The organism is Streptomyces capitiformicae (assembly GCF_002214185.1).
GTDB lineage: Bacteria > Actinomycetota > Actinomycetes > Streptomycetales > Streptomycetaceae > Streptomyces > Streptomyces capitiformicae.
Genome location: NZ_CP022161.1, coordinates 10,248,505 through 10,479,190, shown reverse-complemented (window position 1 = coordinate 10,479,190; position 230,686 = coordinate 10,248,505). Strand labels below are relative to the sequence as shown.

Genomic DNA, 230,686 nt, shown 5'->3' with positions numbered 1-230,686 from the left:
CAATACCGGCGTCTACTTCTCGATCAACGCCACCGGCGACATCATGGCCGGCAAGCATGCCCTGCAGGCCGCGATCGACGCGGCCAACGCCCTCGGTGTGGAACAGGGCAGCGGCGAGGGCGTCGCACGCTGGACGGCGTTGCTGAAGAAGATCCCGGCCTACCGCGTCAACGGGGACAACGCGCTGGCCGAATGGTCCTGGCCGAGCCTGACCGACCGCTACAACCACCGGCACGTCCAGCACCTGTACGGTGCCTGGCCGCTGCACGAGATCAACCCCGAGGACGAGCCCTCCCTGGTCCGCCCGGCGCAGCGGGCCCTCGAAGTACGCGGCGACCAGAACGTCTCCGCCCACGGCAGCCTGCACCGCGCACTGGCCGGGGCACGGCTGAAGGACGGCGGGCAGGTCTACGGCAACCTGCGGAAGATCCTCGGCAACAACATGGTCTTCAAGTCGCTGATGACCTCCCACAACCCGAACCTCGACATCTACAACGCCGACGCCGCGAACGCCATCCCCGGCGTGCTGGCCGAGGCCCTGATCTACAGCCGCCCCGGAGTGCTGGAAATTCTCCCCGCGCTGCCGGACCAACTGCCGAAGGGCACGATCACCGGGGTACGGGCCCGCGGCCGGATACGGGTCCACAGCTTCGACTGGGACCTGAACGCGCGGACCGCCACGCTGTCCGTCACCTCCGCCGTCAACCAGGACGTCACCCTGATCAGCCGCCGCGGCATGACCTCCGTGACCACCACGGCTACCGTCACCCCCTCCTCCCTCGGCGCCCACGCCAGAAAGATCTCCCTGACCGCCGGTCAACGCACGGACATCACCGTCGCCCTGCTCAGCGGCTTCTTCCGGCTGGTCAACCGACGCAGCGGCAAAGTGCTCGACGTCGCCAGCGGCAGTACCTCCGACGGCGCCAAACTCATCCAGTGGGGCTGGTCCGGCAGAGAGAACCAGCAGTGGCGGCTCCTGCCCTGCGCCGACGGCTCCTTCCGCCTCGCCGCCCGCCACAGCGGCAAAATCGTGGACAGCCCCGCAGGCGCCGGCCAGGGTGCCCAGCTCGTCCAGTGGCCGGACAACAACAGCGACAACCAGTACTGGCGGCTCGTCGACGCGGGCGGTGGATACGTCCGGCTCGTCAACGTCCGCAACGGCTGGTGCGCGGACGTGGAGGGCGGATCCGCGGCCGACGGCGCCCGCGTCATCCAGTGGCCCGTCGGAAACGGAACGAACCAGCAGTGGCAACTGGTCGCCCTCTGACCGTCACCGCGCTGCTTCAGCAGTGTGCCGGCCGAGGCGACGCCCACACCCCATCGGCATGTGGCGGTGAGTACTAGCCGGTGACGCGGTGGAAGGTCCATCGCTGGTTGGAGCTGCCGACGTCGCGGTACTGGATCAGCGCGGCACCGTCGGCGGTGGGACGCGCTGCTGCAGGCGGTCGCGAAGCAGGCCACGGCAGCGAGCCAGGGCAGAGTCTTGCGGTATCTCACTTCAGTCTCCTGTGTGCGTTTTCATGTGTTCGATGCTGATGCGCGTCACTGTGGATCGATACGCGAAGGGATGGGGCCTTGGCGGTCCGTCCTACTTGGCGGAGGTCCACCAGGCGGTGCCCGGCGGCGCGATCGTGTTGCTGCCGCTGTGCACCTCGCCGGCGGAGACCTGGTGGGTACGCCAGTCGTCCAGGTAGCGCACCCGCATGCCGACCTTGGCGTAGGTGGTGGGGGTCAGCACGACACCGTTGACGGCACCGGGGTGGTAGGCGATGACCGGACGGTCCTGCGGTCCGGGGCAGCCGGGAGCCGTGCCGGCTCGGGCGCCCGTACGACGTTGCCCTGGGCGTAGTTGCAGGCGGCCTTCACCGTGCCGGACACGGCCGCCAGGGAGATCGCCAACGCCGTCACAGCCTGAACCTGGTTCTGCTCATTCACATACTCCTCGTGGTCTTGGCCCGCCCCTCCATCCCATCGCGGCCCACTTGGGCGTTCACTCCGCCGACCGGCGGGAGCGCCCCCGCCGACAGGCCGGGCTCCGACCCTCCGAAAGTGGCACCCGCGCCACGGACGGTTCAGCGGCGACCGTGCGGGCCGGCTGTGCCTCACTGTTCCTGGAGGGATCGTCGGCGAGCTTTCGCTTCGCGCGGGGACCAGCGGGCCACGAGCGACTGCTGTCTGCGGGGACTGACGATGGACGGGCAGGGCAAGTCCATCCAGGCCATGGCCTAGCGGCTGCCGGACGGCAACGAGCAGAACCTGCAGCAGTTCGTGAACCGGTCCATCTGGGATCCGATGCCGGTGCGCCGGCAGGTCGCCGAGCGGTCGGTGCCGCGGCTCGGCCCGGACGCCTGGGCGGTCGATGACACGTCGTTCCCAGGGACGACAGGATGTCGGTCGGCGTCGCCCGCCGGCGCTGCGGTGCGCTGGGCAAGCAGGCCGACTGCCGGGTCGCGGTCACTGTGCACACGCTCCGACGAGGCATCGGGGCGGGTGTCCGAGGTACCGGACACCCGCCCCTACCGCGTCATACGGCTTACCGCGTGACCTTCTCGATGGTCACGTCGCCCACACCCACGGTCGTGCCGCGCGTGTTCACCAGCCGTACCTCACCGACGATTTCGCGGCCCTCGGCCACGTCCCCCGTGACGGTGACGCTCGCCGATGCCTTCGCGGAGTCGCCCGTGCCGAGCTTGACCGGCGTCGACTCGTCCACGGCGACCTTGCCGAGCGCGGAGGAGAAGAACACGTCCCGGTAGTCGTACTCGGTCGAGCCCGACGGCACCTCGAAGCCGACCACCTCGACGGTGTACGTACCGGCCGCCGGGTTCGCGATGGAGACGGACTCCTCGGAGTGGCTGTTCCCGGACTGGCCGACGACATTGCCCTGGGCGTCGTAGACCGTCAGGTCGAGGTCGGCGCGCGCGTCGGAGACCTTGCCGATGGCGACGTCCAGCGACGTGGTGCCCTCGGGCACCTCGACCGTGCTCCTCTGCGTGACGCCGTCGGCGATGGTCGGCCGCGCGGTCTTCGACGAGCCGAGCGTGCCGCCCTTCAGGGCACCGTCCACGACCTCCATCTTGTTGGTCACCGTCCAGGAGGCGTCGACCGGGGTGCCGGACTCGGCCTCCGGCACGGTCACCGGTGCCGGGTCGAAGGACGCGGCGAACGCGGAGACGTTCAGCTTGTACGGGTTGTCGAGCAGCGTCGACGTACGGTGCGAGTCGACCGCGATCTCCCAGACGCCCGGCATCGGGTCCGCGTACGAGGCGATGTCCGTCGTCTTCGGGTCGTCGTCCACGGCGGGGATGCCCTGGGGGTTGATGGCGCTCAACCGCGCCCGGCTGCCCTCCTTCAGCCCTCCGAGCGTGACCTCGAGCGCTTTCCCGCCCTCCGGGACGGTCACGAAGTACGACTTGTAGTTGTTGCGCTGCACCGAACCCGAGGCGGTGAAGGTGTACTTGGCCGGCGTGGAGACCACTACAGTCGTCAGGATCTGCTTGTCGACGCCCGGCGTCCGAGGGTCGTCGGCCTGAAGGATCGCGCTCTTGATGCCCGCGTGCTCCGGCGCGGCCTGGATCTTCACGGTGACCGGCTTGTTCAGCGGCAGGGTCACCAGCCGCGGGCCGACGATCGAGAAGGTGCGGGCCTTGTTGGCGGCCAGGCGAAGAATGTGCGGGAGCGAGCCGGACGGCCCGGACGTACGGGTGATCGTGATGTCGTACGTCTTCTTCTGGCCGGCCTTCAGGCCGCCCTCGCGGTCATAGAGGCCGGTGCCGAAGCCCGGCGTCTTCAGCGCCTGGTCCAGCACGGTGTCGACGGGGGCCTTCACCGTGTACTCGTGGGCGGTCGCGCCGGCCTTGATCGCCTTCCAGGCGCCGAAAATGTCGATGAGGCCGGCACCCTCCTCGTACGCCTGAACTCCCTTGATGTGCTTGGCGGTCGAGGTGAGCGCCGTGCGCAGCTTCGCGGGCGTCAGTTCGATGCCCTTCCGCTTGGCGGCGCTCAGCAGCAGCGCGCTCGCGCCCGTGGCCTGCGGGGCCGCCATCGAGGTGCCGTTGTACATGGCGTAGCCGGCCGGCAGCTTCCAGCCCGCCTCGGCGACGGGCGCGCCGGGCATCCAGGCCGGGATCGGGCTGACCGCGGAGCCGGGGGCGACGACGGTCGGGGTGAAGCCGCCGTCCTCCCGCGGGCCGCGCGAGGAGAAGGTGAACAGTTGGTAGTCGTTCTCCACGCCGGTGCCGTAGTTGGCGGCGTAGGTCTCCTTGGAGACGCTCGCGCCGACCGAGACGACCTTGTCGACGAGGCCGGGGTCGGCGATGGTGTTGGCGCCGGGGCCGGAGTTGCCGGCGGATATGACGAGCTGGACGCCGTAGGTGTCGATCAGGCGCGTGTACAGCGCCGCGCGGGCGTTGTTGCCGTCGTTGAGCGGCGGCAGGCCACCGATGGACATGTTGACGACATCGACGCCGCGGTTGACGACGAGGTCGATCATGCCCTCGGTCGTCGCGATGTTGGTGCAGCCGGGGCCGAAAAGGCAGGCGCGCGACGACACGATCTTCGCGCCGGGGGCGGCGCCGTTCATCCTGCCGCCGAACATGCCGTTGGCGGCGGTGATGCCGGCGACGTGGGTGCCGTGCGAACCGGCGACGAGGCCGATGTTGACGAAGTCGACCTTCTTGCCGACCCAGTCGCCGCCCAGCGGATCCATCGGCACGTCCTTGCGGACCTCCACGACGAAGTCCTGGCTCTCGGCGATGTCCGTGGCCGGGTCGTCGGTGCCGAAGCGGCCGATCTGGTAGCCGTCCTTGTACGGCTTCATCGGGGTGTCGTCGGTGAAGTCGCCGTTGTCGTTGACATCGACGGTGACCGTGCCGGCGGCCGGGTCGTACAGGACGCCCCAGTCGTCGGTCGTGTCGCCGTCGCGGTTGACGTCACCGTCGGCGTCGCCTTCCTCGACCTTGCCCTGGGCGGTGACGTCCTCGCGGAAGACACTGATCCGGTACGAGCCCTCGGGGGCCTTCCAGCTCTTGTCGCCGAAGGTGAAGGACGGCCCGGAGACCGAGGTGGTCATCGGGCGCCAGGTGCCGTCGCCGTCGACGACCGGGTCCGTGACGGTCACCCAGTCGACGATCTTGCGCTCACCGGTCGTCGTCTTCTGCAACGCGGGACTGGCGAGGTCGACGCCGGTGTCGAGGACACCGATGGTGATGCCCCGGCCGTCCGCCTTCGGGTTCTTCTTCACGAAGTCGACGGCACCCATCTCGAAGGACGGGTTGTACGGGTTCTTCCCGGGGGTGTTCTTGTCCGGGCCGGGGTAAGTGGCGGCGGAGGCACTCGACTTGCCGCCGCTGTCGAGGCCCGGCTCCTCCAGGGGTATCTCGTCCCGCAGGTCGATGGCCCGCACGGAGGACAGCTTCGCGGCGGCGGCGATGGCCGACTCCGCCCTGCCGGTCGGCACGGTGGCCCGTACGTAGCCGAGCTTGTCGTACGTACGGCCCACGGAGCCGCCCTTGACGGCGTCCAGCTGCTGGGCGACCTTCTCGGTCTGTCCGGGAGCGGTGGCGATCATCATCGTGACGTTCTTCTCGCGGTGAGCCTTGGCCTGCGCGAGGAGTTCGGCGTCGTCCGAACCGAGCTTGTCGTGCGCGGACTTGACGCCGGGGTCGGCCGCGGTGGCGGTGGGGCCGTCCGTGGCGAAGGCTGCGGGTATGGGGCCGGTCGCGGCGAGCGCGGCGGCGAGACCGGCGGCCACGGCGATACGGGCGGCGCGTCTCGCGCCCGGTATCGGGGCCGGGTGGGGGGTGGGGGGCATGCGTGATCCTTGGTGCGGAAGGAACGGAGGCATGGGCGGCCGGATCGAATCCGTCGACCGCCCGCGGTCCGGGACGTGGCCCCGGATGATCGCCAGCCTTGCACAAGAGACCTACTTTTGTTGAGAGTTCACGCACCGAGATCACGACCTGGCACAAACTCTCCACACGTCATCGGGGATGCCCTTCAGGTCAGCTCCGGCCGCGTGGGCGAGGGTCGCGGCCCCGGTGGCGGAGGTCGTGGAGCCGGACCGGCGGGAGGCCGATCTCCTCGTGCCGTTCGACGAACCGCCGGGTGACGTGGGCGGTGTGGAGCGCATCCCGATCGGTGTCGGTCCGCTTCTGCCCGTATGCCTCCGGCGGAACTGTTACGGACACGCGGGACCGGGCGGCTGTCGACCTCCGCGATCCGGGTGGCGGTCGTGGAGGCCGACGCTGGAGCGGGTGCGGCGCGAGCCGCGTCCGCCTACTGGAAGCTGCAGCCCGGGTTCGCCGCGTCCTGCGCCAGCGGGCTGCCCGCCGGGTTGACGTAGAGCACGTCGAGTACGACCGGACTGGTGCCGAGGTTGCGCCCGATGTGGACGTGGTCGGCCCCGCTGGGCTCCACGATCGTGTTACCGGGCTTGTGGGTGTGGTTGGTGGTGCAGTCGGACTCGGTCCGTGTCAGCGTGCCCTCCTTGACCACGGCGTACAGCGTTCCGTCGTGGTAGTGCCAGCCCGTGCTCCCGCCGGGCTGGATCGTTATCTCCCGGAGGATGTAGTCCTTACCACCCACAGTCGTCTGAGCGAGGATCGTGGCGGACACTCCCGAGGAAGGAGTCGCGTTCGCCGTCCCTGGCAGCAGGGCCAAGCTGAACGCGGCAACTCCCGCGAGCGTGAATCGATGAATGGCGCGCATGCAGAGGTTTTCCTTTCCGAACACACAAAGCAGCAAGGGCGCGCAACATCCTGCCCCAGCCTCATCACCGCGCGGCCGGGGGGTAGCCGACCGTGGCCGCCTCGGCACCAACCCACGGCGGGCTGAGACCGATTGAGCGTCGAATCCCGTCTGCACGCAAAGACCCGACATTCTGGTGTGTCATCAACAAGCTTGGTTTTCCATAGCCTTTGACGACAGCCCGGTTCCTCCCTCGGAGGAGGTCGCCGTGCTCGGTGAGTCGCAGGGACTGCCATCTGACCGATCTCCGGCCCGTGCCGTTGTCCGGACCTGTTCGATCACCGCCTGGACGGCCGTGACGAAGTTCTGGGGGTCGTCCAGCGCGCAGAACTGAGGGGAGACACGGGCGATGTTGGGGTACTTGTCGGGCGGCAGTGTGAGGTAGTCCGTCGTCCACGCACGCAGGTCCGCGTCCCGGACTTCCGGTGGCAGCGCGGCGAGGCTGGCGTCCATGGCGCTGTAGGCGAGCACGAGGTCGGCGAAGACCCGGTAGTAGCGGGCGGCGTCCGTGTCGTCGAGACCGGCCCGGCGCATGCAGTCGAGCTTCCGCTCGACGGATCGGAACTCGTTCTTCCGGCGTGCGGTACGCGCGGCGGCCAGGGCCCCGACGTTCGGGTGCCGGAGGAAGGCGTCGTGCGTGTGGATCGCGATCTGCATCAGGTCGTGCGCCCAGTCGTCCGTGGGCGGTGGCGTGTGCGCTAGCGCCTCTTCGTGCAACGCGTCGATGAGGGCGAGCAACAGTTCGTCCTTGTTGCGGAAGTGCCGGTAGATCGCCGTCGGGTGGGCCGACAGTTCACGCCCGAGTGCCTGGAAGGTCAGCTTGTCCATGCCCGCCGAGTCGGCGACCCGGAACGCGGCCTTGATGATCAGCTCCTGGCTCAGGGTGCCCCGTGGCAGCCTGCTTCGGCTCACGCTCTTGGCGGCCCTGCTCGTTGTCATGTTTCCTTCCCCGACGTCGATCTCTCCCTTGCGGCGCACCGGTATCCGGTGCGGTGTCAGCCCGCCAGAGCGGAGCCGTCCGCACGCGGATCCGTGGCCGCCGCCAGCCACGGCCGCCCGGCGACCGTGGCTCGGCGCACCAGTTGACCGTGGCCCACCCCATCGTCGTACGACTCGATCCGCTCAACGGCGAACCCGGCCCGCTCGATGGCCTGGACACCGGCGACGGCCACGTCCCGCTCCGCCTTGACGACGCCCGCGCCCTCCGTCACCCCCGCCTCCATGGCTCCGAGTACCCAACGCGGCGCGGATGTGGCGTGCCGGGGCGGGGCACCGGTGGCGAGGTGCAGTGCCAGGTGAGTGTGCACCTGCGGTTGGGCACGTCCGCCCATGGCACCGTGTGCGGCGCTGAGTTGGCCGTCCTGGCGCGTCAGGACCGGCATCAGGGTGTGCAGGGGGAGCTTGCCGCCGGCGAGGCGGTTCGGCGAGGTGGGGTCGAGGGAGAAGGACGCGCCCCGGTTGTGCAGGACGACGCCGGTCGTGGGGTCGAGGAGGGCGGCTCCGAAGGCGTGGAAGACGCTCTGGATCAGGGAGACCCAGGTGCCGTTCGCGTCCGCGACGACGACGGCGACGGTATCGCCCGACACTTTGCGCTGCCCCGCCAGTCGGACGGGCGAGTCCGACATCGCGTCCTCGGCGATGGCTCGGACATAGGCATCGGACAGGAGCTCATCGGCGGGGACGGTGGACCAGTCGGGGTCGGCGCAGTGGCGGTCGCGGTCGGTGGCGGCCCGGGCGAGCACGCGCGCGACCACGCCGGCGTCGCGGCCCGCCGGTTCGAGAGGGCCGCGGGCCGTGCGTACGAGATCGAGTGCCTTGAGGGCCTGGAGGAAGTACTGGCCTTGGGAGTTGTCGCCACTCGACAGGTACTCCACGCCGTCGTACGACGCGCTGTGCGGTCGCGACAGCCGTACGGTGTGCTCGGCGAGGTCCTCCTCCGTCATGGACGAACCCCGCTCGGCCAGCAGCTTCACCAGGCTCGCGCCCACTTCACCGCCGTAGACGGCGGAGGGGCCCTGGTCCGCGATCATCGCGAGCGTGCGGGCGAGGTGGGGCTGGCGGAGCGTCTGCCCGGCGGCCAGAACATCGCCGTCCGCGAAGAACACTCCGCGCATACCGGGATCAAGGGCCAGGCCGGCGCACTCCCGCCGCAGATCCTGGGCGAGTCCGGGGGCGACGGCCACGCCGTCCCGGGCGGCGGTCTCAGCGGGGGCGAGCGCCGCCGCGAGCGGGCGGCTTCCCCAACGCCCGGCGAGTTCGGCCCAGCCGGCGACCACGCCGGGAACCGTCACGGGCAGGGCGCCGAGTACGGGCATCATGTCGTACGCCGCCATCAGCGACTCGACGTCGACGGCCCGCGGCGACCGGCCGCTGGAGTTGACACAGCGGATCTCACCGTCGGCGGTGCCGACCAGGGCGAGCAGGTCGCCACCGACCGAGCACTGGTTGGGATACACGACCGTCAGCAGGGCGGCGGCCGCGAGTGCCGCGTCGACCGCATTGCCGCCGCCACGCAGCACGTCGGCCGCCGCATCGCTCGCAGCCGCGTGCGGGGTGGCGACGGCCCAGTCCGGGCCCTGCGCGGCCAGCTGGCGTTCGATGAATGCGGACATCGTTCCCTTTCCCTGTGAACCTCAGAACCACTGAACCTCTGAACCGAACCTCTATTAACTGCCTTGTAACAGCTAGTCCTTGACAGTCCTGGACCGCCGCGCCTAGCTTCCCGTTTCACGGAACTCCATAGTCAATGGCGATGACTATGGCATTGACTTACTCGCCGCGCAACAGTGCGAATCCGCAAAGGAGTTCGGTATGGCCAGGTCGCTCCCCTGTTCTCCCCGGTCGGCGTTCGCGCTCGTCGGAGCCGCTGTCGCGGCTGCGGCGACGCTCACCGGCTGTGGAGGTTCCACCGATGCCGCCGACACCTCCGGCCCCACCGTCCCGGCAACCGTCAAGGTGTCCGCCGGCACCCTGGTGAAGGACGGGCAGATCACCTACTGCTCCGACATCAGCGCGCCCCCTCTGACCTTCTACGACGCGTCGCAGAAGCCGGTGGGCGCCGAGATCGAGCTCGGAGACGCGCTCGCCGCCCAACTCGGCGTCCGCGCGGAGTGGGCCAACACCAGCTTCAACGGCATCATCCCGGCGTTGCAGGCCAAGCAGTGCGACGCGATCATCAGCCAGCTCTACATCAAGCCGGAGCGGGAGAAGGTCGTGAACTTCGTGCCGTACATGTACGCCTCCAACACCCTGCTCGTGGCGGCGAAGAGCGCCGAGGACATCAAGAGCGCGGACGACCTCTGCGGCAGGAAGGCAGCCGGCCAGACCGGCACGACCATCGTCCAGTACCTCAACGACCGGTCGAAGCAGTGCGTGGCGGCCGGCAAGGCGAAGATCGACATCCGACAGTTCACCAAGGACAGCGACGCCCTCCAGCAACTGCGCCTCGGTCTCGTCGACTCCTACGGCACGACCCTCGAAAGTGCCGCCTATGTCATGAAGCAGCAGCCGGACACCTTCGCGTTCGTCGGCGAACCGTTCAACCGCATCAAGGTCGGCGCCGCCACCCGCAAGGACAACGCGGCCCTGCACGATGCGCTGACCAAAGCGCTGGCAGCAGTGCAGAAGAGCGGGACGTACACCTCGATCCTCAAGAAGTGGAACCTGACCGGCGACGACATCGAGGGGAAGTAGACGTGGCCGACGTCTCGCTGCTCGCCGAGTCGGCGTCTGGAGCCGGCTTCGACTGGTCCTTCTTCTGGCACCAACTGATCTCGCCCTCCGGTACGTTCCTCGAGGGACTCTGGCGCACCGTCTACATCTCGGTCGTCGCCCAACTCCTCGGCGTGGTGCTGGGACTTGTCATCGCCCTCGCTCAGCGCAGCCGCTTCGGCGCCCTGCGCCGGGTGGGCCGGACCTACGTCTGGCTGGTGCGCGGCACACCGCTGCTCGTCCAGCTCGTCCTCGTCTACAACGGCCTCGCCGCGACGGGCATTTACCGGTTCACGGACCTCGACCTCGGCGGCTTCGTCCTGCTCGGCGTCGTCCAGGCGGCCATCATCACGCTCGCCGCGAACGAGGCGGCGTACATGGCGGAGATCTTCCGCGCGGCGCTGGACGCCATCGACCCCGGGCAGACGGAAGCGGCCCAGGCGCTGGGGATGACTCCGGCGCTGACCATGCGGGTTGTACTGCTGCCCCAGGCGCTGCGGATCGTCGTGCCGCCGCTGGGCAACGAGTTCAACCTGATGATGAAGTCGACGTCCCTTCTGTCGGTCATCGGCCTGCAGGAGATGTTCCTGACGGCACAGTCGATCAACTCGGCGACGTTCAAGACCTTCGAGATCTTCCTCGTCGTCGCCTGCTACTACCTCGCCCTGACCACCGTCTGGTCCTTCGTCCAACGCTTCATCGAGCGCAAGTTCGCGGACCCCGGCCTCACGGTCGCCAGACCGTCCCTGCGCGAGCGGTTCGTCGGCGGGGGCCGCTTCACCAGTCGCGAGGAGGACTCGCTCGTCAAGAAGGACTCGCTCGTCAGCAAGGGAGCGAACTGACATGGAAACGACAACGACGGCGGTGATGTCGGCCCGGGGAGTGGTGAAGCACTTCGGCGGCGTACGCGTCCTGGACGGCGTGTCCATGGACGTCATGGCCCGTGAAGTCGTGGTCGTCGTGGGCCCGTCGGGCTCCGGCAAGACCACGTTCCTGCGGTGCCTCAACCATCTCGAGACCATGGACGAGGGTGAGATCCTCGTACACGGCCGCCCGGTGGGATACCGGCCCGGCTCCGAGCGGCTGGTCGAGGAACGGCCGAAGGTCGTCGCCGAGCGCCGCCGCGACATCGGCTTCGTCTTCCAGCGCTTCAACCTCTTCCCGCACCTCACGGCCCTGGAGAACGTGGCCGTGGCCCCGGCGAAGGTCCTCGGCCTGTCGAAGTCCGAGGCGTGTGAACGGGCGCACGCCCTGCTGGCGAGGGTCGGCCTCGCCCACAAGGCGTCGGCGCGGCCGTCCGCCCTGTCCGGAGGTCAGCAGCAACGCGTCGCCATTGCTCGCGCCCTCGCCATGAAGCCGGCCCTGATGCTCTTCGACGAGCCGACCAGCGCCCTTGACCCGGAGATGGTCGGGGAGGTCGTCGAGGTGATGAAGGAGTTGGCCGAGGAAGGCACGACGATGATCGTCGTCACTCACGAGATGGGCTTCGCCCGCTCCGCGGCCGACCGCCTCGTCATGTTCGACCAGGGCGTCATCCTGGAGGAAGGGCCTCCGGAGAAACTCATGACCGACCCCGACCACGCGCGCACACGGGCCTTTCTGCACCGGATCAACGAGCACGGCTGAAAGCCGTTGTGCGTGCGGGGGACCAGAGAGGTGCCAGAGCGACGGCAGGCATCGTGTGCCCTCGGACCTTGGCGCAGGTCGACCGACCCGGTCTCCTCTCCGGAGTGGGGAAGGTCGGGCTCGATCGGCAGACGGCGTGCCTCCACAGGTCCGCCTCTGCCTTGGTCTGCGGATACACCAAGGCAGAGCCGGAAAGCCGTCGGCTTCGACGGCACCGAAGCTGCTGGTGCGGGGCGAGGAGGACCACTTCCAGCCGATCACGTGCGCCGAGCGGTTCGTCACGGAGGTTCCGCACAGCACCCTGGTCCGGATCACCCGGCCGCCGGCTGGTGACGCAGGCCCTATCCCGATGGAGAACGACGGCACCGCGGTGGCCCGTGCCTGAGTTCGGTCTTCATCGCCTGAGCACCCTCACCGCGCCCGCGTTCCGCGATGAACGGCTCACGTCATTCCGCTGACATCAAGGACACCGACGCCCCGGCACGATGAACTCATGAACGGACACACCAGAGACGAACTACTGGCCGAAGCCATCCGCCTGCGCCGACAGGGGAATCCCGAAGAGGCCCGGAGGAGGTTACTGGATCTGGCCGCCGAGCACCCCGGGGACGCCGAGGTGGCCTATCAGACTGCCTGGGTCCATGACGTGCTGGGCCTGGAGGCGGAGGCTGTCCCCTTCTACGAATGCAGCCTGACGGGATCAGGGCTGTCGGAAGAGGACCGCCGCGGAGCTCTCCTCGGCCTCGGCAGTACCTATCGGATACTCGGCCGGTACACCCAGGCGGTCGACACCCTCCGCCAAGGCGCGGCCGAGTTCCCCGATGACGGTGCCCTGCAGACCTTCCTCGCCATGGCCCTGTTCAACACCGACCAGCACCACGAAGCCATGCAGATCCTGCTCAAGCTGGTCGCCACCACCAGCGAGGACCCTTACGTGCGCCAGTACCGGCGGGCCATCGAGACATACGCCCAGGACCTCAACGACACCGTCTGATCCGACTGATTCGCTCCTCTCACCGAAGCACTCGGTAATGAGAACACTCAGGTAGAGGGGAGCGACCGCCGGTTGACGCCCGGTCACCCCGGCTCATTACCCCACTCGTTGGCTGGAGCGCCGCTGGTCAACGGCACCGTATGCGGGAGCGATGCCTGAGCGATGCGTAAGCGGACGGGCCGCTGGGCTGGCCGGGCGCTGCGGGCTGCGGGCTGCGGGCTGCGGGCTGCGGGCTGCCTGAGGTCAGTTGTAGACGTTGAATTCTGCGACTGACCACCAGCTACGCGCGACATCGCCGGTATTGACGACCTTGATGTAGCGAGCTGTTTGCGTCGGGAAGGAAATGAGGTGGGCTCGTTGGCCGTCCGCTGCGGAAGAAACCCTGGTCCAGTCGGTTCCATCCGTGGATACGTATACGTCTGAGCTCCGCGCACAGTCGCTGACACTGCCGCCGGCATCCAACCCAATCTTGTTGAAGGTCTGCGTTTGCCCCATGTCCACTTGGATCCAGAGGCCGTCGCACTGTCCTGTTCCGGAGCTGACCGAGTGTCGGAATGACCACCGGCTCGTACCGGAGCAATCGCGCCCAGACCGTTGACGTACTGGTCGGGTTGGGCTTCATAATCGGGCACCTTGATGTCATCGTTGACACAAGTCAACGATGACATCCCGGTCGGCGGCATGGACGACGCCGGCAGGAGACGTCACTTTTCGGTCCGTCCGCGCAGGAGCCGCATTCACCGCTGCCCGGACGACCGCGGGACTAGGAGACACATGAGCTCTGTACGCGTATCCCGGCACGCCCGTATACGGATGATGGCGGCGGTGGCGACCGTCTGCGCCCTGTCCGCAGCCCCCCTCGGCCCTCAGACGGCGGTCGCGGCCGACACCCCGCCGTACACCGAGACCTACCGACCCCAGTTCCACTTCACTCCGCAGAAGAACTGGATGAACGACCCCAACGGCCTCGTCTACTACAAGGGCGAGTACCACCTCTTCTACCAGTACAACCCGAACGGCAACTCCTGGGGCGACATGTCCTGGGGGCACGCGGTGAGCAAGGACCTCGTGCGCTGGGAGGAGTTGCCGCTCGCCCTGTCGCACGACGACGAGGAGATGGTGTTCTCCGGCAGCGCGGTCGTCGACTGGGACAACACCACCCTACAGCACGAGCCGACGGTCAGCCGCGGGTGGGGAGGCGGTAGAAGGCGGTCGCGGTGCCGGCGAGGAGCGCGTGGATCTCGTTCTCGGCACAGTCGGTGAGCAGTTCGTCCACGGTGGCGGCCCAGCGGTTCCAGCCGCCGGCGAGGTTGGCGACCGGCCAGTCGGAGCCGAACATCAGCCGGTCGGGGCCGAAGGCGGTGAGCAGGATGTCCCAGACGGGGCGGATGTCGGCGGTGGTCCACCTGTCGTGGTCGGCCTCGGTGATCAGTCCCGACAGCTTGCAGACCACCTGCTGGTGTGCGGCCAGCCGTTGCACCTGGCGTTCCCAGTCCGCCAGGTCACCGTCGGCGATCGGCGGCTTGCCGGCGTGGTCGAGCACCTGGGGCAGGTCCGGGAACCGCTCGGCCAGGCGGACCGCCTGACCGAGCTGGTGGCTGTGCACGAGCACGTCGTAGCAGAGCCCGCGCTCCCCGACCGCCGCCAGCCCGCGTTCGACAGCGGGACGTTGGAGCCACTGCGGATCCGCTTCGCCCTGCACGAGATGACGCAGCGATCGCAGGTACGTGCCGCCCGGCCCGGAGAGCAGTCGGTCGAGTACGTCCCCGATCGCCGGGGAGGTCAGGTCCGCCCAGCCGACCACGGCCCCGATCAGCGGCTCCCGCTCCGCGAGCGCGAGCAGGTCTTCCGTCTCGGGCACGTCCGGCATGCACTGCACGGCCACCGTGCTGTGCAGTCGGCGGCCCGCGATGGGTCGGGTGGCGGCGGAGCGCAGGGCGTCGGGGGTGAAGGCGCGGCGGATCGATGCCAGGGCGGGGTCGTCGAGCCAGGGTTGCGGACGCTGGTCGAGGTCCCACAGATGGTGGTGAGCATCGATGAGGACGGGGGAGGGGGTCATGGCAGGTTCCAAGTCGGGTCGGTCTGGTGCGGGCCGCGTCAGACGGTGGCGTCTTCGCCGGGCGGGCCGAGGTGCCAGATCTCGGTCAGTTCCGTCCACTGGCGGGAGTCGCCCCGGTCGGGCCAGGGTTCCTGGCAGGGGTCGGTGAGCTTCCACCACTGCTGGGTCTCGGGGTCGGCTTCGAGGGCGGCCATGTCGGCCTCGAAGTCCTCGCCGTGGTACTCGAAGTAGGCGAACAGCGCGTCACCGTGGAGGAAGATGCTGTAGTTGCGGATGTGCGCCCGGTGCAGGGCGGCTTCGACTCCGGGCCAGACTGCGGAGTGGAGTTCGAGGTACTCCTCGCGGCGCTCGGGCCGGAGCCGGATGGTCTGGGCCATGCGCTTCATGAGGTTTCCCCTTCGGTGCCCGGGGCGGACGTGTCGCCCGCCGTGTCGAACGGTGTGCGGTAGCTGGGGGTGTTGGCGCGCAGCCGAAGCCGGAGAACGAGCCGGATGCGGGTGGATGCGGGCAGCCGGACGGTCAGGAAGGCGCTGTCACAGGACTGCTCCGTCTCGCTGACCACCGGCTCCGTGTGGCCGTAGTCGTACATGTCGCCGATCCAGCCGTCGTCCGTGCAGGTCGTGTACCGGACAGCGGTGATGGTGTGCTCGGCGAAGGCGCCCGCCTGGACGATCACCGTACGGTCTGTCTCGGGGGAGAGGTTCACCAGTTCGACAGTGGTCGCCTCGGGGTCGATGGAGGTGACGAGGGCGGCCACGTCCGGCGGCAGGCCGGCGCGGCGGGCCTCGGCGTCGTGGTAGCGCAGCCGGGCCTGCTGCAGGCCGCCCTGGTACAGCACCTGGGGGCCGCCCCAGGTCAGCTGGACGAGGGCTTCGGTGGCCACGGGGTTGCACAGCTGCCACACATGGATGTCGGCCTCGGGCACGTCCAGGTCGCGGTAGCGGTCGATGCGCCTCAGGCGGTGGCGGACCTGCGCCTGGGCGGCCGTGAGGATGCGCTCGGGATAGCCGGGGTCGTCGCCGGCGAGGAAGGCGAACCACGCCTTTTCGTGCCCGGACTCCTCCTTGGCCCGGAACGGCCGGACGGTGCGCCAGTCGATGCCGTCGGCCGCACGCAGCCGCTCCAGCCGGGCCCGGTCGGCGTCGGAGGCCGTGTGGTGCCACAGCGCCACCGGTACGGGCGGTGTGGCCGGGTTGTAGTCGAACCAGCCCGAGTCGTTGTGCCGGAAAGGGACGTGGAGCGTGGGCGTGTGGACGTCCGGGCCGAGCTCGACCACCCATTTGGAGGGCAGACTGGAGTCCGCCTCGGTGTGGGGCATCACCTTGCCGCGGTCGATGAGGGTGTCGAGTGAGGTCGCGACCATGGAGAGGTAGTCGTCGTCGCCGGTGACCGTGGCTGCCGCCAGTGCCGCCACACAGGCCGCGTGGCCAACGCTGTGCCAGCCGTGCGGCCAGGACCAGCCGTAGTGGCCGCCGTACCAGCGGCCCTCCAGCAGACCGCCGACGACGCCGTCCGGGGCGACGTTGTCCGGGACGAGACCGCTGTTCGCCTCGGTGCGCTCGCGCCACGCGCCCACGTACTCGACGATCCAGTCGCGGTAGCGGTCCTCGCCGGAGAGGATCCAGGCGTTGAGGACGAGTCCGGCCGCGGCGAGGTTGACCGCGGTGTCGCCGACGCCCATCCGGTCCCGCATCTGCGCGCCGAGACGCGGATCCTCCGAGAGGGGGTACGGGCCGCCGCCGGCCTCGGGGATCCAGTCGAGCGGGAAGCCGTACGTCTGGGCTTCCTTCTCCAGCCAGGGGTAGACGTCGCCGTCGAACAGGCCCCGGCGGTCGGGGTCGCTGCCGTTGTGCGGGCGGGTGATGACGCGGTGTTCGGGCTCGTAGTTGCCCTTGGCCGGGTCGACGTACAGCTCGGCGAAGCGCAGGGCGCGTTCGGACCAGCGGTCGGGGGCGGCCATGCACAGGAAGTAGAGCAGGAGCAGGCTTTCGCCCTGGTGGAACCAGTCGTAGCCGCGCTCGTACTCGTCGCGCAGCATGCCCAGTTCCGTCAGTTGCCGGGTGACGCCTTCCCAGTGCCTCTCACTGGCGGTCAGCAGATCGTCGGCGCCACCGAGGAGATACAGCTGGGGCCAGTTGAAGAACACCTCGTAGAAGTCGTCCACACCGTCGCGGGTGGTCAGCTCCCCGGTGTAGTTCAGCCGTCCGTCCGGGCCGGTGAAGTCGCGGGCGAAGCGCCGCCAGGCGTGGTCGAGGAGGTCGAACAGGGATCGCTGGGCCACGGCCCAGCCGGGTGGTTCCAGCAGCGGCACCCCCGCCTCGATCTCGGGTGGCGGGACCAGGTGGTCGCGGGGGGCGTCCTCGGCGGGGGCGTGGTCGGCAGAGCTGTGGGGCATGGGGAATCTCCGTTCGGGTGGACGGCGGGACGGCGCACGCCGGGGACGACGGCCGGGCGGGTGGGGCCCGCTCAGGGCGTCATTCCTTGGTGGCTCCGGCGAGCATCCCGCTGACCAGGAAGCGCTGGGCGAAGAGGAAGACGACCAGGACCGGTGTGATGGCCACCAGCGTCGCCAGAGCCAGCTGCGGGCGCTCGATCGCGAGCTCGCCGACGGTCGGATTGAACGACGGCACGTTGCTGAGCAGGTTGCCGACCCCCACCTGGACGGGCATCTGGTCACTCTCGGGGAGCATGACGTACGGCAGGAAGTAGTTGGTCCAGTTGGCGACGAAGCTGAAGAAGCCCACGAGCGCGATGACCGGTGTCGCCAGCGGCAGTGCCACCAGACGGAAGACACCGAACTCCGAGCAGCCGTCCATCCGCGCCGCCGCCAGCAGGTCCTTGGGCACGGCGGTGGTGAAGTAGATGTAGGTCAGGTACACCCCGAACGGATAGAACGCGTACGGCAGGATGATCGACCACATCGTGCCGATCAGGCCCACCGCGTTGATCTCCAGGAACAGCGGCACCACCAGCGTGGCGTTCGGCATGAGCATCACGACCAGGGTCGAGACCAGCAGGGTGCGCCGGCCGCGGAACTCGGTCATCGCCAGGGCGTATCCCGCGGGTACGGCCACGCAGAGCGTGATGACCAGCGAGATCGCCGCGTAGAGCGCGGAGTTGCCCAGCCACAGCAGGATGGCGTTGTCCTGGAAGGCCGTAAGCGCGTCCCAGTTGGCCTTGAGCGTGTGCCAGGAGCCGAAGGAGAGTGGATGGTCGTGGACCAGTTGCTGGTCGGTCTTGGTCGCCGCGAGGACGAGCCACAGCACCGGCAGCACGAAGAACACCACGAACACGGCCAGTACGGAGCCGGCCAGCAGCCTGGACGGCAGGTGCCGCGCGGATCGACGGCGCTGCCGCGATGCGCGGTGCCGGGCCGGGCTCATACCGCCTGGTTCGCGTCCCTCGCGCGAAGTGGCGGCGATCGGAGTGGCGGAGGTCTCAATCGGCATCGAAGAATCCCGACCGTGCGACGAAGAGGGCGGCGGCCGACACACTGACGACCAGGAGTTCCACCGAGACCGCGGCGGCGCCGTTGATGTTGTTCATCTGGAAGGCGAAGTCGTAGGTCAGCTGGTTGAGCGAGTAGTCGCGTCCGGCCACGCCCACGCTGGCGAGGGAGAGCAACTGCGGCTCCACGAAGAGCTGGGCGCCACCCGCGAAGGCCAGGATCACCATGTACACGATCCACTTGCGGAGCATCGGGATCTGTATGTGCCAGGCGGTCTGCCAGGCGCTCGCGCCGTCGATGTGCGCGGCTTCCATGACGTCCTTGGGGATGTTGTTGAGCGCGCCGTACATGACGACGATCCAGCCGCCCGCCCCGGTCCAGAACGCGATGACGGTGAACAGCAGCGCCAGGTTCCCGGGAGCGATCACCTCGCCGAAGGTGTCGAATCCCAGCAGGCCCAGCAGTGAACTGACCGGGCTCACCGTCGGGTCGAGCATGAACAGCCACACCAGCACGCTCGCGGCGCCGGCGAGCGCTCCGGGGATGTAGTAGAGGAACCGGAGCGCCTGGCCGGCCGTGCGGGAGGCCAGGCGGTGCAGCAGCAGCGCCAGGCCCACCACGAACAACACCAGCGAGACGAGCCAGAACACCAGGTACAGGGTCACGTGGCCCACGGCGTCGACGAAGCGGAAGTCCTGCGCCGTGGTGATGAAGTTGGTGAATCCGGTGAACGTGCCCCCGGCGTCGGTGAACGCGAAGTAGACGGCGTAACCGGTCGGAAGGATGCCGAAGGCGATCAGCAGCAGCACATAGGCGGCGACGAATGCCATGCCGGCCCGGCTCTGCGGGGAGGCGCCGCGACGGCGCCCCCGCCCGGAGCCGGCCATGGTGCGGGTGGGGGTCACTCGGAGACCTTGTATCCGTTGGACTTGGCGTGCTTGACGATGGCGTCCTGCCAGGCCGGCAGCATCGACACGATGGTCCTGCCCTCGGTGAGACCGGGCTTGACCGTGGCGGCCCAGATCGCCTCCTGGCTGAACTGGCCAGAGCCCCAGCCCGGCCAGACCTGGGAGGAGGCGGACGCGAGGGCGCTGAGGTCACTGGCGAAGTACCCGGAGGCGGCCTGCCCCTTCAGCCAGGCCTCGGCCGCGGGCGCGTAGGCCGGGAAGCCGGGCGCCTTCTCGCCCTGGTAGGCGTTGTCGGTGGTGACCCACTTCAGGAAGTCGGTGGCGGCCTTGAGGTGAGCGGAGTGCTGGGACACCAGCCAGGTGCCGCCGCCGACGTTGCCCGTGGACGGCGAAGAGTCACCCTTCCACTGGGGCATGGGCGCCGCCGCGATCTGCCCGGCCGGTGTCTTGAGGCCGTCCTTGAACACCGCGCCGCCGAACCAGGCGGGGCCGGGCATGAGCAGGACCTTGTCGGCCTTGTTCTTGGCGAAGTCGGTGCTGAAGACCCCGCTGATGGACATGGACTTGTTCTTGATCAGCACGTCCATGAGCTCGGCCATCTTGGTGCAGTTCTCGCTGGTGGTGTTCACCGACACGGACTTGGCGCCCGTGATGTCGTTCGCGCCGCACTTGCTCGCCCACAGGTAGATCTCGGGCGTGAAGGAGTCCCCGGCGTCGCCCACCAGGTAACCGGGGTGCTCCTTGGCCACCTTCTTGCCGAGTTGCCCGTACTCCTCCCAGGTCGTCGGGACGGAGTAGCCGAACTTCTTCAGCAGCGGCGCGTTGTACCAGAGCACCGCCTGGGAGAGGTCGTTGCGCAGGCAGTACAGGGTGCCGTTCACCGTGCAGACGTCGTTGGCCCCCTTGGCGAACTGCCCCAGGGTCGCCTCCGGGATGAGGCCCTTGTTGAGCGGCGCGGCGAAGCCCGCGTCGACCGCCCAGGTCACCTCGTTGTTCTGGGAGCTGAAGACGACGTCCGGCCAGCCCTTGCCGGTGCGGTTGAACAACTGGACCTTGGTCTGAAGGTAGTTGGACCCGTTGGCGTTACCGTCGTAGGTGACGATGTCGAGCTTCACGTCCGGGTGGAGCTCCTGGTACTGCTTCGCGGCAGCCAGTCGGGTCGAGTCGACCCAGACGGTCAACGCCCCCTCCTTCTGCGGCACCTGGGCGAAACCGTCCTTGGTGGTCTTGGCGCCGCCGGTGCCGGCACCGCCACAGGCGACCGCGGACAGCATCACGGTGACAACACAGCCGGCCAGCAATGCCGAACGTCGCTTGCCGAGCACTCTTGTCTGCCGGACCGAAGGGTTTGTGACGGTCATGAGTGACTCCACTGGGTGTGCAGGCGCGCCGGACAGGTGGGAAGGGTGGCGCGTGGATGAGGCGACGCCAGGCCGTCCCTGGCCGGTCGTCGGACGCTGCGGGCGGCTGTTCCGTTGCCGCCGCGGAAGCAATTAGCCGCCCCATAGAGGGTTTCGTCAAGGGTTCGCGCAGCTCTTCTCTCCCATGATTCCTGGATAGTGCCGCAGCATGGAGGGCGGAAACAACCAGTAAAAAGCTATTTGTGCCTGCTTATGCCTCTGCCTTGCGATGTGGATCAACCTTCTTGATGAGTACGACTTATCGAGGCTTGAGATAGGGTAAGGATGGCTCCACAGCGATCAGTCGCCCAACTTGCGTCAGCCAGGAGGCAGGACAGATGAACGACACGCCCGCGGCCCAGGCGGCAGTGCCGACGCAGGCACCTTCTGCTGAGGCGGCGGCAGTGAACGACGGGGACGCGCTGCCTGAGTACCGGCCCGGATACGAGGTCGTGGCGGAGCGGATCCTTGAGTTCATCGCCGAGTCCCGTCTGGTGGCGGGTGACCGGCTGCCCACGGAGAACGATCTGGCGCAGAGGCTGAATACCAGCAGGGCGGTGGTACGCGAGGCGGTGAAGATCCTTTCGGCGCTCGGCCGGGTACGGGCCCACAAGGGGCGCGGACTGTTCGTCGCCGACGACGAGGGCATGCTCATCACCAGCCGGTGGGGCGGCTTCTTCCGCCCCGTCGACCTCGATCATGTGCTCATGCTGTTCGAGTTCCGCAGGGTGCAGGAGATGGCCGCCAGCAGTCTGGCCGCCACCCGGGCCACCCCCGCCGAACTGCGGACCATCGAAGTCGCCATGCAGCAGTGCCGACACGGGTTCGTCCACGGGCAGGTCGACGTGTTCAACCAGGCGGACGAGGACTTCCACGCGGCCGTCGCCGCCGCCTCGCACAACACCTTCCTCGGCAACGCCGTGCGTGACGCCCGACGTCTGCAGCGGCAGTCCAGTGCCATCGGGATCCACCAAACGTTCGGCGAGAACACCGCGGCCGCCGTCGAGGAGCACGAGGCCATCTACCGGGCCATCCGCGACGGGCGGCCCGACAAGGCGGCCGAGGCCACGGCGGCGCATCTCGACAGAACGCTCGAGGACTACCGGCGGGAGATCCAGCGTCGCCTGTTCGGATAGCGTCAGCCGTCGCACCCGACGTGCTGTGGTGCGGGGACGCCACGCAGATCGACACCGACGAGGGGCCGCTTGACCTGGCCACCGTCGAGGACCTGTTCTCCCGCCGGATGTTCGGCCACGCGATGTCCGCCCACCACGACGCGGCCTGGCCGTGGCATCGCTGCAGATGGCCGCCGCCACCCGCGGCGGGGACGTCGACGGGGCCATCTTCCACACTGACCGCGGCAGCGAGCCCGGACTCAACCGGTCGACGCAACACCGGCTTCCTGGACCGATAGTAGATGTTCGTTGTGGGCTTCGGCAGGTGTCTTCCAACCGAGGGTCTTGCGGGGCCTGTTGTTGAGTGCGAGTGCGAGTGCGAGTGCGAGTGCGAGTGCGACGGCTTCGGGCGAGGTGACACCGTCGGCGTCGCCCCCAGGGACCTGTGGCGCGCGCCCAGTGCAAAGCACCCATAACGACAAAAGCGTGGCCCTGGGTCAGGGCAGACGCGGATCGACGTGGATCTTCGGGCCGGGTCCGGCGTCCGGCGGACGCCGGCCGGCGAGGACGGCACCGACCTGGCTGAGGCCGACGGTGGCGGCGATCAGTGGACTCGGGTCGACGGTTCTGTCGGCGTAGGCCCGGATGGTGGCGTCCAGGCCGGGGGAGGCGGACAGGACGCCGACGGCGGTCACGTCCTTCAACGCCAGGGTGCGGGTGTCGATCCGGCTGGGCTCGCCCGCCAGTCCGATGCAGACGACCCGGCCGCCGGGCTCGACAAGGTCGAGGGCGGCAGCGGGCAGGTGGACGGCGTTCGAGGCGTCCACGACCGCGTCGAAAGGCAGGTCGGGAACGTCGTTCTCCCGCCAGACGTGCTCGAAGCCGAGGGCACGGGCGAATGCGAGCGACTCGTCGGTCTGTCCCATCAGGTGCACCTCGGCACCCGTGGTGCGGGCGAACATCGCGACCAGCAGGCCGATCGTGCCCGGCCCGAGTACCAGAGCGCGGTCCCCGGGCCCGAGTTCGGCGGCCTGCGCGGCGCGCAGGGCGTTGCCGCCGGGTTCCACCAGGGCACCGAGGGCGGCGTCGACGCTGTCGGGCAGGGCGTGCAGTGAGGAGACCGGAACGGCGAGACGCTCGGCCAGCGCACCGGGCCGATCCCCTCGGATGCCCACCTCCTGGCGCTTCTCGCAGACGTGCTGGTGCCCCTTGCGGCAGCGACGGCAGGTGCCGTCGCCCAGCATGGTGTCGCCCATGACCCGCCGTCCGGTCCAGGAGGGGTCCACGCCGTGACCCACAGCGGTCACCCGTCCGGACCACTCGTGGCCCGGACGCAAGGGGTAGGAGGCGTGGCCCGTGTGGAGGTAGGCCATCTCACCGGTGAAGAACTCGACGTCGGTTCCGCAGACGCCGACCCGTTCGACGTCGACCACGACCTCGCCGGGAGCCGCCACCGGTGAGGGCACCTCCTGAACCTCGTACGCGCCGGGTGCCGTCAGGACGAACGCGCGCATGGGTGCGTCGTTCACCGCGGTCCGAGCACGTGCTGCCGCTGGCTGCCCAGCTGCTGAATGCCCAGTTCCATGATGTCGCCCGGCTGCAGCCACACCGGCGGGTTGAAGCCCATGCCGACGCCGGGCGGGGTGCCGGTGTTGATCAGGTCGCCCGGTTCGAGGACGAGGAACTGGCTGAGGTAATGCACGATGAAGTACGGGTCGAAGATCATCGTCTTGGTGGTGCCGGTCTGCCGGCGAACGCCGTTGACGTCCAGCCACATGTCCAGGGCGAGGACGTCGTCGATCTCATCGGTGGTGGCGAGCCACGGACCCGCGGGGTTGAAGGTCTCGGCGGACTTGCCCTTGGCCCACTGCCCGCCGCGTTCCAACTGGAAGGCGCGCTCGCTGACGTCGTTGACGACGACGTACCCGGCGATGGCGTCGCGGGCCTCGTCGACGGAGTCCAGGTAGCTGGTGCGGCTGCCGATGACGATGCCCAGCTCTACTTCCCAGTCCGGCTTGGTGGAGCCGCGCGGGATGCGCACGTCGTCGTTCGGGCCGATCAACGTGTTGGGCGACTTGGTGAACAGGATCGGCTCGTCGGGGACGGCCATGCCGCTCTCGGCCGCGTGGTCACGGTAGTTCAGGCCGATGCACAGGATCTGGTGCGGCCGGGCGATCGGTGCGCCGATCCGCTCCCCGGCGAAGCGGGACACCTGACCGGCGGCGGCGCGCTCGGCGACGACGGGACGGACGCGGTCGATGCCGCCGGAGGCGAAGAAGGCTTCGTCGAAGTCGGTGACGACATCCGACAGGTCGATGTAGCTGTCGGCGTCGATACGGGCAACGGGCTTCTCGGAGCCAGGGGCGCCGATGCGCATGAGGTACACGGATGGTTCTCCAGGGTGAGCCGGTGTGACGGGTCAGATCAGATGGAGGGTGAGGACGGCCGGACCGGACCGGCCGGGGGAGTGACGCGGAGGCCGGGACGGCACGTATCTGCTGTGGCCGGATGCGCGGCGGTCACGGGCAAGCCGTTCCCAGGACGCCGAGCAGACCCCTGATCTCCTCGACGGCGTCCGTCAGGGTGCTCAGCGGGGTGCGGTAGGCCACGGCGCTCACGCTGATCGCGCCCGCGGGAACGGCCGGCGTGGCCGCGTAGATGGGCAGCGCGAGGCAGTTGACCCCGATTTCGTTCTCCTGGTCGTCGACGGAGTAGCCGCGTTCCCGGGTGAGTTCGAGTTCCTGGTGCAGGTCTTCGGCCGTGCACTGGGTCTGTGCCGTACGGCGGGGGAGGGGGTCGGCGCCGACCCAGTCCCGGACCGCGTCCAGGGTGGACAGCCGGTGTGCGAGCAGTAGTTTTCCGACGGCGGTGGAGTGTGCCGGGTTGCGTCCTCCCACCGTGGAGGTGAGCCGCACCGCGCCGCTGGGCGGGTCCACCTTGGCCCGGTAGACCACCTCGCGGCCGTCGAGTACGGCGTAGTGCGCGGTCTCGCCGAACCGGGTGGCCAGCGTGTTCAGCAGCGGACTGATCCGTACGTGTTCCGGGCGGGCCTCGTGGTGGGCGAACGCCATGCGGAGGAACTCGTCGCCCAGCACATAGCGGCCGCGGCCGTCCTGGTCGGCGAGGCCGGCCCGGCGCAGGGAGCCCAGCGCCCGGTGCACCGTCGGCTTCGGAGCCCCGATCGCCCGTGTCATCTCCTCGAGTCCCACGCCGTCGGGGTAACGGGCGAGTTCCTTGAGTACGGCCAGCACCCGGTCGGAGCCCACCAAGCGATTGGTGTCGCCGCTGTCGGCGTTCTTCTCGTCCGCGAGGTCTGTCGATCCGTCGAACGTCTGCGTATGCTCCATCGTGTTCCAGACTGTAGACCGTCGTACCAATTAATGAAAAGAGTCGTCTGTGAAGCTCCGCAGCGCACAGTGGTACGCGGGTCAGGACCGCAACGCCTACATCCACCGGGCCTGGATGCGCCGAGGTGTGCCGGGCGACGCGTTCACGGGCCGTCCGCAGATCGCCATCGCCAACACCGCCTCCGACCTGACGCCGTGCAACGCACATCTGACCGAGGTGGCCGCCTCAGTCCGCAACGGCGTGTACGAGGCGGGCGGCATCCCGCTGGAACTTCCCGTGATCTCCCTGGGCGAGACCCAGATGCGCCCCACCGCCATGCTCTGGCGCAACATGGCGGCCATGGCCACGGAGGAGATGCTGCGGGCCAACCCCATCGACGGCGTCGTCCTGCTCGGCGGCTGCGACAAGACCATCCCCTCGCTGCTCATGGCCGCCGCCTCCGTCGACCTGCCCGCCGTCGTCGTCCCCGGCGGCCCGATGCTGACCGGCACCTTCCGGGGTACGCCGCTGGGCTGCGGCACCGACGTGTGGCGGCTGTCGGAGGAGGTCAGGGCCGGCACGCTGTCGAACGAGGAGTTCACCCGCTCCGAGTCCGCGATGATCCGCAGCCGCGGGCACTGCAACACCATGGGGACCGCGTCCACGATGGCCATCGTCGCCGAGGCGCTCGGCACAACCGTGCCCGGAACCGCCGGCACCCCCGCCCCCGACAGCCGCCTCCTGGAGGCCGCACACGGCACCGGCCGCCTCGCGGTGGACATGGTCTCCGCCGACCGCAGGCCCGGCACCTTCCTGACCAAGGCGTCCTTCCACAACGCCATCGTGGCGCTCGCCGCCGTCGGCGGCTCCACCAACGCCGTCGTCCACCTCCTGGCGATCGCCGGCCGCCTCGGCATCGACCTGACCCTGGACGACTTCGACCGCATCGGCTCCCGTGTGCCGGTCCTCGTGGACCTGCTGCCGGCCGGACGGTTCCTCATGGACGACTTCCACCGGGCCGGCGGACTGCTCGCCGTCCTGCGCGAGGTCCGCGACCTGCTCGACCCCGAGGCACTGACCGTCACCGGCACCCCTCTGGTGGACCACCTCGACGACGCCCCGATCTGGGACCCAGAAGTGATCCGCACCCGGCAGAAGCCGCTGGTGGCCGAGGGCGGCATCGCCGTCCTGCGCGGCAGCCTCGCCCCACGGGGCGCCTTGATCAAGCCGGCGGCGGCCTCACCGCACCTGCTGCGCCACCGCGGCAGGGCGGTCGTCTTCGACAGCATCGAGGACTTCCACGCCCGCGTCGACGACCCGGAACTCGACATCGACGCCGACTCCGTCATGGTCCTGCGCGGCTGCGGCCCCAAGGGCTACCCGGGCATGCCGGAAGTCTCCAACATGCCCCTGCCCAGGAAACTGCTCGAACAGGGCGTGCGCGACATGGTCCGCGTCTGCGACGGCCGGATGAGCGGCACCGCCTACGGCACGGTCGTGCTGCACGTCACCCCCGAGGCGGCCGCCGGCGGCCCCCTCGCCCTGGTGCGCACCGGGGACATCATCAGCCTGGACGTCGAAGCCCGCCGCATCGACCTCGAAGTGCCCGCCGACGAACTCGCCCGACGCACCCCCAACGAGGCGACCGTCACCGGCTTCGCCGCCCCTCGTCGCGGATGGGAACGGCTCTACGTCGACCACGTCCAGCAGGCCGACACCGGCGCCGACCTGGACTTCCTCACCGGTTCCAGCGGATCGGACGTCAGCCGTGAGTCGCACTGACCGGTCCCGCGCAGAAGGCTGAGGTCGACGCGGAGTACGGGTGGGTCGGGGAGCACAGGCAGCAAGAGCAGCCTCTCCGTCCTCGACACCGAGGCCGTCTCGCCGATGCCCTGCGCTGCCCCTGCCCGCGCCGTGGACTCCCCGTACCTGGCGCCGTGTATCCCTACTCCCGTGTCCACGGCGTGTACCAGACCCTGCGACGTTATCTGCGGCGGCCGTGGTGATGAAGAAGGTCGCCGTGGCGGTGAAGGCGTTCCGGCGGGAGAGATGGCCGAGGTCGTCCTTCCACAGCGCCAGCCGCCTCCTCGCTGACGGCGCCTTGGGCGAGAGCTGCCGTCAGGGCCGGCTCCAGTACCAGGCCGAAGGCGGACGCGTGGTCGTTCAGGGACGCCAGGACGGAACGACCTCGATGTCGGTGAATCCCGCGTCGGCGAGGTGGTAAGCGCTGCGGATGCCGGCGTGGGGGTTCGGGGTGGCTGAGCAGAATGCGTCCTTGACCGCGTCGGTCGTCTCCGGGATCCGCGAACTCACCACCATCGAGACACCTCAACACCGGGAACAGGCTCGGGAGTCGGCTCAGGAACCGGCACCTCCTCAAGGATCACGTGCGCGTTCGTACCGCTTGCGCCGAAGGCGGAGACGCCCGCGCGGCGGGGGTGGCCGTTCCGGGGCCAGGAACGGGCCTCGGTGAGCAGTTCCACGGCACCGCTGGACCAGTCGACCTGATCCGTCGGCTCTTCCGCGTGGAGAGTGGCGGGCAGTACGCCGTGGCGCATGGCCTGCACCATCTTGATGATGCCCCCGACGCCCGCCGCCGCCTGGGTGTGCCCGATGTTGGACTTCAGCGAGCCGAGCCACAGCGGCTGGTCCGTGGACCGTTCCTGGCCGTATGTGCCGAGGATGGCCTGGGCCTCGATCGGGTCGCCGAGCCTGGTGCCCGTGCCGTGTGCCTCGACCGCGTCCACATCTGCCGCCGTCAGCCCCGCCGAGGCGAGCGCCTGACGGATCACCCGCTGCTGCGAGGGACCGTTCGGCGCGGTGAGCCCGTTGCTCGCGCCGTCCTGGTTGATCGCACTGCCCCGCACCACCGCCAGGACCTGGTGGCCCTGTCGCTGGGCGTCGGACAGCCGTTCCACCAGCAGTACGCCCACGCCCTCGCCCCAGCCCGTACCGTCCGCGTCGACGGAGAACGCCTTGCAGCGGCCGTCCACCGCCAGCCCCCGCTGCCGCGAGAACTCGATGAACGCGCCCGGGGTGGACATGACCGTCACGCCGCCGGCCAGGGCCATGTCGCACTCACCGGTCCGCAGCGCCTGGATCGCCATGTGCAGGGCGACCATGGAGGACGAGCACGCCGTGTCCACGGTCACCGCCGGCCCCTCCAGGCCGAAGGTGTAGGCGATCCGGCCCGACAGGACGCTGGGCGAGATGCCCGTGCCGATCAGACCCTCGACGTTCTCGTCGGAGTACGCGAGCGCCGTCTGGTAGTCGTGGTAGGTCACACCCGCGAAGACACCGGTCTGGCTGCCCCGCGCCGTCTTCGGGTCGATACCGGCCTGTTCGAACGCCTCCCAGCAGGTTTCGAGGAGCAGCCGCTGCTGCGAGTCCATGGCCATGGCCTCACGCGGCGAGATGCCGAAGAAGCCCGCGTCGAACTGACCCGCCTCGTACAGGAAGCTGCCGAGCCGGGTGTAGATCTTGCCCTGCGCATTGGGGTCCGGGTCGTACAGCGCGTCGCTGTCCCAGCCCCGGTCGGCGGGGAAGTCGGACACCGCGGCGCGGCGCTCCATGACCATCTGCCAGAGGTCCTCGGGGTTCGCGACACCGCCGGGGTAGTGGCAGCTCATCCCGACGATGGCGATCGGCTCGCCGCTGTCGACGTTCGCCGTGAGGGCCGGCCTGAGCGGTGCGGCCTGTTCCTCGGGGAGCAGTTGAGCGCGCAGCGAGCGGACGAGGACTGCCGGGGTCGGGTGGTCGAAGACCAGGGTGGCGGGGAGGCGGAGTCCGGTCGCCTCGTTGAGCCGGTCGCGGAGTTCCACCGCGCTCAGGGACGTGAAGCCGAGTTCGTGGAACTCCTGGTACACGTCGATCTCGTCGGCCGACTCGTGACCGAGGACCGCGGCCACGTGGGTGCGTACGACGTTCGTCAGGAAGCGTTCCTGTTCGGGCGCGGACAGGCGGGCCAGTCGTCCGCCCGGGGTGTCCGCGGCGGCTTCCATGGCCTCGCTCGCCTCGCTCGTACCGGTCGTAGCGGTCGTAGCGGTCGTAGCGGTCGTAGCGGTCGTAGCGGTCACGGGTGCGGGGCGGCGGGGGGATCCCGTGCGCCACAGCGGCGAATGGGGCGCGCTGTCCGCGCCGAGTGCCAGGACCAGGGGCGCTTCGACCGCCAGGGCGGCCTCTACGTCGCTGTCCTGTGGCGGGCGCGCCCAGGCCAGGGTGCGGGCGGGGAGGCCACGGTCCCTGCGCCGGTGTACGAGGGCGTCGGCGAAGGCGTGGGCCGCCGCGTACTCGGCGCTGCCGGGCGCCCCGAGGGTGGCCGAGGCCGAGGCGAACAACACCAACTCGACTGTGGCGGAGCGGTGGTTGAGCGCTTCCTCCAGTTCGACCAGCGTGGCCAGGGTGCGGGCCAGCGCGTCCGGGTCGTCGGTACCGCGGGCGTCCACCGTGTGCATGACGGCGGTCAGGGGACGGTCGGCGGGCAGTGCGTCGCGGGTTGCCGCCAGGGCCGTGACCTCGCAGGCCTCGACCGTGACGGCCGGGCCGAAGGCCGGTCGTACGGCTGCCGGGTCCGCGTGGCCGCCGGTGACCAGGACCGTGCCCTCGGTGGGGCGGCCGGTGGCCGGGCGGGTGTCTGCCGTGCCCGGCGCGATCCTGGCCAGCCGGGGGGCGAGCATCTCGTCACCGTGCAGGGCCAGTTGGGGTTCGCCCGTGCCCAGGCACCGGGCGAGCCGCTCGACCGTCGGGATATCGGCGTCCGGGTCCAGGTCCAGGAGGGTGAGGCGGCCGGGGTCGGCGGCCTGTTCCGAGCGGACGACCGCCCATACGGCGGCACCGACCGGGTCCGGCGCGCTGACCGGGTCCGGGGTCGCCGCGCCTCGGGTGACGACGACGAGGCGGGAGCCGCGCAGACGTTCGTCGGAGCGCCAGGATCCGATCAGATCTGTCACGCGGTCGACCGCCGAGCGGGCCTGGGCGGCGAGTTCGGCCGCTTCTCCGTGGCCCGGCGCGAAGGGGACGAGGAGTGCGTCGGGTGCCGGTGTGCCGGTGTCGAGAGCCGTCAACAGGGCCCCCGGGTCCCGGTGGTCGGCGCGGTCCGGGCCGGCCGTCGTGTCATCGGGGTCCGCCAGCCACACGTACCCACCTGTCTCGGCAGCCGTACCGGTCTCCCTATCCGAACCGGTCTCCGCCTCGGCGGACGGTACCGGCGTCCAGTCCAGCCGGTACAGGGGTGTCGCGGTCGCGCCCGGTGCGGCACGCAGGGTGAGCGACGCGATGGAGAGCACCGGCTGTCCTGTGGCGTCCGCGGCCGTCAGCGAGAGTCCGCCGCCCGCGCCGCCGGCGGGGTCCAGCCGGACGCGCAGGGCGGATCCACCGGGGACATGGAGGGTGGCTCCGCGCAGCGCGAACAGGAACCGGTCGTGTCCGGTGCCGTCGAGGGTGCCGAGGCCGAGCGGTTGCAGCGCGGCGTCCAGGAGCGCCGGATGGAGGCCGAACCGCTCGGCGTCCGGGGTGTGTCGCGGCTCCGGGCCGACCTCGGCGTAGATCGCGCCGTCCCGCTCCCACACCCTGCGCAGGCCCTGGAAGGCGGGGCCGTAGTCGAAGCCGGTGCGGGCCATGCGGTCGTGCACGTCCGTCACGGACACCGGCAGGGCGCCTGCCGGCGGCCACACCGCGAGGCCGCCGTCCGCCGGGGCGGCCGGGGTCGAGGTGAGCGTGCCGGTGGCGTGCCGGGTCCACGGATCGTCGTCGGCGGCGTCCTGCGGCCGGGTGTGGACGGTCACCGTGGGCTCGGCCGCGTCGGACACCACGACCCGCAGTGCGAGCGCGCCCTGTTCGGGCAGGGCCAACGGCGCCTGGAAGGTGAGTTCTTCGAGGTGGTTGTGGCCGAGCCGGTGGCCTGCCCAGAGGGCGAGTTCCAGGAAGAGGCTCGCGGGGATGACGACGACGCCGTGTTCGGTGTGGTCGCCGAGCCACGGGTGCGTGCGGAGCGAGAGGCTGCCCGTGAACAGGGTGCCGCCGGATTCGGGCAGCCGCACCATCGCGCGCAGGAAGGGGTGTTCGGCCCGTTCCTGACCGAGCACGCCGGGCTCTCCGTCGACCAGTACGGCCCGTGGCCAGTAGCGTCGGTTCTGGAAGGCGTAGGTCGGCAGGTCGACCCGGTGGGCGCTGCTTTCGCCGTACAGCGCGGGCCACTTGGGGGCGACGCCGTTGACGTACAGCGTGGCGACGGCGGCGACGAGCGTACGGGCCTCCGGCCGGTCGGCGCGCAGGGCCGCGACCACCGCCGGGGTGGTCGGCGCCGTCTCGTCGGTCCGGGCGGGGAGACATTCGGGCACAAGGGCGCTCAGCACCCCGTCGGGGCCCACTTCGAGGAAGCGGGTCACGCCCAGTTCGGCCAGGGAGCGCACACCGTCGAGGAACCGGACGGGCTCTCGGACGTGCCGTACCCAGTAGTCGGCGGAGGCGATGTCGTCCGGCTCGGCCGGGCGTCCGGTGATGTTGGAGACGACCGGCACCATCGGCGTGTTGTAGGTCAACTCCGCTGCCATGCACCGGAATTCGTCGAGCATCGGGTCCATACGGTGGGAGTGGAAGGCGTGCGACACCCGGAGCCGACGGGTCTTGCGCCCCTGCTCCTTGAAGTGCGCGACGACGCGTTCGACGGCTTCCTCGTCGCCGGACACGACGGTGGAGTCGGGGCCGTTGACGGCGGCGACGGTGACCTCCGCCGGCTCCAGGAGCTGTACGACCTCGTCCTCCGTCGCCTGGATCGCGGCCATCGCACCGCCCGCGGGCAGGGCCTGCATCAGCCGCCCTCTGGCGGCGACCAGAGCGCAGGCGTCGGGCAGGGAGAGCACGCCCGCGACGTGGGCGGCGGACAGCTCGCCCAGAGAGTGACCCATCACGAAGTCCGGGGTCAGTCCCCAGGACTCCAGCAGTCGGTACAGGGCGACTTCCACGGCGAAGAGGGCAGCCTGCGCGTACCGCGTCTCGTCGAGGGCGAGCAGACCGTCCGGCTGTTCGTGGGGATCGGACACGACGTCGGCCAGCGGGCGGTCCAGATGGCGGTCCAGCTCCGTGCGGACGGCGTCGAACGCGTCGGCGTAGGCCGGGTGGGTCTCGTACAACTCCTGCCCCATGCCGAGGCGTTGGGCGCCCTGTCCGGTGAACAGGAACGCGGTCTTGCCGGTGCGCGCGACGCCTTCGACCACGTGGGCGGCGGCGGTGCCGTCCGCGACGGCCGCGAGCCCCTTCAACAGGTCGTCCCGGTCATGGCCGAACACCGCCGCGCGCCGCGTGAAGGCGGTGCGGCCGGTGGCCAGGGCGGACGCCAGTTCCATCGGGGCGAGGTCGGGACGGGTGCGCAGATGTTCCCTCAACTGCCGGGCCTGCGCGCGGAGTGCGGGCTCCGTCTTCGCCGACACCACCCACGTCAACGGGCCTGTCGGCTCGGTCGCCGCAGTCGGATCGGTCGGCACGGCCGACACGGCCGGTGCGTCGCCCTCGGGCCCGGTCTCGTCGCCGGCCTCGGTCTCGGTCTCGAACTCCTCGAATTCCTGGGCCTGTTCGATGATGACGTGGGCGTTGGTGCCACTCACGCCGAAGGCGGAGACGCCCGCCCGGCGGGGGTGACCGTCGCATGGCCACGGCTGGGCCTCGGTGAGCAGGCGGACAGCTCCGGCCGACCAGTCGACCTGGTCGGTGGGCTCGTCGACGTGCAGGGTCGCGGGCAGCGTCTCGTGGCGCATGGCCTGGATCATCTTGATCACACCGGCGACGCCCGCGGCGGCCTGTGTGTGGCCGATGTTCGACTTCACGGAACCGAGCCAGAGCGGCCGGTCCGCGCCGCGCTCCTTGCCGTACGTCGCCAGCAGGGCCTGCGCCTCGATCGGGTCACCGAGCCGGGTGCCGGTGCCGTGCGCCTCGACCGCGTCCACCTCGGCCGCCGTGAGCCCCGCCGAGGCGAGCGCCTGACGGATCACCCGCTGCTGCGAGGGACCGTTGGGCGCGGTGAGCCCGTTGCTCGCGCCGTCCTGGTTGACCGCGCTGCCCCGCACCACCGCCAGCACGCGGTGGCCGAGCCGCCGCGCGTCGGACAGCCGTTCCACGAGGAGGACACCGGCGCCCTCGCCCCAGCCGGTGCCGTCCGCCGCCGAGGCGAACGCCTTGCAGCGGCCGTCGCCCGAGAGGGCGCCCTGGCGGGAGAACTCCACGAAGGCGTCCGGGGTGGCCATGACGGTCGTGCCGCCCGCGAGCGCGAGGTCGCACTCGCCGCCGCGCAGGGCCTGTACGGCGAGGTGCAGCGCGACCAGGGACGACGAGCACGCGGTGTCCACGGTCACCGCCGGACCCTCCAGGCCCAGCGTGTAGGCGATCCGGCCGGACAGGACGCTCCCCGCGCTGCCGGTGAGCAGTCCTTCGGTCGTCTCGCCCGACATCTGGACCGCCGGGCCGTACCCGGAGCCGCTGCCCCCGACGAACACGCCGGTACGGCTGCCACGCAGTGCGGTGGGGTCGATGCCCGCCCGTTCCAGCGCCTCCCAGGAGGTCTGCAGCATCAGACGCTGCTGCGGGTCCATGGCCAGCGCCTCGCGCGGCGAGATACCGAAGAAGGCAGCGTCGAAACCGGCCGCGTCGGTGAGGAACCCGCCCTCGCTGGTGTGCCGGGCGCCCTCACCCGCCGGGGCCAGGTCCCAGCCCCTGTCCACGGGGAACGGCTCGATCGTGTCGATGCCGTCGGCGACCACCCGCCACAACTGCTCCGGGCCGGTGATGCCGCCGGGGTAGTGGCAGGCCATGGCGACGATGGCGACGGGTTCGTCGAGGGCCGGCGCTCGCAGGGCCGGTACCGCGGTGGACCCCGACTCGTTTGTGTGGCCGAGGAGTTCGTCGAGCAGGAAGGCGGCGAGCGCCTCGGGGCTGGGGTGGTCGAAGACCAGGGTGGCGGGCAGGACGAGCCCGGTCGCCGTGTTCAGAGCGTTGCGGAGTTCCACCGCGGTGATCGAGTCGAATCCGATGTCCCGGAAGGCGCGTTCGCCGGGTACGGCGTCGGCGGAGGCGTGCCCGAGCACGGCGGCGGCCTGGGCACGTACCAGCGACACCAGCGCTTCGAGCCGGTCGCCCGCGGCGAGGCCGTTCAGCCGCTCGCGCAGGGCGTTGCTCCCGGCCGGCCGGCCGTCGGCGGCCTGGTCCGGCTCGTCCGGCGGGCTGAACAGCCTCACGGCTTCGGGGAGTTCGCTCAGCAGCGGGCTGGGCCTCGCCGAGGTGAACGAGGGGATGAACCGCTCCCAGTTCATGTGGGTGACGGCCACGGAGGTCTCGTCCAGGTCGAGCGCCTGTTGCAGCGCGGCGATCGCCAGCTCCGGGTCCATCTCCAGCAGTCCGCGCTTGCGCATGTACTCCATGGCCTCGGCATCGGCCATTCCGCCGCCCGCCCAGCCACCCCAGGCCACGGAGGTGGCGGTCAGGCCCCGGGCGCGGCGGCGGTCGGCGACGCCGTCCAGGTAGGCGTTGGCGGCGGAGTACGCGCCCTGGCCCGCGCCGCCCCAGACGGCGGCGCAGGAGGAGAACAGGACGAAGGCGTCGAGGGAGGTGTCGCCGAAGACGGCGTCCAGGTGGTCGGCGCCCGCGGTCTTGGCGGCGAGCAGACCGGCGAGGTCGGCGGGCGCCGTGTCGGCGAGGGCGATCATCCGGCTGACTCCGGCGGCGTGCAGCACGGCCCGGATCTCGTCGTCGTCGGCCCGCAGCCCGTCCACCAGGGCGTCCAGTGCGGCGCGGTCGGCGACATCGAGGGCGGCGAGGGTGACCCGTACGCCCAGCTCCTCCAGTTCGGCCTTGAGGTCCGCCGCGCCGGGGGCTTCGGCGCCCCGACGGCTGGTGAGCACGAGGTGCCCGGCACCGCCACGGGCCAGCCAGCGGGCGACGTGGGCACCGACTCCGCCGGTACCTCCGGTGACGAGGACGGTGCCGGACGGCTGCCAGCGGCGCGCGGGCTCGGCGGCCGGGACGGCGTGGCTCAGCCGTCGTACGTGGATGCCTGTGCGGCGTACGGCGAGCTGGTCCTCGTCGCCCGGGGCCGCGGCCCGGCCCAGGATTCCGGCGAGTCGGCCGAGGGCCGGTTCGTCGACCGTCTCCGGCAGGTCGATCAGCCCGCCCCAGCGTCCCGGGTACTCCAGTGCCGCGGCCCGTCCCAGGCCCCAGACGGCGGACTGCGCGGCGGCGGTGATGTGTTCGTCGCCGGTCACGGCGACCGCGCCCCGGGTCAGACACCACAGGGGCGCCTCGACGTCGGCGTCGCCGAGTGCCACGGTCAGGGCGAGGGTGGCGCTCACAGCCACCGGAACACCGGCCGGCCCGTCGCCGTCCTGGAGGGCCAGCAGCGATACGACGCCGGCTATCGGGGGCCGGTCCGCAACGATGTCGCGCAGACGGGCGGCCAGTTCGGCCCGGTCGGCACCGGCCGGGACACCCAGCCGGACGATCTCGGCATCCTGGTCGGCGTGTCCGGCGAGTCCCGCGACGAGTTCCGCGACGAGTTCTGCGTGGAGGGCGCCTTCGCGGAGGGCGCCCTCGTGAGCGGCGTCCACGCAGGCGCCGTTCTCCGGGGTGACGACCAGCCATGTCCCGGACACCGTCCCGGACTGTGTCGTACCGGGCCCGGCCGCGAGCGGCGACCAGCGCACACGGTAGCGCCAGGCGTCCACGGTGGACCGGTCCTGGCTGCGCCGCCGCCAGGAGGCCAGCGCGGGCAGCACGGCGTCGAGGCAGGACCGTTCGGCTCCGGCGTCGAGGCCCAGGGTCTCGGCGAGCGCTTCCGTGTCGGCGGTGGCGACGACCTCCCAGAACCGGGCGTCGGCCGGGCTCGTCCCGGCGTCGGCGCCGGGCACCACGACCGCGGGCCGTGGCCAGTAGCGCGCCCGCTGGAAGGCGTAGGTCGGCAGCGGCACACGGCAGGCGTGCGCGGAGTCGTACGTGGTGTCCCAGGCGACTGCGATCCCCTGGACGTACGCCTCGGCCAGCGCGGTGTGCATCCGGGACAGCCCGCCCTGATCACGGCGGAGCGTGGTCAGGACGGCGGCACGGGCGTTCGCGTCCTCGGCGATGTCCTGGAGGCCGGGAGCCAGCACGGGGTGCGGGCCGATCTCGACGAACGCCTGGTAGCCCGCGCCGAGCAGAGTACGTACGGCGTGTTCGAAGGCGACCGGCTCACGGAGGTTGCGGTACCAGTAGGCCGCGTCCAGCGTGGCCAGGTCCTGGCGGTCACCGGTGACGGTGGAGTAGAAGGGCACCGTGCCCGGCCGGCCCTCGACCTCGGCGAGCCCGGCGAGCAGTTCGTCGCGGAAGGGCTCGACCTGGACCGAGTGGCCCGCGGCGGCGGCGGGCACCAGCCGGGCCCGTACCTTGCGCGCGGTCAACTCGGCGACGAGCGGGAGCAGTTCACCTTCGGGCCCGGTGATAACGGTGTGACGTGGGCCGTTGACCGCCGCGATGCCCAACTCCGGTCGCTCGGCGAGCAGTTCACGTACCTCGTCGGCGGACAGCCGGATCGACGCCATGCTGCCGTGACCCGACAGCCGGGTGAGGATCCTGCTGCGCAGGGTGACGATACGGGCGGCGTCGTCCAGCGAGAGGCCGCCCGCCACCACGGCGGCGGCGATCTCGCCCTGGGAGTGGCCGACCACGGCGTCCGGCTCGACGCCGTGCGCCCGCCAGACCTCGGCCAGCGACACCATGACGGCCCACAGCGCGGGCTGCAGGACGTCGAGGCGGTCGAGCGGCGGAGCTCCGTCCTCGCCGCGCAGTACGCCAAGGAGCGGCCAATCGACCCATGCCTCCAGGGCGGTCGCGCACTCGTCGATCCGCTGGGCGAACACCGGGGAGGAGTCATAGAGTTCGGCGCCCATGCCGAGCCACTGCGCACCCTGGCCGGGGAACACGAACACCGTGCGGGGGGCTTCCGTGCCGGGTGCGACCGAGCCGCGTACGAGACCGGCGGCGGGTTCGCCCGACGCCAGCGCGGCGAGGCCGGCGAGCAGCCGCTCGCGGTCACCACCGGTGACGACGGCCCGGTGTTCGAAGGCCTGTCGGCCGACGGCAAGGGAGTGGGCGACGTCCACCGGGTGCGCCGCGGCGCTCTCCACGTGGGTACGCAGCCGGGCGGCCTGCTCGCGCAGGGCACCCTCGCTCTTCGCCGACACCACCCAGGAGACGGGCCCGGAGACGAGCCCGAAATCGGGGATCGAAGGCCGGTCCGAGGTGCCGGGTTCAGGCGCGTGTTCGATGATGATGTGGGCGTTGGTGCCGCTGACGCCGAAGGCGGAAATGCCCGCCCGGCGCGGGCGGTCGACCTCCGACCACTCCCGCGCCCCGGTCAGGACCCGGACGGCACCTGTGGACCAGTCGACCTGGTCGGTCGGCTCGTCGACGTGCAGGGAGACCGGCAGCCGGCCGTGCCGCATCGCCTGCACCATCTTGATGACACCGGCGACACCCGCGGCGGCCTGCGTGTGGCCGATGTTCGACTTGATGGAGCCCAGCCACAGCGGCCGGTCGTCGGGACGGTCCTGTCCGTACGTGGCCAGCAGGGCCTGCGCCTCGATGGGGTCACCGAGCCGGGTCCCGGTGCCGTGTGCCTCGACGGCGTCCACGTCGGCGGCGGACAGTCCGGCGACGGCCAGGGCCTGCCGGATCACGCGCTGCTGCGACGGGCCATTGGGAGCCGTCAGCCCGTTGCTCGCGCCGTCCTGGTTGACGGCGCTGCCCCGCACCACCGCCAGCACCCGGTGACCGAGCCGCTCGGCGTCGGACAGCCGCTCCACCAGCAGCACACCGGCGCCCTCACCCCAGCCCGTACCGTCCGCGTCGACAGAGAACGCCTTGCACCGGCCACCGGGCGACAGAGCACCCTGCTGGGTCGACTCGATGAACACGCCGGGAGTGGACATGACGGTGGCGCCGCCGGCGAGGGCCACATCGCACTCGCCGGACCGCAGTGCCTGCACGGCGAGGTGCAGCGCGACCAGCGACGCCGAGCACGCCGTGTCGACAGTGACGGCCGGCCCCTCCAGGCCCAGGGTGTAGGCGATCCGCCCGGACATCACGCTGGCCGCGTTCCCGGTACCGAGGTAGCCCTCGGCGGGTTCGGGGGTCTTCAGCAGCAGGCTCGCGTAGTCCTGGCCGTTGGTGCCCATGAACACACCACCCCGGCCACCCCGCAGCGACGCCGGATCGATCCCGGCATCCTCCAGCGCCTCCCAGCAGGTCTCCAGCAACAGCCGCTGCTGCGGATCCATCGCCATGGCCTCACGCGGCGAGATACCGAAGAACCCCGCATCGAAGGCCGCCGGGTCGGTGATGAAGGCGCCGTACCGGGTGTAGTCGGTTCCGCTGACACGCGGGTCCATGTCGTACGCCTGCTCCCAGCCGCGGTCGGCCGGGAACCCGGTCACCGCGTCGGTGCCGGACGCCAGTAGCTCCCACAGTTCCTCGGGTGAGGCGACGCCACCGGGGAAGCGGCAGCCCATACCCACGATCACCACCGGATCGTCGGTCGACGGGCCCGTCCAGAGCGGGAGTTGGGCCGCCGCGTCCAGGGTTCCGGACAGTTCGGCCCACAGGTGCTGCACCAGGGCGAGCGGGGTGGGGTGGTCGAACACCAGCGACGGGGCCAGCGCGAGGCCGGTCTCCGCGCCCAGACGGTTGCGGAACTGGACGGCGGTCAGCGAGTCGAATCCCAGTTCCTTGAAGGCACGCCCGGGTACGACCGTCTCCGCCGAAGCGTGCCCCAGCACCGCCGCCGCCTGATCCCGGACGATTCCGAGGAGCACCCCGCGCTGTTCGGCCTCCGAGAGGAGGGCCAGCCGGGTGCGAAGTGGTCCGGCGGAGGCGGGGGTGTCGTTCCCGTGGCCGCTCCTGGCCAGGTCGGCGCCGGTCCGCGCCCGTATCCGCTCCGCCTCGATCTCGATCTCGTCGAAGAGGGTGCTGGGGCGGGTGCCGGTGAACAGCGGAAGGAAACGGTTCCAGTCGACGTCGGCGACGGTCAGCACTCCCTCGTCAGCCGCGATCACTCGCCCGAACTCCGTCAACGCCCGTGCGGGGTCCATCGGTTGGACCCCCGCCCGCCGCACGCGGCTCGCCACGGCCTCATCGGTGGCCATCCCGGAACCGGCCCACGGCCCCCACGCCACACACGAGCCGACCAGCCCGCGGGCCCGACGCTGCTCGACCAACGCCTCCAACGCGGCGTTCGCCGCCGCGTAGTTGCCCTGTCCGTCCCCGCCCCAGGAGGCGGATGCGGAGGAGAACGCGGCGAACAGGGCGAGCGGCTCGGGGAGTTCGGCGGTCAGCTCGTCGAGATGCACCGCCGCGTCCACCTTGGCCGCCCACACCCCGGCGAACCGCTCAGGGGTCAACGCCTCGACCACACCGTCGTCCAGCACTCCGGCCGTATGCACGACACCGCGCAGCGGGAACTCGGCGGGAATCCCCGCCAGCACCTCGGCGAGCGCCGAACGGTCGGACACATCGCACGCCACCATGGTGACGCGAGATCCCAACGTCTCCAGTTCATCCGCGAGTTCGGCGGCTCCGGGCGAGCTCGGCCCCCGTCGGCTCACGAGCAGCAGATGTTCCACACCTTCGCTCGCGAGCCTGCGCGCCACCTCGGTACCCAGACCGCCGGTGCCACCGGTCACCAGCACGGTTCCGTCCGAGCGCCACACCGGCTCGGGCGCGGTGACGGCCGGCGCCGCGACCAGACGGCGGGCGAAGACACCCGCTGCGCGTACGGCCAGCTGGTCCTCGGCTCCGGCCGCACCCGCGAGTATCCCGATGAGCCGTCCGGCCGTGAGCGCGCCGTCCGCCTCCGACCTCTCCGCCGTCCCCGCTGTCGCCGCAGGGAGGTCCACCAGGCCGCCCCAGCGTTCGGGGTACTCCAGGGCCACCACCCGGCCCAGCCCCCACACTCCGGCCTGTGCGACCGTGGCCGCCTCCTCGCCGGAGCCACCGACCGCGACCGCGCCCTGGGTCACACACCACAGCCGGGCCTGGATTCCAGCGTCACCGAGAGCCTGTACGAGGGTCAGGGTGGCGGTCACAGCCACGGGCACCCCGGTCGCCGTCCCGCCGTCACTCGACACCGGCAGGGCTACGACGCCGACCACACCCTCGGCCACCTCGCGCAGTCGCCCGGCCAGGGTGTTCCGGTCGGCGTCGGCACCCACCTCGACCGGCACGACCTCCGCTTCGGCCGCGTTCAGGGCCGCCAACACCGTGCGTACGTCGGCCTGTTCAGCCGTACCCGCCGGAATCACGGCCAGCCACCGGCCCGACAGCCGCTCACCCGACCGGATGCGCGCCGGGCGCCACACGGCCCGGTAACGCCAGCCGTCCGTTGCCGGGCGCCGATTCGGGCTGGCCAGCCAGTAACGCTCATGCTGGAAGGCGTAGGTGGGCAGGGGCACTTGGCGAGGCGAGGTACCCGGCAGTGTCTTCGTCCAGTCCACCGGGGTGCCCTGGACGAACAGTTCGGCCAGCGCACGCAGCGCGGTCACGGTCTGGTCCTGCTCGCGTCGCTGCAACGGCACCACGACACCGGCCCCGTCGTCCAGGCACCGTGCGGCCATCGGGCTCAGCGCGGCATCCGGCCCGACCTCGAGGAACGTCGACACACCCTCCCCGGCCAGGTACTGCACCGCATCAGCGAACCGGACCGCCTCACGGACCTGGCGCACCCAGTACTCCGGCGTGCAGAACTCCGCACCCGCCACACCACCGGACAGGGTCGAGACCACCGCAAGCCGCGCCTCCCGCACGACCTGCCGCAGAAGAGCGCCACCTACTACTACTTCGCCGCCTGGCGGGACGACGGAACCGACCAGGTCATCCAACGGGACCTATGGCGGCCGACCGAAGTGCTGGCCGCGTTCCAGCAGGTGGGATTCAACCCGTCGCTGAGCAAGGTCGCCGCGTTGTGGGGCGGCAAGCCGGTCACGGTTCGCCTTGACGACCTGGACCTGATGTGCGCGGCGCTCGACTGCACGGTCGCCGACCTGCTCCAGGCCGAGCCAGTCACCGACGCGCAGGCCGCCCAGGACTCCGGCCAACTGGCGGTCGGCGCCGAGGGGCGGGAGCCGGGGCCGGCGAGGCCCATCCCCCGTACCCGCCACGGCGGCGGGCCGAGTTCACTGCCGCCGAGCTGAGGAACGGGCATGGCGAAGAAGTCGGGACGTGCCCGCAGCTGCGAGATGTGCCTGAACTGGTCGGTGCTGTACGGGCGGCGGATCTGCCACGGCTGCGAACACTGGAAGTACGACTACCCCGCACGCGGGATGTGCCCGCGATGCCGACACGAGGCCCACCTCAACACCGAGGGACTGTGCAAGCCTTGCCTTCAGGCCATCCGGGCCGAGGACGACGCGGAATGGGCGCTGGCCGTCCCCGGGGCACGGCCGCGTGCCCTTCAGCTCACGATCGGAACCTACCGCCACTACGCGACGCAGGCCCGCAAGATCGTGCACGGTCGGAGTGGCGGGCGTGGGGTGAACGCCAGGTGGAGACGCATGCTGAATCAGCAGCGCGAAGAGCCGGCCGGTGCGGCGGTACTGAAGCCGCAGATGTGGGGCCAGCTTCCCCTGTTCACCCTGCCGCTCACCCTCACCGACGCCACGGTCCGCGCTCTCGCCACCCGGACGGTCTCCGGCTGGGACCAGGCCCAACCCCCGTGCTGGAGGCGTTGACGGCCGAGCGAGGCTTGACCAAGGCCTGGTACTACCTGGCCGCCAAGGTGGTCCGCCTCGCTCTGGCCGTGCGCGAGGCGGACGGTGTCGAGACGGCCCCGGAGACGTTGTTGCGGGATCTGCCGACGAACGGGGACACGGTCTGCTTGGTCCTGCTACGCGCTGGCCTGCTGGCCGCGTCTCACCCCCGACACCTCTCCCGGGTCGGCCCACCTCAGGCCCCCGATGCCGCCCCAGTCCCGAACTCATGGTCCGCACCGCGCCAGTGCAGCTACTGCCAAGCCTGGATGCCCGGCAGGCGACATGCGGGATTCCTCTGCGAGCCCTGCCGGTATTGGCGGGAGCGACAACAGCCTGGGGACTGTACGCGCTGCCGCCGGGAAGGGCTGCGCTGCGTGCCGGCCACTGCCGCACCTGCCATCCCTACCGTGATGCCGACCGGACACGGCCTCCCGTCAGGTCGGCCACGCAGCTGGTGATCGACCTGCCCGCTGGCGTGGGCGCACCGAACCTGCCGCTGCAAGCCGACGACGAACCCCTACCGCTGGCCGCGGACATGACGCCTGCGACGACGGTCTGCCCGGGGCAGGAGAGTCTGTTCACCATGCGCCGCAACTGGTCGCCGGTGCTGGCCCGACTGCGGAGTCGGCCGCCGGGCGAACTGCCGCTGACCGGCACGGCCACCGCACTGGTGGAGGACTTCGCCGAGCTTCGCCGCGACCAGCAGGCGTCAGGCTTGCGCAAGAACATCCGCACCCTCACCATCCTGGGCTACTGGCTGGGCGTCGAGAACGCCTTCCACGAGCGCGACGTCCACGACTTGGCCCAACTGGACACGCACCTCGCGGCTAAGCCCGTCTGCCAGTTCCTGCGGGCCCGCGGCCTGCTCGTCGAGGACCCCGAACTCCACCGGGACCGCAACCTGGCCTGGATCGAAACCGCGCTCCATGCGCTACCGCAACCCGTCGCGGATGAAATCCGCACATGGGTGGACGTGCTGCGCGGCCAAGGCCCCCGTGAGAATGAACCGCGCAGTTGGGAGGGCATCCGCCGATACCTGACCACTCTCCAACCGACCCTCACCGCTTGGACAGCGGCCAGCATGACGACCCTTCGGGAGGTCACCTCGGACCACCTTCACAACACGTTGAAGGACCTGGCAGGGACCGCCCGACGCCAGCTCGCCACCGCGCTGCGCAGCCTGTTCCGGGCTCTCAAGCGAAAGCGGATGATCTTCCGCGACCTTGCCCGCCACCTCGCCGTGGGCGATCTGACTAGCATCCCACGGCCGGTTCCCTCCGACCTGCTGGCTGGCCTGCTCGACCACGCCGCGACCCCGTTCGCGCGGCTCACCATCGCCCTGGCCGCCGTCCACGCCGTCCCCGCCGCCGACCTGGACCTCGCCCGCGGAACCCTCGAACTGCACCGCGGCCTGCTGCGACACACCCTCTACCTGGAGGAGCTCACCCACCGGCTCGCCGCCGACTGGCTGGCCTACCGTCATCAGCGCTGGCCCGCCTCCGTCAACCCGCACTTGCTGGTCAGCCAGAAGACCGCACTCGACCCGGACCACCCGGCCGTGCACAGGGTCACCCTCGGCCAAGTCGTCCCACCCAACGGACCGACCCTCGACAGGCTGCGCCAGGACCGCATCCTCGACGAAGCTACTGCCACCGGCGACCCGCTCAAACTCATGAGGCTCTTCGGCATCACCGAACAGACCGCCATGCGCTACGTCGGCACCGCCTATCCCGAGCGAACCGCGAAACTGCCCAGGTAGCCGGACTCCTCTCACTCAATCGCAAGAACCGATGAAGCCGGTGGGACTCCGGGCCTCTAGGTCCTGTCCGGCGGACCTTGGCTGATGGTCGCCAGCAGGTGTGTAACCAGGGGATTACGGTCGTTCTCGCGCCAGGCGACGGCCACTCGTGTACGGGCGGTGTTGGGTTCGATCCTGCGGAAGGCGACGCCTTTGAGGCGGATGCGTCGGATGCTCGCCGGGGCCAGGGAGACGCCCAGGCCAGTCTCAACGAGGGCGCACACGGTTTGCCACTCCACGGCGTGCTGGACGACCTGCGGTGTGAACCCTGCTGCGGTGCACAGGCCGATGATCTGGTCGTGCAGTGTGGGGCCGACCGTGCGGGGCAGCAGCACGAAGGGCGAGTCCGTCAACTGTGCAACCTGTACGGTCCGTTGGCTGGCCAGAGGATGGGTAGTCGGCAGCACGGCCACGAAAGGCTCGCTGAGTACCGTCCTGAAGCCGAGCTCTGTCTCGTCGGTGGGGGGTTCGCGCAGTAGACCGATGTCGATGGTCTTGTCATGCAGGGCGGCGATCTGCGGAGCGGTGGTCATCTCGTGGATGTCCAGGTGCACGCCAGGGAACTGGTGACGGAAGGTGCGCAGCAGGCCGGGCAGGACCGTCAGGGCGAGGGAGGCGGCGAAGCCGATCCGTAGGCGGCCGGCCCGGCCACTGCCGACGGCCCGGGCTGCGGCCAGGCCGTCCGCGAGGTCAGTGAGTGCCCGCCGGGCGGCGGGCAACAGTTCGCTGCCGGCTGGGGTGAGGGTGACACGCCCTGGGGAACGGGTGAACAGCGCGTGGCCGACCTTGTCCTCCAGGCGGCGGATCTGCTGGCTCAGCGGCGGCTGGGCGATGCCCAGGCGGGCGGCCGCGTGGCCGAAGTGGAGTTCCTCTGCGAGCACGACGAAGGCGTGCAGCTGCGGTAGGGGCAGTTCGGGGCGCTCCATACGCCTATGGATATCAGGTCATGCACGCGGTCGTATTAGACGTATCAGCGCCGGTCATTTAGCGTCCGGCGCATGACAGAGCGACACGCGATCCTCAGCGGCTCGGCCTTTGAGGAGCAGATCGGCTATGCCCGTGCTGTGGTCGACGGCGACTGGGTGCACGTGTCCGGGACGACCGGGTTCGACTACGCCACCATGACGATCTCCGACGACGTGGTGGAGCAGGCCGAGCAGTGCCTGCGCAACATCGAGGCCGCGCTGGCCGAGGCGAAGTGCACCTTTGCCGACGTGGTGCGCGTGCGCTACCTGCTGCCCGACCGTGCGGACTTCGAACGCTGCTGGCCGGTCCTGCGCCGCTGCTTCGGCGACGTCCGGCCGGCCGCCACGATGCTCATGTGCGGTCTCGCCGACCCGCGGATGAAAATCGAAATAGAGGTGTACGCGCGGCGGCGTGTCCCGCCTCACGGCGACGCCATGAGCGATCACTCGGAAGCGCCTTTTGCGCCCGTCGAGGCGTATGAACCCCCGTACTACGTGGCTGTCTTCACTACTGTGCGAACCCAGGACCAGAGCGGCTACAGCGAGACCAACGCACGTATGGAAGACCTGGTGAAGGACGTCCCCGGGTACCTGGGGATGGACCACGCGCAGACTCCTGGCGGGCTGGGCATCACCGTCAGCTACTTCCGCGACGCCGACGCCCTCACCCAGTGGCGGACCAACACCGAGCACCGCGCGGCGCAACAGCGCGGACGAGCCGAGTGGTACCAGAGCTACACACTGCATGTGGCGAAAGTGGAACGCAGCAACGGGTTCACGCGAGCGCAGGACCCGCAGAGCCCGACAGCAGGCCGACCAACCGAGACCACCTCAGCGACCGTCCCGCCACAGCCTCACATCGAACGGGTCGGCGTTTCCCTCCCGAGCCTGAGGGAATCCCCGGGCTGTGCAAACCACACGCCGAACCACTGTTCGGCGCCCCACTTTTCGCTGGGTGCAGAGCACCACCGGCTCGCCGGGGAGCGCGTCGGCGAACCAGTCGAGTGCCGTTGCGCACGCCTCGGCGGCGTACCCGCATCCCCACGCTTCCGGCAGGAACATGTAGCCGAGCTCGGCCTCCCCGGCCTCCGGACGAACGTGTCCCGGACGCTCCGCGTCGCGCCGATCGAGAAGCGTGATTGTGCCGATCATCGCTCCGTCGAGAGCGACCACGAAAAGGCCAGGGCGCCGCCCGGGTATCTCGGGCACTGCGCGTTCGAGCTCATCACGCGGTCGAGGGCCACCGAGGTAGGTGCGCACCTCTGGCGAGGCGAACAGCTCGATGAACGCCGCACGGTCACGGGCCTCGGACTCGCGGAGTACGAGCCGTTCGGTCCTGATCGGAGCAGGTGGCCAGGCGACGGGTCCGAGCTCGGTCATGGCGGGCAACCTCTCGCACGCCCGTGGGGGTGATCCGAAAGGGGAAGTCCCAGCCCGGAGTCCGCCTCTCGCCGAGTCCTGATCGGTGTCGGGGCAGTCGATCTGCACCCCAGCGTCGAGGAACCCATCTACCTGACTCCCAAAAGCGGGACTTTCGTCCGAGTTCCGAGGGTCCGGCCCGCAGGAATCCGGGAACCCGCGCGTTTCCGGACGCACGGACGGCAAGGCGTCCTTACTGCTCGCCTTCAACGGCGCCGTCCTCGCCGGCCTCGCATCCGTCGCCGACAAGGACCTGCCGCCTGTGACGAAGGTCTGCGGCGCGCTCGCAGTCCTCGCCCTGGGCGCAGCCGCCGTGCTGCTGCTCCTGGTCGTCAGGCCCCGCCTGCGCGGCGACGACAAGGCGTCCTTCCCGCACTGGGCGCGCCTGGACGAAGACGAGATCCGCGGCTGCATGGACGGCGATACCCGCGCCGCCCGCATCCGGGTCCTGTCCAACCTCGCCGTACCGAAGTTCACCCATCTGCGGCGCGCGGTCGACCTGTCCCTCGCCGCGCTGGCCCTGCTCGCCCTGGCCGCCACCGGCGTCGCGCTGTGACGGCGGTCGCGGTGACCCGCACCCGCCTGGAACGCATCCGCGCCTCGGTCGGCATCGCTCAACTCGCGCTCCAGCAGATCGAGGACGACCTCAACGCCGGCGACGTTGACCAGGCGGAGCTCGCCGCGATCCTGCGCGAGCTCATCGAGGACACCGACCCGCTTGGAGGCTTCATCGCCTCGCTCGCGCAGCTGGTCACCGTCGCCGCGCGCTGGGCTGAGCAGATCGAGCCCGACCGCGATGGCGACGCCTCCTGCCCGCTGCACGAGGCCGCCGCCCTGATCACCGACCACGCCGGGATGCGCCTGATCTGGGCAGCCCGCGCCCTCGACCCCCAAGGAGAAGCCGAATGACCGCCTCCCTCTACCCGGGCCGGCCCGAGAACGCGCTCCTGGTGCTGATCGGCGCATCCGGTGCCGGGAAGTCCACGCTCGCCAGCACCTGGCCGGAGCACCAGGTCGTCAGCCTCGACCGGCTGAGGGGCGTCATGGCCGACGACTTCTCTGTCAAGTCCAGCGTGTTGAGTTCGATTGCGAGTGCGGCTGCCGCCCCGGGAGCTCTGGCTGCTCGTGTGAACATCTCGTTGCTGATGCGTTCCGCCGGCGCCCGGCGGGCTGATACTGACCGGGCGGCGACCAAGGGGCGGGGAGCAGGGTGGACTGGACGGTGTGGGCAGGCCTGGCCGCGGGCCTGCTGATCGCGATGGTGACCGCGCCGGTCGGCGTGTCCGGAGCGGTGTTCCTCCTTCCGGTCCACTTGAGCGTCTTCGGCGTGCCCAATCCGGCGATCACGCCGACGAATCTGCTGTTCAATGTGGTGGCTGGGCCAGGCGCCCTGTGGCGGTACCGCCGCGATGGCGCTCTGCGCGGCGGCCTGGCCCGGCGCCTGGTCGCCGGCACGCTTCCCGGCGTCGTCCTCGGCGCCGCGATACGCGTCTTCGCTCTTCCCGGTCCGGGTGTCTTCCGACTGCTGATCGCCGCCCTGCTCCTGCCACTTGGGGTGTGGCTGTGCGTCCGTACCCTCGCCCCGGCCCCCGTCCGGGCGGGTGCGGCGGCGGAGCCGTCCCCGGCTGCGCTCACCACCCTTGCCGTGGCGGTGGGGGTCGTCGGCGGGATCTACGGCATCGGCGGCGGATCCCTCCTCGGGCCGATCCTCGCCGCCCGGGGGCTGCCCATGGCGCGGGTGGCACCGGCCGCGCTCGCCGCGACGTTCGCCACCTCGATCGTCGGCGCGGGTGCCTATGCGCTGCTGTCCCTGATCGGCGGTGACGTCGCACCCAGCTGGTGGCTCGGGCTGGCCTGCGGGCTGGGCGGACTGGTCGGCGGCTACCTCGGTGCCCGCCTCCAGCCTCGCCTGCCCGAGACCACGCTACGCCTCCTCCTCGGCGGCCTGGCCGCCGTCCTCGGCACCTTCTACGCCGCACAGACCCTGGCTTGAGGCCCACGCTCCGCCACAGCTCAGGTGCCCCGGCTCCTCACGTCCGCGTCAGCGACTCAGCCCGAGCACACCTCCAGACTGGTTGTGCCATCGAACCTTCTGGTTGTACGGTCGAACCATGTCCAGGGATCACAGGGCTGATGACCCGGCCGTCCTCCAAGAGGCTCTGGGGAGCTTCGTTCGGGCCTTCGGGCTGCATCAGCCGGAAACAACCCCTTGTGGCCAACCGATCTCGGTCTCCGAGGCACATGCCTTGGGTGAGCTGGCGCAGGAGCACGAGATGCGGCAGGTCGAACTCACCCGTCGGCTGCGGCTGCAAAAGAGCACGGTGAGCCGGCTGGTGGGTCAGATGTCCGCCCGTGGCTGGGTGGAACGCGCTCCGGCGCCCCACGACGGACGCGGCGTTGTCCTGCGGCTCACCGCTTTGGGGCAGCGGGCGGCGCAGAACCTGGCTGAAGCACGGCGGGAGCGGTTCTCCCGGCTGCTCGGTTCGATCCCGGCCCATGAAAGAGCGGGCGTACTGCACGCCCTCGATGTGATGGTGGGGGCATTGGATGAAGAGCAGTAGGCGCCGGGCCCTGGTGGCGGGCGCGGGTGTGGTGCTCGCCGGCGCGGTGACGGCTGTCGCCCTGGTGGCGGGCGGCTCGCAGCAGGAGTCGGGCGAAGACCGGAGCGAGCGGCAGGCGTTAGTGGCCGAGCGGGGCAAGAGTGTGATGCCCTTCGACCTCGAGCAGACCACCCACCGCTTCACCCCCACGGCGACGGGAGGTGTCCAGGATGTCGTGGCCGACCAGAGCGGCGATACCGAGCAGATCGGTCTGATACGTGCTCATCTGCGCAAGGAGGCGGAAGCGTTCGGCCGGGGTGACTTCGCCGACCCCGCCCGGATCCACGGCGCCGACATGCCCGGCCTCGCCCAACTGCGGGACGGGCATGACCGTACTGAGGTGCGCTACGAGGAGCGTGCCGACGGGGCCACCCTGACCTACACCACCAAGGATTCTGCACTGGTTGACGCCTTGCACGACTGGTTCGAGGCCCAGCTCGGTGACCACGGCGCGCACGCCGAGTCTGGTCATTGATGCGGAAGAGGGGACGGGGACAAGGGCACGACACCGCGATGACCGACACCACCACCGCGTCCCCGCCCGTGCTCGCCCGGGTACTGATCGTCGGCTCCGGCATCATGAGCCTGGCCAACTCGGTCACCGTGCCCTTCCTGGCCGTGTTCCTCCACAAGGAACTCGGGCTCCAGCCGGGCATGATCGGCTTCATCATCGGCTCGTCGGTGTTCTTCTCGATCTTCGCCGGGTTCGTCGGAGGTTCGCTCTCCGACCTCGTCGGCCGGACCCGGCTGCTGCTGATCTCCCTCCTGGGAGTGATCGGCTCGTTCGTGGGCCTCTACTTCAGCCACGGCGTCCTTGCGGTGTTCGTTTTCAACGCGACGATGGCGCTCGCCAGCAGTTCCTTCGGGCCCGTGGGCAAGGCGCTGCTGAGCGACCTGCTCCCGCCGGGCCGGCGGGTGAAGTGGTTCTCCTACCAGTACGTGACCACCAACATGGGGTTCGCCGTCGGTCCGGTCGTCGGCGCGGCGGTGGGTCTGGCTGGTGACCGGTCGGCGTTCCTCGTCGGCGCGCTCGGCTACGGCGTCTACCTGCTCGGCCTGGCCGGGGTGCTGCTGTTGACCTCCTCGTCCGCGTCGGACCGCGAGCCCAGCCGGACGACCACCGGCGGCGGGCAGACCCAGCTCTTCGGCAGCGTGCTCAAAGGGCTCGCGGAGAGCGCACGGGTCGTGGCGAGCGACTCGCGTCTGCTGTTCCTCATCCTTGCCGGACTGCTGCTGGAGGCCGTGCATGGCCGGGTCTCCTCGCTGCTCGCGCAGCATCTCTCCGACGGCTTCGCCGACGGCACCGCGATCCTGGGATACGTACTGACCGCCAACGCGGTGACCGTGGTGGTCCTGCAGTTGTCCGTTTCCCGGTTCATGGACAAGCGCAATCCCGTGACGTCCATCGTCGTCGGTGGTCTGCTGACCGTCGGTGGCATGGCCGGCTTCGCGTTCGCGCAGGAGCTCTGGCACTTCGTCGCCGCAATGGTGGTGTTCTCGCTCGGCGAGATCCTCATCTATCCGGCGGAGTTCGCCATCATCGACCGGATCGCGCCGGAGGACCGCCGAGGCTCGTACTTCGGTGCACAGACCTTCGCCCAACTCGGCGTCTTCATCGGCCCCTACACGGGCGGCCTACTGCTCGCGGCCTACGGCGGCACCACCATGTTCCTCGGTGTCGGCTCCTTCGCCCTGGCCAGTGTGGCCATCTACCTGCTCGTCGGCCGACGAATCCCCGGACTGGCCGCCCCCGTACCGGAGCGCACCACGGAGCGGTCGAAGGAAGAGCATGCTGATGACGTGGCGTGAACGGCGTGCGCTTGCGAGGAGCAAGCCCCACACGGCGGCCGCCGCCCCGGGTGCGCCGACATCAGCTGACCGCTACCTGCCGAGCGGGGCCTGCGTCGGCAGTACGCGCACGACCGCATGGCGGTCGGCGAGCTGATGGCGCAGGTGACTGTTCTCCATCGTGGCCTGGTGCAGGGCGCCCACCAGCGCCTCGACGTCGGCCGTGAGCCGGGCGATTTCCTGCGCGTCCGCAGCCCGGAGTTCCTTGAGCCGCCGGACCTGCTGGCGCAGACGCCGCTCGCTGTCCAGCATCCCGCCCCGGGCACGGACCTTGTCGTAGAACTCCGCCTTCAGGTCGGTGTGCCGCTGGGTGAGAGCGTTGCGCGGTACACCGGCTTCGAGCGCGAGAGCGACGATCGTCAACGCGCCGTTGGAGCGCTCGGGTGTGCCGCCCAGGATGCGGTCCATGGCGGCACGGATGCGGCCGCGCTCTCATCACGCTCGCATCGTCCGCCCGTTCGCCGAATGGGGCGTCCTTCGCTCCGCCCGGCGCCGGGCGGACAAGGGTCGCTACACCCTTGCTTCTGCCTCTAGCGACCGGCGAAGCATCCGGGCCGCAATCAAGTTCATGACCTGACTCGACGCCAACTCGATCACGCACGCCGACCTCAGCCAGGAAGACCTCGACCTCTGGCTGACCACCAACCCCACCTGGCGCCGAGACCTCAAGCCGTTCATCCGCTGGGCCGGCGCCCGCCGCCTGACCAGCAAGGTCACCATCCCGACGAAGAAATACGGCCTGCCCTCCCGATTCCTCGACACCGACGAACTCAACCAACAACTTCGCCGCTGTCTCAACGACGACACCCTCCCCTTGGAAGCCCGCATCATCGGCGCCCTGACCTGCCTCTATGCCCTTCCCACTACCCGGATCGTCGAGCTCACGACCGACCGCTTCCACCGAGACGGCGACGACGCCTACCTGACGATCAGCAAGCACCCCGTCCTCCTCCCACCCCGGCTCGCGGTCCTCATCGAAGGACAGATCACGAGCCCCGCCTGCCGCACCTCTGTGCTCCAGCAGTCGCACACCGGGACACCGGGCTTCCTCTTCCCGGGCCGGCCCCCAAGCCGCCCCCGCAGCCCTCAGACCGTCAACCACTACATGAAGCTGCACGGCCTGCCGGGCGTCAGCACCCGCAACACGGCCATGATGGAAGCGATCACCGACCTCCCGCCGATCGTGGTCAGTGACCTCTTCGGCATCCACCTCAACACCGCCTACGCCTGGGCTCAGTACGCCCAAAACAGCTGGGCTGATTACCTCGAAGCTGTTCAATCCACCGACTAGCCCCCGCGACTTCGAGGACCGATCTTGGGGACCCTCCTTCTCGTCTCCGCAGGCACCCCTTGGACAGCACCACCAGGAGGAACCAGTGTCATACCCGCAACTGCTCACCCCCGAGGAGAAGCTCGCCGACGCGAAGAAGCTGTTGAGCCTCCCGCATATCGTCGTGATCTGCGGCTCCACCCGCTTCATGACCGAGATGAACGAGGCCGATCTGCGGGAGACCAAAGCTGGAAAGATTGTCGTCAAACCGGGCATTGACATGAAGTCGCCGCACGAACTTTGGTCCGATCCTGTCGAGGCCGAGGCGCTGAAGGTTCGACTCGACGGTCTGCACCGGGCGAAGATCCGGCTCGCTGATGAGGTGCTCGTAGTCGGCGACTACATCGGAGACAGCACCCGAGCCGAAATCGCCTACGCCCGGTCGCTGGGCAAGCCCGTGCGGTTCACGCACCCCGAAGTCGACCCTGACGCCTGACCGCCCGAACCAGCAGCCCGTGTCGGCGTACACGCGAACGTGCTCAGCGTTTGGGTACGCCTGATCGTGGGCTGCGCCGTTACAGAGCCCAGATGTGGAGGGCGTGGTCGAGGTTGGACACGGTGTACCAGGTGCCGTCTCCGAGAGCCTTGGGCAGGCCGGGCACCTCGAAGGGATAGGTGATCTGGTCGATCAGCTGCATGCGGACCGCGTCGACGAGCCAGTGCCGGCCTGTGCCGAACTCCTCGTCGCTCTCGACGGTTCCGACGACGAGGGTGTTTTCGTCGACGAAGCCGCCCTCGTAGTCGAAGAACGCCTGCGCCTCGTCATCTGTGGTCTCCTCCTCGAACGCGGGATGCGGGGGAAGCACGTCCGCGTTCAGTTCGGCCACCACGGAGCCGTCGGCGACCAGATGAACGGCGAGAAGGTCCTGATCATGGGTCACTGTGAGCAGACGATCTCCGCTCGGGCTCACCCCCAGCAGGACACGGTCCTCGTCGCCGAAGCTGTGGACAATGAGGGCGTGACCGTCCCAATTCCCCCAGCGCAGGGGTGATCCGTCCTGGCCTTCTCCGATGGTCAGACCCATCTGGCCGGGGTCCGGATGCGGAACGTGGACGGAGCCCGCGGCGGCCGTCCGAGTCTGGGTGCGGGCCAGCACCGTGCCGTCAGTGGCGTCGATGACCAGCCACTCTTCCCCGCGGTCGTGGTCCGGGGTGTCGTGCTCCAGAGGACCGTGGACATGGGCCCACACGGTCTTCCCGTCCGAGGAGAAGCCGGCCGAGCCACGGTTGGCATAGCGGTGGTCTCTGTCGTCCGCGTACTCGGCGAAGTCTGTGTGTCCCGCGCAGCCTGCCCAGCAGCGGTGCCGCAGTTCCCACCGTGGGCTTCCCGACTGGTCAACGGCTCGCAGTACATGCGGTCCGGCGAAGACAACCAGGTCAGCGGCAGGCGACACTGCGCTCGCGCCGAACCGGCGAGGCCAGGGCGCCGGAAAGGAGACGGTCGAGGCAGGGGCTGGCGGCCGGACTTCCTGGACGATCAGCTTCGTGTCCCCTCGCTGTACGAGGAGCCGCGATGTGGGCCGGGTCTCCAGATGAGGCGCTGCGTCGGCCCCGGAGAACGGGAGAGGGGCCGCGAGCGTAGTCACAAGGCGAGCAAGGCGGGGCACAGGCGCTCCGAGAGGACTGGGGGACTCTTTCCGGGACCTTATGGCAGGCCGCTGACCCCCTGCGCATTCAACCCTCTCCGCAGCACTGACCAGGATGCACGGGACCGGAGGGATGCGGAAAGTGGGCACGTTTCTCCGCCCGCCTGGGCACAGAAGGGCGTACTCCGACAGTCCGCCGCCTGACCGTTTCGCGGTGGCTTCGGCCACCGCCCACCCCACACCCTCCGCAGGCATCCCTTGGAATTGATCATCTAGTACCAATACCGGTGACTTTGGGGCTTTCGGGTCGTTGGGTGTGGTGTGCCAAGGCCCGGACAGGTGAAGCCGTCGTCGGATGAGCGGTTGCCGGATCGGACGGCGATCGGCCGGGCCCGTCTGCGACTGGGCCCGGAGCCGCTGAAGGCCCTGTTTGCCCGGGTGTGCCGGCCGGTGGCGACCGAGGACACCAGTGGGGCCTGGTATCGGGGATGGCGGCTGGTCGCGGTGGACGGCACCACTTTCGACGTGCCGGACACCGAGGCCAATGCCGCCTTCTTCGGCCGTCCGGGAGTCAGCCGCGGGCAGGAGAAGAGCGCGTATCCGCAGGTGAGGGTGGCCGCGCTGGCCGAGTGCGGCACGCACGCCGTCTTCGCGGCCCAGGCCGGGCCGCTGGCTGTCCATGAAACCGAGCTGGCCCAGCGCCTGTTCAGCTCACTGACACCGGGGATGCTGCTGCTGGCCGACCGGGGCTTTCGCGGCTTTGACCTGTGGCGGGCCGCCGCCGCGACCGGCGCGGACCTGCTGTGGCGGGTCAAGAACGACGCCGTACTTCCTGTCCGGGCCCTGCTGGAGGACGGCTCCTACCTCTCGGAGATCGTTGCGGCCCGGGACAAGAACCGTCGCGCCGACCCGGCGCGGGTCCGGGTGATCGAGTACACGCTCGGCCGCGACGGCAGCGGCACGGTGTACCGGCTGATCACCACCATCCTGGATCCGCGGGCCGCGTCGGCCGCGTCGCTGGCCGCGCTGTATGCCCAGCGATGGGAGATCGAGGGCACTCTCGATGAGATCAAGACCCACCTTGGAGGTCCTCGTCTCGTCCTGGTGCCGGGCAGCAGGCGGGGACGGACCCCGGTGGCCACGATGAGTCCGTCGTACGGCACCTCCGTACCGTCGGCGAGCAGCACGGTGCGCGCGGAGACATTCACGCCGACGGCCTCGCAGCCGTAACGGGCGTCCAGGTCAAGGGCGTCAAGATCCGCCGGAGCGCGCAGGGGGAGCCGGTCGGGGCTCCAGGCGCCGGAGAGGATCTCCTTCGACAGGGGCGGACGGTCGTAGGGGGCGGCGGGTTCGTCGCCGATGAGGGTGATGGCGCCGGTGTGGCCCTCCCGGCGGAGGGTTTCGGCGGCGGCGAGGCCGGCGGCGGAGGCGCCGACGACGACCACGCGGCCGGCCGGGGGCACGCTCACGACTCCTCCAGGCGGATGGCGGCCGCGGGGCAGACGGTGGCGGATTCGCGGACGGCGTCGTGGAGTTCGGCCGGCGGGTTCTCGTTGAGGAGGACGACCATGCCGTCCTCGTCGCGCTGGTCGAAGACGTCGGGGGCGAGCAGTACGCACTGGCCCGAGGCGACGCACTTGGGGACGTCGACTTCTACATGCATGACGATTCTTCCTGCTCTCGCTGGTGGGGGGTGGGGGGTGGCCGGCGGTTCCGGTCACCAGGTGACGGGCAGCTCGCCAACGCCGTAGACGACGGTGTCCTGCTTGAAAGCGATCTCATCCATCGGTACGGCGATCTTCAACTCGGGCAGTCGGCGAAAGATCTCGGGCAGCACGATCTGGAGTTCGGCACGGGCCAGCGGCTGGCCGAGGCACTGGTGAATGCCGTAGCCGAAGGCGAGGTGCTGGCGGGCGTTGGCGCGGTCCAGATCGAGGTCGTCGGGAGCGGTGAAGAACTCCGGGTCGCGGTTGGCGACGTGGACGGGAACGATCACGCCCTCTCCCGCGCGGATGGTGACGCCGCCGATGGTGACGTCCTCGACGGCGGTTCGGCGCAGCCCGCCGTGCACGATCGAGAGGTAGCGCAGAAGCTCCTCGACCGCGACCGCGACCTGCTCTTCCCCGCCGAGGATGTGCGGTATCCGGTCGGGGTGGTTGAGGAGGGTGATGGTGCTCAGCGTGATCATGTTCGCGGTCGTCTCGTGCCCGGCGAACAACAGGAAGGCGCTCAGGTCGGCGGCGTCCTGATCGGTGATGACACCTTCGTCCGCCTGCGCGGCCAGCCGGGTGATCACGTCGTTCCCGGGCTTGGTGCGCTTGGTCCCCACGAGTCCCAGCAGATACTCGGCGAGGCGCGCGAACGCCTGCGTGGTCTCCTGCCCCGTGGCGTTGAAGTCGACGAGGGCCTTCGAGTGCTCCTGGAAGAACGCGTGGTCCTCGTACGGCACACCCAGCAGCTCGCAGATGACCAGGGACGGCAGCGGCAGCGCGAAGTGCTCCACGAAGTCGGCGGGACCGCTCAGCTTGGTCAGGTCGGTGAGGAGCTCGTCGGTCAGGCGGGCGATGGCCGGGCGCAGCTCGTTGACGCGCTTGACCATGAACTCCCGGGTCAGGGTGCGCCGCATCGCCGCGTGGACGGGGTCGTCGTGGGTGGCGAAGAAGCCGCGCGGGGTCTGCGGGGTGTCTTTCCTGAGGTTGGGTGCGCCGGGACGGGTCGGATCGGTGCTGAACGCCGGATTGCCCAGCACGGTGCGGGCGTCCTCCCAGCGGGTCACCAACCAGGGGCTGAGCTGCCCCTCCCACAGGGAGACGCGGGAAATGGGCTGTTTCGCACGGAGTTCGGTGTACAGCGGCGGGGGGTCCAGGGGGGCGCCCTGCGGGCGGGTGAGCGTGAACGCGGGGACGGCCGGAGACGAGGTCATGGCTGTGCCTTTCCATCATCGGTTAACACCGTTAGTCGAACGATTGCTAGACTAACAGCGTTAATCGAGGAATCGGAAGCCCTGACGTCGGGCCTGACGGAGCGCCGACCGCCCGAGGCAGGGCGCACGGAGGGTCGGTAGGCTGCTGCGGGCGGTGAGGAGGAGGCCATGAAGTCGCAGGTCAAGCGGGTCCCCAACGTGCGGGGAGAAGGCGAGCGGCTGCGCCAGGAGATCCTCGACGCGGCGACCCGCATCCTGGAGGAGACGGGGCGCGAGGACGCGCTCTCCCTGCGCGGGGTCGCCCGCGAGGTCGGCATTTCCGCGCCCAGCGTCTACCGGCACTTCAAGGACAAGGCCGACCTGGTATCCACCGTGCTCGACGCCACCTACCGAGCACTGGCCGACGTGATGAGCGAGGCCGGCAAGTCGGCCGCCGGGGCGGGCGCGGACCCATGGGGGCGGGTGCGGGCCGCCGTCACGGCCTACCGCAGGTTTGCCATCGACAAGCCCCGCCGCTACCGACTGATGTTCAGCCTGGAGTACGAGCCCGAGCGTCGCCCCTCCACCGACCACCCTGTCGACACCGTGCTCCAGGCATGGACCGACACGACTGACGCCTACCTCGCCGAAGCGGCCCCCGGCCGTCGGGCGGAGGCACAGGACTTGGGTATCCACCTGTGGACCGCTCTGCACGGCCAGCTCGTCCTGTGGCGCACCCTGCCGAGCCCCGTCGCCGGCAACGAAGCCATCCTGATCGAGCTGGAGGAGTCCTTGCTGCGACGCCTCCTCCCGCCACCGGAGTCTCCGAGCCCCACTGAGTGACAGGCCAGGGGGTTTGCCGGTACCCGTGGACAGCCCCGCAGAGTCGGCCGTAAACGCCCCGACGAGCTTGGCGGCGCGCCCGTAGGCGCCCCCGGTCCGACTCGCTGGATCTGCCGTGATCATCACACCGGCGGGTGGAATGATCTTTGTTTGGGTATCGACTGGGCGGCAGCCACGCTCTCGCCCCGCAATGGAGCGCGGCCCCGGCGCGAGATTCAGCAGTGGGGGAGCCGCGCCGACGACGCCGAACGTCCAGGCTGGTGGCGGGGGTGATCATCGCGGACGTCAGGACGTTGTATCCCCTGCGTCCCGCGGATCTTCTGGTCGGCTTACCGGACTCTGCCGAGAAGGCGCGTGGCGTGGCGGACGGCGGTGATGGCGTGGCGGTCGTCGGTGGCGCGGGTGGCGATGGCGATCTCAACGGGCGGTCCGTCGAGCGGGACGAACCGGACGTTTGGGTGGGGGTAGAAGCGTCCGGCGGCCTCGGCATGGAGGGCTATGCGGCCGGTTGTCGCCACGGCTCCTGGTATGGCGGCGGGGTGGCGCAGGGCACCGCGACTGTGGGACCCGCCGGAGGCGGGGCCGGACCATGCTTCGAGCGCGGGATGGGCGAGCGCGGTGGGCAGCCATGGGCTGTCACCGAGGTCGGCCTCGGTCAGACGGTCGGCGTCGGCGAGAGGGGAGCGGGCGGGGACGACCACGACCCGGGGCATGGTCAGGGCGTGCTCGAAGACGAGCCCGTCGACGGGGCCGACGTACTGGACGATGCCCACGTCGACGCGGTGGCTGCGGACCGCTTCGTACTGGTCGGCCAGGTCCAGTTCGGCGTAGGAGAAGGTGACGTCCGGATCGTGGCCGTGCACCGCCGCGGTCAGGTCCGGCCAGCGTTCGGCGAGTCCGAATCCCAGGACGCCCAGCGTGAGGAGCTTTTCGTCGTCGGTGCGGCGGCCGTGGTGTCGGGTGAGGGAGTCCACGGTGTCGAGCAGGGCTCGGGCCTCGGCGATCAGCCGCTCGCCCTCAGGGGTGAGAGTCACCCGGCGGCTGGTGCGTTCGAAGAGCTTGGTGCCCAGTTCCCGTTCCAGCCGCTGAATGTGGCGTCCGAAGGGCTGGGGACTGATGTAGTGCCGCTGCGCGGCCCTGCCGAAGTGCAGTTCCTCCGCCAGTGTCACCGCGTAGCGGAGCGCCCGGATGTCCATGCCTGTGCCTCCGTGCCTCCCGCTCCGTACCGCCCGCGCTGCCGGTGCTTCCGTTTACGTCAGAGGAGACCGGGCCGTCAATCCCTCGGTCACGGCCGGTTCACAACCATTTCGGCTGATGATCTCTGGCGTGCTCCTCTGGTGAGGTGAGTCCACGGGAGGCAATGCCTCTGTGGCTCGGATGACGAAGGAGTCATCATCATGGCTCGGCATCGTGTTGTGCTGCGCGGCGGCACCGTCCTCACCATGGATCCGCGTCTGGGGAACCTGTCCCGCGGCGACGTGCTGATCGAGGACGGTGTGATCGCCGCGGTGGGACCGGACCTTTCCGTCGAGGAGGCGGAGACGGTGGACGTCACGGGGCACATCGTGGCGCCCGGCATGATCGACACCCACCGGCACACCTGGCAGACGCAGCTGCGCGCCCTGTGCGCCGACTGGACCCTGGCGGACTACCTGTTCGGCATCCGGCTCGGCGTCTCACCGGCCTACCTCGCCGAGGACGTCCACCTGGGCAATCACCTCGGCGCCCTGGACGCCTTGAACTCCGGCGTCACCACGATCCTGGACTTCTCGCACTGCAACAACACGCCTGAGCATGCCGACGCCGCGATCACCGGGCTGCGGGACGCGGGAATCCGTGCCGTGTTCGGCTACGGCTTCTTCGAGTCCAACCCGCTCCAGCCGCCGCACTTCACCGATCACGCCTTGCGCCTGGCGGACTTCCGGCGCGTCGCCGCCACCCACTTCCCGAGCCGGGACGCGCTGCTGACCCTCGGGGTGGCGCTCACCGAGTACGGCACGCGGCCGTTCGACACCACCCGCGCCGAGATTGCCGCCGCCCGCGAACACGACGCGCTGATCGTCACGCACACCGGCTGCGTGTGGTCACTGCCGAGCGGCGTGCGGGAGTTCGCCGCGGCGGGCCTGCTCGGACCGGACCAGGTCCACGTGCACTGCAACACCCTCACCGACGAGGAGTGGCATCTGCTGGCCGACCACGGCGCCAAGCTGTCGATCTCGGTGGAGACCGAACTCAACATGGGCATGGGCCGCCCCGCCTTCGCAGCCGCCCGTCGGCACGGCATCAAACCGACTCTGTCCTGCGACGTCGTCTCTCTCAACACCGGAGACCTGTTCACCCAGACCCGCATGGGCCTGGCCTTCCAACGCTGGGCCGACACCGAGGACCTCAACCTCGCCGGCGCTGACCCCACCGCGGTGACCGTCACCGCGCAGGAGGCACTGGCCTGGACCACCGTCAACGCGGCCGAGGCGATCGGACTCGATCACCGCATCGGCAGCCTCACCCCCGGCAAGCAGGCCGACATCATCGTGACCGGCGGCCCCGGCATGTCCCAGCACCCGCAGCTCGACCCGGCCGGCACCCTCGTCTTCCAGACCACCCCCGCCGACGTCCGCCACGTCCTGGTCGCCGGCCGTTTCGCCAAGCGCGACGGCCTCCTCACCGGCACCGACTTTCCGGCCCTGCTCGCACGGGCGGACGCCTCAGCCGAAACAGTCCTCGGCCGGCTCGCCGACGCCGGGCGCCCCCTGCCCGGCACCCCGCCGGAAGCATGGGGCTTCATTGCCGGCATGTCGTCGGAACTCCAGGCGGCTCCGGAACACCAGCAGCCCGGAAAGTAGTCATGCGCTTCGTCACCTACACCGAAACCGACGGCGACGGCGGTGACCGCGTCGGTGTACTCGACGCCGACGACCTTGTCCACGCGCTGCCATCCGGTATCCGTCTCATCGACCTGCTCGACGACCCGCAGCGGTTGCACGACGCCGCGGACGACGCGCTGCGCGATCCCCGTGCCGTGCACTCCTACGCCTCGCTCCGGCTGCGGGCGCCGATTCCCCAGCCGCCGACCGTGCGGGACTTCATGACCTTCGAGAGCCATGTCGAGGGCGTGGCCAGGCTGGGCGGACCGGAGGCAGGACCGCCCGAGCAGTGGTACGAGGCGCCGGCCTTCTACTTCACCAACCCCTATGCCATCCAGGGCCCGCAGGACGACGTGCGCATCCCGCCGGGCTGCACGCGCTTCGACTTCGAACTGGAGGTCGCCGCCGTGATCGGCCGAGGTGGCCGGGACCTGAGCGTCGCCGAGGCCGAGTCCCACATCGCCGGATACGTGCTGATGAACGACTGGTCCGCGCGCGACGTGCAGTTCAACGAGATGCAGGTTCGCCTCGGCCCTGCGAAGGGCAAGGACAGCGCCACCACGCTCGGCCCGGTGTTCGTCACCCCCGACGAACTGGAGCCCTACCGGGCGGGCAACGCCTACGGCCTGCGGATGACGGCGGCCGTCAACGGCAGAGTCGTCGGCGAGGACATGTGGAGCAACATGGCCTTCAGCTACGCCCAGATGATCGCCTACGCCTCCCGTGGCACCAAGGTCCGCACCGGCGACATCCTCGGCTCCGGGACCTGCGGCGGCGGCTGCCTGGCCGAACTGTGGGGACGACGCGGGCTCGACGCCCACCCTCCCCTGGCCCAGGGAGACACCGTCACCCTGAGCGTCGAGCACCTGGGCACCCAGACCTGCCGCGTGACCGAGCGCGCCGAGCGCCCCGTCGGTGATCTGCGGGCCACCTCGCACCCGCACCACGGAGGCCGCCCATGACCCCCGCACCGAGCCCGGCACCGGACACGGCAGGCACCGCCCACGCCGTGGCCCCCGGCGTGTACGCCTGGACACAGCACGACGGCTCCTGGTGGATCAACAACGCCGGGTTCGTCACCACCGACGACCACACCGTCCTCATCGACACCTGCGCCACCGAGAACCGCACCCGGGACCTGGTCGCCGCCGTCGACCGGGCGGCACCGGGCACACCGATCCGCTACCTGGTCAACACCCACCTGCACGGCGACCACACCCACGGCAACAGCCTGCTGCCCCGCACCACGGTAGTCATCGCACACGAAGCCACCCGCGAAGGCATCCTGACCGACACCGTCATCGACGGCTGCCCGCCGATCTGGCAGCCCGTGCCCGACTGGGGCGCGGTCACCCGGCGCGCCCCGGACCTCACCATCCGCACAGCACTCACCCTGCACAGCGACAGCCATCCCATCGAACTCCACCACCCCGGCCACCCCGCGCACACCAGCGGCGACCTGATCGCCTGGCTCCCCGAACAACGCGTGCTGTTCGCCGGAGACCTGCTCTTCCACCGCGTCACCCCGCTGGTGTTCATGGGCTCCCTGGACGGCGCCCTGCGCTCCCTGGACTGGATCGCCTCCTTCGCACCCGAACACGTGGTGCCGGGCCACGGCCCCGTCATCGACGCACACGCCCTGCCGGCGGTGCTCGACCACCACCGCGCGTACTACCGACTCGTCCACACCACCGCCCAGGCCGGCCTGCGCGACGGCCTCACACCCCTGCAAGCGGCGCGCACCTGCCGCCTCGGCCCATTCGCCGACCTGCCCGACGTGGAACGCATCGTCCTCAACCTGCACCGCGCCTACGCCGACACCACCGGCCACCCCTTCGATCTGCCCCAGGCATTCACCGACGCGATCACCTACAACTCCGGCCCCCTGCGCACCCGGGTCTGACCGGCGTCGGCCTGCCTCACGAAGCGCGCAGTTGCCCCGCCACCACCTGCAAAGGCTGCACGTGAACAAAGTCCGCGACACCGCCGCCGAGGCGGTCCGACATCCCCGACGGTGCCTCACTGGCCGTCGGCGGCTTCGGCCTCAGCGGCGTCCCCGATGTCCTCATCCGCGCCCTCTACACACAAGGCGCGGGCGGGCTGCGGGTCGTCTCCAACAACTGCGGCGTGGACGGCCGCGGCCTCGGTGTCCTGCTCGCCGCCGGCCCGATCGCCCGCGTCATCGGTTCCTACGTGGGTGAGAACAAGGAATTCGCCCGCCAATACCTGTCCGGCGAGCTGGAAGTGGAACTTGTGCCGCAGGGCACGCTCGCCGAACGTCTGCGGGCGGGCGGCGCCGGCATCCCAGCCTTTTACACCCCGGCGGGCATCGGCACTCAGGTCGCCCAGGGCGGACTGCCCCGACGGCTCGGTCGCCGTCGCCTCGCCGCCCAAGGAGCCCCGGGACTTCGCGGGCCGCCCGCACCTCCTGGAGCACAGCATCACCACTTGAGGTGCAATCCCAAGACAGTTCGCCGGTGGCTGCACCGCTTCAACCGCTTCGGCCTGGACGGGCTGGAGGACCTGGGTGGACAGGGCCGGAAGCGGCGGATCATCGAGACGGAACGCTCAACAATCATCGGTCTGGTCAAACAGCCGCCCCCAGGTCGGCTGACCGTGCAGGCCGACGGCGAGCTGGCCGCGGCGGATGAGTCCGGGTCGGCGGAGTGGACCCTCGACGCGCTGGCCGCCGAGGCCGGACGAATGGGCATCGAGGTCGGTCGCAGCCAGGTCCGCCGGATCCTGCTGGCCGAGGGCGTGCGCTGGCGCCGCACCCGTTCCTGGACCCGGTCGAAGGACGCGGACTTCGAGGGAAAAGGACACGGATCATCGAGCTCTACACCTGCCCGCCCGAAGGCGCCACGGTCGTCTGCGCCGACGAGCTCGGACCGGTGATCCCCCGTACCTTCCCGCCGGCGCCGGGCTGGTCGCCGGACGGTCACCGCATCAAGTCCGAGGCCGACTACAGTCGCGGGCCGGAGAAGACCTGGGTCTACGGCGCTCTGCGGGTACGGGACGGACACGAAGTCACCATGACCGCCTCTTCCCGAAACAGCGCCTTCTACCAGCAGTTTCTTCAAAGGGTTGAGGCGGCCAATCCGGCCGGCGATATCTACGTGGTCACCGACAACCTGTCCTCGCACAACAGCCTGTCCACCCGGACCTGGCTTGAGGGTCACCCCAGAATCCGGCACGTCTTCATCCCTGTCGGCGCCTGCTGGCTCAACCTCCAGGAGGGCTGGTGGCGCATCTTCCGCAAAGCTGCCCTCGCGGGCCAGTCCTTCGCCGGACCACCCGAGATCGACCAAGCCACCCGCCTGGCAACAGCCCAGCTCAATACACGAGCCCGACACTGGGTATGGGGAAGACCCGCGCCTTCAACCCGTGTCCTACGCCGCCGATATGTGTACTCCGTTTGAGGAATCCAGCACTAGAGGCCAGCGTCACGCGGGCACGCGGAGAGGCCTGTCCCGCACGATCACCGAGGACGTCCGCGAGAGCGTACACTTCACCATCGCGAGCCTCCTCTACATGCCGACCGGGAGAAGATCGCGTACCGCAACGCGGAGACACTGCTGCGGATCTGAGACGACGGGGTCGGCGGTCTCCGCCTTGCTCGTCTTCAGCCCCTGCTACTCCTGCGTGAAGAGCGCCACAAAGATCTTGCTCGCTGGTTCGACGGTCTCCCACACGCCGCTGAAGCCTCGGGGGACGAAGAACGCCTCGCCGGCAGCGAATTCGCGTCGCTTGCCGCTGGTGTCGATCAGGGCCACCCGGCCGGAGAGCATGACGCACACCTCGTCATACGGGTACGACTCCAGTCGCAGCGTGCCCGGCTCGCCCTCCCAGGCGCCGGCGAAGGGATGTTCCTCGTCCCGGCCGAAGCCGCGCCATTCCGTTTCCCGCCAGTCGGGACTGGCGTCGCCTTCGCCCCAGACGGGTACGACGCGCTCGCCGCTCCCGACCTTCAGGGCGCGGATGCTGTCGATGCCGCTCATGTCCGTTCCTCCCCGGCGCCGAAACGCCGCAGCACGTTGTGGGTGATCTGCTCGGTGAAGGGGTCGCGGTGGATGAGGCCGCTGACCCATTCCGTCGTACCGGCGTTGAAGACCTGTCCGGCGCCCCGGGTGAAGGCGGCGACCATGCCCGCGCCGTGGAACTCGCCCTGGAAGCGGTCCGGCACGTCGTCGCCCCACAACGCCTGCATGTGTCCGACGGCTTCTTCCCGAGGGGCGCCGAGAGGGACCTCGCCGCGCCACCGGTCGACCTCGCCGACGACCGCCGGGGTCATGGCGATGATCTCCAGCCCGTCGGGGGCACCGTCGACGTGGGTGGGATACGGCAGACCGCGGCGGAAGGTGTAGTCGACGCCGTCCAGTTCGAAGGCGGCGATACAGGTCGGCGCGCTGCCGAACACGTCTCCGTAGTACAGGTCAGTGTCCTTCAGGGCCCAGTGGCCAGGCCGGTAGACGGTGAAGCCGCCGGTGCTGCGCGGGGTGGCCGCCCCGTACCGGTTGTAGCCGCCGCCGAGGCCGGTCAGGCCGAAGGTCCGGGCTCCGGGCCGGTCGATGAACGGCGCGTCCCAGGCGGTGGTGGTGCGGCGCGGGTCGATGTGGCGCAGCGGGTCGGTTGCCGGGTCCTTATAGCAGACCTGGGTGGTGCCGTCGTCCTCCAGGCGCACCTGCCAGATGTAGTTCCCGGCGAACCGCGCGGCGTTGCCGCCGCCCTCGACGAACTGGTCGACGGCGTCGCGCATCTCCCAGGTCCAGTACTCGTCGTGGCCTACGAACACGGCGCAGGCGTAGCCGTCCAGCGCCGAGTGGTCCTCGTGCAGGTCGTGCTGGGTGAGGTAGTCCAGTTCGTATCCGTGCTGCTCCGCCCAGACGACGAAGGGGCGTTCGTAGGCGGCCCAGAACGCGTCGGCATGGTGGCGGGAGTAGCCGTGTGCGTGCGCCCACTCGTAGGCCGGGTGGCGGGGAACGTAACCGGGGCCCGGGGTCGCCGGGTTGGCGCTGCGCGGGGCGCCCGGCGGCAGGCGGAGCATGCCCCGTGCCACGGGCCGTTGCGTCGACAGCACCGGAGAGGGGATGTCCTGGTAGGGGTCGTCGCCCACGCCGCGGTAGTGGTTGGCGCCGCCCCAGTCGTTGTAGGCGGTCATGGTGCTGGTCGTCAGCACGAGGACGTACGGGGCACGCGGTCGGGGCGGGCGCACCACGAAGAAGTGCTCGCGCTCGACGCGGCGGCCCTGGTGCTCGATGCCGACCACGATCAGATACAGCCCGGACGGCCAGGAGGGGTCGACGGTGAAGGTGGTGGACACCGGCCAATCGCAACCGACCTCGTAGGCGTCGGTGGGCGTCGGGTAGGCCTTGCCGGGCAGGGCGTCGGCGGACCACACCTCGACGGGGGTGCTGCCGTCGCGCACGACACGGACGTCGTAGTGGGGGGCCGTGGTGTGGACACGCAGGCCGATCTCGTCGCCAGCGGTGTAACTGAAGCGGTCCGTGTAGCACCAGATCTCGCCCGAGTCCGGCGTGCCCGTGGGCCGTTCGACGGCGAAGCCGGGGATCGACCAGGCGTAGCGGGGCGTGGTCACCGGACCACCCGGCCCCGTGCCGCACCCGCCACGAACGCCACCAGCAGCGGCACCGTCAGGAGCAGGTTCTGCCATGGTCCCAGCCCTGTCAGCAGGTCCATCTGCGTGCAGACGAGGTAGAGCACACCGCCCAGCGCCGCCACGGACAGGGCCGGCGCCATCCAGCGGTGCCAGGCCTTCTCCCCGCGGTGATCGCGGGCGAAGAAGCGGATCACGGCGACCGAGGTGAGAATCTGCAGCGCCAGAACAGCCACGAGCGTCGGCGTGTTGGTCCACACCACGACCTGGGTGTACGGGTCCAGGTCGCTGAAGGCGAACCCGACGAGCGAGGCGACGACCAGCACCCCCTGTACCGCGGCGGCCGTCGTCGGGCTGGCGGTTCGGGGAGAGGTGTGGGCGAGCACACGGGGCACCAGACCGTCCCGTCCCAGCGAGTAGAGGTAGCGGGAGCCGGCGTTGTGCAGCGCCAGCACGCCGGCGAAGAAACTGGTCACGATGAGCACCCGGAGCACATCGGTCATCACCGACCCGAGGTAGTGCTCGTTCAGGTCGAACACCAGCGTCTGCGGCGAGCCGGTGAGCACCGCGGCGAGCCGGTTCGGACCGATGCCCATCAGCAGTGCCCAGGCGACGACGGTGTAGGTGAAAGCGAGTACGACGACCGCGATGTACGTCGCCCGAGGGACGGTACGCCGCGCGTCACGGGCCTCTTCGGCATACACCGCGGTCTGCTCGAACCCGACGTAGACCACGAACGTGATCACGAACAGCGAGCCCATCCCGGACAGCGACCACCCGCCCGGGTCGAAGCCCTGGACGGTCAGTCCGTCGGGCGCGCCGCGCAACAGGATCGCCGCCGTGAGCAGCGCGAGCAGTCCGACCTCGGCCACCAGGAGAACTGCCAGGACGCGGGCGCCGATGTCCACCCGGCGGTAGGCCAGCACACTGACGGCCAGCCCGATGACCACAGCACACACGCCCCAGGGCACGTCGACGCCGAGGATGCTGTCGGCGGCCGTGGACGCGAACAGGCCCGCGGCCGCGCAGAACCCGATCTGTCCCAGCGTGTAGCCGACGTAGGCGACCAGAGCGGCACCGGCACCGCACGTACGGCCCAGGCCCTCGGTGATGTAGGCGTAGAAGGCTCCCGCGTTGGTGACGTACTTGCTCATCGCGGTGAAGCCGACCGCGAACACCAGGTAGACCAGGCCCGCGGCGAGATACCCGACCGGCGCGCTCTGCCCGCCGAGCGAGAAGGCCAGGGGTGCGAACCCCGCCATCACCGTCAGCGGGGCCGCCGCGGCCACCACGAAGAACACGAGATGTTTCGTGCCGATGACGCCGTGCTTGAGGCCGTCCGCGTCGGATGAGAGGTCTGAATCCGCTGTCCGGTCCGTACCGGCTGTCGTGTCCGAGGAGTCCATGAGGCCCGCCTTGTCGACGTGATGTGGATAATCGCCTACTTGGCCTATCGATCGATAGACGGCGAGTATGCACGCCTTCCGGCACCTTGTCTATCTATTGATAGGCTGCCCTGGTGGCAGACCAGAAACCGACAGCCGATCTGATCCTGCGCAAGGCATCGCACCTGTTCTCCGTGAAGGGATTCGAAGGCACCTCGACCCGGCAGATCGCCGACGCGGTGGGCATCCGACAGCCGTCGCTCTTCCACCACTTCAAGTCGAAAGCGGCCATCGCCGAGGCTCTTTTCGCCTACGACTGCGAACGCTCACCCCTGCTGCGCGGCCAGCTCGAACTCCCCGATGCCGAACCCGCCGTGACGCTCTACCAGATGGTGCGCCGCGAGGTCGAGACCGAGCTGACCAGCGCCTACGACCTGCGCGGCCTCTACCTCACCTCGGTCATCGACCGGCCCGAGTTCGCACGGTGGAAACTCGCCTACGACACGGCACGTACGACGGGACGCAGCTTGCTGGCCCGGGGCGTCGCAACCGGCGACTTCATCGACCACAACATCGACCTGGCAGGCGAGATCATCGGTGCCACGCTGTGGCAGACGATCCACTGGCCCCATGAGAAGCGGCCACCGGCAGACGCGGACGAGGTCGCCGGCATGATGCTGCGAATGGTCCTCGCGCACCCTGGCAAGCTCCCGGCCGTCCGCCGCGCCGCCGACCACGCACTGCTCGCACTGCGCTCACTCCAACGCGATTCCCGCGGGTGAACAGCAGGGCGGAACCGACTGGGCGAGCAAGCAGGCTCAGGGGCTCCCGGGGCCCGGGCGGCCCCACCCCACCACCAAGCCCGCGTACGACAATGTCCGGGACTATCAAACGAGTGGCTCTGTCCCGTAATCGGTGGTAGCGCTGTGTGGTGATCACTGGAGGAGGATGCGGTGGCGGAGCAGGGAGAACCCGGCTCGGCCGTGCATCTGCCTCATGATCTTCTTGGTTCGTGTGTTGACGCCTTCGGTGCGGCCGTTGTGGTACGGGGTGGTGAGTCCGGCGTCGACGGCTGCGCGGTCGAGCTCAAGGCCGTTCGTGAAGGAGTGCAGGTGGGGCAGGTCGGTGGAGCGAACTGCGGTGATCCAGACGGTGAGCTTGGCGTCGTTGCCCTCGGCCGGGGTCAGCAGCTGCGCGAACTCGCCGGTCAGGCGGGCGAGTCCAGTCATCTCGGGGCAGGCTTTGGTGAGTCGGTGCCTCTGTGTCTTGTCAAGCCGCCTGGCCAGGGAGGGACTTGACTCTTCGCTCGTCGGCGATCATGACGCGCCAGACGTGGGCCCGTGCCGCTACGTCTGCCCGCCGCCTGGTGCGGGGCACCTCCGGCGGGTGGGCCGGGGCACGTGCGGTGCGTTGGGGGGGCGGGGCACGTGCGGTGCGTTGGGGGGCGGGGCCCGTGCCGCTACGTCTGCCCGCCGCCTGGTGCGGGGCACCTCCGGCGGGTGGGCCGGGGCACGTGCGGTGCGTTGGGGGGCGGGGCGCGTGCGGTGCGTGGTGGGGCGGGGCCGTGCCGGTACGTCTGCCCGTCGCTTGGTGCCCTACTGCTCGGGGTTGATGGGTTGGGGTTCTCTGGGCCGCTCTACGCGACGGGCATGACGTACCGGCACGGCCCCTTCCGCCGTCTTGCGGCCGCCCCGCCGTCGTGGTGGCTGGCCTCGCTGCGGGCAGTCGTGCCGCTGAGTGGGCGCGGCGGTGCCTTGTGGCGCCGAGTTGCGCAGCCCACCCCCGCCCAGGGTTACGCCGAGGCCTCTGTCAGATGGGTGACGTCCTCGGGGGTCAGGGTCAGGTCGGCTACGGCCAGGAGGGGTGGGAGTTGGTCGGCGGTGCGGGCCGAGGCGATGGGGGCCGTGATGGTGGGCTGGGTGAGGAGCCAGGCCAGGGCGACTGTGGCGGGGTCGGTGTTCCTGGACTTGGCGATGTTGTCCAGGGCGGTCAGGACTCGGGTGCCTCGCGGGGTTTCGAGGTAGGCGCCGGCGCCTGCGGCGCGGGGGCTGTCGATCGTTGTGCCAGGGCGGTACTTGCCGGTGAGGAAGCCCTTGGCCAGGGCGTAGTAGGGGACGGCGGCGAGGCCGTAGTCGGCGGCCAGGGTCTGGAGGGGGCCCTCGTACGTGTCGCGGGAGACCAGGTTGTAGTGGGGCTGGAGGGCGACGTAGCGGGCGAGGCCCTCGGTGGCCGAGAAGTCCAGGGAGGCCTTGAGGCGCTCGGGGGTGATGTTGGAGGCGGCTGTCGCGCGGACCTTACCGGCCTTCACGAGGTCGTCGAGGGCGGTGATGATCTCCTCGACGGGGACCTCGGGCTGGTCGAAGTGCGTGTAGTAGAGGTCGATGTAGTCGGTGCCGAGGCGGGTGAGGGAGGCGTCGGCTGCGGCCTTGATGTTGGCGGCGGTCAGGCCCCGATACCGCGGGTGCTGGCTCACCTTGGTCGCGATCACCACGTCGGCGCGGTTGCCGCGGGCGGCCAGCCACTTGCCGATGATCGTCTCGGACTCCCCGCCCTCGTTGCCCTCGACCCACGCCGAGTAGGAGTCGGCGGTGTCGATGAAGTTGCCGCCTGCGGCCGTGTAGGCGTCCAGGACGGCGAAGGAGTCTTTCTCGTCTGCCGTCCAGCCGAAGACGTTGCCGCCGAGGGCGAGCGGGAAGACCTCGAGGTCGGACGTACCCAGCTTGCGAAGAGAAGTCATGCTTCTCGTCAACCGCCGGGCCGGACGCCCGCATTCCGGGATCGCGCGATTGGCAGCTCAGTCCCACGGTCACGCCGCCGGCGCGGCATGTCACCGGGACCGAGCTGCCAATTACCCCTGCCGGGTCTGCCGGGTCAGAGGCTCAGGCCCTTGCTGCGCAGCCATGCCGCCGGGTCGATGCCCGTGGCGGAGCCGTCGGGGTGGACCTCCATGTGGAGGTGGGCGCCGGTGACGTTGCCGGTGGCGCCGACGCGGCCGATGACGTCGCCGGTGGCGACCTTCTGGCCGACGCTCACGCCGATGGAGGACTGGTGGGCGTACCAGATCTCGGTGCCGTCATCGAGGGTGAGGACGGTCTTGTAGCCGTACGAGCCGTCCCAGCCCGCCTGCGTGATCGTGCCGCTGTGGACGGCCTTGATCAGGGTGCCGGTGGGAGCGGCGAAGTCGAGGCCGGTGTGGTACCCGGAGGACCAGTAGGGGCCGGACTGGCCGAAGTAGGAGGTGAGGGTGTACGAGGAGGTCGGAAGCGCGTACTGCTTCGCGAGGGCGGCGAGGCGCTCCTCTTCCGCCTTCTTCGCGGCCGCCTCCTCCGCCTCCTTCCGCTCGGCGGCTTCCCTGGCCTCGGCTTCCTTCTTCTCCTGGGCGGCCTGCTCGGCGGCCTTCTTCGCGGCGGCGGTCTGCACGGCCTCGGCGGCGGCCTTGTCGAACGCCTCCTGCTGCGACTCGGCCTGCTGCATGATCCGGGCGCGCAGTGCCTCGCCGGCGTCCGAGGTGCCCTGCTCGGTGTCGGCGGCGATCAGGCCGGCGCTGCTGAGCGGGGAGGTGGAGGCCTGGGGCTCCGGCTCGTCGGCCTCGTCCTCGAAGACCGAGCCGACGTTCGGCATGTCCGGCAACGAGATGGACACCGGGGGCTTGCCGGTCTGCGCGCTGGCCATGCCGGCGCCGCCGACGGCGGCTATGACACCGACGCCGAGAACCGTGGAGCTGCGGGCGAGTCCGCCGCGCTGGCGCTGCTTGGCGACGCGGTGCCGGCCGCGAACGGGACGAATGGACTCCTCGGTGGGGTTCCACTCCTGGAAGGGGCCCTCGTTCTCGGCGTTGTAGCTGCCGTAGGCGAACGTCTCGCCGCTGCGTTGGCTCGGCACGAACGGGGCTTCGGTCGCGGACCGGTTGGACGCCACGTGGGCGTACTCCTTTCCTTCCTTCTCGCCTACCGGGTTAGCTGACGGGTTCGGAGCAGGAAGGTCTCCTACGCGCGTAAACCTGTCGTGCTGCCACGACGGCTTCCGCGCGATTCACCCCAGGGTGGTGGTTCCCCGGTTCCCGTACAGGTACGGGATTCGGCGCGTGAGCACGGAGCCGCCTCTTGTGACGGCTGGGACGACCGCGCTGCGTTATCGAACGTTAATAGACGCGAGGGCCGCATTCCAAGCGGTTCCGAATGATCGTTCCGGCTTTTGCGCTGGACTTTCGGGTCATGAGGGGCGGAAAACGGGCGAGTTGACCTTGCCCCAGCCGTCACAAAGGTTCTGACTGAGCGTCAGTTGTTATGCGGAGGGGGTCGGGTGAACACGCTGGGTGAGGAGAATCGTGAAGGACGTGGAGGAGATGAGGACGCCGTCGGCCCATCAGGGTCACGGGCGGCGTACCGCCAGCAGTGCCATGTCGTCCGTCGCGCCGCCGCCGGTGTGGGCGCGTACCTCCTCCGCGAGGGTCGTCAACACGGCGCGCGGGCCGGGGAAGGTGCGCCCGGAGAGGCGTTCGGCCGGCTCGTAGAAGACGCCGTGCGCGTCCCGGGCCTCGGAGAGGCCGTCGGTGTAGAAGAGCAGCGTCGCGCCGGTGGGGAACTCGGCCTCCTCGGCTCGGTCCGGCCAGGCGCCCAGCTCTCCCATGCCGAGCGGGAGTGCGGGGGTGGGGGCGTCCAGCATGCGCAGGGTGCCGTCGGCGTACAGCAGCAGGGGGGACGGATGCCCTCGGTTGACGATGCGGGCGAGTCCGGCGCCATGCGGGAACTCCGCGAGTACGGCTGTGGCGAACCCCTCGTACATCTCGATCGCCTCATAGGTCTCGATCGCCTCGATCGCCTCGATCCTGCTCCGGCGGGTCGCCTCCCGTCGCGTGGTCTCCCTGGTGAGGGCCCGTTCCAGTCGCTGGGCGACCGCTTCGAGCGTGGACTCCTGTTCGGCCGCCTCCCGGAACGCGCCGATCAGCACCGCGACGGCCGACACCGCGCCGAGCCCCTTGCCGCGTACGTCGGCCACGATCAGCCGTATGCCGTGGGGCGAGTCCTGTACGGCGTACAGATCGCCCCCGATCGACGCCCCGGCCTGCGCCGCCTCGTACCGCGCGGCGATCTCCAAGCCGCCGATCCGCTCCTGCGGCTCCGGCAGTACGGCCCGCTGCGCGGCCTCGGCGATCTCCCGGGCGGTGGCGAGGCGGGCGCTGCTGCGGTGGACGAGTCTGTTGATGACCACGGCCAGTACGGCGACCGTGGCCACCGTGGCGATCTCGGTGATCGCGTCCACATGACCCGCGTCGCCGTAGCGGAGGTGGACGACGACGATGCCGGCGAGGGAGGCGACACCCGCGACCACCGTGCCCGTGAGCGAGAGCAGCGGGGCGGCCACGAGGGGGGCGGCGGTGAAGAAGGGGACCGCCGTGAACTCGCGTGGGGTGAAGCGGTCGTAGAAGAGGCCCGTGAGGACGAGGAGAGCCGGGAGGGCGCGAAGGAGGGCGCGGGCGTAGAAGAAGCGCCGGCTGCCCGGCCCCTTCACACCCGCTGCACCCTGTACGCCGTGCCTGCCCTGGACACCTTCCGACTGCCCCACAGGTCCATGGTTTACGGGCGCGCGGGCGGGCGGCCAGTCGACCGGGGCCGAGTGGACCAGATGAAATCAGCCCGCCGTCAGTTCCGGCAGCAGGAGGGTGTGCTGGGTCTGGAGGACCTTGGCGCGGAGGTAGCGGACGTTGTGGGCGGTGGTGAAGACGCCGGTGGGGACACGCTGCTGGACGCCGACGCCGAGGTCACGGAGTTGCTGGGCCTTGTCGGGGTTGTTGGAGAGCAGGTCCAGTTCGGCGATACCGAGGGCGTCCAGCATCTGGGCCGCCGCCGTGTAGTCGCGCGCGTCCTCGGGCAGCCCGAGCGCCGCGTTCGCCTCGTAGGTGTCGAGGCCCTGGTCCTGGAGGGCGTACGCGTCGAGCTTGTTGTAGAGGCCGATGCCGCGGCCCTCCTGGCGGAGGTAAAGGAGGACCCCGCCGCGATCGGCGATCCGCTCCACCGCCTCGCGCAGCTGCGGGCCGCAGTCGCAGCGGGCCGAGCCGAGGACGTCGCCGGTCAGGCACTCCGAGTGCAGTCGGACCAGCGGGGGCGTGCCGGGTGCCGGGTCGCCGAGGACGATCGCCAGGTGCTCCTGGCCGTCGACGAGGCCATGGAAGGTGACCAGTTCGGCGTCGACGCTGTAGCCGTCGTGGAAACGCAGCGGTACCCGGACGCGGGCACGCGGGGTGGCAGCGGGGAATTCGGGCATGCGGGTCTCCGGTCCTGGTGCGGGTGGCGTGGCCAGTCAGTGCTTCAGATTTGAAGCACGACCTCGGCAGGACTCTAACCCCTGCTTCAAATTTCAAGCAACCCGTTTTGGGATGGGTCGCATTCCCGGGAGTCCGGGAATGACGGCCGAATCAGTCGGAATGACGGCGGGAATCGGTCGGGAAGGGAAGGCAAGGGAAGGGAAGGGAAGGGGGCGTGATGACGATCACTGTTCCGGCAGGCTCGACCCGCACGAGCGGCGGCGCCACGGCAGGTCGTCGGGGGCCGCGGGGCGGGAGCCGCCCTCGCCCTGGATCGCCGCCGCGATGCCCATGCTGATCTCCTCCAGCTGCCCGATCTGTTCCGGGGTGAGGTGGTCGAAGACCGCCTTGCGGACCGTTTCGACGTGACCCGGCGCCGTACGTTCCAGCAGGGCCATGCCCTCGTCGGTCAGTACGGCGATGCTGCCGCGCTTGTCCCACTGGCAGTTCTCGCGCCGCAGCACACCGTCCTTCTCCAGCCGGGTCGCGACATACGTCAGCCGGCTGCGCGTGATCTTCAGGCGCTCGGCGAGGTCGGTCATCCGCATCCTCCGGTCCGGCGCCTCGGAGAGGGCGGCCAGCATGGAGTAGTAGAGGTGCGGCATACCGGCCTCCTGCTGGAGCTGCCGGTCGAGCGCGTCCTCCAGGAGCGAGCTCGCGGCGACGTAGGCACGCCAGGCTCGCTGCTCGTCGGGGGTGAGCCAGCGGGTCGTCATACGTAGAGTGTAGTTAGTGTTTAAAACTTGAACCAAGCCCGCCCTTCCCACACAAGCCCCCGGCCCTCAGCCATGGAGTATGGAGCGCGTCCATGTCCCTGCCCTACGTCCTGTTGTCCGCCGCCGTCTCCCTCGACGGCTACCTGGACGACACCGGGCCCGAACGGCTGCTGCTCTCCGGCCCGGCCGACTTCGACCGGGTCGACGAGGTGCGCGCGGCCAGCGACGCCATCCTGATCGGCGCGGGCACCCTGCGCACCGACAACCCCCGGCTGCTGGTCAACTCCCCCGAGCGGCGCGCGACCCGGATCGCCGCCGGCCTCCCCGAGTACCCCCTCAAGGTCGCGGTCAGCGCGTCCGGCGACCTCGACCCGGCGGCCCAGTTCTGGCACACCGGCGGCGAGAAGGTCGTGTACACGACGGACAAGGGCGCGGAACGGCTCCGCGGGGCCGGGATCGCCGCCGACGTCGTCCCCCTCGGGACAGAGCTGGACTGGCCGGCGATCCTCGCCCACCTCGGTGCCGTACGCGGCATCCGGCGCCTGATGGTCGAGGGCGGTGGACGCGTGCACACCCAGCTCCTCCAGCAGGGGCTCGCGGACGAGCTCCAGTTGGCCGTGGCGCCCGTTCTCGTGGGCGAGACGGACGCGCCGCGGATGTTCGGGACGGGCGCGTATCCCGGAGGGCCGAGGAACCGCCTCCGTGTGCTGGAGACCCGGCCGGTCGGCGACGTCGTCCTCATCCGGTACGTCCCCACTCTCCCCGGCACCGGCCCGGCCGTCTCCCCCGCCGACCGGCACTGGCTGGCGCTGGCCTGCGAACTGGCCCTCGCGTGCCCGCCCTCCCGGACCGCGTTCAGCGTGGGCGCGATCGTCGTCGCGGCGGACGGTACGGAGCTGGCCCGCGGCCACTCCCGGGAGGACGGCGACCCCGTGGTCCACGCCGAGGAGGCGGCCCTCGCCAAACTCGACCCCGCCGACCCGCGCCTCGCCTCCGCCACCGTCTACAGCACCCTGGAACCGTGCGCCCGCCGCGCTTCCCGCCCCGACCCGTGCGCCCGGCTCCTCCTCGACGCGGGCGTACGGCGCGTCGTCACGGCCTGGCGCGAGCCGGACACGTTCGTCGAGAACGCCGCCGCCGGCAACGCGATGCTCGCGGCGGAGGGCGTCGACGTCGTCGTACTCCCGGAGTACGAGGGACTGGCGAAGGCGCCGAACGGGCATCTGCTGCCGTGACGGGCCGTGGGTGAATCCGTGACGGGCCGTGGGTGAATCCGTGACGGGCCGCTGGTTGGGTGGCGGGTGAACGTGGGTGAAGGGGGGCCGTCGTAAAACCGTGTGCTGGGTGCCCCGCGGATGGCGTACACTGGTTTCAACGACGCGGGGTGGAGCAGCTCGGTAGCTCGCTGGGCTCATAACCCAGAGGTCGCAGGTTCAAATCCTGTCCCCGCTACTGAAGGCCTGGGGCCGGAATCCGATGAGGATTCCGGCCCCAGGTGTTTGTGCGGCGTGTTTGTGCGGCTCACCGGCCGTCTTGACGACTACATGCGGCGGGCCGCCCGTACCGCGTCCGTGTACAGCTCGCGTGTGAGGTCCTCCGGGGCGATGCCGAGTTCGGCGAGGACCGTGCGGATGGCGCCCAGGGCCGCTGTGACGTCCGTCTCCTCCTCGACCATGGTCTCGATCTCCAGGAACGTGCCCTCGAGCTCGGGGACGCGGACCAGAGTGGCGAGCATCCTGCGCCCGTACGCCTCGAAGGCGTAGCTGCGGCACCGCTTCTTGACGACGATCGCCGGTACGTAGCCGAGGTGCTCCAGGATGGCGTGGGCGGCCTGCGAGTCCTCCAGCCGGGTCTCGAACTCGGGCTTGGAGCCGGACGCCTCGTCCACCGCGGCCCCCTTGAAGGTGAGGAGGGTACGGCGGTCGCCCGTGCCGCGGTCGACCACGAACCGGAGCCGCAGCTCCTCGTCGCGGGCGCGCAGGCCCCCGTCGGGCCGGTCGTAGTACGTGTCCTGGTACGTCTCGACGCGCCCCTCGGCCCGATCACCGAGCGCCCGCTCGCTGAGTGCCCGCGCGTTGAGCGCCCGCTCGCTGAGTGCCCGCGCGACCGCCTCGGGCGCATGTACGCGCGCCTTCAACTCCGCCTCGATCACCGGCCGTTCCCTCCCGCCCTCCCGCCCTCCCGCCCCGTTCAGCTCTTGACCGCGTACACCGTGCCGCTGTCGTTGCCCACGTACACCGTGCCGGCGGCTGCCGCGGGGGAGGAGCGGATGTCGGCGCCGGTGGGATAAGTCCAGATCGACCGGCCGGTGTCGGCGCGCACGGCGTAGAGGTTGCCGTTCTTGCTGCCGACGTAGACGGCGCCGCGGAGGACGGTCGGTGAGGAGTAGACGACGTTGCCGATGGTGAACTTCCACCTCTGTTCGCCGGTCAGGGCGTCGACGGCGTACAGGTTGCCGTCGTCGCTCCCGACGTAGACGACTCCGTCGGACACCGCGGGCGAGGAGCCCACGCCGGCCTGGGTGCGGAAGGTCCAACGGAGTTCGCCTGTATCGCAGTTGACGGCGTAGAGGTTGCCGTCGTAGCTGCCCACGTAGACGGTCCGGTCGGCGACGGCCGGGGAGGACTTGACCTCGCCGCCCGTCTTGAACGCCCAACTGGGCTCCCCTGTCGCCACGTCGACGGCGTGGAGACGGGAGTCCTCGCTGCCCACGTAGACCTTGTTCCACGCGACGACCGGGGAGGAACGGATACGGCCCCGGGCGGTGAACGTCCACTTCCGCTCACCGGAGTTGGCGTCGACGGCGTAGAGGCGGCCGTCGTCACTGCCGACGTAGACGACGCCTCCGGCGACCACCGGCGAGGAGTTGACCTCGCCGCCGGCGCTGAACTGCCAGCGCTGGTCGCCGGTTTTCACATCGACGGCGTAGAGGTGGTAGTCGGCGCTACCGAAGTAGGCGGTGCCTCCGACCACGGCCGGGCAGGTGTAGACACCGTTGCCGGTGCCGAACGCCCACCGCTGTTTGCCGGTCTCCGCGTCCAGGGCGTACATGCTGCCGTCCCTGCTGCCGGCGTACACCAGCCCGCCCGCGGCAAGGAGGGCCGGGGCCACCGGGCCTGCGGTGCCGTACTTCCATCTCTGGCGGCCGGGGCTCGGCACGCCGGACGGGTCCTTGAGGGTGTCGTTGTCCGCGCCCCTGTCGGGGTCGTCCTGGTCACCCCGCCCCAGCAGGTAGGTGCCCGCGCCCACGGCGGCGACGGTACCCGCTCCGGCGAGGGCGATCAGGACGCGGCGACGGGTGGGCGTAGGGGCGGGTCCGGGTGTGGGCGTACGCGTCTCGGCGGCGGCGCCCTCTCTCGCACCGTCCGAAGGCGAAGGCAGGGGTGGGGACGGGAACGGCGGCGGCTGTGGATGCCGGCGCGCGTCGGTGAGACCGGGCGTACCACCCGGTCCACCCGGTGGTACGGGGCCGGGGGTGCCCGCGTCCGGGTGCCGCGGGACCTCGGTCTCGGCAGCGGTCTGCGTGTGTGGCGCATGTGGAATATGCGGCATATGCGACGTATACGGCCCCTGTCCCGGGGCGAGGCGGGGGTCGACCGCCGCGCCGTTCGGTGACAGGGCTCCGCCGGCCTCCTCGGCGCGCCGTACCGAGGCGGCGACGGGTGCGGGCAGCCAGGCGCCGCCGCCGAAGGCGAGGGTGGTCGTGTCCTCGCCGTACGCCGTGCCGGACGACGGCAGCTGCGACGGCGTCATCCGGTGGGCGAACTCGGCGAGCAGCTCCTCGACCGTGGGCCGCAGCGCGGGGTCCTTGTCGAGGCAACGCGCGAGGAGGGGGCGCAGACCTGTGGGGACGGTGGACAGGTCGGCCGTGTCGTGGACCACGCGATAGGCGACGCCGGCCACCGAACCGGACCCGAAGGGCCCGCCACCGGTGGCGGCGAAGACGAGAACGCCGCCGAGGGCGAACACATCGGAGGGCCTACTGGCGCGGCCGCCCGTCAGCTGTTCGGGCGACATGAAGGCGGGGGTGCCGACGACGACCCCGCTCCGGGTCAGCGAACTCGACCCTGCGCTGATCGCGATACCGAAGTCGATCACCTTGGGCCCGTCGGGGGCCAGCAGCACATTGGACGGCTTCAGATCCCGGTGGACGAGACCCGCGGCATGGATGGCCTGCAGCGCCTCGCTCAGGCCCGCGCCCAGTGCGACGACCGAGGACTCGGGCAGCGGCCCGTGCCGCGCGATGGTGTCGTCGAGCGAGATGCCCGCGACATGGACGGTGGCGAGCCACGGCGGGTCCCCGTACGGATCCGCGTCGACGACCGCCGCGGTGAAGGCACCGCTGATGGCCCGCGCGGCCGCCGCCTCCCGGGCGAACCGCTGACGGAACTGCGGGTCGTCGGCCATCTCGGGCCGAATGACCTTCACGGCGACCGCCCGCCCACCCGGCGACCGCCCCAGATAGACCCGCCCCATCCCACCGGCTCCGAGGCGCCCCACGATCCGGTACGGCCCCACCTGCCGCGGGTCGCTGCTTTCCAACGGCTGTGACATGGGCCTCCCTGCCCCCCGCCGGAGGGCATGTCGCTCCCCCGATGTCCATCCCGTCCATGATGTCCGGCGAGCACGCAATCCGCACCATCACTGTGCCCTCGGACGCGGCGAACGGGGGCAGAGGTTCCCATTGCCGACCCCGGGTGCCCCCAGCTCCCTCTGGGGCATTGCCCTCTTGTTCACCTCCCCAACGGCCAATGGTGACGAAGAGCAGTTCGCAACTACGTTCCGGCATGCCCCCTTCGGCATGACTCCCCTCGGAGATGGGGAGCACCGTTGCGCAACCGCATGCCCATACCCCGCCTGGCCGCCATCTCGGTCATGCCGCTCGCCCTGCTCGGCGCGACGGCCGGTACCGCGTCCGGCGCCCCCGCCGCGAAGGCCGCCGCCGCGAAGCCCGCCGCCGCGAAGGCCGCCTTCGGCCTGGACGCGACCGCCTACCGCGACACGACCGGCAGGGTCGCGCCAGCCGCGAACGTTCAGACGGAGGGCTTCAGTGTGCGCACCGCGCCGTCCGGGGAGACCGCCGTCGTGGACGACTCCATGGCGTCCGAAGGGGCCATCAGCGCCGCGAACCCCCACTTCGTGGATCTGGCGTGGAAGACGTATTCGGCCAAGGCCCGCTACACCGTGTTCCGCGGTGACACCGTGCTCGCCGAGTTGCCGGCCGGGTCGACCAACTTCCGTGACACCACGGTGGCGCCGGGCGCGAAGTACCAGTACCGGATCGTGCCGCAGTTGGTCGGCGACACCGCGCAGGCCCGCACCTTCGGCCTGCAGGTGACCGTCCCCGCTCCCCAGAGAGGCCAGTCGGACCTCACGGCGATGCGTACGTCGGCCACGTCGCGCGCGGAGGCCGCCGCGGCGGCGACCACCACGACCCTGACGTGGGTGACGTTCATCGCACAGAAGCGGCTGGATGCCCCACTGATTCCCGGAACCAGCAAGCCCGCGTGCACCTACGGCAAGGGCTACGCCTTCGGTGGCGACAACCACGGCTTCAACTGGCGCAGTTCCAGCAATCGCACGGCCGCCCACGCGGTGATCACCTGGAAGAGCAAGAAGGTCCAGGGGCACACGAGCATCGGCACCACACACGTGTACAAGAAGAAGACCGGCAAGCTCGTGGCCAAGCGGACCGCGTCCGGCAGCAAGATGCAGGTCCGCAAGCTCGGCAGCGGCTCGGGCTACGGGGACATCCGTATGGTGACGCACGCCACCAACCCGTTCTGCAGCAAGAAGCTCCCCAACGCGATCGACGGAGCCCTGCAGTTCAAGATCCGCTCGAACGGCAACTGGGAGATCCGCTCCGGCAACCACCGGCAGATGCCCAGCCACCACATCTTCATCTACAACGGCGGCCGGGTGACCGACGTTTACAAGCGCAAGGCCGCCAGCCCCTGGTGCCTGTCCGGGTCGGGCGCGGTCGGATGCCAGCTGGCCAACCTGACCGGCTACACGGGCCGCTACAAGTAAGGTCCCCCGGCTCACACCCACCGGCGGCCCCCGCGCACCTCGCGGGCGCCGCCGCTGCCGTACGGAGCCCCAACGCCTCCGATCCGCAGAGGGAGGAGGACACTGGAGGACACTGACCGTGCAAGCGGACCGCCGCACGGGGTCCACCGTCCCACCAACGGGAGAGCGTGACATGACTGTCACCTGGCGCAGCGCTGTCTCCTACGCGCTGACCGTCGTCATCGGTTCCTGGATGGCCGGAGCTGTAGTCGATCTCGCCTGGTCAGCGGCTGCGGACAGCTTCGGCCCCTGGGTGTCGCTCTGGGTGGCGAACCCTCTGGCCTACGTGTTCCTGGCCGCGACCACGCTCACCCTCACCCTGACGCGCCGCTTCACCGCCCCCATGCCGGTGTGGCGCGTCCCGCTGATCGACGGCGGCGCCTACCTGCTGGTCCTGCTGCTGTGGGCCGGCCTCTCCGCGTGGCGGGAGGGAGCCGCCGTACCGGTCGACGACGCGTTCGCCACGGCGGGCTTCGCCATGCTCACCCTCCAGTTGCCGTCCGCGTGGCTGCTGATCGTCTGGCGCGCCCGCCACCTCCGCGTCGTCCTCACCCAGGACGACGGCGGCACGACGGCCGCCCGGGTGACCGGGCAGTAACCGCCGATGCCGCCCGGCGTGCCCGAAAACACCACAGCGCCCGAGCCGGCCGAAGCCGACCCGGACGCTGCGTAGCAGGTCAGAGGGGTTCCCCTCCCCCGCGTCCGTAGGCCCTGTGGGACTCGAACCCACAACCAATGGATGAAAGGTCCTGGCCAGAGACTCCACGAGCGGGCGGATTCCCCATCAACCTTTCAGCAGGCCAGCGGGACAAGCTCCTGTGTGGCCCTCGTGCAGTTCATGCGGGTGCTCTGCGTGAGCGATGCACTTCGGCGGCGCTCCGCGCTTATCTCCTCCCGAGCCCCAGGGTCTGGAGCGTTCTTACTGTGAGGGATGGTTGTCAGGAGTGGTCCTCGGTCGCCGGGGGTGCGTTGTTGAGGTCGGCGAGGTCTTGGGGCGTCAGTTCCAGGTCCGCTGCGTGGGTGTTGTCCCGTAGATACGTCGGGCGGGTGGTACCGGGGATGGGGATGACGTGCTGGCCCTGGGAGAGGATCCAGGCGAGCGCGACCTGGGCCGGGGTCGCGGCGTGGCGCTCTGCGACCGTGCGCAGGACGGTGACGATCTGTAGGTTCGCGGCGCGGGCCGGAGGGGTGAAGCGGGGGTGGCGGGCGCGCAGGTCGCCGGGCGGGAAGGGGGTGTCCGGGGTGATGGTGCCGGTGAGGAATCCGCGTCCCAAGGGGGCGAAGGGGACGAACAAGGCACCGTTGCGGGCGCACCAGCCGACGGTGTCTTCCTCGTGTGCCCGGTTGCCGAGCGATAGTCGGGACCAGAGGGAGAGTTCGGACTGGATGGCGGCGACGGGGTGGATTCGATGTGCCTGGTCGGCCTCCCGGATGCGGACGTCCGAGAGGCCGAGGTGGCCGATCTTGCCCTCTGTCACCATTTCGGCGAGGGCGCCCCAGCTGTCCTCCAGGGGGACGGCCGGGTCGATGCGGTGCAGGTAGCACAGGTCCACGGTGTCGGTACGCAGGCGGCGCAGGCTCGCCTCGACCGCGTTGCGCAGGTGTGCTGGTCTGCCGTCGCGGTGCAGTGCCATGGTGGCGAGGTCGTCCACGACCAAGCCGACCTTGGTGGCGAGGAACGCCTCGCGGCGGCGGGAGACCAGAGTCTGGCCGATCAGCGTCTCGTTGTGACCTTCGCCGTATACGCCCGCGGTGTCCAGGAATGTGACTCCGAGGTCCAAGGCTGCGTACAGCAGCGCGGCTGAGGCTTGGTCGTCGAGTTGCGGGCGGGCGTACATCCAGGGGCTCATCCCGGCACAGCCCAGGCCGACGGCTCCGAGCAGCCGTCCGGTCGGTGGGAAGGGTCTGGTCCTCGTGTTCATCGGTCTACCGCTGTTTCGTGGTCCTGTGTGTCGTTCACGCGGTGGCCGGCCCGGAAGACGGCGCGGACCCAATCACATGATCAACAGCCAAGTTACCCTGCCCCAGAAGCACCGCCATCACAGACCGCCATCACGCCGCAAGCACTCGACAACCGCGACGACCCGGCCAAACGTGCACGGTTCACCGGCGGGGTGGAGAGTTTCGTGCGAGCCGTCCACGGCTCGCATTCCCAATCTGGGAACCCGGCGAGGCTCGAGCGCCGACGGACGCGCGGCGGCCGTCCGGCCCACAGACCTCACTGCGCGCATGGACAGGGTGCAACGCCGCGACCCGGTCGCCCTGCTGATGGGCGTCCTGCTGGCCCTGCTGGTGGCGTACATCTGGTGGCAGACCCGCATCGTGCGGCGGAGCACCGTTGGCGATCGTCCGCCACTACATCGAGCAGCAAAAACGTCCGCTCCAACGTGCACGTCAGAACAGTCTTGAGATGCATCCATCCCCGACGTGAACGCCGGGGCTTTCTGCAAGAGTCCCGGTAAGGGCTGACCGGTCTTTCTGGCTACTCCAACGGCGTGATCCGCGAGCAACTGTCCGAACTCCGGCAAGTTCGGTAGTCGCGGCCACGCAATCAGGCCGGAACTTTTCCATCCGGCGTTGGCCGTACGCGGCCGGGGTGTGCAGGCACTGGCTCATGACGATGACCGGCGTACCGGCGTCGACCAAATCGTGGACGGCTTGCTCAAGGCCGACCTCGTCGGAGGGGCCCTCGCCGACGCCGTGGGCGCGCAGGATCACCGCGGCGGGGGCGGGGGCGGCATGCCCGGCCCTGGCACAGACCCGGCACGAAGGGGAAGGGACCAGCCGATGGACGACGAGCATCTGCTCGCCGAGGCCGAGAAGATCGCCATCGCGCCGGGGCGGATGTTCCCGCGCCTGTGCCAGGTGGTGCTGAACGACCTGCGCAACACGGCCCACGCCATCCGCGTCATCGAGGACAATCTCTCCGGCCGGAACGTTGGCGACTCGGCCACCGCGAACCGCGAGCAGCCCCTGGAGACGCTTCGGGACCGGACCGCGCGAGAGCTGCGCCAGACCGTCGAGGCCCTGGCCGCGGAGCGAGCGGGCACGCCGAGGTCGCTGAGCCGGGAGGACAAGAAGGCGCTCGTGCGGCAACTGCACCGGGACGGCTACTTCGACTCGCGCGACGCCGCACAGACCATCGCGGACCTGCTCGGCGTATCCCGGGCGACCGTCTGCAACTCACCAAGTGAAGGCAAGGACGCGCCCGCAGGGCCGTCCCTCGGCACGAACGACCAGGCCGTGGTCCGAGGTACGGCTACCGGCGGCTGCGGACCAGGAGATGGAGGAAGTACGGCGTGTGGCACCTCGCCCACGTCTGGTACGAGTCCGACGGGACCACCCGCGTCGGCACCGTGGTGTCCCGGCTGACCGCACCCGACGAGATGGACGCCGACGCCCGTGCCGCCGGCCTCGAACCGGAGGCCCGCTTCGGCGACTGGCCCACCGAGACGGAGCGGTACACCCCACACTCACCGCTGGCGATCTGCACCTACGTCAAACCCTCGTCGCCCCAGCCCTGACCGCAGGGGCGTCAGGCGGAGCCGGTGCGGCGGCCCTTGAGCCACCATGCGGCGCCGCCGAGGGCGAGTACCGCGGCGGCGATGCCGAGGGGCAGGGCGAGGGACATGCCGTCGTCCTCCTCGGTGCTGTCCGCCGCGGCCTGCGCCGAGGGGGTCGGCGTCGCCGGCTGCGACTCCGTCGGCTCTTCCGAGGCGGTGGTGGGTTCCTGGGTGGGCGTGGGGCTGACGGGCTCGGCGCCGGGTGCGGCGGCCTTCAGATCCAGGCGGGGCGCGGGGTGGCCGTGTCCATGACCGTCACCGCTCTCCTCTTCCTCCAGTTCGATCCAGCGGTCGATCTTGCCGTCGCTGTAGGACTGCAGCGTCTTGAAGGCCAGGGACTTCACGTCGGGCAACTGCCGTACGGTGACGACGTACTCGACGTCCTCTCCCACCGGGAGCTTCTCGCCCGAGACGGTGTAGCCGCGCTCCGTGGGGGCGAACTTCCAGCCGTCGGGGCCGCTGCCCTCCTTGTAGGTGATGTCGGCGGGCGTGATGCCCTCGGGCAGGATCACCTCCAGCTTGGTGATGCCGGCGGAGGAGGACTCCGACTCCGCGGAGAAGGTCAGCTCGACGTTCTGGGCAAGGGCGCGGGCGCCTTCGGCTTCGACGTCCGCGTGGGCGGCGGCAGGCCCGGCGAGCGCGACGGTGGCGGCGAGGGCGACTGCAGTGAGGGCGCCGAGGCGGCGGGCCGTGGTTGCCGGATGGGTGCGGGACACTACGGGACTCCCTTGTGTTCAGCGAACGGGGCGGGCCTTCGGGAAGCGGACGTGAAAGCAGTGGTTCGCTCCAGGAGTCGGATCGCCCTGGCGGGAAGTTCCCGGCCGATCGAGTGATCTACATCACACAGCCCACCCCCAGGTCCAGCACAGACACCACCCAACCGGCTCCGACAGGGTCGGAGCATGCCTCGCACGTCCGCGCGCTGCGGGTGGCGGGTGGTCACCACCCAGGTGATCGAGACGCCGGTCTTCGGCGCCCAGGGCGCGTCAACCGTCAGGAGCGGTCGGCGCAGGTCGCCCCGCGTTCGTAGACGGCCACGTGGCGGCCCCGTACGCGGGTCTCCTCGCACAGGGTGAAGTGCTCGGTGAGCACCTCGCGTTTGGCCACGTCACGAACGGCTGTTCCCCGGTGGTGCTGGATGCCCAAGTCGCTGATGACCACGATGCGGCGTTCGCGGAGCATGGCCGTCCGGATGAGTACGGGGGCGGCCTCGATGCCGCGCAGGGTCGCGGAGTCGGGGCCGTTTCGGGCGAGGGTCACGTCCCGCAGGCCGCGGAAGGCGTCGGGCGAGGTCAGGGCGGTGTCGCGGCGGGCGGCGGGGAGGTAGACCACCGCGCCGTCCCGGCCGCCGCGCGCCTCGGCCTCGGAGGCGGCGGCGAGTACGTCGTCGACGCGACTGTTCCACTGCCGCATGGACAGTTCCACGGGCAGCAGCGCGACGAGGGCCAGCAACGGCATGGCCACGAGGGGCCAGTTGCGGCGGGGGACGCGGATTCGTCCGGCACGCAACAGCCTTTCCGCCCCGGCACCCAGCAGCAGGGCGAGCCCCACGTTGCCGAACAGCACATACCGGTCCACGTACAGCGGTTGCCAGGTGATAGAGGCCAGGGTCAGCAGCAGCTGCGGTACGGCGAGCAGCGGCAGCGCGAGCGCGGGCAGTGACACCGGGGCCGGGGCCGCATCCGGTCGCCGCCGTCCTACGGCCCACGCGCACAGGCAGCCCGCCAGCACCATCCCGGCGACCGACAACAGCCGGGCTCCGGTCATGGGGGCGATCCAGGCGACCTGGGCGCGTTGGCCGAGGCTGACGACGATCAGCGGCAGGCTGCCCAGGGTCACTCCGCCCACGGCCGTCAGCCAGGGGATCAGCGCGGTGCGCGCGGCCAGGAACACCATGGTGCCGTGGGCGAGCAGGGCGAGGGCGGCGAACTCGTTGAGCAGGACGGCGACGAGCATCGTGAGGGCGTACGCCGTCCAGGGCCGCCAGGCGTGGCGCCGCGTGGTCAGGGCGGTGAGCAGCAGACCGCTCGCCACGACCACCGCGGCCACGACCAGGGCGTAGGGGCGGCCTTCCTGCGCGTAGTGCTGGGTGGAGGGGATCGCCGTGAAGGTGAGCCCGGCCGTGAGTCCTGCCCAGGGGCCGGCGAGGCGTCGGCCCAGCAGGGCCGTCCCCGCTGCCGCGGCGGCCATCGCGAGGACGGACGGCAGCCGCAGGGTGAGGAGATTGTCGGGCGCGACGGCGAACATCCGGTGCATGAGGAGGTAGTACAGCCCGTGCACGGCGTCCACCTCGGCCAGCATGCGCCACAGCTCGGGCACCGTGCGGTGGACGCCCTGCCAAGTCGCCGCCTCGTCCCGCCACATGCTGCCCTGCCGGGTCAGTCCCCAGGCCCCGAGCAGCACCATGACGACCGAGGGGACGACAGGCACCACCCAGCTCGGCGCCGGTCCGGGCCGTGCCCGTCGGACCTCGACCGCTTCGCGGGGCTGGTTCGGTATGGTCGCGCGAACGGCACCGGCCTGCACAAGTCCCCCTGTTTCCCCCGTGTTCTCAGCAGGGGCGGCCGTCGTTCACAGGGGCCGCCCCTGCTGGTCAGAGGGAATTCCGCTGTTGGGGGTTGCCTGCCGGCGGGCTTCGATCAGCGATGGGGGATTCCGTTCGGGGGGCCTGACCGTCCTGGCTAGACCGCGCAGGCCCGGACGAACGCGTCGGCGAGTTCGGCGGGGCGGGTGAAGAGGGACTCGTGGCTGCCGGGGGTCTCGATCATCAGCGGGTTCTTCAGACGCTGGGGGAACCGCTCGGCCCAGTGCCACTCGCCGGGGAGGGAGAGGTCCTCGGTGGACAGGACGTGGGCGGTGGGTATGTCGAGGGCGTAGAAGGCTCTCGTGTCCGGCTTCTCCGTGAACGTGCCGAGCGGCTGCGGCACGAGCAGGGAATGGACGATCCGCTGTGTCTCGTCGTCGGCGTCCTGCATGAACGCCTGCTGGAACACCTCGAACGGGAACATCACCCCGTTGTTGCCGGAGGCGGCCGCCACGGCACGGAACATCTCGCCGTAGTGCGGAGGGCACGCGTCGATCAGCGACTCGCCGTCGTTCGGCACGAACGCGCTCCAGAAGACCAGCCGCCGCAGGCGGGAAGCGAGCCGAGGCGCCGCAGCCACCAGCACATAACCGCCCCAGCTGTGGCCGACCAGCGTGACGTCCTCCAGACCGGCGCGCTCGATGTACTCCACGAGGCTGTCGACGCAGTCGGTCAGGGTCACGTCGGTCGGGTCGTCGCCCTCGCCGAGCCCGGCCAGTGTGGGGGTGTGCACCTTGGTGTCCGGCGGCCCGCAGTTCGTTCGCGACGGGGCGCCAGGCCCAGCCGCCGTGGCAGGCGCCGGTCACCAGGACGAAGGGCTCGCTCATGCCGATCTCCTTTGATCGAATATCGATATCGAGCTGCGGCGACCGGTTCACAACCAGGTCGGGATGTCGGGGAGTTCACCCGTGACGTGCAGGTCTTCAGCAGTGCCCCGGCCGGTGAGCCACGCGGCCAGGGCGTGCGGCGGTCCGGAGACCGTGGCGCCGACGGGGCCGGTGCCGAGCGTGAGGCTGCCGTGGCCCTCCGCGCTCAGCTCGACGCCGGTGCCCGGGGCGACGCGGGCCGTCATCCACCCGGCCACATCGCGTACGAGGGCCCAGGCGAGGTCGGGGGGCAGGACGTCCATGCCGACGCCGACCCGCAGGTCGACCAGGTGGATCCAGACCTCGCGGGCGCGCAGCCACGGCACCTCGGACGCCGGGATCTCGCGGCCCTGCCCGCTGGTGACGGTGGCCGACCAGTCGTCGTCCGACAGCGCCTCGGCGGCCTTCCGGAAACGCTCGGCGGACTCCCGTACGTCTGCCCGCTGTTCGGCGAGCGGGCGGCCCGCGCCGGCCTCGATGTCCGTGGCCCGTTGGTCCGGTGAGGCGTACATGGGGGTGGGGATTCCCGTGCGGGCCCAGGTCAGCAGGTTGACCAGGGCGTCGGCGTTGCGGGCGAGGTGGGTGAGGAGGTGGCCGCGGGTCCAGCCGGGGAGGGCGGACGGTTCGGTGACGGCGTCCGGCGGCAGCGCGTCGACCGCCCGCCGGAGCCGTGCCTGCCCGTCCGCGACCCAGTCGAGCACCTTCACGGCTTGTCCTCGACGACCGTGTTGACGCACTCCCCGATGCCCTCGACGACCGTCCGCACGACCTGGCCCGGCTTCAGGAACACCTTGGGGTCGCGGGCCGCGCCCACCCCGCCGGGCGTGCCGGTGAGGACGAGGTCGCCCGGCTCCAGGGTCGTGAACGTGCTGAGGTACGCGGCGATGTCCGCCGGGGTGAACAGCAGGTCGGAGGTGCGTGAGCGTTGCATGACCTCGCCCTCGACCTCCAGTCGGATCTCCAGGTCGGCCGCGTCGTCGATCTCGTCGCCGGTGACCAGCCAGGGCCCGGCCGGGGTGCTGGCCTCCCACGCCTTGCCCTGCAGCCACTGCGGGGTGCGCCACTGCCAGTCCCGCATGGAGATGTCGTTGACGACGGTGTAGCCGGCGATCGCGGCCGCCGCCTCCTGGCTGGTGGCCCGGCGGGGCAGCCGGGAGCCGATGACGAAGCCGAGTTCGGCCTCCCAGTCCAGCTCTTCCGTCTCGCCCGGGTGGACGATGTCGTCGCGGGCGCCGAGCAGACAGTTGGCGAACTTGGCGAAGAGGGCGGGGTGCGACGGCATCTCGCGGCCCATCTCCGCGATGTGGGTGCGGTAGTTGTGGCCCACGCAGAAGATCTTGGCCGGGGTCGTGACGACGGGGGCGAGGTCGAGGGCGGCCGCGTCGTGCGCGGGGCCGTCGGCGGCGGCCGCGGCCGTACGCCAGTCGGGGCGGCGCAGCAGGGTGGCGACGTCGGGGGCGCCGACCTCCACGGCACGGTCGCCGTCGAGACGGACGGCCGCCGTGCCTCCCCCAGCCTTCGGCCGGGGGGACCCCCATCTCACTTCGTTCGCGGTGCGGATGGTGGCGAGCTTCATGCGGTCGTGCTCCCGGTCGTTTCGGTGCGGGTGGTCGTTTCGGTGCGGGTGGTCGTTTCCGTACGGGCGAGGTTGAGCGCCTCGTAGAGGGGCGCGTCGTTGAAGGTGAACAGGTCGAGCCGGGTGTCCGCGGCGATGGTGAGGGCGCACCAGGAGGGCACGGCGATCAGGTCGCCGGCGGCCACCTCGATCACCCGGTCGTCGAGGGTGACGGTGCCGTTGCCGCGGAACACCTGCCAGACCGAGGAGCCGACGGTGCGGCGGGTGGCCGTGGTGGTGCCCGGGCGCAGCCGGTGCATCTCGGTGCGCAGGCTGGCGAGGGCGTCGCGGCCGGTGGCGGGGTTGGTGAAGCGGATGCCCGCGCGGCCGGGCTCGATGACGCCGGGGTGTCCTTCGTCCTCCAGCTCCAGCTGGGCGGTGAGGGCGTCGTCGGTGTCGGCCCAACGGTAGGCCATGAGCGGGGAGTTGGGGGTGTCCGGGGCCGCGATCGGGCGCAGTCCGGGATGACCCCACAGCCGCTCGTTGCGTGACCGGGACGGGGTCGAGCGGTCCGACACGCCGTCCTCGCCGAACTCGAAGAACCCGGCGTCGAGTCGGTGGACGAGCGGGATGTCGAGGCCGTCGAGCCAGACCATGGGCTCGTCGCCGACGTGGTGGTGGCCGTGCCAGTGCATCGACGGGGTGAGGAGGAGGTCGCCGGGGCGCATCTCGACCGCGTCGCCGTTGACGACCGTCCACACGCCCTCGCCCTCCAGGATGAACCGGAACGCACCCTGCGAGTGCCGGTGCGCGGGGGCGACCTCGCGCGGGCCCAGATACTGGATCGCCGCCCACAGGTTGGGAGTCGCGTACGGGCGTCCCGGCAGGCCCGGGTTGGCGAGCGCGATGGCCCGGCGTTCGCCGCCGCGCCCGACCGGCACCAGGTCGCCGGACCGGCGGGCGAGCGGCAGCAGGGTGTCCCACTGCCAGACGTGCGGTACGGCGCCGGGCCGCGGGGTGAGCGGCATCAGGTCGCCGATCTCGGTCCACAGCGGGATGAGCCCGGCCGCCGCGAATCCGTCGTACAGCTTCCGCAGGTCGGGGTCGGTCTCGTCCGGGGCTATGACCGGCACGGAGGCGGTGGCTGTGGCCGGCGTGGTGCCGTCGGCGTCAGTGGTCATCGGGGGTTCCTTCGGCGTCGAGGCGGCGCGCGATGTCGGCGCGCAGGGCCTTCTTGTCGATCTTTCCGACCTTGGTGGCGAGGAGTTCGGGGACGGTCACCAGCCGGTCCGGGAACTTGAAGCGGGCGGTGCCCGCGCGCTCCATGACGTGGTGGATGTCGTCGAGGGTGACGGTGTGATCGGGTTCCGGTACGACGTAGAGGCAGACCCGCTCACCGAGTCGGTCGTCGGGCATGGCCACGGCTGCGGCGCGGGCCACGCCCGGGGTCTGGTACGCGAAGTTCTCGATCTCCTCGGCGGAGATGTTCTCCCCGCCCCGGATGATCATGTCCTTGTCGCGGCCCTCGACGACGAGGTTGCCGTCGGGCCGCAGCCGCACGATGTCGCCGGTGCGGTACCAGCCGTCCTCGGTGAACGCGCGGGCGTTCTGCTCCTCGGCCCGGTAGTAGCCGCGCGGGGTGTACGGGCCCCGGGTGAGCAGCACACCGGGGCTCCCCTCCGGGAGCGGGTTGCCCAGTTCGTCCACGACGAGAAGCTCGTCGTCGTCGCACATGGGGCGTCCCTGCGTCGTACAGATGACGTCCTCGGGGTCGTCCAGGCGGGTGTAGTTGAGGAGACCCTCGGCCATGCCGAACACCTGCTGGAGTGTGCAGCCCAGTTCGGGGCGGACGCGGCGGGCGACGTGGTCGGCGAGGCGGGAGCCGCCGACCTGGAGGAGACGCAGCGAACTCAGGTCGTGCCCGGGGTGCTCCCGGTGGTGGTCCAGCCAGCGCTGGGCGATGGCGGGCACCAGGGCGCTCACCGTGACGCCCTCACGCTCGACGATCGGGAACGCCTTGTCCGGGTTGGGCGAACCGAGGACGACCCGGCCGCCGTTCAGCAGCGTCCCGAGCAGGCCCGGGCAGGCGAGGGGGAAGTTGTGTCCGAGGGGCAGGGCGGCGAAGTACACCGTGTCGGGGCCGAGTTCGCAGACCTCGGCGCTGCGGCGGGCGTTGTAGAGGTAGTCGTCGTGCGTGCGGGCGATCAGCTTGGGCAGTCCGGTGGTGCCGCCGGAGAGCAGGAAGACGGCGATGGAACGGCTGTCGGGCCGGTAGGCGTCCATGGCGCCCCGCGCGTCCCGGGTGTCGGGCGCGGCGCACAGTTCGCGCAGGTCCACGGCGCTGTCGCCCACCTTGTCGCCAAGGACCAGGATGTGGGCGAGAGTTGATGAGGCGTCAGCGATCTCGAACGCCATGGACTGATGGTCGTGGTCCTTCAGGACGTCCGGCACCGCGATGGCCACCGCCTCGCTGTGCTCCACGAGATGACCGATCTCGTGTCTGCGATGGCCGGGCAGCGCCATCACCGGGATGACGCCGAGGCGCAGGCACGCGTAGGTGAGGATCACGAACTCGACCGTGTTGGGCAGCTGCACCACGATCCGGTCGTCCGGCCGCAGGCCCAGCGCGGCCAGGCGCAGCGCCGCGGCGTCCGCCTGCTCGGCGAGCTGCCGGTACGTCACCCTCCGGTCGCCGTCGACGACCGCGATCGTGTCGGGGGCCGCGTCGGCGGCGGCGTGCAGCCGGTCGCCGAGGGCGATGCCCTCCCAGTAGCCCTTCGCGGTGTAGCGCTCGGCGTACTCCGCCGGCCAGGGCACAGCTCCGTCGCTGCTAGGCCTAGGCATGGTCGTTCTCCTTGGTGGGCGTGGGCACGGTGGGCGTGGGCACGGTGGGCATGGGCACGGTGGGCATGGGCACGATCACGGCGTCCAGGGCGATCAGTCCGTCGGCCGTGAGCCGCAGCGGGTTGATCTCGATCTCGGCGGTCCTCGGGCTCGCAGCCAGGGCGGCGGCGAGCGTGGCGGCGACGCGTCCGAACTCGGCGCGGTCCAGTACCGGCCCGCCGCGCCAGCCGTCGAGCAGGGCACGGGCGGCCAGTTCGTCGGGCATCGTGGCGGCCTCGGTCACGGGCAGCGGGGCGAGCCGGATCGCCACGTCGGCGAGCGCCTCGGCGGCCGTACCGCCCAGCCCCGCCAACACGACCGGCCCGAACACCGGGACACGCCGCACCCCGAGCACGAGGTCGACGCCGGCCGGGGCCATCGCCTCGACGAGGTAGCGGCGATCGGGGCCGATGGCGTCCAGCGCCACGTCGAGCTCCTCGGCGGTGCGTACGCCCAGGTGGACCCCGCCGATCTCCGTCTTGTGCAGGATCGCGGCGTCGAGCACCTTGACGGCGACGGGGCCGCCCAGCCGGCGCAGTGCCTGATGGGCCTGGGCACGGTCGTCACAGGCGACGCGGTCGGGGGTGCGGATACCGAGTCCGGCGAGGAAGGTCTTGGCGGCGTCCTCGTCGAGAGGGCCGGCGGGTACGGGCGAGGACGCGTGGGCCTCGCCTCCCAGTGCCGGTGACATCTCGCCCGCCTCGCCCCGCAGGGCCCTCCCCCGCGCGTCCCTCACCAGCGCCCGTACCGCGTTGGCGGCGGCTGCCGGGCCGGTGAGCGCCGGGACGCCGGCCTTGTGCAGGCGGGCGCGTTGTTCGGTGACGTCCTCGGGGAGGCCGCCGACGACCACCACGGCCGGGGAATCGGCGCCGAGGCCGGCGGCCTGGGCGGCGGAGGCGAGGTCGACGCTGTCGGGCTCGGTCAGGGCGTAGACGGCGAGGAGGACCACCGCGGGGTCGGCGGCGGTGGTGGCGAGTACGCGGTCGAATGTCTCGGCGGGGCGGCCGGTGTCGACCGGGTTGCGCTGGTAGGTGAGCGGCGGCAGCAGCTCGCTCAGCGCGCGCCGCGTGGTCGTGCTCAGCTCCGGTACGGGGATGCCGTCGGTGCCCGCCCGGTCCGCCAGGAGCAGCCCCGGTCCCGCCTGGGCGGTCACGATGCCGAGCCCCGGGGCGAGTTGGGGGCGCAACCGGATACGGGAGAGCGCGGTGAGCGCGTCGACCAGCTCCCGCTCGTCGTCCACGACCACCGCCCCGGCCTGCCGCAGCGCGGCTCGTGTCGTACGCCAGGACGTGGCGAGCGCGCCGGTGTGCGACCGGGCGAAGTCACCGATGTCACTGCGGCCGACGACCAGCGCCACGACCGGTTTCGCGGCGGCCACCCTGCGCACGGCCGCCACCAGGCGGGGTCCGTCCGGCACCGTCTCCAGGTGCAGGGCGACAGCCGTCGTACGGTCGTCCTCCGCGAGGTGCTCCAGGACGTCCGCGGCGGTGACGTCGAGGCCCGCCCCGATGCCGACACCGAGGCTGATCCCGTTCCCGGCGGCGACCAGGTCGAAGGAGAGGGCGTGGTTGACGCCGCCGCTGGCCGCGACGACGGCGATGTCTCCGGCCGGGAGCTGTCCGGCGGCGGGGACGAAGCTGGCGGTCAGACCGAGGTGGGGCGCGAAGAAGCCGGAGGTGTTGGGGCCGAGCAGCCGGATCCCCGTCTCCCGGGCCACGCGGCGCAGTTCGTCCGCGTACTCCTCGCCCTCCGGGCCCGCCTCGCCGAAGCCGCCTGAGCAGACCAGCGCGGCACGGCAGCCGGCGGCGGCCGCCTCGGCCAGCGCTTCCGCACAGCCGGGCGCGGGCACGCACAGAACGGCGAGGTCGAGCCGTCCCTCGAGGTACGCGGCGGCCTCGGCGACGGAGGCGTACACGCCCTCGGCGGGGTCGGGGCGGCGCGCGTTGACCAGGGCGCGGGCGCCGGGGAAGGGAGCCAGGGAACGGGCCATGGCGGCACCGAGCTTCCCGGCCTGCCGCGAGGCACCGATCACGACGACGCCCTCGGGCGCGAACAGCGGAGTGAGGTTGAGATCCATGGTCACGCCTGCCCCACCGAGTCGGTCCGGCCCGCGAAGTCGGCCTGGGCCACCAGATCGGCCCGCCCCGACAGCACCAGGGTTTCGGCCCGGTCGTCGTCCATCGTGTCCTCCACGATCAGCACGGGGACGCCGTACACCAGCCGGGCCTGTTCGGCGAGCAGGGAGCGGGTGAGCGGGGTTCCGTGCTGTACGGCGACGAGCTCGGGCGGCACCTCACGGCTCAGGGCCGCGGCCAACTGGTCGTACGACGAGGCGAGTGCGGCCTCCGCGTCGGGCGCGGTGAGCCACAGGCAGCGGGAGCCCTCGCCGCGCAGCTCCGCGAGCTGGGCCGGGGTCAGCCGTCGGCCGCCGAACTCCATGAACGGGGTGTCGAGGGGGGCCGATCCCTCGTGGGCGACGCGCCAGTCCCGTACGACCCTGTCGACGAACCCGGGGTCGCGGCGGGCGATCCGCTCCTTGCCGATGGAGCGGGAGATGAAGTGGAAGGCGAACTGGGTGGGCCGGAACGCGTCGTGGTAGCGCCCGAAGTTCTCCCACCAGGACAGGCTGGGCCGGGCGGCGCCCTGGATCTTCTCGACCGAGGGCCGGCGGGCGGCCTCGTACGCCTCCAGGGCGGTCGGCAGGTCGTCGCGGTGGGCGAGGAGGCTGTCGGCGAGGGCGACGGCGTCCTCCATGGCCATCTTGGTTCCGGAGCCGACGGAGAAGTGCGCGGTGTGGGCGGCGTCGCCGAGCAGGACGACGTTGCCGCTGTGCCAGCGGTGGGTGCGGCGGGTGCGGAAGTTGCCCCAGCGTGAGTTGTTGACCAGCAGCTGGTGTCCGTTGATCTGCTCGGCGAAGAGCTTCTCCAGGTAGTGCCTGGTCTTCTCGTCGCTGGGCCCCGGCGGCTGCGCGGTGTCGAACTCGTCGAGGCCCGCCCGCCGCCAGGAGTCCTCGTCGGTCTCCACGATGAAGGTGCTGACGTCGTCGCTGATCGGGTAGCCGTGGACGGCGAACGTGCCGTGCGGGCCGCGTTCGTGGACGAAGGTCAGGCCGTCGAAGAGGTAGTTCGTGCCGAACCAGATGAACTTGGCGGTCGCGACCTCGACTTCGGGCACGAGTACGTCGGCGAGCCGGTCGCGGAAGCGGGAGTTGGCGCCGTCGGCGGCCACGATGAGGTCGTAGTCGGCCAGTTGCTCCGGATCGGCGGGGATCTCGTGGCTGAACCGGAGGTCGACGCCGACCTCCTCCGCCCGCCGGTGCAGCAGTTGGAGCAGGGTCTTGCGGGTGATGGCGGCCATGCCGTTGCCGCCGCACCGGACGCGCTGTCCCTTGAGCCGCACCTCGATGTCGTCCCAGTGCCGGCCGTGGTCCGCGAGTGCGGTGCGCAGGACGGGGTCGGCCTCGTGGATGGCGGCCAGGGTCGCGTCGGAGAACACCACGCCGAAGCCGAAGGTGTCCTCCGGACGGTTCCGCTCGAAGACCGTCACCTCGGCCGACGGATCGGCCTGCTTGATGAGCGCCGCGAAGAACAGCCCACCTGGGCCGCCTCCCACGCAAGCGATCCGAGAAACCATGGCTCCGCCTTCAGTTCGAGTACAGGCCCAGACTCAGGCCCGCAGGCATCCTGTGTCAATGGATACACGGGCGTCAATAATTTGTTGCGCATCTTCAAGGCTGCCCCAGCCGCTCCAGCAAGGTGATCCAGAGATCTCCGTCCTCGAACCGCTCATCCTCACGACGGCCGTCCGTGTGACATAGTCATTTTCGTGAAGCCTCGATCGATCGTCTTCGACCTGTTCGGCGACTACGTCCGCTACCGCGGCGGGGACGCCCGGATGCGCACGCTCAGCACGCTGATGGGCTGCTTCGGTGTCGGTGAGAGCACCGTGCGGGTGGTCCTCGCCCGGCTGCGGAAGGAGGGGTGGTTCGATGTCCGGCGGGAGGGCAGGGAGACGGTCTACGCGCTGAACAAGCGCAGTCTCCAGCTCCTCGACGAGGGCCGCTCACGCATCTTCGACCGGGCGCCGACCGACTGGGACCGGCACTGGTACATGGTCATCTACTCGGTTCCCGAGACCGAGCGCGGCGTGCGCGACCGCATCCGCAAGGAGCTGGCCTGGCTGGGCTTCGGCCCCCTGGCCCCGTCCACGTACGTCTCCCCGCACGACCGGCTCCAGCAGGTCCGGGAGAAGTTCGCGGACGAGCCGGCCGTCCGGCTGGACACCCTGCGCTGCCAGTCCGGCGGACTGCCCGTCGACCGCGAGATGGCGGCGCGCGGCTGGGACCTGGCCGCGCTCAACGAGGACTACCGGGAGCTGCTGCGAACCTATCGCGGCCGGATGCCCTCGTACCGGGCCGGGCACCTCAGCCCCGCGGAGGCCCTGGTGGAGCGCATGCGGCTGACGTACGACTACCGCAAGTTCCCCTTCCGCGACCCGGACCTGCCGACCGAGCTCCTCCCGGCGGGGTGGGTGGGCCACGAGGCGTACGAGATGTTCATGGAGGCCCATGATGTGCTCGGCCCGGCCGCCGAGTCCTACTACGACGAGGTGGCCGGGACCCGTCCAGGCTGAGGCACGCCCCGGGGGCGTGTTGCGAAAGTCCCGCCTGCCGCCCGACGCCCGGCACGCTCCCCCACCCTCGGCTTCGCTCGAGCGGGAGGGGCCCCCATGAGCGGGAGGGACCCCCACCGCCGCACCGGGCGAAAGCCCACGTACATCCAGTCCATTCACGGGGCCTTCCGCCCGGCACGCCGAGAGCACGTTCCCCCACTCTCGGCTTCGCTCGAGCGGGGGGACCCCCATGACGCCGCCCGGCACGCCCTTCGGGCGGACGACGGGATTTTCGCAACACGCCCTAGGTGTTCTGTCCCGGGAGGTTGTGGACGGGTGAGCCAGGTCTCGGCTGAGGGATCTTGAACAGGTGAGGGCCTTCCGGTAACCATCACTCCGGTGGAGCGGGGGCCCCGCACACTGGCGCCGTACCCGGCGTCCCGGATCGCACGATCCCCGTAGCCCGAACAGCCCAGGACGCCGCAAGCACAGAAGCCGACCATCACACGATCGAGTCGAACCGTCCTCCTTCACGCTCCTTGGTGAGCAGCTGGCAACCCCCGTTCGACGCAGCCCCGTTCCCGGAGCATGCCCTCACGCGCCCACGCACCCCAGAGTAGGACTCACCACCTTGCCGCGTGCCGGATCCGCTGAGCATTCCGTGCCCTTCACACGTACCCCTTCTCGGGGTGCACTCAGTACGTAGGCAGAGCGCGAACGGAGAACAGGACGTGGTGAGGAAGCTGACGCGTGGCGCCGCGCTGGCTGTGACCCTGGCTGTCCTGCCCTTGATGGCGGCGTGCGGCGGTGGCGGTGACGACGACAAGGCGGCGGACAGGGCGACGGGGGACGAGTCCAGCCCGGTCGCGGCGGTCGTGGCGCCGGCCAAGGTCGAGGTGATCGCGTCCCTCACGGGCTGCAAGGTGAAGATCCGTACCGAGGCGGAGGAGCTTCGCGAGGGGGTGTGCCGCACCGCTGAGGGCGACTACCTCATCACCACCTTCCCGAAGGAAGAGCTGAAGGAGGTCTGGCTGGAGAGCGCCGCCATCTACGGCGGCAAGTACCTGGTCGGCCCCCGCTGGGCCATCTCCGCCAAGCCCGCCGTACTCGACCCGCTGAAGGCCAAGGTCGGCGGCACGATCCGCGATCTGAGCCGACCGACCGCCGCGGAGAGTCAGTCCGGCAGGTAGTCGCTGATCCCGTACAGCGCCTCGTCGTCGATCGCGTTCTCGTCCCAGTCGAGGAAGATACGGGTCGGGTGGCCGTCGGCGGCGCGGTCGATGTCCACGGTGTCCGCGTCGTCCTTCCGAGCCGCTTCCGCCTCCGCCAACAGCTCGCCGATCGTGGGCACTTCGTCGGGCAGATCCCGCACGACCCGCCGCCCACTCTCATCGACCCCGACAGCGTCCACGACCTTCCCGTCCCGGACGGTCACCTCGAACGTCCCGATCAGCGAGCGCTCCCCCTCACTCGACTCCAGCGTGTAGCTGTACGAGGAGAGCTCCCGCCAGTCGGTCGCCGACGCCTTCGCCGACGTCGACTCCTCTGCGCACCCGGAGACCCCCCACCCCAACACCCCGGCCAGTACGACGCCGGACAAGGCACGACGACGGTTCCGCACGGCATCGTTCACAGGCATGGCGTTCCCCCTTCGAAGACGGCCGCCACTGTGACGTCCGGTGGACCGGGAACGTTCACCGGAGTCGGACGGCACAACGCACGAACCCCACCCCGCGGTTCACGGAGTGGGGTTCGAAGTGGAGCGCCGGGCAGGCCTTGCACCTGCATTTCCCCGCAGGAAGCGGGGCGTCTTTCCTTGGACCACCAACGCATTGAGTGCTTCCCGGAGTTCCGGTGAGCGGCTCGTGATCAATCATACGGGATCCGCGGCGACGCACCAACTCGCCCGCAGGGACCCACGTTCACTGGAGCTCCGCCTGGGGTTCGTACTCGATGCGGAGGTACTTGGCGTTCTGCTCGCCGTAGGCCTCGCGGAGGATCGGCTCGGCGGTGCCGGGGTCGTCGACGCCGATGTGGACATAGCCGGTTCCGTCGAGACCGACACTGCGCATGTTGAACGTGCCGTCCCAGCGGCGCATGTCGTCTGCGATGCGGTCGGAGAGGGCGTTGAGGTCCTTCTCGTTGATGTCCCTGTCGTACAGGCGGATGGTCACGCCCTTCTCGGCGGCCCCGCAGATGTCCTCGTCGAAGGCCTCGGAAGGGATGCGGTAGACCTCCGCGGCCTGGCCGTCCTCGTCGACCACCAGCCCGGTGAAGACATCGGCATGACGGCCGTACGCCAGCTTGTCCACGTACCCCAGCGTCCGGTCCAACGGGGTGTCCTCCGGGAGGCCGTGCCCGGCGAGACTGCCCTCCGGCCGCCCGCCGACACACACCTCGGCCGGAACCGACACGTCCTCCACTGTCTGTGTACCGGCGCTCGCGCCCTGGAGCCCGCCGAGCGCCAGCACCGTACCCACCACGACCGCACCCGTACCGACCCTGGCCGCCCGTATCCGCTTGCCCATGTGTGCCCCCTTCGACTCCACGATCGGTACTGAGACGCGGGAGGCGGCCGATGGGTTCGATACCGGCTGTGGAAAGGGCAGTGGCCCGGAGCCGATGCTCCGGGCCACTGCCGACTTCCAGACGCCTCAGGTGTCAGTAGCCCACCGGGAAACGTCGCGTCCGCTCGTTCCCTCGCCGTCGCGTGTCGCTCATGTCAGGCTCCACTTCTGGTTGTTCTGGCCGTTGCACCCCCACAGCACGAGCTTGGTGCGGTTGGTGGTGGCGGCGCCGTACGCGTCGAGGCAGAGCCCGGCGTTGACGTTGGTGATGGTGCCGTCGCTGTTGACGTTCCACTTCTGGTTGGTGGCGCCGGTGCAGTCCCAGATGACGACACGGGTGCCGTTGGTGGTGCCGGCGCCGTGCGCGTCCAGGCACTTGTTGCCGTAGACCACCAGCTCCTTGCGGGTGCTGTTGTACTGCCAGACCTGGTTCTGGCCGCCGTTGCAGTCCCACAGCTGGGCGTCGGTTCCGTTGTTGATCGTGTTGTTGTCGATGTCGAGGCAGCGGCCGGACTGGGCGCCGGTGACGAGCGTGCCGTTCCTGCCGGGCAGTGCTCGTACGACGATGCCTTCGAGGGTGGGGGCGCCGGAGAAGGAGATCGTGTTGGCGCTGCCCTGCTTCAGGGACACGGCGACGGAGATGTTGCCGGGGCTCGAACCGGTCGGCGGGAAGGAGACCTTGGTGGGGGTCTGGCTGCCGTTGACCGTGAGGGTGGCCTTCACGGGGGCGGAGGTGTTATTGGTGTAGGAGACGTCGACCGTCTTCAGGCCGGCGCTGCCGGCGGCCACGCCGGAGAAGCCCGCGGTGCCGTTGTACGTGCTCGCCGACTGCTCGGTGCCGCCCTTGATCGTGAGCATGACCGAAGTGCCCGCCGGGACGCTGGCGGTGTAGCTGGTGCCGGTGGTGGCGACGTTCGTCCGCGTCCACAGGTCCCGGACCGTCGCCGTCGCGTTGGTCAGGCCGAGGTCGGACCAGCGGACGGTCATGTTCTGGGTCGTGGACGTGCGGTTGAGGAGGACGACGGCGCGGTTGCCGTTGCCGGACAGGACCTTGCCGTACACCTGCAGGTTCCTGGTGTCCTCGGCGACCTTGACGCCCTGGAGACCGCGCGGGTCCTGGTCGACGGCGATGACCTCGGGGTTGGTGAGGATGTTCCTCGTCTCGGTGGTGAGGGTGGTGAGGTCGAGACCGGCGAGGAGCGGGGCGCCGGAGATGGCCCACAGGTTCATGTGGGAGCGGTTCTGGGCCGCGCTCAGGCCGTTCATCCCGACGACCATCATGTCGGGGTCGTTGTAGTAGCCGGTGTGCTGGGCTGTGGGGTGGATGTTGCGGTCGAAGGCGGTGAGGACGTTGCCGTACGACGGTGTGCCGCCGTGGAAGAAGATGTCCGAGTTCGTCCGCCACATCGCGCCCATGCCCGGCGCCCAGTTCCAGGGGTTGGAGCGGCCCCAGTTGCACAGGGAGAGGGTGAGCGGGCGGCCGGTGGTGGCGGTCGCGGCGGCCACCGCGTCGCTGATCGCCTGGTAGGTCGTCTTCGAATCGAGGCGCTCGGCGTCACCGCCGCACCAGTCGACCTTCACGAAGTCGAAGCCCCACCTCGAGAACTGGGTCATGTCCTGCTCGTAGTGGCCTTCGCTGCCACTGCCGGGCGCGGCCGGGCGGCCGGTGGGGAAGTAGTAGCCGCAGCCGTCCTTGCCGGCGTCGGTGTAGATGCCCGCCTTCAGGCCCTTGCTGTGGATGTAGTCGGCGATGGCCTTCATGCCGCCGGGCCACTCGGCCTCGTCGACGGTGATGTTGCCCGCGCTGTCGCGGGTGCCCTGCCACCAGCCCTCGTCGATGTTGATGTACTCGTAGCCGGCCTCGCGCAGCCCCGCCGCCACGAATGCGTCGACCTGCTGCTTGATGACGTTGTAGTCCACCTTCGCGGCGAACGCGTTCCAGGAGGCCCAGCCCATGGGGGCCTCGGGCACGGCTATTTGACGATCCGTCACAGCGACTGGAGACGCGTTGAGTTCGGTCGTCGCGGGGGCGGGCGCCTGGCTCGGCTGGGCGAACAGCAGCGCGGCCGTCACGCCGGTCGCCAGGGCGAGGGCCCGTACGGCGGCGGTTCTGCATCTGCGGCGGAGGGAGGGGGATGACATGCGGCTCCTACGGATATCCGGGGGTCGATATCCCGAACAAGGATCGGTTTTCCGAACGTATTGGCTGGCTGAAAGTAGAGCCGCATGATGCGGAAGTCAACGGGTGTGGCAGAGCACATTGGGGCCCCACCGGAGGCCCAACACCACGATGAAACCGAGCCCCGGTTTGGGCTCGGCATCGGGCTTCGGCCGCCGGTTGTATGACGGGAACACGGACACGCCGAGTCTTCGGAAGGCGGCGAGGCGGGCAGGGCTACCTCTGCAACCCGTCACCTCGGCGATCCACTTGATGAAGTCGGCCGCGTCCTCGTTCGCGCCGTGGCCGTGCGTCGCATTACTGATGGCGTTTGCTGCGCTACTCCGTGGCTGTCGGCCGACGCGACGCCCTCGTCGCCTGTCCCACATCCCTCAGTGGCCGCAACCGATATGTGTACGCGTAGTCCCGGCTCGCGAAGAGTTTGTACTCGTCGTGGGTGTGGGCGCCCCAGCTGTTGTCGCCGCCGATGCCCATCTGGCGGTGGTTGACGCGCAGGACGACCTGGTTGCGTGGGGTGAGCTGGAAGTCGTGGCGGACGCCGGCGGACAGGTCCTCCGGGGTGAAGTGGGAGGCGTTGAACTCCAGCAGGGTGCCGGGCTCGGCGGAGACGAGGAGGCCCGAGCCGTTGCGGCCCGTCAGAGAGAGCCAGCGGACATCCGTCTTGTTGCCGTTCTCCTGGGGGCGGATGTACGGGGTCCACTGCTCGGCGACGGTCCCCGAGTACCGGCCGACGTCCGTACCGTCGTTGCGGTCCCAGTGGTTCTCCTCGGGGCCGCGGCCGTAGTAGTGCAGCCGGTCCAGGCGGAGGGGGAGGAAGAACAGGGCGCCGACTTCGGGGATGTACGGCAGTGAGGCCGCGCCCGGGTGGAGTGTGTGGTCGACCTTGATCTCGCCGTTGCCGAAGACGGTGTATGTCGTGGTGTACGTGGACTCCGTGGTCGTCGGCAGGGTGCCCCGGACCCGGATGACGACCGCCCTGTCGGTCAGGGCATGCGCCTCGACGGCCGTGACCTTTCGCCGTGCGCCCGCGTCCCTCCAGGTCTGGTTGCGGGTGTGCTGGCCGTTGCCGTTGTCGTTGTCGGTGGGGGCCCGCCAGAAGTTGGGCACGGGCCCGGAGTCGACCAGCCGGGTGCCGCCCACGACGTACGACGTGAGGGTCCCGGTGCCCTTGTCCACGGTGACCGAGAAGCGGTCGGCCCCGCCCCCGCCCTTACCGGTGACCGTCACCTTCCCCTTGCCGTCGTCGTACGTCAGTGTCGGCACGCTGGTCAGCGGTACCGGCGTCACCGCCGGGCCGCCGGCGTCGAGGGCGAGCTGCTGGCCGGCGACCTCGAAGCCGGACTTGGCCCACGGTGTGCGTTCCCTGGTGGTGAAGGAGAGGCGGAGGAAGTACTCGGTGCCGGGGGCGGGGTCGTCCGGCAGCTTCACGGGGAGCGTGATGTCCTTGCTGGACAGTGGCGGGACGTTCAGCTGGGCTCGGGTGAGGCGGCCGCGCCGGACCACCTCGCCGTCCGCGACCAGCGTCCAACTGCCGTCGAATTCACGGAGGTTGGTGAAGAGGTACTCATTCACCAGCGTTACCTCGCCGATGCCCGGCCGCTGGGTGACATTGATCGCCTGGTAGATCCGTTTGACCTCGGCGGCCTTGCCGGTGTGGCCGCGGTCGGCGAGAACGATGCCGTCGGCGACGAAGGCCCCGTCGTTGGGATGGTCGCCCCAGTCGCCGCCGTACGCGAAGAAGGTCTTGTCGTGCGGCCTTTGGGCTTTCTTCTCCTCGAAGGCGACCGTGGCCGCGTCGAACCAGAAACGTACGCCGTCATCGGACGGCTTTCGGCCGTCGGAGGCCAGTTCCGTGGCGCCGAGGGCACGCGCGTACACCCGGGCCCGTCGGATCGTCCCGCTGAACTCGCGGGTCGGGTTGTCGGTGTCGGTGCCGAGGGCGAGCGGGGCGGTGTTGTTGGCGGGCTTGCGGGTGGTCGTACGGGTGGCCCGCACCTCGCCGTCCACGTACAGGGTGAGGGTGCCGGAGTCGGCGTCGAAGACACCGGCGATGTGGTGCTCGGCGCCGGTCCAGCCCTCGTTCGGTACGGCCCAGCTCACGCTGACCCACTGTCCGCCGCCGTGGATGAAGAACTCGACGCTCTTGTCGGTCTGCTTCAGCGCGTACTGGGTGTCGCCCTTGGCGAGGATCGGCTGGTGGTAGCCGGTGAAGTGCGGGGTGACCCAGGCTTCGAGGGTGAGCGAGCCGGTGAGGTCGAGGGAGGTGTCGCGGGCGAAGACGGTCGCGTAGGTGACGCCCTTGTCGCGGTCGAACGTGCCGGAGGGGTTGACGATCTCACCGCGCAGGGCGTTCGGCCCGGACTCGGTGAACAGCTTCCGCGTCGGGGTCGGGGTGCTCACGGACTGGTCGGCGAAGTCCCAGATCCAGCCGCCCTGCAGGACGTCGTAACGGCGGATCAGATCCCAGTACTTCTTGAAGTTGCCGGTCGAGTTCCCCATCGAGTGCGAGTACTCGATCATCACGTACGGCCGGGTGTCGGCGGTGTCCTTCGCCCGCTGCTCCACCCGCGCCGGGCTGTCGTACATCTCCGAGCGGATGTCGCTGATCGTCGGCCGGTCGTCGCCCTCGTACTGCACGACGCGGGTGGTGTCGTACGACTTGATCCAGTTCCGCATGTTGACGAACGTGCTGCCGCCGCCGGCCTCGTTGCCGAGCGACCAGATGACGACCGAGGCGTGGTTCTTGTCGCGGTGGACCATGTTCCGCGCACGAGCGACACACGCGGCGGACCAGTCGGGGTCGTTGCCGGGGAGGCGGTCTCGGATGCCGTGCGTCTCGAGGTTCGTCTCGTCGACGAGATAGAGGCCGTACTCGTCCGCCAGTTCGTTCCACAGCGGGTTGTTGGGGTAGTGCGAGGTGCGGACGGAGTTCATGTTCATCCGCTTGATGACCCTGATGTCCTTCACCATGTCCGCGCGGGTCAGGGCCATACCGCGCTCCGGGTGCATCTCGTGCCGGTTGGTGCCCCGGAAGGAGACGGGTTTCCCGTTGATCCGCATCAGGCCGGCCCTAAGGGCGAACTCCCTGAACCCGACGCGGTGCGAGAGTGTCTCGACGATCTTCCCGCGCGGGTCGCGCAGCCGCAGCACGGCGGTGTAGAGGTTCGGATGCTCGGCCGACCAGAGGGCGGGGGAGGGAACGGCCTTGCTCGCGTGTACGGTCACGTCCTCCCCGGCGGTGGAGACGACGGCCGTCTGCTGCAGCGGCCGGGACCAGACCGGGTGCCCGCGGTCGTCGTAGAGCTGGGTTTCGACGGAGTACGAGCCGCCGCCGCCCTTCTCGTAGCCGCGCACGCTCGCGGTGACCGACAGCTCGGCGGCCGTGTAGTCGTCGCTGAGCGGGGTGTCCAGCTTGAAGTCACGCAGGTGGACGGTGGGTGTGGAGTAGAGGTACACCGAGCGGAAGATGCCGCTCAGCCGGATCATGTCCTGGTCCTCCAGCCAGTCCCCGTCGGAGTAGCGGTACACCTCGACGGCGAGATGGTTGGTGCGGCCCGGCTTGATGTGCGGGGTGATGTCGTACTCGGCGGGGGTGTACGAGTCCTCGCTGTAGCCGACCAGTTCCCCGTTGACCCACACGTAGTGCGCGGACTTGACCCCCTCGAAGTGCAGGAACGTACGGCGGCCGGACCAGTTCCTCGGGACGGTGAAGGTACGCCGGTACTGCCCGACGGGGTTGTAGGCGGTCGGCGCGGCGGGTGGCTGGACGTCCTCGCCCTTGGCGTTCTTCCCGTTCGGCCCCCACCACGGGTAGGTGATGTTGACGTAGATCGGGTAGTCGTAGCCGTGCAGCTGCCAGACCGCGGGTACCGGGATGGTGTCCCAGTCGCTGTCGTCGACGTCGGTGCCGTAGAAGTCGGGGTCCCGGTCGTCGGGCCGGTCCGCGTACGCGAACTTCCACTTTCCGTCGAGGCTCACGCGGTACGGGGAGTCGGTGCGGTCCGCCTTGAGCGCCTGTCTGACATCGGCGTACGGCATGAGGGTGGTGTGCGGGGGCTCGGTGCCGACCTGGAAGAGGGCGATGTTGCCGTTCCACTCGGGGGTGGCGGCGGCCGCGGTCGCGGTGCGGGGCGCCGCGTAGGTGTCGCCGCCGGGGAGGGCGAGGGCGCCGAGAAGGGCGGCGCCGCCTTCCAGGAGACGGCGGCGGCTGACGGCGACGGGGCGCGGGTGGGGGAGGTGCATTGCCGGGGCCTTCCTCGGGACGACATGGTGCGGTGCACGTACTGAGGAGCGTCGGATGCTGTCCGGTGATGTTGAGAAATCCCGGCAACACTAGGACTTCGAACAGAGTGAGGCAATGAATCTGTCGGACTTTGTGTGGTCGTGAGTGGCGCGAGGGAGGGGTGGGGAGCCGGCTGAGGGGGCCGTGCGGGTGGGTCCCGCTGGTGTCGCGGGGGTGGGGCGGGGGCCCGTCGTTACGGTGCCCGCATGGTGGCGGGTCTGGTGCTGGCGCTGTGCGCTGCGGTGTGCATGGGGATGGCGACGGTGTGGCAGGCGGTGGGGGCGCGGCGGGCGGCGGCCGATGGGGAGGGTTCACGGGGGCGGATCGTGGCGAAGGCCCTGCGGGGCTGGCCGTTTCTCGCCGGGACGGGGCTGGACACGCTCGGGTTCGTGGCGCAGGTGGTGGCGTTGCAGCTGGTGGCCCTGTTCCTGGTGGAGGCGTTCGTCGCCGCTTCGCTGGCGGTCACGGCGGTGGTCGGTACGGCCGTACTGGGGCTGCGGCTGCGGCGCGTGGAGTGGGGTGCCGTCATCGTCGTATGCCTCGGGTTGGCGACGCTCTCGGTGTCCGCCGGGCGCGATGGGCCCGGTGACGGCGACCCGCCGATGCGGGCGGCGATGCTGGTGGCGTCGGTGCTGGTGGTGGCGGTGGGGTGGGTTCTGGGTGGGTTGCTGCGGCGCGGTCGTCCCGTCGTCCTCGGTGCCACGGCCGGCCTGAGCTTCGGCCTGACCGCGATCGCCGTCCGCCTGCTGCCCGACGCGACGGTGCCGACGGTGTTCGCCAACCCCGCCGCGTACGTCGTGGTCGTCTCCGGCGTCGGCGGCTACCTCCTCCTCGTCCAGGCCCTGCAGTCCGGTTCGGTCACGGCGGCCACGGCGGCGATGGTGATCTGCGAGACCGTGTGGCCGGGCGTCTTCGGCGTGGTCTGGCTCGGCGACACGACGCGGCACGGGTACGGAGGGCTGGCCCTGGCGGGGTTCGTGTGCTGTGTCGCGGGGGCGGTGGCGCTGGGGCGGTTCGGGGAGGCCGAGGGGGCGCCGACGGCCGAGGGGGCGCCGACGGCCGAGGGGGCGCCGACGGCCGACGAGGCGACGAAGGGCCATGGGGTATCGGATCGATGACATGCGCCAGGGCTGCGTGGGGCGCCGACGGTCGTGGGGGAGCGGAGCGGGGGCGGCAGCCGGGGCGGCGGAGAAGACCGACAGCGGAGAGACGGGAGGGTCCGGCCGGTGACCTGCGGCTGCGTGGGCCAGGTCGGCCGGGGGGGAGGGGGGATGCGGACCCTGGCGGTCACCCGGCCGTGGCGACCATTCCCCCACGGCGGCGGAGTAGCGGCGGACCGTGAGGCCCTGTGGCCGGCCCGCGTCTCCCGGACCGCCGTCAGCGGACGAGCGGTTCGATCCTGATCAGAAATGGACCTTCCTGTTCTACTTCACCGAAGACGCCAGCGCACTGGTGGCCTGCGCCCGCCTGCAGCGGTGGGTCGAACGATCACCGCTTCAGGAGTTCGATCCGACGCCCTCAGCGGTCGGCTGTTGCGAGGCTTGAGCTGACGCCTGCGACCGCCCGGAGTTGCTGGCGTCCGTCGCGGTTGATGTCAGCCATGGATGTCAGGTGGCCCGCCGGTGCGGCTACGGGCGACGGTAGACAGCAGGGTCGATTCCGGGTGCCGGAGCCCGGGACAAATCCAGGTGGCACGGGTGGTCGGGGTCGCGTACCGCCAACACGCTTTCCAACTGTGGTGGTGGGGTGGTGGGGTGTGTGCGGGGGCGTTCACCTGCGTTCATCCAAGGTTGATCGCCAACGTGAGTCGGCCTCGTGGTCTCCGTTGAACGGCCGTGAACGCAGCTGAATGAGACGGAAACTGAGACGGTCCCTGGCGGGAGATGCCTCCCGTGCAGGCTCACAGACCTTCGTCTAGAGCCGCTTCAGGTTCCGGTCCAGGATCGCCCGAAGCCGGTCAACGTCTCCGCGGTCCTGGGCGCCCCGCTTGGGCAGCACCGCGACTCCGGCCGCGCGGTCGCCACTCAGCAGCACGAAGAGTCCGGGCGTCTCCAGGTATTCCCGGAACACCGTCCAGTCCACGGTGAAGGACACCCGCTCGCCTGTGCTGACCGCGCCGTGGTCGTCGGCCACCATGCGGCACTGCCCGTACGGCTCCACGATGCTGAACATCCGGCGGGCCATGGTGCGCAGCCCTCGCACAGTGGCCCAGAACGCGACTGGCACGGCGAGTACCAGCGAGATGATCCACACGGGCAGCGGGGCATCCTGGAGAACCGAGAAGACGCTCACGGCGATTAGCGCCACGAGCGGCGCCATGAGTGCCTGGGCCCGCCCCGACGGTGACCGACGAGCTCGTGCACGGAGCGCCTCTTCGAAGTCCGCTGCCGTTGGCCTGTAGACGAACTCCACGGCCGTACCGGAGTCCGTGTGCTGGTGTGAGGGATCCCCGCCCTTGCTGTCCATGGGCAGGGATCGTAGCGAGGAGCTGTGAGGCGGATCCGACCAGCTGGGCCAAGGTCCACCGTGCCCTTGGCTATCGCCGGGCACGATTGGGCACTCAACTTGGGAAGCTGCGATCGGTCGAGGCTGAATCGGGCGCTGACCCGCACTCTCGCAGGTGCCGTCGGCTTTCACCGTGATTCCCCGCTGTTCCCCGCTCGATCTGGTGCGGTAGTGGTGCAGAGCTGCGGCGTCCAGGAGGTGATCAGCTGACCAGACTCCCTTCCCGGGCACCGTCCGGGATGCCCGGCTGCTAGCGTCCGGCACCATGTGGGCTCAAGAGATCGTGGCCGGTCGACCGGCTTGGCGGCACATCCCTTCCGGAGTGGTCTTCCGGGCCGTTCCCGGTGGGACGTTCCGGATGGGCTTGTCCGACGCGGAACTGGACGCGGTTCGTGCCATCGAGCGGGCCGAAGGCGCCGATGACGACCTCAAGGCGTTCTTCGCCGGCGCTGACCAGGCCCGGCCGGTGCGAGAAGTGCGGGTCGAGCCGTTCCTGATCGCCAGGCATCCGCTCACGGTGGCACAAGCACGGCACTGGCTCCCCGAGTACGAGGACAGCTTCGCCGAATCGGATTCGAGTACGGCCCGGTTCGAGGACGACTTGGACGACCTGCTGGGGACGCTGCCGTTCCGGCTGCCGAGCGAGGCGGAGTGGGAGTATGCGGCCCGGGCAGGTACGACCACTCTGACCTTCCGCGGGGAGGGAAGGCCGGACGAGGACCAGGTGCTCGACGATTTCGCCGACGAGGAGCGCACTGCCGCGGCTGAGAACGCCTTCGGGCTGGCGGGGATGGGGTCGGCGAACGAGATCTGCGCTGACGTGTGGATCCCGCATTTCACGGATGCACCGGTGGATGCACGCCCCCGCACGGGGGACGGACCGCGAGTGGTGCGCGGAGGCGGCGGCGACCTTTCTCCGTGGCAGGGCTGCGACGAGTGGCTGCTGTTGCTCTCCGCCACCCGCTATGAGTTCCAGGACTTCACCGCGGTCCGTCCCGTAGCACCCGTGCCAACCAGTTAGGGACATGCCGAGCACAGAGGCAACACGTAGACAGGGTGCGGACCCTGGGAGCTCCGGTACGGCAACAGGTCCCCCACCGGCGGAAGAACTGCGGACAGGGAGTCTGTGGGTGCAGGCTCACTTCTTCTTGCCCTGGGTCTTGCCGGGGATCTTGGTGAGCTGGGTTTTTGCTGGTCAGGGGCGGTGGGGTCGTGCGCCTGGTGGTCGTCGTTGGTCGTCATTGGCCACTGGTGAGCAGCCTCGGACGGCCCAGAGACGGCCCGGCACAGACACGAAAGTCAGCTCTGCCGGCCGCGCGCTCATCGGGAGACGGTCCCGCGTTGGCCGTCGCTAGTGTCCCGCCCACCGTCGCAACTTCCTGGTGACATGGGCCTTGTGAAGGCTGGCTGTCGAGGCTTCGCTCGGGCTCGTCATGAACGCCGTGATAGGGGTCCATCGCTTACCCCCCTTGCGAGCCGTCCATCTGACGGCGGGGAAGGCCGTGATCTCCGTGATGCTCTCTCGCGGAATCACGCGTGTGCGCAGGTAGCCGCGGATTGAGAGTCTCCCGCGCTCACACGTCACGCCGAGCCGGTAACCCCTCACGGCAAGGATCACGAACCCAATCACAGCGAAACAGGCCGTGAGCCGCGAGAAGCCGGTACTGGCTTGTGCTGCGTAGGCCACAGCAGCGGCCGCCGGGACGGCTCCGAGGCTGCTGTTCGCAAGACGGTTCAACATCGGTGGCGATAGCTCCACGACGCTCCTCGTCTGTGCTGGTGCCTGCCGCTGGCAGCGTACTGGTACCTCAGCTTGGGAAGCTGAGGTGATTCGGGGTTAGCCGCCGTCCCGACCTGCGGCGGAGCCTGAGCGGCGTCCGGTTGGCTGCTTACCGCTTGCCCGGCATTCCCCGTGGTTCCCCGCACGACCTGGCACGCATCTGGCACGCCCCCTCATCTTGGCCGATCACACGTCTACCCGAGAGTCGTCGGACTCGGCATCGCCACGACGCAGAACGACGTCCGCAGTTCCTCCGGCTCTGCGGACGGCTCAGCCTCATGCTCGCTGGGCCGTCCGGAATCCAGTCTCGGCCGCCGAGCTCCGCCGTTGTCCGGCGACATTAATGAGCCGGAAATATCAAACCGCGAGGGTCAGATCACCTTTCCATTTTCGATGATGATGTGTTCCGCGCAGAATCGAAGAAGGGGCACCTCGCGAGCCAGTTCCGCATCGTTAACGAAAGGGAAATAGCGCGGGCGTGCGCCATCCTTAGCGTGCACGAGGGAATTGCGTGTCTGGTAGATCCTCTTGGCCAGGGCGCTTTTCACTTCGGATTCGCGTTCATTGGCGAGGTCAACCGTGACATTCTCGGAAAATGATGGCGATTGCTTCTTGTAGTAGTCGAGTAGATCACTGTCGTGAGCGTGTAGTTCGCTGGCGAGTCTCGGGAGGTCTACGTACTTCTCAAGGACGAGATTAAGTGCGCGCTGTTCGTCCACTCCTCCCTCATCGCGAACCTTTCTCTGCGTAGAAGAGATCAGCTTGATGACGCCCTGAATATCTTTAGCTCTCTTGAGGGAGAATGCGGGATCGGCAATTTTCCTGCGCACCTGCTCTACGAAATCGTCATTGAATACGCGCTCAAAGAAGTGCTCTGCGATGTGATAGTACGAAAGGTACTGGAGCATTGGGCTGTCGGCGGAGACTGCGAGTTGGTAATGGTGCACGAGGTCGGATTTGTAAGTCATTCGAGGAGCATCCATCGCTGCGTCGGCTGCCCGACCTCTCCTCCTCACGCGGCCCGAGGAGACCAAGTGCTCCAAATTATCCGCAACTCGATAGGAGACATCGAAGTTGTAGGCGAGTTGGAATAGAAAGGCCTCGGAGATCTCCCTGAAGTCGGACCGCGGCTTGGCCGATTCTATTTTCAAAGTGATGATTGGAAGGATTGCTCCGACGATTCCCCGAGCAAGTGGAGCGCCAGGCTTGATCATCTCCTTCACGTTGTCGGGAGACAAGTAGATTTGCAAATCTCGCCGATTGCGTGACGTGCGCAGGAAATTTGCCCTTCGTGCCTGATTGCCCTCTTTGATTTCCCTGAGTACGCTTAGTGAAAATTCTAGACTAGGGTCTCCGATGGAAAATTTGAGACCATTTTCATCGAAGGAGGATGTTTCTTCTACAGCGCGAATGCTGAACCCCATCCGCGCAATGCTCGTGGCGTTTCGGACCACCATTACTTCAAAGGAAGTTCCCCAGTTTACTTCCGCGCCTTGCAATCCCCTAGCCGCATTAGCGCGTTCCATAGCAGACCTGATCTCTGCGACTTCAAGTCGGTCAATTCGATGCGCTGTGTCAAGGTTAATTGGTCTCTGCAGGATCACTTGACTTTCCGTCCATGCATCGATTGCCAGGACGAGTTTCAGGCAATTCATCGCTTCTTCGAAATCGATCTCGGTCATATTGATCCGAAACGGTAGGTGTTCCGGGTCGTTGATCCCTGTGTGAGTGAACTGGTGGGGGACGCACGGCAGTTGTCGCCGTTACCGCGCTGGTCTGCACAGGAGTTCAACCCCGTGTGCGACGCGGGTCGTACGCGGCGGACCGTACGTTCTGGGAACACAAGGGTCCACCAGGGATGGGCTCCACAGTCCTTCTCTTTTCCTCAAGGGGGAACCACAGTGCGACGCAAGACACTCTTCGCTGCCACACTGGCCGCTGCGGCCGTACTCGGCGCTGGGTCGGCCACCACCGGTCAGGCGGCAGCGGCGGCGTCCGCTCCGCGAGGCGCCGTCGCGACGTTCGAAGGCAAGAAGACCGACCTGTCCGGCGGTTGGGGCGCGGCGAAGGCCTGCGGCGTATGGCAGAACAGCGTCAACTGCTTCCGTACGACGGCCGAACTGGACCGCAAGGCCACACAGGTGTACGCCGACCGCACCGCGGCCGGCATACGGGCGCGCTGCTCGTCCCCGCTGGAACTGGGCGAGCACATCGACCTGCGCCCCAACGGACGCATTCTGCGGTTCTACGACCGCGGATCCTGGCAGAACCTCACGCGCTACAACTTCAACAACAAGACGTCCTCGTACCGGACCGGCGCCTGCACCGCTCATCTCGCCGAGAACCTCGGCGGCGAGGGCAACTGGTATCCGGGCAACACCGGCCCCAATCACTACGAGCGGGCGATGAGCAGCCGCTGGAACGACCGGGTGAGCTCCATCAAGATCGACTGAGCCGGGGGAGGGGAAAGTCCCACGGGCTGGGCCCGCCAGGTCCGGCCCGTAGGGCTGTCCGGGCTGTCAGTGATCTGCCTCACGCCTGGCATCACGCCGGCACCCGCAAGGTTCTTCCGCCCGGGCGTCTTCACTCGACCGGGTGCGCAGCCCGCGCGTGTGCCGCGCTGTGGGGCAACCCAAGGGTGTCCCCTACAACTGCGAGTACAAGCGAGGCAATGACCGCAGGTTGAAGTGGTTCTTGTACCGCTGGTACTGGTCTGAACCTTCGTGACGGCTCGTCAGTTTATCGACCCTGTTGGTAAAGCCGTAGTCGCTGATGAGCTCACCGAACTCCCAGCAGTAGGCACCGCGGGCCTCACCCGCCGCCACGGTACCCGCTGAGGGGAACGGACGAGCCGGCCCCGTACGGACATTGACGGTCTCGTACGGTACGACCACATACGGCCCGCCCAGGACGCGGGCGGCGCCCTGCTCGCCAGCGGAGGACACAACAGCGGTCCCTGTAGTGAGCGGGCCGAGCAGAGCGACCGCACCGCCGCCCACGTTCTGCTCGGGCAGGTGGCCGACGCCCATCACCGCCTGGCCCGGATGTAGGCCGACGGCGGTTACACCGGCAGCCTCGTCGAGAACTGCCTGGCCGCCTTCGCCCTGGTCCTGGCGATCGTCAAGCGCAGCGACGACATGCGTGGCTTCGTGGTGCTGCCCAAACGGTGGATCGTCGGCGCGATGTTCGAGGAAGCCCCAACGAAGGGCATCGGCCTCTGACCGAAGCGGTCATCACGTAGGCGGCCGGCGGGAAGTCCCGTCGGCCGCCACCGCGATGTCCCCTGGGCACCAGAGGACAAGTAACCCGTGAGGAGGGCGGGTAGAGCCCATCGTCGGACGGCGCAGCAGTGCGGTCGGTCGATCGCCGAGGGAGGCGGCACTGCACCATCCACCAGCGGCAGCGATCACGGGGCGGACGCTGTCGGGCGCAGCTACTCGTCGGCTGCCGCCTCGACCTCAGCAAGGAGATCCTGGAGCTGCTGCTCGACGGAAGGCTTCCGCAAAAGCGCCCTCTCGTACGCCTGGGGCAGCGTCGGCCCCTTGTGCGTCATCTCGTTGAGGAGTTCGATCAGCGAACGCACAGAGACAGGCCCGACGCCGTTGAGACGGAGAGCGGCGAACTCCTCGGCGGTGAGCGGGTGCGGGCGGTCGTGGCGCAGGACCGTCAGACGCGGCTTCTCGCTCTGATCGCCGCCTGGATGTCTCCCGAATCGTCTGCCGAAGCGGCCCGGCTCTTCGGCGTATTCGACGCGACCGAGATATGCCCCATCGGAGAGGAACCAGGCGTCGCCGGCTCTACTCCTTCCAGCCGATCGGCGCCGATCCCCGGTCCGTCATCGACCGGACGACCCCGCTGGCAGACCCCGTCGGACGCGCTGGCCCGGCACTTGGACTTGTGGAACCAGAAGGAAGGCGCTTTCCGGTGAGCCGACGTGTCGCCACCACCGGCATCGGTCGTGGTGGCACCCAAGAACGACCCGGTGCGGACCCTTGGGGACCGAGACGCGGTCCGTTCCGTCCAGCAGTTCGATCATTCCGACCGGTACATCTTCCTCAGCTCAGTAAGATCGATCAGACATGCGGCAGAACCAAGAGGGATGGGAGCCCGATGCCCGTACGCCGGCTCAACCATGCTGTCTTGTTCGTCCGTGATATCGAATGTTCTGTCGCCTTCTACAGCCAGGTGTTCGGCTTCGCCGTCGAGCACGAGATACCCGGCAGGGCCGCCTTCCTCAGGGCCCGGGGCAGCGACAACGACCACGACCTCGGCCTCTTCACCCTTGGAACCGACGCGCCCGGCCCGCAGCGCGACCGCGTCGGACTGCACCATCTCGCCTGGGAGGTCGGCACACTTGGTGAACTCGCCGAGACGGCGGAGCTGCTCAAGGCGCGCCAGGCTCTGACGGGGAGCACCGACTTCCTGGTGGCCAAGTCCCTGCATGGCGTGGACCCGGACGGCAACGAGTTCGAGGTGATGTGGCGCGCCCCACGCGCCGACTGGCCGACCTCGGAGGAGAACCAGAAGCCGCTCCCGCTGGACCTCCGGTCGGCGATCGACCGATGGGGCCCCGATCTGAGAACGGGAGCGGCTGCCGGGTCGGTCACGTGACAGCGCATCGGGCCCGGCGGCGCGAGGCCGGCCGGCGGGCGGAGTGCTGTGGCATACGCCCGTTCAAAGGACTTGCTGACTGCATGGTCTCTTCTTCGTTCGCTCCAGCAGGCGCTGAGGCACCTTCGGACGGCGTTCGGAACGTCCACGTGGCCTCGTCGGCGATGCACGGCTTCGTGTGCCAGTTCTCGACGATCACCTGCCTGTCGGCGCAGCTAAGCGCGTATCCAGAAGGCGGGCGTACTCCGCGCTGCGCCGGCGGCGGTGGGCCTGATCGCGGCCGTGGGCGGTTGCGGGGTTTGTCTATTGATTGTCTACGGGCGTTGGTTGGGTGTTGAAAGGCCTGGTCGAGGCGGTTGGATGGGGGTGTGCCGCCTGGTGTGAGTGCCGGGCCGGCACCGGTTGTTGCAGCCGTGCGGCTGTGGAAGAAGAAAGGGGGAGCGCACGTGATCCGCTGTGTGCCCCAAGGGCAGCCTGGCGATCCGGATCCGGGACCAGTTGGGCGTGCTGTTCACCGATGAAGAGTTCCCGGACCTGTTTCCCGTGCGGGGCCGGCCTGCCTGGTCACCTGGAAGGCTCGTGCTGGTGTCGGTGCTCCAGTTCGCCGGGGGCCTGCCGGACAGGCTGCGGGGACGTATGGATGGGAAATACGCGCTGAACTTGGAACTCACCGATCCTGGCTTTGACTTCTCGGTGCTCGGCGAGTTCTAGGGGAACAGGTGCCGCAGTCGGGCGTGGGGGAATCGGAGCCAGTGCCGGGCCGAGGGGAAGCCCAACAGCACTTGCGCCACAGACAGGCACAGCAGTTCCGCGTCCGACAGCTTCGGCGGTCGCCCGATCCGGCGACGAGGCGACACATGGTCGTCGATGAACACATTCAGGGCCGCCAGAAGGGCGTCCAAGCCGGCGGTCACGGTTCAGCCGCGGGCGATGGTCTGTTCGATGAGGGCCACCGTGGCGCGGGGATCGTCGACCTCGATGACGAGACGGTCGTACCTTTCGGCGTCGGCGAGTTCGATGACGACCGCCTTGTCCGGGTTCTTCACGTCCCAGAAGAGGCGTTCACCGTCGCGGCGGAAGCGGCCGGCGGTGATCACACCGGGGAAGTAGGTGCCACCGACGCGGATGCCCTTCGGTTCGCGGGCGATGCCGGGGTCGTGGGTGGCGCCACGCACGTGGGTGAGGGGGATTTCCAGGCGGCTCTTGAAAGTCCAGAGCTTGTCGAGGCCCTGGAATTCGGCGGTCAGCAGGCCGCGTTCGCGGTCGATGGAGATCAGGGCCATGTCAGTGCTCCTTTGGGGCGGTCGGCTGGGCGCGCAGGCGCAGGCGGGTACCGAGGACGGTGGAGGCGAGTTGAGGGGCGGCGTCACCGTGAGAGGGGCGCAGGGCGTCCTCCAGTGCGGTGATGCCTTCCGCGACCAGCGCGGCAACCTCTGGGTCGTGGGGAGCGCGTTCGGCGGCGGCAAGAAGGAGAAGTCCGGCGGCCGGGCCGTTGTCGTATGAGGCAATGGCTGCGTTCAGTGCCTGCCTGGGGTCGGTGAGGGTGGCGATGGCGGCGCTGGCCGGGTGGATCTCGTGGTCGAGGTGGTTTCGCAGGGCGGTCAGATGCAGGCCCCGTTTGGAGCCGAATACTTTGTAGAGACTGCCTCGGTGGATGCCTGTGGCTGTGACCAGGTCGTCCACCGAGGTGCCCTCGTAGCCGTGGGTGGCGAAGAGGGCGGCCGCGGTACTGACGGCCTGATCGGTGTCGAAGGCGCGTGGTCGTCCCATGCCCATGACCGTATGCGATTAAAGAACGACCAGTCAAGAACGAGCGTTCTCTTACGGGGGGTGCAGGGAAGCCGACTCGTCTCTGGCGACGCCCCTGGTGACGATGCGGTGCTGTTCCGGGTCCGGCGGGCGCGAACGTCTTCGCGCAGGGGCCTGGGGCTTTGCGGCGGCGGCCTTGTGCCCACTCATCCAGGCACTGCGGGGCTTTGTCCGTGTGGTCTTGGCGACCGTCTTCTTCGCGGTGGTCTTCTTGACCGGCGCCTTCTCTTCGGCATCTCGTGCACGTTGCCCTCGTCCTCGCCGAGTGGACCTGGCCCGCGCCACCGACTGCTTCAGGGCCGCCAGCAGTCCACCGCCTCGCCCGGCGCGGCCTCCGCCGCCGGCGCCTTCGGCAGTTCGTGCCCACCGCTACAAGCTGATGGGGATCCGCGATTTTGGCTCTGCCCGAAGTTCCGTGAACGATCTTGAGCTTGGTGTAATGCCAGGGTGATGTTGGCGCCGAGAATCGGGGACGGCTTGGTGTGTGCGTGGGGGGGAGAGAGATGGCGGCAGCAGAGATTCGGGGTGTCGTGAAGGGGCCGACGCGGTTGGACTGGGAGCTGATGCCCCTGGTAGGCGTAGGGCCGCTGTGTTTCGGCATGCGTATCACTGAGGTCGCCGCAGTACTGCCGGGCATGACCGAGCTGCGTCGGTTCCAGGCTGACCCCTCGTTTCGCGAGGCCCTCGGCGTGGAGTTCGGCACAGGGCGTGCGGAGTCTGCCGTGTACGCCTACTTCATCGACGGCCGGTTGTTCTGCGTCGCGGTGGACGCGGTCCACGGACCCCAGGTGACGCTCTGGGGACGGGAGTTGACCGCCTGCGTCCCAGCCGATCTGGAACGGTTCTTCTTGCATGCTCACGCGTGTGGGCTGCTCGATGTGTCCTACGGTCCGCGGGGGAACCCTGGAGCCAACGGGCTCGGTCTGGTGGTGCGGGTGCAGGAGGTCGCCAACGGCGTGGTGACCCGGCCGGTCATGGTGGGCCGCACCTGGGCCGACCGGTGCACCGACGACTGGGAAGGCACGATCCCGGAGTGTGAATGGGTGGGCCGCCTGTGGCCCCATCCAGGTGAAACGGCATCCTGGCCCCCGCCCGGCCACAAGACGCACTGGGGCGGCTGGCGACCTCCCTTCTAGCCTGGTCCCTTCCTGCTGCGAGCTTCCGGCGCATGCGGCGTTCCCTGGAGGCCCACCTGCGGATTCACGGAACTTCGATCAGAGCTTTGAAACCCGGGCGACGTGGCCGTCGATCTCGATCTCGACGTCGTCGCCGGGCTGCCACGGGCCGGGGGTCCAAGTCCTGCGGGTCAACCGGGCGGCCGCCGTCCACGGCCGCCCGGTCCAGCTCCTGGTGAACTGCTGGCTCAGTCGGCTCCAAGCTCCACTATGGAGTCGCTACCCAGGTGTAGACGGCACCGCCGAGCGACACGAGCACACCTACGGACACCAGCACCCTCTCCGATACCGGGTGCATCCACCGCCGCCTCGGCGGCTGGTGGAGGGCATGTTCGCGTTCGACCAGGCGCAGTGAATCAATGTCAAGAATCGTTGCCAGATGCTCCTGAATCTTCTTGATCGCGTCCTCAGCCAGGAGCGCCGAAGCTTGAAGCCTCATGGTCTCCGAATGCGCCCCAACGAGGATGACGGCCGCCACCAGGCACATCACTCCTGCTGCACCATGCATGTCTGCGTTCACAGCTGCCGCGTAAGCCGTAGCCGTGACCGCAAGGAAGACCAACAGTGCGTTGAGTACCTGGTATGCACGTCCCCCGTGGCGTCATGGGAGCAAGATGGCAGGCGCCGTCAGCACCGTCCAGAGGGCCGTGAGCTGCCCCTGCGCGTCTCTGCGCTGATCTTCAGATGTACCTGCGCGCGCAGGGCTCCGTAGTCAGGAAAGGGCCCCGGTTCTGGCGTCGCGTCGCCGGAGCGAGCTCGGGGGCAAGGAATCCGCGACGGTCAGCGGACGGCTCTGCCGACCTCGCTGTGACGAGGCGCCGTCCTCTCAGCCAGGGATCGCGCGGGAGCGACACTCGAGAGGCCGCGGTCAGGCTGCCTCGATGACGTCCAGCGGGATGCCCTTTGGACGCCGTTTTGCCGGACCGGCAACAAGAGTGGCAGATCGGGACGCGGTGGGCGACGGTGGGCCCGTGACCGACAACATCGCAGCAGGATCGCCCGCATCCCACATTCCCTCGTCTGCCGACGGATACGTCGGAGACCCCGCGGTGCGGGCGGAGTGGGACAACCGGTACGCCGACCGTCAACAGTTGTGGAGCGGCCGGCCCAATGGTGCGCTCGTGGCCGAGGTCGCCGGGCTCACACCCGGGCGGGTGCTCGACGTCGGCTGCGGCGAGGGCGCGGACGCCGTCTGGCTCGCGCGCGGCGGCTGGGACGTGACCGCGCTCGAGGTCTCGGGCGTGGCGCTGGAGCGGGCGGCCGGGCATGCGCGGGATGCAGGCCTCACCGTTCACTGGGTACACGCCGAACTCACCGAGGCGGTGCTCCCGCCGGCCTCCTTCGACCTGGTTTCCGCGCAGTACCCGGCCTTGCTGCGCACCCCCGACGCCGCGGCCGAGCGAGCGCTGCTCGCGGCCGTCGCGCCCGGTGGCGTGCTGCTGCTCGTGCACCATGCGGGGATGGAGACCCAGCAGGCGCACGAGGGCGGCTTCGACCCGGCTGACTACGTCTGGCCCTCGATGGTCGCCGCTCTGCTCAACGACGACTGGGAGGTAGAGGTCGACGAGCAACGGCCACGCGTGGCACCCGGCGGTGGCGCCGGCGCGCACCATACCGACGATCTGGTGCTGCGCGTGCGCCGGCTGCGCTGAGAGACTCCTCGGCTCGCAGCAGACCCGGCAACTGGGCGGACGCGGTTCACCGTTCCACTGACGACGGGCTGCGGTCTCTCATGGTTCAAGAGTGTTCTTGCTGCTTCGAACCCGCACCTCGCTGCAGTCGACGTCGGGGAGCACCGGCTGCCCGACGTGCTCACCCTGCCGCTCGCCGCAGCCACGCTCGTGCTGCTCGGTGGTGCCGCGTTGCTGCCCGATCCCGACGGCAGCTGGGCGTCTGCGCTGCTCGGTTCCCTCCTTCTGGGAGCCTGCTTTTTCGTGCTCTGCCTCATCAGCAAGGGCTTCGGGTTCGGCGATGTGAAACTCGCCCTCGTGCTAGGCGCCGTCCTGGCTGGTACGGCTGGCCCATCGTCCTGATCGGGACCTTCGCCGGGTACCTGCTCGGCGCGCTGTACGGCATAGCCCTCATCCTCGCAGGCCGGGCGGGCCGGGCGACCAGGATCCCGTTCGGCCCGTTCCTCCTCGCCGGGGCATTCGTCGGCGTACTCATGGGCTCCTCCGCCTGATGAAACGGCGGGTGCTCGCGGACTGGCTGCATAGCTCTCAACGAGTGTCGTTTGTCGATGAGTTCGGATGTCATCCGAGGGCCCGTGAGGCTTGGAATATCGGTGAGTTTCGATGTCACTCGGACGCTCTGGCAGGGCCTCCGTAGGCCGCGGAGAGCATTCCCCCGGCGCGAAGCGCCAGGGCGTCGTAGACATGGCTGGGCAGCACATGATCTCGGGGGAGGCATGCGCTGCCTCAGGTTGTCCGGGTTCTGTCTCAGGTTCAGCGGATAGCGATATCGGGTGCGAGAGGTTCCCGGTGTGGCGGATGCCCGGCAGGGTGGGGACATGACTGTGGGATTCAGTGGCGCAGTGGCCGAGTACTACGCAGAGTTCCGGCGCGGGTACCCCTCCGAGGTTTTCGACGCATTGCAGGAAGTCTTCGAGTTGTCGGAAGCCGACGTCGTACTCGACTTGGGGTGTGGCACTGGCCAGCTTGCCCTTCCTTTCGCTTCCCGGGTTCGTTCCGTGGTTGGAATGGATCCCGAGCCGGACATGCTGCGGCTGGCCAGCGTTGCAGCCGACGACCAGGGAATCAGGAACGCGACCTGGATCCTTGGCGCCGACACCGACGTTCCGGCGCTTGGAGCCCTGATGGGGGAGCGGTCGCTGGCACTGACGGTGATCGGACAGGCTCTTCACTGGATGCAGCACGAAGAACTCTTCCGTGCTGTGTCGCCGCTGCTCCGCGTAGGCGGAGGCATTGCGGTGATTTCGAACGGAACGCCGCTATGGCTGCAGAACAGCGCATGGTCCCGAGCCCTGCGTGGCTGTCTGGAAAAGTGGTTGGGAACCACGCTGGAAGCATCCTGCGGTACCAGCAGCCGCGACAGGCTGAGGTATGCGCAGGCGATGGAGTCGGCGGGCTTCGTCGATGTGCGGGAGATCGTAGTCGAATACAGCGGTGACCTGACCTTCGATCAGCTGTTCGGCGGCGTCTGCTCAGCAATTCCCGCCGACCAGTTGCCCGGACCGGACGAACGCGCTGTCTTCGCCGAACGTATCCGGCAAGCACTCCCCGCGGACGAGCGGTTCACCGAGCACGTGAGGGTGTCCACGCTGGTGGGACGTGTCGGGGTCGTCGATGCTTAGCCGGCTGTCGCACCGGCCCGTGCCCGGGTCTGGGCGAGGCGGTAGGAGTCCGTGCCGGTCTCGATGATGGCCGCGTCGAAGGTGAGCCGGTCGACGATGGCCGTGCAGAGCCTCGGATCACTGAACGTCTTTGTCCAGCCGCCGAAGCTCTCGTTGGAGGCGATGGCGACGCTGTTCTTCTCCTCGCGTTCGGTCAGGACCTGGAACAGCAGCTCGGCGCCCCTGCGATCAAGCTCCATATAGCCTTATTCGTCAATACAGAGGAGATCGACGCGTCCGTAGCGGGCGATCGTCTTGGTCAGCAGCCTTTCGTCGGCTGCCTCGACGAGTTCGTTCACCAGTTTGGTGGCGAGGGTGTAGCGGACGCGGTAGCCCGTCATCGCGGCCTCCGTGCCCAGCGCGATCAGGAGGTGCGATTTCCCGGTGCCCGAGTCGCCGATCAGGCAGAGCGGCTGTCCCTTCCTGACCCACTCGCAGGTCGCGAGGGTGTTGATCGTGGCGGCGTCGACATTGGGGTTCGCGTCGAAGTCGAACGCCCGCAGTGACTTCTCGCGCGGGAACGCCGCGGCCTTGATCCGCCGTTCCGAGCGGCGGCGGGCCCGGTCGTCGCACTCGGCCAGCAGCAGTTCGGCGAGGAAACCCTTGTAGGACATCTGATCGCGCTTCGCCGCCTCGGCGAGGTCGGGGAACTGGCCCCGGATGGTGGGCAGCCGCAGCATCCGGCATGCCGGGTCGATGGCGGTGTCGGCGGCTTGTTCGGTCAGGCCGTGATGGCGTTGGGCACTCACGTCGCTTCTCCCTCGGTGGCAGGGGCACCGCCCGGGCGGCGGTGTCGTAACAGCTGGTCGTAGGGGGCCACCGAGGGCAGCGGACGGGTGTCGGCCGGCAGATGAGACATCCGCCAGTCGGACAGGAAGGTGACCGTCGCCCGCTGCCGCCCAGGCGGCTCGGGCAAAGCAGCGTGGGCAGGGATGGAGGCCGCCAGTTCGTCGGCTTCAGCGGCCTTGCGGGCCTCCAGGGCGACCGCGTCCGCGGTCAACGCGCCGGCCCGCAGGGCCGTCGCCAGTCCGGCGACGATGTGTTCGTGGCTCATGTGGCGGCCCAGCAGCAGGACTTCGATCAGGGCCTTGGTGCCGTCCTTGTCGCCGTGGGCCGCCCGGGCGGCCGCCCACCAGTCGTCGTGGACCGGCGTGAACTTGCCCGCGGACTTGGCCTGTTCGAGAGCTGTGGCGCCGGGGAAAGCGCCGGGCTTGCGGATCAGTGCCTCCAGATAGTGGTCCAGCTCCAGGCGCGAGCCAGCTTTCGTGCTGAGCCGTTCGTGGCGGGCGACCTCCTGGCCCCGGTCGTAGACGATGAGGTGGCTGGCGTGCAGCATCACCCTCACCGTCCGGCCGATCAGCCGGACCGGAACCGAGTAGCGGTTGGTCTGCGCGGCGATCTGGCTGTAGCGGTCCACTCGCGGCGTGAAGAGCCGGCCCGTCTCGAACAGCTCGGTCGGCAACGGCTTGAGCAACGGCGCCTCGACGGCGAAGTACTCGCCCACCGTCCTCGCCCGCGAGCGGATTTTTCGGCCCTCGTCCTGAAGGTCCCACCGGTCGACCATCTCGTTGAGCTCGGCCAACGAGACGACCTCGGGAACGGGGACGAAGTGATTGCGCCCGAAGTACCCGATCTGCCCCTCAACACCGCCCTTCTCGTGGGCGCCTTCGAGTCCTGGCCTGCAGTAAAAGCTCTCGATGCCCCAGTGCGTGCGAAACGCGGTCCACCGCTCGCTCTCCTGGCGGTGCCGGGCGAACCCGAGCACCTTGGCGACCGCGGCCTTCAGGTTGTCGTAACGGACCTTGCCGCGAGGGGCACCGCCCAGCACGGACAGCGCGTGAACGTGGCCCTCGAAGAACGCCTCCTGGCCGCAGGACGCGAAGACCCGGTGGACCGCCTTACCCGAGTACGACAGCCGGAAGGAGAACAGATAGCAGCGGGTCACCACGCCGGCGAGCACGATCTGCACGTCCCCGAAGTCCACTTCTGCCTCGGCGCCCGGCAGATGGGTCTGCGGCACGAACACCTCCGACGGCCCCCGCCCCGCTTCCTGACGGATCTCCCCACGACGCGTGGCGATGTAGCCGCGGACCATCTGATACGAGATCTCCGTCGCGGCGTACTCGTCCAGTAGCCGGTCGAAGACCCGCTTGGAGGTGTGCCGCTGCTTCGGCGGCGCGTCCAGATCCCTGCGCAGCATCTCGTCGATCAGCGGCCTGTAGGGATCCAGCCTGGTCGGACGCGGAGGCAGCTTCTTGCGCGGCTCGGGCCAGACCAGGTCCAGTGCCTTGCGGACCGTCTGCCAGGTGACCCCGTACTTGCGCTGCAGAGCACGCATCGACATCCCGGCGCGGTGGTCCCGGCGGATCGCCGCGTACAGATCGGCCTTGGATTTCGACAGGCGCATCGGTGCCCCCAGCAGGAGAAGCACAGCCATCGTCCCACCACAAGGCCCCAACTGCCATTAAAACTCGACGACATCGTCTTCGCCCACACGACGGTGCCATCCGCGCTCAACGACAAACGACACTACGACTCACCGACAGAGCCACGCGGACTTTCCAGGCGCTCAGCAGCATGAAGTCCCGCACCGGCCGGACGTCCCGGTGGGGAGCCAGCGCGTCACGCAGGTCATCGAGCGCGTCTGATGGCCGTGAGGAGTTGAGGGTGACGTCCTGGGTGAACGCTTCCGTCGCGACGATGCAGGCGGCATCCAGGTCACCGAGCGGGAGTTGCGCGCGGGCGGTGCGGATGAGGTGGGGGACGCGGTCGCGGGCGTAGCCGTCGCCCGCGTCCTGGGCATGGCGCGCCTGCTCGAAGTGGGTCAGGGCGCGGTGCGGCGCGTCGAGGTCGAGGGCGGAGGATTCGGCGAGCATCTCGATCTCGCCCATTGTGTTGGCGCTTCAGTCTGTCTCACAGATCACGCAGTTACGAGAGCGTAACTGAGTCTCAGAGGGCTACATGGAGCGCATGGGTACGTCGTCCGTCCGTGGTTCCGAAGAGGAGAGAGGCCCTGTAGAGGAGGAGCGTCAGGAAGCCGTCGTCCTCATGCACCACACCTCGGCGGCACGGGCGAGCGGAGGCTGGGGGTTTGACGCGTCCGCCATGTTGGAGCGGGCTGGCGTACACGACGGCAAGTGGTTCGTGCTCGGAGCCGACGGCTCGTACGACGTGCACCGGAACAGTGGCTACGACGTCGTAGTTCGGCCCGGCATGACGACTCGAAGCGTCCCCGTTTCGTGAAGATCCGTGACGGCTCGAAGCGGTCCCCGTGCCGGCATGGGCAGGTCTCTGCCGGAGTCTGAGAAAGCTGTCGATGTTCAAGGGGAGCCGATTCCCGCTGCCCGGGTGGGGCTGCCCGAACGACGTCGCAGTCAATGACGTGTACGCGGGTGAGGGCCGGTTGTGCTTGGACTGAGGGCCTTGTCCCCACCGCGAGCCGGCGGGGATCATGACCGCGTGCAGCACGGAGAGGAACTCCACGAACTACTCGCACGCGCCGGACTCACGGTTGTCGAGGACGTGCGCCCGGGCAGCCTGTTCCCGCCGGAGGCCGCCTGGCGGATCGCGCGGGGGATCGCGGCGCCGGACGGCGTGGCCCGGGGAGCGCTCGATGCCGCGTGGTGGCGCCGTCTTTGCGATGTCGACGGCGAGTTCCTGGTGGCCGTCCTCAGGCACCGGATCGGCGGCAACGACTCCTGGTGGACCCGGGTCCGGCACGCCGGGAGTGGCGTGCCGGAGTTGACCGGCGACCCCGGGTTCGTGGCGCTCTCCCTCGACGGGCAGGTGCTGCTGGCGGAGGTGCCCGGCGCGGGCGGGCCCCGGGTGACGGCCCTCGACCGACTGCCGGAGCGGCTGGAGGAGGCCGCCGAGGCCGCCGGACGCGAGACGGAGGCCGAGCGCGCCGAGGTGTGGACGGCGGTGCCCGGCCGACATGCGTGGCCTCTGCACTGGGCGGAGGGGATCGGATCCAATCCTGCCGCGACGGACGAACTACTGATCCGGCTGCTGGATGTGGACGAGGGCTTCCTCCACGGATGCGACCGGCCCTCCGTCCTCGACGCCGCCCTGGCGCACCCCGATCCGCAGGTGCGGTCGCGGCCCGCCGACACCTTCCGGCCCAAGCTCACGTCCGATCAGTGGGTACACCTGGTCCGCGCCGAGCCGTCGCCCGATCGGCGCGTGTTCTGGGCGGAGCGCGCCTGCGTCTGGGGCGCCGAACTCCCCGATGACCTGTACGACGACCTCCTCGCCGGCCCGTCCCGCGCGCGAGCCGCCGAACTCCCGGGGCTCCCCGCACATCACCTCCCTGGCCTCGCGGCCGACGCCGATCCCCGGGTGCGGGCGGCGGCCTGTGCCCGGTGGGAGGACCTCGCCGCGCCGCTGCGGGAGCGGCTGCTGGCCGACACCGACGACGCGGTGCGAACGGCTGCGCTGCTCGCCCACCACACCGGCGTACCCATGCCGCGCGAGGTTTTCGCCGCCCTGCCCGACCCGCGGCGGGCGCTCGAACGGTGCCGCCTCGCGCCCGAGCTGGAGGCGGAGCTGGTCCGGGACGGGGACGCGGAGATACGTCGGGCGCTGGCCGCCAACCGGGGCCTGAGCGCGCACGGCGTCGCCGTACTGGCGCAGGACCCGCGGGACGACATCCGCTCCACGGTGGCGCTGCGCCCCGACCTCACCGAGGAGCAACGTGCCGCGGTCCGCCACGACTTCGACCCGATGTCGATGTCGCACACCCTGCCCTGGGTCGAGGACCTGCACGGCGACGCCGACGCGATGCGCCGTCTCGCCGCGTCGTCCCACCCGCTGGTCCGCCGCAGTGTGGCCCGAGCCCGGCACCTCCCGCCGGATGCCGTGACGCGCCTGGCGCGGGACGGGGACCGGGTGGTCCGCCTGTTCCTCGCCGAGTCGTGCGAGGACGCGCCGGCCGACATGCTGCTGGAGGTCTGGCGCTGGTGGGACGGCAGCTTCAGCCACCCCGACCGGCCTCACAGCCACCCCAACTTCCCCCGTGCGGGCCTGCTGCGCTACATCGCCGACCCCAGCGGGCGAATGCGCCGCCTGGCCCTGGACGATCCGGAGTCGACACCGGCCGACGTCGCACGCCTGGCCCGGGATCCCGAAGCCGAGGTGCGCCGCCGCGCGGCTGAGGACCCCCGGCTGTCACCGGCCGACGCGATGCGGCTGCTGAACGACCCGGAGGCTTACGTCCGCGGCACCGCGGTGCGCAATCCGCGGCTGCCGGCCCGCGTCCTGGCCGGGCTGCTGCACGACCGCGACACGGCATGCGCAGCGGTCACCAACCCGGCGATCCCGGTCCCCGTCCTGCACCGCATCCTTACCGCGGCCGTCGCAGCCGTGGCAGCCCCGCGCTGAACACCGACACCCCGCACGGCGGCCGTGGTGGTCCGCCGCTGAACTCCGGCACCCCTAGTAGGGCTCCGTTAGGTTGCTCTGGCTCTTGGGTTTGGGCTGGTGGTGGATGTTCTGGGCAGGGGGCGGTGGCAGGTGGTGCAGGTGCCGGTCCAGCAGTTCAGCAGGTCCTGGATGGTGCTCGAAGATCACTACGTGACGGAAATCGCCGTCATCCTCGCGGTAGTCGATCAGCAGGTCACCCTTCTTGAGCTGACTCACGCTGCTGAGCCGCGTGGTGACGCCGTTTCTCGAGTCGGCCAGCCCGACGGTGTTCAGGCCGGGCTTCCCCAGCCCGAGCGCCATGGAGACAAAGCCGGAGCAGTCCTGGCGGTAGCCGTCCTTCCAGACGCGCTCCATGCTGTAGGGGACCGGGCGTCCGTTGTTGGCCGTGAGCCAGGAATGGGCCCGGTTGATCATCACGTCGGGCGAGAGCGTGGCCGTGCTCATGGTCGACAGCTCGCTGCCCTGGGTGACGAGCTTGCTGTCGGCCTCGGGCTCGGGCCCGTAGTCGGTCTCCTTCTGGGCGGCGACCGTCGCCAGCTCCGAGGAGTTGCTGTCGGCGAGCGACGGTACGACGGCGATCGCGGCGGCCGCGACACCTCCGGCGGCGACGCCTATGAGAGTGACCTGCGCGCGGCGCGTGAGTCGGCTGCGAAGAGACATGATTCCCCCGTATTTCCTTTTGTTGTGGCACGCCGAGCCGAGTCGGCCGACCAGTGCTTGGAGTGCTTGTCGTTCATCGGGTGCCGCCTGTGGCCCCTGACGGGTCATCACGACGGCAAGGACTGCTGCCCGGGCCCGGCGTTGTTGCGAAGGACGGGACCAGCCAGGCGGTTTCGTCCGGATCACTGGGTGGACCGGAGGGGACGCACGCGGCCTGTCCCCTCCTGCACGAGGGGACGGGCCGCGTGTGTCAGGGGCGCCGGCCGTCCTTGATGCGGCCCTGTGGCCCTGTGGCCCTGTGGCCCTGCGGCCCTGCGGCACCTGCCAGGTGCCGCAGCACTTCCCGTCGTCGCGGTCACCCCAGATCTTGATGGCGTGGGCGTCGTTCGCCCAGCTGCCGACCGACGGCCTCGGAAGGACGTGTGGTCAGCTGCAGGTGCGGTAGTTGTAGCCCGCGAGGCGCCAGGCACTGTCCTGGACGAACCCGTACCGGTTGCTGTCGTCGCGCCTCAGGGTGAAGTCGTGGGCCGCGCCGTCGTACGTGAGGTAGAGCGTCCCGGAGGACGTGCTGCCCGAGCTGTACCGCAGCTTGTTGTCCGCCTTGCCGAGCGTCAGGGGGCCGACCAGTCCGTCGTCGTCCAGGCCCCAGCGCGTCTGAAGCCGCTTGCTGGCGTATGTGGTGTTGGGGCCGAAGACTCCGTCGATGTCCGCGTAGTCGTAGGCGGTGCCGTCGCTCTCCGTCGCGCCCTCGGCCCAGAGGATCTTCTGCCACAGGCAGGTGGCGTTGGACCTGGCGTAGCTGCCGGACGACAGCGTTCCCTCGTTGCTCCAGTCGTCCGTCCATGTGGTGCCGTAACCGGTGAAGTACCCCTGGGCGGAGGTGGCCGAGGCGGGCGAGGCGCTCACGGCCAGCGCGCCCGTCGCGACGGCGGCGGTGACGGCGGCTGCGAGGCGGGTCCGGGTCGTACGGAAGTTCATTGTGGTCCTTCCCTGATTGGCATGCGTTTGCCGGAGCCGACCGCACCCGGCCGGCTCTGCGACGAGACTGCGGGTTCGGCGTGATGTTCGGCCACAGCTGGCGCGGAAGTGACCTCATCCCGAGACGTCCCGCGCGCTGACCTGCTGAGATGTCGCCCGCCGAGTCCCTGCGGCGGGACTGCGACGAGAGGGGATGGCTGATTCCGCGCCAGGGCGGGGTCGCTCCGGGGCGGGTCCAGCTCTGTGATCCCGGTGACAGCTGATGCAGAATGAGACCGGGACACGGGGGCCGGGCCTGCGGTCCCGAACGCGAGTGGGGGGAAGCGTGTCGCGATGGAAGGAACTGCCCGCAGAACTGCATCCACACGTCCACCAGTTGATCGTGCGACTGCGCAGGCTTAAGGACCACAGCGAACTGAGCACGCGGCAACTGGCCGCGAGGACCGGGTACAGCGCGAAGTCGTGGCAGCGATATCTGAACGGCAGGTCTCTGCCGCCCCGGGAGGCCGTCGAGGCGATGGCCCGCGTCGGCGGTGACGATCCGCACCGGCTGCTGGTGATGCACGAGATCGCCGCCCAACGCTGGGCGGAGGGACGGGTGGTCACCACCGACACCCCCGAGGACTTCTCCGCGACACCGGAACACACCCCCACGGAGCAGCAGCCGTACGGGCGTCACCTGCGCGTCGCGGTCACGGCGGGAGCCGTGGTCACGGTGCTGTCCGTCTCCGCCGCGCTCCTGCTGGCCCTGCGGCTCACCGAGGCCCGTGCCCAGCTCGCGCACGACCGCAGCGATGCTGTCGCGACGGCCCTGGCCACCGTGTCGGAGTCCACGGTGCCGGTCATCTACACCTGTCGGCTGGAGCAGCGTGACGGCCGCTGGTACGCGGGCCTGAGCCGGACCACGGACATCCTCCTGTCCAACACCCACGTGGGGCTCGAAGTGGCCGAGGCGCAGTGCCTGCTGCGCCGGGCGGGTACTGAGCCAGGGGACATCGACGGCATCTTCGGCCCCAAGACGCGGCGAGCGGTCGAGCGCATGCAGAAGCAGAACGGGCTGATCGTGAACGGAGTCATCGACCCGCCCACCTGGCAGGCCCTGCGGGAGGCGGATCCGAAGTGACCGCGGAACACACCCGGCTGGTCGCGGCGCTGAGGGAGCTGCGGGCCGGTGCGGGGCTGAGCCTGGCGGCGCTGGCGGAGCGGACGGCGTACAGCAAGTCCTCGTGGGAGCGGTACCTCAACGGCAAGAGCCTGCCTCCTCGCCAGGCCGTACGGGAACTGTGCCGGCTCGCGAACGAACCGGACGGGCGGCTGCTGGCCCTGTGGGAGATCGCCGAGTCGCACTGGAGCGGACGCGCGGTGGCCCCCGCACCCGCCCCTCCCACGGACGAGTCGCCGCGGCCACAACCTCAGGAGGCGCCACCGCCCGCCGGGACCGGGCGGCGGCGACGTGGCGGGAGCAGGCTCCTGGTGGTGCTGGCGTCGGCGTACACCGTGATCGTCGGTGGTGCTGCGGCCCTGCTGTTCCTCCTGCTGCCGGACTCGGAGGCTCAGGAGGACGAACCGCTGCCGGCCTCCGTCCCGTTCTCCCTCGCTCCCCAATGCCACGGAGCCGCCTGCGAGGGCCGGGATCCGATGCGCCTGATCTGCGGCCTCGGCCCCGACACCCTCGCCTCGCACCGCACGGCCACCGGCGCCCACGTCGAGCTGCGCCACAGCAAGAAGTGCGGTGCGAGCTGGGCCCGGACCTGGGGGACCGAGATCGGCGACCGGTTGGACGTAACGGCAGGCGGCCCGACCCACGGCGTGCGCATCAGGAACAAGGACGACGCGGCAACCTTCATCTATACCGAGATGACCGAAGTCCGTCCCGGCAGCACCGTCCGGGCCTGCTTCCGGCCCGCGTCGGCCGACGGCGAACGGGAGTGCTTCGAGGCCCGCGTGGGCGGGGCCGCCACCACGACCCGGCTGCCCTCACCTCCAGTGGCGTCAGGCTCGCGCGAGTAGCGTCCGGCCCTCGGACGTGTCGATGCCGAAGTCGGGAATTCCCAGTGGGGGTGGGTAGGCGGGTGGGGAGGCCGTCGGTGGTGGTCGGAAGAGCTGGGCGTCGGGGCCCGGGGGTTGCGCGTGAGTCGCTGACTTCTTGTGGTTCGAGGGAGCCGATGCGAGGGAGCCAAGTGGCACGGCGCAGCGTGACAGGAGAGGCATGCGACCACCGGATGAACCGCGCGGCGGCCAGGGTGCGGACGAGCACGAGTTCGACGCCTTTTACGCCGCGAGCGTCGGCCGACTCATCGGCCGGCTGAATGCGATGACAGGCGACCTCGCCGAGGCGCAGGATGTGGTCCAGGAGGCTTTCGTCCGGGCCTGGGAACGCCGGGCCGAACTGGACTTGAACGGCGCCGGAGGCCGTCGCCCTGTACGTCCGGAGGAACGGGTCCAGCCTGGCCGGCCCTCCGACCGGCGGTCTGGAGATGTGCTGGACGCTTGCGGAGCAGGCCGGGGACGCGACCCCGTACGGCCTGCAGCACCTGCTGTCGAGGGCCAGGTGGGATGCCGACGCGGTACGTGACGACATCCGCGGCTTTGTCGTCGAGCGTCTGCGCCACGAGGACGCGGTGCTGGTCGTTGATGAGACCGGCGACATCAAGAAGGGCGTCGCCACGGTGGGCGTGCAGCGCCAGTACAACGGCACCGCCGGGGCCTGTACGTCAATAAGTCCTCGGTAGGCGGGTGTTGGTGGGAGCCCGGGATATGACCACGTGTCTGCCAGGCTGTCTCTCGACCCGTGCGCTGCGGGCCAAGTTCGATCAGATACTGCCGCACGTCGACGAGCGCCTGTCGGCTGTACCTGGCCGGCGAGGCCACCGCCATCGGCCACGGCGGGATCACTCGAGTCGCCGCCGCCTCCGGCACCACCAGTACCACCAGTACCACCAGTACCACCAGTACCACCAGTACCGCCACGATCGCGCGCGGTATGGCCGAGTTGGCCGGTTGCTCCGTGCCGACCCTACGGATCCGGGCTCCAGGTGCCGGCCGCAAGCGGCTGCCAGACACCGACTCCGGTCTGCTGCCGACGCTGGAGTCGCTGATCGAGCCGCACACCCGAGGCGACCCCGTCTCCCTTTGCGCCGGCCACCTTGTCGCTGCGACCCGATGGGCTGCTCTTCGTCGGTGAGAAGGGTGCGGCCCTTCGAGGCACCTCCTTCGGCCGTAAGCGACGGCGCGCCCGCGCGGTCGTCGGTCTGAAGGACGGTGGTTCGCGCGGGCCAGTCCTCCGAGAAGGCCGCGCTGCTCTATCAGCACTCCGACGAGGAGCGGCAGCGCGAGGTGACGGCCGGGCTCGACGAGATGGTGCGCGCCGAGCGTGCGAAGCACCACGAGGACAACCCCGCGCACCACAAGGAGGACGCCACCGGAAGCTAACCGAGAGCTCATGGTGCGGTTGTGGTGCGCTACCCGCTCACCGGTCTGGACAACAAAGAACCCCCGGGCCGCTGGCCTGGGGGTTTCATCATGGAGCGGGTGACGAGAATCGAACTCGCGCTCTCAGCTTGGGAAGCGACGGCGCTTGGAAGGCGACGTGGTCGTTGACCTGCACTTATGTGGCTTGCGGGTAGCGCTGTGTGAGTCCCGGCTCGTACCGCTGTCGACCGTTGTCGTCCCCTGTTACGGGCACGCTGGGGGCACGGCGTCGCAGTGGGGGAGTCCGACTGGCGATCTTCGCGGGCGCCAAGACCGCCGTCGACCGCGGAGGCGCCGCCGCCTGCTGCCGGGAGGCTGACCCGCGGGGCACGACCTGCTGTCCCAGGCGGGCGCTCAGGGGCGATCGGGCGTCGCGCGTGTTCGAGCCGACCGGCACGCGCCCACGTGATCAGCTGTCACCGGGAAGGGAGCTGTCGGGCGCCTCGTGCTCGGCACGGCTCCGGTACTCGGCGTTGATGCGCTGAGCTTCCTCGAGCTGGTCCTCAAGGATGACGATGCGGCATGCAGCCTCGATCGGGGTGCCCCTGTCGACGAGCTCGCGGGCACGCGCAGCGATCCGTAGTTGGTAGCGGGAGTACCGGCGGTGTCCGCCCTCCGAGCGAAGCGGAGTGATCAGACGGGCCTCACCGATGGCTCGGAGGAAAGCCGGGGTGGTTCCGAGCATCTCGGCGGCCCGCCCCATGGTGTATGCGGGGTAGTCGTCGTCGTCCAGACGATCACTGAGGGGGATATCTGCTGTCATGTCACCTCGTTGCGCAACGCGTCGAGGGGCCCTGGTGCCGTGCGGCACCAGGGCCCCGAAGGAAATTCAACACCATCTGTCGGCCCTATTGCTGTGCCGACCTTCTGTTTCCGCTACCAGCCCTGCAGAAGGGGGGGTGCGGGGATCGCGGCTGCGTGACCGGGGACCACCTTCCAATCCGGGGTCTTGCGGTACCCGGCCGAGTGCTTCCCGGGCCGGGCGATCCTGATGGCGTCTGCGTCCTCCGTCCTTTCTCTGAACCAACCGCTTGGTGAACTGGTACTGCGGTACTGCTGTCGGCGGCCCCTCGACCTGCGGGCCGCCCAGTGTGGCCCTCAGCCCCGTCACCGTTCTACGAACACTTGGCTTCGGGACTCCAGAGCCGCACTGGCCTGCGAACTTCATGTACTGCAACCCGCCAGTTCGTGTCTGCCGGGTTTCGCTTGACCGGTGTCAACGAGAAAAAGGCTAACCGTGCCAGGGCCTAATGTCTACTCTGGCAAGAGTAGATTTCAGCTCTTTGGAGGAATAGATAGCTTGTGACCTGCAACAACGGGTGACGCAGGCCGTTGTGGCGGGCGATCCAGTCGCGGAGAACGGGCGGCGAGACGGCCGTGAGGGCCCTGCCGACACATGTCGGCAGGGCCCTCACGGCGATCCTGATGGCGGTTTGCCGCCCGGCTTCATACGCCCATGGAGGCGGCGCCGAGCAGTGCCGACGCGGTCTGGAGCGGAGTCGGGACACGCACGGGCGCGGCGTCGGGGCGGGCATGGCAGGTGAAGCCGAGGCGGGTCATGGCCCGGATGACTTCGCCGCCGGTGAAGTCGCGGCGGTCCTGTCGGGTGATGACCTGGCCCACCTGCTTGACGGGGTAGCGGCGGCGGCCGATGGTCACGGACTCACCCGTGACGATCTCGGGCGTGACGCCCCTCATCGAGGCCAGCACTCCGCTCTTGGTCAGGTCGAACGGGTACCGGGCGATGACAAAGCGCATGAGCCCTCACAGAGAGATGGAGACGGGCTGAGGGAAGGAGAACGAACTGATCGGGGCGGGGCGGGGCGGATCAGCGGGAGAGAACGAGGACGCCTGGGGGCGGCCGTGTTCCCCGACGGCGACGGGCCGAGGGGCGGGCGAGGTGAACGGTCCGTCGAGGACGTCCCGTAGACGGAGTCGGTCCGTGTACGTGGAACATCGGCGGTGCACGGCGAGTTCGGCCCTGCTGATCGAGCCCGTGCACTCGTCGTCCCCGTCGCACAGGAGGAGGTACTCGACACCGGCACTGGCCATGACGGCCAGGGCGACCTCGACGGTCATGTCGTCCCGGACCCGGGGCCCGGCCGCGTCCATGTCGTCGACTGCGCTCCTGGGGGAGGTAACCGTTCGTTGCCGCTGCGTCTGTACCGGTGTCAAAGCTGTCTCCTCGGGGATGCGTGAGCTTCTGATCGATGCCTCTAGGCAGCCGGGTCGAAGGCGGGCCGCTGCGTCCTGCGCCGCCCCGCTCGTCCGGTGGCGCGCCCCTGGGCGGGGCGGGCGCGGCGGCCTCGGGGCGAGGAAGCCGCGGACGACCCGGCTCGGTGGGGGCGTTCCGCGACGGGGGCGGTGATGACGACGGGAATTCCGGAAGGGGCCTGGGCCCCGGTGATGCGGCTCAGTTCCGCCTCACCCGAACGTACCGGGGTGATCCGGGGGGTGATGGCGGCTGAAGCCATCAGCCGGCTCATGCCGCGGCGCTGGTCGGGGGTGACGAGGGTGACGACGCTGCCGGACTCGCCGGCGCGGGCGGTGCGGCCGCCGCGGTGCAGGTAGTCCTTGTGGTCGGTGGGCGGATCGACGTTGACGACCAGGTCGAGATTGTCGACGTGGATGCCGCGGGCGGCGACGTTCGTCGCCACCAGTACCGTCACATGCCCGGTCTTGAACTGGGCGAGGGTCCGGGTGCGCTGGGGCTGGGACTTGCCGCCGTGCAGGGCCGCAGCGCGGATGCCGCTGTTCAGCAGGTGCTTGGTGAGCCGGTCCACGGCGTGCTTGGTGTCCAGGAACATGATCACCCGGCCGTCCCGGGCCGCGATCTCGGTCGCCGTCCGCTGCTTGTCCGCCTCGTGCACGTGGAGTACGTGGTGCTCCATCGTGGTGACCGCTCCCGCGGAGGGGTCGACGGAGTGGACCACCGGGTCGGTCAGGTAGCGGCGGACGAGCAGGTCGACGTTGCGGTCCAGGGTGGCGGAGAAGAGCATCCGCTGTCCTTCGGGCCGCACCTGATCGAGCAGGGCGGTGACCTGCGGCATGAAGCCCATGTCGGCCATCTGGTCGGCCTCGTCGAGGACGGTGATGGCGACGTCGTCCAGCCGGCAGTCGCCACGGCCGATGAGGTCCTTGAGCCGACCCGGCGTCGCGACGACGACCTCTGCCCCGGCCCGCAGCGCCCCGGCCTGCCTGCCGATGGACATCCCGCCGACCACGGTCGCCAGCCGCAGCCGCACGGAGCGGGCGTACGGGGTGAGCGCGTCGGTCACTTGCTGGGCCAGCTCGCGGGTGGGGACGAGGACCAAGGCAAGCGGCTGCCGTGATTCCGCGCGCCGGCCCGCTGTACGGGCCAGCATCGCAAGACCGAAGGCGAGGGTCTTGCCCGACCCGGTACGGCCGCGGCCGAGCACATCACGTCCGGCGAGGGAGTTCGGCAGGGTCGCTCCCTGGATGGGGAACGGTACGGTCACGCCCTCGTGCCCGAGCGCGGCCAGCAACGGCGCCGGCAGGGCGAGGTCGGCGAACGACTCGACGGCGGGCAATGCGGGCGTGATCGTCTTCGGCAGCGCGAACTCGCCCTGGCGTGCGGCCGGCCGACGTTCGTAGCCGTTGGAACGCCGCGGCGCTCCCGAGCGCTGAGCGGCAGACCCCCGGGAGCGGTCGTAGGTGCGGGTTGTGCGGGTCGTGAGTGCGGTGCGTGCGCGGTTCAAGCGGAACCTTTCCTCGATGTGAGCACGTTGGCACGTAGCAAGGAGATTCCGCAGCAAAATGAATGGCGCAGAGAATCGCGAGAACGGGCCGGAGGTGATGGGCGCCGATTCGGATCGACGGGGGAATGCGTCACCGTTCGGTGATGCGGTGATGCGGTGATGCGGTGATGCGGTGATGCGGTGATGCGGTGAGGCATTCCCGTCATGCGCCCTGAAATGCAGCGAGCTGGGGCCCGCACCCCAAGGTGCGGGCCCCAGCTGCGAAGTATGCGTTGCCGCCGGTGTCAGGCAGGAACGATGTTCTCGGCCGTCGGGCCCTTCTGGCCCTGCCCGATGTCGAACGACACCTTCTGGCCTTCCTGCAGCTCGCGGAAGCCCTGGGTGGCGATGTTCGAGTAGTGGGCGAAGACGTCGGCGCCGCCGCCGTCCTGCTCGATGAAGCCGAAGCCCTTTTCCGCGTTGAACCACTTCACTGTGCCAGTAGCCATGTCATTTCCCCTTCGGGGACGATATACGGAATTCGCCCTGTGCGAATTCCGCGCCGCCGTGCTGATTAACCCGTCGGAAAATGAACCTTCTGGCAACCACACCTGCAACTGAGATCGACATTAGCATGCCGCGAACGGCCCTGCGCGGGAAATGATTCCGCCAGGGTCGGTGATCGAGGAATACTCGCTGCGTGCCGCACCTATTTCTCACTTCACGGATACAGATATTGATCCGCGCGGATGCAGTGTTCCTGCCGAGCGCTTCCGGCCACAGCGCCATGACCTCCGGCGATGAGCCATGCGCCGCTGCCATCGTCATCAGCGGATGGGGCAACGGGCACCCCGCTGAGACCCCACTACCGCGATGAAGGTCACATCGGCCAGAAGGGCACGACGCCGACGGCCGCAGCCACGGCGGTTCCCGTGAGCACCCCGCGTCGTCAACCGGACGGGTGGCCGGTTCGTCGGTCAGGTGCTTTCGCCAGGCTGTCGGGCGGCGTTCCGCCCGTACGGCGACGACATCGTGCCGCGCCTGCCGCCACGAGAATCGCTGTGTCTCGCTCAGCCTCACCACCGGTGAGCACTGACCGCGGGTGGCGCGCAGGCGATGCCGGCGAGGGATGGTATGCAACCGCTCTCAGTCGGCGCGTGCGGCGGTCCAGGTGATGTGCGGGGGCTCGACGCGTCCGCACAGGGGCCCGCCCTGCGCGTCGGTCAAGCCGAGTCGTCCGACCAGCAGCCCGTCGCGTGCGGCGGTGGCGAGTAGGTCGGCGGGGATGACGTCGAGCATGAGCTTGGCGCGGCGGAACATCGTGAAGGTGCCCGACTCGTCGACCGTGCCCCACGACAGGTAGATGAACCGTCGGCCCAGACGGTCCTGCACATAGGGCCCTTTGACCTCGGTGCCGGTCGGCGAGGAACTGGTGGTGCACTCCAGGGTCCATGTCGCCGACGGTGCGTCGCCGGGCTGTGGCTCCAGGAGTTCGGCCGGACGGTCGCGGCGTTGCACGGCGATGTGGATGTTCCCGTAGGCGGGCACTTTGCCGTCGACGGAGGCGGGGCGGGTGAGCCCGGGCAGGTCGACGGCGTCGATGCGGATACGCATGGCGGCCGTCCCCCTCTCGCCCGTCGCTGACCTCCGGCTTGACGGAATACTCACACGCAGAGTCGCCCCGCTTCATTGCCGTGTTCCGGCAACTTTACGCGTCTTTGATGCCGGGTCGCGAGCCCCTCGGCTGAGGCGGCATGAGCGGCCGGGCAAGGAGCGGAAAGCCGCCGGCGAGAACAGTGAAGCGAGTCCCCCGTGTGCGGCCAGGCCGGCGGAGTCGCCCGCGAGACCTCCCAGGTGCTGGGCAAGGTGTTCACTGCCCTGCGCAGCGAGGGAACGCGGCCTGCCGATGCGGCGCGCGAGATTCACCTGCGGCCTGCCGATCTCGACGACCTGATCATAGGGCTTGTTGTCACCGCGCAGGAGGGAGAGAGGCAACGGCACGGAGGTGGACACAATCGGCCGCAGCTGTCTGTGGTCCGCTGACATGTCGTCCGGCGGGATCGAGGACCGGATCCGGGCTTGCTCACCGACCTCGGCGTGGGCCCCAGCACGTGACACCCGCTACGGCTGTGCGCCTCCCTACGCCGCAGCCTGACGACGAGGCGGCGTTGGGGGAGCCGTCGGCGAAGGGACCGCGCACGCCTCATCCGGGAACTGCTGCTTTGCGTAAGCGACTTCGCAGCCACGGCATGCAGCAGTGGCGCAGGTCGCACGAAATACGTCTCGCCGTTTGAGCGGTTTGAGGGGCTTGAGGGGTGAGTTTTGGACTAGACAACAAACAAACCCCAGGTCGCTGACCTGGGGTTTCATCATGGAGCGGGTGACGAGAATCGAACTCGCGCTCTCAGCTTGGGAAGCGACGGTGCTTGGGCGGGCCGTATGGCTCTGACGTGCGCAGATGGCTTTCGCTCGGGCGGTCGTGCGGGTCGGATCGCACCGCTGTCAACCGTGGTCGCCCCACTCGCACAACGCGTCGATCAGCCGGTCGCTGCCGCCGCCCGTGCGGTCGTCTCAGGGCGTCGCCGTCAGGCGACCGGGCCACTGACGCCGGTCATGGCGGGCGCCGCACCCGGCGGTGCCCGCCACCGATGTTCTCCCAGGACCGGCGCCTGGAAAGGGGCTCGGGTCCTGGGAGCGGGGGTCAGCCGGCGGTCAGAGTGGTCCACTTCTGGTTGGAGCCGCCGTGGCAGTCCCACAGCACGAGCTGCGTGCCGTCGGTCGTGGAGGAGCCCGGGTCGTCGAGGCAGCGGCCGGAGGCGGGGTTGCGGTAGCCGCCGTTGTAGGGCTGCCAGACCTGGTTGGTGCCGCCGTGGCAGGTCCAGAGCTGCACCTTGGTGCCGTTGGCGGTGCCAAAGCCGGCGGCGTCGAGGCACTTGCCCATGGAGCGCAGGGTGCCGTTGGTGTAGAGCGACCAGAGCTGGTTGGCAGCGCCGTTGCAGCTCCAGATCTGGACGGCGGTCCCGTCGGCGGTGCCGGCGCCGTTGACGTCCATGCACTTGCCGGCGATGCCGGACTGCACGGGGGCGGGGGCGGGGGCGGGGTCCTTCAGCCACCCGGCGCTGTCCGCGGTCTGGATGCCGCGGTGGAAGGCGTCGGCCATTTTCTGGTAACCCGCGTCGTTGGGATGCAGGGGGTCGTCCAGGTCGGCCGGGGTCAGGCTGCTCATGTCGACGTAGGCGACGTGCTTGCCCGCGGCCTGTGCGTCGCTGACGATCTGGGGGATGGCCTGGTTGTACGTGCCCCGCCACTGCTCCTCCGAGCTGTTGGTGGACACGACCAGGGAGGCGACGAGGACGGTTGCGTCGGGGACGTCGGCGGTGATCTGGTTGACCAGTGACTTCAGCTCGGCGATGGCGGCGTTGGGCCCGGAGGCGCCTATGAGGTCGTTGGTGCCGATGTGCAGCGTCACGACGTTGGGCTGGTAACGGGTCAGCGAGGCGTCGGCGAGTGCGGCGATCTCGTTGATGTGGTATCCGGGGTGGCCTTCGTTGTCGGGGTCGGACATCGAACCGCCCCGCACCGTGCCCACGAAGTCCAGCGGATGGCCGTCCGCCGCAAGCTTGTCCCACAACGGCTTCCGGTAGCCGTTGCCCGTACTGCTTCCCACACCCCAGGTGATCGAGTCACCCAACGGCATGACCCGCAAGGGGGTGTTGGAGGCGGCGGAGGCGGGGGCCACGCCTGCCGCCGTCACTCCGAGCGCGGCAGCGACCAGCGTGACCAGGGGCAGTATCCAACTCTTTCTCATGCAGGCGTCCTCTTCTGCGAGTGAGTGCTGAATCAGCGGGGGTGAACGCCGTTCGTGTCAGCAACTCGGCAGTCGTGCCGCCCCATCGGCGTGGGCGTCGGCGACCGCCAGACGTACTGGCAGGAACGGCGTGGGTGGGAAGTCTCTTGCGCTGTGAGCGCTGACAACGCCGCATCCGCCCGGCGTCCCGTCCGCTCCGGCCGTCCTGTGCTGAGCGGTCGGCCCGGACCGGTTCACCAGAGCATCCGTAGAGATACCACGCTGATCCACATCTGGGACATCCCATGAATGCCAGAAATTTGAGAGCGGTGCCGCAGAGGCGACTTCTGTGCCACTTCGTCCCGTTGTCGCTGCTCCTATGGGCTGTTCGCCGCCCTCTCTCTCCGGCACTGGCCCGCTGGCATCCGATGTCTGGTTGCTGGGGCTCGACCCGCCGATCGCGCCCCGTCCAGGGTCGGCTCCCCGTCGTGCTGGATCAGCACACGGCCCGCAAACCAGGTCGAGGCCCGCCGTCACCACCCCGACCGGGCACGCACCCTCCCGAAGCCGTCGCGACCCCGGCGACGTCGCCGCACAGCCCGAGACCATCGCCGCACAACCCGTGGCCACCCCCACGAACCAGTACCTCGGCACGAGCCCCCAATGGCGCGCAATCCAACATGGTCAAACATCAGATCCGACAAAAGTCTTGACCCTCGCAACCCCTCATCCATACGCTCGGCCCGCCATCAAGCCCTTCGAGTAATCCGGATGGCACCGGCCGCCCCTCTGACCGCGTGATCACGTCTTCACCCGACTCTGAGTCGATCCGGCCGAGCAGACCTTTTGGGGGCGCTCCCGCCCCTCGGTGTGCCGGTCACCCACCATGTCGTGGCCGCCCGCCGTCCCCACCCACGGCCGGCCACGCAGAGCACCGTGACGGAGGAAACGTGAAGAGACCGAGCGGTCACCTTTCGAGACGGCCGGGCTCAGCCGCACTGTCGGGCCCGGAGGGCGCTGTCATCTCTGACGCGATGAGCCGCGGGAAAGCAATGGTCATGCACACCGATGTGCGTACGTGTGGGCCGACCGCCCATCCATCGGTGAGACGGTCGATCGCCGTGACGGCGGTTGCGTCGCTGTCTCCCCGGTTCCTCGCCGCGAAATTAGTACGAGCCCGGCGACCTCAAGGGCAACCTCACCGCGACCTGGCACTCCTGCAGCTTCAACACGTGTGACACCGCCTCCTGTTGGAACAGCCAGATCGCCCCGGTCATCGCCAGCAGCCCGCTGGTCACCGGCTAGATCGGGCAGGGCGACTGCGGTGACAGCTGCATCAACCCGCTGATGAGCCGGCTGGACGGTCAGAAGTCCGGGTACCTCGCCTGGACCTGGAACACCTGGAACCGCGCCAGTGACAACGTACTGATCAACGACTGCTCCAGAACCCCCACCGCGTCCGGCAGGTGCCTGGATGTGCCGACTGCTTCGACCACGCCGGGCAAGCAGTCGGAGATCCGGGACTGCCATGGCGGTGCCCATCAGATCTTCATGCGGACGTCCTCGGCTCAGCTGACGGTGTACTCCGGTGCCAGTCAGCTGGGCCTGGGCGCGTACGACGACCAGACGGCCCCGGGCACAGGGTTCAGACCTGGACGTGCACGGGCGGTGCCGACCAACAGTGGAGCTTCAACTCCCACGGCACCATCACCGGCCTGCAATCAGGCCTGCCCCTGGAGGTGGCCGGAACCTCCACCGCCAGCGGTGCCCTGCTCGACTGGGGATCCTGCAACGGCGGCAGCAACCGGCAATGACAACTCGGCTGACACTCACACCCCCTGGAAGGTTGCGATGCGACTGACCCCACCCTCGTTCCTGCGACGCGCGGACCGGTACAGACGCGGCAGGCTGCGCGCCGTGCTCGTGGCCTGTGCTCTGGCCCTGCCCGTCGCGCCGGTGGCCGTGACGGCCGTCGCGACGCCGGCCGCGGCGCTGGACAACGGTCTGGCCAAGACCCCGCCGATGGGCTGGAACAACTACAACGCCTACGGCAACAACCCCACCGAAGAGCTGATCAAGCAGACCGCGCTGGAGATGCGCAACAACGGCATGCTGGCGGCCGGTTACGAGTACGTCAACATCGACGACGCGTGGATGGCGCCGAACCGGGACGCCAACGGCAACCTGGTGCCCGACCCGGTGAGGTTCCCCAACGGCATCAAGGCCGTCGCCGACTACGTGCACTCCCTTGGCATGAAGCTCGGCATCTACGCGGACGGCGGCACCAAGACCTGCGCCGGCATGCCCGGCAGCCTCGGTTTCGAGACGCAGGACGCGAAACTGTTCGCCTCCTGGGGTATCGACCTGCTCAAGTACGACAACTGCAACAACAACGGGATCAGCAACCAGACCCGGTACACCGCGATGAGCGACGCGCTCAAGGCCACCGGGCGCCCGATCCTGTTCAGCCTGTGCAACTGGGGCCAGGACAACGTGTGGACCTGGGGTCCGAACATCGGCAACATGTGGCGCACCAGCGGTGACATCGCCGACACCTACGCCAGCTTCCTGGCGAACTACCGCAGCAACGTGAACCTGGCCGCGTACGCCGGGCCCGGGGGCTGGAACGACCCCGACATGCTGGAGACCGGCAACGGCGGCATGACCGCGACCGAGTACCGGAGCCAGTTCAGCCTGTGGGCCCAGATGGCCGCCCCCCTGATCTCCGGCAGCAAGATCATCGGTGCGAGCCAGGAGACCCTGTCGATCCTGACCAACAAGGCGGTCATCGCCGTCAACCAGGACCCCCTGGGCAAGCAGGGCACCATGGTCTCCTCCTCTGGCGGCCTGGACGTGCTGGCCAAGCCGCTCGCCAACGGCGACGTGTCGGTCGTGCTGTTCAACGAGACCAACTCCACCGCGACCATCACCACCAGCGCCTCGGCCGTCGGCAAGACCGGCGCCTCCGACTACACGCTCACCAACCTGTGGACCGGCGCGACGTCCACCACCACCGGCACCATCAGCGCCAGCGTGCCGGCGCACGGCACGGTGATGTACCGGGTCGCGGGTGGCACCGGCGCCACCACAGGTCCGGTCCACGCCATCGGTTCGGGCAAGTGCCTTGACGTGCCCGGCTTTTCGCAGACCAACGGCACCCAGACGCAGATCTGGGACTGCAACGGCGGCACGAACCAGCGCGCCGCCGTCGGCCGTGCGCAGCGCGAACGCCTGCGGCGGACCCGGCTTCACCGTGCGGACCAACTGGGTTCCCTTGCCGCGCAACACCCGCAACGCGGCCTTGAAGCCGTTGCCGAGCTGGTCGTCCAGCACGGCGCTCGTGCCGAAGATGTCCCTGCCCGCGACGTCCTGCTTGTAGTGGGCGAAGATCCGCTGGGCGAGCTCGTCGGGCTGCAGGGCAAGGTCGCCGAAATCGTTCACCGCCGTGGCCGCTGATGCGCCGTTGAGCGTGACGGCAGGCACCTGCACATCCGCCGGCGGGGTGAGTGAGTACGCCGCCAGCCAAGGGGCGCCCTTATCCTGCCGCTTGAATACGGTGTAGGTCTGGTTCGTCGCCACCACCCCGCCGTGCAGGCGGGTACTGATGGACACAAACCAGGGCAGGTCGGCGCTTCTTGACGGGATCATGAAGCGTTGGTCGGTGCTTTTGATCAACGGTATGGACTGATCGAGCACCTTATTGGCCTCGAGTTCGGCTTCACTGGCCACGCGCAGGGGAGTGCTCTCGATCTTCGCCAGACCCGCTGCGTCGGCTGTCGAGTTGACCTTGTTGTTGCCGACGTCGTAGGCGGTGAGCACCCTGTCCGCCTCGGTGGTGGACACGATGGGTGGCGACGCGGGCGCGGCGTCGGCAGAGGGCGTGGCAGAACCGCACCCGGCGAGCGGAAGGACACACACCAGCACGAGACCGGCGACCAAGCACTTGTTCCTCATGGTTACTCCTTGTGGGGCAACGCGTCTGGTTGGGCCTCAGGCATCTGGCGACGGACGAGGTGGTGGAAAATGCTGTTCGGGTCACCGAGGAGCTCCGCGGGGCTGTCGCACTCGGCGACTCGGCCCTCCGACAGCACGATGACCTTGTCGGCGTCGAGCACCGTGCTCAGCCGGTGGGCAATCACGATCCTGGTGGCGTGCAACCTCTTGGTGCTGTCGGTGACCACGCGCTGGGTCTCGTTGTCCAGCGCGCTGGTGGCCTCGTCGAAGAAGAGGATGCGCGGCCGCCGGATCAGGGCCTGCGCGATCACCAGGCGCTGGCGCTGGCCACCCGACAGTGTCGCCGACTCGCTGAGGACCGTGTGCATCCCCATGGGCATGGCCTCTATGTCCTCACGCAGACCGGCCATCTCGGCGGCCTCCCACGCCTCCTCGACGGAGAAGTTCTGTGCTCCCGCGATGGCTTGGAAGATCGTGCCCGTGGGGGTCTTCGCGCTCTGCAGCACGACGCCGCACTGCCTGCGGACCGCGGCGATGTCCAAGGACGACAGGTCCTGGCCGTCGTAGAGGATCGTGCCGCTGGTGGGCTTCTCGAAGCCGAGCAACAACCGCAGCAGCGTGGACTTGCCACAGCCGCTCGGCCCGACGATCGCAACGAATTCGCCCGGCTCCAAGCTGAAGGACACATCGGTCATCACCGGCGGCGCGTCCTCGGAGTAACCGAACGAGAGGTGGTTGACCTCGATCTTGCCCGACAGCTCGCCGGGCACCGCGCTGTCCTCGGACACCTCGAGCGGCTCGGTGAGCACCGGCTTGAGACGGCGGAACATCGGGACAACGGCGACGATCGACGTGATCGAGTTCGTCACCTGCATCATCGAGGCCAGCATGATCGAAAATGCGGTGCTGCACGCCAGGAACTGCGCCGCGCTCAGCTGCCCCACGGCTGAGCCGGCCACGATGAGGTAGAGCACGAGTGTGCACAGCGGCACGTATCCGGCGTTGAACGCGGTGATCAGGTTCTGGTAGTGCGCGATGCGCTTCTGGTAGTCCTTGCCCCGCACGAAGTCCGCCGCCCAGTCCGCGTAGGCGTGGTTCTGGGCCGCGGCCACTCGCAGCTTGGCCAAGCCGCGCAGGGTCTGGAACACCTTGTTGGACAGCCGGTAGTTGACCTCGAGCGACTTGCTCTGCCAGCGCATCTGGCGAACGCCGAGGAAGACGAAGACAGCGGTGCTGATCGCGAGGAACACGCCGGCCAGCAGTGCCAGCCGCACGCTGTAGGCGAACAGCAGCCCGAAGTTCGCCACAGCGAGCACCGTGGAGTGCAGGACGACCGAGGTGCTGCCTGCCAGCACCGCCTTGATCTGCTTGATGCCCAGCGCCGCGCTGGCGAGCTCGCCGGTGGAGTGGCGCGCGAAGAATGTCGTGGGCAGCCGGAGCAGGCGATCCCACACCGCGGCTTGCAGGGTGGACTCGAAACGGCCTTCCACACGCAGCAGCGCGAGGTCCTCCAGCAGCAGGAACGCGGCGGAGGCGAGGCTGGCGGCGACCAGGCCGAGGCAGAGCTGGACGATGAGCTCGCTCTCACCGTTCGGCACGAGGCTGCCGAGTACCTCTCCGGTCGCGATCGGTATGAGCAGCCCGAGCAGGACCGCGATAAGCATGCTGGCCGCCATCCTCCGCAGGTCACGCAGGCTTCCCCGCAACCCGAACAGCAGCAGCCGCAAGGTCGACACAGGCTGCTCCGGCAGCGACGGGTAAAACATCACCGCCAGCTCGCTGATCTCCGACGCGACGCGCTGGGTGATCGGAGTGCTCTCGCCGGTAACCGGATCCACCGCCTGGTATCGGCCCGATCGCCAGCGCAAGGCGATCGGCGCCTTCTCGTCGCCTCGGTGACCGACGAGAGGGCCGATGTCGGTGCGCCACCACGTGCCCTTGAGCGCGATGGTGCGGGTGCGGATGCGCGAGCGGACCGCGATCCGCTCGATCGGGCCCACCTTGCCCGAGACCTCCTGGCCTCCGGGCGCGCTGATGGTGAGGCCGAGGTCGTCGGCCACCAGCTTGCATGCGGCGAACGTCGGGTCGTCCTGATTCAGCGACAAGGTGGCCAGCGAGTCCAAGTTCGGCTGGATGACCGCGTGCAGCGCGTGGTCGGCCTTGTCCCGAGCGGTGTTCCCGGCCTGCCTGCTCATGGTGTTGCGGTCTTCGGACACCTGCTCGCGGCGCTCGACCGCGCGGTCCACGGTGTACAGGGCCCGCATCTGGACCTTGATCAGCGCTTCCCACAGCTCACCGCGGGCGAGCATGCCTTCGGTGTCGTTCACCCGAACCTGTGCGTAGGACTCGCTGGAGAGCCATCCCTGCTCGGACAGCGTGACCGAGTCCCCGGCTTCGCGGTCGCGGAACGCGGCCAGCCCGCCGGCGCGAATGCGGCCCTTGAGCACGTCGACCCACAGGATGCCGCCGCTCGGGCGGGCGTTCTGTCCGGCGCCCAGTTCAAGTTCGGTGCCGGGCTGCAGCGACAGAAAGTCCCGTGGCGGCAGGCCCTCCCCGGCGAAGTCCAGTAGGGGGGCCAGTCCGAGGTCGATGCCCTTCGCCAGAGCGCGCTCCTCCGTGGAGAGGCCGTCGGCGTCCCGGTGGGCGATCCACTGCTCGCGTTGTGCCACGACGAGTTCGCTGATCCTGATTCGGCGCAGCGCGGCGTCCTCCAGCGGTCGGACGACGAGCTTGTGCCGAGGCCCCTGGATGGGCGCACACAGGACAGTCCCTGCCTCGAGGGTCCCGACGTGGTGCCAACGGCCGCCGGTGGTGTGCACGGCGAACAAGTCGAACGAACCCCCCGTGACCAGCCACAGTGTCTTCGAGGCTGCCAAGGGGATACTCCCTGCGTCGCAGGCAACGGCCTCGCCGAGGCGCTCCAGTGGCGACGCGCTGTCCGGCCCGGCGGCACGGGTGAGAGTGAAGGTCATCAGTGCTCCCTGATCAACTCGGCGTACGGCCCGCCTGCCAGGACGAGGTCGTCGTGCTTACCCCGTTCCACGACGCTTCCCTTGTTCAGCACCAGGATTTCGTCGCTGTCGCGGATGGTGGACAGCCGGTGCGCGATCACCACGGTCGCGCAACCGCGTCGCCGGAGGTTGGCGGTGATGCGCCGCTCCGTCTCTGCGTCCAGCGCGCTGGTGGCCTCGTCGAGCACCAGCACGCTCGGCGCGCGGACGAGCGCCCTGGCGATCTCCAGGCGCTGCCGCTGGCCGCCGGAGAAATTGCGGCCGTCCTCGAGTACGCGGCTGTGGATGCCGCCCTTGCGGCCGGAGACCACGTCGTAGACTTCGGCGTCCTTCAGCGCGGCGACGACCTCGTCGTCGTTGATCGTGGTGTCCCACAGTGTCACGTTGTCCCGCACGGTGCCCTCGAAGAGGAAGATCTCCTGATCCACGAACGCCACCGACGCGGCGAGGACACTGCGGGGGATGGCTGTCCTGGGCAGCCCGTCGACCAACACCGCGCCGTTCCACGGCTGGTAGTGGCCTGCCATCAGGCGGGACACCGTGGACTTGCCGCTGCCGGATCCGCCCACCAGCGCGATCTGTTCGCCAGGCCCGACCTCAAGCGTGAAGTCTGCCAGCTGCGGTACGCCCAGCGGGCTGTATCCGAAGGTCACGTCGTCGAACCGGACCCGGCCGTCCAGCTTGCGTACGCGCTCCGGTTCTACAGCCTCGTCGATGTCCTCGGGCGGGAAGTTCTCGACGTCACGCAGGCGCGCCACATCGACGCCGAAGTCCTGAATCTGCCCCATGGTGCCGGTGAGCTGGGTGATCGGGCCGGTGAACGACGTGATCAATGCTTGGAACGCCACCAGCACGCCGATCGTGATGTGTCCTTCGACCGCTTGCAGGCCACCGACCAGCAGGATCATCGCGCTGTTGAGTGCCGCGAGCGTGGGCGCGACGACCGACAGCACTGCAGTGGGCGTCGCGGTCCGCTGTTCGCCGGTCAGCACCTTCGCGTACGCTCCGGCCCACTTGCGGAAGTACTCGTTCTCCCCGCCAGTGGCCTTCAGCGTCTCGATGAGCTCAAGTCCGTTGTAGGACACGCCGATCATCGTGGACTCGTCCGCCGCGAGCTTGTGCACTCGGGTCGAGCGGAGGCGGGCGACTGTCCGCAGTGCCACCACGTTCAACAAGGCCATCGCCACACCGAGCATGGTGAGTTCGGGGTTGTAGCTCCATAGCAAGCCCGCGTACAGCAGCACGACCAGCGCGTCGACGACGACACCGCTCAGGTCGCGTGACAGCATCTGCGCCACATTCTCGTTGGAGCTCATGCGGCTGGTCAGGTCGGCGGCGCTTCGCTGGGCGAAGAACTGCAGCGGCAGCCGGAACAGGTGCCGCAGGAAGCGTGCGCTGCTGAGCGTGGCGCTGGTGATCTGTGCGCGGACCAGGAAGGACTGGCGCAACGCGGTCAGCGCGACCGTGCCCGCCACGGTGCAGGCCATCAGCAACGCGAGCGGCATCAGGATCGAGGTGTCCCCGCCCAGCAGCACATTGTCCACGTAGGCGCGGGTGAAGGCGGGGGTGGCGACGCCGAGCACCATCAGCAGCAGGCTCGCGAGCGCACCGAGCAGGACCATGCCCCCGGTGCCGCGCAACCGCGCGGGCAAACCGGCGAGGATGCCAGGGCGGCGCCCGCCGGGCTTGAAATCGTCACCCGGCTCCATCAGCAGAGCGACGCCGGTGAAGCCCTCGTCGAACTCCTCCGCGGTCAGCACCCGGCGGCCCTCCGCCGGGTCGTTGACATACACGACCGGCTTGCCCCACCGACGTCCGATGCCTTCCAGGACTATGAAGTGGTTGAACTCCCAGAAGACGATGGCTGGTGGCTTGATGCCGGCCAGTGACTCCGGTGTGAGCTGCATGCCCTTGGCGACCATGCCGTAGCTGCGCGCGGCCTTGATCAGGTTGGACGCCTTGGAACCGTCGCGGGAGACGCCGCACGCCACACGGAGCTCTTCCAGCGGCACGAAACGCCTGTAATAGGCAAGCACCATCGCGAGGCTGGCGGCGCCGCACTCCACCACCTCCATCTGGAGGACACTGGGCGTTTGGACCTTCCGGTAAGTGGTGCTCATCTACAGCACCACCCAGTCGATCGGCTTGATCGGGGGCAGGTACAGCGCCCCGTCGACCAGCGTCCGGGAGTCGATACGGAAGGGCGGACCGGACTGGGTCGACCACTCATAGCCGCTGGCAGTCTGACGCGGTAGGAGCTTCACGACGACCTTCAGCGGCTGGCCCTGGCTGGAGAACTGCTCGCCGAGCTGATCGTCGCCGAGGAAGTCCGTGATCTGCTGCCTGCTCTCGGTGAACTGGCTGATCGACTGCACCACGCCGCGCAGGACGCCGTACTCCTGTGCGGGCGCCGAGCGCACGGCGAGGTCGACCTGACTGCCCTTGCGCACCTGACCCGCATCGGTGGTGGGTACGTACAGCACCGCGACAAGCTGGTCGTTCTTGCCGTCGATCCGCTCGACCACCGCCAGCTCGGAACCAGCGGAGATCACCTGGCCGAGCTTGCCGAGCATCGCGGTGATCCGACCGCCCGTGATCGCCTTGACCACCTCGACGCGTTTGCCGACCTGGACACTGAATATAGGTGTGCCGGCGGGAAAGGTGTCGCCCTGGTCGACGTAGACACCGTTGATCTGCCCCGACACCGGGCTCTGCAGGGAGAAACTGCCCTCCGAATAGGTGAGGATGCCCGACGCGGCGACTTTGCGGGGCAACTCAGCGTTCATCGCCCAGACTCCGCCGCCGACCACCAGCACCGCGACGACTACGAGCGCGATCCAGGTGCGCGGACGAGTCAGCTCCGCAGGCGCGTCGAGGTCATCACGTTGGTTGAGCCTGTCGAGCGCTTTGCTCCGAAACCTTATAGTTACCACTGGCTACTACTCCTTTCTCTTGGTCCGACACCGACGGGGGCCGAGCCGAGCATGAACTCGCCCACGGTCGACTCCTTCGTCGCGTCCAGGCCGGTCGCGCGGGCGAACAGCCCGCTGTCGCTACCGCCGACCGCGCACGGCGCGAGGCCCATCGCGGTGGCGACGGCGTACATCGCGGCCGTCAGCACGCCGGTGTTCTTCAATGTCAGCGCGTACGCCATTGACTGGTACTTCCACATCACGCGTCCGAACCTCGCACTGATCACGAGCAGGACCTGCGGCGCGCGATCGAGGTTCGCGGCCCTGGTCGCGTGGTCGGCAAGCCGACGCACGAGCGGGCCGTCCTCGCGAACCAGGTGCAGCACGTGTCGGGCGGAGTCGTAGTGGTAGAGCCCCGGGTGCAGGCCCCGCACGGTTGTCACGACCGGGTAGATCTCCAGTTCGTGCAGTGCTCCACCGGAGGGGAAGGGACGTTCCACCAGATCCGCGACGCCGTCCGTCCACACGCGACGGATGCGGACGGTGCGGTGCAGGAACTCCGAGAGCTGATCGAGCGTCATGGGGTTCGCGTGGTCCTGCGCGCGGACCGTGCGCCCCACGACGGGCACGTCCGGCACGCCCGGCTCCGACAGCTCCACCACGGGGCCCGGGAACTCCGGCCGGTGGGCAGGCAACGGTTCGAACCGGCCTTCGGCCCAGCGCGTGCCGCCCCACGGCCGCCCGTCGTCACCCGCATGGCTGCGGGTGTGAAACCACAGCTCATGCGGACTCCACTTGGCGAGGTCGAAATCGTCATGCTCGGCCTCCGCGGGGACGAGGAACCCCTGGGCCGCCAAGACGTCCACCACGGGCGCCGCCCATGGGTACCGCGCCGGTTCGGCGAGCACGTTCAGCAGAGCGGTGTCGTGCACCTCAACGACCACACCCGTGCGGGAGGACTCCAGCACCAGCCGGTCGTCCTCGCGGTGGACGAGCGCGAACCGCGACAGGACCAGCTGTCCCCGGGTGGAACACACCATGGGGGAACCGGGGAACGACAGCAGCGGCCGCCCGTCGTGGTACATCGTCGTGCGCAGAAAACCGCGGGCGCCGAGCCGGCCCAGCAGCGCGTGCGCCCCGGTCACGTCCGGCGTCAGCAGCTCAACCAGGTCGCACGGACCCGCGGCCAGCCGGTCGAGCACGTTCCGGCTGTGCTCGCCGAGCCGTACACCGCCGAACGGGGAGAACACCCGGACCAACCCGTCCGTGTCGGGCCGTACCCGTACCCCTGGCCGCAGCGAGATCTCATTGGTGATCACGGTGGCGCCTTCACACGAAGACGCTGACGGGGTTGCACCCGTCCTCGGTCGTCGGGGTGTCGAGCCAGCCGAGCCGGACCGGGACGTCGTACAGCCTGCCGGGGCCGAGCCTGCGCCAGAAGTGCCTCAGGCCGGGGACCATGACCTTCACCACAGCCAGCTCGATGTCCGGCCGGGTCTGGTCGAGGACGATCATCTCAAGGCCGGCGCGCTGGGCGATACGCACGCAAAGCCGCACGTCCTCGGCAAGGTCCTCGCCCCCCAGGACGGGGTAGGTCGTGAGCGAGGTGGGCGCCGACGGGCTCGGGAGCAGCCAGGGCTCCTGCTCGACTCGCACGGTCGTCAGCCAGTCCACGATGGACTTGTCGTCCTCGCGGTACACGGAGCTCCCGTCGGGCCGCCGCTCGGCGACGCTCGGCAGGAACTGGTTGAGCTCGGACAGCGCGCGCAGGACCGCGATGCGCACGTCCAGATGCGCGCCGAAGCCGAGCAGCACGTCCTGCACCGGGTGGTCGACCCGCCGCGACACCGCGGCGAACGTCGGTACGCCGAGGTCGGTGGTGAGGTCGAGCACCCAGATCTCACGCCCCTGCTCGGCGTGGAACCCGCGGAGCCGGTCGACGAGCGGATCACACAGGCTGTCGAGGTCGAACCCGGGCCGCAGCGCCCTGTTGTACCACCACAGCGCGACGCCGTCGCGCTCGATGAGTTCGCAGAACCCTTGGAGCACAGCCTCTTCGATCGTGTTGCCCGCCGCGTTGCCGTTGGCATCCGGCACGCAGTACCCGTGCTCGTCCAGGTCGGGGTGGCCGAACCAGGCGTACCCGGCTGGTACCAGCCGTTCCCGCTCGTGGGTCAGCGACCAGGCGGTGCTCCAGCTGATCGGCCGGAACGGGTCCAGCGGCACAGGCACGGTGTGCAGCCGTCCGGCGGCAGGGGACGCGTTCCACCTGAGGCGGCGCTCGTACTGTTGTTCTGAGAACAGGAGCAGGTTGTTGGGCGCCACTGCTGTTTCACCGAGCGCGGCCAGGCCGGCTGTGGTGATCGGCTGGTCGCCGCGCCACACGCCGCAGTACCGCTCGAGCGCCTCGCAGAGCGCGCCTGTCCTGGCCTGTATGTCGCTGTGCCCCTTCCCGCCGCTCTGCCCACGCAGCGTGCGGCGCAGCACCTCCAGGTTGTGCGGCCGTACGGCGAAGTTGTGGCCCGCCACATAGTTGTGCGCGACGCCTTCACGCGTGCCGTCCACCGGCCGCAGGGTGCTGACGGCTCCGAGCAGCCGGCTGACGTGCTTCGCCAGCCGCCGGTGGGTTGCCTCGACCGGCACGGTCCGCCGTCCGCCCTCGAGCGCGACGGGCACGTACCCATCGGTGAGTTCGATCTTCGCGGGCACAACCGACGTAGGGCTGCCGCACGCGGGGCACTGCGGCCGGCGGACCAGCTCGTGCCGTTCGGACTCCAGCGTCGTCGTGCGTACCGACAGCAGAACCCCTTCCAGCTCCGGGAGTTTGTCGTCGATCAGCATGGCGGTGACCACGTTCGCGATGAGGTACGCGGCCAGCCCAAGGGACGCGGGCGACGCCGCGATCGAGGCTCGGACGGGTTCCTGGTCGCCCGTGGACATCCGCAGGTACTGCCCGATCGGCCGGTTGCCGTCCAGCCGTTCGGCGAGGCAATGCCAGCACCCGGTGAGTCCAGGACGGAAGTACGGTCCGACCCAGACCTCGAGACCGGTCGGTTTGGCCAGCAGCCAGGAACGGCCCTCGGCACGGAACACTGCGTCGAGCTCGGAAAGCCGGGGATCCAGGTACTCGTCGGTCACCACCACGACCGGTCCGCGCTCCGGCGACGGATCGCCCACTCGCACTCGGACACCGCAGGTCCGCAACGCGGTCACGATGTCCTCCACAGGTGGTTCCCCCACCCGCACCAGCGTCACGGTCCGCGAGGCCAAGCGACGTGCTGCCTCGGCGCCCGACACGCCACGCGCCTCCCAAGCGGCGTCGGCGTGAAGGTCGGTCACCTCACCCTCGGTGAGATGGCCGGAGGTGAAGAAGGTCGCCAGGGCCAGAACGCAGTCGGTGTAGCTGATCTCCGCGCTGGTCGCTTCGACAATGTCCGCCAGGGTGTGCGTGCCGTCCAGGTAGGGCACGACCGCCGCGGCAGCGACGCCGTGGACCAGGTGGTAACGGTCCTCCGCGATGAGGAAGACCCGCGCAGATCCGGAGGTCCTTGCCGTCAGGTGCGCCCTGAGGCGTGGCTTGTCGAACACAGGGTCCATCCAACGTGGAGTAGAGACGGCTCAGGACTGGCAGCAGCACGGGTTGCAGCAGTAGCTGGTGCCTCCACCGCCGGCGAGGCCGCCGAGTTCCTCGTCCGCGAGGTCACGGACATCCAGTTGGGGGAGCTCCGGTACGTAGAGGACGTAGTGGCCCGACCGGCGTCCGATCTCCCAGAGCTGCATCTGGGTCTGGAGATCGGGTTCCCCGTCGCGGATCCGGACGATATCGACACGCGAGCCCGCCTCGACGGCGAGCCCGTTCTCGGCGAGAACCGACACCGGGTCGGCCTCCAGCCGTAGCGAGAACTCCTCGCTCGACCACGCACCGGTGAGGATCTTGGTGTAGCCGTTGACGAAAACGGCTCTGCCATCAGGCTCCATCGGTGACATCCCGTTCTCCGTCGATTTCGATGGGCAGGCCAGAGCTGATGCCCTGAATGTCTTGCCGAGCAAGGCGGCTACGCATCCGTGAAATAACCCGTCGAGACCTCGACGGCTAAGGTACGAGATGCGTCGTGGCGAATGCCGCAGATGAGTTGTTCATAGCCACCTGGGAACGCCGCGGCACCTGGAGCGGTAGGCCGTCGGCGTCGATTGGACCGAATCCCGTGCGCGCGACCCAGTCGGGCCAGGCGTACTTGTAGGTCAGTTCCTCGCCTGGCTCGATATCACGCAGCGCGGTGAAGACGATCACGCGCTCCTCATCAGCAGCACTGTCCCAAGAGAGGTTCGGTTCGTCACAGGAGTTGTACAGAGCGCCGTACCCCAGGCAGATGGCGCCACCGCCCTTCTCCCAGTGCGGCTGAACCCAATGAAACCAACTATAGGCAAGAGCGCGCACGTGCGGAACGAATACCAGTTCGGCCGGCGGGACCAGCACCACCGGACAGCGCTCGACCACATCACCCACCCGGAAAGCACAGGTCGCAAACACCCCACGGCCATGCGCCGTGTCACGAATCTCGAGCCCGTTCATCCTCGATCACCTTCCTTCGCGGGAATTCCCCGCGCCCGCAGCGGACGCCGACTCCACGATAGGCAAACCGTCGATGTCGGTAGGCCCGAAGCCGATCTTGGCGTGCTCTTCCGACCAGTTGTAGCTGTGGGTGAGTTCCTCGCCGACCGCAATGTCGCGTTTCGCACTGAAGACGATCGCTCGAGCGCTGTCAGGGTCAGGCATCCATGTCAGATTCGGGTCGTCATCTGAATTGTTGAACAGCGAGCCGTACCCCAGACAGATCGCCGTTCCCCGCCCCGGCCAATGCGGCTCCGTCCAGGTATAGCTATAGAAAGAAAGGGCTCGAATGACCCGCCGATACTGGCACTCCGTCGGAGGAACAACCATGACAGGACATCGTTGGACCACCTCCCCTTCCTGGAAACTTCGGAGGGCGAACACGCCACGCCCGCAGGAAGAGTTACGAACTTCCAGATCACTCACGTCAGCACACCTTCCAACACGCCAGTATCGACGTGTTCACGAGCTCCCGCCGCCCCTCTCCTGGCTCCGCGGTCGCCCCCCATCGACTTGAATCCTGAATCGCCGGGCAAACCGGCCCTTTCACCGAGTGCGGTGACCCGGAACAAATACTCCAGGCCACCGCGCACGACACAGTCGACCAGGCGGACAACCGGCAGATACAGAGCCGACCGCAGCTTTACCCGGCGACCTCCCCAGGCACGGGACTAACGCTTAGCGTGCTTGTCCCAATTCCCGGTGTTCTTTTCATCAAACTTTCCGTTGCCGCCGGCAACGCCGTCGAGATCTTCCTCGACAAGCTCCACACTCACGTCGGCCTCGTAGTCATTTTCGTCTGCAGCACCCATGATTAACCTTCTCTTTCTGGGATTTCTTGACGGAGAACCGCCCTGACACCGAGAACGTTAGATTCCTGCGGCGCGGGACTAGCGCCGGGGCGGCGCCGACGGAGCCTGCGGAGGGCCGTTTGAGATAATAGGTCTGGGGCCCCCCGAACCGGAGCCCCCCGAACCGGGCGGCGGAAACGTGACGGGAGGGGGGGCCCACCCGCCGGCAACGCCGTCGAGATCTTCCTCGACAAGCTCCACACTCACGTCGGCCTCGCGGCCATTTTCGTCTACAGCACCCATGATTAACCTTCTCTTTCTGGGATTTCCTGACGGAGAACCGCCCTGACACCGAGAACGTTAGATTCCCGCGGCGCGGGACTAGCGCCAGCCCGACACCATCGGCGCCGACCCACCGCCTGAGGAGGGCTGACCAGATCCGCTGCCCTCCGAACCGGGATTAAACCTGATGGGAGGGGGGCCCCACCCGCCGGCAACGTCGTCGAGATCTTCCTCGACAAGCTCCACACTCGCGTCGGCCTGGCTGTCATTTTCGTCTACAGCACCCATGATTAACCTTCTCTTTCTGGGATTTCCTGACGGAGAACCGCCCTGACACCGAGAACGTTAGATTCCTGCGAACTCTTCGGCATTGGGCTCCGAGCCCAATGCCGAAGCTTTGGGCTCGGAGCCCAATAGAGCAGCCGTTGTTCGTCGGCTCAGAAACTGAAGACGCCGACCGCCCGGCCGACCGCGGCCACAGCACGAATCAGCAACGTGCAATCAGCTGCGGCGCAGACTTGACGGCCACACCCCAGGGGTGAGTCTTGGACCCATACCTGGTCACTGCGGACATCCCGAACGGTGTTGGGTGTCCTGGTTGCCCGCGTACTCGCCGCGTCCGGCGGCACGGATCGTGTCCGTGGTCCGGGGATGCGGGGGCGGGGTCCCTCACGCCCAGGGGCACGCTGGTCGGCCTGGACGGTCCGATGCCCGTGCACATCGCTCTGGTGTGCACGGGGCGGTGTCGTCCTCCCCCCGTGCCTTAAGGGCCTGGGAGGTACCCCCAGCCGGATCGGGTGTCCCTGGGCGCGTCGTCCGATCGCGATGCTCGCCGCATCGTGCCGGGTGGTCTTACAGGTGGGGCCGGCCATCGGCTTGCCAGTGCTGGGCGCCCCACTTGCTGGTGTAGGCCGGGTCCACTGCGATGATCGCGATACCCGTGGCGTCGGCCATGGAGGTGAGCCGGGCGCGGAGCTTGCCGGTCGGCATGCCGGAGATGAGTTGCCGGAATCGGCGCTTGCGCCCGTGCTTCTCTCTGGTTTTCTCGGCCTGGAATCGAGGTCTTCGACCGCGATGGCGTTGACGCCGCGGGTTTTGGCCCAGTTCAGCAGCCGCGTGAGGGCGTGCCGTACCTGGGCGTCGCGGTGCTGGGCGGTACCGGACAGGTCGTAGAAGAACCGGCGGGGTCGGGCGACCGGGTTGCCGTGAGTGTCAAGGCGCCATGCGGCGAGGTGGTCGGCGTTGGTGTCCACGCCGATCACGCCCTCGGCGAGAGCGGCTTCGAGTGGGACGGCCGTGGTGGGAGGGATCTGTCAGGAGGCGTCCACGTACCAGCGCCCGCGCCCGGTGTCGATGGGGGTCCCCCCGAGTGAGCGAAGCCGAGCGCGGGGGAGGATGCGGTAGGCCACGGCCCGGTTCGCCTCCACACGGTCGGCCCACTCCTGCCCCCGGTGAGCGAACCGCACCTGCGCAGCGAGTACGTACCGGCCGTGCTTGGCGTTCGCCAGGTCGGCGCACGGGGCCGGGAGCCTGATCGACACCTCGCCCTCGGGCGTGATGCGGATCGTCTCGTTGCCGAACGCTTTCCCCGACTCGCCGTCCGCCTGGAGGAACCAGCGCCCGGCTTCCCACCGCTGACGCCACTCGGTCTCGGTGAGCTGCGCCTTGTCAAGGTTGTGACGGGTGCCCAGCAGACGCTTACCGCCACGCATGACATGCACCCGGCCCGCTTCCCGGTCGGCCCGGACCTTCTCGAGCCGGTCCTCCAGCACATGCGGTCGTCGCGTCTTCTGGAACCACTCGTGCGTGGAGCGGTAGCCGCCCGGAGCCCGCTTGGTGCCCTTCTCCCCGACCGGCAGCGACAGCCGGTGCCGGATCGTCGTGATCCCGGCTTCGAGGGACTACACGTGCGCGGCCTGGCCGCGCCGGGCGAGTGCCCACTGCTCATGCGTGGCCTTCGTGATCGACCCGGCCCACCTGGACGACGACTCGGGCCGTCAGGTCCCGCTTACGGGCCGCCCACGACCCGGTGGAGTGCTCCAGGCCGTCCATGCAACGCTCTTTGAGGTCCTTCGAGGCGAGCGTGCCCAGGTGCGCCACAAGCGCAGGACCTTCTCATCCTCGGGCGTGAGGTCCCCCAGCCGGGTACGTACCGCCACACCGGACGGGCCGAGAGCGACGAACGGCGTGGCGATCGGGCGGAGGTCAGCCATGTTCGGCGGCCTCCAGTGCCTTGCGGGCGCGGTTCTTTGCCGACCTGCGCCCGTACAAGCGGGCGCAGAACGACGTCAGTAACTCCACCATGTCCCGCACCAGGTCGTCTTCGACCTCGCCGTCGTCCAGCACCAGCAGGCGACGGCCCGTCGCGGACAAGGCGGCCTCGACAAGTTCGACGTTCATCCGGCCGAGCCGGTCCTTGTGCTCCACCACCACGCAGGTCACGTTCGGGTCGGCCAGCAGACGTCGAGCCCTGGAACGGCAGCCGTTCATCCCGGAAGCGATCTCTGCCTCAACACGAACGACTCGGTGACCGGCCACCGCTGCCCACGCCGACAGCCGAGCGACCTGGCGTTCCAGATCGGTCTTCTGATCGTGCGAGGACACACGGGCATACAGGCTCAATCGATGTGCGGGAGGGCAGGCGGCAACATCCGAGCCGCGCGCGGATCGGATGGCAGTGAGACGGGCCGGTCAGGCTGATGCCGGTGTGAGGGCGACGCGGTTGCCGAGGAACTGGCGAGCGAGATCACGGGTCTTGCGGGCGTGGTGGGTCTTCGACCTGTCCGGGCAGGGCCCCGATGAGGGTTGGTTTCCTCTTGATCAGGTTGCCGTTGGCGAGGTCGACCAGCGCGGCGTGGGCGGCGCTCCGCGTCGAGGGCGTCGTCCTTGCCGTGACGGCGCCGGTCGGAGCGGTCGGGCACCGGCCTCCAGGTCCTTGCCGATACCGTCGAAGGTGTGGGTCGGGTCCGATGGATGCAGCGCGACCTCATCCGCCTTGGACTCGGGCGAGTAGACCTGCGTCACCATAAGAGATCCTCCCCGGCCCCTGGGGCCGGGCTCAGAGGTGTCCATCATTCAGGGTCAGGTCCTGGCTGCGGAACTGATCGCGCTGTGCGGACGGTAGTGATCGGCGCGGGTGGCAGGCGGCCGTTCCGCCAGACCACCCATCGTCGATGATCCGTCCCTTCTACAGGTAGGGCGGACGCGGCTTACGGCCGGCATCGCCGCCCGCGATGGCGTCCAGTTCCTCGTCGGGCAGCACCTCACCGGCGGACTCGGGGTCGGTCATGTGCTCTTCCGGGTCGGACATCATGTCTCCTCTTTGTTGGTGTGTGCCCCGGTCAGCGGACGCTGACCGGGAAATCGGTGTACGCGAGCACGACGACCGGTCGCCGGTGCAGTCCCAGAGTTGGATCTGGGTGCCGTTGGTGGTGCTGGAGCCGGGGACGGTCAGGCAGCGGCCGGACTGCGCGCCCACGATTCTCTGAGCCGTTGTCGGCGGTGGGGTGGTGTCCTGCGGTCCGGCGGACGCCATCACGTCCTGGGCGCCGGACGGCCAGTTGCCATTGGTGACCGTGACATTGCCGGAGACCACGTTGCCGCGGTCCCCGTTGGTCACGTTCGTGCTGCCGTTGGTCGACCAGTTGTTGGTGACGGTCCAGTTCCCCATGTTCTCGCCACCCCAGTAGTTGGCCGTCGCCCACGTACCGGTGTTCGAGAAGACATTGTTGGTGGCCGTGTAGTACTTCGAGCCCTCGTCGAAGTACAGCCCGAAGTGTCCGTTGGTCCGCAGGCAGTGGTTCCGGCTGATCAGCGCGCTCGGGTTCCATCCGAGCGTGTAGATGCAGCCACCGTCGTTCATCTGCTGCATGACATCGTGGATGTAGTTGCCGATGAGCCGGTTGTTGGACGCGGTGGTCGGCGTCGTGTAGCGCGGCTGGTAGTTGTACAGGCCGCGGTTGGCATAGTGGTTACTGCCGCCCGCGTCGTTGGCGCCCCAGCCGTACCCGATCGACATGCCGGAGTACGGCATGTTGTAGACCTCGTTCTGGGCGACGGTGCTGTTGGTGACGTACGTGGTCAGGACAGAGACGATGCCCCGGTGGTCCGCCCCGAGGTCGTGGATGCGGTTGTTGCTGATCGTGATGTCCCTGTTGACCATGCGCTGGTCGCTGGGGTGGTGGGCGTCGGCGCGCACGCCGCCCACGAGAATGCCACCGGCTGAGCTCCGGGCGATCTCCGACCGGGTCACCGTGATGTTGCCGGCGCCCAGGCCGACGCCGCTGGCGTGCGCGTTGGCGTCGTTGCCGATACCGATGGCCGTCTGGCCCAGGTTGACGAACCGGGAGTCGGTGAAGGTGATGGTGTTGGCGGCGGAGATCTGCACGGCGGCCGGCATCTGCAGCCAGTGTGGCCGGGCGGCCTCGAACTGCGTGCAGCCGTTGTGGCAGGAGTCGAAGCTCGGCCAGTTCCAGTTGCCGGCGATGTACGCGCCGGTCTGCTGGTCTGCGTAACCCTGGTTGCTGCTGGGGCCCAGCCAGCTCGTACCGGTGAAGGTGATCCCGCTGAACGTGATGTGGTGCGCCGGCTCGCTGTACGTGCCCCCGACGTTCACCAGCGACTGCAGCGTCGGCAGTTCCACGCTGACGGTGCTCATGTTCTGCCCGGCCAGGGGGATGTAGTACAAGGCTCCGGCCGTGGGGTTGAGGTACCACTCGCCGGGCGAGTCCAGGAACTCGTACGCGTTGGACAGGTAGAACGGACCGGCCCGGTGTGGCCGCATGAGGGTGTCGTAGCCGAAGTTGTTGTTGTTCCACGCCGGCTGCTGCATCGTGATGAAGTTCGCACTGATGCTCTGCACCGGCGAGTACCGGTCGGTGAAGGAGTTGACGCTCTCCACCTCGATCCGGCTCTGGTTGGCCAGGTTGTTCAAATAGCTCAGCGCACCGCCCGAGAACCTCATTCCGGCGCTGGAGGCCGTGAAATCGGCCCTGTTCACCTGCGTGCGTGCCCGGGTGGCGACGGCGCCGTCGACGTAGAGCTGCCGGGCATCGAGACCGGCGGGCACGTCGGCCTTCCAGATGTTCCTGGCTGCGTCGGCCACCGACCAGCCGGTGACCGCCCGGGCACCGGTGATCACCGGACGCGCCGACGGGGCGGCCTGCCACATGACCGTGTGGCCGCCTGAGCCGGAGTCCTCCGCCGTCAGCCGCAAGGGTTGAGCCAGCCGGTACACACCGTCGGCCAACTGCACCACGATGTCGTCCGACATGGCGTCGTTGAGCGATCGCACCGCCGCCTGCGCGGCTGTCAGTGAGCACGGCTGCGCGCTGGAACAGTCAGTGCCGGTGCCGGACGGCGAGACGTACACAGTGCGGGGAGCTGCGGATGCGGGCGCGGGGAACGCCATCACGGCGGTCGCGGTTAAACCGACTGTGGCGGCTCCGGCCAGGAGCCGCCTTCGTATCGTGAGAGTTGTGAACACGTTTTCTCCTTATGGCGGTTCCCGGGCCGAAGGGGATGACGGCACGGTCGATGCACAGACCGGTCGGACCGTGGTGCGGTTCCCGGTGGGCCAATTCGTATGACGTATTACGTCGTTTGAAGACCAAGGCGACCCCACCCCTGTCACCCGGTCAAGGGAGCGTTCTCCAGTCCGCGGAGGACAGTTCGGAGGTAGGACAGCCCGTCACGGGCGAGGGTGTCCTGCGACGGGGCAAGGGGCCGCCAGATCGAGGCCGCGGTAGCGATGGCCTCGTTCTGCGCGGTGAACGACTCGATGCACACCGCGCCGCCGTAGCCGGTCGTGGCCAGGCCGGCGAGGAAGCGTGGCCAGTCGAAGTGGTCGGCGCCCGGGGTGCCGCGGTCGGTGCCGCTGACCTGGACGTGCTTGATGTGCGGACCAGCCGTGACGAGCGCCTCGTAGGGGTCGGCCTCCTCGATGTTCATGTGATAGGTGTCGATCATGAGACCGACGTTCGCGGGCAGGCCGTCGACCAGCTCCACCGCCTGCTCGACCGTGTTGACGACGCTCGTCTCGTAGCGGTTGAGGGCCTCGACGCCGATGCTCACGCCCCGCTCCCCCGCGTAGTCGGCCACGGGCCGCAGGGCGCGGCGGACGTCCGCGTAGCAGGCCGCGCGCTCCACCGGTGACATGCGCCAGGTCCGCCCCACCGCGGCGTAGACCGGGCCGCCGACGCAGGGCGCGCCGACGGCCACCGCACTGTCCACACACGTTTTCAGGTACGCCACGGTGGAGGCGACGACCTCCGGCGGGGCGTTCACGAGGTCACGTCCGGGCGAGGTGACCGCACAGACGCCGACCGCGCGCAGGCCGTACGCCGCCAGCAGGTCCCGGGTGCGGGCCGGGTCCCAGTCGCCGGGTTGCTCGATCGGCAGCTCGACCGCGTCGAAACCGAACGCGGCGATCCGCGGCACCAGCTCGGCCATGGCCTCGTCGTCGACCGGCGAGGCCCAGACCCACGGGTTGACACCGATGGTGTACACCGGACTACTTCCAGCGCCGCGGGTAACCGGGCAGATCCGTGCAGCCGCACATCGCGTAGTGCAGCGGCGGCATGGTGGGGTCGACGTACTCGTCCAGGTTGTCCTGGGTGATGGTCGGCTGTGGCAGCTTCCACGGGTTCGGCACCTGCTCGCCGTCGAGGATCTTCAGCGCGGCGATGATCGGGGTGCGCCACTGGTAGGTCGGGTAGGTCGGGGCGATCGCCGTGAGCTTCTTGTCCTTCCACAGCTTCAGGAAGTCGAGCTGGTCCTCGCCGTTGATCGGCGGCACGGGCTTGCCGGCGTCCTCGAACGCCTCGACCGCCGCGCCCGCGACCGCCCCGGCGTCCATCCAGACGCCGTCGATCGTGCCGTACCGCTGGATGTAGTCGTTGACGATCTTCTTCGTCTTGGCCGGGTCGCCGTCGGTGAACTCGACGCCGACGACGTCGACGCCCGCCTTGTCGAAGGCGACCTTCGCCGCGGACCAACGGGTCTCCAGCACGTCGACGCCGGGCAGGATGCGCAGCGCGAGCACCTTGCCACCCCGCTTCATCTTCTGGGTGACGAACTCCGCCGCGACGTGGCCGAATCCGTAGCCGCCGATCGGGTTGATGAACGTCACCGGGCAGGTCGTGTCGACGCCGCGGTCGAAGACGATGACCGGCAGGCCCTTCTGGCAGGCGGCCTCCACGGCCGGGGTGAGCGTCGCGGTGGTGTTCGGCGAGACGATGAGCGCGTGGCAGCCCTTGCCGAGCAGGTCGTTGATGTCGGCGATCTGCTTCTGGTCCTTGCCTTCGGCATCGACGTGGACGAACTCGGAGATCCGGCCGCGGTGCGTGTCGACCTCGGCCTGCATGGTCTTGAAACCGACCTGGCGCCAGGGGTTGTTCAGCCCCGCGTTGGAGAAGCAGATCTTGTACGGTCCGGACTTCGTGAACTTCGCGGTCTCCACCATCGCCGGGTTGAGCGCTTGCTCCCAGGGCTTGCCGGCCGGCCCGGTGGGCGCGGCGTCCAGGAGCGCGAGCTGCTTGTCGTAGTCGGCCTGCACGAAGAACTTCGACTGTTCCCCGGTGCCCGACCCGGTGCCCGCGGAGGGCGAACTCGATGCGCCGGTGGTGGGCTCGTCGGTGGCGCAGCCGGCCAGCACCAGTAATGTGCTCACGGCCAGCACCGTCATGGAGTGCCTCACTGAATCCCCTTTATCTGGACGGGAAACGGAAGGACGCCGCCGCCACGGCGAACAGAATGATCGCGCCCTGGACGGTCGGTTTGAGGGCGCCGGAGACGCCGTAGAAGTTCATGAGCGTGAAGAGCGTCTCGAGGGTCAGCGCACCCAGCATCGCGCCGACGACCGAACCGCGGCCCCCGCCCAGAGCGACACCGCCGAGGACCGCCGCGGTGATCGCGCCGAACTCAAGGCCGGCACCGGCCTGGAACGACACTCCGCTGTACCCGCCGATAAGGACCGCCGCGAGCGTGGCGGCGAGTCCGCTGAGGACGAACGCCATGGTCTTGGCGCGCCACACGCGCACGCCGCTCAGCTCGGCGGTCCGCGGGTTGCCGCCGACGGCGACCAGGGTGCGGCCGAAGTCCGAACGCGTCAGCACCAGCGCCAGAGCGGCCGCCGCCAGCAGGATGACCAGGGCGTACGGTATCCGGCCCAGCACGGGCACGTCCTCGAACGCCGACCGACCGAGCCGGCGGAACTCCTCGGAGAGGCCGCCCTTCGGGGCACCGTTGGACCACAGGTACACGGCACCGACGAGGATCAGGAACATCCCGAGGGTCGTGATGAACGACGGCACCCGCAGCCGCGTGGTGACGAGGCCGTTGACGAGGCCGACGGCGATGCCGAACGCGAACAGGAGCACGACGACAGGCCAGCCGGCCGACGGATCGCTGTCGATCAGCCGGGCGGCGATGACCACCTGCGCGGTGACCAGAGAGCCGACGGACAGGTCCAACTCGCCGGAGACGATGACGAAGTACTGGCCGGCGGCGAGCAGGATGATCGGCGCGGAGCGGCCGAGGAACGACATCAGCGACGGCGGCGAGAGGAAGTCCGGTTGGCGGGCGGTCAGCAGAACCAGCAACACCGCCAGGATCACGATGATCGGTGCGAGACTGCCGGAGCGGAACTCAAGGAGCCGCAGTGGGCGCGCGATCCGCATGCTATGACGCCTTTCGCATCGCCCGGCGGGCGTAGACGGCGACCGCCGCGATGATGATCACGCCACGGATCACCTGCTTGAAGAACACGTCGACCTCGAGCTGGTTGAAGATGGCGTCGATGCTCGCGAGCAGCAGCACGCCGCCGACCGTGCCGGCAACGCCGCCGCGCCCGCCGGCCAGGGCGGTGCCGCCGAGCACCACCGCGGCGATCGACTCCAGGTCGTACAGTCCCTCGGTGCCCACCCTCGGTGCGCCGGCGCCGAGCCGACTGGCGAGGTAGACCCCGGCGAGGCCGGCGCAGAGGGCGCACAGCACATGGGCGGTGACGAGGACCCGGCTGCCCCGCACGCCGGAGAGCCGGGCGACCTCCGGGTCACCGCCCACGGCGATCAGGTGGTGGCCGAAGCGGGTGCGCGCCAGCACGAACCAGGCCGCGGCGGCGACGGCGAGCAGCAGCAGGAACGACAGCGGCACCGGGCCGATGCGCTGGTACCCCAGGCCCTGTACCAGGGCGGGTGCGGTCTTGCCGGCCGGGCCGTCGTATCCGTTGTCGAGGTACCCCTTCAGCAGCAGTCCGACGCCGACGGTCGCGATGAAGGGGTTGATCCGCGCTGTGGTGACGAGCAGGCCGTTGACGAGGCCGATCGTGGCGCTGACGGCGAGCGTCAGGCCGATCGCCGGCAGCAGCGCACCGTCGTCACCGGCCATGGTCTCGGCGGCGACGAGGGTGCTCAGGCTGACCACGTACGCCACGGACAGGTCCAGCGAGCCCCCGACGACGACCAGCGTCTGGCCGACCGCGACGAGGCCCAGACCGGCGGCGACGTGCAGCAGGCTCACCGTCGTCGGCAGGCTGAACAGCCGGCCGCCGTCGACCGTGACGATGAGCCAGCCGATCGCCAGGGTGAGGACCAGGGCGACGAACACGCCGGGCGGGGTCCGCCGGTCCGGCAGGGACAGCGCGCCGCTCATCCGGCCGCCTCCCGCGCGGTGCCGACCGCCAGGGCGACGACGTCCTCCTCTGTCGCGCCGGCGGGTAGCTCGCCGGCGATCCGGCCGTCGCGCATGACGATGATCCGGTCGCTCATGCCGAGCAGTTCGGGCAGCTCGGACGAGACCATCAGCACGGCGGCGCCGTCGCGGGCCAGCCGGCGGACGAGATCGTGGATCGCCGACTTGGCGCCCACGTCGATGCCCCGGGTCGGCTCGTCGAAGAGCAGGATCCGCGGGGCGAGCGCGAGCCACCTGGCCAACACGACCTTCTGCTGGTTGCCCCCGGACAGGAAACGGATCTCCTGGTCCTCCCCTGCGGCGCGAAGCTCGACGGCCGCGAGCAGCTCCCGGACCCGCGCGGTCCGGGCACCGTGGCCGAGCCGACCCGGGCGGACGGCGCGGCCGGCCAACAGCGCGTTGTCGAGCACCGACTGCTCGGCGACGATCCCCTCGCCCTTGCGGTCCTCGGAGACGTAGGCGATACCGGCCCGTATCGCGGCGCGGGGCGAGCGCAGCCGGACCGGCGCTCCGGCGACGGTCACCTGGCCGGTGCTGAACGGTGCGGCGCCGAACAGTGCGCGGGCCAACGCCGACCGGCCGGAGCCCTGCAGGCCGCCGACGCCGAGCACCTCGCCGGCGCGCAGCCGTAGGTCGATGCCGCGCAGCTTCCGGTTGCCTCCGCCCCGGACGGTCAGCCGCACCGGGCCCAGCTCCTGCGGCTTCGCCGGGTCGGGGTAGTAGCTCGACAGCTCGCGGCCGACCATGTGGCGCACCAGCTGATCGGCGCTGGTGTCCGCGGTGTCCAGGGTGGCCACCGCCCGGCCGTCCTTGAGCACGGTGATCCGGCTGGACAGGTCGAAGACCTCCTTGAGGCGGTGCGAGACGTACAGCACGCCTATCCCGTGCTCCTGCAGCCGCCGTACGAGCGCGTAGAGCTGGTCGACTTCGTGGTCGGCGAGAGCCGCGGTGGGCTCGTCCATGATGAGCAGCCGCGCGTCGAGGGCGAGCGCCTTGACGATCTCGACCACCTGTTGTTGCGCCACGCCGAGTCGTCCCACGCGCGTGTCGGGCGGTAACGAGCCCTCCCCGATCGAGGCGAGGAGCCCCGCGGTGTGGCTGAGCATCGCCCTACGGTCGACGAGCCCGCGGCGCAGGGGCTCGCGGCCCAGACAGACGTTCTCCGCGACGGTGCGCTCGGGCAGCAGGGTCAGCTCCTGGTAGACGATGCCGATACCGGCCTGTTGGGCCTCGCGCGGGCTGCGGAACGTCCGCGGTGCGCCGGCGAACTCAACCGTTCCCTCGTCGGGCTGGTAGACGCCTGACACCACCTTCATGAGCGTGGACTTGCCGGCGCCGTTCTCGCCGACGACCGCGTGCACCTCGCCCGGCCGGACCTGGAGGTCGACGCCATCGAGCACCCGCACGCCGAGGAACGACTTGCCGATGCCTCGCAGAGCGAGCAGCGGCGACGGCAGCAGGCCAGACATCGTGGGACCCTCTACATTCGCGTCGTCAGCAGGATCGAGTCACCGATAGCTGAATCGTTTGGGTACGGCCGGCATGGAATGACAACTCCCGCCCGCGAGCTGTCGTCGAATAGCCGCGGACTTTCGCCGGACGCGATGGCGACATCGCGGCCCCGAGGGTAAATGCCTCGATGAGCGCCTGGCAATACCACCGGACATCACAGTAGGACGTTTCGCCGTTCGAACTGCTCACTGTGGACCGGCGATCAGTCGACAGCGATTGAAACGCCAAAATCTGTTATCGAATCGGCCCGTCCACAGTCGCGCGCCGAACCACGACGACTGATGCGCAAAATATGTTATGGAATCAGCCCGACGACAGTCGCGCACCAAACCACGACGATTCATGCGCAAAATGTGTTATGGAATCGGCCGCACCCGATTCATATTGACTGTTGCGATACGCCGCTGCATGCTGGCCGGCAGACCACGGGAGACGGTCGCATCTGGTGTGACTCCCCTTGCTTCCGTAGGGACTTGACTGCCCGTCACGGCGGACGGATGACGAGCTGACGGCACACGCGTGCCTACGACGCGCTCAGGCACTCCGGCGCATCGGAGGTGCGGCCGGCGCGTGCCCGTGGTCATGCCATCGTTGCTCCGCCGAAATAGGAGACGGCATGCGTCGCATCATATTTATCTTCGGGGCGATCGCGAGCGTGCTCCTGTCGCTCGTCATCGCCCAACCGGCGTCAGCGGCGCCGACCTTCCGAGCCCTGGTCTTCACGAAGACGGCCGGCTACCGGCACGATTCGATCCCTGCCGGCCTCGCGATGTTCCGGGAGCAGGCGGCGGCCAACAACTTCGAGTTGGTCCATAGCGAGGACTCGAGCGTTTTCACCCCGGCAAACCTCGCCACCTTCGACGTGCTCATCATGTTCCAGACCTCGGGAATGGTGTGGACCACGGCGGCCCAACGTCAGGCGGTGGAGGGCTACCTCGCCAGTGGCAAGGGCATCGTCGCGATCCACAACGCCACAGACATGGGCATCGAGAACGAGTACCCGTGGTGGGACCAGACCATCAACGGCGGCGCACACATGCCGGAGCACTCCCCCGGCGTGCTGGGCGGCACCGCCATCGTCGCGGACAAGAAGCACCCGTCGACGGCCGGCCTGCCGGACCGTTGGAACCGCAGCGAGGAGTGGTACAACTTCGACCGCAACCCCCGCGGCGACGTCCATGTCCTGGTCACCGCGGACGAGCGCACGTACAACCCGGGCCCCCGTGCCATGGGGCCGGACCACCCCATCTCCTGGTGCCGCAACACCGGCGGCGGCCGCGTGTGGGCCACCGGCATGGGGCACACCAGCGCGGCCTACAGCGAGACCCATTTCCGCAACCACGTCCTCGGGGGCGTCAAGTGGGCGGCCGGCAACGAGCCCGGTGACTGCGGCGGCACCGTGTGGAGCAACTTCGAGAAGCGCACCCTCGACGACAACACCGCGGACCCGATGGCCCTCGCGGTCGCCCCGGACGGGCGGGTGCTCTACGTCCAGCGGGCCGGGCAGCTGAAGATCTTCAAACCGACCACGAACAGGACCGTGACAGCCGGCACGCTCAGCGTCTACACCGGCGGCGAGGACGGCCTCACCGGACTGGCGCTCGACCCCGACTTCGCCAGCAACGGCTACGTGTACCTGTATCACTCCCCGGCCGGAGTCCCGACCGACATCAACCGGGTCTCCCGGTTCACGCTCACCGGCGACACCCTGAACATGTCGAGCCAGGTGACGATCATCGACATCCCCGCGACCCGGGACCGTACGTTCGCCGAGCCCGGGCACACGGGCGGGTACATCGAGTTCGGCCCCGACGGGAACCTCTACATCGGCACCGGGGACGACGTCCCACCGAACCTCGACTCCAACTGGCAGGGCTACGCCCCGCTGGACTGGCGGCCGGGCAAGGCCAACCTCGACGCCGCCCGCACCGCCGGCAACACCAACGACCTGCGGGGCAAGCTCCTGCGCATCCGGCCATCGGCCGGCGGCGGCTACACCATTCCGGCCGGCAACCTCTACCCGCAAGGCACAGCGCAGACCCGGCCGGAAATCTACGCGATGGGCTTCCGCAACCCGTTCCGCTTCTCGATCGACCCGGCCAACGGGTGGGTCTACCTCGCCGACTACGGCCCGGACCGGGGCGCCCCCGCGACGAACCGCGGCCCCGAAGGGCTCGTCGAGCTCAATGTCATCAAGGCCCCGGGCAACTACGGCTGGCCGTTCTGCCACGGCGACAACCAGGCCTACGCGCCCTACAACCCGGACACCCGCGTCGTCGGCCCCAAGTTCAACTGCAACGCGCCGGTCAACAACTCGCCGAACAACACCGGCCTGACCAGCCTCAAGCCGATCGTCGCGCCGAACATGTGGTACGGCTACGGCGTCTCACCGGACTTCCCCGAACTCGGCTCCGGCGCCTCGGCGCCGATGGGCGGACCGGTCTACCGCTACAACGCCGCGAACCCGTCCGGGACGAAGTTCCCGCCCTACTACGACGGGGTCCACTTCTTCTACGAGTGGTCGCGCCACTCCATCAAGGAGGTCCACTTCGACTCCGCCACCGCGGTCACCCGGACCAACCCCTTCATGCCCGCCGGCAAGTTCCTCAAGCCGATGGACATGGAGTTCGGGCCCGACGGCTCGCTGTACCTGCTCGAGTGGGGCACCAACTTCTTCGGCGGCAACAACGACTCGGGTCTTTACCGCATCGACTACAACCAGGGCGGGCGGTCGCCGATCGCCAAAGCCACCGGAACGCCCACCAACGGGAACGCGCCGTTGACCGTGCAGTTCAGCAGCGCGGGGTCCACGGACCCGGATCCCGGTAACACGCTCAGCTACCACTGGACATTCGGCGACGGCACCACGTCCACGGCGGCCAACCCGTCACACACCTACACCGCCAACGGCAACTACACCGCCCAGCTCAAGGTCACCGACAACACCGGCAAGACAGCCTTCGCCAACGTGCCGATCACCGTGGGCAACACCGCACCGATCGTCACCATCACGATTCCGCCCAACGGCGGCATGCTGGACTTCGGCGACCGCGTCTCGTACAAGGTGTCCGTCTCGGACCCCGGCGGCGCGCCCATCGACTGCGCCAAGGTGTTCGTCAACCCCGCCCTCGGCCACGACGACCACCAGCACGAGACCACGGACTACCCGGGGTGCTCGGGCACCATCGACACGACGCTGCTCGGCGGGCACCCTGAGGGCGCCAACCTGTACTACGTCCTCAACGCCCGCTACACCGACGACGGCGGCCCCGGCGGTGCGGACCCGCTCACCGGCTACGCCCAAGCGATCCTCCAGCCCAAGCACAAGCAGGCCGAGTTCTACACGGACCAGTCGGGTGTGCAGGTCGTCGAGCAGGCCGGCGCGGAGAGCGGCAAGCGGGTCGGCAACATCTCCGACAACGACTGGATCGCGTTCAACCCGATGAGCCTGTCGGGCATCACGAGCGTGAGCTACCGCCTGTCGTCGCCGAGCGGCGGCGGATCGATCGAACTGCGTGCCGACTCCCCGACCGGCACACTCCTGGCCACCACACCGGTGCCCAGCACCGGCGGCTGGAACAACTACCAGTCCACGCCGGCGGTGAACACTGCCGATCTCGCCGGCTCGCACCTGCTCTACCTGGTGTTCAAGGGCACCTCGAACAACTGGTTCGACCTCGACTCACTCACCTTCGGCGGCAACGGGGTCGGCGAACCGGGCAGTGGCGGCGGTGGCGGCGTGGCCGGTCGGACCTGGACGGTCGCAGCGCAGCACAGCGGCAAGTTCATGGACGTCAGCGACGCCTCGACCGCTGACGGCGCCCAGATCGTCCAGTGGTCGGCCACCGGCGGCAACAACCAGAAGTGGCAGGCCGTCGACGCCGGTGGCGGCGCCGTCTACCTGAAGGCGGTGCACAGCGACAAGTGCCTCGCCGTCACGGGCGGGTCCACCACCCAGGGCGCGTTCCTGCAGCAGTCCACCTGCAACAACAGCAACCCGCAGAAGTTCCTCGTCACTCAGACCACCACGGTGGGCGTGTACACGGTGAAAAGCCTCCCCAGTGGACTGTGCGTCGACGTCAACGGCGGCTCGACGGCCGACGGCGCACGACTCCTGCAGTGGAGCTGCCACAGCGGCACCAACCAACAGTGGCGGTTCACCGCCGTATAGCCCGTCCGAACGGGATGCCCGACGCGGTTGCGCGCCGGGCATCCCTCCCTACGAACAGGTGAGGAACCGCCATGGTGTTTCGGATACCTCGGCCCCGCCGGTACGGACGGCTGTCTGCGCTGGGCACCGTCCTGGTCCTTGTTGGCGTCGGCACCGCCGCGGTGGCGGCACCGATCGAGCCCGGGCAGAGCGCCACCATCGTGGGCGCGCAGTCCGGCCGCTGCCTGAGCGTCCCCGGCTCCAGCACCACCAACGGCACCCAGACCCAACTCTGGGACTGCACCGACGCAGCCGGCCAGACCTGGACCTACACCGCCGGCAAACAACTGACCGTCCACGGCAACAAGTGCCTCGACGCCAGCGGACGCGGCACCACCAACGGCACCGCCGTCATCATCTGGGACTGCAACGGCCAGAACAACCAACAGTGGAACGTCAACCCCAACGGCACCATCACCGGCGTCCAGTCCGGACTGTGCCTCGACGCCAACGCCGGCGGCACCGCCAACGGCACCAGGACCACCCTCTGGTCCTGCCACGGCGGCACCAACCAGCAGTGGAACTCACCGACCCCGCCGCCGAACCCACCGGTGCCCGGCGGCGCGGGCACGTGCGACATCTACGCCTCAGGCGGCACCCCCTGCATCGCCGCCCACAGCACCGTACGAGCGCTCTACGGCACCTACAACGGCAACCTCTACCAGGTCCGGCGCTCGTCCGACAGCACGACCCGGAACATCGGCGTCCTGAGCGCGGGTGGCACCGCCGACGCGACGACGCAGGACTCGTTCTGCGCGGGGACCACCTGTGTCGTCACCGCCATCTACGACCAGTCCGGCCGCGGGAACGACCTGTGGTACCAGGGATCGAGTGTGGTTCCCGGCTCCAGCCAAAGCCGCCCGGCGATCGCGACGTCGGAGTCGCTGGCGGTCGGCGGCAGCAAGGCCTACTCGCTCTACATCAACCCCGGCAACAGCTACTGGCGGGACGGCCACCTGACCGGCGTGCCGACCGGCAGCGCCCCCGAAGGCATGTACATGGTGACCAGCGGCACCCATGTCAACGGCGGCTGCTGCTTCGACTACGGCAACAGCGAGACGACCCGAGCGGCCGACGCGGCCGGGGCGATGGACGCGATCAATTTCAGCACCCAGTGCTGGTTCGGCGGGTGCGTCGGCACCGGCCCATGGGTCCAGGCCGACCTCGAATGGGGGCTCTACTCCGGTGGCAGTCAGAGCTGGAACACGAACCAGCGGGCCTTCACCAGCAAGTTCGTGACGGCGATGTTGAAGAACAACGGGACGAGCCGTTTCGCGCTCAAGGGTGGCAACGCCCAGACCGGAAGCCTGACCACGCTCTGGGACGGCGCGCTTCCACCCGGCTACAGCCCCATGAAGAAGCAGGGCGCCATCATCCTCGGCAGCGGTGGTGACTGCTGCAAGCCCGGCGGCGGCGCGAACCTCAGCGCCGGCACCTTCTACGAGGGCGCGATGGTGTCCGGATACCCGTCCGACGCAACCGAGAACGCGGTACAAGCCAACATCGTCGCCGCCGGCTACCGCTGAGTCGCTGCATCCATGAACGGAGAAACGTGATGCGACAGGGCAACAATCGTCACCGATGGCGCACGCTGATCGCCGTGGCCATCACGCTCTTACTCGCCGCAGCCGGCATCAGCGGCATCTCGCTGACGTCCGCCGCCGCCGAGGTCCCCTCCCTCGCCGCGAGCGCCGGATGTGGCAAGCCCCCCACGCTGTCGAGTGGTCCGCACTCGATTCAGAGCAGCGGCAGGACGCGGAACTACATCCTGCGGGTGCCCACCAACTACGACAACAACCGCCCGTACCGACTGGTCTTCGGTTTCCACTGGAACGGCGGCACCGCAGGCGACGTCGACTCGGGCGGAACCAGCGGATACTCCTGGTCGTACTACGGCCTGCGGGCGCTCTCGAACAACAGCACGATCTTCGTCGCGCCCCAGGGCCTCGGGAACGGCTGGGCCAACTCCAATGGCGAGGACCTGACCTTCGTGGACGACATGATCAGGCAGATCGACGCGGGCCTGTGTGTCGACACGAACCAGCGCTTCGCCGGGGGTTTCAGCTACGGAGGCGGCATGAGTTTCGCCCTCGCGTGCGCCCGGCCGACCGTGTTCCGCGCGGTCGCCGTCTACGCGGGCGGACAGTTGAGCGGGTGCAACGGCGGCACCCAGCCGGTCGCGTACATCGGACTGCACGGCTTGCGGGACCCGGTGCTCCCGATCTCCACAGGACGCTCGCTGCGGGACAGGTTCGTGCGGAACAACGGCTGCACTCCCCAGAACCCGCCGGAGCCGGCCCGGGGCAGCCTCACGCATGTCGTCACGACCTACTCGGGGTGCCGCGCCGGCTACCCCGTGGCATGGGCCGCGTTCGACGCGGGTCATACGCCCGGCCCTGTCGACGGATCGGCCGGCGACTTCGAACCGGGTGAGAGGTCGTGGACCCGGGCGGTGGTGTGGAACTTCTTCACGCAGTTCGACGACACGACGCCCACCCCGCCGCCGGACCCGGTCACGGTCCGGCTGCGCAACGAGGGTTCGGGCCGGTGCCTGGACGTCAACGGCGGAAACGCGGCCGGCGGCACACCGATGATCATCTGGGACTGCCACAGCAACGCCAACCAGCAGTTCACCCAGAACGGTGCGGCGCTGCAGGTGCTGGGCAAGTGCGTGCACGTCCCGGCCGACGCCGCCGCCGGCACGCGGGTACAGATCCAGGACTGCAACGGTGGCGCCAACCAGCAGTGGGTCTTCAACAGCAACGGCACGATCCGCAACGGTCAGAACGGGTTGTGCCTGGATGTCAACGGCGCAAGCACCGCGGGCGGCTCCGCGGTCATCGTGTGGAGCTGCCACGACGGCGCCAACCAGCGCTGGACGCGAGCATAGGCGCACGAGTGAAGGCGGTACGTGACATCACGTGCCGCCTTCACTCCCTCCGTGGCGAGCCGGGCCGCACCACTCCATCACCGTGGTCTTACCGATGACCGAGGAGCCCAGGGATGAGACGGATCTTCATGGCGGTCGCCACGGTGCTCGCCATCGCTGTGGCGTCGTTCGGACGGCCGGCGGTCGCGTCGCCGGCAGCCGCGGCCACGCTCGTCGAGGTCACCAACTTCGGCGCCAACCCGACGAACCTGCGCATGTACCTGTACGTGCCGGACCGCCTGGCGGCGCGGCCACCCGTCGTGGTCGCCGCGCACTACTGCGGGGGAAGTGGCCCGGCCTTCCACGACGGAAGGCCGTACGCCCGGCTGGCGGACCGGTACGGCTACATCGTGATCTACCCGTCGGTGACGCGCAGCAGCAAGTGCTGGGACGTCGCCTCGCCACAGGCGCTGCGGCGCGGCGGAGGCAGTGACCCGGTCGGGATCATGTCGATGGTCGACTACGTGAAGCAGCGGTACCCCGTGGATCCCGCCAGGATCTTCGCCGTCGGTGAGTCGTCCGGGGCGATGATGACCAACGTCCTGCTCGGCCTCTATCCGGACGTGATCGCCGCGGGTGCCTCGATCGCCGGCGTGCCGTTCGCCTGCTTCGCCACGACCAACGGCTCGGAGTGGAACTCCGACTGCGCCCAGGGGCGGATCACGAAGACCCCGCAGCAGTGGGGTGACCTGGTGCGGGGCGCCTACCCGGGGTACACCGGGCCGCGGCCCCGGATGCAGATCTGGCACGGCACCAACGACGACATCCTGCGCTACCCCAACTTCGCGGAGCAGGTCAAGCAGTGGACGAACGTGCACGGCCTCAGCCAGACGCCCGCGTTCACCGACTCGCCGAAGGCCGGCTACACCCGCACCCGCTACGGCGGTACGGGCGGCGCCGCGCCGGTCGAGGCGATCAGCCTGCAAGGCCGGGGGCACGGTCTGCCGGACGAGGCCGCGGAAACCATCCGCTTCTTCGGCCTTGACGCGACGCCGCCCACAAGCCCACCGCCGCCCACGGTTCAGAGAATCGTGGACGCGCAGTCCGGCCGCTGCCTGACCGTCCCCGGCTCCAGCACCACCAACGGCACCCAGATCCAACTCTGGGACTGCACCGGCGGTCAGACCGGCCAGCCCCGCACCGACCACCACCACATCCGCCCTGCGGGCGTGCTGCGCCGTGGCAATGTCCTTCTTCTGCGTGCTGCTCATGATCACTCCTTGTCCTGCGGTGGTCCCGGCGCTGCGGACGTGCTCCGCGGGGAGAGCGGCGCAGGCCCATGACCTGGCTCTTCCCGGGGGCGGTGTGCTCCGGTGACCATCACCATACAGGCGACATGGTCAGCTGACAATGTCGTTAGTTCCAGTTGAATGATTTAGTCACCCAACTTGAGCAACTGTTAAAGTCGGTGCTCGAAGCACTCGGATGCCGCCCTGGCACCGAAATGCCTCATGCCCGCAGCCGCTCCACGGCGCGGCCGACCCGTTCCGCCGTTCGTCCCGCGTCCGTGTCCGCGACGAGACGTCCGAGAAACCCCTTACCGCTCTTGGGAGTTCGCCATGGCAGTCCTGCTCCATCGGCTGGGCCGCAGTGCCTACCGCCATCGCAAGCTGGTGTTCGGTATCTGGCTCGTGGTCCTGGCCGCGCTCATTACGTGCGCCGGCGTCTTCGGCGGCAAGCTCGACGACCGCTTCACCGTGCCGGGCACCGAGTCCCAGCGCGCGCTGGACACGCTCGGCAAGACGCTGCCCGAAGCCTCCGGAGCGGGCGCCCAGATCGTCTTCACCGCACCCGAGGGCCACCGCATCACCGAGGCCCCGTACACCGCGGCCATCGCCGGAACCGAGGCGGCGGTCGCGAAGGCGCCCCAGGTCGAAGCCGTCATAGGCCCAGGCCTGTCAGGGGCCGTCTCGGCCGACCGGAGCACGGCGATCGTGCAGGTGCAGTACTCGGTGCAGCGGGCCGAGGTACACCCTTCGTCCCTGGACGTGATCGAACGGGCGGCCGAGGCGGCCGAGAAGAGCGGGCTCAGGACGTCGGTGGGCGGCAGTGCCTACGGCAGCAACGGCGTGCACATAGGCCCGTCCGAGATCATCGGTGTCGCCGTCGCCGTGCTCGTCCTCGTCGTCACCTTCGGCTCCCTGCTCGCCGCGGGCATGTCGCTGCTGCCCGCCCTGCTCGGCGTGGCCGTGGGGCTTGCCGGGCTGTTCGCCCTCACTCCGGCGGTCAGCATCTCCTCCACCGCCGTCACGCTCGCGCTGATGCTGGGGCTGGCCGTGGGCATCGACTACATCCTGTTCATCCTGTCCCGCCACCGCCAGCAGCTCGCCCGCGGAACCGACCCGCAGGAGTCCATCGCACTGGCCAACGGCACGGCCGGCAGCGCGGTCGTCTTCGCCGGCAGCACCGTGATCATCGCCCTGGCCGCACTCGGCGTCATCGGCATCCCGTTCCTGACCGTGATGGGCCTCGGGGCCGCCGGAGCCGTCCTCGTCGCGGTCCTGGCCGCGATCACCCTGCTCCCGGCCCTCGCCGGATTCGCCGGCACGCGGTTGACCCCGAAGCCCGGCAGCAAGGAGGCCCGGCGGGCCACCGATCCCGACGGATCAGCCGGCCGGGCGACCCTGGGCGCCCGCTGGGTGCGGACTGTCGTCGCCAAGCCCCTGCTCACCGTCCTGGCCGTCGCCGGCGTCCTCGTCGCACTGGCGCTCCCCGTGGCGGACCTGCGCCTTGCCCTGCCGGACAACGGCTCGGCCCCGGCCGCCTCCTCCGAACGCAAGGCGTACGACACGGTCGACGACAAGTTCGGCCCCGGCTTCAACGGCCCGCTCCTGGTGCTGACCGAGACCGACAAGGGGCCGGGCGCGCACGCGGGTTCTCAGGCAGCGCGGAAGCTGCGGGACCTCAAGGGGGTCAAGGCGGTCCTGCCCCCCGTACCCACACGCGAGCCCGCGCAGACCGTCATCCAGGTCATACCCGAGACCGGTCCCGACAGCGCCCGCACCGACCGGCTCGTCCGCGACATCCGTGCCGCCGCCCCGGACATCCGCGAGACAACCGGAGCGACGGTCGCGGTCACCGGCACCACCGCCGTCAACATCGATGTCTCGACCCGCCTCAGCGACTCCCTGCTGCCGTTCATGGCGATCGTCGTCGGCCTGAGCCTGATCCTGCTGACCGTGGTGTTCCGCTCGCTGGTCGTCCCGCTCAAGGCCGCCGTCGGATTCCTGCTGTCGGTGGCGGCCTCGCTCGGCCTGGTCGTCGCCGTGTTCCAGTGGGGCTGGCTGGCGGACACCCTCGGCCTCGCCCACACCGGTCCCGTCGTCAGCTTCCTGCCGATCATCCTGATCGGCGTGCTCTTCGGACTCGCCATGGACTACGAGGTGTTCCTCGTCTCCGGGATGCGGGAGGAGTGGGTCCACACGGGCGTGGCTCGCGGGTCGGTGATCGACGGCGCGCGGCACAGCGTCCGGGTCGTCACCGCGGCCGCCCTGATCATGTTCACCGTCTTCGCCGGGTTCTTCCCGCTCGACGACGCCCTGATCAAGCCCATCGCCTTCGCGCTCGCCGTCGGCGTCGCCATCGACGCCTTCGCCGTCCGCCTGACCCTCGTCCCGGCTGTCCTCGCCCTCGCCGGACGCCACGCCTGGTGGCTCCCCGCCTGGCTCGACCGCGTCCTGCCCGACCTCGACGTAGAAGGCACACGCCTCCAGAAGGCCCCGCAGGTGCAGCACAAGCAGCCCGAGCGAGTCCCCTGACCCGGCTGCGCGCCCGGCGCATCAGCCGCCGCGCGCCGAGGCCCTGGCCCGGAGGAAGCACCCCCTCCGGGCCAGGGCCTCGGCGCAAGATGTTCTGGGCCGACGTCCGCCTGTGTGCACGGTCGTGTTCTTCCAAGTACGGCCCGCCGTCGTACGACACCTGCGCCGCAGACGACTTGGCTGAACCCTTCTTGGCAGCCGGGCCCTACGGCGTCCCCGCCCCCGTAGCCGGGCAGGACGTCGCCCTGCAGCAGGTCCGCCGCGCTTCGGCGAGTGGTGGGCTTGTTCGCAGGAGCAGCGCCACAAAGTGCTCCGACCACATCAGAGGCTCGACCGGCTCCGGCCTACATCCAGCGAGCCGTCTACCACCATGCACGTCCGACACCGTCCGCCTGGTTCGGGAACGCCGTCTTCTGCCGAGGCTCCGGATCTCGGTGGAACAGCCCGAGGTCGGCATCTGCAGAGCCCAGCTACCCTCTTCACTCGATCCGCCGAGGGCAAGAAACTCCGATGAATCGAGTAGCTCAGCCCGGCGCTCGAACGCGCCTGTAAGCGGCAATCTATGCGTTCGTCTGCCAATTTCCGTCGAGACCCTAGACAGATGACCGACTGGTGTCCGCTAATACGTCCTATGTTAGTCGCTGAACACACGCCGTATTCAAGGCCGGTCATGGCCGCGTGTGCTGTCCTGTGAACTGCCAGGAGAAGACCTTGTCAGAGCCGATCTCCTGCCGAAGGGGCCGCTCGTCGGCATGGTGGTCCTCCACGGCGGGCTTCGCCGTTGCGCCCGGGTCCCTGTATCGAACGGAAGACCTGCTGCCCAGCGCCTAACGCCTGTGCCGGGGCCGAACTCAGGGGGTCAATTCACCTGGCGGGCCAGCCTGCACGTAGTTCCGTGATGACGCCGGTTGCGTCGACTCCCCAGCACGCTGTCACCGCCATCCATGCCATTCGATCCACAGGAGCGGGCCATGTCCTCATCGAGAATGACTCGCCGTACGTTTCTCGGCGCGGCGGGTGCGGCGAGCGCCGCGACCGCTCTGCCGCTCGTCCCCGGTTTCTCCGGCCTTCTGTCGCAGGCGTCCGCCGCGGACACCCGACCAACCTGAGCAGGATGGTCGACATGCGGTTCAGCATGTTCAACCAATTCAGCCTGGGCACCTTCACCAACCAGGAGTGGGCTGCCCCGAACCAGAGCCCCACCCTCTTCGCTCCCCCGAGTGTCAACTGCGGACAGTGGGCCGACGCGGCGGCTGCCGCGAAGATGAGTTACGGCATCCTGACCACCAAGCACCACGACGGCTTCGCCCTGTGGCCGAGCGCCTACGGCACCCAGAACGTCGCGAACAGCTCCTACAAGCACGACGTGGTGAAGGCGTACTGCGACGCCTTCCGGGCGAAAGGGCTGAAGGTCGGGCTCTACTACTCGTTATGGGACCGCACCTTCGGCGTCGAGGCATGGGAGAGCCGGCACAGGGTGACCGGCCTGGAGATCACCGATGCCATCCAGCCCGCCGACATGACCTTCATCCTCGGCCAGATCCGCGAGCTGCTCACCAACTACGGCACCATCGGCATGTTCATGACCGACGGTTACGCATGGCAGATGGGGCAGCAGGCCGTCTCCTACCAGCGGATCCGTTCACTGGTGAAGGAGCTTCAGCCCGACTGCGTCATGATCGACATCGGCGGACTGTCGGAGCCCTTCCTCAGCGACGCGATCTTCTTCGAGGAGCCGCTGGGCGTCACGGCGCCCGCAGGCAACACCTACGCCGGAATGCAGGGACAGACCATCAGCGGCGGCTGGTTCTGGCACCCGACCACGCCGACCGAGAGCCTGATGAGCAAGGACGCGATCCTCTCGCACCTGGCCGACCTGGAACCGAAGTACACCTCGTTCATCCTCAACCGCCCGCCCAACCGCAACGGCCTGCTGGACACCAACATCGTCAACCGACTCGCCGAGGTCGGCGCGGCATGGAGCCCCGACACCTCCCGGCCGCCGCTGCCCACCCAGCCCCTGCGAGCCGAACACCCCGTCACACCGGTCAACGCGAACGCCACCGCCTTCCGCACCGGCGAGGGCCCGCTGAACGCCATCGACGGACTCAGCGACGTCCGCTACGAGACCCGCTGGTCGACCTGGGGACTGCCCTCGCCCCTGCCCCACTCGATCACGATCGACCTGGGCGGGTTGTGGAGCAACGTCTCCACCCTGGAGTACCTGCCCAAGCAGTGGAGTCGCAACGACACCACCGACGGCACGAACTTCACCCAGGTCGCCACCGGCACGTGGGCCGGCAACCGCGCCATCAAGGTGGCCGAATGGCCCGCCCGGAACGTAGGCTTCGTGCGGATCCAGGTCAACGCGGCCACCGGCGGCTACGCCAACATCGGCGGCGTCAGGATCGGCGGCCGGACGGCCGAGCCGGCCCTGGTGTCCACCACGCTGCCCGGCGACGGCACCGTCTACCGGCTCGTCGCCCGGCACAGCGGCAAGGCCGCCGACGTGCAGAGCGGGGGCACCGCCAACGGCGCCAACGTCCTGCAGTGGCCATGGCTCAACGGTCCGGCCAGCCCCCCAGAGGAGACCGACCGGAGCCACTACTCAAGGATTAGGACCCCTTGGCCACGCCCCCCGCGACTCGGCCCGGTCACTCGGCGTTGATCAGCGTCCACGGTGTGGGCCGGCCGAGCGCCTGGCGTGGCTTGCTCTGCGCCCAGTGCCGTACCGATGCCGCCATCACCCCACCCGGGTCGGCCACCCGACAGGTGGGCGGGAACGGCTCGCTCATGCTGGTGTAGCTCTGGAACATCGCCAGCAGCTTCACGGCCTGTTGCTGGACCGGGGAGAGCCACTGCTCGGCCAGCGGCAGGAAGAAGCGGTTCCAGCTCTCGGTGGACACCGTCGGAGGCTTGGCGATCGGTTCGACGCCGTGCTCGGCCCGGAACGCGTTGAGAGTGTCGCATGTGATGTCGACGAGGGTGTCCAGACGCAGGCTGTCCTGGCCTGCGGCGATCACCTCGGTGCGAGGCGCGGACGGTGCCGGACCCAGAGCCGCGGCGGCGATCACCTCGGCGACCTCGTCCACGGGGCTGATCTCGGCATAGCCGGCCGGGTCGCCGACAACGACGGCCGCGAGGCCGGAGACGAACGCGGGGAAGAGGCTGTAAGGGCCGGAGAAGCGGGCGATGCGGCCGTCCTCGCGGCGTCCCATGACCAGTGGTGGACGGACGATGGTCACCGGTCCGCGGTGCTCGGTCGTCACGATGTCCTCGCATACGGCCTTCGACCACTCGTAGCCGTTGCGGTAGCCCTCGAACTCGGCGCCCCGTAGATCCTCCGGGGCACGCACGCCACCGACGTAGGCGGTGGACACATGCACCACATGGGTGTCGGGACCGGCCAGTGCGAGCACCTCGCGCAGCGTGCGGATGTTGGCGTCGGTGGCCTCGTCACGGGTCATGGTCCAACGAGTGGAGGCCGCTGTGTGCACGATGACGTCCCACGGCCGGGCGGTCAGGGCATCGGGCGCCGGCTCGGCGCCGATGTCCCAGCGCACGGGCGAGTTCCCGGTGGGGCGGCGTGCGGTGGGGACGATCTGGGGGCCGCTGCGGTCGGCGGTCCCGGCGGCGAGACGCGAGGCGACTTCGGCGCCGACGACACCGGTGGCACCAGTGAGAGGATGCGCATGGCAGGAGTTCCTCAGAAGTTCACGTGGCGGGCAGCAGGACCAGGCAGACGTTCTGTCCGCCGAAACCGAAGGAGTTGGACAGCACGGGGGCACGGTCCACGCTGCGTGGAGCACCGAAGACCACGTCGATCCGGTCGGCCTCGGAGGGCTCCGTGAGGTTGGCGACCGGCGGCACGATCCTGCGCTCCGCGCAGACCAGGGAGATGGCGGCCTCCAGCGCCCCGGAGCCACCGATGAGATGCCCGGTGACGCCCTTGACGGCGGTCACGGGCGGCGCCTGGCCGTCGAAGCACCGGTGTATGGCGGTGGCCTCCGAACTGTCGTTCGCCGGCGTTGAGGTACCGTGGGCGTTGATCTGGCCGATATCGGCCGGCAGCAGTCCGGCGTCGGCGATGGCGTCGGCCATGCACACGGCCGCGACGGTCCCCTCGGCATGCGGTGCGACGATGTGGTGGGCATCGGCGTTCGTGGCGTACCCCGCGACCTCGCCGAAGATGTGTGCCCCGCGGGCGAGCGCCGATTCGCGTCGCTCCAGTACGAGGACGGCGGCACCCTCGCCCATGACGAAGCCGTCACGCTGGGCGTCGAAGGGGCGACTCGCCTGCTCCGGAGCATCGTTGCGGGTGGACAGCGCCTGCATCCGGGAGAAGCCGGTGAGCATGAAAGCCGTCACCGCCGCATCGAAGCCGCCGCCGACGGCGACGTCCAGCTCCCCGTACTGGATCCGGCGGGCGGCCTCCCCGATGGCTGTGGCGCCGCTGGCACAGGCCGTGTTGTACGTGACGCACGAACCACGGAAGCCGTAGCGCATCGCCACCCGGGCGGCGGCCGAGTTGGCCATGGTCCGGGGCACGGCGTGCACGGGCATGCGCCTGGAGTCCCCGTAGTGCTCACGCACGCTCGACTCCATGGTGGGCAGCCCCCCGATACCCGTGCCGAGATGGACGCCCACCCGTGCCGACGGCAGGCCGGACAGTGCGGCCTGTTCGACGGCGTCAACGGCGGCGCACAGCGCCAGTTCGGTGGGGCGGTCGATCTGGCGGCGCTCCCGGCGGGTGACGTAGGGCTCGGGGTCGAACTCGGGCACACGGCAGGCGAAGTGCACCGGAGAGCTGCCTTCGGCCAGCTCGTCGTGGAGCGCGGCGGTGGAGCGTGCTGCCAGGACAGTGCTCATGACCTCATCCAGGGTGAGGCCTGCCGGGGTCTTCACACCGATCCCGGTGACGACGACGCGCGGGCGTTCGGACGGCCATCGGCCGGCCGTTGAGTGGTGCTGTTGCGGAGTCATTCCCGCCCCGTCTTCCGCTGCGCGAGGAGTTCGACGGCCTGGCCGACGGTGTCGGCCCCCATCAGGTCCTCGGCCGATATCGGCACGTTCAGTACGCGTTCGAGCTGGGCTCCGATCGCCATCAGCTCCAGGCTGTCGATGCCGTACTCGGTTCGCAGGTCGGTGCTGTCCACGATGGCGTCGGGCGTGGTCCCGAGGACCTCCGCGATGGTCTCGCGGACCACGGCGGACAGGTCGGCAGAGGACGTGTCAGAAGAGGACGGTACGCCGACAGAGTCAGCGGTCCTGGTGCCCGCGGGGCCGTTGTGCGTCAACTCGGTTCCTTTGATGCTGGTATGAGTGAGAGGAGGTGATGGTTCATATCCGGAGGGTGAGTTTCCGGAGTCGTGCGGTGGAGCGGCAACGCTCGCGGGACCTGCGGTCAGTCGTGGACCGCCGTGCCGGCCGCCGTCAGCGCGGTGTCGAGGATGTCCATGGCCTCGTCCAACTCCGCATCGGTGGTGACGAGCGGCGGGAGGAGACGCACAGTGGTCGGGCGGCCCAGGCACGGGGAGACCAGCAGCCCGTTGTTGGCCAGCGAGACCACGGTCTCGCCCGCCGCCGCGGGTGTGGTGAAGTCGATGCCCCACAGCAGTCCCCGGCCGTGGTATCCGCTCATCACGCGGGGATGACGCTGCCGGAGGTCACGCAGACCGTCGACGAGCGCGTCCGACAACTTCCTGCCATGTTCGGCGAGTTCCTCGACGGCGTCCAGCGCGGCGGGGAGAGCGGCACAGCTCAGTGGGTGCCCTCCGAAGGTCGCCGAATGAAGGAACGGGTCCATTTCCAGCGGCCGGTACAGCTCCTGGGTGCATGCGACGGCGGACAGCGGCATCACGCCGCCGCCGAGCGGCTTGCCGACGAGCACGGCGTCGACGGGCAGGCCGTCGGCAAGGGCGACCGAGCGCTCCCCGCACCGCCGCAACCCGCACTGGATCTCGTCGGCGATCGCGAAGGCACCGTGGGCGCGGGCGTCCTCGCACCATTGCCGCAGGACGTCCGTCGGCAGCGGAACCGCGCCGTTCTCGCCCTGCACGGGCTCAAAGACGACGGCCGCGACGGGGCCTGCCGACACCTGTTCGCGGACGGCATGCGGGTCGTGGGGGTCTAGATGGACGACATCCACCACACAGCCCCGCAGTCCCGCCCGGAACATCGGACTGTGCGTGAGGGAGAGCGCCCCGAGCGTCTTGCCGTGGTAACCACCGGTCACCGCCAGCACCCGCTCCCGCCCGGTGGCGAGCCGCGCGAGCTTCACCGCCACCTCGACGGCGTCGGCCCCGTTGAGGCCGAAGTAGACCTTGGGCAGTCCGCCCCCGAGGTAGTCGGCGAGCCGCGCCGCCGCCTCGGCCGCCACGGGATTGGCCAGACTGCGGGTCGACGTCGGCATGACGCCGAGCTGTCGGCCGACGGCTTCCACCACACGGGGATGACGGTGGCCGAGCAGGGTGACGGCGTAGGAGCCGAAGTCGAGCACGGAACGGCCGTCGGAGAGGGTGACACGGGCGCCCAGCGCACTGGACTCCACGGCACCCTGCCCCGCGAGCTTGCCGGTCAGGGCGAGTTGCGGAGACTGGTGACGGCGGAGTGTGTCGAACACCCGGCTGGCGGCGTGGGCGCTGGTCATGGAGCTGGTTCCCAACGGGAACTCCTGTAGAAAGGGGCGGCCGGACCGGGCCGCGTTTGACGGGGGACGAACAGCCGGGTACGTGGTCTTTTCGGGACGGCATCGGTGAGGGGACGGAGGCGGCGAGCACCGGCTCAGCCGTCGACAGCGGCGGTGAGCCGCCGCTCCAGCGCCTGGAGCATCTGCCGGGCGTTGTCCCGCAGCGCGGCGGCGGCGACCGGGTTGAGCATCTCCGCGAGGAGGGGGATACCAATCTCGAACTCCACCGTCAGCGACACGAGGCTGCCGCCGCCGTCGGAGGGGCGAACCGCCCAGTGCCCCACGAAGTGGGCGAGGTCGCCGCTGACCTGGTGGAAGTCGAAACGCCGGGACGCGTGGTCGAGCTGCTCCGCTTCCACCCACTCCAGAACGGAGCCCTTCAGACGGACGGACCACGCCGTCGTCCTGCGGTCCTCACCGGAGCCTTCGAGGACCACCACGGACTGGACGCTGTCCATGCAGGCGGGGTAGCTCTCGACATCGACGACAGCCTTCCAGCTGTCCTCGGGCGGGGCAGCGATGGTGATCTCGACCTGGACAAGGGGCATGGCGGTCTCTTTCTCGTAGGGGGTGGCAGGGGGCGGCCGTCGGCAGGCACGTCGCGGTCAGGACTTCGGGGCCAGCGCCTGTTCGCGTGCGGTTTCCAGCGCCCGTGGCAACAGCAGACGCAGCACGGCGCGGGGCAGCCGGCGGGTGTGGGTCATCGCGTAGTTCTGCTCGACCAGTTCGCAGCCGAGTTCCCGTTTCGGCTCGTAGGCGGTCTGCGCGAAGCGGATGTGGCGGCAGCCGCGGGTGATCGCCAGCTCGATCGCCGCGTAGTGGAGGTTGTGGTAGAGCCGCGCCCGGTGGGCCAGCCGGTAGTCCAGACCGATCCGGGCCCCGACCGCGCCGCGGCCACGGAACAGGCAGTGCAGATAGCCGACAAGACGGTCGCCCTCGAAACAGGCGACCAGCCGCTGATCGGCGTCCGGGCTGTTGGCCAGGCGCCGGACGAATGTTTCGTCGAGCACGTCGAGCGTCTGGTCGGCGCGGTCCATCACCTGCCGGTACAGCCCCATCATGTCGGGGACGAGGTCGCCGAACTCCTGAAGCACCTCGATCCGCAGTCCCTCCTGTGCCCGGAACTTGCGTATCTTGTTGCGGGCGTTGCGGCGAGGCTTGGCCGGCAGCGAGACGAGGTACTCCTCGAAGTCGCGGTGGCCTAGCAGGAGTTCGGTGTCGGGCAGACCGGCGACGATGAAGAACCCCTCGCCGTCCAGCGCCGGGCGCAGCGCGTCCAGGTCACGGGGGGCGAAGTCCTTGAAGACGACGGTGCCCAGGCGGTGCCGCCGGGCGAACTGCAGTACTTCCCGCACCAGCAGCTCGGCCGCCTGCGGCGCAAGCGGGTCCTCGCCCGGGATGTGCCCTTGCCCGAGGAAGTTGCCGCAGAAGAGCATCGGCACCCGCAGCAGCCGGGGGAACAGCCGGGCCACTGGGGCGAGCAGGCGCCGCTCGCCGGGACCCACGACCCGCTCCAGCCGCAGACCGTGAACCGCGCTGAGGGGCAGCACCGCGACCGGCCGGTCGTCTCCCCGTACGAGAAGGTAGGCGTACACGTCCGGACCGATGGCCGCCCCTTCCATGGCCGTGAAGACCTCCCGGCCCCACATGGGATCGTGGGCCGGCGCCAGTGCGTCCCACAACTCCCGCGGCAGGTCGTCGACGGTGGTCAGACACTCCGCCGTGTACCGCGGGGCCGTCTGGACCATCTGTCCGCCCGGAGCGGAGCGCCGCGGGTCGCCGTCCCCGTGTGGGCCCTCAACCGACATGCAGCGGCTCTCCGTCCAGGGTCGCGCACAGCGACTGCGCCATCCGGCCCCGGGACGGCGGGTGGAAGCCCAGCCCCGCGGCCGCCGACGCCAGGTACGTCCCCTCGTCCGAGGTGATGAACGACATCCCGCCGAGCGCCTCCAGCGCGGTTCGCGTGGTGCGCGCGATAGCGTCCTGCGCTGCATAGCGCGCCATGAGCGCGTCCACGAGCAGCGATTCGTCCCATGCCTGCGACTCCCGCATGGCGCGGGCCACGGCCTCGACCCCGAGCATCGCCGCGTTGACGTCTGTCACCAGTTCCGCTCGCACCAAGGCGGCGGAACGTCCGTGCCGCAGCACCCGTTCCACCAGGGCGCTCGCCGTACCCAGGTAGCCGGCGGTCATCAGCAGCTCGAACCAGAGGAATCCCGCGATGTGAAGCGAGTCCAGTACGGCGTCGGCTCCGACATCGGTGAGCACGACCAACTGCGGGTCCAGCACGACGTCCTCGAGGACCACTTCCTCGCTTTCGGCACCGGCCAGCACCGTGCTGCGCCAGAACGGGCGTACGGACACGCCCTTGGTTTCGGCCGGGACGATGGCCACCGCCAGTCGTTCGACGCCGCTGTCGTCCGCCATCACCACCGAAGCGGTCAGCAGATCCATGGAGTGGGCCAGGCTGCACGGCTTCTTGCTGCCGTTCAGCACCACGTCGCCACCGCGCCGCTCGGCGCGGATGGCGGGCCGCAGGATCGACTGACCGGTCTGGCCCTCCGCGAATCCCGAGGCCAGCAGCATCCGCTTGCCGACGATCGCCTCCAGCAGCATCCATTCGAAGCCCGCCCCGTGCTTGGCGGTCTCCACGAGGCTCGCCACGGAGAAGTGATGCATCGTGGTGGCCACGGCCAGGGACGGGCAACGTGCCCCCACGGCCCTCTGCAGCCGCACAGCCTGGAGCGGGTCCGCCCCGATGCCGGTGTTCTGCGCCGGCACCAGCAGGGCCGGACCACCGGCCTCCCGGAACGCCGCGATGGCGGGGCCGCCGGGCCGCTCCAACTCCGCCAGCGAGTGGCGGGCGAGCGCTGCGTCCAGACCGGGGAGCAGCGCTTCGAGCACCTCGCGCTCGGTGCCGAGAAAATTCATGACGACGTCACTCCTTCGCTCTCGTGGCGGGTGATGGTGGTGGCCCGGTCCGGGGATGTCACAGAGCCGTGGGCCGTCAGGGGGAGGTTCTCGTAGACCCGGAGGCTGTAGGACTCGCGCCGCACCGGGACGCCCGACACGGCGAGCTCGGGGAAGCGGGCGAAGAGACGGCGCACGGCCACCGTGCCCTCCAGACGTGCCAGGGCGGCGCCCAGGCAGTAGTGGGGACCGGCGCCGAAGCTGAGCACCTTGGTTCCGGAGCGCCGCACGTCGAAGCGGTGCGGGTCGGGGAACTGGGCGGGGTCCCGGTTGGCCGCGGTGAGGACTGTGGTGACGTTGGCACCAACCGGGATGGTCACGCCTGCGATCTCGGTCCGCTCGGTGGCGATCCGCTCGGTCATCAGGACGGGCGAGTCCCAGCGCAGCGCTTCCTCGACCGCCTGAGCCGCGAGCTCGGGGTCGCCCGTCACGAGGTCCCGCTGGTCCGGGTGTGTCAGCAGTGCGTGGGTGACCAGTCCGAGCGTGGCCGTGGCCGTCTCGAAACCGGTGACGAAGACAAGGAGCAGTGTGTCGACCAACTCCCGCCGGGTCAGACGCTCCTGTCCCTCCTGGGCCTCCAGCAGCACCGTCGCGAGATCCTCGCGCGGCTCACGCCGGCGGCGCTGGAGCAGTTCCTCGAAGTACGCACGCAGTTCGGTCACCGCCGCGTCGGCCCGTGCCCAATCCTCCGGGCTGCGCACCGGCTCGAGCAGCCGGCTGGCGTCACTGCCCAGCCTGCGGAACCGGGGGCGGTCCGCCGCCGGGACACCGATCAACTCCCCCGCCACCGCGACGGGCAGGGGGTAACCGACCAGTTCCTGGAAGTTGACCGCACGGCCGTGCGCGGAGGCGTCGGCCAAGGCGTCGAGATAGCCGTCGGTCAGGTCCTCGACGGCGGATTGCAGTGCTGCCACGCGGCGAGGGGTGAACCCGGCATTGACCAGTCGGCGAAGCCGGCTGTGGTCGGGATGGTTGGCGCGGAACATCGAAGCGTAGAAGAAGTCGGCCGCGGGATGGTCGCGCCAGTCCGGGAGATGCTCCTCGCACCAACTCAGATCGGGGGTGCGGAAGGCCGTGTCGGTCAGCACGGCCTGGCAATGCGCGTACGTGGTCAGGAAATAGGTGTCGAGGTCTTTGTCGTAGTAGACCGGGGCGGTCTCGCGGAGTGCTTCAAGCGCCGGGAACGGGTTCTCCCGCCCCTCCGGCGTGAAGATGGAGAGAAGCAGAGTTTGCGGGTCCAAGGGAATCCTCGGTAGATCGACTCTTTGGGAATGACGTGAAGTGCGGCTGAAGGCAGCGCGATTCAGCTGCTACGGATTCAGACAGCCGAAGCAGGTATGGTGAAGGCGTGGTGAGGGGTAGATGCTGGAGGTGAAACCGGCCGGCGTATTCCGCGGAGTTGGACAGCGCACAGTAGATCTGCTCGACCCCGAACACCCTATTTGACTCGTCGATTGACGCTACGAGCGAACTGACGACCGGTCGAGCTCGCAAAGCCGACGTAGTCTTCGAGATCAAACAGCCGCCGTCCGACTGAGTGCAGGTCATGCTGGATCAGCGCCGCAGGACCGTCATAGCCTGCGCCGCCTGCCATGGCTGCATCCACGAGACGCAGATGGCCAGATCATTCACCGGTGGGCGCGCGGTGGTTCACGGGGTGAGGACGAGGCGGATCGGGTTGCCGGTCTTCTTCTCCAGCCGGGTGACGGCGCCGGCCGCCTCCGCCAGGGGGATGTGATCGGTGATGGAAGGCGCCAGGTCGAGCCTGCCGGTGGCGGCCAGGCGGATGAGCTGGGTCACGTGTTCTGGTCCGGAGCCGTAGTGACCTCGGATCTGGTTGCCGCGGTAGCTGAACCCTGTGCTGTCGGTGACGGTGAGCGGTTCCGGGGTGAGGCCAGCCAGGACGAGGACACCGCCGGCGCCCAGGACCGCGGCAGCCTGCTCGCGGACCGCGGGGAAACCTGCGAAGTCGAAGGCGACGTCGAGACCGTGGCCGCCGGTGGCCAGGTTCACGGCTTCGGTGAATCCCGGGTCGGCGGGGTCGAGTGCGATGTCGGCGCCGAAGGCGAGGGCCCGTTCACGGGCCTCGGGCAGCGGGTCGACGGCGATGACGGGCGCGGCGCCGGCCAGGCGGGCAATCCGGATGCCGTGGGCGCCCAGGCCGCCGGCGCCCCAGACGCCGACGGACTGCGCCGGCCGGACCATCCCGGACTCGGTGATCGCGGCATAGGGGGTGGAGACCGCGTCGGGGATGATGGCGGCCTGGTCGAAGGGCAGGTGGTCGGGGAGGGGGGCGAGGGTGTCCTCGCGGGCGACGGCGTACTCGGCCCAGCCGCCGTCGTAGTCGACGCCGCGGGTGAGCGGCCGTGGACAGGGGGAGCGGCTCATGCAGTCGGTGCATGCTCCGCACGCCTGGCCGGCCTGCAGGGCGACGCGCATGCCGGGGGCCCAGTCCCCCAACAGGCCGCGGCCCAGGGTGTGGATGACGCCCGCGACCTCGTGGCCGAGGGTGACCGCGCCCGAACCGGTGACCGCCTCGACGGGAAAGGCAGGGGTGAGGCCGCCGTCGATCAGGTGGACGTCGGACAGGCACACTCCGGCGGCCCTGACCTCGATCAGCACCTCTCCGGGACCGGGGACGGGAACGGGGACCTCTTCGACCGCGAAGGTGCGGGTGTCTAGGACTTGTCCGGCCGATCATGAACGGAGCCAGATGACGAGGACTGCGGCAGTCGCAGTCCCGAGGAAGACGTAGCCGCGCTTGTCGTAGCGGGTGGCCACGGCTCGGGAGTGCTTGAGCCGGTTGATCGCCCGTTCGACGGTGTTGCGTTTCCGGTACCGCTCTTCGTCGAAGCCAGGCGGTCGTCCGCCGCGTGAGCCTTTGCGCAGGCGGGCGGTCTGGCTGTCGGTCTTGTCCGGAATCGTGTGCCGGATGCCCCGGCGCCGCAGATACTCGAGGCACGGGCCGTTGCTGTAAGCCTTGTCCGCCGCGAGGCTGTCAGGCTTCCCGCGTGGTCTGCCCGGCCCGATCCGCGGGACGCGGATCTTCTCCAGCACAGGCGTGAACTGTGTGCAGTCCGCCCGCTGTCCCGGTGTGACGATCAGGGACAGCGGGCGGCAGCGGCCGTCCGCGCTCAGATGGAGCTTGGTGGTGAACCCGCCGCGCGAGCGGCCCAGGCCCTCACCTCCTGCACCACCTCCACCAGGCGGGCGAGCAGGCTCTGCCACGGTGTTTCGCCCTGGTGTTCTGCCGGTGCGTCCCCCTTTGACGCAGGCGTCGGCGGCGGTTCGGTGCGGGCACCGGCGGCGTGCTGATGTGCCCGCACGATGGTGGAGTCGACCGAGATGTCCCAGTCGATCTCCCCAGCTGCGTCGGCCTCGGCCTGGACCTGCTGGAGCAGGCGTTCCCAAGTTCCGTCGGCCGACCACAGGCGGTGGCGTTCGTAGACGGTCTTCCACGGGCCGAACCGCTCGGGCAGGTCACGCCACTGAACGCCGGTCCGAACCCGGTGCAGAATCCCGTCGATCACCTGCCGATGATCCCGCCACCTGCCGCAACGCCTGTTGCTGACCGGCAGGAACGGCCGCAGCCGTTCCCACTCGGCATCGCTCAAATCGCCCCGCCCCATGTTCACATCAACGACCCGGACGCGGAGTAGTCACATGATCGGCCGGACAAGTCCTAGGTGGAGACGTCCGGCCAGCATGGTGGTGGACATGATCGGAACCTCGGTTCTCTGGGTGAGGGCGGATCTCTGCGAAGGGCGCGAGCCGGGTTCGCCGAGGACCCGGCCCGCAAGCGGCGGGCGGCCGCTGACCTTCGTCACCGTCAGCCGGTGTTCGTGTCCTCGGATCGCAGCAGGGTGTTGAGGTTGGCCATGGAGGTGCGCATTCCGGCGCGCATCGAGGACTCCTGTACGGAGTCGAGGAGCTGGCCCAGGGGGCCGAGGCCGATGGTGTACTCGACCTGGTAGAGCATCTCCGTCGCCTCCCGGCCGTCGGCGGTCTGGACCGGGCGGAACTCGAAGATGTTGGTGACGTCCTGGAGTGGGGCGAATCCGACGCCGGTGTCGACGCGGCGCTTGTAGGGTTCGATCTCCCTGACGGTCCACACCGAGTCGGTCTTGAGCGGGCCGATGGTGCGGTTGCGCTCGGAGTAGGTCTTGCCGATGGTGGCGACGCCGTGGTGGTCGGTGACCTCGATGGCTCCGGCGACCCACTCGGCGTACCGGTCGGTGCGGGAGATGACCTCCCACACCCGCTCGACGGGGGCGTCGATGACGGCGGTCTCGGCGACGACGAAACGGTTCATGACAGGGTTCCCTTGCTATCTGCGCCCATGACTCAGAGCTGGTGGAGGAGTTCGGTGGCGGTGTGGCGGCCGGAGCGGACCGCGCCGTCCATGTAGCCGTTCCAGTAGGGGGAGAACTCGGCGCCCGTTGGTGAAGGTGACGGCGGGGGACGCGGGCACGGCGGCCTGGGCAGGGGTCGTCACGGTGGTGAGCACGGCGAGCGCCGCCGTGGCAGCCACCAGAACCCGTCTGGCGAGATGTCTCATGTTTGTGTTGCGGCCCTTCGGGATCAGGCGGCTGTGGGGACGAGCCGCCACTGCTGGCAGGTGTTGCTGAGCCAGCTCCACCGGCGTACGTCGGTACCGTTGGCGTGCCGCGGTCGGCGACGTCCATGACCTTGCCGGTGGCGGCGTTGACGATGCGGACGTAGTCGCCGCCGAGGCAGACCAGGCCGAACGATGTTCGACGTTACGAACGGCGTGCGGAACTGCGAACGAAACGTAAAGGCGGCTCAGGGGCGGCGTCAATGGGCCGAACCAAACCGATATCCCGAACGCCCCCGACCACCCGAAAAGCCACTGTCAGCCACACGACAAGCCCAGGCCACGCCCCGCGGCGAGCCGTACGCCTTGTCGGCCCGGACCCGGTCCGGGCGCTTGCGCGGCCTGCCCGACCCCTGCCTCGGGACCCGGACGGACCAGGACCGCTTCAAACTGCCGCCGGCGCCGGAACAGATATTGCCACCGTCGCCCAGGTCGATGCCCTCGCCGAAGCGATCGGTATCCGCTGGCGCCTCATGGTCTACCTCGGCGCGTATGGCCCGACGCGACCCGAGGAACTCGCCGGTCTTCGCTGGTGCGGTTGTGGTGCGCGCCGCGTACAGGTCTAGATACGGTCTAGATAACAAAGACTCCCGGGCCACTGACCTGGGGGTTTCACATGGAGCGGGTGACGAGAATCGAACTCGCGCTCTCAGCTTGGGAAGCTCAGGTTTCTTGCCGGCGATTGCTGTGCTGACCTGCGTCGGAGCGGTGCTGGAGCCATGGTCGCACCCCGGGCAAGTTCCCGCGGTTCCCCGTGGTTCCCCGCAGGATCTGGCACGCGAATGGCACGGTCCCTTCGTCTCGAACGCGAGCTCCCCGCGCACGCTCCTACGGACCCGCAGATGCCGACGGCGCCCCCCTCTCATCCCGGTGCCGGCCAATCCCCCGCCGGAGGCATTGTTTCGGCCTCGCTGGCCTGCCCAAGGTGCTCGCCTTACCGTTCTCGGCTCGTTCATCAGCGCGCGGCCCGGCCCTTGGCCGGGCTGGAGCGGGGCGGGCTGTCCGGTCCCGGGAGATGCTTGACACTTCGGTCCCAGCCGATGGTTGACGGTGGCCGTGTTCGGCTTTTCTGTGCGCGCCGTTGCGGCATGGAGAGGGGCTGATCGTTCACATACTGCGAGCAGTGGCGTAGCGGACGACATCGCGTAGGGCTCGGAGCGTAGGAAGGCTTCGTCAGAGCTCTGTGCGGCGCCACCAGCCGCCGCCATCCCTACCGGGGGCGTCCCGATCGAATACCCGGAAGAGATGGTTCGGGGATCCGGTCAAAGAGTCACCTGGGCCGGTGACCGATCGCCAGCAAGTGGGAGCTCGCTGCCAGCAGTTCCGGGTATGGCTCCGCCATGCGCGCTGCGGTCAGGGCCGACCTGAAGAGGGGTGAGTCGGTGAAGGGCTCCCCGGTGTGGCGTTCGGTGGCGGCCAGGAGGGACCAGGCCGGGCCTTCGATGCCGTAGACCTGGGGGTTGGTGAAGCTGGCGGTCGTGACCTCGTCTAGGAGTTGGGCGCCGCTGTGGAAGTACGCCTTGGTGAACGCCTTCTTTCCGTCGTGGATCTGGGTGGCGAGGATGCCGGCGATGCTCTCGCGCAGGGGTTCCTTGTGGAGGTGGGCGAAGGCGGTGTGTTCGAAGAGGGAGGCGTAGCGGTTGATGCCGGCCGCTGCGAGGAGGCCGCCCGGTTTGAGGACGCGGTGGGCTTCGGCCAGGGCTCGGTCGCGGTCGGTGCGGTCGGGGAGGTGGTAGAGAGGGCCGAGGAGCAGGACTACGTCGTACGAGGCGTCCTCGGCCGTGAGGTGGCGGGCGTCACCCAACTCAACGCTGGCGCCGGTCTGTTTGGCCTGGGTGAGGTGGCGGGGGATCGGGTCTACGAGGTGGACCTCGTAGCCGTCCGCTACGAGCCAGCGGGCGTGGGTGCCTGGGCCGCCGCCCACGTCGAGGATTCGGGCCGGCGGGGGCGGGAGGTGGCGGCGTAGCAGCTCCTGGGTGCGGATCAGTTCCAGGTGGCCGTCCGCTGTCGTGGACAGCCGGTCCGCCTCGTTGATGGTCTCGGTGTAGAACCTCACGATCTCCGGCGCTACCTCAGGGCTCGTCATACGGGCATCCTGGCGGTGCGGCGATGGGGCGATGGGGCGTCCATCAATCTGGCCTGGCGGCGCCGATTACTCGTCGAGCTTCTCGATCGGGATCTCGTAGGCGATTTCCCAGCGGACGTCCGGCACGGTGATGTCCGCCGTTTCGACGGGGCGGCCGTCGCTGTCGTAGTAGGTGCGCTCGATGTGGGTCAGTAGCTCGCCGACGTTGACGCCCAGCAGGTTGGCCTCCTCCTGGGTGGCTCGGCCTGGGCGGGGGATCTCGACGGCCGTTTCGATGATGACTCCGATGGTGCGCATCCGTTCCACGACGCCCATGCCGGCGAGTGGGCCCATCTCGGGGAGGACGATGGGAGTGCCGTCGGTGATGGCCATCGGCTCCCATGATTCGGAGAGCTGGACCGATTGGTCGTCTGCGAGGAACTCGTAGCGGGTGACGACGCAGGGGTCACCCGGGTCGATGGCGAGGCGCTGGGCGATGTGCTGCGGTGCGGGGACGCGGGCCTGGCTGTGCGACTCCCAAGTTCCGCGTCGCCCTTGTTCCTTCATGTCGGCGCGGAACGGTGAGCCGCCCCGGAGCTCGCGGTGCCGGGACCGGACCATGCGCAGGCGCTCGCGCGGTGTGCGCACGTAGGTTCCGGAGCCCGCCTTGCCTTCCAGGATGCCCTCGATGATCAGGCGTTCCATGGCGCGCTGCGTGACATTGCGGCCCACGCCGTACTCCTCGGCGAGTTGGGCCCGCGACGGCAGGCGGTCGCCGACGGCCCACTCCCCCGCCCTTACCCGGCGGCGCAGGTCGTCCGCGACTTCGAGGTACGGGGCCTCTCGCGGCATACGGCTCTCCGAGCTGCCCCGAGCGTGAGCGTGCAGGGCCTGGTAGTGCGGTTGACGGCGACATTGACAAACTACTGCATCAGGTGGAATCTACTGGAGTAGAAGTACACTGGGTGACTAAGCTCTCACTAGGAGAGTTGTGCGTCCGAAGGTCGAAAGCATCGCCGCACGACTGGCCGTCGCCGCCAGGTCCGAGGTGCGTCGCGAGGAGGTCCCCGCCGGTGTCCGGCTGGAAGTGGATCTGCCCCGGGAACAACTGAGTGAGACCGCACGGAAGACCGTCCTTGCCGCCATCGCCGACGCCGACGCGTACGGGCATGAGCGCACCGGCGAAGGCGACTACCTGTGGGCGCTCGTCATCAACAAGGCCGAACAAAGCCCCGACGGCCGCTGACACGGCCCCGGGGCGTGGCCGACTCAACCAGGAGATCGACAATGCACCTTGTATCACGGGCACTTGCCTGGGTCAGGGCCCTGCTCTTCGGCCCGCCCGAAATCGCATGTCGCGCGCCCCTCGGCGTCCGCGCCGACACCGCTCAGGAGAGCCGTCCGAGCCCGCCCGTTCGCCAACCGTCGCCCGAGACGTGGGCCCCCTTCCTCGCCGGCGCCCGGCGTCGCGGAACGTCGTGTGCATCGCCGCGCACCGGGCTGCCACCCATCACCCCCGACGACATCGGCAGCACGCTCGTCGGTGCCTACCTCCTTACCTCCGAAGTGCGCCAACAGATCCGGCAGGCACGGCAGTTCGTGGAGGTGAGCTGATGAGTGGTGGACAGGTCCGGGCCGCCGTCCGGCGGGTCGAGATTCCCATGCTGCGCGCGTATCGGCTGTGGTTCGAGCACACGCGTAAGTGCGGCGACGGCTGCAAGGGCGCCATCAAAGTCCAGTACGGCTGTGCGGTCGGGCGGGGGCTGTGGGGCGCCTACCGGCTCGCGCGTAACGAGCGGAACGGGGAGAACGGGGCGGTGACCTCATGACGTGGACCATTGCGCGGGCGCCCGGCCGACCTGTTCGTCGAACCGGCGACGACCGGATCGCCGTACCTCTGCGGGTGAACCGGGCCGGCAGCGGACACCCCGCCGAAACCGACACCGAGATGACCCTCACCCTCGCCGAAGCCGGTCACCTCCACGCCGCCCTCTGTGGCGCCCTCGACGGCCATCCCGCGTCGCCAGACGCGCCAGACTGTCGCAACTCCGTGCAGGCCTCCCCCGGAACCGCGCACATCGTGGGCCGCGCGTAACCGTTGACCGTCCAGCAGGCGCATCCAGCACACGGCCCCGTATCCGGCGAACATCGCCGGGTACGGGGCCGTCGTCCTGCAATGGACCTCTGAGTTCGTCAGCAGCGCTTGACGTCCCCCTTCCCGCGGGGAGACGGGACCCAGGACGCCGCTCACCGAGGCCCTTGGCTGACGAGGCGGTCCAGCATGCGCTCCAAGGGTTGGTTGTCGCCCAGGAAGCTCTTGATCGAGGCGTACTCGTTCTCCTCGGCGTTCAGCCCGGCCCAGCCGATCGGCCAACCCGCCTGCCTGCTGAGCTCCGTGAGGAAGGCGCGCTGGGTGCGTCCGTTGCCTTCACGGAAGGGGTGCAGGGCGTTGGTGTCACCGTAGAGTCCGGCTACCGCACGGACGAAGTCGTCGCGGGTCAGACCGCGCAGGTGGTCGGCGGCTCGGAGACGGCCGAAGACCTCGGCCGCGTATGCGGTCATGTGCTGGAGGGGGCAGAACGGGGTGTGCTTCGCTATGTCCACCGTCCGCAGTTCGCCCGCCCAGTGGTACAGATCGCAGAAGATCGCGGCGTGGAAACGGCGCAGGTGGTCAGGTCGAAGTCGCCTGGCGGAGGGTGTCTGTCCACCTCGAGAAGGCGGGCACGCGTGATGTCGGCCTCGGCGGTGGCGAGCGCGACAGCGTCGGTGATACCGAGGCGGTTGCGCAGGACGCCGTTCGGTAGGACGTACGGGTCGTTCATCCGGCTGCCTGGCGACTCTCGGCGCTATGGCGGGCCAGGGCGCGGGCAACCAATTCCTCGGTCGACAGCGTGCCCCGTACGTAGGCTTCCACGTCCTCATCGGAGGCGGAGGTCGGTCGCAGGCCCTCGGCGGTGAGGGAGCCGGTGACGGACTCGACTGCCTCCCTGCGAGCAGCGCGTTCCGTCAGGCTCTCGTAGGCCTCGATCGAGAGCAGCACACCTTGCGCTTTGCGGTGGGCACCGATCAATACGGGCTCAGCCTGCGGGCCGGCCTCGGCCAACTCGGCCAGTATCCGTGACAGGCCACTCCTGGCGTCGCTCACTGTGACGATCTCGGGTACTCGCATGGACAACACCCTACCCGAAACCGGTACAGAATTCTGTACAGATTCCTGCGAGGTGCCGCCCCAGGGGCGGCACCGCACACATCGTGGGGCGCCCCTGGGCATGGGGAACCATGCGCCCGTTGTGGCTGGTCGCGCAGTTCCCCACGCCCTTGACTCTGTTGTCCCTCAGCGCTGCTTCGCGTCCCCCTTCCCGCAAGCCAACCCATCCCTGTTCGGGTCCAGCCGCAACGGATCGTCCTTGCCGTTGACCTTCAAGCGGCCGTAGTTGTTCTCCTTCAGCCACTCGCAGCGGGACGCAGTCGTCTTCTTGACCTCCGCCGGGAACGCGGTCGGCACGCAGACGTTCGCCGTGCCGTAGTGGCGGTCGCAGCCGGCGATCGTCGGGCTGACCTTCTTCGACTTGGTCTTCTTCTGTGGGCCGGTGGTCTTTCCCTTCGGGGCGTCCGCGAAGTCGTGGACGTGGGCCGAGGGGGCTTCGCCGGAGGCGGCGGCAAGGGCGGACGGGCCCTGCAAATGCACCCACTCCGCCACCGACGGGACGCCGTTCGCGTCCACCGCGAAGAGCATGTACCAACCCGGCGGGGCCAGGTTCGGGTTGCTCGTCACGTTCAGGTCCACGTTGTTGCCGTCGACGGACAACGGGAGGTCCACGAACCTCTGGTTCGGGTCCGACGAGTGGGTCACCGCCGCGGGGCGGATCAACTCCGCCTTCGCGATCGGGCGGTCCACCGTGATGCGTTGCGTGTCGCCGTACACCCACTCCTTGTCGATCACCGAGGTGATCGCCGGACGCTGCCCCTTCAGCAGATACGGCGGCGTGTAGATCGATACGTTGTGGTTCCAGGACCCATTACCGGGGTTGTCGCCCGTCGCCATCACGCGGCCGTCCGGGAGCAGGAACGCCGAGGAGTGGTAGCCGCGGGCCTCGGGGTCCACCGCCACCGGGTCGAACGCGTTCGTCGCCGGGTCGTAGATCGACGTCTCGAAGACCGGGTTCGCCCGGTTGTGCAGGGCGCCGCCCGTCTCCAGGACCTTGCCGTCCGGCAGCAGGACCGCCGAGACGTACATCTTGCCCTGGTTGCCCGTCTGGGCGACCTTGCCGTTGCCCAGGTCCACCGTGCCCTGTGGGATCGGCGGGCCCGCCACGTACTGCGGGTTCGCGGCCTTCAGGTCGATGATGTCCGTCAGGCGGTTCGCCTCCGGGTTGGAGTCGATGTTGCCGCCGCCGAGGGTCAGGACCTTCTGGTCCTGGGCCGGGGGCAGGAGGACGCTCGCCGACTGGTCTCGCTCGTCCTTGTTCTGCAAGCCGGGGACGGACGTGGTCGTGTTGGCGCCGTAGTCGTAGATCGCCGAACCCGTGCCGGGGATGTTGTTGCCGAAGACGTGGCTGCCGGAGTAGAAGAGGCGGCCGTCCTGCATGAGGATCATCGACGGGTACAGGCCCCAGTACGACCAGGTCTGGTTGACCTTCCAGAGTTCGAGCCACTTCTGTTCGGCGTCTGACCACAGTTCGGCCGTGACAGAGCCCGTGGAGTCCTCGCGGAGTCCGCCGAAGGAGATGACGTCACCGTTGCCGAGGATCGTCGCCGACGGGTACCAGTGCCCGTCGTTCATGTCGTTGGTCTTGGTGTACGTCTCCGTGACCGGGTCGAAGATGTACGAGTCCTTGTAGCCCTTGTAGCCGTGCGAGCCGTCCGCCGCCGGGTACGCCTTGTTGCCGCTCATCACCAGCACACGGCCGTCATCCAACTGGACGTGGCCCGCGCAGAACATGTCGTCCGGGGTCGGGATCTGCTTGTACGTGCCGTTCTTCGGGTCGTAGACCGCGGATGTGAACGTGCCCGCCTCGAACATCTCCTCGCTGTTGCCGGAGCCGGCGATCAGCAGCACCTTGCCGTTGTTCAGCACCACGGAGTGCATGGAGCGGACGGGGTTCTGGGTGGGCAGGACGTCCCAGCGGCCGTTCTGGCATTCCTCCGCTGTGCCCGTGCAGTCGGGTTCGGGGACGGGGTCGGCGACCTGCTCCATCGTGTAGTCGTCGGTGATGACGTAGCCCGTGCCGTAGACGGAGGCACCCCAGGTGATGCGGTCGGTGCCGGCCGGGACCGCCGGAGTGCGGACCGTGGCCTGGGTCCAGCCCCCGGCCATCTCCAGCGTCTTGAGGTCGGTCCAGTACTGCCAGCCGGCCGTCGTGTCGTGCCGGAAGAGGGTGATGGACACGTCCGGGGTCGTCGACTTGTACCAGAGGCTCAGGTCGTACTGCTTGCCCACCGAGACCGGCGGCGCGCAGGTCGCCGACTCGGTGATCAGCGCCTTGCGGTCGCCGTCGACCCGGCGGGTCAGCTCGACCTTCATCGCCTTCGTTCCCGAGTGGGCGTCGGCGACCGTGGAGAAGGTGAAGTCGTTGTTGCCCCAGCCCGACTTCTCCCAGCAGTACGGCATGTCGGCCGCACCTCCGGAGCCCGCGGTTTCGAAGCCGGGGTTCTGTACGAGGTTGGCGGCGGACGCGGGTTGGGGTGAGATCAGCAGTAGGCCGGAGGCCAGGGCGCCCACCGCCAACAGGGCCGTTCTGCGTCTGGGGCGGATACGAAGTCCGGGTCTGAACAGGTTCTTCACGCGGCTCTCCTTGCAGGTTCGGCCGGCTCCTCCTCGCCGCGCTCCCCACGGCGAGGTTTCCTGCGCGGCAGATAGACCAGCGCTTCGGTTCCGACGAAGCGCAGGACGAAGGTGGTCACCAGCGCGAGCGCGGTGGCGGTCAGGGCGTGCATCCCGAACTGGCCGACGAACAGCGCGATCAGCGGGATGCGGAGCACCAGGTCGGCGTTGGCGAGCAGCGCGAACCGGCTGATGCGGTCCCAGCCCTTCCGATGTCCCCTTCGCTCGCGGAAGCACAGGTGCTCGATGAGGAAGAAGTTCCAGAGCACCCCGAGTTGGTTGGCGAGGATCTCGGCGGGAACGTAGTGCATGCCGAGCGAGGTCAGCGCGTACAGGCCCGCCAGGTTCGGGAGGAAGCCGGTGACTCCGATCAGGCCGAAGACGATCATCCGGGCCAGTGGGGAGGCGGTGCGCAGGCCCACCAGGTGGCGCAGGAACCTCAGGCCCTCCTGCGCGGTCGACTTGGACTCCCCCGCGTACCGGTCCTGGAAGACGAACGGCACCTCGGTGACCTCGCGCGGGCGGCTGCGCACGGCGAGTTCGAGGAGGATCTTGTAGCCGAGGGGCTGGAGGATCTCGGCGGTGACCGCGCTGCGGCGGATGGCGAAGAAGCCGCTCATCGGGTCGCTGATGCCGTGCAGCCGACGGGGGAACAGGGACTTGGTCAGCCAGGTCGCTCCCCGCGAGACGGCCACACGGTAGCTGCCCGCGAGTCCGGCCCGGCTGCCGCCCTTGATGTAGCGACTCGCGACCACCAGACCCGCCGACGACCGCTCCCCCGTCGCCACCAACTCCGGTACCAGGGAGGGGGGATGCTGAAGGTCGCCGTCCATCACCACGATCCAGTCCGAGCCGGCCGCCTTGATGCCCTCCACGACCGCGCCGCCGAGGCCGCCCACCGGTTTGTCGCGGTGCAGCACAGTCACCGGGAACGGGCAGTCCTGCGCGGCCTCGTTGATCACCTCGGGGGTGTCGTCGGTGGAGTCGTCGACGAAGACGACCTCGCAGGGCAGCAGCCCAGGCACGGTCTCGGTGATCTGGTGCAGCAACTCCCGTACGTTCGCTGACTCGTTGAAGGTCGGTACGACGATGGTGACCGCGCCGGGCTCGGGCACCTCGGCACCGCGTACGGCCGGATCGCCCAGCTCCTCGGGGACGGTGGACTCGTAACTGCCGCCACTCATCGGTCGCCTCCCGCGCCCTGGATCTTGCGGATCTCGATGCGGTCCTCGCCGGTGCCGAAGGTGACGACCGGTGTCGAGTTCTCCATCGCGGCCTTGACGTTGGGAAGGTCGACCGCGTCGCGCCGTACCGTCGGGGAGGCGACGACGTAGTCGAGGTCGCGCCAGCCGCGCGGCATCGTCTTCGTCACCGCGGGGTCGAGGTCGGCCTTGTAGAACCAGATGACGCCGAGGCCGGGCTTGTAGCCCTCGTGGACGAGGTCGAGCCAGAGCGCGTCGTCGACGAGGACCCGGGTGTCGGCCGGGTTGTCGACCTCGCTGCCGAGCCACTTGGCGGCCTGCTGGTAGGGGGCGTTGGCGTCGAAGGTCATCGCGGTGTGGTTGCCGTCGTACCAGCGGGGGACTACGTACGCGGTCGCCGCGGCGGCCAACGCCAAGGCGACCACGTACCGCGCCCAGGTCAGGGGGCGTTTCTCCGTCGGGCTCCGCCAGCGGCGCAGTACGCCGTGGGTGACGCTCGCGGTGCCGCCGGCGAGGACGAGCGCGAGGAAGGGCAGGGCCTGGAGGACGTACATCGCGGGCAGGTAGCCGGGGCGCAGAGCCATGCCGGCGAGGATCGCCACGGCGAGCGCGGGTCCGGCGAGGGCGCGGGCGGTCACCGACCAGCGCCAGGTGACCAGGAGCAGCAGGGCGCCCGCCAGGCCGCCCAGCGGCAGTATTCGGTCGTAGTACAGCCAGGACTGCAGGACGCCGTACGAGCCCGTGCCCTCGGTGAGGATGAAGCCGGAGCCGGGGCGGCTCATCTGGTAGACGATGCCGTCCCACAGGGAGACATGGCCCTCGCCGGGGAACAGTTCGCCCTTGAGCAGGGCGAACAGTGGGTACGAGATGCCGATCAGCGTGCACGCGGTGATGGCGCCGGTGATGGCGAACTTGCGGGTGTCCCGGTGGCTGTGCCGCCACATGGTGAGCAGCACGGCGGGCAGGACGAGGAGCATCGTCTCCTTGGTGAGGACGGCTGCCGCGGCGGCCAGCCCCGCGCCGAAGTGGTGCCAGAGGTGGCGGCTCGGCGAGGCGGCGAGGCAGAACGCGAGGAGCGTCCACATCACGGCGATGTTGTCGAGGAAGATCTCCCGCTGGAGGACGACCGACAGCGGGGAGAGCCCGAAGAGGGCCATGCCGAGCCCGGCGGCCCAGCGGGGCAGCGAGAGGCGGCGGCCGAGGACGTAGACGAGGATCGCGCTGATCGCGCTGATGACGAGCATCACGGCGCGCATCGAGCCGACGGTCATCGATTCGGGGGCGAGCTGTGCGGGGATCCAGGTCAGTACGGCGATCTGGATCCAGCCGAGGGGCGGGTGGTCGTACCAGTAGGTGTAGTGGGCGAGTCCTCTGCCCTCCTGGACGGCCCAGGCCTGGGCGAGGTAGGTGCCCTCGTCGTCGCTGAGGGCCGGGTAGTCGGCGATGTTCCAGCCCTGCACGATCATGATCGCGACGAGGAGCAGGCCGCAGAGGATCAGGTCGGGGCGGGAGTCGCGCAGGCGCTTGGGTGAATTGGGTGAAGGAGAAGTGGAACCGGAAGTGGCTGTTCGACTGGTCGAACCGGCTGTGGGCGCAGCTGTCCGTTGCGCGGGGACCTTGACTTTCGTCTGGGTCTCCGCGGGAAGTATGGAGGTCACGCAGGAACGTCCTCTCGGTTCACGTGCGCGAGATGTGCGCCGACGTGGCTGGTCAACTCCCAGTCGTTGCGGCCGCGTTGCTCACGCCAGACGGCGCGTACGGCGGCGAAGGCGAGGAGCACCTGGTAGAAGGGGCCGCCCACGACGAGCTTGAAGTAGTGGACGAACCGGACGCGCAGGCCGTACTGCTTGCCGAAGTCGTGGAGTCCGACGACCTCGAACACGAAGGTGACGAAGGCGGTGACGGCCGGCAGGAAGGTGATGAAGGCGACGCCGACGGGCACGTCGAGGAAGAGCGCGATGGCCACGTTGAGAGGGATGATCACGCCGGAGATGGCCTGAAGGTACGGGGTCATCAGGGTGTAGCGGGCGAGCAACCGCTGCCGGAAGCCGGGCAGTTGCTTCCAGTCCTTCTTCCGGTAGACCTGGAGGAAGCCCTGGTTCCAGCGGGTGCGCTGTTTCATCAGCGACATCAGGCTGCCGGGGGTCTCCTCGCGGGTGACCATGTCGGAGTCGTAGGCGACGACGACCTTCTTGCCGACGCTGGACAGGCGTACGCCCAGGTCACAGTCCTCGGCGAGGCAGTGGGGGTCCCAGCCGCCGGCCTCGCGCAGCACCTTCGTCCGTACGAAGACGGTGTTGCCGCCGAGCGGGATGAACCCTTTCTGCGCGTGCAGATGCAGCCGGGAGCGGAACCAGAAGAAGTACTCCAGGCAGTTGCGCAGGCTGTACCAGCTGGAGTGGAAGTTGATGAGCTGCACGCCGCCCTGGACGACATCGGCGCCCGTGGTGCGGAAGGCGTGGTCGACGTGGGACAGCAGCTCGGGATGGACCTGGTCCTCGGCGTCGAAGACCCCGACGACGTCGCCGCGGCAGTGCGGTAACGCCGTGTTCATGGCCTTCGGCTTGTTCTTCTTCTCATGGGTGTCGACGACGACGCGGACGCGCGGATCCCGCTCGGCCGCCCGCTCGGCGACCGCCGTGGTCTCCGGGTCGTCGTGCCCGACGATCACGATGATCTCGAAGTCGTCGTGACTCGATTCGAGGAGTCGTTGGATGGTGTGGTCCAGCACGGCCTGTTCATGGCGTGCGGGCAGCAGCAGCGAGAACGAGACGTGTTCGTCACCGTCCGGTCTGCTGAAACGGGTGGAAGCGAGCACTTCGGGCGTACGCCACGCGTGCATCTGCCACCACAAGGTGAAGGCCGCCATCCAGAACAAGGCCAGCGAGACGACGGCAATGAAGACAGACGTCAGCAAGGAAGATCCCCCCAGATCTCATGAACCCCCTGGTCGCAACAGGGAGTTACTCCTGTCGCGTCACAGTGGAGAGACTAGGGGGAAACTGTGAAGTCGGAAGCCCCTTCGGTTAAATAACGTGTTTCCGTTCGGGTGAACACGTAATCGGACGTGTCGTCACACAGCCCCACTTCAGGCCAGTTGTTCGATCTCGTCCCGGCCGTTTTCCAGCGAGTTTCAGCCGGTTGGAGCCGTTCCGAGGCCCACCCGCAGACGGTCTGCATCCGTCGTGGGGCTGTCACATGTGAAGTTACGGCAGACGTACGCGGTCGGTTCACCGCCGACGAGCGGCCGGTCGGCCAGCAGCGGCAGCTCGTCACTGTCCGTAGTCCCTACGGCGACCACGGCCCCCGGCGCGGTCCCCAGTAGCGCCGCCCGGTGCAGCTCCCGCGTCCCCGGATGGTCCTCCGGTCCGACGACCGCCACCTCGCGCGGCCCGTCCAGCAGCGCCTCGGCGGTGGCGAGCCCCCAGCCGAGGAACCGCGGAGCCCGTGGGCCGAGCGCCTTCACCACGCCCAACGCCCGCTCGGCGGCGGCCCGATGGGGCTCGGAGCCGGTGTGCGCGGCATAGCTCAGCAGTGCGCCCGCGGCCGCGCTCCAACCCGAGGGGGTGGCGTTGTCGGTGGGGTCCTGCGGCCGGCGGATGAGCTTCTCCGCGTCGGCCGCCGTGTCGTAGAGGGCACCCGACTCCTCGTCGACGAACCGCACGAGCACATGGTCGAGCAGGAACCCGGCGAACTCCAGCCACACCCCCTCCCCGGTGACGGAGGCCAGCGCCAGGAAGCCCTCGGCGACGTCCGCGTAGTCCTCCAGCACCCCCGCGTTGGCCCCGACCTGCCCGTCCTTGCTGGTACGGGCGAGATGGGCCCTGTCGTCCATATGCAGTCGTACGAGGAGGTCGGCGGCCTCGATCGCGGCGTCCACCAGGTCGGGGCGGTCGAAGTAGGCGCCGGTCTCGGCCAGCGCGGCGATCGCGAGGCCGTTCCAGGCGGCGACCACCTTGTCGTCGCGGCCGGGGGCGGGGCGCCGGGAACGGGCGTCATTGAGCCGGGTTCGGATCGACTCGATCCTTTCGGCGTCGAACACCGCCTCGTGCTGCGGGAGTTGGAGGACGGAGGAGCCGTGCTCGAAGGTGCCCTCGTCCGTGACCCCGAAGTGGTGCGCGGCGAGCCGCGCGTCCTCCTCGCCGAGCACCTCGGTGAGCTGGTCCGGCGTCCAGACGTAGTAGGCGCCCTCGACGTGCTTGCCCGTCCCGCCCTCCCGTCGCCCACCACCACCCTTCTGAAGACGCTCCCCCAGACTCCGTCCGGGGGGACCCCCATCGCGCGGCACCTCCTCTTCGCTGTCGGCGTCCAGGGCGGAGGCGAACCCGCCCTCGTCGGTGCGCAGTTCACGGACCATGAAGTCGGCGGTCTCCAGCGCCACGCGCCGGGCCAGCTCCGAGCCTGTGGCACGCCAGAGGTGGGCGTAGACGCGGCAGAGCAGGGCGTTGTCGTACAGCATCTTCTCGAAGTGCGGCACGATCCACTCCCGGTCGACGGAGTACCGGGCGAAGCCGCCGCCGAGCTGGTCGTAGATGCCGCCGCGGGCCATGCGTTCACAGGTGTCCCGCGCCATCTGCAGGGCGCCCTCGGAGCCCGTGCGGGCGGCATGCCGCAGCAGGAACTCGATCACCATGGAGGGCGGGAACTTGGGCGCCCCGCCGAACCCGCCGCGCGTCGCGTCGTACTCCCGGGTCAGTCCGAGCAGCGCCTGTGCGAGCTCCTCCTCCCCCGGTACGTCGATCGCGGCGAACTTCAGCTCCCGCCCGGCCAGGTCCCGCACGATCTTCCCGGCGACCTCGGCGACCTCGCCCCGCCGGTCCGCCCAGGCCGCCCGTACGCCCTCCAGGACCTGCCGGAAGGAGGGCATCCCGTGCCGGGGGGCGGGCGGGAAGTACGTACCGAAGTAGAAGGGCTCGGCGTCCGGCGTCAGGAACACGGTCATGGGCCAGCCGCCCTGCCCGGTGGCCGCCTGCACCGCCTCCATGTAGACGGCGTCGACGTCGGGCCGCTCCTCCCGGTCGACCTTCACGCTGACGAAGTGCGCGTTGAGGTACGCGGCGGTCTCGTCGTCCTCGAAGGACTCGTGCGCCATGACATGGCACCAGTGGCAGGCGCTGTAGCCCACGCTCAACAGGATGGGAACGCCACGCCGCCGGGCCTCCTCGAACGCGCCCGGCTCCCAGGGCCACCAGTCGACGGGGTTGTCCGCGTGCTGGAGGAGGTACGGGGACGTGGCCTGCGCGAGTCGGTTGGACATGCCTCCATCCTTGCGCACCCGCCGGACTGGTGCCCGTGCGGCACGGGGTGAGCCGGCGAGGGTTCGGGCGCGGCGGGGTGTGCGCGTGGGCGTCACCCGGCCATCAGAGCCGCGACCTCCTCACGGAGGGCCGGCATGGCCGTGTAGAGCGTGCCGGGGCAGTCGGTGCTCGCCCAGTGGCGGTGCCCGCCGATGGCCGGCGCGGCCCGGCTGACGCCGCTGACGGGGTTGCGGTAGACCACCTTGCCCCGGGGGTCGATCAAGTGCCGCGTGGCGAGGTCGGCCAGGAGCCGGACCAGTGTGGCGCGGGCGGCGGCCGACGGGGGCGTGTTGGTCAGCGTGCCCAACAGCGCGATACCGACGTTCCCCGAGTTGTACCCCTGGACGTGGGCCCCGGTGACGAGCCGGCCCGCGGCGTCGTGGGCGGGCGTGCCGTCGGTGCCGGACCAGCGTCCCTCGTACACCCTGCCGTTCTCGTCGATCAGGTAGTTGTAGCCCATGTCGCCGTAGGGGTCCTTCTGATTGACCGCGTTGTTGCGGTAGATCGCGCGCACCCGTGCGGCCGGGTCCGGGTCGGTGCTGCCGTCGTCGGTGTGGTGGACGGTGAGCGTCTGGACCGGGGAGTAGGCGGGGGGCCAGCGTTCTGTGCCGTCGGCGGCGAAGCGCAGGCTCTCGTCAGCGCCCCACTGGCTGCGGGACAGCAGCGTGTAGGCGGCGGCCGCGGCAGTCGTGGCGGCCGCCGCCGGGGACGGTCCGGCGACCGCGACCGACGCGGCGGCTCCGAGGGCGGTCAGGAACGTACGGCGGGGCAAGGGCGTCATCATCCTCTGCTCCTCTGTGTCGTCTCTGTCGTCTCTGTCGTCTCTGTCGTCTCTGCCGTCTCTGCCGTCTCTGCCGTCTCTGCCGTCCCGGCGGTCAAGGTGCACTCGGGCTTGGGGGTGTAGAGCCGGGACCAGGTGCTGGGGCCGACGATGCCGTCCGGGCCGCCTGTGGTCGCGTTGCAGTTCTGCACCCACTGGACGCCTTCCAGGGTCCTCGGGCCGTAGTCGCCGTCCTCTTCCAGCCAGCGTGAGTAGCCGCTGTAGTGGTTGACGAGGCACTGCACCTGACGAACCGCGGCGCTCACGTCGCCGGGGCGGACCGTGGGCCGGGCGGCGTCGTCGATGTGGTTGCAGTTGGTCTCGGCGGCCGGGGCGGCGCTCGCCGTGGGCGTGCCGGTCAGGAGTGTTGCTGCGGCCAGTACGGCGAGGGCGGCGGCGCCACTGACGCGGGCGCGGGCCGATCGGTGTATGCCCATGGTGTCTCCCCCAGTTCGGTCAGGGACGGCGCGCGGGCCGGAGGCCCCGGGCACGCGCCGCCCAAATCGGGGCCAGGGTGGCCCTAGAAGCTGGTCACGCACCAGTTCGCGAATCGCGCGAACGCGGCTCGGGTCCCCGGTCCCGGGTCCGCGTCGATTTCGCCGGTGTAGCCCCAACTGGCCTTGAGGTGGCGCTGCAAGGCCTTCAGTGTGCCGCTTCCGACGATTCCGTCGATCTCGCCGGTGTAGCCGGCGTGCGCCTTGAGGTGGCGCTGGAAGGCCTTCCAGCTGTTGGTGCCCAGCTGTCCGTCGATCTCGCCGGTGTATCCCCAGAACCTCGCCAGCCAGCGCTGGACGCCCTTGGCCTGATTGGTGCTGAGCCCGAGGTTGACCGTCGCGAGCTGCGCGGCGGGCGCGGCGGCCACCACCTGCGGCTGCTGAGCCGACTCCGACGCCGCGAAACTCGTGCTCGCACCCGCCAGAGTTCCGGCGGCTATTCCGACGACGGTGGTGAGGCTGACAAGCGTCCTCGTCACAAGGTTCGGTCGCATTTGTTCCCCTTAAGGGTCGTTCCGGATTGGTTTTCGGCCGATCCGTGATTGGGCTCAGTGCGCACCTTGTCAGCCGCTCCCCGGCATCGAAATACTTTTGCGTCTGAGTGCAAAAGCCCAGTTCACCAACAGGAATTGAATGCTCCGCATACACTTCACGGACGCTGATCTCGCCCGCGTCCAGGTCGCTTCCAGACCGGACCCGCTCTGGGAAATCTTCTTCAGCCTGCTCCGCTTCCAAAGTCGTCGAGGTCTGTGGTCGTACGCCGACTGGCATCGGACCGCTCGCACGGATCTGCACGACAAGGGGCTCACACCCGTCGTCCGCAAGGTACTGCTGCCGCTTTATCCGAGTGGCGCGTATTTCCCGGATTTCCTCACCCCCGCCGAAGCGACCGAGGGTCTGGACGCGGGCCTGGAGGCGATCCTCGGCATCCCCCGCCGCCGGGTACTGCGGGAACTGGGCATCCTGGACCGGGTGACCGGTGCGCCCGCCTGGTCCCAGGGGCTGGCCGACGACCGCACCCGCAAGGAGTTCGTCGGCACCCTCCGCACCTACTACGACGTCGCCATCCGCCCCCACGAAGACCACATCCAGGCGCACATCGACGCCGACCGCTCCGTCCGCGCCCGAGCCCTGCTGGACGGCGGCATCCACGGGCTCCTGGCCGGGCTGGGACCGTATATGCGCTGGCAACCTCCCACCCTGCTGGTCGAGTACGCCGCCGAGGACCGCGATCTGTACCTGCGGGGGCGTGGCCTCACGCTCGTGCCGTCGTACTTCTGCTGGGGCGCCCCGGTGTCGCTGGCCGACTCCGGTCTTCCGCCCGTCCTCGCCTATCCGCTGCACCGCCGGGCCCCCCGCGCCGACGATGCCGAGGCCGAGCAGCCGCAGGCACCGCTCTCCGCTCTTCTGGGCGCGACCCGGGCCGTCATTCTCCGGGCGACCGCGACCGGTGCCACGACCGGCGAACTCGCCCGCGCCGCGGGGGTCTCCGCGGCCGCCGCCACCCGCCACACCACCGTCCTGCGCGACGCGGGCCTCATCCTCAGCCACCGCCACGGCCAGTCCGTGCTGCACACCCTGGCTCCCGCGGGCGCCGCCCTGCTGCGACCCGGTACGGGCGCGGTCTGAAACCGTTCCTGTGGACTGAGTGGGAGTGAGTCCGCTCAGCCGCGCGCCCCGAACGGTCTTGGGCGTACTGGTCCCCGGCGTACTCGACCCCGGGGCGGCGACACGGATCCTGTCCGTGGTCCGATCCCGGGAGGCCCCCGCGGCCGGAGGCCGCTGATGAACGCTGCCCTACGCGACCTGGCCAGGTGGGTACGGCCAGAGGCGACGGGTACGGCGCTGCACGAGACCGACGCCACGTTCGACTTCGGCCTGGCCGACTGGGACCGGGACGGGCGTCCGGATCTGGTGGCCCTGAAGAAGAGCAACACCGGTACGAACTCGACCGAGGTCCACATCCTCGGAGGCTGACACAGCCCTAAAAATTCGTAGTGTCCCGATGGTCCTGCCGGCGGAGGCGGACAGGTCGCTGGGGACAGGCCCGGGGATCAGGATGGGCCGTCGGGCGACCCTGCCCTCGTGAGCAACGGCCCGTGCCTATCCGGCCTGCCTCCCGGAGCGCCGAACAACTGCTGCCAACCGCGAATATAGCCAGCAGGACCACTCCGGCGTCACAGTCGAGCCGCAACTGTGCCGCCGGAGCAGGGATCGTCGGGGCCCGCTGTCACCAGTGAGCCAGCGCGAGGGTGGCCGCCGCGACACTCGGCTGGAACAAGGTGAGAACCCGTCTTTGAACATCGTGCGCCACGAGGCGCCACGCAACCGGGATAGCGCGTTGCGTCGGCTGTTGAGAATCCACGCATCTGAGCCTATTGCGACGTAGTCCCCGAGGTTCAAAGACGGGTTCTTACACGTGGTCATTCCAGTGCTCCAAGAGTGGTCACCCAGGCCCGCAGCTCGGTCTCGCGTCACTCAACGTGAGACCGAGTTCTCGGCGACAAGGAGTACGCGACACCTCAACATGCGAGCCCACAGTCTCAAGCCCGAGAACGTCCTGCTCATCGATGACACCTGGACCACTGGCCACCATGCCCAGTCCGCAGTAGCGGCCCTGAAGGCCTCCGGCGCCGGCACTGTGGCTGTCGTCGTACTCGGCCGTCATCTCAATTCCACCTACGCCGATACCGCTGCGCACGTCGAACAGACACGCCTACGCCGCTTCTCCTGGGACGCCTGCGCGCTCCGGCCCTGGAGTCACGCCTGAGCGTTCGCACGCGGAGGTGGGGATGAGCGGGTTCCTGGACCGGGCCATGGAGCAGGCGCAGAGCGCGAGGGCGGGAGCCTGGTGAGGAGTGGGGGAAAGCTGATGTGGTTCGAGGTGGGGGGAGAGCAGGCGGTGGAACAGCAGTGCCTGTGGCGGCGAGACGTATACGGCGCCCCGTTGCGACTAGCCTGATTCCAGTTGGCCTGAATGGATTCCGGCTGAGAAATTGTTGTGAGACTGGCAGATCCGTTCCGCTTCCGCCGTCGGGAGGAGCTGGTCGTTGACCCCGGACCTGGGACGAATCCGCCAAATACCGTGCCAAGCCGCCCCGTCGGCAGCGCACGTACACCGCTGGGGGGCGGGGCGGCCGGATTCGAACCGGCGTCCTCCGAGATGCTGTCGCGGCGCACTACCTCTGTGCTACGACCCCGCCTTGCTCGTGATCGTAAGCTTCGCGTGCGGCGGTCGGCCACCGTGTTTCGGTTGTGGGACAGACTGCCGATCACGGCACTACCGCTGTTCCCACGAGGGGACCGGGGCAAGAGCCGACAGAGATCGTGGAGGTCGGAGATGAGCGGGTTCCTGGACAGGGCCAAGGAGCAGGCGCAGAGCGCGTTGCAGCAGGGCAGGCAGAAGGTGGACGAGGTTCAGCAGCAGAGGGCCGGAAACGATCTGCTGAAGAAGCTCGGGGCGGCGTACTACGCGGAGCGGCGTGGGTCGGGCACCCCCGACGCCACCCAGCAGGCGCTCTCCGCGCTGGAGGCGCACATCGCCGCACACGGGGACGGGTTCCTGCGCGAAGCCTGACCGGGCGGGCCGCCCGCGGTCGCAGGCACATGGCAGGGCCAGACACCTCATGAATTGCCAAGTCCCCGACAGATCACCACACTTCCTGAGGTATGAGAGCAACACGGGGGGCGTTTCGCGGTTCCATATGGAGCATCCTGGCCGTCGTGTCCTTCACGGGAGCCGTCGGTCTTTTCGTCTTCCGGGACACCGCGCCGCTGCGCGACAGCCCGCTGGCCGACATCCTCGCGACCGCGTTCGGCGCGGCGGGCGTCGCCATCGGTCTGTACGCGCTGGGCTTCACGATCAGGGTCGAACAGGCCGATCGAAATCGCCAGTTGGCCGAGTTCAAGAACCAGGTGGACCGGCGTCTCATCGCCGCTCCACGCGGCTACTTCCCGGGCTCCGGCAACGTGATCCCTGTCGGTTTCAAGGACTCCGCCGACCCCGGGATCACGGTGTCGGATCCGCTGGGCGACTACTTCACCTCGTCACGATGCAAGGACCGCCTGGTCATCCTCGGCGGTCCGGGCTCCGGGAAAACGGTCGCCGCGACCCAGCTGATGGCCCATCTGATGGGCGGCTGGCAGGACGGCGATCCGGTGCCCGTACGCATCCCGCTGTCCACCTGGAACACCGAACTCACGCTGGTCGACTGGTTGTCCGGCTACCTGAAGGAAATGGGCCTGGTCCGTTCCAGGACCGTGGCCCGCCAACTCCTCGACGACCGTCTCGTCCTGCCGATCCTCGACGGCCTCGACGAGATGGACCCGCCCGACGCGCCGCCCGGGAAGACCCGTGCGCTGAAGGTCCTGGGACGGCTGAACCGCGAGTACGACGGCCGGACGGGCCGGGCGCCGCTCGTGGTGCTCTGCCGCACCGACCGCTACAACGCCCTCAAGTCGAAGGAGAGGCTCGAGAACGCCACCGTCGTCACCCTCCAGCCGCTCTCCAGCGACCAGCAGCTCGCGTTCCTGCGCGAGAGCGGCCTTCAGGACGAGACGGGGGAGTGGCTGCCCGAATGGCGACGGCTCGCCGAGACCCTCACCTGGACCGGCACCCCGCGCGGTCTGGCCAGGGTCCTCGACACCCCGTGGCGGATGGCCCTGCTGACCACGGCGTACACCGAGCGCGACGAACACGACTACCGCCCCCTTCGTAACCCCAACGCGCTCCTGGCCATGCCGTTGGACGCCGTACCCGCCCACCTTCTCGGCCTGTACACCCACGCCGCCGCGTCGACGCGCAACCGGCAGCCGGACGTCGGCCGCCGCCGGGACCCCGCGAAGGTCGAGGAATGGCTGACGGTCCTGGCCAGGCATCTGCGGGACGCCAACCAGCCGGACGAGTCGGACGACGGCCCTCGCCCCCGGGACGAGGTGGTCTCGGACACGGATCTCGTACTGCACCGGCTGTGGCGGATGGAGCGCGACTCCGGGCTGCCGTATTACGAACTGATGATGCTGGTCTGGCCGTTCGTGATCTCCATCAGCCTGGCGGAGCGGCTCGGGTTCACACCCTGGGAGAGGCTCCCGCAGCAGTACCAGCCCTATATCGCCGTCTTCGGCATGCTGCTCCTCATGCAGACGGTGCTGCCGGCGGCGCTGGAGAACACCCGACGGCAGCCCGTTCCACGGCACCTCGACTGGCGGCTCGTGAGACAGCCCAGGATGATCGCCTGCAACGTGCTCTACGTCGTCGGTTACGTGCTGTACCTGTCGGGCCGGGACCTCAGGCCGTCGCTGTTCGCGGCGATCCTGGCCGGGAGCGTCCTTGCGTTCGTGACCTCACAGGCCGTCTGGAGGACGGGCGACCGCCCACAGGCCACCCTGACCGGCCCACGCGACCCGCTGCGTGCGGAACTGCGCTACGCGCTCCTCTGGGCGACCGTCGCTTCGCTGGGGGTCGGCGCGCTGATCGCCCAGAGCACGCGCAGCGGCCTCGGCTTCGCCTACGGCCCGCTCCTCATCGCCCTCCCCGCTTTCATCATTGCGGCGAAGGCATGGCGCCGCTACGCCCTCTTCAAGCTTGTCGCGGGCCGCCGGCTCCCCGCCGGTCTCGGCGCCTTTCTCGACTGGTGCGTCGAGGCAGGCATCATGCGCGTCGAGGGCTTCGCCTACCAGTTCCGCCACCGCGAACTGCAGGAGTGGCTGGCGGACCGGCCTTGAGGGGCGGCGTGGGCCCACCCCTCAAGGCGGCTACTTCCCGGTCGACGCCGACCACACCGTCACGGCCAGGGCCGTGCAGGACGTGATCGCCGCCAGGGACGGCAGGGCCAGCGGGTGTGTTCGAGGGCGTCCAGGCGGTCCTCGTCTGTGGCAACCGGGAGCCGGTCTGCGGCAACCAGGGAAGGGGGCAGCGGCAACTGAAGAGGGAAGGAAAGTCTCCTTTTGTTGCGAGCCCGCACACAGCTTCACATGTTGCGATCTCGCGCGCAGCGGGGATTGACGTAAGGCCCTCACGCTGGACCTTTACCCGTGCGTGCACGCAACTGCATAGTTCGCGTGCGCACGACCGTTAACGTGGGGGTGAGCTGAGGGGAGCGTTCACACATGAAGAGCGATGCCGAACACATTGATGAGTTCGCCGCCTGGGTAGAGGGCGTGATGCGGGCGCGTGGGTACGACATCGACAGTCCGCGCGGCGGCGGCAAGACCAAGCTGGCCGAAGACGCCGGGGTGCACCGGGCCGCCATCACCCGGCTGCTGCAGCGCCAGAGCATGCCCGACCTGGAGACGATGCGCGGCCTGTCCCGGGCTCTGGGGATTCCCGTACGGGACGTCCTGATCCGCTCCGGCAAGCTGACCGAGGAGGACCTGCCCCAGGCTCCGGCGTCACCCGCGACCGGCACGGCCCCTGAGGACCAGACTTTCCTCTCCGCCGAACAGGCCGCGATCGCCCTCGGTATCCCGGAACACCTCCGTGCGGCCTTCGTGCAGATCACCGAGCAGCTCAGGGTCGGCACCGCCACCGAGCCGTCGGCCCCGGAGGTGGAGGTGGACGGCCAGGCCGGAACCTGACAGGACCTGCGTCCGTACGTCGTGCGAGGAGGCCGCATGCCCGAAAGCCCTGGGAACGCCGAGGGCTCCAAGAACCCCGGTGCCCCCGGGGAGCCGGTGATCCCCTCCGCCTGGACCCGCCCGCGCCGCCCCAAGCGCGAGCGGCCCACGCTGAGCCGGGACCACATCGTCACCGAGGCCGTCCGGCTGCTCGACGAGGAGGGCGCCGGCGCGCTGAGTATGCGTCGCCTCGGCGCCCGGCTGAACGCGGGCGCGACCTCCATGTACGCGCACGTGGCGAGCAAGGACGAACTGATCGAGCTGGTCGTCGACCGGGTCTATGGCGAGATGGAGATCCCGGCCCCGGACGCCGCGAAGGACTGGCGGACGGCCGCCGCCCGGTGTGCCCACGACGTCCGTGCCACGATCCTGCGCCACCCCTGGATCGCCCCCATGCTCGGCGAGGTGGGCGTCTCCCTGGGTCCCAACTCGCTCCGGCTGAACGAGAGCATGCTCGCCATGCTGCACACGGCCGGCTTCGCGCTCGACCGGGCCGACCACGCGGTACGGATCCTCTTCGCGTACGTCCTCGGCATGACCACCAGCGAGGCCGCCTGGCTGACCATGCTCGCCCGCGGCGGCCGCAGCCCCGAGGACTGGACCCGCGAGGCATGGCCCGCGATCGAACAGGCCACTCGGGATTACCCGCTCCTCAGCCGCCGCTACACCGAAAGCCGCCGCTACACCGAACAGGCCGTCGGCGGCCTCCCCGCGTCCGCCGACGTCGTGCACGACAACTTTGACTACGGCCTTCAGTGGCTGCTCGACGGCCTGGAGACCCGCCTCGACGCGGACGCCACCCGCGCCTGACACCTCATCCGAACCGCAAGGCCGCCCGTGGCATGCGCCCGTGGGCGGCCTTGCGCATGGCCTGTCACGCGCCATCAGGGGAACGCTGTACGTCCTTGCGAACACTGTGCGCGATGCGTACAGTGTTCCTCGCGGCCGCACGGTGTGCGGCGGAACCGGATCACTCACCTCCGAAGGAGCAAGCCATGCCTCAGACCCTCGACCTCGCCCACTGGCAGCACCGCCTCGACACCCTCCGCGCCACCCACGACGTCCCGGGCGCGACGCTCGCCTTCCTGGTCGACGGCGAGGTCCATGAACTGGCCAGTGGTGTACTGAGCCGGGCGACCGGTGTCGAGGCGACCACCGACTCCGTCTTCCAGCTGGGCTCGATCGCGAAGGTCTACACAGCGGCCCTCGTCATGCAGTTGGTGGAGTCCGGTGAGCTCGACCTGGACGTCCCCGTGGTGAAGGTGCTGCCGGAGTTCGCGACGGTCGACCCCAAGGCCACCGAGGTGATCACGCCCCGCCTGCTGCTGTCCCACACCAGTGGCCTGACCTGCGATTTCCACATCGACACCGGGCGCGGTGACGACGCGATCGCCAAGTACGTCGAGGCCGCCAAGGGCGTGGCGATGGACTGCCCGCCGGGTACGGCGGTGTCGTACAGCGGTATCGGGTACGTCGTGCTCGGCCGGATCGTCGAGGTGCTGACCGGCATGAGCTGGGACCGGGCGCTCAGGGAAAGGGTGCTGGCGCCGCTGGGGCTGACGCACTCGATGACGCTCCCGGAGGAGGCGCTGCCGTTCCGCGTGGCGATGGGACACATGGCGGGGGAGGACGGGCGGCAGACCCCGGCCCCGGCCTGGGACCTGATGCCCCGCGCGGCCGGCCCGGGCGCCCGGGTGCTCGCCACCGCGGGTGACGTGGTCCGGTACGCCAAGGCGCACCTCGACGGCGGTGGCGGGATCCTCCGCCCCGAGACCGTGACGGCCATGCAGGCCCGCGAGACCGACGTACCCGACAAATGGACGGTCAGCGCCGACGGCTGGGGCCTCGGCTGGACGCTGTACGACTGGGACGGCGTCCCCGGCTACGGGCACGACGGCGCCGCGACCGGCCAGTACGCCTTCCTGCGCGTGGTGCCGACCGCCGGGGTCGCCGTCGCGCTCCTCACCAACGGCGGCGCCTCCCGCCTCCTCTACGCCGACCTGCTGCGCGAGCTGATGGCCGAGCTGGCCGGGATCACCATGCCCGCCCCGTTCGCCCCGGCCGCGCAGCCGCCCACCGTCGACATCACGCCCTGGACCGGTACGTACAAGAGGGAGGGAGTCGTCATCACGATCAGCGAGAGGAACGGCACACCGCACCTCACGTACGCCTTCGTCGACGGCATGGTCGGCTACTCGCCCGACCTGGAGATGGAGCTCGTGCCCCTGTCGGACACGGTCTTCGCGGGTGCGGGCGGCGGCGCCTCGTTCGCCGAGGACTGGATGCCTGTGGTCTTCTCCACGCTCAGCGACGGCACCCGGTGCGCCTACATTGGGATGCGGGCCGCCCCGAAGGTGGCGTGACCGCAGGTTATGACGCTGCCCTCACCGATTCCTCACCAGCCGGGCCGCGCTCCGGTGAGAGCAAAGTTCCTTTCCGGTCACTCGGTGCCACAGCGAGGAAACGCGCCCTCCCTACCTTCGGACTCATCACACCTCACCCCCCAAGTACGAGCTGGTAAGAACCCGAGCCGGAGAACCGTGGAGGCGTCATGACAGCCCCGACCCAAGCCCCCGCCGCGAGCAGGGGAGGCCGCTGGATCGAGCACTGGGATCCGGAGAACGAGGCCTTCTGGAACGAGACCGGCGAGAAGGTCGCCCGTCGCAACTTGATCTTCTCAGTGCTCTCGGAGCACATCGGCTTCTCCATCTGGACCGTGTGGTCGGTGATGGTGCTGTTCATGGGCCCGGAGTACGGGCTCACCCCGGCCGACAAGTTTTTCATCGTCTCGATGGCCACGCTGGTCGGCGCGATCGTGCGCATCCCGTACACCTTCGCGGTCGCCCTCTTCGGCGGACGGAACTGGACGATCGTCTCCGCGGGCCTCCTGCTGATCCCGACGGTCGCGGCGTTCCTGGTGATGGAACCGGGGACCTCGTTCACCACGTTCCTGGTGTGCGCCATGCTCGCCGGCATCGGCGGCGGCAACTTCGCCTCCTCCATGACCAACATCAACGCCTTCTTCCCGCTGCGGAAGAAGGGCTGGGCGCTCGGCCTCAACGCGGGCGGCGGCAACATCGGCGTCCCGGTCGTCCAGCTCGTCGGCCTCGCCGTCATCGGCGCCAGCGGCGGTCCGCGCGTGCTGCTCGGGATCTACATTCCGTTCATCGTGATCGCCGCCGTCCTCGCCGCGGTCAAGATGGACAACATCGCGCACCTGAAGAACGACACCGGTGCCGCCAAGGACGCCGTCAAGGACGCCCACACCTGGATCATGTCCTTCCTCTACATCGGCACCTTCGGCTCCTTCATCGGCTACAGCTTCGCCTTCGGCCTGGTCCTCCAGACCCAGTTCGGCCGTACGCCGCTGCAGGCCGCGTACGTCACCTTCCTCGGCCCGCTGCTCGGCTCGCTGATCCGCCCCGTCGGCGGCTCGCTCGCCGACAAGTACGGCGGCGCGAAGATCACCCTGTGGAACTACGTCGCCATGGCCGCCGCCACCGGTGTCATCGTCGTCGCCTCCATGCAGAAGTCGCTCCCGCTGTTCACCTGCGCCTTCATCACCCTGTTCGTCCTCACCGGACTCGGCAACGGCTCCACCTTCAAGATGATCCCGGGCATCTACCAGGCCAAGGCCCTCGCCAAGGGTCTGGAGGGCGAGGAGGCCGCCGCGTACGGCCGTCGCCTCTCCGGCGCCTCCATGGGCATCATCGGAGCGGTGGGCGCGCTCGGCGGCCTCGGCATCAACCTGGCCTTCCGCCAGTCCTTCCTGACGGTCGGCTCCGGCACCGGCGCCTTCGTCTCCTTCCTCGCCTTCTACGGGCTCTGCTTCGCCGTCACCTGGGCCGTATACCTTCGCCGCCCGGCCGCCGGCACGGCCCAGAACACAGTTGCGACGGAAGCGAAGCCGCAGCTCAGCTACGCCGAGGTGTGATGTCGCCCATGCCCTGACACGTGCGACGTAACACCAGCGACATCAAGCCGAACCGAGCCTGTCACGCACCGTTGACAGGCTCGTTCGGCATGAAGGTGCCAAGCATGGTCTGACGACACGAATGGTCTGAAGACAGGCCCCAGGTGCAACGACTCGAGTGCGGGACGAGAGCCATGTACGACGAACAGCAGGGACCAGAGCGGGCCGAGCGGCCGGCGCAGCCGGAACACGGCCCGCTGGCGGGCTTCACCGTGGGCGTGACGGCGGCGCGGCGGGCCGACGAGCTCGGCGCGCTGCTCCAGCGCCGCGGGGCCGCGGTCCTCCACGCCCCGGCCCTGCGCATCGTGCCACTCTCCGACGACAGCGAACTGCTGGCCGCGACCAAGGACATCCTCGACCGGACGCCCGACATCGTGGTCGCCACCACGGCCATCGGTTTCCGCGGCTGGATCGAGGCGGCGGACGGCTGGGGACTGGGCGAGGCGCTGCTGGACAAGCTGCGCGGTGTGGAGGTCCTGGCCCGTGGCCCGAAGGTGAAAGGCGCGATCCGAGCCGCCGGTCTGACGGAGGAGTGGTCACCGTCCTCCGAATCCATGGCGGAGGTACTGGACCGCCTGCTGGAGCAGGGCGTCGAGGATCGCCGTATCGCGGTCCAGCTGCACGGCGAACCCCTCCCCGGTTTCGTCGAGGCCCTCCGCGAGGGCGGCGCCGAGGTGGTCGGCGTCCCGGTGTACCGCTGGATGCCCCCGGAGGACATCGCCCCGATGGATCGCCTCCTCGACTCGACGATCAGCCGCGGCCTCGATGCCCTGACCTTCACCAGTGCCCCCGCGGCGGCCTCGCTCCTCTCCCGCGCGGAGGACCGGGGCCTGCTCCCGGAGCTGCTCAACGCCCTGAACCACGACGTACTCCCGGCCTGCGTCGGCCCGGTCACGGCCCTGCCCCTCCAGGCCCACGGCATCGACACGGTCCAGCCCGAACGCTTCCGCCTCGGCCCGCTCGTGCAGTTGCTGTGCCAGGAACTCCCGGGCCGCGCCCGCATCTTCCCCATCGCCGGCCACCGCGTCGAGATCCGCGGTCACGCGGTCCTGGTCGACGGCGCCCTGCGCCCCGTCCCCCCGGCCGGAATGTCCCTGCTCCGCGCCCTGTGCCGCCGCCCGGGCTGGGTCGTCCCCCGCTCCGAACTCCTGAAGGCCCTCCCCGGCGCCGGCAAGGACGAACACGCGGTGGAAACAGCCATGGCCCGCCTGCGCACGTCCCTGGGGGCGCCGAAGTTGATTCAGACGGTCGTAAAACGCGGCTACCGCCTGGCCCTGGACCCGGCGGCGGACGCGAAGTACGGCGGCTGAGGGGGGCCGGGTAAAGGACGTGGGGTGCCCCCAAGCTTTCAAGGGGCGCGGGGCTGTGCTCATGTGCGGCTCCGCCGCGTGGGCGCGACCAGCCACTACGGACCCGCACTCGCCCACACACACGCACCCTCGAGCTGTAAGGCGCCAGGGGCAGAAGGGGCGCAGCCCCTGGAGGGGTTCCGCCACCGGGCGCGGCCCGGCACTGTAGGGGGTACGACCGTTTCAGGCACCCCTGTGACGCGGTAATCCCAAGGCGGTGACAGGCACATGGCACCGGGTACATCCCCGTCCCCAGCCCCGCAGGGGTCCCGCTTCGACTGCGGTCACCTCTGCCTGGACCTCCTCGCCACCACCCACCCCGAGGAACAACTCGACTCGGCGGAACGGTTGCACGCCTGGATCACCGCGGCGCGCATCGTCCCCGAGAACACCTCCCTCGACCACATCGCCGCCGACTGGCTGATCGGCTTCCGGGAACTGCGCGGCCACATCGGCCAGTTGGTCCGCACCGAATCGGACCGCACAACCGACTACCGCCCCTTCGACATCTCCTTGGCGAGGGTCAACGAACTGGCCCGCGCGGCAACTCCGGCCCCCCGCGCGGTCCGCGCCGTACGCACGGACGACGGCACCCCCACCCTGACGCCCGCCCTGACCCTCACCCGCACCCTGGACCGCCCCCCGGACTGCGCCGCCCTGCTCGCCGTCATCGCCCGCGACACCGTCGAGTTGCTCACCGACCCCGTCGCCTGCGCGAGCCTGCGCCAGTGCGCCGGCGACAACTGCCCCATCGTGTACGTCGACACGTCCCGCGGCCGGCGCCGCCGCTGGTGCTCCAGCGAGATCTGCGGCAACCGAGAACGAGTAGCCCGCCACCGCCGCCGAGCGGGCCTGGCCCGCGCCTGACCACCCACGCGTTGACTCGCGTAACCGAATCACTCAACTTCGGGCGTCTTCATCCCGATTGCCCATCTCTCTTGCCGGGCCGGGCAGTTGGGCAACCACCCCGCTTCCGTAAAGAAGCAGCAGTGCTGTTTTTCACACTGCCGTACGGGCGTCTTCACAATTCCCGCCCATGAGTGCCGGTTTAAGCGCGGATATGGCCGCACTTGTCCCCCAGCAGCCCCAACTTCCCCAAGTTGAATCGAGAAAGTTGTGGCTCAACTCTGAACACACAACTGATTACCTACGTATCCCGATGTGAGCGACCGACTGGGGGAACCCCCGGACACCGGAGGTAGCCGTGCGCAAGGATTCCGCTGTGGCCGATGAACGCCCGCACAGGGCCCGACATCGCGCATCACAGCCCTCGGAACCAGACGAGGAGCTGATGCGCGCGCTGTACCGCGAGCATGCTGGACCCTTGCTCGCGTACGTGCTGCGTCTGGTCGCCGGCGACCGCCAGCGTGCCGAGGACGTTGTGCAGGAAACTCTCATCAGGGCCTGGAAGAACGCCGGTCAGCTCAATCGAGCGACCGGATCGGTACGCCCCTGGCTGGTGACGGTCGCACGCCGCATCGTCATCGACGGCCACCGCAGCCGGCAGGCCCGGCCGCAGGAGGTCGACCCGTCGCCGCTGGAGGTCATCCCCGCGGAGGACGAGATCGACAAGGCGTTGTGGCTGATGACACTGTCGGACGCGCTGGACGACCTGACCCCTGCTCACAGGGAGGTCCTGGTCGAGACCTATTTCAAAGGGCGTACGGTCAATGAGGCGGCCGAGACGCTTGGCATCCCCAGTGGAACCGTCCGCTCACGGGTGTTCTACGCCCTGCGGTCGATGAAGCTGGCTCTGGAGGAGCGCGGGGTGACGGCATGAGCAACATCTACGGGGGGTATGGACCGGGAATGCCCGGGTCTGTGCAAGGAGCCCAAGGTTCCGGCGACAACATCCATGAAACCGTCGGCGCGTACGCCCTCGGGATACTGGACGACGCCGAAGCCACACAATTCGAGGCCCATCTCGCCACGTGCGAGTGGTGTGGCCAGCAGCTCGACGAGCTGGCCGGTATGGAACCGATGCTGGCCGCCCTCGCGGACCTGCCCGCAGCACAGGGCACACCCGCGATCGGCGAGTCCTTGGCGGCGAAACCGAGTTCGAACCTCTCGGACCGGCTCGTCGGCGAGGTCGTCCAGCACCGGGCGAAGAAGAGCCGGCGCAACTTCTTCATGCTGGCGGCCGGTATCGCGGCGATCGTCGCGGGTCCGACCGCGGTGTTCGCGACGACCGGCGGCGGCGACAACGACGGCGGCACCAAGACGGGTGAGGTACTCGCGGCCAACCCGGCCAGGGACATGTTCATGAGCCTGGACGACAAGGTGCAGCGCACGGACGCCTCCACCAAGGTCAGTGCCACGGTCGCCATGCAGGAGAAGGCCTGGGGCACCCAGGCGGTCCTGGAGCTCAAGAACGTCGAGGGCCCGGAGAAGTGCTCGTTGATCGCCGTCGGCAAGAACGGCGAGCGTGAGACGGTCACCTCCTGGTCCGTCCCGGAATGGGGCTACGGCATCGAGGGCGCCAAGACCGAGCAGGCCAGGAACCCGCTCTACGTCGAGGGCGGCGCCGCCTTCACGCCGGACGAGATCGAGCGCTTCGAGGTGCTGACCTTCAGCGGCAAGAAGCTCGTCGAGATCGCGGCGGCGTAGCGCACACGGCACAGACACGGCGGTACAAGCCGCACACATAGCGGTACAAACGGCGAAACGCAAGACAGAACACACACCCCGGGCGGGCGCATAGCCGCCCGGGGTGTGTTTCGCGTACGGTGGACGGCTGCCCAGCACGTCAGAAGGGGGCCCGGGTGGCCGCTCAGGTTCAGCAGGAAACGCTCGACTCCGCTCACGACTCCGTGCGCGAGAAGGAGATCGGCGTCGAACAGGAACATCTGGACCGGGTGTACCGGCGTCTTGAGGAGAAGATCCACGAGGCGGAGTTCCTGATGAACGACGCCGCCAAGCGCGGCCAGGTCGGCACCCCCGGCGCGCTCGCCGAGCGGGACGCCCAGGTCTTCCGCGCGGGTATCCACCTGAACCGCCTGAACAACGAGTTCGAGGACTTCCTCTTCGGCCGCATCGACCTGCTGCTCGGCAAGGACGGCAAGAAGGGACCCGACGGCGCGTACACCGCCGTCGAGCCCGCCGAGGGCGCGGTCCGCCCCGACAACACCGCCGACATCGCCGAGACCCTGCACATCGGCCGCATCGGTGTCCTCGACTCCGACTACGCGCCGCTGGTCATCGACTGGCGAGCCCCGGCGGCAGCCCCTTTCTACCGCTCGACCCCGGTCGACCCCGGCCGGGTCGTCCGGCGCCGAGTCATCCGTTCCAAGGGCCGCAAGGTGCTCGGCGTCGAGGACGACCTGATGCGCCCCGAGCTGAAGGCCCGCCTCGACGGCAGGGAACTGCCCGTCATCGGCGACGGCGCCCTCATGGCCGCCCTCGGCCAGGCCCGCAGCCACACCATGCGCGACATCGTCGCCTCCATCCAGGCCGAGCAGGACCTGGTCATCCGCGCCCCCGCCGCCTCCGTGACGTACGTCGAGGGCGGCCCGGGGACGGGAAAGACGGCCGTGGCGCTGCACCGGGCCGCGTACCTCCTCTACCAGGACCGGCGCCGGTACGCGGGCGGCATCCTGATCGTCTCCCCGACCCCGCTGCTGGTGGCGTACACCGAGGGCGTCCTCCCCTCCCTCGGCGAGGAGGGTCAGGTCGCCATCCGCGCGATCGGCTCACTCGCCGAGGACACGGGCGGCGCGGAGGCCACGCTGTACGACTCCCCGTCCGTGGCCCGCGCCAAGGGCTCGTACCGCATGCTCAAGGTGCTGCGGAAGGCCGCGCGGGGTGCCCTGGAGCTGAGCGACGCGCCGACCCGCCTGCGTGTCGTCGCCTTCGGCCGTCGCCTGGAGCTGGAGACCGAGGAGCTGAACCGCATCCGCCAGTCTGCCCTCGGCGGTACGGCACCGGTGAACCTGCTCCGTCCCCGCGCCCGCAAGCTGCTGCTGGACGCCCTCTGGGCCAAGTCGGGAGCCGCGGGCCGCCACACCGACCCGGAACTCGCGGCCGAGCTGCGCTCCTCCTTCGACGAGGACATCACCAGTGAGGACGACTTCATCGCGTTCCTCGACGCCTGGTGGCCCGAGCTGACCCCGCGCGGGGTACTGCGGGCCATGGCCGACGAGCGCCGCCTCGGCCGCTGGGCGCGGCGGATCCTCAACCCGGGGGAGGTACGGAGGGTCGCGCGCGCGTTGAAGCGGGACGGACTCTCCGTCCACGACGTGGCCATGCTGGACGAGCTCCAGGCCATCCTCGGCCTCCCGGCCCGCCCCCGGAAGAAGCGCGACCTCGACCCGCTGGACCAGCTCACGGGCCTGGAGGAACTCATGCCCGTACGCGAGGAGACCCAGCGCGAGCGGGCCGAGCGGCTGGCGCAGGAGCGGACCGAGTACGCGCACGTCATCGTCGACGAGGCGCAGGATCTGACGCCGATGCAGTGGCGGATGGTGGGCCGGCGCGGCCGCCACGCCACGTGGACGGTGGTGGGCGACCCCGCGCAGTCGTCGTGGTCCGACCCCGACGAGGCGGCCGAGGCCCGCGACGAGGCCCTCGGTAGCCGTCCCCGCCGCCGCTTCACGCTGACCGTCAACTACCGCAACCCGGCGGAGATCGCCGAGCTGGCGGCGAAGGTGCTGGCGCTGGCCATGCCGGGATCCGAGTCCCCGTCGGCGGTCCGCTCGACGGGCGTCGAGCCCCGCTTCGTCACCGCCGCACGCGACACCCTGGCCCGCACGGTCCGCGCGGAGGCAGCCCGCCTCCTCGACCTCGTCGACGGCACGGTCGGCGTCGTCGTCGCCATGAACCGCCGCGAGGAGGCCGCCCGCTGGCTGGCAGGCCTCGGCGACCGTGTGGTAGCCCTCGGCAGCCTGGAGGCGAAGGGCCTGGAGTACGACGCGACGGTGGTCGTCTCCCCGGCGGAGATCGCGGACGAGTCCCCGGCGGGGCTGAGGGTGCTGTACGTCGCGTTGACCCGAGCCACGCAACAACTGACGGTGCTGTCGTCGGACCGGGACGACCCCGACGCGACGGGCGTCCCCGACCTGTTGCGGGACTGATCGCACCCTCATCCCCCGAGCGCGCAGGCGCCCGGAAAAAACAACTCCCGGTACGGGAATGGCCTTACGGGATCTGTTTGTTAGCCTGGGTGTGGCACCGGCTCGATCCAAGCCCCCGGGCCCAACCTTCGTCGCTACGAGCGACCACTTGCCGCGAGGCGAGCATGGCGGGTCGGTGCCACTGAACTTCATAGGCACCCGAAGAGGTCCACGTCACCTGTGACGTGGACCTCTTTCCGTTGAGAACAAAACGTTCTCAATCTCACGGGGCTAACGCCTACTCGGCGGTAGGTGCGACGATCGGACGGCAAAACGCAGCAAACGTAAGTGCTCTCAGCAGAGGAAGTCGGCCATGGCAACGGCGCCCAGCGTCTCCTACTCGATGACGGTCCGGCTGGAGGTGCCCGCGAGCGGAACCGCGGTCTCCCAGCTCACCACGGCCGTCGAGTCCCACGGAGGCTCGGTGACCGGCCTCGACGTGACCGCCTCCGGCCACGAGAAGCTCCGCATCGACGTCACCATCGCCGCCACCTCCACCGCGCACGCCGACGAGATCGTCGAACAGCTGCGCCAGATCGAGGGCGTCACGCTCGGCAAGGTCTCCGACCGTACGTTCCTGATGCACCTCGGCGGCAAGATCGAGATGGCGTCGAAGCACCCCATCCGCAACCGTGACGACCTGTCCATGGTCTACACGCCCGGCGTGGCCCGCGTCTGCATGGCGATCGCCGAGAACCCCGAGGACGCCCGCCGCCTCACCATCAAGCGCAACTCCGTTGCGGTCGTGACGGACGGCTCCGCCGTACTGGGCCTCGGCAACATCGGCCCCAAGGCCGCGCTGCCCGTGATGGAGGGCAAGGCGGCCCTCTTCAAGCGGTTCGCCGGCATCGACGCCTGGCCGCTCTGCCTGGACACCCAGGACACCGACGCGATCGTCGAGATCGTCAAGGCGATCGCCCCCGGCTTCGCGGGCATCAACCTGGAGGACATCTCCGCGCCCCGCTGCTTCGAGATCGAGGCGCGGCTCCGTGAGGCCCTCGACATCCCCGTCTTCCACGACGACCAGCACGGCACCGCGATCGTCGTGCTCGCCGCCCTCACCAACGCACTTCGCGTCGCGGGCAAGGCGATCGGTGACATCCGCGTCGTCATGTCGGGCGCCGGTGCCGCCGGTACGGCCATCCTCAAGCTGCTCATCGCCGCCGGTGTGAAGAACGCCGTCGTCGCCGACATCCACGGTGTCGTGCACTGCGACCGCGCCGACCTGGTCGACGCCGCCAGTGACTCGCCGCTGCGCTGGATCGCCGACAACACCAACCCCGAGGGCCTCACCGGCACGCTCAAGGAGGCCGTGCGCGACGCCGACGTCTTCATCGGCGTCTCGGCCCCGAACGTCCTCGACGGCGACGACGTGGCCGCCATGGCGGACAACGCCATTGTGTTCGCGCTCGCGAACCCCGACCCCGAGGTCGACCCCGCGATCGCCCGTCAGACGGCCGCCGTCGTGGCCACCGGCCGCTCCGACTTCCCGAACCAGATCAACAACGTGCTGGTCTTCCCGGGTGTCTTCCGCGGTCTCCTCGACGCCCAGTCCCGCACGGTCAACACCGAGATGATGCTCGCCGCGGCGACCGCGCTCGCGAACGTCGTCACCGAGGACGAGCTGAACCCGAACTACATCATCCCGAGCGTTTTCAACGACAAGGTCGCGGGCGCCGTGGCCGGCGCCGTGCGCGAGGCCGCGAAGGCCGCCACGTCGGACTGAGAATGCCGCTCGCCGCTCATCTGTGACGGTCGCCACGGCCCCGCGCACCGGCGCGTCGCGGGGCCGGAGGCCTTGCGCCGTCTAGGGTGGCGGCCAGTCCAGGCTTGTCGAGGCGCTTTCCGTGTGACTCCCAAGGGTGTTCGTGTGACTCCCAGGGGTGCCGGATTGGCTTTCCCGCCGCAGGTGAGTGCAGGATGCGTCTCTGGGCGTTGGGTCTGACGCAGGACCCGGGTCCGCCTCAACGGCAAGAAGAACACGGGAGTAACAACATGAACCGCAGTGAGCTGGTGGCCGCGCTGGCCGACCGCGCCGAGGTGACCCGCAAGGACGCCGACGCCGTGCTGGCCGCGTTCGCCGAGGTCGTCGGCGACATCGTCGCCAAGGGCGACGAGAAGGTCACCATCCCCGGCTTCCTGACCTTCGAGCGCACCCACCGTGCCGCTCGCACCGCGCGCAACCCGCAGACCGGCGACCCGATCCAGATCCCGGCCGGCTACAGCGTGAAGGTCTCCGCGGGCTCGAAGCTCAAGGAAGCGGCCAAGGGCAAGTAAGCGCTCCGCTTTGAGCGCCGGGAAACTGCGGGCCGTCTGTGGCTGGTCGCGCAGTTCCCCGCGCCTGGAACGCTGAAGGGGCGGCCACCCGATTCCGGGTGGCCGCCCCTTCGCGTGCATCATCTGCTCAGCCCAGCGCCTTGCCCGGCAGCTCGACCTTCGCGCTCGGTTCCACGAGGGTGTCTATCCGGGGGACAACCCCCGGGCCCCCGGCCGGGGGCGGGGGTGCTGCCGGGGGGCCGGGGGTGATGCTGCCGGTGTCACTCTCGGGCTTTCCTCCGGGCGCTTCCCTTCGGTCTTGCGTTTCCGACTCTATCAGATCGTTTTCCGATCCGATTTCCTCGGTGCTTTCCAGGTTTCCGCTTTCGCGTTTCCCTTTCCGGCGGTTCCGACTCTATCAGATCCTTTCGGGCCTGATCCCCAGTCAGCGGGGCTTGTCTTCACGGCTGTTGGGCCGTTCCGACGTTCCAAACCTTAGCGGATCTGCTCGGCAGTTCCCAATCGGGGCCGTCGAACCCAATCGAATTGAATTCGGGCACGCCGAATTCATCCCGGTTGGGAGATCGTGCTGGTTGGCTTGTGTGCCGCTTGAGCGGCGAAGGTGCTGCCGCAGAACCGTTACGGCTCCGTGGCAACCCGAAGAACTTTACGGATCAGCGGGTGGACTGTCAAGCTTCCCCCGGGTGACCCGCCGGCAAACCTCGGGCGTCCCCAAGAGTACGTCTTCAGTCGAGGTCGCTGAGGCGTCCGCCGGCGTCCGGCTGGGCGTGCTCGACGCGTCGTAGGAGTCGGGTCAGGACCTCGCCGAGGACGGTGCGCTCGAGGGGAGAGAGGTCCTGGAGGAGGTCCTCCTCGAAGACCGAGGCGAGGCGCATGGCCTCCAGCCACTTCTCGCGGCCCTCAGGGGTGAGCTCCACGATGACGCGTACCCGGTTGGTCTCGTCGCGCTCCCTTGTGACCAGGCCCTCGGTGACCATGCGGTCGATGCGGTGGGTCATGGCGGCCGGGGTGAGGCCTAGCCGCTTGGCGAGATCGCTCGGGCCCATGCGGTACGGGGCGCCGGAGAGGACGAGGGCCTTGAGGACCTCCCACTCGGCGTTGCTGATGCCGAGGGCCGAGGTCTGGCGGCCGTAGGCGACGTTCATACGGCGGTTGAGGCGGGAGAGGGCCGAGACGATCTTCTCGACCTGGGGGTCGAGGTCTTGGAACTCGCGCTGGTAGGCGGCGATCTGTTCTTCGAGTGTCGGCTCGGCGGTGCCGTGGCTGCCCGGGGTGTCACCCATGGACCGAAGTATCGCATGAGACTGCTGGCATTGAAGTCCTTCACCATGTAGTCTTTATCTTCGAACTTTAGCTTCGAAGTCTTCACTCCTAACTCCTACTGCGAGAGGTGAACGTGAGCAGGGCGAGGGGCTCGGCGATGCGCCGGATCCATGTGGGCAACGCGCTCAGCGCGTTCGGGCTCGGCTTCACCGTCCCCTATCTGTATGTCTATGTGGCGCAGGTGCGGGGGCTCGGTGCTGTGACGGCGGGGCTCGTGCTCGCCGTTTTCGCCGTGGCCGCGCTGGTGGTGCTGCCGTTCGCCGGGCGGGCCATCGTCCGGCGCGGTCCTCTTCCGGTGCTGCTCACCGCCCTGGTCACCGCTGCCGTCGGGTCGCTGAGCCTCGGGCTGGCGGCCAGTGCGACGACCGTTCTGTTGTCCGCGGCGGCGCTCGGGGCCGGGCAGGCCGTGATGCAGCCGGCACTCGCGACGATGATCGTGGACTGTTCGCGTACGGAGACGCGGTCGCGGGACTTCGCCACGCAGTTCTTTCTGCAGAACCTCGGGCTCGGGGTCGGTGGGCTGATAGGCGGGCATCTCGTCGATGCCACACGCGCGGGGTCTTTCACACTGCTGTTCTCCATACAGGCGGCGATGTTCCTGCTGCTCGTCGGTGTGATGGCGACCGTGCGGATGCCTCGGGCGCCGAAGGTCGAGAGTGTGCCGGTGGGGGCGACGGCGAAGGGCAGCTGGAAGCAGTTGCTCGGCAACCGGGCCATGGTGCGGCTGTGTGTGCTGGGGTTCGTGCTGTTCTTCGCCTGCTACGGGCAGTTCGAGTCGGGGCTCAGCGCGTACGGGGTCGAGGCGGCCGGGATATCGACGTCCGCGCTCGGAACGGCGTTGGCGGCCAACACCGCGGTGATCGTGGTCGCACAGTTCGCCGTGCTGCGGTTCGTCGCGCGCCGCAGGCGGTCGCGGGTGATCGCGGCCGTGGGGCTGATCTGGGCCCTGGCCTGGGGCGTGGCGGGCTTCGCGGGGCTGGGGCGTGGCAGTCAGGAGATGGCTGTGGCCGCGTTCGTCTCGACGTACGCGCTGTTCGGGCTGGGTGAGGCGATGCTGTCGCCGACCGTCGCTCCGCTGGTCGCGGATCTCGCGCCGACCGGGATGGCGGGGCAGTACAACTCCGCTTTCGCTCTGGTGAAGCAGCTCGCGTTGGCTGTCGGTCCGGCGGTGGGCGGACCGATGGGTGCCTCGCTGCACGCGCCGTACATCGTGGCGTTCCTGCTGTGCTCGCTGGGTATCAGCGTGCTGGCGCTGCGGCTCGGGCGGCACCTCACGGAGGTGCAGGACCAGCCGTCGCTCGCGCAGAGCCGAGTGGTCGCCGGGGGCGGAGCCGCCGCGGAGCCGGTGGTGGCGCGGGCCTGATGCGCCTGCCCTGAGGGGCGTCGAGGGGACGCCCCTCAGGTCGCTCGGGCTTCGGTCACGCGGAGTTTGTGTGCGGAGAGGACTGCGGCGAGGAATGCCGCGGCATAGGTTGCCGCGGCGAGTACGCCCAGTTGCCACCACCGGACGCTCAGGACGAAGCCGGAGATCCGGGAGGCGAGGACCACGCTGGGGAGCATGGCGATCACCAGGCCGAGCAGGGTGCGTTGTGCTCCCGGGAACACCACGCCGACGGTGCGCAGCCGGAGCTCCGCGCGCCGCGCCTCGTCGGCCGTGCTCGCGCTCGTCGGCGTCGGACTACCCAACCTGCCTCTCGGGGTGGGGCGGCGGGCGCTCCTTGTCAGGTCGTCCCCCGGGGCAGTGCGAACTCGCACCAGACCGACTTGCCGCCGCCGGGGGCTCGGCGGCTGCCCCAGTTGGAGGCGATGGTGGCGATGATGGCGATGCCTCGGCCGGACTCGTCGCCGGGTTCGGCGCGGCGGCGGCGGGGGAGGTGGTCGTTGCCGTCGGTGACCTCGACGATGAGGCGGCGGTCGGTGCGGCGTAGGCGTAGGCGCATGGGTGGGGTGCCGTGCTGGAGGGAGTTGGCGACCAGCTCGCTTGCCGCCAGGACGCCCAGGTCGTGGAGTTCCGGGGGGAAGCGCCAGCTGGTCAGGACTCCGGAGGCGAAGGCTCGGGCTCGGGGGGCCGCTTCTACGCCGCCCAGCAGTTCCAGGGCCGCGTTGCGGAAGAGTTCGCTGTCGGGGCCTGTGCGGGCGGGGTGTTGGAGGACGAGGACGGCGACGTCGTCGTCGTGGTCCGCCGTCACGCCCGTGGAGCGGACCAGGCGGTCGCAGACGACCTGGGGGGTGCCCGTGGCGCCGGCCAGGGCCCGTTCCAAGGCCGCGATTCCCTCGTCCAGGTCCTCGTTGCGGCGTTCCACCAGGCCGTCCGTGTAGAGGACCGCTGTCGAGCCGGGGCCGAGGGGGACCGAGCCCGAGGCGTGCATCCAGCCGCCTGTGCCGAGTGGAGGGCCGGTCGGCTCGTCGGCGCGCAGGACCGTACCGCTCTCGTCGCGGACGAGGATGGGGAGGTGGCCTGCGGAGGCGTAGATCAGGCGGCCCTCGTTGGGGTCGTGGACGGCGTAGGCGCAGGTGGCGATCTGGTTGGCGTCGATTTCCGTCGCCAGGCCGTCGAGCAGTTGCAGGACCTCGTGCGGGGGGAGGTCCAGGCGGGCGTACGCGCGGACGGCCGTACGGAGTTGGCCCATGACGGCGGCCGCTCGTACTCCTCTGCCCATGACGTCGCCGATGACGAGGGCCGTGCGGCCGCCGCCGAGGGTGATCACGTCGTACCAGTCGCCGCCGACGGCGGCCTCCGTGCCGCCGGGGTGGTAGACGGCGGCGATACGCAGGTCGTCGGGCTGTTCGAGCTCCTGCGGGAGGAGGGAGCGCTGGAGGGTGACGGCGGTCTGGCGCTGGCTGCGCTCGCTGGCGCGCAGGCGCTCGGCGGCCTCGGCGTGGTCGGTGACGTCGGCGGCGAAGATGAGGACTCCGCCCTCGCCGGGCTTGGTGCCGCCCGCGCCCGGCACGTCGACCGGGGTGCAGGTGATCGTGTACGAGCGGCCGGTGGGGGCCTTGCGGGACTTGACCGTGCGGGGTTTGGCGCTGCGCAGGACCTGGTCGAGGAGCGGGAGCAGACCGAGGGCTTCCAGCTCGGGCAGGGCCTCGTGGGCGGGCTCGCCGAGGGGGCGTACGCCGAAGGCCGCTACGTAGGCGTCGTTGACGTAGGCGGTGCGGTGGTCCGGGCCGTGCACGAGGGCGACGAGGGCCGGGATGCGGTCGAGGATCTCTCGGGTCGGGAGCTCGTCCACGGCGGGGACGGACGGGCCGGCGGGGACGGACGGCACGCTCGGTGTGTCGTCCGGTGGGTCGTCGGTCTGCCGTTCGGCGCGGGCCGCGGGCACGGAGCCTTCTCCCCGCCGGTCCGGGGTGACCGTGTGTTCGGTCCGCGCTGCGGCGCGGCGCTGCGTACCGGGGAGCCGGGCGCTCCAGCGCGTGAAGTTCACCGAATCCTTGCCTCGTGCCTCGTGGTGTTGTCTGTGGCCGGCTCCGGATCCGGCCGTGGGTCCGGGGGTTGCCCGGAATTCAGCGGTGGGGGCGCCTGGTCGTGAGTGCTTCGTGGGTCCTCGTGGGTGTTGATCGTCGTGGATCATGTCCGTGGATCATGTCGCGGAACAGTCTGGCCGACCGGACCGACATTCGTCAGACGTCGGTCTGAACGGTGGAGTTCCTGGATCCGGTCAGGACGACCCCTTCGGGTCTGCAGGAGGCTTTCCACCGGCCGCCAGTTCGAACTCCGCACGGGGAT

180 protein-coding genes, 2 tRNA genes, 23 pseudogenes and 1 riboswitch (2 of these 206 running past the window's edge) are annotated in these 230,686 nt (G+C 69.4%); of the genes and pseudogenes, 87 read left to right on the top strand and 118 right to left on the bottom strand.

The annotated features are described in order from the left end of the window. Positions 1-1,267: the 3' portion of a glycosyl hydrolase family 95 catalytic domain-containing protein gene (locus tag CES90_RS46965; RefSeq protein ID WP_208921694.1), read on the top strand. 1,622 nt of this gene lie to the left of the window's left edge; only the last 1,267 of its 2,889 coding nucleotides appear in the window; the start codon falls outside the window, past its left edge; the stop codon is at positions 1,265-1,267. 321 nt (positions 1,268-1,588) lie between these two features. On the opposite strand, the gene CES90_RS46960 is transcribed toward CES90_RS46965, so the two are convergent. Beyond that, positions 1,589-1,738, bottom strand: coding sequence for a protein-arginine deiminase family protein (locus CES90_RS46960; protein ID WP_189788701.1), 150 nt, complete (start codon positions 1,736-1,738; stop codon positions 1,589-1,591). Then, positions 1,732-1,935, bottom strand: a complete 204-nt coding sequence (locus CES90_RS46955) for a hypothetical protein (RefSeq protein WP_189788702.1) — start codon at positions 1,933-1,935, stop codon at positions 1,732-1,734. Before CES90_RS46955 ends, CES90_RS46960 begins: the two co-directional genes overlap by 7 nt. Positions 1,936-2,097: 162 nt before the next feature. Here CES90_RS46955 and CES90_RS51820 point away from each other — a divergent pair. Then, positions 2,098-2,471, top strand: a pseudogene (locus CES90_RS51820) (transposase); the annotation flags it as partial. 62 nt (positions 2,472-2,533) lie between these two features. On the opposite strand, the gene CES90_RS46945 reads toward CES90_RS51820, so the two are convergent. The 4 genes from CES90_RS46945 to CES90_RS46930 form a co-directional block, all read right to left on the bottom strand. Continuing rightward, positions 2,534-5,812 (bottom strand): S8 family serine peptidase, encoded by a 3,279-nt coding sequence (locus CES90_RS46945; protein WP_189788703.1) that lies wholly within the window; start codon positions 5,810-5,812, stop codon positions 2,534-2,536. A 464-nt stretch (positions 5,813-6,276) separates the two neighbouring features. Then, positions 6,277-6,708, bottom strand: a complete 432-nt coding sequence (locus CES90_RS46940; protein ID WP_189788704.1) for a cupin domain-containing protein — start codon at positions 6,706-6,708, stop codon at positions 6,277-6,279. A gap of 183 nt (positions 6,709-6,891) precedes the next feature. Then, the gene (locus CES90_RS46935; RefSeq protein ID WP_189788705.1) at positions 6,892-7,686 is read right to left on the bottom strand and encodes a TetR/AcrR family transcriptional regulator; all 795 of its coding nucleotides are present in this window, start codon (positions 7,684-7,686) and stop codon (positions 6,892-6,894) included. 56 nt (positions 7,687-7,742) lie between these two features. Then, positions 7,743-9,359 carry a gamma-glutamyltransferase family protein gene (locus CES90_RS46930; protein WP_189788706.1) on the bottom strand — a complete coding sequence of 539 codons (1,617 nt, stop codon included), beginning with the start codon at positions 9,357-9,359 and terminating at the stop codon, positions 7,743-7,745. 199 nt (positions 9,360-9,558) lie between these two features. Between CES90_RS46930 and CES90_RS46925 the strand changes: the two genes are divergently transcribed. The 5 genes from CES90_RS46925 (at position 9,559) to CES90_RS46905 (ending at position 13,078) form a co-directional block, all read left to right on the top strand. Then, positions 9,559-10,440 (top strand): ABC transporter substrate-binding protein, encoded by an 882-nt coding sequence (locus CES90_RS46925; RefSeq protein WP_189788707.1) that lies wholly within the window; start codon positions 9,559-9,561, stop codon positions 10,438-10,440. 2 nt (positions 10,441-10,442) lie between these two features. Continuing rightward, on the top strand, positions 10,443-11,300 hold the full coding sequence (locus CES90_RS46920; RefSeq protein ID WP_189788708.1) for an amino acid ABC transporter permease: 858 nt from the start codon (positions 10,443-10,445) through the stop codon (positions 11,298-11,300). A gap of 1 nt (position 11,301) precedes the next feature. Next, positions 11,302-12,084: an amino acid ABC transporter ATP-binding protein gene (locus CES90_RS46915; protein WP_189788709.1), complete on the top strand. Its 783-nt coding sequence runs from the start codon at positions 11,302-11,304 to the stop codon at positions 12,082-12,084. Positions 12,085-12,310: 226 nt separating this feature from the next. Beyond that, positions 12,311-12,469, top strand: a complete 159-nt coding sequence (locus CES90_RS46910; RefSeq protein ID WP_208921692.1) for a hypothetical protein — start codon at positions 12,311-12,313, stop codon at positions 12,467-12,469. A 108-nt stretch (positions 12,470-12,577) separates the two neighbouring features. Then, the gene (locus CES90_RS46905) at positions 12,578-13,078 is read left to right on the top strand and encodes a tetratricopeptide repeat protein (RefSeq protein ID WP_189788710.1); all 501 of its coding nucleotides are present in this window, start codon (positions 12,578-12,580) and stop codon (positions 13,076-13,078) included. A 243-nt stretch (positions 13,079-13,321) separates the two neighbouring features. Here the strand turns inward: CES90_RS46905 and CES90_RS52310 are convergent. Next, positions 13,322-13,636: pseudogene (locus CES90_RS52310) on the bottom strand (discoidin domain-containing protein); the annotation flags it as partial. A gap of 216 nt (positions 13,637-13,852) precedes the next feature. On the opposite strand from CES90_RS52310, the pseudogene CES90_RS46895 reads away from it, so the two are divergent. Next, positions 13,853-14,239 (top strand): annotated as a pseudogene (locus CES90_RS46895) (glycoside hydrolase family 32 protein); the annotation flags it as partial. Between the two features lie 19 nt (positions 14,240-14,258). On the opposite strand, the gene CES90_RS46890 reads toward CES90_RS46895, so the two are convergent. From CES90_RS46890 to CES90_RS46865, 6 genes are all read right to left on the bottom strand, one after another. Next, positions 14,259-15,137, bottom strand: coding sequence for an amidohydrolase family protein (locus CES90_RS46890; protein ID WP_189786883.1), 879 nt, complete (start codon positions 15,135-15,137; stop codon positions 14,259-14,261). 38 nt (positions 15,138-15,175) lie between these two features. Further along, entirely contained in the window at positions 15,176-15,523 is a 348-nt protein-coding gene (locus CES90_RS46885) for an L-rhamnose mutarotase (protein ID WP_189786884.1), read from the bottom strand. Beyond that, complete coding sequence (locus CES90_RS46880; RefSeq protein WP_189786885.1) at positions 15,520-17,532, bottom strand: hypothetical protein; 2,013 nt, start codon at positions 17,530-17,532, stop codon at positions 15,520-15,522. Before CES90_RS46880 ends, CES90_RS46885 begins: the two co-directional genes overlap by 4 nt. A 79-nt stretch (positions 17,533-17,611) precedes the next feature. Further along, positions 17,612-18,466, bottom strand: coding sequence for a carbohydrate ABC transporter permease (locus tag CES90_RS46875; RefSeq protein ID WP_189786950.1), 855 nt, complete (start codon positions 18,464-18,466; stop codon positions 17,612-17,614). A 109-nt stretch (positions 18,467-18,575) separates the two neighbouring features. Then, a complete protein-coding gene (locus CES90_RS46870; RefSeq protein ID WP_373313567.1) occupies positions 18,576-19,472 on the bottom strand; it encodes a carbohydrate ABC transporter permease in 897 nt (298 codons plus the stop codon). 14 nt (positions 19,473-19,486) lie between these two features. Then, positions 19,487-20,854 (bottom strand): ABC transporter substrate-binding protein, encoded by a 1,368-nt coding sequence (locus tag CES90_RS46865; protein ID WP_189786887.1) that lies wholly within the window; start codon positions 20,852-20,854, stop codon positions 19,487-19,489. 377 nt (positions 20,855-21,231) lie between these two features. On the opposite strand from CES90_RS46865, the gene CES90_RS46860 reads away from it, so the two are divergent. Then, a complete protein-coding gene (locus tag CES90_RS46860; RefSeq protein ID WP_229914290.1) occupies positions 21,232-22,029 on the top strand; it encodes a FadR/GntR family transcriptional regulator in 798 nt (265 codons plus the stop codon). A gap of 476 nt (positions 22,030-22,505) precedes the next feature. On the opposite strand, the gene CES90_RS46855 is transcribed toward CES90_RS46860, so the two are convergent. The 3 genes from CES90_RS46855 to CES90_RS46845 all read right to left on the bottom strand — a co-directional run bounded on the left by CES90_RS46855 (position 22,506) and on the right by CES90_RS46845 (position 25,355). After that, complete coding sequence (locus tag CES90_RS46855; protein ID WP_189786888.1) at positions 22,506-23,522, bottom strand: zinc-dependent alcohol dehydrogenase; 1,017 nt, start codon at positions 23,520-23,522, stop codon at positions 22,506-22,508. A gap of 11 nt (positions 23,523-23,533) precedes the next feature. Continuing rightward, entirely contained in the window at positions 23,534-24,394 is an 861-nt protein-coding gene (locus CES90_RS46850) for a fumarylacetoacetate hydrolase family protein (RefSeq protein WP_189786889.1), read from the bottom strand. Between the two features lie 133 nt (positions 24,395-24,527). Continuing rightward, positions 24,528-25,355 (bottom strand): IclR family transcriptional regulator, encoded by an 828-nt coding sequence (locus CES90_RS46845; protein WP_189786890.1) that lies wholly within the window; start codon positions 25,353-25,355, stop codon positions 24,528-24,530. 49 nt (positions 25,356-25,404) lie between these two features. On the opposite strand from CES90_RS46845, the gene CES90_RS46840 reads away from it, so the two are divergent. Beyond that, entirely contained in the window at positions 25,405-27,117 is a 1,713-nt protein-coding gene (locus CES90_RS46840) for an IlvD/Edd family dehydratase (protein WP_189786891.1), read from the top strand. A 381-nt stretch (positions 27,118-27,498) separates the two neighbouring features. Here the strand turns inward: CES90_RS46840 and CES90_RS46835 are convergent, their stop codons facing one another. Both CES90_RS46835 and CES90_RS50905 read right to left on the bottom strand, forming a co-directional pair. Then, complete coding sequence (locus tag CES90_RS46835) at positions 27,499-27,654, bottom strand: hypothetical protein (protein ID WP_208921690.1); 156 nt, start codon at positions 27,652-27,654, stop codon at positions 27,499-27,501. Continuing rightward, positions 27,645-41,129 carry a type I polyketide synthase gene (locus CES90_RS50905; RefSeq protein ID WP_269801987.1) on the bottom strand — a complete coding sequence of 4,495 codons (13,485 nt, stop codon included), beginning with the start codon at positions 41,127-41,129 and terminating at the stop codon, positions 27,645-27,647. Before CES90_RS50905 ends, CES90_RS46835 begins: the two co-directional genes overlap by 10 nt. A gap of 120 nt (positions 41,130-41,249) precedes the next feature. Between CES90_RS50905 and CES90_RS46760 the strand changes: the two genes are divergently transcribed. The 3 genes from CES90_RS46760 (at position 41,250) to CES90_RS51810 (ending at position 43,854) form a co-directional block, all read left to right on the top strand. Then, positions 41,250-41,537, top strand: a complete 288-nt coding sequence (locus tag CES90_RS46760; protein WP_232791395.1) for a helix-turn-helix domain-containing protein — start codon at positions 41,250-41,252, stop codon at positions 41,535-41,537. 9 nt (positions 41,538-41,546) lie between these two features. Next, a complete protein-coding gene (locus CES90_RS51815; protein ID WP_308437935.1) occupies positions 41,547-42,074 on the top strand; it encodes a hypothetical protein in 528 nt (175 codons plus the stop codon). Positions 42,075-42,570: 496 nt separating this feature from the next. Next, the gene (locus tag CES90_RS51810; RefSeq protein ID WP_308437936.1) at positions 42,571-43,854 is read left to right on the top strand and encodes a hypothetical protein; all 1,284 of its coding nucleotides are present in this window, start codon (positions 42,571-42,573) and stop codon (positions 43,852-43,854) included. Between the two features lie 56 nt (positions 43,855-43,910). Here the strand turns inward: CES90_RS51810 and CES90_RS46750 are convergent, their stop codons facing one another. Further along, entirely contained in the window at positions 43,911-44,819 is a 909-nt protein-coding gene (locus CES90_RS46750) for a LysR family transcriptional regulator (RefSeq protein WP_189788050.1), read from the bottom strand. 72 nt (positions 44,820-44,891) lie between these two features. Here CES90_RS46750 and CES90_RS46745 point away from each other — a divergent pair. Further along, positions 44,892-45,269 (top strand): annotated as a pseudogene (locus CES90_RS46745) (RidA family protein); the annotation flags it as partial. A gap of 24 nt (positions 45,270-45,293) precedes the next feature. Continuing rightward, positions 45,294-45,650: pseudogene (locus CES90_RS46740) on the top strand (antibiotic biosynthesis monooxygenase family protein); the annotation flags it as partial. 62 nt (positions 45,651-45,712) lie between these two features. Here the strand turns inward: CES90_RS46740 and CES90_RS46735 are convergent. Then, positions 45,713-46,238 (bottom strand): annotated as a pseudogene (locus CES90_RS46735) (GNAT family N-acetyltransferase). Between the two features lie 301 nt (positions 46,239-46,539). Here CES90_RS46735 and CES90_RS46730 point away from each other — a divergent pair. The 7 genes from CES90_RS46730 (at position 46,540) to CES90_RS46700 (ending at position 50,686) form a co-directional block, all read left to right on the top strand. Further along, positions 46,540-46,833, top strand: a complete 294-nt coding sequence (locus CES90_RS46730; RefSeq protein ID WP_229914448.1) for a Pycsar system effector family protein — start codon at positions 46,540-46,542, stop codon at positions 46,831-46,833. Positions 46,834-46,844: 11 nt separating this feature from the next. Continuing rightward, positions 46,845-47,186, top strand: a complete 342-nt coding sequence (locus tag CES90_RS46725; RefSeq protein WP_189788051.1) for a hypothetical protein — start codon at positions 46,845-46,847, stop codon at positions 47,184-47,186. After that, the gene (locus CES90_RS51805; protein ID WP_308437937.1) at positions 47,183-47,530 is read left to right on the top strand and encodes a hypothetical protein; all 348 of its coding nucleotides are present in this window, start codon (positions 47,183-47,185) and stop codon (positions 47,528-47,530) included. Before CES90_RS46725 ends, CES90_RS51805 begins: the two co-directional genes overlap by 4 nt. Then, positions 47,488-48,270, top strand: coding sequence for a sulfite exporter TauE/SafE family protein (locus CES90_RS46715; RefSeq protein ID WP_189788052.1), 783 nt, complete (start codon positions 47,488-47,490; stop codon positions 48,268-48,270). The genes CES90_RS51805 and CES90_RS46715 overlap by 43 nt, the downstream gene beginning before the upstream one ends. Before the next feature lie 118 nt (positions 48,271-48,388). Next, complete coding sequence (locus CES90_RS51515) at positions 48,389-48,838, top strand: MarR family winged helix-turn-helix transcriptional regulator (RefSeq protein WP_189788053.1); 450 nt, start codon at positions 48,389-48,391, stop codon at positions 48,836-48,838. Further along, complete coding sequence (locus CES90_RS46705; protein ID WP_229914449.1) at positions 48,825-49,352, top strand: aspartate carbamoyltransferase; 528 nt, start codon at positions 48,825-48,827, stop codon at positions 49,350-49,352. The genes CES90_RS51515 and CES90_RS46705 overlap by 14 nt, the downstream gene beginning before the upstream one ends. 38 nt (positions 49,353-49,390) lie before the next feature. After that, entirely contained in the window at positions 49,391-50,686 is a 1,296-nt protein-coding gene (locus CES90_RS46700; protein ID WP_229914450.1) for an MDR family MFS transporter, read from the top strand. Between the two features lie 72 nt (positions 50,687-50,758). Here CES90_RS46700 and CES90_RS46695 read toward each other — a convergent pair whose 3' ends face one another. Next, positions 50,759-51,133: a hypothetical protein gene (locus CES90_RS46695; protein ID WP_189788054.1), complete on the bottom strand. Its 375-nt coding sequence runs from the start codon at positions 51,131-51,133 to the stop codon at positions 50,759-50,761. 406 nt (positions 51,134-51,539) lie between these two features. On the opposite strand from CES90_RS46695, the gene CES90_RS50895 reads away from it, so the two are divergent. Both CES90_RS50895 and CES90_RS46685 read left to right on the top strand, forming a co-directional pair. After that, positions 51,540-52,016: a hypothetical protein gene (locus CES90_RS50895; RefSeq protein WP_229914451.1), complete on the top strand. Its 477-nt coding sequence runs from the start codon at positions 51,540-51,542 to the stop codon at positions 52,014-52,016. An 85-nt stretch (positions 52,017-52,101) separates the two neighbouring features. Continuing rightward, positions 52,102-52,491, top strand: a complete 390-nt coding sequence (locus CES90_RS46685) for a hypothetical protein (RefSeq protein WP_189788055.1) — start codon at positions 52,102-52,104, stop codon at positions 52,489-52,491. A gap of 79 nt (positions 52,492-52,570) precedes the next feature. Here CES90_RS46685 and CES90_RS46680 read toward each other — a convergent pair whose 3' ends face one another. Further along, positions 52,571-53,449 (bottom strand): hypothetical protein, encoded by an 879-nt coding sequence (locus CES90_RS46680; RefSeq protein WP_229914452.1) that lies wholly within the window; start codon positions 53,447-53,449, stop codon positions 52,571-52,573. A gap of 513 nt (positions 53,450-53,962) precedes the next feature. On the opposite strand from CES90_RS46680, the pseudogene CES90_RS46675 reads away from it, so the two are divergent. Then, positions 53,963-54,724: pseudogene (locus CES90_RS46675) on the top strand (IS4 family transposase); the annotation flags it as partial. Positions 54,725-54,744: 20 nt separating this feature from the next. Here the strand turns inward: CES90_RS46675 and CES90_RS46670 are convergent. The 3 genes and pseudogenes from CES90_RS46670 to CES90_RS46660 form a co-directional block, all read right to left on the bottom strand. After that, a pseudogene (locus tag CES90_RS46670) lies at positions 54,745-55,086 on the bottom strand (FAD-dependent oxidoreductase); the annotation flags it as partial. Between the two features lie 20 nt (positions 55,087-55,106). Beyond that, positions 55,107-55,304 (bottom strand): ferredoxin, encoded by a 198-nt coding sequence (locus CES90_RS46665; RefSeq protein WP_189788178.1) that lies wholly within the window; start codon positions 55,302-55,304, stop codon positions 55,107-55,109. A gap of 54 nt (positions 55,305-55,358) precedes the next feature. Continuing rightward, a complete protein-coding gene (locus CES90_RS46660) occupies positions 55,359-56,564 on the bottom strand; it encodes a cytochrome P450 (protein WP_189788179.1) in 1,206 nt (401 codons plus the stop codon). A 168-nt stretch (positions 56,565-56,732) separates the two neighbouring features. On the opposite strand from CES90_RS46660, the gene CES90_RS46655 reads away from it, so the two are divergent. Then, a complete protein-coding gene (locus CES90_RS46655; RefSeq protein WP_189788180.1) occupies positions 56,733-57,386 on the top strand; it encodes a TetR/AcrR family transcriptional regulator in 654 nt (217 codons plus the stop codon). A gap of 329 nt (positions 57,387-57,715) precedes the next feature. On the opposite strand, the gene CES90_RS46650 is transcribed toward CES90_RS46655, so the two are convergent. Further along, positions 57,716-58,582: a LysR family transcriptional regulator gene (locus CES90_RS46650; protein ID WP_189788181.1), complete on the bottom strand. Its 867-nt coding sequence runs from the start codon at positions 58,580-58,582 to the stop codon at positions 57,716-57,718. Positions 58,583-58,783: 201 nt separating this feature from the next. Here CES90_RS46650 and CES90_RS46645 point away from each other — a divergent pair, with 201 nt between their 5' ends. The 6 genes and pseudogenes from CES90_RS46645 to CES90_RS46620 all read left to right on the top strand — a co-directional run bounded on the left by CES90_RS46645 (position 58,784) and on the right by CES90_RS46620 (position 63,669). Beyond that, positions 58,784-60,229, top strand: coding sequence for an amidohydrolase family protein (locus CES90_RS46645; RefSeq protein ID WP_189788182.1), 1,446 nt, complete (start codon positions 58,784-58,786; stop codon positions 60,227-60,229). A gap of 2 nt (positions 60,230-60,231) precedes the next feature. Beyond that, positions 60,232-61,212 carry a fumarylacetoacetate hydrolase family protein gene (locus CES90_RS46640; RefSeq protein WP_189788183.1) on the top strand — a complete coding sequence of 327 codons (981 nt, stop codon included), beginning with the start codon at positions 60,232-60,234 and terminating at the stop codon, positions 61,210-61,212. Continuing rightward, positions 61,209-62,153, top strand: coding sequence for an MBL fold metallo-hydrolase (locus CES90_RS46635; RefSeq protein ID WP_189788184.1), 945 nt, complete (start codon positions 61,209-61,211; stop codon positions 62,151-62,153). Before CES90_RS46640 ends, CES90_RS46635 begins: the two co-directional genes overlap by 4 nt. A 61-nt stretch (positions 62,154-62,214) precedes the next feature. Then, positions 62,215-62,699 (top strand): annotated as a pseudogene (locus CES90_RS50890) (CoA transferase subunit A); the annotation flags it as partial. After that, positions 62,699-63,145, top strand: coding sequence for a helix-turn-helix domain-containing protein (locus CES90_RS46625; RefSeq protein WP_229914466.1), 447 nt, complete (start codon positions 62,699-62,701; stop codon positions 63,143-63,145). The pseudogene CES90_RS50890 and the gene CES90_RS46625, both read left to right, overlap by 1 nt. Further along, the gene (locus CES90_RS46620; protein WP_332836443.1) at positions 63,076-63,669 is read left to right on the top strand and encodes an IS630 family transposase; all 594 of its coding nucleotides are present in this window, start codon (positions 63,076-63,078) and stop codon (positions 63,667-63,669) included. The genes CES90_RS46625 and CES90_RS46620 overlap by 70 nt, the downstream gene beginning before the upstream one ends. A gap of 213 nt (positions 63,670-63,882) precedes the next feature. On the opposite strand, the gene CES90_RS46615 is transcribed toward CES90_RS46620, so the two are convergent. From CES90_RS46615 to CES90_RS46605, 3 genes are read right to left on the bottom strand one after another with little or no spacing between them, the layout of a single operon-like run. After that, a complete protein-coding gene (locus CES90_RS46615) occupies positions 63,883-64,248 on the bottom strand; it encodes a cupin domain-containing protein (protein WP_189788185.1) in 366 nt (121 codons plus the stop codon). Further along, positions 64,245-65,846 (bottom strand): N,N-dimethylformamidase beta subunit family domain-containing protein, encoded by a 1,602-nt coding sequence (locus tag CES90_RS46610; protein WP_189788186.1) that lies wholly within the window; start codon positions 65,844-65,846, stop codon positions 64,245-64,247. Before CES90_RS46610 ends, CES90_RS46615 begins: the two co-directional genes overlap by 4 nt. Continuing rightward, positions 65,843-67,270 (bottom strand): APC family permease, encoded by a 1,428-nt coding sequence (locus CES90_RS46605; protein ID WP_189788187.1) that lies wholly within the window; start codon positions 67,268-67,270, stop codon positions 65,843-65,845. Before CES90_RS46605 ends, CES90_RS46610 begins: the two co-directional genes overlap by 4 nt. Before the next feature lie 113 nt (positions 67,271-67,383). On the opposite strand from CES90_RS46605, the gene CES90_RS51510 reads away from it, so the two are divergent. After that, complete coding sequence (locus CES90_RS51510; RefSeq protein WP_208921688.1) at positions 67,384-68,031, top strand: TetR/AcrR family transcriptional regulator; 648 nt, start codon at positions 67,384-67,386, stop codon at positions 68,029-68,031. Between the two features lie 153 nt (positions 68,032-68,184). Here the strand turns inward: CES90_RS51510 and CES90_RS46595 are convergent, their stop codons facing one another. The 6 genes from CES90_RS46595 to CES90_RS46570 all read right to left on the bottom strand — a co-directional run bounded on the left by CES90_RS46595 (position 68,185) and on the right by CES90_RS46570 (position 74,269). After that, positions 68,185-68,535, bottom strand: coding sequence for a transposase (locus CES90_RS46595; RefSeq protein ID WP_268257076.1), 351 nt, complete (start codon positions 68,533-68,535; stop codon positions 68,185-68,187). A 506-nt stretch (positions 68,536-69,041) separates the two neighbouring features. Then, the gene (locus tag CES90_RS46590; protein WP_189781069.1) at positions 69,042-69,986 is read right to left on the bottom strand and encodes an aldo/keto reductase; all 945 of its coding nucleotides are present in this window, start codon (positions 69,984-69,986) and stop codon (positions 69,042-69,044) included. 134 nt (positions 69,987-70,120) lie between these two features. After that, positions 70,121-71,167, bottom strand: a complete 1,047-nt coding sequence (locus tag CES90_RS46585) for a M23 family metallopeptidase (protein WP_189781068.1) — start codon at positions 71,165-71,167, stop codon at positions 70,121-70,123. A gap of 11 nt (positions 71,168-71,178) precedes the next feature. Next, positions 71,179-71,342, bottom strand: a riboswitch (cyclic di-AMP (ydaO/yuaA leader). Between the two features lie 278 nt (positions 71,343-71,620). Then, complete coding sequence (locus CES90_RS46580; protein WP_189781124.1) at positions 71,621-72,760, bottom strand: PP2C family protein-serine/threonine phosphatase; 1,140 nt, start codon at positions 72,758-72,760, stop codon at positions 71,621-71,623. A gap of 120 nt (positions 72,761-72,880) precedes the next feature. After that, the gene (locus tag CES90_RS46575; RefSeq protein ID WP_189781067.1) at positions 72,881-73,513 is read right to left on the bottom strand and encodes a GTP cyclohydrolase II; all 633 of its coding nucleotides are present in this window, start codon (positions 73,511-73,513) and stop codon (positions 72,881-72,883) included. Positions 73,514-73,738: 225 nt separating this feature from the next. Then, the gene (locus tag CES90_RS46570; RefSeq protein WP_189781066.1) at positions 73,739-74,269 is read right to left on the bottom strand and encodes a MarR family winged helix-turn-helix transcriptional regulator; all 531 of its coding nucleotides are present in this window, start codon (positions 74,267-74,269) and stop codon (positions 73,739-73,741) included. Between the two features lie 92 nt (positions 74,270-74,361). Here CES90_RS46570 and CES90_RS46565 point away from each other — a divergent pair, with 92 nt between their 5' ends. Further along, a complete protein-coding gene (locus CES90_RS46565; protein ID WP_189781065.1) occupies positions 74,362-75,504 on the top strand; it encodes a dihydrofolate reductase family protein in 1,143 nt (380 codons plus the stop codon). Between the two features lie 143 nt (positions 75,505-75,647). Then, a tRNA-Met gene (locus CES90_RS46560) sits at positions 75,648-75,721 on the top strand. 88 nt (positions 75,722-75,809) lie between these two features. Here CES90_RS46560 and cyaB read toward each other — a convergent pair. Beyond that, complete coding sequence (cyaB, locus tag CES90_RS46555; RefSeq protein WP_189781064.1) at positions 75,810-76,421, bottom strand: class IV adenylate cyclase; 612 nt, start codon at positions 76,419-76,421, stop codon at positions 75,810-75,812. Positions 76,422-76,459: 38 nt separating this feature from the next. Then, positions 76,460-78,823, bottom strand: coding sequence for a beta-alanine-activating enzyme beta-propeller domain-containing protein (locus CES90_RS46550; protein ID WP_189781063.1), 2,364 nt, complete (start codon positions 78,821-78,823; stop codon positions 76,460-76,462). Positions 78,824-79,111: 288 nt separating this feature from the next. Here CES90_RS46550 and CES90_RS46545 point away from each other — a divergent pair, with 288 nt between their 5' ends. Continuing rightward, the gene (locus CES90_RS46545) at positions 79,112-80,299 is read left to right on the top strand and encodes a hypothetical protein (RefSeq protein WP_189781062.1); all 1,188 of its coding nucleotides are present in this window, start codon (positions 79,112-79,114) and stop codon (positions 80,297-80,299) included. A gap of 172 nt (positions 80,300-80,471) precedes the next feature. After that, the gene (locus CES90_RS46540) at positions 80,472-80,936 is read left to right on the top strand and encodes a hypothetical protein (protein WP_189781061.1); all 465 of its coding nucleotides are present in this window, start codon (positions 80,472-80,474) and stop codon (positions 80,934-80,936) included. Between the two features lie 340 nt (positions 80,937-81,276). Here CES90_RS46540 and CES90_RS46535 read toward each other — a convergent pair whose 3' ends face one another. Then, positions 81,277-82,260, bottom strand: a complete 984-nt coding sequence (locus CES90_RS46535) for an aldo/keto reductase (RefSeq protein WP_189781060.1) — start codon at positions 82,258-82,260, stop codon at positions 81,277-81,279. Positions 82,261-83,077: 817 nt separating this feature from the next. On the opposite strand from CES90_RS46535, the pseudogene CES90_RS46530 reads away from it, so the two are divergent. Together CES90_RS46530 and CES90_RS46525 are read left to right on the top strand one after the other, a co-directional pair. Beyond that, a pseudogene (locus CES90_RS46530) lies at positions 83,078-83,521 on the top strand (helix-turn-helix domain-containing protein); the annotation flags it as partial. A gap of 173 nt (positions 83,522-83,694) precedes the next feature. Continuing rightward, the gene (locus CES90_RS46525) at positions 83,695-83,862 is read left to right on the top strand and encodes a hypothetical protein (protein ID WP_229914476.1); all 168 of its coding nucleotides are present in this window, start codon (positions 83,695-83,697) and stop codon (positions 83,860-83,862) included. Between the two features lie 11 nt (positions 83,863-83,873). Here the strand turns inward: CES90_RS46525 and CES90_RS46520 are convergent, their stop codons facing one another. From CES90_RS46520 to CES90_RS46480, 9 genes are all read right to left on the bottom strand, one after another. Further along, a complete protein-coding gene (locus tag CES90_RS46520) occupies positions 83,874-84,617 on the bottom strand; it encodes a DUF1775 domain-containing protein (protein ID WP_189788216.1) in 744 nt (247 codons plus the stop codon). A 277-nt stretch (positions 84,618-84,894) separates the two neighbouring features. Continuing rightward, a complete protein-coding gene (locus tag CES90_RS46515) occupies positions 84,895-86,307 on the bottom strand; it encodes a glycosyltransferase family 39 protein (protein ID WP_189788215.1) in 1,413 nt (470 codons plus the stop codon). 275 nt (positions 86,308-86,582) lie between these two features. Continuing rightward, positions 86,583-87,218 (bottom strand): alpha/beta fold hydrolase, encoded by a 636-nt coding sequence (locus CES90_RS46510; protein ID WP_208921686.1) that lies wholly within the window; start codon positions 87,216-87,218, stop codon positions 86,583-86,585. Between the two features lie 141 nt (positions 87,219-87,359). Continuing rightward, positions 87,360-88,058, bottom strand: coding sequence for a maleylpyruvate isomerase family mycothiol-dependent enzyme (locus CES90_RS46505; protein ID WP_189788214.1), 699 nt, complete (start codon positions 88,056-88,058; stop codon positions 87,360-87,362). After that, positions 88,055-88,927 (bottom strand): fumarylacetoacetate hydrolase family protein, encoded by an 873-nt coding sequence (locus CES90_RS46500; RefSeq protein WP_189788213.1) that lies wholly within the window; start codon positions 88,925-88,927, stop codon positions 88,055-88,057. The genes CES90_RS46505 and CES90_RS46500 overlap by 4 nt, the downstream gene beginning before the upstream one ends. Continuing rightward, a complete protein-coding gene (locus CES90_RS46495) occupies positions 88,924-90,087 on the bottom strand; it encodes a cupin domain-containing protein (protein ID WP_189788212.1) in 1,164 nt (387 codons plus the stop codon). Before CES90_RS46495 ends, CES90_RS46500 begins: the two co-directional genes overlap by 4 nt. Next, complete coding sequence (locus CES90_RS46490) at positions 90,077-91,750, bottom strand: (2,3-dihydroxybenzoyl)adenylate synthase (RefSeq protein ID WP_189788211.1); 1,674 nt, start codon at positions 91,748-91,750, stop codon at positions 90,077-90,079. Before CES90_RS46490 ends, CES90_RS46495 begins: the two co-directional genes overlap by 11 nt. Next, entirely contained in the window at positions 91,743-93,866 is a 2,124-nt protein-coding gene (locus CES90_RS46485) for an acetate--CoA ligase family protein (protein WP_189788236.1), read from the bottom strand. Before CES90_RS46485 ends, CES90_RS46490 begins: the two co-directional genes overlap by 8 nt. Before the next feature lie 2 nt (positions 93,867-93,868). Further along, on the bottom strand, positions 93,869-95,401 hold the full coding sequence (locus CES90_RS46480; protein WP_229914474.1) for an FAD-dependent monooxygenase: 1,533 nt from the start codon (positions 95,399-95,401) through the stop codon (positions 93,869-93,871). A 213-nt stretch (positions 95,402-95,614) separates the two neighbouring features. Between CES90_RS46480 and CES90_RS46475 the strand changes: the two genes are divergently transcribed. Further along, on the top strand, positions 95,615-96,421 hold the full coding sequence (locus CES90_RS46475) for a PaaX family transcriptional regulator (protein ID WP_189788209.1): 807 nt from the start codon (positions 95,615-95,617) through the stop codon (positions 96,419-96,421). Between the two features lie 710 nt (positions 96,422-97,131). Further along, positions 97,132-97,590: a hypothetical protein gene (locus CES90_RS46470; protein ID WP_189780735.1), complete on the top strand. Its 459-nt coding sequence runs from the start codon at positions 97,132-97,134 to the stop codon at positions 97,588-97,590. Here the strand turns inward: CES90_RS46470 and CES90_RS46465 are convergent. The 4 genes from CES90_RS46465 to CES90_RS46450 all read right to left on the bottom strand — a co-directional run bounded on the left by CES90_RS46465 (position 97,575) and on the right by CES90_RS46450 (position 105,388). Then, on the bottom strand, positions 97,575-98,039 hold the full coding sequence (locus CES90_RS46465; RefSeq protein ID WP_229913571.1) for a DUF6174 domain-containing protein: 465 nt from the start codon (positions 98,037-98,039) through the stop codon (positions 97,575-97,577). The genes CES90_RS46470 and CES90_RS46465 overlap by 16 nt on opposite strands. Positions 98,040-98,322: 283 nt before the next feature. Then, on the bottom strand, positions 98,323-98,928 hold the full coding sequence (locus CES90_RS46460) for a hypothetical protein (RefSeq protein ID WP_189780734.1): 606 nt from the start codon (positions 98,926-98,928) through the stop codon (positions 98,323-98,325). Between the two features lie 189 nt (positions 98,929-99,117). Next, complete coding sequence (locus tag CES90_RS46455) at positions 99,118-101,109, bottom strand: ricin-type beta-trefoil lectin domain protein (protein WP_189780733.1); 1,992 nt, start codon at positions 101,107-101,109, stop codon at positions 99,118-99,120. 355 nt (positions 101,110-101,464) lie between these two features. After that, positions 101,465-105,388, bottom strand: coding sequence for a glycoside hydrolase family 2 TIM barrel-domain containing protein (locus CES90_RS46450; RefSeq protein ID WP_189780732.1), 3,924 nt, complete (start codon positions 105,386-105,388; stop codon positions 101,465-101,467). A 246-nt stretch (positions 105,389-105,634) separates the two neighbouring features. Between CES90_RS46450 and CES90_RS46445 the strand changes: the two genes are divergently transcribed. Continuing rightward, the gene (locus CES90_RS46445; RefSeq protein WP_189780731.1) at positions 105,635-106,546 is read left to right on the top strand and encodes a DMT family transporter; all 912 of its coding nucleotides are present in this window, start codon (positions 105,635-105,637) and stop codon (positions 106,544-106,546) included. 796 nt (positions 106,547-107,342) lie between these two features. On the opposite strand, the gene CES90_RS46440 is transcribed toward CES90_RS46445, so the two are convergent. After that, positions 107,343-107,894, bottom strand: a complete 552-nt coding sequence (locus CES90_RS46440) for a YcxB family protein (protein ID WP_189780730.1) — start codon at positions 107,892-107,894, stop codon at positions 107,343-107,345. A 304-nt stretch (positions 107,895-108,198) separates the two neighbouring features. Here CES90_RS46440 and CES90_RS46435 point away from each other — a divergent pair, with 304 nt between their 5' ends. After that, a complete protein-coding gene (locus CES90_RS46435) occupies positions 108,199-108,954 on the top strand; it encodes a formylglycine-generating enzyme family protein (RefSeq protein WP_189780729.1) in 756 nt (251 codons plus the stop codon). A gap of 1,130 nt (positions 108,955-110,084) precedes the next feature. Here the strand turns inward: CES90_RS46435 and CES90_RS46430 are convergent. Next, the gene (locus CES90_RS46430; RefSeq protein WP_189780728.1) at positions 110,085-111,395 is read right to left on the bottom strand and encodes a hypothetical protein; all 1,311 of its coding nucleotides are present in this window, start codon (positions 111,393-111,395) and stop codon (positions 110,085-110,087) included. A gap of 219 nt (positions 111,396-111,614) precedes the next feature. Here CES90_RS46430 and CES90_RS46425 point away from each other — a divergent pair, with 219 nt between their 5' ends. Beyond that, positions 111,615-112,166, top strand: coding sequence for a hypothetical protein (locus CES90_RS46425; RefSeq protein ID WP_189787936.1), 552 nt, complete (start codon positions 111,615-111,617; stop codon positions 112,164-112,166). A gap of 192 nt (positions 112,167-112,358) precedes the next feature. On the opposite strand, the gene CES90_RS46420 is transcribed toward CES90_RS46425, so the two are convergent. Then, the gene (locus CES90_RS46420; RefSeq protein ID WP_189787937.1) at positions 112,359-112,742 is read right to left on the bottom strand and encodes a hypothetical protein; all 384 of its coding nucleotides are present in this window, start codon (positions 112,740-112,742) and stop codon (positions 112,359-112,361) included. A 404-nt stretch (positions 112,743-113,146) separates the two neighbouring features. After that, complete coding sequence (locus CES90_RS46415; protein WP_189787938.1) at positions 113,147-113,296, bottom strand: hypothetical protein; 150 nt, start codon at positions 113,294-113,296, stop codon at positions 113,147-113,149. A 527-nt stretch (positions 113,297-113,823) separates the two neighbouring features. Here CES90_RS46415 and CES90_RS46410 point away from each other — a divergent pair. Together CES90_RS46410 and CES90_RS46405 are read left to right on the top strand one after the other, a co-directional pair. Next, entirely contained in the window at positions 113,824-114,324 is a 501-nt protein-coding gene (locus CES90_RS46410) for a VOC family protein (RefSeq protein WP_189787939.1), read from the top strand. Positions 114,325-114,780: 456 nt separating this feature from the next. Further along, positions 114,781-115,032, top strand: a pseudogene (locus CES90_RS46405) (transposase); the annotation flags it as partial. A gap of 5 nt (positions 115,033-115,037) precedes the next feature. Here the strand turns inward: CES90_RS46405 and CES90_RS52535 are convergent. The 3 genes and pseudogenes from CES90_RS52535 to CES90_RS46395 all read right to left on the bottom strand — a co-directional run. Beyond that, a pseudogene (locus CES90_RS52535) lies at positions 115,038-115,238 on the bottom strand (IS982 family transposase); the annotation flags it as partial. A gap of 3 nt (positions 115,239-115,241) precedes the next feature. Further along, positions 115,242-115,607: a hypothetical protein gene (locus tag CES90_RS46400; RefSeq protein WP_189787940.1), complete on the bottom strand. Its 366-nt coding sequence runs from the start codon at positions 115,605-115,607 to the stop codon at positions 115,242-115,244. Position 115,608: 1 nt separating this feature from the next. Then, positions 115,609-116,094, bottom strand: coding sequence for a TetR/AcrR family transcriptional regulator (locus tag CES90_RS46395; protein WP_189787941.1), 486 nt, complete (start codon positions 116,092-116,094; stop codon positions 115,609-115,611). Positions 116,095-116,732: 638 nt separating this feature from the next. On the opposite strand from CES90_RS46395, the gene CES90_RS46390 reads away from it, so the two are divergent. Further along, positions 116,733-117,269, top strand: a complete 537-nt coding sequence (locus CES90_RS46390) for a hypothetical protein (protein ID WP_189787942.1) — start codon at positions 116,733-116,735, stop codon at positions 117,267-117,269. A gap of 247 nt (positions 117,270-117,516) precedes the next feature. Here the strand turns inward: CES90_RS46390 and CES90_RS46385 are convergent, their stop codons facing one another. Next, positions 117,517-117,828 carry a hypothetical protein gene (locus CES90_RS46385; RefSeq protein ID WP_229914428.1) on the bottom strand — a complete coding sequence of 104 codons (312 nt, stop codon included), beginning with the start codon at positions 117,826-117,828 and terminating at the stop codon, positions 117,517-117,519. 451 nt (positions 117,829-118,279) lie between these two features. Here CES90_RS46385 and CES90_RS46380 point away from each other — a divergent pair, with 451 nt between their 5' ends. From CES90_RS46380 to CES90_RS46370, 3 genes and pseudogenes are all read left to right on the top strand, one after another. Further along, positions 118,280-118,960 carry a class I SAM-dependent methyltransferase gene (locus tag CES90_RS46380; RefSeq protein WP_189787943.1) on the top strand — a complete coding sequence of 227 codons (681 nt, stop codon included), beginning with the start codon at positions 118,280-118,282 and terminating at the stop codon, positions 118,958-118,960. 114 nt (positions 118,961-119,074) lie between these two features. Next, a pseudogene (locus CES90_RS46375) lies at positions 119,075-119,490 on the top strand (prepilin peptidase); the annotation flags it as partial. A 351-nt stretch (positions 119,491-119,841) separates the two neighbouring features. Further along, positions 119,842-120,621 carry a class I SAM-dependent methyltransferase gene (locus tag CES90_RS46370; protein WP_229914429.1) on the top strand — a complete coding sequence of 260 codons (780 nt, stop codon included), beginning with the start codon at positions 119,842-119,844 and terminating at the stop codon, positions 120,619-120,621. Here CES90_RS46370 and istB read toward each other — a convergent pair. From istB to CES90_RS46355, 3 genes and pseudogenes are all read right to left on the bottom strand, one after another. After that, positions 120,618-121,409, bottom strand: a pseudogene (gene istB / locus CES90_RS46365) (IS21-like element helper ATPase IstB). The gene CES90_RS46370 and the pseudogene istB sit on opposite strands and share 4 nt — an antisense overlap. Beyond that, entirely contained in the window at positions 121,406-123,067 is a 1,662-nt protein-coding gene (istA, locus tag CES90_RS46360) for an IS21 family transposase (RefSeq protein WP_189787953.1), read from the bottom strand. The pseudogene istB and the gene istA overlap by 4 nt, the downstream one beginning before the upstream one ends. A gap of 106 nt (positions 123,068-123,173) precedes the next feature. Further along, entirely contained in the window at positions 123,174-123,551 is a 378-nt protein-coding gene (locus CES90_RS46355) for a hypothetical protein (protein WP_189787945.1), read from the bottom strand. Between the two features lie 568 nt (positions 123,552-124,119). Between CES90_RS46355 and CES90_RS46350 the strand changes: the two genes are divergently transcribed. Beyond that, positions 124,120-126,039 carry a hypothetical protein gene (locus tag CES90_RS46350; RefSeq protein WP_189787947.1) on the top strand — a complete coding sequence of 640 codons (1,920 nt, stop codon included), beginning with the start codon at positions 124,120-124,122 and terminating at the stop codon, positions 126,037-126,039. Positions 126,040-126,093: 54 nt separating this feature from the next. On the opposite strand, the gene CES90_RS46345 is transcribed toward CES90_RS46350, so the two are convergent. After that, positions 126,094-126,741, bottom strand: coding sequence for an NlpC/P60 family protein (locus CES90_RS46345; RefSeq protein ID WP_208921684.1), 648 nt, complete (start codon positions 126,739-126,741; stop codon positions 126,094-126,096). A 426-nt stretch (positions 126,742-127,167) separates the two neighbouring features. Beyond that, positions 127,168-127,719 (bottom strand): peptidoglycan-binding domain-containing protein, encoded by a 552-nt coding sequence (locus tag CES90_RS46340; protein ID WP_189788692.1) that lies wholly within the window; start codon positions 127,717-127,719, stop codon positions 127,168-127,170. A gap of 325 nt (positions 127,720-128,044) precedes the next feature. Here CES90_RS46340 and CES90_RS46335 point away from each other — a divergent pair, with 325 nt between their 5' ends. The 6 genes and pseudogenes from CES90_RS46335 to CES90_RS46310 all read left to right on the top strand — a co-directional run. Next, positions 128,045-128,842: a peptidoglycan-binding protein gene (locus tag CES90_RS46335; RefSeq protein WP_189788693.1), complete on the top strand. Its 798-nt coding sequence runs from the start codon at positions 128,045-128,047 to the stop codon at positions 128,840-128,842. After that, entirely contained in the window at positions 128,839-129,729 is an 891-nt protein-coding gene (locus CES90_RS46330; RefSeq protein WP_189788694.1) for a helix-turn-helix domain-containing protein, read from the top strand. The genes CES90_RS46335 and CES90_RS46330 overlap by 4 nt, the downstream gene beginning before the upstream one ends. Before the next feature lie 199 nt (positions 129,730-129,928). Beyond that, positions 129,929-130,126: pseudogene (locus CES90_RS46325) on the top strand (RNA polymerase sigma factor); the annotation flags it as partial. A gap of 76 nt (positions 130,127-130,202) precedes the next feature. Continuing rightward, a pseudogene (locus CES90_RS46320) lies at positions 130,203-130,424 on the top strand (transposase); the annotation flags it as partial. A gap of 52 nt (positions 130,425-130,476) precedes the next feature. Next, positions 130,477-130,849: pseudogene (locus CES90_RS46315) on the top strand (hypothetical protein); the annotation flags it as partial. Between the two features lie 28 nt (positions 130,850-130,877). Further along, a pseudogene (locus tag CES90_RS46310) lies at positions 130,878-131,151 on the top strand (tyrosine-type recombinase/integrase); the annotation flags it as partial. A 448-nt stretch (positions 131,152-131,599) separates the two neighbouring features. On the opposite strand, the gene CES90_RS46305 reads toward CES90_RS46310, so the two are convergent. The 8 genes from CES90_RS46305 to CES90_RS46275 all read right to left on the bottom strand — a co-directional run bounded on the left by CES90_RS46305 (position 131,600) and on the right by CES90_RS46275 (position 138,696). Continuing rightward, positions 131,600-131,953 carry a helix-turn-helix domain-containing protein gene (locus CES90_RS46305; RefSeq protein ID WP_189788695.1) on the bottom strand — a complete coding sequence of 118 codons (354 nt, stop codon included), beginning with the start codon at positions 131,951-131,953 and terminating at the stop codon, positions 131,600-131,602. Between the two features lie 683 nt (positions 131,954-132,636). Then, positions 132,637-132,948: an SCO5918 family protein gene (locus tag CES90_RS46300; RefSeq protein WP_189788696.1), complete on the bottom strand. Its 312-nt coding sequence runs from the start codon at positions 132,946-132,948 to the stop codon at positions 132,637-132,639. Between the two features lie 6 nt (positions 132,949-132,954). Then, positions 132,955-133,302 carry a CBS domain-containing protein gene (locus tag CES90_RS52305; RefSeq protein WP_373313646.1) on the bottom strand — a complete coding sequence of 116 codons (348 nt, stop codon included), beginning with the start codon at positions 133,300-133,302 and terminating at the stop codon, positions 132,955-132,957. A 104-nt stretch (positions 133,303-133,406) separates the two neighbouring features. After that, positions 133,407-134,909, bottom strand: a complete 1,503-nt coding sequence (locus tag CES90_RS46290; protein WP_189788697.1) for a DEAD/DEAH box helicase — start codon at positions 134,907-134,909, stop codon at positions 133,407-133,409. A 284-nt stretch (positions 134,910-135,193) separates the two neighbouring features. After that, positions 135,194-135,397: a cold-shock protein gene (locus CES90_RS46285; protein WP_093912074.1), complete on the bottom strand. Its 204-nt coding sequence runs from the start codon at positions 135,395-135,397 to the stop codon at positions 135,194-135,196. A 371-nt stretch (positions 135,398-135,768) separates the two neighbouring features. After that, the gene (locus CES90_RS51800) at positions 135,769-135,828 is read right to left on the bottom strand and encodes a hypothetical protein (protein WP_332836442.1); all 60 of its coding nucleotides are present in this window, start codon (positions 135,826-135,828) and stop codon (positions 135,769-135,771) included. Positions 135,829-136,034: 206 nt separating this feature from the next. Next, positions 136,035-136,502: a DUF5990 family protein gene (locus CES90_RS46280; protein ID WP_189788698.1), complete on the bottom strand. Its 468-nt coding sequence runs from the start codon at positions 136,500-136,502 to the stop codon at positions 136,035-136,037. 1,087 nt (positions 136,503-137,589) lie between these two features. Beyond that, the gene (locus CES90_RS46275) at positions 137,590-138,696 is read right to left on the bottom strand and encodes an SGNH/GDSL hydrolase family protein (RefSeq protein WP_189788699.1); all 1,107 of its coding nucleotides are present in this window, start codon (positions 138,694-138,696) and stop codon (positions 137,590-137,592) included. Between the two features lie 1,445 nt (positions 138,697-140,141). Between CES90_RS46275 and CES90_RS46270 the strand changes: the two genes are divergently transcribed. Further along, on the top strand, positions 140,142-140,489 hold the full coding sequence (locus tag CES90_RS46270) for a ricin-type beta-trefoil lectin domain protein (protein WP_229914544.1): 348 nt from the start codon (positions 140,142-140,144) through the stop codon (positions 140,487-140,489). 37 nt (positions 140,490-140,526) lie between these two features. Next, positions 140,527-142,131, top strand: coding sequence for an alpha-galactosidase (locus CES90_RS46265; protein WP_208921682.1), 1,605 nt, complete (start codon positions 140,527-140,529; stop codon positions 142,129-142,131). Between the two features lie 500 nt (positions 142,132-142,631). Here the strand turns inward: CES90_RS46265 and CES90_RS46260 are convergent, their stop codons facing one another. The 17 genes and pseudogenes from CES90_RS46260 to CES90_RS46180 form a co-directional block, all read right to left on the bottom strand. Then, on the bottom strand, positions 142,632-145,601 hold the full coding sequence (locus CES90_RS46260; protein ID WP_189787996.1) for an NHLP bacteriocin export ABC transporter permease/ATPase subunit: 2,970 nt from the start codon (positions 145,599-145,601) through the stop codon (positions 142,632-142,634). Beyond that, on the bottom strand, positions 145,601-147,760 hold the full coding sequence (locus CES90_RS46255; protein ID WP_189787997.1) for an NHLP family bacteriocin export ABC transporter peptidase/permease/ATPase subunit: 2,160 nt from the start codon (positions 147,758-147,760) through the stop codon (positions 145,601-145,603). The genes CES90_RS46260 and CES90_RS46255 overlap by 1 nt, the downstream gene beginning before the upstream one ends. Next, positions 147,761-148,426, bottom strand: coding sequence for an HlyD family efflux transporter periplasmic adaptor subunit (locus CES90_RS46250; protein ID WP_189787998.1), 666 nt, complete (start codon positions 148,424-148,426; stop codon positions 147,761-147,763). It lies immediately after the preceding gene. 140 nt (positions 148,427-148,566) lie between these two features. After that, positions 148,567-149,871 (bottom strand): SagB/ThcOx family dehydrogenase, encoded by a 1,305-nt coding sequence (locus CES90_RS46245; RefSeq protein ID WP_189787999.1) that lies wholly within the window; start codon positions 149,869-149,871, stop codon positions 148,567-148,569. 10 nt (positions 149,872-149,881) lie between these two features. Further along, a complete protein-coding gene (locus tag CES90_RS46240; protein WP_189788000.1) occupies positions 149,882-152,149 on the bottom strand; it encodes a TOMM precursor leader peptide-binding protein in 2,268 nt (755 codons plus the stop codon). 21 nt (positions 152,150-152,170) lie between these two features. Then, positions 152,171-152,539: a hypothetical protein gene (locus CES90_RS46235; RefSeq protein ID WP_229914441.1), complete on the bottom strand. Its 369-nt coding sequence runs from the start codon at positions 152,537-152,539 to the stop codon at positions 152,171-152,173. 106 nt (positions 152,540-152,645) lie between these two features. After that, positions 152,646-153,125, bottom strand: a complete 480-nt coding sequence (locus CES90_RS46230) for an SET domain-containing protein-lysine N-methyltransferase (protein WP_189788001.1) — start codon at positions 153,123-153,125, stop codon at positions 152,646-152,648. 6 nt (positions 153,126-153,131) lie between these two features. Next, positions 153,132-153,590 (bottom strand): SET domain-containing protein-lysine N-methyltransferase, encoded by a 459-nt coding sequence (locus tag CES90_RS46225; protein ID WP_189788002.1) that lies wholly within the window; start codon positions 153,588-153,590, stop codon positions 153,132-153,134. A gap of 245 nt (positions 153,591-153,835) precedes the next feature. Next, entirely contained in the window at positions 153,836-153,976 is a 141-nt protein-coding gene (locus CES90_RS46220; protein ID WP_189788003.1) for a hypothetical protein, read from the bottom strand. Between the two features lie 803 nt (positions 153,977-154,779). After that, a pseudogene (locus CES90_RS46215) lies at positions 154,780-156,450 on the bottom strand (hypothetical protein); the annotation flags it as partial. Then, positions 156,443-156,862, bottom strand: a pseudogene (locus CES90_RS46210) (IS607 family transposase); the annotation flags it as partial. The pseudogenes CES90_RS46210 and CES90_RS46215, both read right to left, overlap by 8 nt. 562 nt (positions 156,863-157,424) lie before the next feature. After that, positions 157,425-159,647, bottom strand: a complete 2,223-nt coding sequence (locus tag CES90_RS46205; RefSeq protein WP_232791436.1) for a right-handed parallel beta-helix repeat-containing protein — start codon at positions 159,645-159,647, stop codon at positions 157,425-157,427. 218 nt (positions 159,648-159,865) lie between these two features. Then, the gene (locus CES90_RS46200) at positions 159,866-160,744 is read right to left on the bottom strand and encodes a sugar phosphate isomerase/epimerase family protein (protein WP_208921680.1); all 879 of its coding nucleotides are present in this window, start codon (positions 160,742-160,744) and stop codon (positions 159,866-159,868) included. A gap of 4 nt (positions 160,745-160,748) precedes the next feature. Further along, positions 160,749-161,921, bottom strand: a complete 1,173-nt coding sequence (locus tag CES90_RS46195; protein WP_208921678.1) for a substrate-binding domain-containing protein — start codon at positions 161,919-161,921, stop codon at positions 160,749-160,751. A 22-nt stretch (positions 161,922-161,943) separates the two neighbouring features. Beyond that, complete coding sequence (locus tag CES90_RS46190) at positions 161,944-162,915, bottom strand: ABC transporter permease (protein ID WP_208921676.1); 972 nt, start codon at positions 162,913-162,915, stop codon at positions 161,944-161,946. Between the two features lies 1 nt (position 162,916). After that, positions 162,917-163,888, bottom strand: a complete 972-nt coding sequence (locus CES90_RS46185) for an ABC transporter permease (protein WP_208921674.1) — start codon at positions 163,886-163,888, stop codon at positions 162,917-162,919. Continuing rightward, a complete protein-coding gene (locus CES90_RS46180; protein ID WP_208921672.1) occupies positions 163,885-165,396 on the bottom strand; it encodes a sugar ABC transporter ATP-binding protein in 1,512 nt (503 codons plus the stop codon). Before CES90_RS46180 ends, CES90_RS46185 begins: the two co-directional genes overlap by 4 nt. A 659-nt stretch (positions 165,397-166,055) precedes the next feature. Here CES90_RS46180 and CES90_RS46175 point away from each other — a divergent pair. The 6 genes and pseudogenes from CES90_RS46175 to CES90_RS46150 all read left to right on the top strand — a co-directional run. Continuing rightward, the gene (locus tag CES90_RS46175) at positions 166,056-169,610 is read left to right on the top strand and encodes a ThuA domain-containing protein (protein WP_208921670.1); all 3,555 of its coding nucleotides are present in this window, start codon (positions 166,056-166,058) and stop codon (positions 169,608-169,610) included. Positions 169,611-169,681: 71 nt separating this feature from the next. Then, positions 169,682-171,175, top strand: coding sequence for an arabinofuranosidase catalytic domain-containing protein (locus CES90_RS46170; RefSeq protein ID WP_208921668.1), 1,494 nt, complete (start codon positions 169,682-169,684; stop codon positions 171,173-171,175). Between the two features lie 74 nt (positions 171,176-171,249). Further along, complete coding sequence (locus tag CES90_RS46165) at positions 171,250-172,539, top strand: ricin-type beta-trefoil lectin domain protein (RefSeq protein WP_232791393.1); 1,290 nt, start codon at positions 171,250-171,252, stop codon at positions 172,537-172,539. 113 nt (positions 172,540-172,652) lie between these two features. Continuing rightward, positions 172,653-173,861: an extracellular catalytic domain type 1 short-chain-length polyhydroxyalkanoate depolymerase gene (locus CES90_RS46160; protein ID WP_232791392.1), complete on the top strand. Its 1,209-nt coding sequence runs from the start codon at positions 172,653-172,655 to the stop codon at positions 173,859-173,861. 276 nt (positions 173,862-174,137) lie between these two features. Further along, the gene (locus CES90_RS46155) at positions 174,138-176,336 is read left to right on the top strand and encodes an MMPL family transporter (protein ID WP_208921664.1); all 2,199 of its coding nucleotides are present in this window, start codon (positions 174,138-174,140) and stop codon (positions 176,334-176,336) included. A 986-nt stretch (positions 176,337-177,322) separates the two neighbouring features. Continuing rightward, positions 177,323-178,902 (top strand): annotated as a pseudogene (locus CES90_RS46150) (alpha-L-fucosidase); the annotation flags it as partial. Between the two features lie 88 nt (positions 178,903-178,990). Here CES90_RS46150 and CES90_RS46145 read toward each other — a convergent pair. The 12 genes and pseudogenes from CES90_RS46145 to CES90_RS50875 form a co-directional block, all read right to left on the bottom strand. Further along, positions 178,991-180,046, bottom strand: coding sequence for an SDR family oxidoreductase (locus tag CES90_RS46145; protein WP_208921957.1), 1,056 nt, complete (start codon positions 180,044-180,046; stop codon positions 178,991-178,993). Between the two features lie 4 nt (positions 180,047-180,050). After that, entirely contained in the window at positions 180,051-181,319 is a 1,269-nt protein-coding gene (locus CES90_RS46140; RefSeq protein ID WP_208921661.1) for a beta-ketoacyl-[acyl-carrier-protein] synthase family protein, read from the bottom strand. Then, positions 181,316-181,633, bottom strand: a complete 318-nt coding sequence (locus CES90_RS46135) for an acyl carrier protein (protein WP_181362298.1) — start codon at positions 181,631-181,633, stop codon at positions 181,316-181,318. Before CES90_RS46135 ends, CES90_RS46140 begins: the two co-directional genes overlap by 4 nt. Positions 181,634-181,740: 107 nt before the next feature. Next, entirely contained in the window at positions 181,741-182,985 is a 1,245-nt protein-coding gene (locus CES90_RS46130) for a class-III pyridoxal-phosphate-dependent aminotransferase (RefSeq protein WP_055542018.1), read from the bottom strand. A gap of 134 nt (positions 182,986-183,119) precedes the next feature. Then, positions 183,120-183,572: a type II toxin-antitoxin system RatA family toxin gene (locus tag CES90_RS46125; RefSeq protein WP_107468046.1), complete on the bottom strand. Its 453-nt coding sequence runs from the start codon at positions 183,570-183,572 to the stop codon at positions 183,120-183,122. Positions 183,573-183,629: 57 nt separating this feature from the next. Beyond that, entirely contained in the window at positions 183,630-184,832 is a 1,203-nt protein-coding gene (locus CES90_RS46120; protein ID WP_232791391.1) for a GNAT family N-acetyltransferase, read from the bottom strand. Next, a complete protein-coding gene (locus CES90_RS46115; RefSeq protein WP_208921659.1) occupies positions 184,822-185,955 on the bottom strand; it encodes an acyl-CoA dehydrogenase family protein in 1,134 nt (377 codons plus the stop codon). The genes CES90_RS46120 and CES90_RS46115 overlap by 11 nt, the downstream gene beginning before the upstream one ends. Continuing rightward, on the bottom strand, positions 185,952-187,235 hold the full coding sequence (locus CES90_RS46110; RefSeq protein ID WP_208921657.1) for a cytochrome P450: 1,284 nt from the start codon (positions 187,233-187,235) through the stop codon (positions 185,952-185,954). Before CES90_RS46110 ends, CES90_RS46115 begins: the two co-directional genes overlap by 4 nt. 409 nt (positions 187,236-187,644) lie before the next feature. Continuing rightward, complete coding sequence (locus CES90_RS46105; RefSeq protein WP_232791390.1) at positions 187,645-188,616, bottom strand: zinc-binding dehydrogenase; 972 nt, start codon at positions 188,614-188,616, stop codon at positions 187,645-187,647. A 75-nt stretch (positions 188,617-188,691) separates the two neighbouring features. After that, positions 188,692-189,623, bottom strand: a protein-coding gene (locus tag CES90_RS46100) for an IS5 family transposase (protein WP_408646645.1) whose coding sequence is annotated in 2 segments (ribosomal slippage) — positions 188,692-189,290 and positions 189,290-189,623 — 933 coding nt in all. Because the reading frame shifts where the segments join, the coding sequence is not laid out codon by codon here. 200 nt (positions 189,624-189,823) lie between these two features. Further along, complete coding sequence (locus CES90_RS46095) at positions 189,824-190,306, bottom strand: SRPBCC family protein (protein WP_208921655.1); 483 nt, start codon at positions 190,304-190,306, stop codon at positions 189,824-189,826. A 269-nt stretch (positions 190,307-190,575) separates the two neighbouring features. After that, positions 190,576-190,742: pseudogene (locus CES90_RS50875) on the bottom strand (RICIN domain-containing protein); the annotation flags it as partial. Between the two features lie 280 nt (positions 190,743-191,022). On the opposite strand from CES90_RS50875, the pseudogene CES90_RS50870 reads away from it, so the two are divergent. After that, positions 191,023-191,139 (top strand): annotated as a pseudogene (locus tag CES90_RS50870) (tyrosine-type recombinase/integrase); the annotation flags it as partial. A 740-nt stretch (positions 191,140-191,879) separates the two neighbouring features. Here CES90_RS50870 and CES90_RS46090 read toward each other — a convergent pair. Together CES90_RS46090 and CES90_RS46085 are read right to left on the bottom strand one after the other, a co-directional pair. Continuing rightward, positions 191,880-192,695 carry a class I SAM-dependent methyltransferase gene (locus CES90_RS46090; protein ID WP_189788022.1) on the bottom strand — a complete coding sequence of 272 codons (816 nt, stop codon included), beginning with the start codon at positions 192,693-192,695 and terminating at the stop codon, positions 191,880-191,882. 66 nt (positions 192,696-192,761) lie between these two features. Next, a complete protein-coding gene (locus tag CES90_RS46085; protein ID WP_189788023.1) occupies positions 192,762-193,526 on the bottom strand; it encodes a GntR family transcriptional regulator in 765 nt (254 codons plus the stop codon). Between the two features lie 139 nt (positions 193,527-193,665). Between CES90_RS46085 and CES90_RS46080 the strand changes: the two genes are divergently transcribed. Genes CES90_RS46080 through CES90_RS46065 form a run of 4 tightly spaced genes read left to right on the top strand, consistent with a single transcriptional unit; the run spans position 193,666 to position 194,769 of the window. After that, complete coding sequence (locus CES90_RS46080) at positions 193,666-193,920, top strand: hypothetical protein (protein ID WP_189788024.1); 255 nt, start codon at positions 193,666-193,668, stop codon at positions 193,918-193,920. Between the two features lie 41 nt (positions 193,921-193,961). After that, a complete protein-coding gene (locus CES90_RS46075; RefSeq protein WP_189788025.1) occupies positions 193,962-194,288 on the top strand; it encodes a hypothetical protein in 327 nt (108 codons plus the stop codon). Next, positions 194,288-194,503, top strand: coding sequence for a hypothetical protein (locus CES90_RS46070; protein WP_189788026.1), 216 nt, complete (start codon positions 194,288-194,290; stop codon positions 194,501-194,503). The genes CES90_RS46075 and CES90_RS46070 overlap by 1 nt, the downstream gene beginning before the upstream one ends. Then, the gene (locus CES90_RS46065) at positions 194,500-194,769 is read left to right on the top strand and encodes a hypothetical protein (protein ID WP_189788027.1); all 270 of its coding nucleotides are present in this window, start codon (positions 194,500-194,502) and stop codon (positions 194,767-194,769) included. Before CES90_RS46070 ends, CES90_RS46065 begins: the two co-directional genes overlap by 4 nt. 152 nt (positions 194,770-194,921) lie before the next feature. Here CES90_RS46065 and CES90_RS46060 read toward each other — a convergent pair whose 3' ends face one another. The 10 genes from CES90_RS46060 to CES90_RS46015 form a co-directional block, all read right to left on the bottom strand. Beyond that, complete coding sequence (locus CES90_RS46060; protein ID WP_229914444.1) at positions 194,922-195,596, bottom strand: Fic/DOC family protein; 675 nt, start codon at positions 195,594-195,596, stop codon at positions 194,922-194,924. Further along, positions 195,493-195,843: an antitoxin VbhA family protein gene (locus CES90_RS46055; protein WP_189788028.1), complete on the bottom strand. Its 351-nt coding sequence runs from the start codon at positions 195,841-195,843 to the stop codon at positions 195,493-195,495. The genes CES90_RS46060 and CES90_RS46055 overlap by 104 nt, the downstream gene beginning before the upstream one ends. Positions 195,844-196,008: 165 nt before the next feature. Continuing rightward, positions 196,009-198,450, bottom strand: a complete 2,442-nt coding sequence (locus CES90_RS46050) for a galactose oxidase-like domain-containing protein (RefSeq protein ID WP_229914453.1) — start codon at positions 198,448-198,450, stop codon at positions 196,009-196,011. A 5-nt stretch (positions 198,451-198,455) separates the two neighbouring features. Then, on the bottom strand, positions 198,456-199,682 hold the full coding sequence (locus CES90_RS46045) for a glycosyltransferase (RefSeq protein ID WP_189788029.1): 1,227 nt from the start codon (positions 199,680-199,682) through the stop codon (positions 198,456-198,458). Then, positions 199,679-201,358, bottom strand: coding sequence for an ArnT family glycosyltransferase (locus CES90_RS46040; RefSeq protein WP_189788030.1), 1,680 nt, complete (start codon positions 201,356-201,358; stop codon positions 199,679-199,681). The genes CES90_RS46045 and CES90_RS46040 overlap by 4 nt, the downstream gene beginning before the upstream one ends. Continuing rightward, entirely contained in the window at positions 201,355-202,617 is a 1,263-nt protein-coding gene (locus CES90_RS46035; RefSeq protein ID WP_189788031.1) for a glycosyltransferase, read from the bottom strand. Before CES90_RS46035 ends, CES90_RS46040 begins: the two co-directional genes overlap by 4 nt. 216 nt (positions 202,618-202,833) lie before the next feature. Then, positions 202,834-204,957: a thioredoxin domain-containing protein gene (locus CES90_RS46030; protein WP_189788032.1), complete on the bottom strand. Its 2,124-nt coding sequence runs from the start codon at positions 204,955-204,957 to the stop codon at positions 202,834-202,836. Positions 204,958-205,049: 92 nt separating this feature from the next. Further along, complete coding sequence (locus CES90_RS46025) at positions 205,050-205,781, bottom strand: peptidoglycan recognition protein family protein (protein WP_189788033.1); 732 nt, start codon at positions 205,779-205,781, stop codon at positions 205,050-205,052. Then, positions 205,778-206,254 (bottom strand): peptidoglycan-binding domain-containing protein, encoded by a 477-nt coding sequence (locus tag CES90_RS46020; RefSeq protein ID WP_189788034.1) that lies wholly within the window; start codon positions 206,252-206,254, stop codon positions 205,778-205,780. Before CES90_RS46020 ends, CES90_RS46025 begins: the two co-directional genes overlap by 4 nt. Positions 206,255-206,337: 83 nt before the next feature. Next, entirely contained in the window at positions 206,338-206,805 is a 468-nt protein-coding gene (locus CES90_RS46015) for a peptidoglycan-binding domain-containing protein (RefSeq protein ID WP_189788035.1), read from the bottom strand. Positions 206,806-206,944: 139 nt separating this feature from the next. Here CES90_RS46015 and CES90_RS46010 point away from each other — a divergent pair, with 139 nt between their 5' ends. The 3 genes from CES90_RS46010 (at position 206,945) to CES90_RS46000 (ending at position 209,081) form a co-directional block, all read left to right on the top strand. Next, positions 206,945-207,940, top strand: a complete 996-nt coding sequence (locus CES90_RS46010; protein WP_189788036.1) for an ArsR/SmtB family transcription factor — start codon at positions 206,945-206,947, stop codon at positions 207,938-207,940. Between the two features lie 156 nt (positions 207,941-208,096). Beyond that, a complete protein-coding gene (locus tag CES90_RS46005) occupies positions 208,097-208,288 on the top strand; it encodes a hypothetical protein (RefSeq protein ID WP_208921653.1) in 192 nt (63 codons plus the stop codon). 550 nt (positions 208,289-208,838) lie between these two features. Next, complete coding sequence (locus CES90_RS46000; protein ID WP_189784163.1) at positions 208,839-209,081, top strand: hypothetical protein; 243 nt, start codon at positions 208,839-208,841, stop codon at positions 209,079-209,081. 356 nt (positions 209,082-209,437) lie between these two features. Here CES90_RS46000 and CES90_RS45995 read toward each other — a convergent pair. Continuing rightward, positions 209,438-209,514, bottom strand: a tRNA-Leu gene (locus CES90_RS45995). Between the two features lie 137 nt (positions 209,515-209,651). Here CES90_RS45995 and CES90_RS45990 point away from each other — a divergent pair. The 13 genes from CES90_RS45990 to CES90_RS45930 all read left to right on the top strand — a co-directional run bounded on the left by CES90_RS45990 (position 209,652) and on the right by CES90_RS45930 (position 225,633). Next, positions 209,652-209,888 (top strand): hypothetical protein, encoded by a 237-nt coding sequence (locus CES90_RS45990; RefSeq protein WP_189784162.1) that lies wholly within the window; start codon positions 209,652-209,654, stop codon positions 209,886-209,888. 146 nt (positions 209,889-210,034) lie between these two features. Beyond that, positions 210,035-212,035 carry an NACHT domain-containing protein gene (locus tag CES90_RS45985; RefSeq protein WP_189784161.1) on the top strand — a complete coding sequence of 667 codons (2,001 nt, stop codon included), beginning with the start codon at positions 210,035-210,037 and terminating at the stop codon, positions 212,033-212,035. A gap of 384 nt (positions 212,036-212,419) precedes the next feature. Then, the gene (locus CES90_RS45980; RefSeq protein WP_189784160.1) at positions 212,420-212,887 is read left to right on the top strand and encodes a helix-turn-helix domain-containing protein; all 468 of its coding nucleotides are present in this window, start codon (positions 212,420-212,422) and stop codon (positions 212,885-212,887) included. A 36-nt stretch (positions 212,888-212,923) separates the two neighbouring features. Next, the gene (locus CES90_RS45975) at positions 212,924-213,736 is read left to right on the top strand and encodes a TetR/AcrR family transcriptional regulator (protein ID WP_189784159.1); all 813 of its coding nucleotides are present in this window, start codon (positions 212,924-212,926) and stop codon (positions 213,734-213,736) included. A 185-nt stretch (positions 213,737-213,921) separates the two neighbouring features. Beyond that, the gene (locus tag CES90_RS45970) at positions 213,922-215,289 is read left to right on the top strand and encodes a serine hydrolase domain-containing protein (RefSeq protein ID WP_189784158.1); all 1,368 of its coding nucleotides are present in this window, start codon (positions 213,922-213,924) and stop codon (positions 215,287-215,289) included. Between the two features lie 188 nt (positions 215,290-215,477). Then, entirely contained in the window at positions 215,478-216,860 is a 1,383-nt protein-coding gene (locus CES90_RS45965; RefSeq protein ID WP_189784157.1) for a nitrate/nitrite transporter, read from the top strand. A 173-nt stretch (positions 216,861-217,033) separates the two neighbouring features. Further along, positions 217,034-218,209, top strand: a complete 1,176-nt coding sequence (locus CES90_RS45960; protein WP_189784156.1) for a uroporphyrinogen-III synthase — start codon at positions 217,034-217,036, stop codon at positions 218,207-218,209. A 267-nt stretch (positions 218,210-218,476) separates the two neighbouring features. Next, complete coding sequence (locus CES90_RS45955) at positions 218,477-219,115, top strand: CGNR zinc finger domain-containing protein (RefSeq protein ID WP_189784155.1); 639 nt, start codon at positions 218,477-218,479, stop codon at positions 219,113-219,115. A 337-nt stretch (positions 219,116-219,452) separates the two neighbouring features. Further along, positions 219,453-220,028, top strand: coding sequence for a sigma-70 family RNA polymerase sigma factor (locus CES90_RS45950; protein ID WP_013003188.1), 576 nt, complete (start codon positions 219,453-219,455; stop codon positions 220,026-220,028). A 29-nt stretch (positions 220,029-220,057) separates the two neighbouring features. After that, positions 220,058-220,855 (top strand): zf-HC2 domain-containing protein, encoded by a 798-nt coding sequence (locus CES90_RS45945; protein WP_189784154.1) that lies wholly within the window; start codon positions 220,058-220,060, stop codon positions 220,853-220,855. Positions 220,856-221,010: 155 nt separating this feature from the next. After that, positions 221,011-223,317 carry a HelD family protein gene (locus CES90_RS45940; RefSeq protein WP_189784153.1) on the top strand — a complete coding sequence of 769 codons (2,307 nt, stop codon included), beginning with the start codon at positions 221,011-221,013 and terminating at the stop codon, positions 223,315-223,317. Between the two features lie 352 nt (positions 223,318-223,669). Beyond that, positions 223,670-225,082, top strand: a complete 1,413-nt coding sequence (locus tag CES90_RS45935) for an NAD-dependent malic enzyme (protein ID WP_189784152.1) — start codon at positions 223,670-223,672, stop codon at positions 225,080-225,082. Between the two features lie 269 nt (positions 225,083-225,351). Further along, on the top strand, positions 225,352-225,633 hold the full coding sequence (locus tag CES90_RS45930; RefSeq protein WP_005486790.1) for an HU family DNA-binding protein: 282 nt from the start codon (positions 225,352-225,354) through the stop codon (positions 225,631-225,633). Positions 225,634-226,358: 725 nt separating this feature from the next. Here the strand turns inward: CES90_RS45930 and CES90_RS45925 are convergent. Beyond that, positions 226,359-226,916: a MarR family winged helix-turn-helix transcriptional regulator gene (locus CES90_RS45925; RefSeq protein ID WP_189781080.1), complete on the bottom strand. Its 558-nt coding sequence runs from the start codon at positions 226,914-226,916 to the stop codon at positions 226,359-226,361. Positions 226,917-227,053: 137 nt separating this feature from the next. Here CES90_RS45925 and CES90_RS45920 point away from each other — a divergent pair, with 137 nt between their 5' ends. After that, on the top strand, positions 227,054-228,319 hold the full coding sequence (locus tag CES90_RS45920; protein ID WP_189781126.1) for an MFS transporter: 1,266 nt from the start codon (positions 227,054-227,056) through the stop codon (positions 228,317-228,319). A gap of 35 nt (positions 228,320-228,354) precedes the next feature. Here the strand turns inward: CES90_RS45920 and CES90_RS45915 are convergent, their stop codons facing one another. The 3 genes from CES90_RS45915 to CES90_RS45905 all read right to left on the bottom strand — a co-directional run. Then, on the bottom strand, positions 228,355-228,642 hold the full coding sequence (locus CES90_RS45915) for a hypothetical protein (RefSeq protein ID WP_189781079.1): 288 nt from the start codon (positions 228,640-228,642) through the stop codon (positions 228,355-228,357). Positions 228,643-228,677: 35 nt separating this feature from the next. Beyond that, positions 228,678-230,384 carry an ATP-binding SpoIIE family protein phosphatase gene (locus tag CES90_RS45910; RefSeq protein WP_189781078.1) on the bottom strand — a complete coding sequence of 569 codons (1,707 nt, stop codon included), beginning with the start codon at positions 230,382-230,384 and terminating at the stop codon, positions 228,678-228,680. A 234-nt stretch (positions 230,385-230,618) separates the two neighbouring features. After that, a protein-coding gene (locus CES90_RS45905) for an NAD(P)/FAD-dependent oxidoreductase (protein WP_189781077.1) crosses the window boundary here: on the bottom strand, positions 230,619-230,686 show its 3' portion. It continues 1,297 nt past the right edge of the window; 68 of the gene's 1,365 nt are visible here — the last part of the coding sequence; the start codon falls outside the window, past its right edge; its stop codon occupies positions 230,619-230,621.

Coding starts and splice junctions, on each gene's coding strand:
- CES90_RS46410 (WP_189787939.1), top strand. CDS start 113,824: ATGCCCGTACGCCGGCTCAACCATGCTGTCTTGTTCGTCCGTGATATC.
- CES90_RS46460 (WP_189780734.1), bottom strand. CDS start 98,928: ATGGGCAAGCGGATACGGGCGGCCAGGGTCGGTACGGGTGCGGTCGTG.
- CES90_RS46930 (WP_189788706.1), bottom strand. CDS start 9,359: ATGTCCGCATTCATCGAACGCCAGCTGGCCGCGCAGGGCCCGGACTGG.
- CES90_RS46230 (WP_189788001.1), bottom strand. CDS start 153,125: ATGAACGGGCTCGAGATTCGTGACACGGCGCATGGCCGTGGGGTGTTT.
- CES90_RS45935 (WP_189784152.1), top strand. CDS start 223,670: ATGGCAACGGCGCCCAGCGTCTCCTACTCGATGACGGTCCGGCTGGAG.
- CES90_RS46935 (WP_189788705.1), bottom strand. CDS start 7,686: ATGACAACGAGCAGGGCCGCCAAGAGCGTGAGCCGAAGCAGGCTGCCA.
- CES90_RS46890 (WP_189786883.1), bottom strand. CDS start 15,137: ATGACCCCCTCCCCCGTCCTCATCGATGCTCACCACCATCTGTGGGAC.
- CES90_RS45945 (WP_189784154.1), top strand. CDS start 220,058: ATGCCCGGGTCTGTGCAAGGAGCCCAAGGTTCCGGCGACAACATCCAT.
- CES90_RS46190 (WP_208921676.1), bottom strand. CDS start 162,915: ATGCGGATCGCGCGCCCACTGCGGCTCCTTGAGTTCCGCTCCGGCAGT.
- CES90_RS46545 (WP_189781062.1), top strand. CDS start 79,112: ATGCCCATACCCCGCCTGGCCGCCATCTCGGTCATGCCGCTCGCCCTG.
- CES90_RS45930 (WP_005486790.1), top strand. CDS start 225,352: ATGAACCGCAGTGAGCTGGTGGCCGCGCTGGCCGACCGCGCCGAGGTG.
- CES90_RS45920 (WP_189781126.1), top strand. CDS start 227,054: ATGCGCCGGATCCATGTGGGCAACGCGCTCAGCGCGTTCGGGCTCGGC.
- CES90_RS46665 (WP_189788178.1), bottom strand. CDS start 55,304: ATGCATGTAGAAGTCGACGTCCCCAAGTGCGTCGCCTCGGGCCAGTGC.
- CES90_RS45955 (WP_189784155.1), top strand. CDS start 218,477: ATGGCACCGGGTACATCCCCGTCCCCAGCCCCGCAGGGGTCCCGCTTC.
- CES90_RS46925 (WP_189788707.1), top strand. CDS start 9,559: ATGGCCAGGTCGCTCCCCTGTTCTCCCCGGTCGGCGTTCGCGCTCGTC.
- CES90_RS46070 (WP_189788026.1), top strand. CDS start 194,288: ATGAGTGGTGGACAGGTCCGGGCCGCCGTCCGGCGGGTCGAGATTCCC.
- CES90_RS46250 (WP_189787998.1), bottom strand. CDS start 148,426: ATGAACGCTGAGTTGCCCCGCAAAGTCGCCGCGTCGGGCATCCTCACC.
- CES90_RS46905 (WP_189788710.1), top strand. CDS start 12,578: ATGAACGGACACACCAGAGACGAACTACTGGCCGAAGCCATCCGCCTG.
- CES90_RS52305 (WP_373313646.1), bottom strand. CDS start 133,302: ATGGACGCGGCCGGGCCCCGGGTCCGGGACGACATGACCGTCGAGGTC.
- CES90_RS46355 (WP_189787945.1), bottom strand. CDS start 123,551: ATGGGCGAGATCGAGATGCTCGCCGAATCCTCCGCCCTCGACCTCGAC.
- CES90_RS46000 (WP_189784163.1), top strand. CDS start 208,839: ATGCGAGCCCACAGTCTCAAGCCCGAGAACGTCCTGCTCATCGATGAC.
- CES90_RS45960 (WP_189784156.1), top strand. CDS start 217,034: ATGTACGACGAACAGCAGGGACCAGAGCGGGCCGAGCGGCCGGCGCAG.
- CES90_RS45990 (WP_189784162.1), top strand. CDS start 209,652: ATGAGCGGGTTCCTGGACAGGGCCAAGGAGCAGGCGCAGAGCGCGTTG.
- CES90_RS45970 (WP_189784158.1), top strand. CDS start 213,922: ATGCCTCAGACCCTCGACCTCGCCCACTGGCAGCACCGCCTCGACACC.
- CES90_RS46195 (WP_208921678.1), bottom strand. CDS start 161,921: ATGACGGTGCTGGCCGTGAGCACATTACTGGTGCTGGCCGGCTGCGCC.
- CES90_RS46845 (WP_189786890.1), bottom strand. CDS start 25,355: ATGGAGCATACGCAGACGTTCGACGGATCGACAGACCTCGCGGACGAG.
- CES90_RS46125 (WP_107468046.1), bottom strand. CDS start 183,572: ATGCCCCTTGTCCAGGTCGAGATCACCATCGCTGCCCCGCCCGAGGAC.
- CES90_RS45980 (WP_189784160.1), top strand. CDS start 212,420: ATGAAGAGCGATGCCGAACACATTGATGAGTTCGCCGCCTGGGTAGAG.
- CES90_RS51815 (WP_308437935.1), top strand. CDS start 41,547: ATGGCGAAGAAGTCGGGACGTGCCCGCAGCTGCGAGATGTGCCTGAAC.
- CES90_RS46860 (WP_229914290.1), top strand. CDS start 21,232: ATGAACGACACGCCCGCGGCCCAGGCGGCAGTGCCGACGCAGGCACCT.
- CES90_RS46265 (WP_208921682.1), top strand. CDS start 140,527: ATGCGACTGACCCCACCCTCGTTCCTGCGACGCGCGGACCGGTACAGA.
- CES90_RS46865 (WP_189786887.1), bottom strand. CDS start 20,854: ATGACCGTCACAAACCCTTCGGTCCGGCAGACAAGAGTGCTCGGCAAG.
- CES90_RS46075 (WP_189788025.1), top strand. CDS start 193,962: ATGCACCTTGTATCACGGGCACTTGCCTGGGTCAGGGCCCTGCTCTTC.
- CES90_RS46025 (WP_189788033.1), bottom strand. CDS start 205,781: ATGATGACGCCCTTGCCCCGCCGTACGTTCCTGACCGCCCTCGGAGCC.
- CES90_RS46240 (WP_189788000.1), bottom strand. CDS start 152,149: ATGGACCCTGTGTTCGACAAGCCACGCCTCAGGGCGCACCTGACGGCA.
- CES90_RS46645 (WP_189788182.1), top strand. CDS start 58,784: ATGGCTCGGCATCGTGTTGTGCTGCGCGGCGGCACCGTCCTCACCATG.
- CES90_RS46430 (WP_189780728.1), bottom strand. CDS start 111,395: ATGACCGAGATCGATTTCGAAGAAGCGATGAATTGCCTGAAACTCGTC.
- CES90_RS46605 (WP_189788187.1), bottom strand. CDS start 67,270: ATGGACTCCTCGGACACGACAGCCGGTACGGACCGGACAGCGGATTCA.
- CES90_RS46160 (WP_232791392.1), top strand. CDS start 172,653: ATGAGACGGATCTTCATGGCGGTCGCCACGGTGCTCGCCATCGCTGTG.
- CES90_RS46915 (WP_189788709.1), top strand. CDS start 11,302: ATGGAAACGACAACGACGGCGGTGATGTCGGCCCGGGGAGTGGTGAAG.
- CES90_RS46590 (WP_189781069.1), bottom strand. CDS start 69,986: ATGACTTCTCTTCGCAAGCTGGGTACGTCCGACCTCGAGGTCTTCCCG.
- CES90_RS46485 (WP_189788236.1), bottom strand. CDS start 93,866: ATGGATCTCAACCTCACTCCGCTGTTCGCGCCCGAGGGCGTCGTCGTG.
- CES90_RS46085 (WP_189788023.1), bottom strand. CDS start 193,526: ATGCCGCGAGAGGCCCCGTACCTCGAAGTCGCGGACGACCTGCGCCGC.
- CES90_RS46435 (WP_189780729.1), top strand. CDS start 108,199: ATGTGGGCTCAAGAGATCGTGGCCGGTCGACCGGCTTGGCGGCACATC.
- CES90_RS46055 (WP_189788028.1), bottom strand. CDS start 195,843: ATGCGAGTACCCGAGATCGTCACAGTGAGCGACGCCAGGAGTGGCCTG.
- CES90_RS46275 (WP_189788699.1), bottom strand. CDS start 138,696: ATGAGAAAGAGTTGGATACTGCCCCTGGTCACGCTGGTCGCTGCCGCG.
- CES90_RS46300 (WP_189788696.1), bottom strand. CDS start 132,948: ATGCGCTTTGTCATCGCCCGGTACCCGTTCGACCTGACCAAGAGCGGA.
- CES90_RS45925 (WP_189781080.1), bottom strand. CDS start 226,916: ATGGGTGACACCCCGGGCAGCCACGGCACCGCCGAGCCGACACTCGAA.
- CES90_RS46255 (WP_189787997.1), bottom strand. CDS start 147,760: ATGAGCACCACTTACCGGAAGGTCCAAACGCCCAGTGTCCTCCAGATG.
- CES90_RS46835 (WP_208921690.1), bottom strand. CDS start 27,654: ATGGTGGTGAGTTCGCGGATCCCGGAGACGACCGACGCGGTCAAGGAC.
- CES90_RS46340 (WP_189788692.1), bottom strand. CDS start 127,719: ATGAACTTCCGTACGACCCGGACCCGCCTCGCAGCCGCCGTCACCGCC.
- CES90_RS46280 (WP_189788698.1), bottom strand. CDS start 136,502: ATGCGTATCCGCATCGACGCCGTCGACCTGCCCGGGCTCACCCGCCCC.
- CES90_RS46065 (WP_189788027.1), top strand. CDS start 194,500: ATGACGTGGACCATTGCGCGGGCGCCCGGCCGACCTGTTCGTCGAACC.
- CES90_RS46235 (WP_229914441.1), bottom strand. CDS start 152,539: ATGTCACCGATGGAGCCTGATGGCAGAGCCGTTTTCGTCAACGGCTAC.
- CES90_RS46285 (WP_093912074.1), bottom strand. CDS start 135,397: ATGGCTACTGGCACAGTGAAGTGGTTCAACGCGGAAAAGGGCTTCGGC.
- CES90_RS46170 (WP_208921668.1), top strand. CDS start 169,682: ATGGTGTTTCGGATACCTCGGCCCCGCCGGTACGGACGGCTGTCTGCG.
- CES90_RS46120 (WP_232791391.1), bottom strand. CDS start 184,832: ATGTCGGTTGAGGGCCCACACGGGGACGGCGACCCGCGGCGCTCCGCT.
- CES90_RS45975 (WP_189784159.1), top strand. CDS start 212,924: ATGCCCGAAAGCCCTGGGAACGCCGAGGGCTCCAAGAACCCCGGTGCC.
- CES90_RS46045 (WP_189788029.1), bottom strand. CDS start 199,682: ATGAGTGGCGGCAGTTACGAGTCCACCGTCCCCGAGGAGCTGGGCGAT.
- CES90_RS46570 (WP_189781066.1), bottom strand. CDS start 74,269: ATGACGACCCGCTGGCTCACCCCCGACGAGCAGCGAGCCTGGCGTGCC.
- CES90_RS46660 (WP_189788179.1), bottom strand. CDS start 56,564: ATGACCTCGTCTCCGGCCGTCCCCGCGTTCACGCTCACCCGCCCGCAG.
- CES90_RS46565 (WP_189781065.1), top strand. CDS start 74,362: ATGTCCCTGCCCTACGTCCTGTTGTCCGCCGCCGTCTCCCTCGACGGC.
- CES90_RS51515 (WP_189788053.1), top strand. CDS start 48,389: ATGTCCAGGGATCACAGGGCTGATGACCCGGCCGTCCTCCAAGAGGCT.
- CES90_RS46205 (WP_232791436.1), bottom strand. CDS start 159,647: ATGGCGTTCCCCGCGCCCGCATCCGCAGCTCCCCGCACTGTGTACGTC.
- CES90_RS46940 (WP_189788704.1), bottom strand. CDS start 6,708: ATGCGCGCCATTCATCGATTCACGCTCGCGGGAGTTGCCGCGTTCAGC.
- istA (WP_189787953.1), bottom strand. CDS start 123,067: ATGCGCCTGTCGAAATCCAAGGCCGATCTGTACGCGGCGATCCGCCGG.
- CES90_RS46870 (WP_373313567.1), bottom strand. CDS start 19,472: ATGGCCGGCTCCGGGCGGGGGCGCCGTCGCGGCGCCTCCCCGCAGAGC.
- CES90_RS46575 (WP_189781067.1), bottom strand. CDS start 73,513: ATGCCCGAATTCCCCGCTGCCACCCCGCGTGCCCGCGTCCGGGTACCG.
- CES90_RS46130 (WP_055542018.1), bottom strand. CDS start 182,985: ATGACCAGCGCCCACGCCGCCAGCCGGGTGTTCGACACACTCCGCCGT.
- CES90_RS46445 (WP_189780731.1), top strand. CDS start 105,635: ATGGTGGCGGGTCTGGTGCTGGCGCTGTGCGCTGCGGTGTGCATGGGG.
- CES90_RS51805 (WP_308437937.1), top strand. CDS start 47,183: ATGACCGCCTCCCTCTACCCGGGCCGGCCCGAGAACGCGCTCCTGGTG.
- CES90_RS46395 (WP_189787941.1), bottom strand. CDS start 116,094: ATGGGACGACCACGCGCCTTCGACACCGATCAGGCCGTCAGTACCGCG.
- CES90_RS46540 (WP_189781061.1), top strand. CDS start 80,472: ATGACTGTCACCTGGCGCAGCGCTGTCTCCTACGCGCTGACCGTCGTC.
- CES90_RS46390 (WP_189787942.1), top strand. CDS start 116,733: ATGCGTATCACTGAGGTCGCCGCAGTACTGCCGGGCATGACCGAGCTG.
- CES90_RS46705 (WP_229914449.1), top strand. CDS start 48,825: ATGAAGAGCAGTAGGCGCCGGGCCCTGGTGGCGGGCGCGGGTGTGGTG.
- CES90_RS46440 (WP_189780730.1), bottom strand. CDS start 107,894: ATGGACAGCAAGGGCGGGGATCCCTCACACCAGCACACGGACTCCGGT.
- CES90_RS46345 (WP_208921684.1), bottom strand. CDS start 126,741: ATGTCTCTTCGCAGCCGACTCACGCGCCGCGCGCAGGTCACTCTCATA.
- CES90_RS46695 (WP_189788054.1), bottom strand. CDS start 51,133: ATGGACCGCATCCTGGGCGGCACACCCGAGCGCTCCAACGGCGCGTTG.
- CES90_RS46550 (WP_189781063.1), bottom strand. CDS start 78,823: ATGTCACAGCCGTTGGAAAGCAGCGACCCGCGGCAGGTGGGGCCGTAC.
- CES90_RS46010 (WP_189788036.1), top strand. CDS start 206,945: ATGCTCCGCATACACTTCACGGACGCTGATCTCGCCCGCGTCCAGGTC.
- CES90_RS46005 (WP_208921653.1), top strand. CDS start 208,097: ATGAACGCTGCCCTACGCGACCTGGCCAGGTGGGTACGGCCAGAGGCG.
- CES90_RS46750 (WP_189788050.1), bottom strand. CDS start 44,819: ATGGAGCGCCCCGAACTGCCCCTACCGCAGCTGCACGCCTTCGTCGTG.
- CES90_RS46490 (WP_189788211.1), bottom strand. CDS start 91,750: ATGCCTAGGCCTAGCAGCGACGGAGCTGTGCCCTGGCCGGCGGAGTAC.
- CES90_RS46155 (WP_208921664.1), top strand. CDS start 174,138: ATGGCAGTCCTGCTCCATCGGCTGGGCCGCAGTGCCTACCGCCATCGC.
- CES90_RS46305 (WP_189788695.1), bottom strand. CDS start 131,953: ATGACAGCAGATATCCCCCTCAGTGATCGTCTGGACGACGACGACTAC.
- CES90_RS46655 (WP_189788180.1), top strand. CDS start 56,733: ATGAAGTCGCAGGTCAAGCGGGTCCCCAACGTGCGGGGAGAAGGCGAG.
- CES90_RS46495 (WP_189788212.1), bottom strand. CDS start 90,087: ATGACCACTGACGCCGACGGCACCACGCCGGCCACAGCCACCGCCTCC.
- CES90_RS46020 (WP_189788034.1), bottom strand. CDS start 206,254: ATGGGCATACACCGATCGGCCCGCGCCCGCGTCAGTGGCGCCGCCGCC.
- CES90_RS46465 (WP_229913571.1), bottom strand. CDS start 98,039: ATGCCTGTGAACGATGCCGTGCGGAACCGTCGTCGTGCCTTGTCCGGC.
- CES90_RS46615 (WP_189788185.1), bottom strand. CDS start 64,248: ATGAGCGGCATCGACAGCATCCGCGCCCTGAAGGTCGGGAGCGGCGAG.
- CES90_RS46535 (WP_189781060.1), bottom strand. CDS start 82,260: ATGAACACGAGGACCAGACCCTTCCCACCGACCGGACGGCTGCTCGGA.
- CES90_RS46855 (WP_189786888.1), bottom strand. CDS start 23,522: ATGCGCGCGTTCGTCCTGACGGCACCCGGCGCGTACGAGGTTCAGGAG.
- CES90_RS46220 (WP_189788003.1), bottom strand. CDS start 153,976: ATGGGTGCTGCAGACGAAAATGACTACGAGGCCGACGTGAGTGTGGAG.
- CES90_RS46455 (WP_189780733.1), bottom strand. CDS start 101,109: ATGTCATCCCCCTCCCTCCGCCGCAGATGCAGAACCGCCGCCGTACGG.
- CES90_RS46115 (WP_208921659.1), bottom strand. CDS start 185,955: ATGAATTTTCTCGGCACCGAGCGCGAGGTGCTCGAAGCGCTGCTCCCC.
- CES90_RS46030 (WP_189788032.1), bottom strand. CDS start 204,957: ATGTCCAACCGACTCGCGCAGGCCACGTCCCCGTACCTCCTCCAGCAC.
- CES90_RS45965 (WP_189784157.1), top strand. CDS start 215,478: ATGACAGCCCCGACCCAAGCCCCCGCCGCGAGCAGGGGAGGCCGCTGG.
- CES90_RS46095 (WP_208921655.1), bottom strand. CDS start 190,306: ATGAACCGTTTCGTCGTCGCCGAGACCGCCGTCATCGACGCCCCCGTC.
- CES90_RS46500 (WP_189788213.1), bottom strand. CDS start 88,927: ATGAAGCTCGCCACCATCCGCACCGCGAACGAAGTGAGATGGGGGTCC.
- CES90_RS46700 (WP_229914450.1), top strand. CDS start 49,391: ATGACCGACACCACCACCGCGTCCCCGCCCGTGCTCGCCCGGGTACTG.
- CES90_RS46635 (WP_189788184.1), top strand. CDS start 61,209: ATGACCCCCGCACCGAGCCCGGCACCGGACACGGCAGGCACCGCCCAC.
- CES90_RS46515 (WP_189788215.1), bottom strand. CDS start 86,307: ATGGTGCTGCTCGGGGCCTGGGGACTGACCCGGCAGGGCAGCATGTGG.
- CES90_RS46450 (WP_189780732.1), bottom strand. CDS start 105,388: ATGCACCTCCCCCACCCGCGCCCCGTCGCCGTCAGCCGCCGCCGTCTC.
- CES90_RS46260 (WP_189787996.1), bottom strand. CDS start 145,601: ATGACCTTCACTCTCACCCGTGCCGCCGGGCCGGACAGCGCGTCGCCA.
- CES90_RS46090 (WP_189788022.1), bottom strand. CDS start 192,695: ATGACGAGCCCTGAGGTAGCGCCGGAGATCGTGAGGTTCTACACCGAG.
- CES90_RS46945 (WP_189788703.1), bottom strand. CDS start 5,812: ATGCCCCCCACCCCCCACCCGGCCCCGATACCGGGCGCGAGACGCGCC.
- CES90_RS46180 (WP_208921672.1), bottom strand. CDS start 165,396: ATGTCTGGCCTGCTGCCGTCGCCGCTGCTCGCTCTGCGAGGCATCGGC.
- CES90_RS46420 (WP_189787937.1), bottom strand. CDS start 112,742: ATGGGCGTCGGCCACCTGCCCGAGCAGAACGTGGGCGGCGGTGCGGTC.
- CES90_RS46880 (WP_189786885.1), bottom strand. CDS start 17,532: ATGCCCCACAGCTCTGCCGACCACGCCCCCGCCGAGGACGCCCCCCGC.
- CES90_RS46640 (WP_189788183.1), top strand. CDS start 60,232: ATGCGCTTCGTCACCTACACCGAAACCGACGGCGACGGCGGTGACCGC.
- CES90_RS46060 (WP_229914444.1), bottom strand. CDS start 195,596: ATGAGGACGTGGAAGCCTACGTACGGGGCACGCTGTCGACCGAGGAAT.
- CES90_RS46175 (WP_208921670.1), top strand. CDS start 166,056: ATGCGTCGCATCATATTTATCTTCGGGGCGATCGCGAGCGTGCTCCTG.
- CES90_RS46885 (WP_189786884.1), bottom strand. CDS start 15,523: ATGAAGCGCATGGCCCAGACCATCCGGCTCCGGCCCGAGCGCCGCGAG.
- CES90_RS46650 (WP_189788181.1), bottom strand. CDS start 58,582: ATGGACATCCGGGCGCTCCGCTACGCGGTGACACTGGCGGAGGAACTG.
- CES90_RS46140 (WP_208921661.1), bottom strand. CDS start 181,319: ATGACTCCGCAACAGCACCACTCAACGGCCGGCCGATGGCCGTCCGAA.
- CES90_RS46185 (WP_208921674.1), bottom strand. CDS start 163,888: ATGAGCGGCGCGCTGTCCCTGCCGGACCGGCGGACCCCGCCCGGCGTG.
- CES90_RS46015 (WP_189788035.1), bottom strand. CDS start 206,805: ATGCGACCGAACCTTGTGACGAGGACGCTTGTCAGCCTCACCACCGTC.
- CES90_RS46400 (WP_189787940.1), bottom strand. CDS start 115,607: ATGGCCCTGATCTCCATCGACCGCGAACGCGGCCTGCTGACCGCCGAA.